The 227,277-nt window shown below is 64.2% G+C and carries 210 protein-coding genes, 7 tRNA genes, 1 other RNA gene and 1 pseudogene (2 of these 219 running past the window's edge); 123 read left to right on the forward strand and 96 right to left on the reverse strand.

The annotated features are described in order from the left end of the window. Window positions 1-186: the 3' end of an RsmB/NOP family class I SAM-dependent RNA methyltransferase gene (locus AC3A43_RS01000; RefSeq protein WP_487790688.1), read on the forward strand. 1,005 nt of this gene lie to the left of the window's left edge; the window shows 186 of its 1,191 coding nt (coding positions 1,006-1,191); the start codon falls outside the window, past its left edge; the stop codon is at window positions 184-186. A 32-nt stretch (window positions 187-218) separates the two neighbouring features. Continuing rightward, a complete protein-coding gene (locus tag AC3A43_RS01005) occupies window positions 219-749 on the forward strand; it encodes a tetratricopeptide repeat protein (protein ID WP_487790689.1) in 531 nt (176 codons plus the stop codon). An 8-nt stretch (window positions 750-757) separates the two neighbouring features. Here the strand turns inward: AC3A43_RS01005 and rsmA are convergent, their stop codons facing one another. The 4 genes from rsmA to AC3A43_RS01025 form a co-directional block, all read right to left on the reverse strand. Beyond that, window positions 758-1,597 carry a 16S rRNA (adenine(1518)-N(6)/adenine(1519)-N(6))-dimethyltransferase RsmA gene (gene rsmA, locus AC3A43_RS01010; RefSeq protein ID WP_487790690.1) on the reverse strand — a complete coding sequence of 280 codons (840 nt, stop codon included), beginning with the start codon at window positions 1,595-1,597 and terminating at the stop codon, window positions 758-760. Then, entirely contained in the window at window positions 1,594-2,613 is a 1,020-nt protein-coding gene (gene pdxA, locus AC3A43_RS01015; protein ID WP_487790691.1) for a 4-hydroxythreonine-4-phosphate dehydrogenase PdxA, read from the reverse strand. The genes rsmA and pdxA overlap by 4 nt, the downstream gene beginning before the upstream one ends. Continuing rightward, the gene (locus AC3A43_RS01020) at window positions 2,613-3,953 is read right to left on the reverse strand and encodes a peptidylprolyl isomerase (protein ID WP_487790692.1); all 1,341 of its coding nucleotides are present in this window, start codon (window positions 3,951-3,953) and stop codon (window positions 2,613-2,615) included. Before AC3A43_RS01020 ends, pdxA begins: the two co-directional genes overlap by 1 nt. A 135-nt stretch (window positions 3,954-4,088) precedes the next feature. Then, window positions 4,089-6,392, reverse strand: coding sequence for an LPS-assembly protein LptD (locus AC3A43_RS01025; RefSeq protein ID WP_487790693.1), 2,304 nt, complete (start codon window positions 6,390-6,392; stop codon window positions 4,089-4,091). A gap of 133 nt (window positions 6,393-6,525) precedes the next feature. On the opposite strand from AC3A43_RS01025, the gene AC3A43_RS01030 reads away from it, so the two are divergent. From AC3A43_RS01030 to AC3A43_RS01045, 4 genes are all read left to right on the forward strand, one after another. After that, window positions 6,526-7,971, forward strand: a complete 1,446-nt coding sequence (locus tag AC3A43_RS01030) for a leucyl aminopeptidase (RefSeq protein ID WP_487790694.1) — start codon at window positions 6,526-6,528, stop codon at window positions 7,969-7,971. A gap of 34 nt (window positions 7,972-8,005) precedes the next feature. Then, the gene (locus tag AC3A43_RS01035) at window positions 8,006-8,455 is read left to right on the forward strand and encodes a DNA polymerase III subunit chi (RefSeq protein ID WP_487790695.1); all 450 of its coding nucleotides are present in this window, start codon (window positions 8,006-8,008) and stop codon (window positions 8,453-8,455) included. An 87-nt stretch (window positions 8,456-8,542) separates the two neighbouring features. After that, complete coding sequence (ndk, locus tag AC3A43_RS01040; protein ID WP_487790696.1) at window positions 8,543-8,965, forward strand: nucleoside-diphosphate kinase; 423 nt, start codon at window positions 8,543-8,545, stop codon at window positions 8,963-8,965. A 77-nt stretch (window positions 8,966-9,042) separates the two neighbouring features. Then, on the forward strand, window positions 9,043-9,672 hold the full coding sequence (locus AC3A43_RS01045) for a M23 family metallopeptidase (RefSeq protein ID WP_487790697.1): 630 nt from the start codon (window positions 9,043-9,045) through the stop codon (window positions 9,670-9,672). Window position 9,673: 1 nt separating this feature from the next. Here AC3A43_RS01045 and cls read toward each other — a convergent pair whose 3' ends face one another. Genes cls through purM form a run of 3 tightly spaced genes read right to left on the reverse strand, consistent with a single transcriptional unit; the run spans window position 9,674 to window position 13,237 of the window. After that, complete coding sequence (cls, locus tag AC3A43_RS01050) at window positions 9,674-11,119, reverse strand: cardiolipin synthase (RefSeq protein WP_487790698.1); 1,446 nt, start codon at window positions 11,117-11,119, stop codon at window positions 9,674-9,676. 53 nt (window positions 11,120-11,172) lie between these two features. After that, window positions 11,173-12,138 carry a phosphoribosylglycinamide formyltransferase gene (purN, locus tag AC3A43_RS01055; protein ID WP_487790699.1) on the reverse strand — a complete coding sequence of 322 codons (966 nt, stop codon included), beginning with the start codon at window positions 12,136-12,138 and terminating at the stop codon, window positions 11,173-11,175. Continuing rightward, on the reverse strand, window positions 12,131-13,237 hold the full coding sequence (purM, locus tag AC3A43_RS01060; RefSeq protein WP_487790700.1) for a phosphoribosylformylglycinamidine cyclo-ligase: 1,107 nt from the start codon (window positions 13,235-13,237) through the stop codon (window positions 12,131-12,133). The genes purN and purM overlap by 8 nt, the downstream gene beginning before the upstream one ends. A gap of 85 nt (window positions 13,238-13,322) precedes the next feature. Here purM and AC3A43_RS01065 point away from each other — a divergent pair, with 85 nt between their 5' ends. Genes AC3A43_RS01065 through AC3A43_RS01080 form a run of 4 tightly spaced genes read left to right on the forward strand, consistent with a single transcriptional unit; the run spans window position 13,323 to window position 18,907 of the window. Beyond that, window positions 13,323-14,594, forward strand: coding sequence for a heavy-metal-associated domain-containing protein (locus AC3A43_RS01065; RefSeq protein ID WP_487790701.1), 1,272 nt, complete (start codon window positions 13,323-13,325; stop codon window positions 14,592-14,594). Then, window positions 14,594-15,253 carry an HdaA/DnaA family protein gene (locus tag AC3A43_RS01070; RefSeq protein WP_487790702.1) on the forward strand — a complete coding sequence of 220 codons (660 nt, stop codon included), beginning with the start codon at window positions 14,594-14,596 and terminating at the stop codon, window positions 15,251-15,253. Before AC3A43_RS01065 ends, AC3A43_RS01070 begins: the two co-directional genes overlap by 1 nt. Next, entirely contained in the window at window positions 15,244-17,412 is a 2,169-nt protein-coding gene (locus tag AC3A43_RS01075) for an RNA degradosome polyphosphate kinase (protein ID WP_487790703.1), read from the forward strand. The genes AC3A43_RS01070 and AC3A43_RS01075 overlap by 10 nt, the downstream gene beginning before the upstream one ends. Then, window positions 17,396-18,907, forward strand: a complete 1,512-nt coding sequence (locus AC3A43_RS01080; RefSeq protein ID WP_487790704.1) for a Ppx/GppA family phosphatase — start codon at window positions 17,396-17,398, stop codon at window positions 18,905-18,907. The genes AC3A43_RS01075 and AC3A43_RS01080 overlap by 17 nt, the downstream gene beginning before the upstream one ends. Here AC3A43_RS01080 and rnd read toward each other — a convergent pair. Further along, window positions 18,904-20,094, reverse strand: coding sequence for a ribonuclease D (gene rnd, locus AC3A43_RS01085; protein ID WP_487790705.1), 1,191 nt, complete (start codon window positions 20,092-20,094; stop codon window positions 18,904-18,906). The genes AC3A43_RS01080 and rnd overlap by 4 nt on opposite strands. A 109-nt stretch (window positions 20,095-20,203) precedes the next feature. Here rnd and AC3A43_RS01090 point away from each other — a divergent pair, with 109 nt between their 5' ends. The 8 genes from AC3A43_RS01090 to AC3A43_RS01125 all read left to right on the forward strand — a co-directional run bounded on the left by AC3A43_RS01090 (window position 20,204) and on the right by AC3A43_RS01125 (window position 27,790). Next, the gene (locus AC3A43_RS01090) at window positions 20,204-20,533 is read left to right on the forward strand and encodes a hypothetical protein (RefSeq protein WP_487790706.1); all 330 of its coding nucleotides are present in this window, start codon (window positions 20,204-20,206) and stop codon (window positions 20,531-20,533) included. Then, on the forward strand, window positions 20,533-22,044 hold the full coding sequence (locus AC3A43_RS01095) for an FAD-binding protein (RefSeq protein WP_487790707.1): 1,512 nt from the start codon (window positions 20,533-20,535) through the stop codon (window positions 22,042-22,044). Before AC3A43_RS01090 ends, AC3A43_RS01095 begins: the two co-directional genes overlap by 1 nt. A 102-nt stretch (window positions 22,045-22,146) precedes the next feature. Further along, the gene (gene aspS / locus AC3A43_RS01100) at window positions 22,147-23,937 is read left to right on the forward strand and encodes an aspartate--tRNA ligase (RefSeq protein ID WP_487790708.1); all 1,791 of its coding nucleotides are present in this window, start codon (window positions 22,147-22,149) and stop codon (window positions 23,935-23,937) included. 2 nt (window positions 23,938-23,939) lie between these two features. After that, the gene (locus tag AC3A43_RS01105) at window positions 23,940-24,815 is read left to right on the forward strand and encodes an alpha/beta fold hydrolase (protein ID WP_487790709.1); all 876 of its coding nucleotides are present in this window, start codon (window positions 23,940-23,942) and stop codon (window positions 24,813-24,815) included. Window positions 24,816-24,855: 40 nt separating this feature from the next. Further along, window positions 24,856-25,806, forward strand: a complete 951-nt coding sequence (locus AC3A43_RS01110) for a DUF6340 family protein (protein ID WP_487790710.1) — start codon at window positions 24,856-24,858, stop codon at window positions 25,804-25,806. Window positions 25,807-25,888: 82 nt separating this feature from the next. Further along, complete coding sequence (locus AC3A43_RS01115) at window positions 25,889-26,674, forward strand: polyphosphate kinase 2 family protein (RefSeq protein WP_487790711.1); 786 nt, start codon at window positions 25,889-25,891, stop codon at window positions 26,672-26,674. 54 nt (window positions 26,675-26,728) lie between these two features. Next, the gene (locus AC3A43_RS01120) at window positions 26,729-27,265 is read left to right on the forward strand and encodes a J domain-containing protein (protein ID WP_487790712.1); all 537 of its coding nucleotides are present in this window, start codon (window positions 26,729-26,731) and stop codon (window positions 27,263-27,265) included. A 111-nt stretch (window positions 27,266-27,376) separates the two neighbouring features. Further along, entirely contained in the window at window positions 27,377-27,790 is a 414-nt protein-coding gene (locus AC3A43_RS01125) for a hypothetical protein (RefSeq protein ID WP_487790713.1), read from the forward strand. 10 nt (window positions 27,791-27,800) lie between these two features. On the opposite strand, the gene mtgA is transcribed toward AC3A43_RS01125, so the two are convergent. Continuing rightward, entirely contained in the window at window positions 27,801-28,508 is a 708-nt protein-coding gene (mtgA, locus tag AC3A43_RS01130) for a monofunctional biosynthetic peptidoglycan transglycosylase (RefSeq protein WP_487790714.1), read from the reverse strand. Window positions 28,509-28,610: 102 nt separating this feature from the next. Between mtgA and AC3A43_RS01135 the strand changes: the two genes are divergently transcribed. Next, window positions 28,611-29,411 carry a transporter gene (locus AC3A43_RS01135; RefSeq protein ID WP_487790715.1) on the forward strand — a complete coding sequence of 267 codons (801 nt, stop codon included), beginning with the start codon at window positions 28,611-28,613 and terminating at the stop codon, window positions 29,409-29,411. A gap of 384 nt (window positions 29,412-29,795) precedes the next feature. On the opposite strand, the gene AC3A43_RS01140 is transcribed toward AC3A43_RS01135, so the two are convergent. From AC3A43_RS01140 to AC3A43_RS01150, 3 genes are all read right to left on the reverse strand, one after another. After that, a complete protein-coding gene (locus tag AC3A43_RS01140) occupies window positions 29,796-30,410 on the reverse strand; it encodes a hypothetical protein (protein WP_487790716.1) in 615 nt (204 codons plus the stop codon). 87 nt (window positions 30,411-30,497) lie between these two features. Then, complete coding sequence (gene rpoH / locus AC3A43_RS01145; RefSeq protein WP_487790717.1) at window positions 30,498-31,397, reverse strand: RNA polymerase sigma factor RpoH; 900 nt, start codon at window positions 31,395-31,397, stop codon at window positions 30,498-30,500. 83 nt (window positions 31,398-31,480) lie between these two features. Continuing rightward, window positions 31,481-32,437: an RluA family pseudouridine synthase gene (locus AC3A43_RS01150; protein WP_487790718.1), complete on the reverse strand. Its 957-nt coding sequence runs from the start codon at window positions 32,435-32,437 to the stop codon at window positions 31,481-31,483. Between the two features lie 259 nt (window positions 32,438-32,696). Here AC3A43_RS01150 and AC3A43_RS01155 point away from each other — a divergent pair, with 259 nt between their 5' ends. The 9 genes from AC3A43_RS01155 (at window position 32,697) to AC3A43_RS01195 (ending at window position 40,067) form a co-directional block, all read left to right on the forward strand. Further along, a complete protein-coding gene (locus AC3A43_RS01155; RefSeq protein ID WP_487790719.1) occupies window positions 32,697-33,341 on the forward strand; it encodes a histidine phosphotransferase family protein in 645 nt (214 codons plus the stop codon). A gap of 24 nt (window positions 33,342-33,365) precedes the next feature. Next, window positions 33,366-35,795, forward strand: coding sequence for a chemotaxis protein CheA (locus AC3A43_RS01160; protein WP_487790720.1), 2,430 nt, complete (start codon window positions 33,366-33,368; stop codon window positions 35,793-35,795). Next, the gene (locus AC3A43_RS01165) at window positions 35,792-36,229 is read left to right on the forward strand and encodes a chemotaxis protein CheW (protein WP_487790721.1); all 438 of its coding nucleotides are present in this window, start codon (window positions 35,792-35,794) and stop codon (window positions 36,227-36,229) included. Before AC3A43_RS01160 ends, AC3A43_RS01165 begins: the two co-directional genes overlap by 4 nt. A 76-nt stretch (window positions 36,230-36,305) precedes the next feature. Then, a complete protein-coding gene (locus AC3A43_RS01170) occupies window positions 36,306-36,680 on the forward strand; it encodes a response regulator (protein ID WP_294031327.1) in 375 nt (124 codons plus the stop codon). A gap of 70 nt (window positions 36,681-36,750) precedes the next feature. Next, complete coding sequence (locus tag AC3A43_RS01175; RefSeq protein WP_487790722.1) at window positions 36,751-37,791, forward strand: chemotaxis protein CheB; 1,041 nt, start codon at window positions 36,751-36,753, stop codon at window positions 37,789-37,791. Beyond that, window positions 37,788-38,645 carry a CheR family methyltransferase gene (locus AC3A43_RS01180; protein WP_487790723.1) on the forward strand — a complete coding sequence of 286 codons (858 nt, stop codon included), beginning with the start codon at window positions 37,788-37,790 and terminating at the stop codon, window positions 38,643-38,645. Before AC3A43_RS01175 ends, AC3A43_RS01180 begins: the two co-directional genes overlap by 4 nt. A 67-nt stretch (window positions 38,646-38,712) precedes the next feature. After that, a complete protein-coding gene (locus AC3A43_RS01185) occupies window positions 38,713-39,402 on the forward strand; it encodes an N-acetylmuramoyl-L-alanine amidase (protein ID WP_487790724.1) in 690 nt (229 codons plus the stop codon). 37 nt (window positions 39,403-39,439) lie between these two features. Beyond that, window positions 39,440-39,834, forward strand: an RNA gene (gene rnpB / locus AC3A43_RS01190) — RNase P RNA component class A. Between the two features lie 77 nt (window positions 39,835-39,911). Continuing rightward, the gene (locus AC3A43_RS01195; protein ID WP_487790725.1) at window positions 39,912-40,067 is read left to right on the forward strand and encodes a hypothetical protein; all 156 of its coding nucleotides are present in this window, start codon (window positions 39,912-39,914) and stop codon (window positions 40,065-40,067) included. A gap of 10 nt (window positions 40,068-40,077) precedes the next feature. On the opposite strand, the gene AC3A43_RS01200 is transcribed toward AC3A43_RS01195, so the two are convergent. The 3 genes from AC3A43_RS01200 to AC3A43_RS01210 form a co-directional block, all read right to left on the reverse strand. Beyond that, on the reverse strand, window positions 40,078-40,734 hold the full coding sequence (locus AC3A43_RS01200) for a hypothetical protein (protein ID WP_487790726.1): 657 nt from the start codon (window positions 40,732-40,734) through the stop codon (window positions 40,078-40,080). 90 nt (window positions 40,735-40,824) lie between these two features. Then, complete coding sequence (gene greB / locus AC3A43_RS01205) at window positions 40,825-41,307, reverse strand: transcription elongation factor GreB (RefSeq protein ID WP_487790727.1); 483 nt, start codon at window positions 41,305-41,307, stop codon at window positions 40,825-40,827. A gap of 5 nt (window positions 41,308-41,312) precedes the next feature. Beyond that, entirely contained in the window at window positions 41,313-43,343 is a 2,031-nt protein-coding gene (locus tag AC3A43_RS01210) for a lytic transglycosylase domain-containing protein (RefSeq protein ID WP_487790728.1), read from the reverse strand. A 100-nt stretch (window positions 43,344-43,443) separates the two neighbouring features. On the opposite strand from AC3A43_RS01210, the gene dapA reads away from it, so the two are divergent. The 12 genes from dapA to AC3A43_RS01270 all read left to right on the forward strand — a co-directional run bounded on the left by dapA (window position 43,444) and on the right by AC3A43_RS01270 (window position 57,007). After that, window positions 43,444-44,319: a 4-hydroxy-tetrahydrodipicolinate synthase gene (gene dapA / locus AC3A43_RS01215; RefSeq protein ID WP_487790729.1), complete on the forward strand. Its 876-nt coding sequence runs from the start codon at window positions 43,444-43,446 to the stop codon at window positions 44,317-44,319. Between the two features lie 8 nt (window positions 44,320-44,327). Beyond that, window positions 44,328-44,813, forward strand: coding sequence for an SsrA-binding protein SmpB (gene smpB / locus AC3A43_RS01220; protein ID WP_487790730.1), 486 nt, complete (start codon window positions 44,328-44,330; stop codon window positions 44,811-44,813). Then, window positions 44,810-45,424, forward strand: a complete 615-nt coding sequence (locus AC3A43_RS01225; RefSeq protein ID WP_487790731.1) for a DUF2062 domain-containing protein — start codon at window positions 44,810-44,812, stop codon at window positions 45,422-45,424. Before smpB ends, AC3A43_RS01225 begins: the two co-directional genes overlap by 4 nt. A gap of 96 nt (window positions 45,425-45,520) precedes the next feature. Beyond that, window positions 45,521-47,581: a M13 family metallopeptidase gene (locus tag AC3A43_RS01230; protein WP_487790732.1), complete on the forward strand. Its 2,061-nt coding sequence runs from the start codon at window positions 45,521-45,523 to the stop codon at window positions 47,579-47,581. 107 nt (window positions 47,582-47,688) lie between these two features. Further along, entirely contained in the window at window positions 47,689-50,055 is a 2,367-nt protein-coding gene (locus tag AC3A43_RS01235) for a hybrid sensor histidine kinase/response regulator (RefSeq protein ID WP_487792001.1), read from the forward strand. Then, window positions 50,045-50,398, forward strand: coding sequence for a response regulator (locus tag AC3A43_RS01240; protein ID WP_487790733.1), 354 nt, complete (start codon window positions 50,045-50,047; stop codon window positions 50,396-50,398). The genes AC3A43_RS01235 and AC3A43_RS01240 overlap by 11 nt, the downstream gene beginning before the upstream one ends. Window positions 50,399-50,519: 121 nt before the next feature. After that, window positions 50,520-51,599 carry a recombinase RecA gene (recA, locus tag AC3A43_RS01245; RefSeq protein ID WP_487790734.1) on the forward strand — a complete coding sequence of 360 codons (1,080 nt, stop codon included), beginning with the start codon at window positions 50,520-50,522 and terminating at the stop codon, window positions 51,597-51,599. Window positions 51,600-51,745: 146 nt separating this feature from the next. Next, window positions 51,746-52,561 (forward strand): agmatinase, encoded by an 816-nt coding sequence (gene speB, locus AC3A43_RS01250; RefSeq protein WP_487790735.1) that lies wholly within the window; start codon window positions 51,746-51,748, stop codon window positions 52,559-52,561. A gap of 18 nt (window positions 52,562-52,579) precedes the next feature. Next, window positions 52,580-53,206, forward strand: coding sequence for a glutathione S-transferase family protein (locus AC3A43_RS01255; protein WP_487790736.1), 627 nt, complete (start codon window positions 52,580-52,582; stop codon window positions 53,204-53,206). Beyond that, window positions 53,196-53,795 (forward strand): hypothetical protein, encoded by a 600-nt coding sequence (locus AC3A43_RS01260; RefSeq protein ID WP_487790737.1) that lies wholly within the window; start codon window positions 53,196-53,198, stop codon window positions 53,793-53,795. Before AC3A43_RS01255 ends, AC3A43_RS01260 begins: the two co-directional genes overlap by 11 nt. A 72-nt stretch (window positions 53,796-53,867) precedes the next feature. After that, on the forward strand, window positions 53,868-56,525 hold the full coding sequence (gene alaS, locus AC3A43_RS01265) for an alanine--tRNA ligase (protein WP_487790738.1): 2,658 nt from the start codon (window positions 53,868-53,870) through the stop codon (window positions 56,523-56,525). Beyond that, window positions 56,522-57,007 carry an SRPBCC domain-containing protein gene (locus AC3A43_RS01270; protein ID WP_487790739.1) on the forward strand — a complete coding sequence of 162 codons (486 nt, stop codon included), beginning with the start codon at window positions 56,522-56,524 and terminating at the stop codon, window positions 57,005-57,007. The genes alaS and AC3A43_RS01270 overlap by 4 nt, the downstream gene beginning before the upstream one ends. Before the next feature lie 93 nt (window positions 57,008-57,100). Here the strand turns inward: AC3A43_RS01270 and AC3A43_RS01275 are convergent, their stop codons facing one another. Then, the gene (locus AC3A43_RS01275; protein ID WP_487790740.1) at window positions 57,101-57,514 is read right to left on the reverse strand and encodes a holin family protein; all 414 of its coding nucleotides are present in this window, start codon (window positions 57,512-57,514) and stop codon (window positions 57,101-57,103) included. Window positions 57,515-57,578: 64 nt separating this feature from the next. After that, a complete protein-coding gene (locus tag AC3A43_RS01280) occupies window positions 57,579-58,148 on the reverse strand; it encodes a glycoside hydrolase family 108 protein (protein WP_487790741.1) in 570 nt (189 codons plus the stop codon). Window positions 58,149-58,219: 71 nt separating this feature from the next. Between AC3A43_RS01280 and AC3A43_RS01285 the strand changes: the two genes are divergently transcribed. After that, complete coding sequence (locus AC3A43_RS01285; protein ID WP_487790742.1) at window positions 58,220-59,197, forward strand: NADPH:quinone oxidoreductase family protein; 978 nt, start codon at window positions 58,220-58,222, stop codon at window positions 59,195-59,197. A gap of 97 nt (window positions 59,198-59,294) precedes the next feature. Continuing rightward, the gene (locus AC3A43_RS01290) at window positions 59,295-59,636 is read left to right on the forward strand and encodes an EF-hand domain-containing protein (protein WP_487790743.1); all 342 of its coding nucleotides are present in this window, start codon (window positions 59,295-59,297) and stop codon (window positions 59,634-59,636) included. Window positions 59,637-59,673: 37 nt separating this feature from the next. On the opposite strand, the gene AC3A43_RS01295 is transcribed toward AC3A43_RS01290, so the two are convergent. Then, on the reverse strand, window positions 59,674-60,417 hold the full coding sequence (locus AC3A43_RS01295) for a TSUP family transporter (RefSeq protein ID WP_487790744.1): 744 nt from the start codon (window positions 60,415-60,417) through the stop codon (window positions 59,674-59,676). Window positions 60,418-60,465: 48 nt separating this feature from the next. Further along, window positions 60,466-60,542, reverse strand: a tRNA-Pro gene (locus tag AC3A43_RS01300). Window positions 60,543-60,816: 274 nt separating this feature from the next. Here AC3A43_RS01300 and yajC point away from each other — a divergent pair. The 3 genes from yajC to secF are packed head-to-tail and all read left to right on the forward strand — an operon-like array spanning window position 60,817 to window position 63,807. After that, window positions 60,817-61,146: a preprotein translocase subunit YajC gene (yajC, locus tag AC3A43_RS01305; RefSeq protein WP_487790745.1), complete on the forward strand. Its 330-nt coding sequence runs from the start codon at window positions 60,817-60,819 to the stop codon at window positions 61,144-61,146. Between the two features lie 54 nt (window positions 61,147-61,200). Beyond that, a complete protein-coding gene (gene secD, locus AC3A43_RS01310; protein ID WP_487790746.1) occupies window positions 61,201-62,814 on the forward strand; it encodes a protein translocase subunit SecD in 1,614 nt (537 codons plus the stop codon). Between the two features lie 12 nt (window positions 62,815-62,826). Next, window positions 62,827-63,807, forward strand: a complete 981-nt coding sequence (gene secF, locus AC3A43_RS01315; protein WP_487790747.1) for a protein translocase subunit SecF — start codon at window positions 62,827-62,829, stop codon at window positions 63,805-63,807. Between the two features lie 63 nt (window positions 63,808-63,870). Here the strand turns inward: secF and AC3A43_RS01320 are convergent, their stop codons facing one another. Together AC3A43_RS01320 and AC3A43_RS01325 are read right to left on the reverse strand one after the other, a co-directional pair. Then, window positions 63,871-65,046: a glycosyltransferase gene (locus AC3A43_RS01320; protein WP_487790748.1), complete on the reverse strand. Its 1,176-nt coding sequence runs from the start codon at window positions 65,044-65,046 to the stop codon at window positions 63,871-63,873. Beyond that, entirely contained in the window at window positions 65,047-65,607 is a 561-nt protein-coding gene (locus tag AC3A43_RS01325; protein WP_487790749.1) for a helix-turn-helix domain-containing protein, read from the reverse strand. It lies immediately after the preceding gene. Window positions 65,608-65,695: 88 nt separating this feature from the next. On the opposite strand from AC3A43_RS01325, the gene AC3A43_RS01330 reads away from it, so the two are divergent. Next, window positions 65,696-66,178, forward strand: a complete 483-nt coding sequence (locus AC3A43_RS01330; protein ID WP_487790750.1) for a DUF6456 domain-containing protein — start codon at window positions 65,696-65,698, stop codon at window positions 66,176-66,178. A gap of 262 nt (window positions 66,179-66,440) precedes the next feature. Here the strand turns inward: AC3A43_RS01330 and AC3A43_RS01335 are convergent, their stop codons facing one another. After that, window positions 66,441-68,216 carry an ABC-F family ATP-binding cassette domain-containing protein gene (locus AC3A43_RS01335; protein ID WP_487790751.1) on the reverse strand — a complete coding sequence of 592 codons (1,776 nt, stop codon included), beginning with the start codon at window positions 68,214-68,216 and terminating at the stop codon, window positions 66,441-66,443. A gap of 134 nt (window positions 68,217-68,350) precedes the next feature. Here AC3A43_RS01335 and AC3A43_RS01340 point away from each other — a divergent pair, with 134 nt between their 5' ends. After that, window positions 68,351-69,097 carry an SIMPL domain-containing protein gene (locus AC3A43_RS01340; RefSeq protein WP_487790752.1) on the forward strand — a complete coding sequence of 249 codons (747 nt, stop codon included), beginning with the start codon at window positions 68,351-68,353 and terminating at the stop codon, window positions 69,095-69,097. A 20-nt stretch (window positions 69,098-69,117) separates the two neighbouring features. Here AC3A43_RS01340 and AC3A43_RS01345 read toward each other — a convergent pair whose 3' ends face one another. Then, window positions 69,118-69,798 (reverse strand): prolyl hydroxylase family protein, encoded by a 681-nt coding sequence (locus AC3A43_RS01345; RefSeq protein ID WP_487790753.1) that lies wholly within the window; start codon window positions 69,796-69,798, stop codon window positions 69,118-69,120. Window positions 69,799-69,912: 114 nt separating this feature from the next. Between AC3A43_RS01345 and AC3A43_RS01350 the strand changes: the two genes are divergently transcribed. From AC3A43_RS01350 to AC3A43_RS01410, 13 genes are all read left to right on the forward strand, one after another. Next, a tRNA-His gene (locus AC3A43_RS01350) sits at window positions 69,913-69,989 on the forward strand. Between the two features lie 98 nt (window positions 69,990-70,087). After that, the gene (locus AC3A43_RS01355; RefSeq protein ID WP_487790754.1) at window positions 70,088-71,137 is read left to right on the forward strand and encodes a Glu/Leu/Phe/Val family dehydrogenase; all 1,050 of its coding nucleotides are present in this window, start codon (window positions 70,088-70,090) and stop codon (window positions 71,135-71,137) included. A gap of 50 nt (window positions 71,138-71,187) precedes the next feature. Then, window positions 71,188-71,541: a YbaN family protein gene (locus tag AC3A43_RS01360; protein WP_487790755.1), complete on the forward strand. Its 354-nt coding sequence runs from the start codon at window positions 71,188-71,190 to the stop codon at window positions 71,539-71,541. Window positions 71,542-71,683: 142 nt separating this feature from the next. After that, a complete protein-coding gene (ccmC, locus tag AC3A43_RS01365; protein WP_487792002.1) occupies window positions 71,684-72,418 on the forward strand; it encodes a heme ABC transporter permease CcmC in 735 nt (244 codons plus the stop codon). Between the two features lie 3 nt (window positions 72,419-72,421). Continuing rightward, entirely contained in the window at window positions 72,422-72,577 is a 156-nt protein-coding gene (locus tag AC3A43_RS01370) for a hypothetical protein (protein ID WP_487790756.1), read from the forward strand. Beyond that, window positions 72,574-73,011: a cytochrome c maturation protein CcmE gene (gene ccmE, locus AC3A43_RS01375; RefSeq protein ID WP_487790757.1), complete on the forward strand. Its 438-nt coding sequence runs from the start codon at window positions 72,574-72,576 to the stop codon at window positions 73,009-73,011. The genes AC3A43_RS01370 and ccmE overlap by 4 nt, the downstream gene beginning before the upstream one ends. Then, a complete protein-coding gene (locus AC3A43_RS01380) occupies window positions 73,008-74,978 on the forward strand; it encodes a heme lyase CcmF/NrfE family subunit (protein ID WP_487790758.1) in 1,971 nt (656 codons plus the stop codon). The genes ccmE and AC3A43_RS01380 overlap by 4 nt, the downstream gene beginning before the upstream one ends. Further along, the gene (locus AC3A43_RS01385) at window positions 74,975-75,505 is read left to right on the forward strand and encodes a DsbE family thiol:disulfide interchange protein (protein ID WP_487790759.1); all 531 of its coding nucleotides are present in this window, start codon (window positions 74,975-74,977) and stop codon (window positions 75,503-75,505) included. Before AC3A43_RS01380 ends, AC3A43_RS01385 begins: the two co-directional genes overlap by 4 nt. After that, window positions 75,502-75,933 carry a cytochrome c-type biogenesis protein gene (locus AC3A43_RS01390; RefSeq protein ID WP_487790760.1) on the forward strand — a complete coding sequence of 144 codons (432 nt, stop codon included), beginning with the start codon at window positions 75,502-75,504 and terminating at the stop codon, window positions 75,931-75,933. Before AC3A43_RS01385 ends, AC3A43_RS01390 begins: the two co-directional genes overlap by 4 nt. Next, complete coding sequence (locus AC3A43_RS01395; protein ID WP_487790761.1) at window positions 75,930-76,586, forward strand: tetratricopeptide repeat protein; 657 nt, start codon at window positions 75,930-75,932, stop codon at window positions 76,584-76,586. The genes AC3A43_RS01390 and AC3A43_RS01395 overlap by 4 nt, the downstream gene beginning before the upstream one ends. Window positions 76,587-76,630: 44 nt before the next feature. Continuing rightward, window positions 76,631-78,550 carry a potassium transporter Kup gene (locus AC3A43_RS01400; RefSeq protein WP_487790762.1) on the forward strand — a complete coding sequence of 640 codons (1,920 nt, stop codon included), beginning with the start codon at window positions 76,631-76,633 and terminating at the stop codon, window positions 78,548-78,550. A 103-nt stretch (window positions 78,551-78,653) separates the two neighbouring features. Further along, entirely contained in the window at window positions 78,654-79,499 is an 846-nt protein-coding gene (locus AC3A43_RS01405) for a hypothetical protein (protein ID WP_487790763.1), read from the forward strand. After that, the gene (locus AC3A43_RS01410) at window positions 79,421-79,975 is read left to right on the forward strand and encodes an AHH domain-containing protein (RefSeq protein WP_487790764.1); all 555 of its coding nucleotides are present in this window, start codon (window positions 79,421-79,423) and stop codon (window positions 79,973-79,975) included. The genes AC3A43_RS01405 and AC3A43_RS01410 overlap by 79 nt, the downstream gene beginning before the upstream one ends. Before the next feature lie 399 nt (window positions 79,976-80,374). Here AC3A43_RS01410 and AC3A43_RS01415 read toward each other — a convergent pair whose 3' ends face one another. The 3 genes from AC3A43_RS01415 to AC3A43_RS01425 form a co-directional block, all read right to left on the reverse strand. Next, entirely contained in the window at window positions 80,375-81,346 is a 972-nt protein-coding gene (locus tag AC3A43_RS01415; RefSeq protein WP_487790765.1) for an NAD(P)H-dependent flavin oxidoreductase, read from the reverse strand. A gap of 133 nt (window positions 81,347-81,479) precedes the next feature. Beyond that, on the reverse strand, window positions 81,480-81,971 hold the full coding sequence (locus AC3A43_RS01420) for a hypothetical protein (protein WP_487790766.1): 492 nt from the start codon (window positions 81,969-81,971) through the stop codon (window positions 81,480-81,482). A gap of 56 nt (window positions 81,972-82,027) precedes the next feature. After that, window positions 82,028-82,855: an alpha/beta fold hydrolase gene (locus AC3A43_RS01425; protein WP_487790767.1), complete on the reverse strand. Its 828-nt coding sequence runs from the start codon at window positions 82,853-82,855 to the stop codon at window positions 82,028-82,030. A gap of 128 nt (window positions 82,856-82,983) precedes the next feature. Here AC3A43_RS01425 and AC3A43_RS01430 point away from each other — a divergent pair, with 128 nt between their 5' ends. From AC3A43_RS01430 to AC3A43_RS01450, 5 genes and pseudogenes are all read left to right on the forward strand, one after another. Then, on the forward strand, window positions 82,984-83,994 hold the full coding sequence (locus AC3A43_RS01430) for a GlxA family transcriptional regulator (RefSeq protein ID WP_487790768.1): 1,011 nt from the start codon (window positions 82,984-82,986) through the stop codon (window positions 83,992-83,994). 90 nt (window positions 83,995-84,084) lie between these two features. Continuing rightward, window positions 84,085-84,435: pseudogene (locus AC3A43_RS01435) on the forward strand (YciI family protein); the annotation flags it as partial. Between the two features lie 87 nt (window positions 84,436-84,522). Then, window positions 84,523-85,836, forward strand: a complete 1,314-nt coding sequence (locus AC3A43_RS01440) for an RNA polymerase sigma factor (RefSeq protein ID WP_487790769.1) — start codon at window positions 84,523-84,525, stop codon at window positions 85,834-85,836. Next, complete coding sequence (locus tag AC3A43_RS01445; RefSeq protein WP_487790770.1) at window positions 85,833-86,504, forward strand: DUF6445 family protein; 672 nt, start codon at window positions 85,833-85,835, stop codon at window positions 86,502-86,504. Before AC3A43_RS01440 ends, AC3A43_RS01445 begins: the two co-directional genes overlap by 4 nt. Window positions 86,505-86,664: 160 nt before the next feature. Beyond that, a complete protein-coding gene (locus tag AC3A43_RS01450; protein WP_487792003.1) occupies window positions 86,665-87,720 on the forward strand; it encodes a choice-of-anchor A family protein in 1,056 nt (351 codons plus the stop codon). On the opposite strand, the gene AC3A43_RS01455 is transcribed toward AC3A43_RS01450, so the two are convergent. Further along, window positions 87,717-87,938, reverse strand: a complete 222-nt coding sequence (locus AC3A43_RS01455; RefSeq protein WP_487790771.1) for a hypothetical protein — start codon at window positions 87,936-87,938, stop codon at window positions 87,717-87,719. The genes AC3A43_RS01450 and AC3A43_RS01455 overlap by 4 nt on opposite strands. Window positions 87,939-87,946: 8 nt before the next feature. Beyond that, on the reverse strand, window positions 87,947-88,285 hold the full coding sequence (locus AC3A43_RS01460; RefSeq protein WP_487790772.1) for a hypothetical protein: 339 nt from the start codon (window positions 88,283-88,285) through the stop codon (window positions 87,947-87,949). Between the two features lie 397 nt (window positions 88,286-88,682). Between AC3A43_RS01460 and AC3A43_RS01465 the strand changes: the two genes are divergently transcribed. Beyond that, window positions 88,683-88,979 (forward strand): hypothetical protein, encoded by a 297-nt coding sequence (locus AC3A43_RS01465; protein WP_487790773.1) that lies wholly within the window; start codon window positions 88,683-88,685, stop codon window positions 88,977-88,979. 34 nt (window positions 88,980-89,013) lie between these two features. Here AC3A43_RS01465 and AC3A43_RS01470 read toward each other — a convergent pair whose 3' ends face one another. From AC3A43_RS01470 to AC3A43_RS01490, 5 genes are all read right to left on the reverse strand, one after another. Beyond that, the gene (locus tag AC3A43_RS01470; protein ID WP_487790774.1) at window positions 89,014-89,634 is read right to left on the reverse strand and encodes a hypothetical protein; all 621 of its coding nucleotides are present in this window, start codon (window positions 89,632-89,634) and stop codon (window positions 89,014-89,016) included. A gap of 90 nt (window positions 89,635-89,724) precedes the next feature. Beyond that, window positions 89,725-90,708 carry a hypothetical protein gene (locus AC3A43_RS01475; RefSeq protein ID WP_487790775.1) on the reverse strand — a complete coding sequence of 328 codons (984 nt, stop codon included), beginning with the start codon at window positions 90,706-90,708 and terminating at the stop codon, window positions 89,725-89,727. 123 nt (window positions 90,709-90,831) lie between these two features. Beyond that, window positions 90,832-91,125, reverse strand: coding sequence for a hypothetical protein (locus AC3A43_RS01480; protein ID WP_487790776.1), 294 nt, complete (start codon window positions 91,123-91,125; stop codon window positions 90,832-90,834). Beyond that, complete coding sequence (locus AC3A43_RS01485; RefSeq protein ID WP_487790777.1) at window positions 91,122-91,439, reverse strand: hypothetical protein; 318 nt, start codon at window positions 91,437-91,439, stop codon at window positions 91,122-91,124. Before AC3A43_RS01485 ends, AC3A43_RS01480 begins: the two co-directional genes overlap by 4 nt. Continuing rightward, the gene (locus AC3A43_RS01490) at window positions 91,436-92,152 is read right to left on the reverse strand and encodes a hypothetical protein (protein ID WP_487790778.1); all 717 of its coding nucleotides are present in this window, start codon (window positions 92,150-92,152) and stop codon (window positions 91,436-91,438) included. The genes AC3A43_RS01485 and AC3A43_RS01490 overlap by 4 nt, the downstream gene beginning before the upstream one ends. Window positions 92,153-92,509: 357 nt before the next feature. Between AC3A43_RS01490 and AC3A43_RS01495 the strand changes: the two genes are divergently transcribed. Next, a complete protein-coding gene (locus tag AC3A43_RS01495) occupies window positions 92,510-92,863 on the forward strand; it encodes an endonuclease domain-containing protein (protein WP_487790779.1) in 354 nt (117 codons plus the stop codon). A gap of 207 nt (window positions 92,864-93,070) precedes the next feature. Here AC3A43_RS01495 and leuA read toward each other — a convergent pair whose 3' ends face one another. The 4 genes from leuA to AC3A43_RS01515 form a co-directional block, all read right to left on the reverse strand. Continuing rightward, the gene (gene leuA, locus AC3A43_RS01500; RefSeq protein WP_487790780.1) at window positions 93,071-94,735 is read right to left on the reverse strand and encodes a 2-isopropylmalate synthase; all 1,665 of its coding nucleotides are present in this window, start codon (window positions 94,733-94,735) and stop codon (window positions 93,071-93,073) included. Between the two features lie 203 nt (window positions 94,736-94,938). Then, on the reverse strand, window positions 94,939-95,436 hold the full coding sequence (locus AC3A43_RS01505) for a rhodanese-like domain-containing protein (RefSeq protein ID WP_487790781.1): 498 nt from the start codon (window positions 95,434-95,436) through the stop codon (window positions 94,939-94,941). A gap of 127 nt (window positions 95,437-95,563) precedes the next feature. Next, window positions 95,564-95,929 (reverse strand): hypothetical protein, encoded by a 366-nt coding sequence (locus tag AC3A43_RS01510; protein WP_487790782.1) that lies wholly within the window; start codon window positions 95,927-95,929, stop codon window positions 95,564-95,566. A gap of 87 nt (window positions 95,930-96,016) precedes the next feature. Beyond that, window positions 96,017-96,658 (reverse strand): YceI family protein, encoded by a 642-nt coding sequence (locus AC3A43_RS01515; protein ID WP_487790783.1) that lies wholly within the window; start codon window positions 96,656-96,658, stop codon window positions 96,017-96,019. Between the two features lie 193 nt (window positions 96,659-96,851). Between AC3A43_RS01515 and AC3A43_RS01520 the strand changes: the two genes are divergently transcribed. Continuing rightward, window positions 96,852-97,961: a helix-turn-helix transcriptional regulator gene (locus tag AC3A43_RS01520; RefSeq protein WP_487790784.1), complete on the forward strand. Its 1,110-nt coding sequence runs from the start codon at window positions 96,852-96,854 to the stop codon at window positions 97,959-97,961. Between the two features lie 226 nt (window positions 97,962-98,187). Here the strand turns inward: AC3A43_RS01520 and AC3A43_RS01525 are convergent, their stop codons facing one another. The 11 genes from AC3A43_RS01525 to miaA all read right to left on the reverse strand — a co-directional run bounded on the left by AC3A43_RS01525 (window position 98,188) and on the right by miaA (window position 107,927). Then, on the reverse strand, window positions 98,188-98,595 hold the full coding sequence (locus tag AC3A43_RS01525) for a hypothetical protein (RefSeq protein ID WP_487790785.1): 408 nt from the start codon (window positions 98,593-98,595) through the stop codon (window positions 98,188-98,190). Between the two features lie 203 nt (window positions 98,596-98,798). After that, entirely contained in the window at window positions 98,799-99,206 is a 408-nt protein-coding gene (locus AC3A43_RS01530; RefSeq protein ID WP_487790786.1) for a DUF805 domain-containing protein, read from the reverse strand. 122 nt (window positions 99,207-99,328) lie between these two features. Then, window positions 99,329-99,673, reverse strand: a complete 345-nt coding sequence (locus tag AC3A43_RS01535) for an Imm8 family immunity protein (protein WP_487790787.1) — start codon at window positions 99,671-99,673, stop codon at window positions 99,329-99,331. Window positions 99,674-99,742: 69 nt separating this feature from the next. Continuing rightward, window positions 99,743-100,990 (reverse strand): adenosylmethionine--8-amino-7-oxononanoate transaminase, encoded by a 1,248-nt coding sequence (locus tag AC3A43_RS01540; protein ID WP_487790788.1) that lies wholly within the window; start codon window positions 100,988-100,990, stop codon window positions 99,743-99,745. Beyond that, window positions 100,987-101,595: a dethiobiotin synthase gene (gene bioD / locus AC3A43_RS01545; protein ID WP_487790789.1), complete on the reverse strand. Its 609-nt coding sequence runs from the start codon at window positions 101,593-101,595 to the stop codon at window positions 100,987-100,989. The genes AC3A43_RS01540 and bioD overlap by 4 nt, the downstream gene beginning before the upstream one ends. Next, window positions 101,592-102,728, reverse strand: coding sequence for an 8-amino-7-oxononanoate synthase (locus AC3A43_RS01550; protein WP_487790790.1), 1,137 nt, complete (start codon window positions 102,726-102,728; stop codon window positions 101,592-101,594). Before AC3A43_RS01550 ends, bioD begins: the two co-directional genes overlap by 4 nt. Before the next feature lie 93 nt (window positions 102,729-102,821). Beyond that, the gene (locus AC3A43_RS01555) at window positions 102,822-103,436 is read right to left on the reverse strand and encodes a DUF6151 family protein (RefSeq protein WP_487790791.1); all 615 of its coding nucleotides are present in this window, start codon (window positions 103,434-103,436) and stop codon (window positions 102,822-102,824) included. Window positions 103,437-103,475: 39 nt separating this feature from the next. Next, window positions 103,476-104,516: a ketol-acid reductoisomerase gene (gene ilvC, locus AC3A43_RS01560; protein ID WP_487790792.1), complete on the reverse strand. Its 1,041-nt coding sequence runs from the start codon at window positions 104,514-104,516 to the stop codon at window positions 103,476-103,478. A 103-nt stretch (window positions 104,517-104,619) separates the two neighbouring features. Next, window positions 104,620-105,135, reverse strand: a complete 516-nt coding sequence (gene ilvN / locus AC3A43_RS01565; RefSeq protein ID WP_487790793.1) for an acetolactate synthase small subunit — start codon at window positions 105,133-105,135, stop codon at window positions 104,620-104,622. Between the two features lie 5 nt (window positions 105,136-105,140). Beyond that, the gene (gene ilvB / locus AC3A43_RS01570) at window positions 105,141-106,895 is read right to left on the reverse strand and encodes a biosynthetic-type acetolactate synthase large subunit (RefSeq protein WP_487790794.1); all 1,755 of its coding nucleotides are present in this window, start codon (window positions 106,893-106,895) and stop codon (window positions 105,141-105,143) included. A 72-nt stretch (window positions 106,896-106,967) separates the two neighbouring features. Next, on the reverse strand, window positions 106,968-107,927 hold the full coding sequence (gene miaA / locus AC3A43_RS01575) for a tRNA (adenosine(37)-N6)-dimethylallyltransferase MiaA (RefSeq protein ID WP_487790795.1): 960 nt from the start codon (window positions 107,925-107,927) through the stop codon (window positions 106,968-106,970). Between miaA and serB the strand changes: the two genes are divergently transcribed. Continuing rightward, window positions 107,926-108,810: a phosphoserine phosphatase SerB gene (serB, locus tag AC3A43_RS01580; RefSeq protein WP_487790796.1), complete on the forward strand. Its 885-nt coding sequence runs from the start codon at window positions 107,926-107,928 to the stop codon at window positions 108,808-108,810. The two genes, miaA and serB, sit on opposite strands and share 2 nt — an antisense overlap. A gap of 27 nt (window positions 108,811-108,837) precedes the next feature. Here the strand turns inward: serB and AC3A43_RS01585 are convergent, their stop codons facing one another. From AC3A43_RS01585 to AC3A43_RS01605, 5 genes are all read right to left on the reverse strand, one after another. Then, window positions 108,838-110,061 carry a dihydroorotase gene (locus tag AC3A43_RS01585; RefSeq protein ID WP_487790797.1) on the reverse strand — a complete coding sequence of 408 codons (1,224 nt, stop codon included), beginning with the start codon at window positions 110,059-110,061 and terminating at the stop codon, window positions 108,838-108,840. Further along, a complete protein-coding gene (locus AC3A43_RS01590; protein WP_487790798.1) occupies window positions 110,052-111,047 on the reverse strand; it encodes an aspartate carbamoyltransferase catalytic subunit in 996 nt (331 codons plus the stop codon). The genes AC3A43_RS01585 and AC3A43_RS01590 overlap by 10 nt, the downstream gene beginning before the upstream one ends. Before the next feature lie 13 nt (window positions 111,048-111,060). After that, window positions 111,061-111,378 carry a DUF1294 domain-containing protein gene (locus AC3A43_RS01595; RefSeq protein ID WP_487790799.1) on the reverse strand — a complete coding sequence of 106 codons (318 nt, stop codon included), beginning with the start codon at window positions 111,376-111,378 and terminating at the stop codon, window positions 111,061-111,063. 10 nt (window positions 111,379-111,388) lie between these two features. Then, entirely contained in the window at window positions 111,389-111,850 is a 462-nt protein-coding gene (gene ruvX / locus AC3A43_RS01600; RefSeq protein WP_487790800.1) for a Holliday junction resolvase RuvX, read from the reverse strand. A gap of 117 nt (window positions 111,851-111,967) precedes the next feature. Then, window positions 111,968-113,251 carry a DUF3089 domain-containing protein gene (locus AC3A43_RS01605; RefSeq protein WP_487790801.1) on the reverse strand — a complete coding sequence of 428 codons (1,284 nt, stop codon included), beginning with the start codon at window positions 113,249-113,251 and terminating at the stop codon, window positions 111,968-111,970. A 189-nt stretch (window positions 113,252-113,440) separates the two neighbouring features. Between AC3A43_RS01605 and AC3A43_RS01610 the strand changes: the two genes are divergently transcribed. From AC3A43_RS01610 to AC3A43_RS01630, 5 genes are all read left to right on the forward strand, one after another. Continuing rightward, entirely contained in the window at window positions 113,441-115,213 is a 1,773-nt protein-coding gene (locus AC3A43_RS01610) for a DUF4153 domain-containing protein (protein ID WP_487790802.1), read from the forward strand. A gap of 64 nt (window positions 115,214-115,277) precedes the next feature. After that, the gene (gene gatC, locus AC3A43_RS01615; protein ID WP_187140446.1) at window positions 115,278-115,580 is read left to right on the forward strand and encodes an Asp-tRNA(Asn)/Glu-tRNA(Gln) amidotransferase subunit GatC; all 303 of its coding nucleotides are present in this window, start codon (window positions 115,278-115,280) and stop codon (window positions 115,578-115,580) included. Continuing rightward, window positions 115,580-117,061 (forward strand): Asp-tRNA(Asn)/Glu-tRNA(Gln) amidotransferase subunit GatA, encoded by a 1,482-nt coding sequence (gene gatA / locus AC3A43_RS01620; RefSeq protein WP_487790803.1) that lies wholly within the window; start codon window positions 115,580-115,582, stop codon window positions 117,059-117,061. Before gatC ends, gatA begins: the two co-directional genes overlap by 1 nt. Before the next feature lies 1 nt (window position 117,062). Beyond that, window positions 117,063-118,529: an Asp-tRNA(Asn)/Glu-tRNA(Gln) amidotransferase subunit GatB gene (gatB, locus tag AC3A43_RS01625; protein ID WP_487790804.1), complete on the forward strand. Its 1,467-nt coding sequence runs from the start codon at window positions 117,063-117,065 to the stop codon at window positions 118,527-118,529. An 86-nt stretch (window positions 118,530-118,615) separates the two neighbouring features. Further along, window positions 118,616-119,095, forward strand: a complete 480-nt coding sequence (locus AC3A43_RS01630) for a hypothetical protein (protein ID WP_487790805.1) — start codon at window positions 118,616-118,618, stop codon at window positions 119,093-119,095. Window positions 119,096-119,105: 10 nt separating this feature from the next. Here the strand turns inward: AC3A43_RS01630 and AC3A43_RS01635 are convergent, their stop codons facing one another. From AC3A43_RS01635 to AC3A43_RS01655, 5 genes are all read right to left on the reverse strand, one after another. Beyond that, window positions 119,106-120,017, reverse strand: coding sequence for a hypothetical protein (locus AC3A43_RS01635; protein ID WP_487790806.1), 912 nt, complete (start codon window positions 120,015-120,017; stop codon window positions 119,106-119,108). A 70-nt stretch (window positions 120,018-120,087) separates the two neighbouring features. Next, entirely contained in the window at window positions 120,088-120,843 is a 756-nt protein-coding gene (locus AC3A43_RS01640; RefSeq protein WP_487790807.1) for a hypothetical protein, read from the reverse strand. Then, a complete protein-coding gene (locus AC3A43_RS01645; RefSeq protein WP_487790808.1) occupies window positions 120,840-121,589 on the reverse strand; it encodes a hypothetical protein in 750 nt (249 codons plus the stop codon). The genes AC3A43_RS01640 and AC3A43_RS01645 overlap by 4 nt, the downstream gene beginning before the upstream one ends. A 157-nt stretch (window positions 121,590-121,746) precedes the next feature. Continuing rightward, window positions 121,747-123,429 carry an amidohydrolase gene (locus AC3A43_RS01650; RefSeq protein WP_487790809.1) on the reverse strand — a complete coding sequence of 561 codons (1,683 nt, stop codon included), beginning with the start codon at window positions 123,427-123,429 and terminating at the stop codon, window positions 121,747-121,749. 110 nt (window positions 123,430-123,539) lie between these two features. Beyond that, the gene (locus tag AC3A43_RS01655; RefSeq protein ID WP_487790810.1) at window positions 123,540-123,737 is read right to left on the reverse strand and encodes a hypothetical protein; all 198 of its coding nucleotides are present in this window, start codon (window positions 123,735-123,737) and stop codon (window positions 123,540-123,542) included. A gap of 191 nt (window positions 123,738-123,928) precedes the next feature. Between AC3A43_RS01655 and AC3A43_RS01660 the strand changes: the two genes are divergently transcribed. Both AC3A43_RS01660 and tig read left to right on the forward strand, forming a co-directional pair. After that, a tRNA-Leu gene (locus tag AC3A43_RS01660) sits at window positions 123,929-124,013 on the forward strand. 89 nt (window positions 124,014-124,102) lie between these two features. Then, window positions 124,103-125,710, forward strand: coding sequence for a trigger factor (gene tig / locus AC3A43_RS01665; RefSeq protein ID WP_487790811.1), 1,608 nt, complete (start codon window positions 124,103-124,105; stop codon window positions 125,708-125,710). A 124-nt stretch (window positions 125,711-125,834) separates the two neighbouring features. Here the strand turns inward: tig and AC3A43_RS01670 are convergent, their stop codons facing one another. Then, entirely contained in the window at window positions 125,835-126,452 is a 618-nt protein-coding gene (locus tag AC3A43_RS01670) for a DNA-3-methyladenine glycosylase family protein (protein ID WP_487790812.1), read from the reverse strand. A 100-nt stretch (window positions 126,453-126,552) separates the two neighbouring features. Between AC3A43_RS01670 and AC3A43_RS01675 the strand changes: the two genes are divergently transcribed. Then, on the forward strand, window positions 126,553-126,870 hold the full coding sequence (locus AC3A43_RS01675) for a 2Fe-2S iron-sulfur cluster-binding protein (RefSeq protein ID WP_487790813.1): 318 nt from the start codon (window positions 126,553-126,555) through the stop codon (window positions 126,868-126,870). Window positions 126,871-126,902: 32 nt separating this feature from the next. On the opposite strand, the gene rlmB is transcribed toward AC3A43_RS01675, so the two are convergent. Further along, window positions 126,903-127,670, reverse strand: coding sequence for a 23S rRNA (guanosine(2251)-2'-O)-methyltransferase RlmB (gene rlmB, locus AC3A43_RS01680; protein WP_487790814.1), 768 nt, complete (start codon window positions 127,668-127,670; stop codon window positions 126,903-126,905). Window positions 127,671-127,750: 80 nt separating this feature from the next. Between rlmB and AC3A43_RS01685 the strand changes: the two genes are divergently transcribed. After that, window positions 127,751-127,836: transfer RNA gene (locus AC3A43_RS01685), tRNA-Tyr, on the forward strand. A 70-nt stretch (window positions 127,837-127,906) separates the two neighbouring features. On the opposite strand, the gene AC3A43_RS01690 is transcribed toward AC3A43_RS01685, so the two are convergent. From AC3A43_RS01690 to AC3A43_RS01710, 5 genes are all read right to left on the reverse strand, one after another. After that, the gene (locus AC3A43_RS01690; RefSeq protein WP_487792004.1) at window positions 127,907-128,593 is read right to left on the reverse strand and encodes an MgtC/SapB family protein; all 687 of its coding nucleotides are present in this window, start codon (window positions 128,591-128,593) and stop codon (window positions 127,907-127,909) included. A 4-nt stretch (window positions 128,594-128,597) separates the two neighbouring features. Next, the gene (locus AC3A43_RS01695; protein ID WP_487792005.1) at window positions 128,598-129,647 is read right to left on the reverse strand and encodes a L,D-transpeptidase family protein; all 1,050 of its coding nucleotides are present in this window, start codon (window positions 129,645-129,647) and stop codon (window positions 128,598-128,600) included. 84 nt (window positions 129,648-129,731) lie between these two features. After that, a complete protein-coding gene (locus tag AC3A43_RS01700; RefSeq protein ID WP_487790815.1) occupies window positions 129,732-130,316 on the reverse strand; it encodes a DUF1989 domain-containing protein in 585 nt (194 codons plus the stop codon). Window positions 130,317-130,318: 2 nt separating this feature from the next. After that, window positions 130,319-131,002 (reverse strand): guanitoxin biosynthesis heme-dependent pre-guanitoxin N-hydroxylase GntA, encoded by a 684-nt coding sequence (gntA, locus tag AC3A43_RS01705; protein WP_487790816.1) that lies wholly within the window; start codon window positions 131,000-131,002, stop codon window positions 130,319-130,321. A 131-nt stretch (window positions 131,003-131,133) separates the two neighbouring features. After that, complete coding sequence (locus tag AC3A43_RS01710; protein ID WP_487790817.1) at window positions 131,134-133,743, reverse strand: PAS domain S-box protein; 2,610 nt, start codon at window positions 133,741-133,743, stop codon at window positions 131,134-131,136. Between the two features lie 207 nt (window positions 133,744-133,950). On the opposite strand from AC3A43_RS01710, the gene AC3A43_RS01715 reads away from it, so the two are divergent. From AC3A43_RS01715 to AC3A43_RS01725, 3 genes are all read left to right on the forward strand, one after another. Then, a complete protein-coding gene (locus tag AC3A43_RS01715; protein WP_487790818.1) occupies window positions 133,951-134,745 on the forward strand; it encodes a Crp/Fnr family transcriptional regulator in 795 nt (264 codons plus the stop codon). Between the two features lie 67 nt (window positions 134,746-134,812). Next, window positions 134,813-135,574: a histidine phosphatase family protein gene (locus AC3A43_RS01720; protein WP_487790819.1), complete on the forward strand. Its 762-nt coding sequence runs from the start codon at window positions 134,813-134,815 to the stop codon at window positions 135,572-135,574. Beyond that, entirely contained in the window at window positions 135,567-136,448 is an 882-nt protein-coding gene (locus tag AC3A43_RS01725) for an NAD(P)H-hydrate dehydratase (RefSeq protein ID WP_487790820.1), read from the forward strand. The genes AC3A43_RS01720 and AC3A43_RS01725 overlap by 8 nt, the downstream gene beginning before the upstream one ends. Before the next feature lie 39 nt (window positions 136,449-136,487). On the opposite strand, the gene AC3A43_RS01730 is transcribed toward AC3A43_RS01725, so the two are convergent. The 4 genes from AC3A43_RS01730 to AC3A43_RS01745 all read right to left on the reverse strand — a co-directional run bounded on the left by AC3A43_RS01730 (window position 136,488) and on the right by AC3A43_RS01745 (window position 151,297). Then, window positions 136,488-136,742 carry a DUF6894 family protein gene (locus AC3A43_RS01730; RefSeq protein WP_487790821.1) on the reverse strand — a complete coding sequence of 85 codons (255 nt, stop codon included), beginning with the start codon at window positions 136,740-136,742 and terminating at the stop codon, window positions 136,488-136,490. Window positions 136,743-136,769: 27 nt separating this feature from the next. After that, window positions 136,770-137,513, reverse strand: coding sequence for a Crp/Fnr family transcriptional regulator (locus AC3A43_RS01735; RefSeq protein WP_487790822.1), 744 nt, complete (start codon window positions 137,511-137,513; stop codon window positions 136,770-136,772). 327 nt (window positions 137,514-137,840) lie between these two features. Next, a complete protein-coding gene (locus AC3A43_RS01740) occupies window positions 137,841-144,050 on the reverse strand; it encodes a hypothetical protein (RefSeq protein WP_487790823.1) in 6,210 nt (2,069 codons plus the stop codon). Window positions 144,051-144,052: 2 nt separating this feature from the next. Beyond that, on the reverse strand, window positions 144,053-151,297 hold the full coding sequence (locus AC3A43_RS01745; RefSeq protein ID WP_487790824.1) for a hypothetical protein: 7,245 nt from the start codon (window positions 151,295-151,297) through the stop codon (window positions 144,053-144,055). 434 nt (window positions 151,298-151,731) lie between these two features. On the opposite strand from AC3A43_RS01745, the gene AC3A43_RS01750 reads away from it, so the two are divergent. Genes AC3A43_RS01750 through AC3A43_RS01770 form a run of 5 tightly spaced genes read left to right on the forward strand, consistent with a single transcriptional unit; the run spans window position 151,732 to window position 156,357 of the window. Further along, window positions 151,732-152,139 carry a hypothetical protein gene (locus tag AC3A43_RS01750; RefSeq protein ID WP_487790825.1) on the forward strand — a complete coding sequence of 136 codons (408 nt, stop codon included), beginning with the start codon at window positions 151,732-151,734 and terminating at the stop codon, window positions 152,137-152,139. Continuing rightward, window positions 152,136-153,065, forward strand: a complete 930-nt coding sequence (locus tag AC3A43_RS01755) for a hypothetical protein (protein ID WP_487790826.1) — start codon at window positions 152,136-152,138, stop codon at window positions 153,063-153,065. Before AC3A43_RS01750 ends, AC3A43_RS01755 begins: the two co-directional genes overlap by 4 nt. After that, window positions 153,055-153,777, forward strand: a complete 723-nt coding sequence (locus AC3A43_RS01760) for a M12 family metallopeptidase (RefSeq protein ID WP_487790827.1) — start codon at window positions 153,055-153,057, stop codon at window positions 153,775-153,777. The genes AC3A43_RS01755 and AC3A43_RS01760 overlap by 11 nt, the downstream gene beginning before the upstream one ends. A 2-nt stretch (window positions 153,778-153,779) precedes the next feature. Next, window positions 153,780-154,823 (forward strand): hypothetical protein, encoded by a 1,044-nt coding sequence (locus AC3A43_RS01765; RefSeq protein ID WP_487790828.1) that lies wholly within the window; start codon window positions 153,780-153,782, stop codon window positions 154,821-154,823. Next, window positions 154,804-156,357 (forward strand): hypothetical protein, encoded by a 1,554-nt coding sequence (locus AC3A43_RS01770; protein ID WP_487790829.1) that lies wholly within the window; start codon window positions 154,804-154,806, stop codon window positions 156,355-156,357. Before AC3A43_RS01765 ends, AC3A43_RS01770 begins: the two co-directional genes overlap by 20 nt. A gap of 27 nt (window positions 156,358-156,384) precedes the next feature. Here the strand turns inward: AC3A43_RS01770 and AC3A43_RS01775 are convergent, their stop codons facing one another. Next, entirely contained in the window at window positions 156,385-159,432 is a 3,048-nt protein-coding gene (locus AC3A43_RS01775; protein WP_487790830.1) for a TonB-dependent receptor, read from the reverse strand. Between the two features lie 177 nt (window positions 159,433-159,609). On the opposite strand from AC3A43_RS01775, the gene AC3A43_RS01780 reads away from it, so the two are divergent. From AC3A43_RS01780 to AC3A43_RS01820, 9 genes are all read left to right on the forward strand, one after another. Continuing rightward, window positions 159,610-161,793 carry a chondroitinase-B domain-containing protein gene (locus AC3A43_RS01780; RefSeq protein ID WP_487792006.1) on the forward strand — a complete coding sequence of 728 codons (2,184 nt, stop codon included), beginning with the start codon at window positions 159,610-159,612 and terminating at the stop codon, window positions 161,791-161,793. Further along, window positions 161,790-163,949, forward strand: a complete 2,160-nt coding sequence (locus tag AC3A43_RS01785) for a heparinase II/III domain-containing protein (RefSeq protein WP_487790831.1) — start codon at window positions 161,790-161,792, stop codon at window positions 163,947-163,949. The genes AC3A43_RS01780 and AC3A43_RS01785 overlap by 4 nt, the downstream gene beginning before the upstream one ends. Beyond that, window positions 163,946-165,229 (forward strand): MFS transporter, encoded by a 1,284-nt coding sequence (locus AC3A43_RS01790; RefSeq protein ID WP_487790832.1) that lies wholly within the window; start codon window positions 163,946-163,948, stop codon window positions 165,227-165,229. Before AC3A43_RS01785 ends, AC3A43_RS01790 begins: the two co-directional genes overlap by 4 nt. Before the next feature lie 13 nt (window positions 165,230-165,242). Continuing rightward, window positions 165,243-165,995 (forward strand): SDR family NAD(P)-dependent oxidoreductase, encoded by a 753-nt coding sequence (locus AC3A43_RS01795; protein WP_487790833.1) that lies wholly within the window; start codon window positions 165,243-165,245, stop codon window positions 165,993-165,995. Next, window positions 165,995-166,834, forward strand: a complete 840-nt coding sequence (locus tag AC3A43_RS01800) for a rhamnogalacturonan acetylesterase (RefSeq protein WP_487790834.1) — start codon at window positions 165,995-165,997, stop codon at window positions 166,832-166,834. The genes AC3A43_RS01795 and AC3A43_RS01800 overlap by 1 nt, the downstream gene beginning before the upstream one ends. 115 nt (window positions 166,835-166,949) lie before the next feature. Continuing rightward, window positions 166,950-169,805: a TonB-dependent receptor gene (locus tag AC3A43_RS01805; RefSeq protein WP_487790835.1), complete on the forward strand. Its 2,856-nt coding sequence runs from the start codon at window positions 166,950-166,952 to the stop codon at window positions 169,803-169,805. Window positions 169,806-169,887: 82 nt separating this feature from the next. After that, complete coding sequence (locus tag AC3A43_RS01810) at window positions 169,888-170,634, forward strand: FadR/GntR family transcriptional regulator (protein ID WP_487790836.1); 747 nt, start codon at window positions 169,888-169,890, stop codon at window positions 170,632-170,634. Beyond that, window positions 170,634-171,431 (forward strand): 2-keto-4-pentenoate hydratase, encoded by a 798-nt coding sequence (locus AC3A43_RS01815; RefSeq protein WP_487790837.1) that lies wholly within the window; start codon window positions 170,634-170,636, stop codon window positions 171,429-171,431. The genes AC3A43_RS01810 and AC3A43_RS01815 overlap by 1 nt, the downstream gene beginning before the upstream one ends. Continuing rightward, window positions 171,428-172,447 carry a sugar kinase gene (locus AC3A43_RS01820; RefSeq protein ID WP_487790838.1) on the forward strand — a complete coding sequence of 340 codons (1,020 nt, stop codon included), beginning with the start codon at window positions 171,428-171,430 and terminating at the stop codon, window positions 172,445-172,447. The genes AC3A43_RS01815 and AC3A43_RS01820 overlap by 4 nt, the downstream gene beginning before the upstream one ends. Window positions 172,448-172,499: 52 nt before the next feature. Here the strand turns inward: AC3A43_RS01820 and AC3A43_RS01825 are convergent, their stop codons facing one another. The 4 genes from AC3A43_RS01825 to AC3A43_RS01840 form a co-directional block, all read right to left on the reverse strand. Next, window positions 172,500-173,441 carry a tetratricopeptide repeat protein gene (locus tag AC3A43_RS01825; RefSeq protein ID WP_487790839.1) on the reverse strand — a complete coding sequence of 314 codons (942 nt, stop codon included), beginning with the start codon at window positions 173,439-173,441 and terminating at the stop codon, window positions 172,500-172,502. Continuing rightward, on the reverse strand, window positions 173,438-174,502 hold the full coding sequence (locus AC3A43_RS01830) for a dipeptidase (protein ID WP_487790840.1): 1,065 nt from the start codon (window positions 174,500-174,502) through the stop codon (window positions 173,438-173,440). The genes AC3A43_RS01825 and AC3A43_RS01830 overlap by 4 nt, the downstream gene beginning before the upstream one ends. A 92-nt stretch (window positions 174,503-174,594) precedes the next feature. After that, a complete protein-coding gene (locus AC3A43_RS01835; RefSeq protein WP_487792007.1) occupies window positions 174,595-175,257 on the reverse strand; it encodes a helix-turn-helix domain-containing protein in 663 nt (220 codons plus the stop codon). Window positions 175,258-175,408: 151 nt separating this feature from the next. Next, a complete protein-coding gene (locus AC3A43_RS01840) occupies window positions 175,409-177,850 on the reverse strand; it encodes a TonB-dependent receptor plug domain-containing protein (protein ID WP_487790841.1) in 2,442 nt (813 codons plus the stop codon). Between the two features lie 181 nt (window positions 177,851-178,031). On the opposite strand from AC3A43_RS01840, the gene AC3A43_RS01845 reads away from it, so the two are divergent. The 5 genes from AC3A43_RS01845 (at window position 178,032) to AC3A43_RS01865 (ending at window position 184,774) form a co-directional block, all read left to right on the forward strand. Then, a complete protein-coding gene (locus AC3A43_RS01845; protein ID WP_487790842.1) occupies window positions 178,032-179,378 on the forward strand; it encodes a metal-dependent hydrolase family protein in 1,347 nt (448 codons plus the stop codon). Window positions 179,379-179,428: 50 nt separating this feature from the next. Further along, window positions 179,429-180,991, forward strand: a complete 1,563-nt coding sequence (gene amaB, locus AC3A43_RS01850) for an L-piperidine-6-carboxylate dehydrogenase (protein WP_487790843.1) — start codon at window positions 179,429-179,431, stop codon at window positions 180,989-180,991. Between the two features lie 29 nt (window positions 180,992-181,020). Beyond that, the gene (locus tag AC3A43_RS01855) at window positions 181,021-182,016 is read left to right on the forward strand and encodes a tetratricopeptide repeat protein (protein WP_487790844.1); all 996 of its coding nucleotides are present in this window, start codon (window positions 181,021-181,023) and stop codon (window positions 182,014-182,016) included. 74 nt (window positions 182,017-182,090) lie between these two features. Further along, on the forward strand, window positions 182,091-183,500 hold the full coding sequence (locus tag AC3A43_RS01860) for an amino acid permease (protein ID WP_487790845.1): 1,410 nt from the start codon (window positions 182,091-182,093) through the stop codon (window positions 183,498-183,500). A gap of 95 nt (window positions 183,501-183,595) precedes the next feature. Continuing rightward, entirely contained in the window at window positions 183,596-184,774 is a 1,179-nt protein-coding gene (locus AC3A43_RS01865) for an aminotransferase (RefSeq protein WP_487790846.1), read from the forward strand. A 354-nt stretch (window positions 184,775-185,128) separates the two neighbouring features. Here the strand turns inward: AC3A43_RS01865 and AC3A43_RS01870 are convergent, their stop codons facing one another. The 4 genes from AC3A43_RS01870 to AC3A43_RS01885 form a co-directional block, all read right to left on the reverse strand. Then, on the reverse strand, window positions 185,129-186,670 hold the full coding sequence (locus AC3A43_RS01870) for a sulfatase-like hydrolase/transferase (protein ID WP_487790847.1): 1,542 nt from the start codon (window positions 186,668-186,670) through the stop codon (window positions 185,129-185,131). Window positions 186,671-186,691: 21 nt separating this feature from the next. Then, entirely contained in the window at window positions 186,692-188,077 is a 1,386-nt protein-coding gene (locus AC3A43_RS01875; protein ID WP_487790848.1) for a class I SAM-dependent methyltransferase, read from the reverse strand. 4 nt (window positions 188,078-188,081) lie between these two features. Then, window positions 188,082-188,291 carry a hypothetical protein gene (locus tag AC3A43_RS01880; RefSeq protein WP_487790849.1) on the reverse strand — a complete coding sequence of 70 codons (210 nt, stop codon included), beginning with the start codon at window positions 188,289-188,291 and terminating at the stop codon, window positions 188,082-188,084. 141 nt (window positions 188,292-188,432) lie between these two features. After that, on the reverse strand, window positions 188,433-189,770 hold the full coding sequence (locus AC3A43_RS01885; RefSeq protein ID WP_487790850.1) for an MFS transporter: 1,338 nt from the start codon (window positions 189,768-189,770) through the stop codon (window positions 188,433-188,435). A 169-nt stretch (window positions 189,771-189,939) separates the two neighbouring features. Here AC3A43_RS01885 and cyoA point away from each other — a divergent pair, with 169 nt between their 5' ends. Genes cyoA through AC3A43_RS01920 form a run of 7 tightly spaced genes read left to right on the forward strand, consistent with a single transcriptional unit; the run spans window position 189,940 to window position 196,724 of the window. Then, on the forward strand, window positions 189,940-191,124 hold the full coding sequence (gene cyoA / locus AC3A43_RS01890) for a ubiquinol oxidase subunit II (RefSeq protein ID WP_487790851.1): 1,185 nt from the start codon (window positions 189,940-189,942) through the stop codon (window positions 191,122-191,124). A gap of 17 nt (window positions 191,125-191,141) precedes the next feature. Continuing rightward, on the forward strand, window positions 191,142-193,154 hold the full coding sequence (gene cyoB / locus AC3A43_RS01895; RefSeq protein ID WP_487790852.1) for a cytochrome o ubiquinol oxidase subunit I: 2,013 nt from the start codon (window positions 191,142-191,144) through the stop codon (window positions 193,152-193,154). A gap of 4 nt (window positions 193,155-193,158) precedes the next feature. Continuing rightward, window positions 193,159-193,800 (forward strand): cytochrome o ubiquinol oxidase subunit III, encoded by a 642-nt coding sequence (cyoC, locus tag AC3A43_RS01900; protein WP_487790853.1) that lies wholly within the window; start codon window positions 193,159-193,161, stop codon window positions 193,798-193,800. Beyond that, window positions 193,797-194,189 carry a cytochrome o ubiquinol oxidase subunit IV gene (gene cyoD / locus AC3A43_RS01905; RefSeq protein WP_487790854.1) on the forward strand — a complete coding sequence of 131 codons (393 nt, stop codon included), beginning with the start codon at window positions 193,797-193,799 and terminating at the stop codon, window positions 194,187-194,189. The genes cyoC and cyoD overlap by 4 nt, the downstream gene beginning before the upstream one ends. Then, window positions 194,186-194,887, forward strand: a complete 702-nt coding sequence (locus AC3A43_RS01910) for an SURF1 family protein (RefSeq protein ID WP_487790855.1) — start codon at window positions 194,186-194,188, stop codon at window positions 194,885-194,887. Before cyoD ends, AC3A43_RS01910 begins: the two co-directional genes overlap by 4 nt. Next, a complete protein-coding gene (locus AC3A43_RS01915; RefSeq protein WP_487790856.1) occupies window positions 194,887-196,194 on the forward strand; it encodes an ATP-binding protein in 1,308 nt (435 codons plus the stop codon). The genes AC3A43_RS01910 and AC3A43_RS01915 overlap by 1 nt, the downstream gene beginning before the upstream one ends. Then, window positions 196,191-196,724, forward strand: a complete 534-nt coding sequence (locus AC3A43_RS01920) for a response regulator transcription factor (RefSeq protein ID WP_487790857.1) — start codon at window positions 196,191-196,193, stop codon at window positions 196,722-196,724. The genes AC3A43_RS01915 and AC3A43_RS01920 overlap by 4 nt, the downstream gene beginning before the upstream one ends. Before the next feature lie 10 nt (window positions 196,725-196,734). On the opposite strand, the gene AC3A43_RS01925 is transcribed toward AC3A43_RS01920, so the two are convergent. The 5 genes from AC3A43_RS01925 to AC3A43_RS01945 form a co-directional block, all read right to left on the reverse strand. Continuing rightward, the gene (locus tag AC3A43_RS01925; protein ID WP_487790858.1) at window positions 196,735-198,846 is read right to left on the reverse strand and encodes a prolyl oligopeptidase family serine peptidase; all 2,112 of its coding nucleotides are present in this window, start codon (window positions 198,844-198,846) and stop codon (window positions 196,735-196,737) included. A 74-nt stretch (window positions 198,847-198,920) separates the two neighbouring features. Beyond that, the gene (locus AC3A43_RS01930) at window positions 198,921-199,343 is read right to left on the reverse strand and encodes a DUF4112 domain-containing protein (protein ID WP_487790859.1); all 423 of its coding nucleotides are present in this window, start codon (window positions 199,341-199,343) and stop codon (window positions 198,921-198,923) included. A gap of 42 nt (window positions 199,344-199,385) precedes the next feature. Further along, the gene (locus AC3A43_RS01935) at window positions 199,386-200,903 is read right to left on the reverse strand and encodes an ABC transporter substrate-binding protein (protein WP_487790860.1); all 1,518 of its coding nucleotides are present in this window, start codon (window positions 200,901-200,903) and stop codon (window positions 199,386-199,388) included. Window positions 200,904-200,962: 59 nt separating this feature from the next. Then, window positions 200,963-202,315, reverse strand: a complete 1,353-nt coding sequence (locus AC3A43_RS01940; protein ID WP_487790861.1) for an alpha/beta hydrolase family protein — start codon at window positions 202,313-202,315, stop codon at window positions 200,963-200,965. Window positions 202,316-202,333: 18 nt separating this feature from the next. Continuing rightward, window positions 202,334-202,419: transfer RNA gene (locus AC3A43_RS01945), tRNA-Leu, on the reverse strand. Window positions 202,420-202,509: 90 nt separating this feature from the next. Here AC3A43_RS01945 and AC3A43_RS01950 point away from each other — a divergent pair. From AC3A43_RS01950 to AC3A43_RS01960, 3 genes are all read left to right on the forward strand, one after another. Beyond that, window positions 202,510-203,457: an ABC transporter ATP-binding protein gene (locus AC3A43_RS01950; RefSeq protein ID WP_487790862.1), complete on the forward strand. Its 948-nt coding sequence runs from the start codon at window positions 202,510-202,512 to the stop codon at window positions 203,455-203,457. Then, window positions 203,454-204,221, forward strand: a complete 768-nt coding sequence (locus tag AC3A43_RS01955) for an ABC transporter permease (protein WP_487790863.1) — start codon at window positions 203,454-203,456, stop codon at window positions 204,219-204,221. The genes AC3A43_RS01950 and AC3A43_RS01955 overlap by 4 nt, the downstream gene beginning before the upstream one ends. Before the next feature lie 88 nt (window positions 204,222-204,309). Further along, window positions 204,310-204,831 (forward strand): serine hydrolase domain-containing protein, encoded by a 522-nt coding sequence (locus AC3A43_RS01960; protein WP_487790864.1) that lies wholly within the window; start codon window positions 204,310-204,312, stop codon window positions 204,829-204,831. On the opposite strand, the gene AC3A43_RS01965 is transcribed toward AC3A43_RS01960, so the two are convergent. From AC3A43_RS01965 to aroA, 4 genes are all read right to left on the reverse strand, one after another. Then, window positions 204,791-205,069 carry an integration host factor subunit beta gene (locus tag AC3A43_RS01965; protein WP_487790865.1) on the reverse strand — a complete coding sequence of 93 codons (279 nt, stop codon included), beginning with the start codon at window positions 205,067-205,069 and terminating at the stop codon, window positions 204,791-204,793. The genes AC3A43_RS01960 and AC3A43_RS01965 overlap by 41 nt on opposite strands. 203 nt (window positions 205,070-205,272) lie before the next feature. Beyond that, window positions 205,273-206,988 (reverse strand): 30S ribosomal protein S1, encoded by a 1,716-nt coding sequence (gene rpsA / locus AC3A43_RS01970; RefSeq protein WP_487790866.1) that lies wholly within the window; start codon window positions 206,986-206,988, stop codon window positions 205,273-205,275. Window positions 206,989-207,265: 277 nt separating this feature from the next. Next, on the reverse strand, window positions 207,266-207,895 hold the full coding sequence (locus AC3A43_RS01975) for a (d)CMP kinase (RefSeq protein ID WP_487790867.1): 630 nt from the start codon (window positions 207,893-207,895) through the stop codon (window positions 207,266-207,268). Next, complete coding sequence (aroA, locus tag AC3A43_RS01980; protein ID WP_487790868.1) at window positions 207,892-209,220, reverse strand: 3-phosphoshikimate 1-carboxyvinyltransferase; 1,329 nt, start codon at window positions 209,218-209,220, stop codon at window positions 207,892-207,894. The genes AC3A43_RS01975 and aroA overlap by 4 nt, the downstream gene beginning before the upstream one ends. Before the next feature lie 125 nt (window positions 209,221-209,345). Between aroA and AC3A43_RS01985 the strand changes: the two genes are divergently transcribed. Beyond that, window positions 209,346-209,669, forward strand: a complete 324-nt coding sequence (locus AC3A43_RS01985; protein ID WP_487790869.1) for an FYDLN acid domain-containing protein — start codon at window positions 209,346-209,348, stop codon at window positions 209,667-209,669. 124 nt (window positions 209,670-209,793) lie between these two features. After that, window positions 209,794-209,869, forward strand: a tRNA-Ala gene (locus AC3A43_RS01990). A gap of 6 nt (window positions 209,870-209,875) precedes the next feature. Here the strand turns inward: AC3A43_RS01990 and AC3A43_RS01995 are convergent. Continuing rightward, complete coding sequence (locus AC3A43_RS01995) at window positions 209,876-210,469, reverse strand: hypothetical protein (protein ID WP_487790870.1); 594 nt, start codon at window positions 210,467-210,469, stop codon at window positions 209,876-209,878. A gap of 31 nt (window positions 210,470-210,500) precedes the next feature. After that, the gene (locus tag AC3A43_RS02000) at window positions 210,501-210,947 is read right to left on the reverse strand and encodes an RrF2 family transcriptional regulator (protein ID WP_487790871.1); all 447 of its coding nucleotides are present in this window, start codon (window positions 210,945-210,947) and stop codon (window positions 210,501-210,503) included. A 149-nt stretch (window positions 210,948-211,096) separates the two neighbouring features. On the opposite strand from AC3A43_RS02000, the gene AC3A43_RS02005 reads away from it, so the two are divergent. The 3 genes from AC3A43_RS02005 (at window position 211,097) to AC3A43_RS02015 (ending at window position 213,335) form a co-directional block, all read left to right on the forward strand. Beyond that, window positions 211,097-211,660: a hypothetical protein gene (locus AC3A43_RS02005; RefSeq protein ID WP_487790872.1), complete on the forward strand. Its 564-nt coding sequence runs from the start codon at window positions 211,097-211,099 to the stop codon at window positions 211,658-211,660. Then, a complete protein-coding gene (locus tag AC3A43_RS02010; RefSeq protein WP_487790873.1) occupies window positions 211,657-212,361 on the forward strand; it encodes a COG3904 family protein in 705 nt (234 codons plus the stop codon). Before AC3A43_RS02005 ends, AC3A43_RS02010 begins: the two co-directional genes overlap by 4 nt. Window positions 212,362-212,732: 371 nt before the next feature. After that, a complete protein-coding gene (locus AC3A43_RS02015; RefSeq protein WP_487790874.1) occupies window positions 212,733-213,335 on the forward strand; it encodes an HD domain-containing protein in 603 nt (200 codons plus the stop codon). A 78-nt stretch (window positions 213,336-213,413) separates the two neighbouring features. Here AC3A43_RS02015 and AC3A43_RS02020 read toward each other — a convergent pair whose 3' ends face one another. Beyond that, the gene (locus AC3A43_RS02020; protein WP_487790875.1) at window positions 213,414-214,217 is read right to left on the reverse strand and encodes an enoyl-CoA hydratase-related protein; all 804 of its coding nucleotides are present in this window, start codon (window positions 214,215-214,217) and stop codon (window positions 213,414-213,416) included. A gap of 597 nt (window positions 214,218-214,814) precedes the next feature. Beyond that, entirely contained in the window at window positions 214,815-215,453 is a 639-nt protein-coding gene (locus AC3A43_RS02025) for a hypothetical protein (RefSeq protein ID WP_487790876.1), read from the reverse strand. A 76-nt stretch (window positions 215,454-215,529) separates the two neighbouring features. Between AC3A43_RS02025 and AC3A43_RS02030 the strand changes: the two genes are divergently transcribed. Then, entirely contained in the window at window positions 215,530-217,125 is a 1,596-nt protein-coding gene (locus tag AC3A43_RS02030) for a peptide chain release factor 3 (protein ID WP_487790877.1), read from the forward strand. Window positions 217,126-217,195: 70 nt separating this feature from the next. Next, complete coding sequence (locus AC3A43_RS02035; protein WP_487790878.1) at window positions 217,196-217,660, forward strand: hypothetical protein; 465 nt, start codon at window positions 217,196-217,198, stop codon at window positions 217,658-217,660. On the opposite strand, the gene dinB is transcribed toward AC3A43_RS02035, so the two are convergent. Further along, window positions 217,653-218,783 (reverse strand): DNA polymerase IV, encoded by a 1,131-nt coding sequence (gene dinB, locus AC3A43_RS02040; protein WP_487790879.1) that lies wholly within the window; start codon window positions 218,781-218,783, stop codon window positions 217,653-217,655. The genes AC3A43_RS02035 and dinB overlap by 8 nt on opposite strands. A 101-nt stretch (window positions 218,784-218,884) precedes the next feature. Here dinB and AC3A43_RS02045 point away from each other — a divergent pair. Further along, window positions 218,885-218,958, forward strand: a tRNA-Gly gene (locus AC3A43_RS02045). A 15-nt stretch (window positions 218,959-218,973) separates the two neighbouring features. Here the strand turns inward: AC3A43_RS02045 and AC3A43_RS02050 are convergent. Further along, window positions 218,974-219,477 (reverse strand): FKBP-type peptidyl-prolyl cis-trans isomerase, encoded by a 504-nt coding sequence (locus tag AC3A43_RS02050; protein ID WP_487790880.1) that lies wholly within the window; start codon window positions 219,475-219,477, stop codon window positions 218,974-218,976. Between the two features lie 239 nt (window positions 219,478-219,716). Here AC3A43_RS02050 and AC3A43_RS02055 point away from each other — a divergent pair, with 239 nt between their 5' ends. Then, window positions 219,717-219,890, forward strand: a complete 174-nt coding sequence (locus tag AC3A43_RS02055) for a DUF1328 domain-containing protein (RefSeq protein WP_082521313.1) — start codon at window positions 219,717-219,719, stop codon at window positions 219,888-219,890. 142 nt (window positions 219,891-220,032) lie between these two features. Here AC3A43_RS02055 and AC3A43_RS02060 read toward each other — a convergent pair whose 3' ends face one another. Then, complete coding sequence (locus AC3A43_RS02060) at window positions 220,033-221,850, reverse strand: DUF885 domain-containing protein (RefSeq protein ID WP_487790881.1); 1,818 nt, start codon at window positions 221,848-221,850, stop codon at window positions 220,033-220,035. Between the two features lie 221 nt (window positions 221,851-222,071). Between AC3A43_RS02060 and AC3A43_RS02065 the strand changes: the two genes are divergently transcribed. From AC3A43_RS02065 to AC3A43_RS02080, 4 genes are all read left to right on the forward strand, one after another. Continuing rightward, window positions 222,072-222,311, forward strand: coding sequence for a hypothetical protein (locus AC3A43_RS02065; RefSeq protein WP_487790882.1), 240 nt, complete (start codon window positions 222,072-222,074; stop codon window positions 222,309-222,311). Between the two features lie 212 nt (window positions 222,312-222,523). Further along, window positions 222,524-223,144, forward strand: a complete 621-nt coding sequence (locus AC3A43_RS02070; RefSeq protein WP_487790883.1) for an EF-hand domain-containing protein — start codon at window positions 222,524-222,526, stop codon at window positions 223,142-223,144. Between the two features lie 143 nt (window positions 223,145-223,287). Further along, window positions 223,288-224,022 (forward strand): response regulator, encoded by a 735-nt coding sequence (locus AC3A43_RS02075; RefSeq protein ID WP_487790884.1) that lies wholly within the window; start codon window positions 223,288-223,290, stop codon window positions 224,020-224,022. Further along, complete coding sequence (locus tag AC3A43_RS02080; RefSeq protein ID WP_487790885.1) at window positions 224,019-225,359, forward strand: ATP-binding protein; 1,341 nt, start codon at window positions 224,019-224,021, stop codon at window positions 225,357-225,359. Before AC3A43_RS02075 ends, AC3A43_RS02080 begins: the two co-directional genes overlap by 4 nt. Here the strand turns inward: AC3A43_RS02080 and AC3A43_RS02085 are convergent. Continuing rightward, window positions 225,350-226,150 (reverse strand): acyl-CoA thioesterase, encoded by an 801-nt coding sequence (locus AC3A43_RS02085; RefSeq protein WP_487790886.1) that lies wholly within the window; start codon window positions 226,148-226,150, stop codon window positions 225,350-225,352. The two genes, AC3A43_RS02080 and AC3A43_RS02085, sit on opposite strands and share 10 nt — an antisense overlap. Before the next feature lie 7 nt (window positions 226,151-226,157). Next, on the reverse strand, window positions 226,158-227,277 hold the 3' portion of the coding sequence (locus AC3A43_RS02090) for a saccharopine dehydrogenase family protein (protein ID WP_487790887.1). It continues 53 nt past the right edge of the window; only the last 1,120 of its 1,173 coding nucleotides appear in the window; its start codon lies off the right edge, out of view — the gene reads right to left on this strand; its stop codon occupies window positions 226,158-226,160.

The following is a 227,277-nucleotide window of genomic DNA, read 5'->3' on the forward strand; positions in this document are numbered from 1 at the left end:
TCGATCATCACGCGCGAGGGGCGGGCACAGGTGGACGATTTTCTGAAGCGGCATCGCGGCTGGACGGCCGACGCCGACATTCTGCCGGACGGCATCGGCCGCGCTGCGGGCAGCGGCTTTCTGTTCACCCCGGGGCATGACGGCTGCGACGGATTTTTCCTCGCACGACTGACGGCGCCATGTTAGCATCCTCCCCAATGAAGCGATGGGAGAATGCGATGCGTGTCGGCTTTCTGGCTCTAACTGCGGGTGTCATTCTCGCCAGCCTGCCCACGGCATCCGACGCGCAGCGCGCCGACAATGACATCTTCCCGCGCTCGATCGCGCTCCAGCATGACGGGCAAAAGGCACAGGAAGCCGGCGATCTCGACGCGGCGATCGGGCTGTACGAATCGGCGCTCGCCGCCGATCCGCGCAATCGTTCGGCAATCATCGCGCTGGCGCAGGTTGCGCGCGCACAGGGGCTGCCGGGCAAGGCGATCGGCCTTTATCGCGAGGCGCTCGTCCTTGAACCCAACGACATTGTTGCGCTGACCGGACAGGGCGAAGCGCTCGCCGACAAGGGCGCGCTCGAACTCGCGCGCGAAAAACTGGCCGAAGCGCAACGCGTCTGCAGCGAAAAATGCCCACAGGTCGCGGCACTCGAAAAGACGATCGCGTCCAGCGCCTCGAAACGCGTCGTCGCGGCCGAAGTGCTGGTACCCAAGCCGGTCGTCGCGACCGTTGGCGCGACAAGTAACCAGAACTGATTTGGTTATCAGGCGCCGAGGGTCCGCGCCAGTTGGACCCATTCGGCAACGCTGACCGTCTCCGCACGGCGCGTCGGGTCGATCCCCAGTGCTTCCGCGGCGGCAACCGCGCCCTCGACACCCTTCAGGCTCTGCCGCAGCATCTTGCGCCGCTGGCCGAAGCCTTGTTCGGTCAGCTTTGACAGCCGTTTCGGGTTCACCCCCTCGGGTTGCCCGGCGGGGGTCACATGGACGATCGCCGACATCACTTTCGGCGGCGGGGTGAAGGCCGATCGATGGACCTTCATCGCGATTTTCGCATTCGACCGCCACTGCGCAAGAACCGCCAGCCGGCCATAGGCGTTGCCGCCGACCGGCGCGATGATGCGCTCGGCGACCTCGAGCTGGAACATCAAGGTCAGCGATATCCAGCGCGGTGGCCATTGCGCTGGCTCCAGCCAGCGAGTGAACAGCGCCGTGCCGACATTGTAAGGCAGATTGGCGACGATATGATAAGGCGCGCCGCCCGTCAGCGCGTCGACATCGACCGTCATGGCATCGTCGGCGATCACCGTCAGTTGCCCGGGAAACGCCTCGCCCAGCTCTGCTAGCAGCGGCAGGCAGCGGTCGTCGCGCTCGACTGCGATCACCTTCGCGCCGGCGCGCAGCAGCGCCCGTGTCAGTCCGCCCGGACCCGGTCCGACCTCGAACACCGTGGCGCCATCGAGATCGCCGGGAATCGCCGCAATGCGATCGAGCAACTGTTCGTCGAACAGGAAATTCTGCCCCAGCGCCTTGCTCGCCTGCAACCCATGCGCGCGCACTATTTCGCGGAGCGGGGGTAACGGAAGCTTGGGCAGGGCTGTCACTTCGCTGGCGCGCAATTGCGCTCGCGGGCCAGCGCCATCCTTGCGGCCATCGCGATCGCCGCGATCGTCGGCCCCGGATCGGCCTGGCCAGTGCCCGCGATGTTGAACGCCGTGCCATGGTCGGGCGAGGTACGGATGATCGGCAGGCCGAGGGTCAGATTGACCCCATCGTGGAAATGCAGCGCCTTGAACGGCGTCAGCGCCTGATCGTGATAGGCGCACAACAGCGCGTCATATCGTGCGCGTATCGCGGGCGCGAACAGGCCGTCGGACGCGAGCGGGCCGTCGATGACGATCCCTTCCTCGGCCAGCTGCGCCACCGCAGGCGCCATGATCCGTTCTTCTTCGTCGCCGAGTTGTCCACTCTCGCCCGCATGCGGGTTCAGCCCGGCGAGCGCGATGCGCGGCGTCTCGATGCCGAAATCGCGGCGCAGACCCCGCGCGACGATCCGCGCCTTGGCCACGATCAGTTCGATCGTCAGCCGTTCGGGCACCTCGGAAAGCGGAATATGCACCGTCAATGGCACGACGCGCAGGCTGGGCCCCGCCAGCATCATCACCGCGTTGGTCGCCGTGACGCCGCAGCGTTCGGCGATGAATTCGGTCTGTCCCGGGTGCGTATAGCCGATGCTGTGGAGGGCATATTTCGACACCGAACCGGTGACCAGCGCCGAACTTGCCTGGTTGCGCGTCAGCCCGATGCCTGTTTCGAGCGCGTGGAGTGCGCATGTCGCACCTGCGGGGGTCGGCTGGCCGGGGACCAGCGGGCCGCTGTCCTCAAGGTGCCAGACGGGCAGTGCGGTATCGAAGGCCTGTCCGACCTCGTCCATATCGCCGACGCGAGCGACGGGGCCGTTCCATACAGCTTCGATTGCGGCGATATCGCCGATGGCGACGAACGGCGGCAGATCATTTTCAAGGCGCGCCGCCCAGGCGCCGGCGGTCACTTCGGGTCCGACGCCGGCCGGGTCACCCATGGTGACCGCGATCGGACGTCGATTATGATCGTCCGTCATCAGCTATATTCGATCACGGCATCCCGGCGCAGGTCGCGCAGATAGCGCTGGGCCCGCTTGTTGACCTTGTCATCCAGCAGTTTCTTTTCAATCTGCTCGAGATCGGGGGCTGTCGCGGTCTGGGGCATGTCGCGGCCGCACAGCACCAGAACGCTGACGCCTTCGCTTGCGGCGCCGAACGGTTGCGTGGTCTGTCCGATCTGCAGGCTGGCGAGGGTCGACTGCAACGGGGCCGGCAACGCGCGCATCTCGATGTTGTCGCGTGAAACGACGTTGGCGCCAAGGCTCTGTGCGACTGCGTCGGCTGCGCCGCAGCCGGCGATGCCGCGTGTCTTTTCGGCGAACTGGCTCGCCAGTTCGGACGCCTTCGCCGGTGTGGTACCCGCCGGGAAGTCGAGCGAAATCTGCTTCAGGCTCAGGATCGCATCGCGCGGATCGGCGGTCAGCACCTGACGCCGGTCGATCATCAGCATGATCGAGATGCCGCCCGGCACTTCGATCGGGCCGACGAGCTGGCCCGGCTGCATCTGCGTTGCCGCTTCGCCCATCGAACCTGGCAACTGGCCAGCCTTAACCCAGCCGAGGTCGCCGCCGACGACAGCAGTCGATGCTTCCGAAAACTGACGCGCGTAGGCGGCAAAGCTGCCGCCTGCCTGCAACGCCTGGATGATCTTCTTCGCATTCTCGGTCACCGCCGCGACGGTTTCGGGCGTCGCCGACAGATAGATCTCGCCAAGATGGAACTCGTCCTGGCCTTTGGTCTCGTTCATCTGATCGACGACGATCTTGACCTCTTCGGTCGACACGTTGGTCGTCGACTGAATGTTGCGCGACAACAGGCGATCCCACGCGAACTCGCCGCGGATCTGCTGCTTCACGGCCGCCGCCGACGAGCCTTTGGACGTCAGATACTTTGAAAACTGGTCGGGTGTCTGCTTGAAGCGCGTCGCGAGCCGGGCGAACTGGTCGTTCACGACATTCTCGTCGATCGTGATATCGGCCGCCTTGGCTTCCTGGATCTGCAATTTTTCGTCGATCAGGTTGCTGAAGACCTGACTGCGCAACCGCTGGATTTCCTCGGGCGGAAGCTCAACATTGTTATTTGCGATGCGGATCAGCGCCATGCGCTGTTCGATATCGGTCGCCGTGATGATCTCTCCATTCACCGTGGCGGACGGGCGATAGACATTCGGCTTTGCATCGCCGAAAATCTGCACATTGCCTGGGATGTTGAGGCTGGTCGTCGGGACGTCGCTGTCGGTTACGGTCTGGGCCAGCACGGGCGTTACGCCGACGGCGGCCAAGGCGATCAGGCCGGTCATGGTCGAAAATTTGGTCATCTTTACCCTATTCGAGAAAGTCCGGACGCTCCGTATCAGCGGAAACGCCCGATGGTCCAGCGCAATCCGCCATAGTGACCGTTTGATGCCCCGATATAGCCCGCAGACACTGAACCTAGGCTGAGCGAACGAGCCTCAGAACCCGAGGTTGCGGAACGCAATGCGGAACGAGAAACTGTTGCCGCGCCGCGCATCGCCGGTATCGGCATAGTCGCGCCGCCAGGTCAGCGCGATCGACAGGCATTCGTCGTCATAGGCGACGCCGAGCCGGTGGCGAATCGGCTCGAACCCGTCGGCGCTGCTCAGCGGATCATCGGTCTGTTGGGTCAAATCGACGATGGCCGATCCAAAGACCGACCAGTTTTTCGCCACCGCGACGCGTCCGCCGACGCGCGCTTCTTCGCGATCCTGCAGTTCTTCGCCAAGCAGCAGGATATCGCGGTTGAGCCGCGAATAGCCGAGCACGGCATAGGTCGAACGGCTGCCGATCGTCGCGTCGAATTCGTTGCGGCGGACCGCCAGATTGTCCTTGTCGAGCCGGAAGCGGTGGGTCAGGCGCAGGAAATCGCGATAAGCGACCGTCGTTCGTCCGACGATATCCGACGTGCGAGCCGTCAGCCCGGTGCCGTCGGGAAACAGGCTGGGCTTGTCCGACAGGCGATAGCTTTGTCCGACGACGCTGGTGATATTGAAACCCGGGCGGCTGAAATTCCATTCGACGCCATAGGTGATGCGCGCGCCATCCTCGAACCGGTCGTGGCCGTTGAAGCGGTTGATCGCGAACAGATTGCTGTCTTCAAGGTCGAAGGCGCGCGAATCCTCGTTCGGGATGTCCAGATTTTTGATCGGCGGGGTCGCGACGATCTGGACGCGCGGGGTCAGCGTCTGCGTCCCGCCCATAAATTCGCCGATGAACGGCCAGCGCATGTCGGCGGCGATCGCGGCGATCCCGCGCGCCTGCCAGCCTGATTTCCCGCGGTAGCCGGGGATTGCGGTGAGCAGATTCTCGTCGCTGTGATAGACATCGCCGCGAACGAGCGCGGTCAACGTGACTTCCTGACCAAGCTTGGTCAGCCCGCGAAGGTTCCACTGCGCCCCTGCAAAGGCCCGCTGCGTATCCTGCCCGGCGGTGCGTCCGATCGCCAGCGTGTTCAGCTGCAACTCGAACTGCCCGCCAAAGATCGGATCGTCGAGCCGCTGACGGTAATCGATGATCGGCAGCGCGATCGCCTGCTGTCCCTGGACGTCGTTGACGCGCAGCGTCTGCGTTGCCCATCCGGCGATCGAGAGATAGGAGTTGCCGCCGATCCGCTCCAGCTCGAAGGTCGAGCGCAGCCGGTCGTCGCGGCTGATGTCATAGCGGCGCATGAAAGTGCGGTCGGTCGCGATGCGGCCCGAATATGTCAGGCTCCAATGCGGGTCGAACTGGAATTTGCCCGCGCTTTCCAGATAGCCGCGAAAGCGTTTCTGGCTGTCCGGATCCTCGCCGGTCAGCGGCACGAGTGAGCCATAGGTCGCATAGCCGTTAATCCGGAACGATCCGATATCGGTCAGTGCGCGAAACTCGCCTTCGATCATCGGCGCCGCGCTGGTGTAGATGTGCGGCGTGATCGTCGCGTCGCGGTCGGGTGCGAGCCGCAGATAATAGGGAACGGCGATTTCGAAGCCGTTGCTGCGGTCGAGCCGGACTTCGGGAACCAATATGCCACTGCTCGGCTCGTTATTGATCGAATGGCTGAGCCCGGGCAGCGGAATCAGCGGCAAACCGAAAATTTCGATCCGCGCGCCCTTGTACCGGACCTTGTTCTTTGCCTTGTCGTACAGCACCCGGACGGCGCGCACTTGCCAGCTCGGGTTCTTGGGGCAGCCTTCATTATCCTCGACGGGACACGGGGTGTAGGCCGCGTTCTCCAGCTCGATATTGCCGTTGTCGAACCGGGTGCCCCGGATCGCCGCCAGCCGCGATCCATTGTCGAGCACGACCAGCATATTATCGACGACGCCGTCGCGCAGCGTGTCGGTGAGTTCGATCTTGTCGCCGTAAGCCGTGTCGCCTTCGGGGTTTTTGATGACGACATTGCCCTCGGCGAAAACCTTGCCGGTCTTCCGGTCCCAGGTGACTTTGTCGGAGCGCATCTCGACCGCTTCGCGGTTCATCTGGACATTGCCTTCGGCAATGACGACTTCGCTTTCGCTGTCGTAATTCAGATTATCGGCGGCGAAGCCGATCTGGTCTTCGGTCTTGACCGGGGGCGCGTCGGCGGTGGCCGGGGCAAGGTCGGGGGTTTGCAGGTCAGGCTGTGCCGTAACCTCTGCCGACGGGGTCGATTCTCCGTTGGTCTGGGCCAGCACCGGGCACGCGGCCAAGGCCGCGCCACTCGCCGTTGCCAGCCAGAACGGCCGCGCACGCGCCGCTTGTCGGAACAAAGCCCAGCTCATCTAAATTCTTTGTCCCACACCTGAATCTTGCGTCCCCCCGGCTTGGACCGGCAGCTTTGTTTTTGCAACTCGCAAGCGAACGCCCTATCGGTCCGCCACGTTCCAATCAATCATCGCATGAGAAAGTTAAGGCATGGACATTCAGTTTGTCGCGCAAATCGATGCGTCTGCCGACGTCGTCGCTTTTCCGGTCCGCAAGGGCGAGGCCGGCGCGCTCGGTGCGCTACTCGGTGCGGCTGCCGCGCAGGCGCGCTTCGACGGCGCCGCGGGCGCGATCGCCGAGACCGCGGCCATCGACGGCGACCAAGCGAAGCGCCTGCTGCTCGTCGGTATCGGCGAAGGCAGCGAGCAGGACCTCGAACGCGGCGGTGCGGCGCTCACGGCCAAGCTGCAAACGAGCGGCGCGACTGCGGTCCACGTCGATTTCGCCAGCACGGGCCCGAGCGATGCCGACGACGTCCTTGCGTTCGCGATGGGCGCACGTTTGCGTAACTGGCGCCTCGACACCTATCGCACGCGCCTCGCCGATACGGCGAAGCCGAGCCTGAAGACGGTGACGATCGCGTCGCCCCACGGCGATCTGTCCGGTCGCTGGGCCGAAAATGAGGCGATTGCCGAGGGTGTCGCGCTGACCCAGACGCTCGTCGCCGAGCCGCCGAACATCCTTTATCCTGAAAGCTTCGTTGAACGCTGCCAGCATCTCGCCGACCTTGGCGTCGAACTGGAAGTTCTCGACGAGCGCCAGATGAAGGCACTCGGCATGGGGGCGTTGCTTGGCGTCGCGCAGGGTTCGACGCGTCCGCCGCGGCTCCTTGCCATGCGCTGGAACGGTGGCAATCCGGGCGATGCGCCGGTTGTGTTCATCGGCAAGGGCGTCACGTTCGACACCGGCGGCATCAGCATCAAACCCGCCGCGGGCATGGACATGATGAAGTGGGACATGGGCGGCGCAGGCGCCGTCGCGGGCGCGATCAAGGCGATCGCCGGCCGCAAGGCGAAGGCGAATGTCGTCGGCGTCGTCGGCCTCGTCGAGAATATGCCCGACGGCAATGCGATGCGCCCCGGCGACGTCGTCACCACCATGTCGGGCCAGACGGTCGAGGTGCTCAACACCGACGCCGAAGGCCGCCTTGTCCTTTGCGACGCGATCAGTTGGGCACAGAGCGCCTATAATCCTAAGGTGATCGTCGATCTTGCAACGCTGACCGGCGCGATGGTGATTTCGCTTGGCCATGAATATGCCGGCATCTTCGCCAATGACGATACGCTCGCGGCGGGCCTGCTCGCGGCGGGCGAGGTCAGCAACAACAAGCTGTGGCGTTTCCCGTTGTCGCCCGCCTACGACAAGCTGATCGACAGCCCGATCGCCGATATGAAGAATATCGGCCCGCGCGAAGGCGGGTCGATCACCGCGGCGCAATTTCTGAAACGCTTCGTCGATGAGGGTGTCGCCTGGGCGCATCTCGACATCGCGGGCACGGCATGGGCCGACAAGGACGGCGCGGTCCATGGCAAGGGCGCGACCGGCTACGGCGTGCGCCTTCTCGACCGCTACATCGCCGCCAACCACGAAGGCTGAGCGAGCCAGAAAGCAGAACAGGGGGCAGGGGAGCATGGCGCGCGTCGACTTCTATCGGCTGACCCGCGACCCGGTCGAACGGGTGCTCCCCGCCCTCGCAACGCGCATATTGGCGAACGGCGACCGCCTGCTGGTGGTCGCCGCGCCTGCAATGCAGCGCCAGGCGATCGATGAGGCGCTGTGGACGCTGCAGCCCGCCAGCTTCCTTCCGCACGGCCATGCCGGATCGCCCGACGAGGAGATCGAGCCGATCCTGATTTCGGGCACCCTCGACGTTTCGCCCCCCAATCGCGCGTCGCTCGTTGCGCTGGCCGACGGCGAATGGCGCGAGGAAGCTCTCGGCTTCGACCGCATCTTCCTGCTCTTCGACAACAGCCGCATCGACGATGCCCGCGCCCTCTGGCGTGCGCTCGCCGCCCGCGACGACGTCGACAACCGTTTCTGGAAACAGGACGAAAACGGTCGCTGGTCCGAAGGGCCCTGATGCTGCGACGCTCTATCCTTGCAGTGCAGCAAAAGCGCGGCTAGAGGCGCGCCCATCACAAACCATAATAACGCAGGAGCTTCCCCCATGGCGGTCACTCGCACCTTTTCGATCATCAAGCCCGACGCCACGCGTCGCAACATCACCGGCGCCGTCACCAAGATGCTGGAAGAAGCCGGCCTCCGCGTCGTCGCGTCGAAGCGCATTCACATGACCCGCGAACAGGCCGAAGGCTTCTACGCGGTCCACAAGGAACGCCCCTTCTTCGGCGAACTCGTCGATTTCATGATCAGCGGCCCCGTCGTCGTCCAGGTGCTGGAAGGCGAAAATGCCATGCAGGCCAACCGCGACATCATGGGCGCGACAAACCCCGCGAACGCCGATGCCGGCACGATCCGCAAGGAACTGGCCGAAAGCATTGAAGCAAACACCGTCCACGGTTCGGATAGCGACGAAAATGCGGCGATTGAAATCGCCTATTTCTTCAAGCCTGAAGAAATCGTCGGCTGAGGCGTAAGCCTATGCTAATCAAAAGGGCGCCGGAGCGATCCGGCGCCCTTTTTGTTGGTTTTGGCAGGGGATACAGGATGAAACCGGGCCCGATCTGCGTTGTCGTTGCGGGTCTGGCGCTGTCCGCGATGACGCCGGCCGAGGCTCCCGCCATTGCATCCTCCGAAGGTGTTTACCGGCTGCCCTATGCCGACGGAACGCGCGTATCTGTTTTCGACGATGCGGCAACGCACGGTCCACGGGGCGCGGTCGACCTCGTCGGCGAACCTCGCGGCGTCGATCGCCCCCACCGTATTGTCGCGGCCGCCGACGGAGTAGTCATGGCGATCGAGGAAAGCTTTTCCGAACAGCAAAGCGGCCGCGCTGCCGCCGACTGCCGCAACAATTATCTCTGGCTGTCGCACACCAATGGCGAATGGACGCTCTATTCGCATATGGCCGCGGGCAGCAGCAGCAGCGCCGGACTACGGGTCGGCGGCCGTGTTCGCGCGGGGCAGTATCTGGGCGACGAGGCCGCCGTCGGATGCGCGATGCTGTCGCACCTGCACTTCGAGGTGGCGATTCCCCACGCCACGACGCCGATCGACAAAGGCGGCTTCCTTACCGACAACGCCCTGCGTCAGCGCATTCGCGTCCCACGCTTTTGCGGCGTCATAGACAAGACGGTGCGCAAGGACGCATTCTACACGGCCGCTGCCTGCCCTTAGGTCACAGTAAGGGGCTCAGCGTCGCGAGCAGGTTTCGCCACAGCCGACGCAACATGCTGGCGCGAGCGATATCTTCGGCGGTCACCATGTCCGACTCTGCCAGATATTCGTCCTGCCGGGAGCGGATCTCGCCGACGAAACCGGGGTCGGCGAACAGGATATTATTCTCGAAATTGAGCTCGAAGCTCCGCCGGTCGAGATTGGCCGAACCGATCAGCGCCACCGCGTCATCGACGACCATCGTCTTGGCGTGGAGCAGGCCGGGGCGATATTCATACAAGCGCACGCCAGCGGCGATCATCTCGTCATAGTAGCTGCGGCTGGCGTTCGCGACGATCCGGCTGTCGTTGCGCTGCGGCAGGATCATCACTGCCCTGACCCCACGCCGCGCGGCATCGAGCAGCGCACAGATCAGTTGCTCGTCGGGAACGAAATAGGGCGTCGTGATCACCAACTCGCGCCGCGCGGAGTGAATGAGCGAGGTGAAACATGCGGTCATCGCGGGATAGGGCAGGTTCGGCCCGGTGCCGATGACCTGCGCCGCGATACCCGGTTCGGCAACGCTCGGCGGCTCGGCGTCGTCGCCCAACAGGTCGCTGATATCGTCGCCATGCTCCGATTCCCAGTCGGCGGCGAAGATGAACTGGCAGTCGCGCACGACCGGGCCTTCCCAACGGGTCATCAGGTCGACCCATGGCGCATAGCGCGACTTCACCCGAAACTCAGGGTCGGCGAGATTCTGGCTGCCACACCACGCGATGCGGTTGTCGACGATCAGCTGCTTGCGGTGGTTGCGCAGGTCGAAGCGGCCCCGGATCAGCGTCCAGACAAGCCCGCCGATCGGCAGAGCGATACGCGCATCGACCCCCGCATTGCCGAGTTCGATCCAATAGGCCGACCGGATGAAGCCGCGCGATCCCAATGCGTCGGCGAGTACGCGGACCTTGACGCCGCGCTGGGCTGCGCGGATCAGCGCGTCTTTGATCCGGAATCCGTTGTGGTCGGCTAGCCAGATATAGAAGCAGAGATGGACGGTCGATTTCGCACCGTCGATATCCTCGACCATCTCGCGGATCGCGGCGTTGCTGTCCTGTGCGAGGCGCGCGCGATTGCCGCGCGTCGGCGGGAGTGCATTGGCGGTTTCGGCGAGTGCGAAGGGCGCTGCATAGGCCGTCTCGGCAAGCTCATGCCGGACCGCTTGATTCTCCGACGGGTGCGGCAGATGCGCCTCGATTGCGCGATACCGCGCGCGCCGCTTCGAACTGATCCGCGCCTCGCCGAGCAGCAGATAGGCGATCACCCCGACCACGGGGACCATGATCGTCGCGATGAGCCATGCGACACGCGAAGCGGGTTCGCGCTGCGGACGCAATATGATCCGCCCGATCACCACGATATGGACCGCAAGGAACAGGGCCGACAGGGCAAAGGCGGCGTCGAATGCCATCACGGCACCTCAACCGGCTTTCGGTGAAAACGCCAGCGTGAATTTGGCCCCGATCAGAATTCGTCTGCAATCCCCATCAGCCCGGCGAGCTTCTTGGGCGCCACCGCCAGCCAGCTCTTGCGCAGCCACTCGCCGATCGCATCCCAATCGGTGTCGCCAAGGTCGAGGCGGATGCCGACCCAGCCGTCGCCGAAATAGGCGGGACGGTAATAGCGGTCTTCGTCGAGCTCGATCAGCATCGCCTGTTCTTCGCCGCCGCTGATTTTCACCAATAGTGCGACCTTGCCCCCCTCTTCACTACTTGAGCCATGATGATCCTCGGTGAAATAGGCGAATTTCTTGCCCTTCACGATGCCGAAGCACGGCATGCCGTGCGAGGTCACTTCGTCAGCCTCGGGCAGCGCCATCGCGATTTCGCGCACGCGGTCGCGCAGATATCCGGGCGACCGCTCGCGCGTCACGAACGCGGCCAGCGTCGGCGGATAAAGCTGATGCTCGGCGATCCGTACCCGCTCCACCAATGTTTCGACCGTGTCGCCGGGCAGGATCGCGACCGGCGTCTGCGCCAGCACCGGCCCCTCGTCGACGCCGGGCGTCACAATATGGATGCTGCACCCACCGAACTTGTCGCCGGCGTCCAGGGCTTGTTGGTGGGTGTTGAGCCCCTTGTAGAGCGGAAGCAGGCTGGGGTGGATATTCACCATCCGGCCCGCCCAACGGCTGACGAACGCGTCCGAAAGGATGCGCATATAGCCTGCAAGCGCGACAAATTCGGCGCCGGCGCCGCGCAATTGCTCGTCGACCAGCGCGTCGAATGCGTCGCGGTTCATGCCCTTGTGCGACAGGCCCCAGGTCGCGATGCCCTCGGCCTCGGCGATCTTCAGCCCCGGCGCGTCGGGGTCGTTGCTGCCCACGAACACCAGTTCATAGGGGCAGTCGGCGGCTTTGGCGGCATAGAGCAGCGCCGCCATATTGGTGCCGGCGCCTGAAATCAGGACGGCGACACGCGCCTTAGCCATTATGCGTGGCGCTCCACGCGCCCATCGCGCTCCATGTTTCGACGCTGCCCGTTACGGTGCAGCCCTTTTCGCCCTCGGCGATATGCCCGATCCGGTGCACGGTCTCGCCCCCGGCCTCGAGCGCCGAGGTAACGGCGTCGACATCGGCTTCGGCGACGACAACCGCCATCCCGATCCCGCAATTGAAGGTGCGTGCCATTTCTTCGGGCTCGATATTGCCCTGCGCCTGCAGGAAGGCCATCAATCGCGGCTGTTCCCACGCATCGGCATCGACGTGCGCATGAAGGGTTTTCGGCAGGATGCGCGGGATATTTTCGAGCAGCCCGCCGCCGGTAATATGTGCCAGCGCGTGGATCTGCCCGGTCTTCACCAGCGGGAGCAGGCTCTTCACATAGATGCGCGTCGGCGCCATCAGCGCATCGATCAGCAGCACAGTCTGGTCGAACAGCGCGGGACGGTCGAGCTTCCAGCCCTTGTCGGCCGCGAGCCGCCGCACGAGCGAGAAACCGTTCGAATGCACCCCCGACGACGCGAGCCCCAGAATGATATCGCCCGCCGCCAGCTTGTCGGCGGTCAGCACCTGGTCGCGCTCGACCGCGCCGACGCAGAAACCGGCGAGGTCATAGTCGCCGTCCAAATACATGCCCGGCATTTCAGCGGTCTCGCCGCCGATCAGCGCGCATCCGGCCTGCTTGCATCCCTCGGCGATGCTCGCGACGACTTCGGTCGCAACGTCGTTGTCGAGTTTGCCGGTGGCGTAATAATCGAGGAAAAACAGCGGCTCGGCGCCCTGAACGATCAGATCGTTCGCGCACATCGCGACCAGGTCGATGCCGACCCCGTCATGCTTGCCCGATTCGATGGCGAGCTTCAGCTTGGTACCGACGCCGTCGTTCGCCGCGACGAGCAAGGGATCGTTGAACCCCGCGGCCTTCAGGTCGAAAAAGCCGCCAAAACCGCCAAGGTCGGCGTCGGCGCCGGGTCGGCGCGTCGCACGGGCGAGCGGAGCGATGGCACGGACCAGCGCGTTGCCGGTCTCGATCGATACGCCGGCCTGCGCATAAGTGTAGGAGCCGGATTGGTTGTGCTTGGAATCCATGGCCAGCGCGACTAACGACTCTGGCCACGAAATGCCATGATTTCCTTGTCCGGCGTCACGCTTTTGGGCAGAGCATAGAGAAGATATGATTTCGGCTGCTTCCCCCCGCTTCGCGCCCCGCCTGACCCTCTATGCCTTTCGCCCGCGCGACTGGCGCTGGGCCGCGCTTTTCGGGCTATTCTTCGCGATTCTGCTCGTCGGCGTGGTCGAAGGGCAGATCAGCCGTGGCGATCGCGGCATCACCCCGATCAACAGCAGCGGCGATTTCCTCGCCAGCGGAATTCTCGTCGATGTCACCGGCGACAACGCCGACGATGCGCGTGAAAAGGGCTGGCGCGAGGCGCAGCGCCTCGGCTGGGCGCAGCTTTATCGCAAGTTGAACGGCAGCGACGGCCCCAAGCTCGGCGATTCGGTGCTCGACGGCATCGTCACCGCTATCGTCGTCGAGGAAGAACAGATCGGCCCGCGCCGGTACGTCGCCCGGCTCGGCGTCCAGTTCGACCGCGTCCGTGCCGGCCAGATCCTCGGCGTCAGCGGCCGCACGCTCCGCTCGCCGCCCTTGCTCGTGATCCCGGTCTATTCGATCGACGGCATCCCGCAGGTGTTCGAACAGCGCAGCGCCTGGCAGCGCGCCTGGGCCGAATATAATACGGGGGAGAGCGCGATCGACTATGTCCGCACCGCGGGCACTGGCGCCGATACCTTGCTGATCAACGCCGGCCAGACCGGCCGCCGGGGCCGCGTCTGGTGGCGCGTGATCCTCGACCAATATGGCGCCGCCGACGTGCTGACCCCGATCGCACGGGTCGAATATGCCTATCCCGGCGGCCCGATCAAAGGCTATTTCACTGCGCGCTTCGGCCCCGACAGCAAGCTGATTTCCAGCTTCACGATGACCGGTCCCAGCCCCGCCGCGCTGCCCGACATGATGGCAAAGGCGGTCGCGCGGATGGACCGCATCTATATCGACGCGCTGGCCTCGGGCGTGCTGCGCACCGACACCTATCTCGTCCTCGAAAAGCCGGTCGAAAAGGCCGACCTGCCCGAAGAGGTCGCGACCGACGACGACGCTTTGCCCAGCGAAATCGACAGCAGCGTGCCGACGACGGCCGCCGCAGGGGTCCAAAGTTTCACCGTTCAATACAGCTCGCCCGATGTCGACTCGGTCACCGCGACCGAACGAGCGGTCGGCGGCATCTCGGGGGTCCAGTCGGCCTCGACCACCAGCCTTGCGCTCGGCGGCACGTCGGTGATGCGCGTGACCTTCCGCGGCGATATCGCGGCGCTCAGCGCGGCGCTCGCGGCGCGGGGGTACAAGGTGCAGGAGGGCGGCAGCACGCTGCGGATCAGCCGCTGATGGCGCGCGTCACCTCCAGCCAGATCGCACTGCCGCTCGACTGGAGCGCAGGGGGCAGCAACGACGGCCCGCTGATCGTCGGCACCAGCAACGCCGATGCCGTGCGCTATCTGCGCCATGTGTCGACCTGGCCCGTGCGCACGGCGGTTCTCACCGGCCCGCGCGGTTCGGGTCGTAGCCTGATCGGCCGGCTTTTCGCCAGCGAGACCGGCGGCCGCGTGATCGATGGGCACGACAGCGTATCGGAAGAGGATATCTTCCACGCGTGGAATGCGGCGCAGGCGAGCGGTTCGCCGCTGCTGATTATCGCCGATGCGCCGCCGGCGGAATGGAATGTCGCGCTTCCCGACCTTCGCTCGCGCCTCGCCGCCGTGCCTGTCCTGACGATCGGCGATCCCGACGATTGCCTCGCGCGCGACCTGATCGAGGCGCTGTTCGCGCAGCGCGGCATGGCGCTCGCGCCTGAGGTTCCTTCCTATATCGTTCCGCGAATGGAGCGCAGCTATGCGATGATTCACCGCGTCGTTGCGGCGCTCGATGCCGCTTCGCTGGAAAAAGGGCGGGGCGTTAGCGTTCGTCTTACGCGTGAAACATTACTGTCACAGGGGCTGATCGATCCCGATCTCCTCGAAAGGCAGGATGAAGCACAATGTCGATAGCCGGTGGCCCCTTACGTGCCGACAATGACGCCAATACGGCGCTTCCCACCTTCGGTCCCGAACGCTTCTTCAACCGCGAACTGAGCTGGCTGGCCTTCAATCGTCGGGTGATGGAAGAGGCGCGCAACCCTGCGCACCCACTGCTCGAACGCCTCCGCTTCCTGTCGATTTCGGGCAGCAACCTCGACGAATTCTTCATGGTCCGCGTCGCTGGCCTGAAAGGTCAGCAATTACAGGGGATCGACGATCCCTCGGCCGACGGCCGCTCGCCGGGGCAACAGCTTGCCGAGATCGAGGCCGAGGTAAACCGCCTCGTCGATCAGCAGCAGAGCGAATGGCAATTGCTTCATCGCCAGCTTGGCGAACAGGGCATCGTCGTCCACGGCACGGGGTCCGACCGCGAGGCGCTGCGCACCGCACTGCGTCAATATTTCATCGACCAGATTTTCCCGATCCTGACCCCGCAGGTGCTCGATCCGGCGCACCCCTTTCCCTTCATCCCCAATCGCGGTCTCGGGATCATCTTCGACCTGCAGCGCAAGGCGACAGGCGAAACCGTCCGCGAACTGGTGATGATTCCGGCGGCGTTGCCGCGCTTTGTGCCGGTTCCGGGGCAATCGAATGCTTTCGTTCCGATCGAATATCTGATCGAGATTTTCGGCGGGCTGCTGTTCCCCGGCTTCACCATCCGATCCCTTGGCGTGTTCCGCATCATCCGCGACAGCGATATCGAGCTGGAGGAAGAGGCCGAGGATCTGGTCCGCCTGTTCCGCACCGCGATTCGCCGCCGCCGCCGTGGCCGTGTGATCCTGCTCGAACTCGAAGCCGACATGCCCGGCGAAATCGCCGAGGTACTCAACGCCGACATTCAGGGGCATGAGGCGATCGTTGCGAAGATCGGCGGCTTTATCGGTCTCGCGGCCCTGTCGGCGCTGGTCGATGTCGATCGCCCCGACCTCAAATTCCCGGCTTATTCGCCGCGTTTTCCCGAACGCATTCGCGAACATGGCGGGGATTGCTTCGCGGCGATCCGCAGCAAGGATATCGTCGTCCACCATCCGTATGAAAGCTTCGAGGTCGTCCTCGCCTTCCTGCGGCAGGCCGCGGCCGACCCCGATGTCGTCGCGATCAAGCAGACGCTCTATCGCGCTGGCGACCAGTCGCCGGTGATCCGCGCGCTGATCGAGGCGGCCGAGGCGGGCAAGTCGGTGACCGCGGTCGTCGAACTCAAGGCGCGTTTCGACGAAGAACAGAATCTCCTGTGGGCGAACCAGCTCGAACGCGCCGGGGTACAGGTCGTCTACGGCTTTATCGAGTGGAAGACGCACGCCAAAATATCGATGGTCGTTCGCCGCGAAGGGCAGGGGTATCGCACTTATTGTCACTTCGGCACCGGCAATTATCACCCGGTGACCGCGCGCATCTATACCGATCTCAGCTTCTTCACCGCCGACCCGCGCGCGGGGCGTGACGCGGCGCAGCTGTTCAATTACATCACCGGCTATGTCGAACCCGAACGGCTCGACCTGATCACCATGTCGCCGCTCAACATGCGTGCGCATCTCAGCCAGTTGATCGACGCCGAAATCACGGCGGCCAAAGCCGGGCTGCCGTCGGGCGTGTGGGCCAAGATGAACAGCCTTGTCGACCCGGACATCATCGACAAGCTCTATCAGGCGAGCGCGGCGGGGGTGCGGATCGAACTGATCGTACGCGGCATCTGCTGCCTGCGCCCCGATGTGCCGGGCCTGTCCGAAACGATCCGCGTCAAGTCGGTCGTCGGCCGCTTCCTCGAGCACAGCCGCGTCTGGGCCTTCGCCAACGGCGCGCCGCTGCCGCATCGCGGCGCAAAGCTTTACATCAGCAGCGCCGACTGGATGCCGCGCAACTTCGATCGCCGGGTCGAATATATGATCCCGATCGAGAACCCGACCGTCCACGACCAGATCCTCGATCAGGTGCTTGTCGCGAACCTGATCGACAATGAACAAAGCTGGATATTGCAACCCGACGGCACGTCGGTGCGTGTAACGCCGGGAGACAAGCCATTTAATCTTCATCATTATTTCATGAACAACGCCTCGCTGTCGGGCCGTGGCACCGCGCTGCACAAGCGTCACGACGTGCCGACGCTCGCTTTTAATGTGCGCGAAGATTGACAAAAAATTGAACGCCAAGAGTAACTCAAAACAGGCAGTCAGCCGATCCGCAGTGATCGACATCGGCTCCAACTCGGTCCGTATCGTCGTCTATGAAGGTCCGGCGCGCGCGCCTGCGGTCATCTTCAACGAAAAGGTCGCGGCGGGTCTTGGCCGCGGCCTCGCCGTCAATGGCCGCATTGCGCCAGAAGATGCGGAACGCGGCCTCGTCGCGCTGCGTCGCTATGCGTTGCTCGCCAAACATATGGAAGTGAAGGACGTGCAATGCGTCGCCACCGCCGCCGTGCGCGACGCGGCGAACGGTCCGGACTTCATCGCCGCCGCTGCCGAAGCGGGGCTCCAGATCCGGCTGTTGTCGGGCGAAGAGGAAGCCGAAGCCGCGGGTCATGGCGTACTCGCGGCGATACCCGACGCGCATGGCATTGCGGTCGACCTCGGCGGTGGCAGCCTTGAGCTTGCCGAAGTGTCGGACGGACAGGTCGGACGCCGGGCTTCCTTCCCGCTCGGCGTGCTGCGTCTGCCGGCGCTGCGCAAGGATGGCGAGCAGGCGTTCGAGCGCGCGATTCGCAAAATGCTGCGCGACGCGGGCTGGCCCGGCGACGGATTGACGGGCCTCCCGCTCTATCTCGTCGGCGGATCGTGGCGCGCGCTCTCGCGCCTCGATCTTGAACTCACGCGCGATCCGCTCGCGGTGCTCGACCAGCATAGCTTGCCGCGCAGTGCGCTTCGCCGCCTGATCCGCGCCTCAAAGCGCCTGACCTTCGAAGAATTGCGCGCGATCCCCGGCATGGCGTCGAATCGCGCGGCGGCGTTGCCCGATGCGGCCGCGCTGCTCGCTGCGCTCGTCAACATCCTCGACGTGCCCGAGATGACGGTTTCGTCATCGGGCCTTCGCGAAGGTCTGCTTTATCAGGCCCTAGATGCAGAAACGCGCGCGCAGGACCCGCTGATCGTCGCTGCCGAATTCGAGGGGCGACGCCTTGCGCGTTTCGCGCCGCACGGCCGCGCGATCGCTGCATGGATCGCGCCGCTGTTCGCCGACGAAGCCCCCGCCGACAGCCGTGTCCGCCTTGCGGCGAGCCTGCTCAGCGATGTGGCATGGTCGGCAAACCCCGACTTCCGCGCCGACCGCGGGACCGAAATCGGCCTTCACGGCAACTGGCGCAGTATCGATATTCCCGGCCGCATCCTTCTCGCACGTGCTCTGTATGCGGGTTTTGGCGGGTCCGACGCCGAGTTTCCAGCGATGGGCAACCTCGTGGCCCCCGAACGGCTCGCCCGCGCGCGTCAATGGGGTCTTGCTATCCGCCTTGCGCAGCGCCTGACCGGCGGGGTCGAGGCGCCGCTGCGGGCGAGCGGTATTGCGCTGGTCGAGGGCAAGCTGAAGCTTTGTCTCGATGCCGGCTGGCATCAGCTGGCGGGCGAATCGGTCGAACGCCGCCTGCGCGTTCTGGCGCAGTCGCTTGATGCAAAGCCGGAGCTGGTGCTGCTTTAGATCTCAATCGCCGCGTTGGGATCGATTTCGCTCATCACCAGCTTGCCGTTGACCACGGCAAAGCCCATCCGCCCTTCGACCAGATCGAGTGCGGCGTGTCCGAACACGTCATATCGCCAACCTTGCATCATCTGGATACCATCGCTGCGCGATCCGGCGGCAAGGGCTTCCAGATCGTCGCTGCGGGCGATCAGCCGCGACGCGACATTCAATTCGCGCGCACGTATTTTCAGCAACAGCTTCAGCAAGTCGGCGACGAGGGTGCCTTCCTTACCCAGACCGGGCCCGCGCGGGGCGCGGTCGGGCATCTCGTCCTTCGACATCGGCTTGGCATTGGCGATGGCGTCCATCAACCGGCCGCCGATGTCGTTGGTCCGCCACGTCGCCGACAATCCGCGAACACGGCCCAGCCCGTCCTGATCTTTCGGCGGATGCGCGGCGATGTCGGCCAGCGTCTCGTCCTTGACGATGCGGCCGCGCGGCAGGTTCTTTTGCCGCGCCTCGCGCTCGCGCCATGCGGCGAGCGACTGCAGGCGGCCGAGGACGTCGAGCTTGCGCGTCGGCACCTTGATCCGTTGCCACGCCTTTTCGGGATCGACGCTGTAATTGGCGGGATCGGCCAGCTTTTCCATTTCCTCGTCGAGCCAGTGGCCGCGGCCGGTCTTGATCAGCTTGTCGAGCATCATCGGGAAAATCTTGGCAAGGTGCGTGACATCCCCGACCGCATAGTCGATCTGGCGCTTGTCGAGCGGGCGGCGGCTCCAGTCGGTAAAGCGCGCGCCCTTGTCGAGTTGCAGCCCGATCCAAGCCTCGACCAGGTTCGAATAGCCGACCTGCTCGGCCTGACCCAGCGCCATCTGGCCGATCTGGGTATCGAAGATCGGGTGCGGCGTCTTGCCGGTCAGGTTGAAGATGATTTCGACATCCTGCCCGCCGGCATGAAAGACTTTCAGCATGTCCTCATTGTCGACCAACAGGTCGAGCAGGGGCTTCAAATCCATGCCCGCCGCCAGCGGGTCGATCGCCGCGGCATGGTCGCGGTCGGCCACCTGGATCAGGCAAAGCTCTGGCCAGAAAGTGTTTTCCCGCATGAATTCGGTATCGACGGCGATGAAATCGCTGTCCCGAATAAGGTCGCAAAATTCGACGAGCGCGGCGTTGGTTTCGATCAACGGATGGACTTGCATAGCGCGCCTATACAGCTAGTTGAGAGGAACGGGCAGGAAAATTTGCGCGTGCTCTTCGGGTTGCGGAGCCGAAACATCGGCCGGGGAAAAGGACGAAGGGAATAGGGGCATGATGTGGCTCGGTTGGGCGCTCGCTGCGCTCGGTTTTGCGTTGCTTCTCGGACAATATGCCGCGGGGCAAGCGGATATTTTTCTGTCGATCGCCAATCCGCGGCCGCTCGACGAGGAATCGATGGTCGTCACGCTGAAGGGCTGGGGGTTCGCCGCGCAGGCTGCGCAGCCGTTCGTGACCCCCGAATCCGATCACGGCCTGTGCGACGTCCGCGTGTTCGCGACCCGGCGCCAGATGCTCGTCGCGATCGCGACCTTTGGCTTCTTGCGTCCGATCACCGTCGCGTGGCGCGCGCACGCCGGCATCCTCCCGCTGGGAGAGGCCTGATGCCGATCGTCAAACTCGGCGACGAAGGTCGCTGGACCAATTATCACGGCACTGGCACCTGCGAAGCGGCGACGCGCTTTGCGCTGCGCAGCGGTGACGCCGAACGCGGGCGCGACGAGATCGCGATTGCGGCGAAATCGCTCCAGGACTGGCTGCGACAGGCGGATGCCGCAAAGCGCCGCGTCCGCCCGCTCGGCGCGGGCTGGTCGCCCTCGAACGTCAATATCAGCTCGCAAAGCTGGCTGCTCCACACGCGCCGCTTCAACCGCTGCTTCCGCATCGGCGCGGCTGACGTGCGGCCCGGCATCGACGCAGGCGGCTTGATGCTCGTCGAGGCGGGCGCGCTCGTCGATGAGGTGTCGGACAAGCTGGAAGCGCAAGGCCGCTCGCTGTGGACCAGCGGCGCGGGCAACGGCCAGACCTTTGCCGGCGCCTGTGCGACCGGCACCCATGGCTCGATGATTGCGCGCGGGGGCATACAGGACCATGTTCGGGCGGTGCAGGTCGTGACCCCGACGGGCATCCACTGGATCGAGCCCGTCGCCGGGGTGATGAGCGACGCCTTCGTCGCCGCGACCGGCTCGACGCTGCTGCGCGACGACGATGTCTTTGCCGCGGCGCAGCTTCCCGTCGGCTCGCTTGGCATCGTCACCGCGCTCGTCGTCGACAGCGTGCCGAAATTCCTCGTCCGCCCCATCCAGAATTTGCGCAGAGTCGATTGCGCGGCGCTGGACTGGCTCGCCGCGGGGGATTTCCGTCGGTTCTCGGCCGCTTATGCGCTCGATCGGGACCCCGATTTCGTCCAGATGATCGTCAACCCCTACAAGCCGTTCAAGCGCCCCGCTATGCTTCGCTTCCTCTATCGCGAGCCATGGCGTGATGATTATAACCGGGCGACGCCCGGCCAACTCGGCGCCGGCTACGACGCGCTCAGCCTGCTCGGCCGTCTGCTCGACGATTACCCATGGGCCCGCGGCCCGCTGCTGCAATTCGCCATGAAACTGGGCTATGCAAGCGGCCCCGATATTGACGCGCCACCGGTCTATGGCAGCTGGGGGGAGGGGCTCGACACGCACCGGCCGCTCGCCGACCTGTTCAACGCCTCGGTCACGATCGACCGCGCCGACCTCGCCCGCGCGTTCGAACTCATCTGCGCAGTTTACGCCAGACATGGCGGCTCGACCGTCGTCACGGTGCGCTTCATGGAACGCGCGCAGGGTCTGCTCGCTCCCGCGCGCTTTGCGCATAACGCGGTGATCGATTTCGATGGCCCGCGCAGCCAGCGCACTGCGGACGCTTACGCCCGCGTCGTCGAATGCCTCGATGCCGAGGGCATCGCCTTCACCCGCCATTGGGCAAAAAGCTGCCACCTCGACGCCGCGCGGGTCGCCGCCGACTATGGCGATGATTTCCGCCGCTGGCGCGCGGCGCGCGACCGCCTGCTCGCCGATCCCGCCCACCGCGCATTGTTCGGCAGCGAGGTGCTCGATAACCTCGGTCTGACCCGTTGATTCCGCCCTCAACGCTTGACAAATGGTGCGGCGCATTGCCTTAGGCGCGGCCATATCGGCGCGTTTTCCTGCGCGCGCTTCCGAACATTGAAAGACGATCACATGCACGCCTATCGCACCCATACATGCGCCGATCTTCGCGCCGCCAACGTCGGTGAGGAAGTCCGTCTTTCGGGCTGGGTGCATCGCACGCGCGAACATGCGAACGTGCTTTTCGTCGATCTTCGCGACCATTATGGTATTACCCAGATCGTGGTCGAGACCGGCTCGAACCTCTATCCCACGGTGAACGCGCTGGGCCCCGAGTCCGTTCTGACCTTCACGGGCAAGGTCGCCGCGCGATCGCCCGAGACGCTTAATCCGAAGCTGGCGACCGGCGAGATCGAAATCTATCCGAGCGCGGTGACCGTGCAATCGGCCGCCGATCGCCTGCCGCTGCCGGTGTTCGGCGAGACCGAATATCCCGAGGAAATCCGCCTCACGAACCGCTTCCTCGATCTCCGCCGCGAGCGCCTGCACAAGAATATCGTGCTGCGTTCGAACGTCATTTCGTCGCTGCGCCGGCGGATGATCGATCAGGGCTTCACCGAGTTCCAGACGCCAATCCTGACCGCGAGCAGCCCCGAAGGTGCGCGCGACTATCTGGTCCCCAGCCGCGTCCATCCCGGCAAATTCTATGCGCTGCCGCAGGCGCCGCAGATGTTCAAGCAGCTGCTGATGGTCGCGGGCTTCGACCGCTATTTCCAGATCGCGCCCTGTTTCCGCGACGAGGATGCGCGCGCCGACCGTAGCCCCGGCGAATTCTATCAGCTCGATTTCGAAATGAGCTTCGTCACGCAGGACGACGTCTTCAACGCCATCGAACCCGTCCTGCATGGCGTGTTCGAGGAGTTCGCCGATTTCGACGGCAAGGGCCGCACCGTGTCGCCGCTGCCTTTCAAGCGCATTCCGTACCGCGAATCGATGCTGAAATATGGCAGCGACAAGCCCGACCTGCGCAACCCGCTGCTCGTCCATGACGTGGGCGATTTCTTCAAGGGATCGGGCTTCGGCCGCTTTGCGACCATGGTCGATGAAGGCCAGGTTGTCCGCGCCGTCGCCGCCCCGGAAACGCAGGAGAAGAGCCGCAAGTTCTTCGACGAGATGAACAGCTGGGCGCAGTCGGAAGGTTTCCCGGGCCTTGGCTATGCGACGCAGAAGGACGGCGTGTTCGGCGGCCCGATCGCCAACAACCATGGCCAGGACGGCATGAAGGCGATCGCCGACGCGATGGGGCTGGGCCCGAACGACGGCATCTTCTTCGCCGCGGGCGCCGAAGCGAAGGCGGCAAAGCTTGCGGGCCTTGCGCGCACGCGCGTCGCCGACCAGCTGGGCCTGATCGACAAGAGCCGCTTCGAATTCTGCTGGATCGTCGACTTCCCGATGTTCGAAGCCGACGAGGATACCGGCAAGATCGACTTCAGCCACAACCCCTTCTCGATGCCGCAGGGCGAGATGGACGCGCTGACGGGCAAGGATCCGCTCGATATTCTCGCCTATCAGTATGACATCGTCTGCAACGGCGTTGAACTGTCGTCGGGCGCAATCCGGAACCATCGCCCCGACATCATGTACAAGGCGTTCGAGATCGCGGGCTATTCGCAGGCCGATGTCGATGCGAATTTCAGCGGCATGATCAACGCCTTCAAGTTCGGCGCGCCGCCGCATGGCGGATCGGCGCCGGGTGTCGATCGCATCGTGATGCTGCTCGCCGACGAGCCGAACATCCGCGAAGTCATCGTTTTCCCGATGACCCAGAAGGCCGAAGACCTGATGATGAATGCGCCGGCGCCGGTCAGCGACAAGCAGCTCAAGGAACTCGGCATCCGCCTCGTCGACGGCCCCAAGGGCTAAGCGTGGTCGAAGCGCCGCGCGAGCACCGGCTGGCGACGCCGGAGGGCGAGATCTGCTGGTTCGAATGGGGCGTGCCCTCCGACCGGCCCTCGCTGCTCCTGCTCCACGCGACCGGTTTTCACGCGCGATTGTGGGACCAGGTCGTCGCGGCCTTGCCGCCCGGCACGCATATCATCGCGCCCGACCAGCTTGGCCATGGGCGCAGTGCCAAGCCGGCGTCGCTTTCGGACTGGGCAAAAACCGCCGACGCGCTGTTGCCGCTGGTCGATCGTTTCACGGGCACATCGCTCGTCGGATGCGGACACAGCATGGGCGGTTACGTCCTGACCCGGCTTGCCGCCGAACGCCCCGACGCCTTCCGGCATATCTTCCTGATCGACCCTGTCGTCATGCCGCCCGAATTTTATGTTGGCGCGGCCGACGAGCCGGTCCCCGATCCGGCCGACCATCCGGTGGCGCGGCGGCGAAGCCGCTGGGACGGCTGGGAAGCGATGAGCGCTCATTTTGCTGCGCGCCCGCCTTATGCCCTTTGGCAGCCCGCGGTGCTTGCCGATTATTGCCGTTACGGCCTGCTCCCCGCCACGCATGGCGAGGGATGGGACCTCGCTTGCCCACCGGCGCTCGAAGCCTCGGTCTATCAAAACGCGCTGCGCACCAACCCGCACGAATGGCTCGGCCGCATCGCTGCACCCGCCAGTGTCATCCGCGCCCGCACCGGCGAACGCGCGGGGCATCTCGACTTTTCGGTCAGCCCGACCTGGCCCGGCCTCGGTGCGGCGCTTGGCGCGGTGCGCGACGAGCAGTGGACTGACCAGAGCCACTTTATACCGATGGAAGCGTCACAGCGGCTCGCCGACCTGATTGTCACCGCGCTTTGACAGCATCGCCGGGCTGCGATAGCCCGGCGCGGGGTTGAGCATGGGGGCGATGATGGTCGAGGCGCGATGGATATTGGGTGCCGCACTGCTGTGTTTTTCTGTTCCGGCGGCGGCGGAAACGCTGACGATCGATGGCAGTGACCCCGCCAGCGCCAACGTCAATGATCTGCTCCGTATCTCGGTTGAGCGTTTCGAGGGCTCGGACGGCGGCGCGTTTGCTCAGGCGCTCGAAGCCGCGCTCGCCGAGGCGCGGTTCGACGGGCGCCCCTATTATCGCATCGTGGCCCCCGAATCGGGCGCGCCCAGCGACGGCCTGTTAACCGGCACGGTCCGCACCGGCGTCGATGAGGTCCGCGTTACCGAGAAACGCAAGCGTTGCGTCGAACAGGATCCCACTGACAAGAAGAAGTGCCTGAAAGAAGCCGATGTCGACATTCGCTGTCACCGCCGCATCATCACCGTCGCGACAACCGCGCGGCTGGTTGCGCTCGACGATGGGTCGATCCGCTATACAAGAGCCCTGAACGCGCGCGATCAGCAAGTGTTCTGCCCCGACCGCGCGGCTTCGCAATCGGCCGAAGATTATGTCGATGCGGCGATTCGCAATCAGGTGCAGGCGGTGCGCCGCGACCTCGCGCCGCGCGAATATTCGCTCGACGTCCGGGTCGATGAAAGCACGAAAGGGCTGGCGAAACCGGCGCAGGCGGCCTTCAAAAATGCCATTCGGCTGACCAAGAGTAACCAGCCCGCGGCCTGCGCCGCCTGGACTGCGTTAACCCGCGACGCCGAGCCCACTGCTGCGCTGGCCTTCAATCTCGGGCTCTGCGCCGAAATGCAGGGTGATTACACCGCCGCAATCGACTGGTATAGCGAGGCGCAGCGCCAGGGGTCGCGCAGCGGCGCCATCGCGGAGGGTCTCGATCGGATCGACCGCGGCCGCCGCGCGCTCGTCGATTGGGACGCGCGCAAGCTTTTGCTGGGCCAGCCGTAACGAAGCGCGCGCGCGCTGTGCCAGAAAATGACATCGCCGCATCGCGCTTGGTACGACGGCATGGGTTGCGCTAGGAGGCCCCATGAGCATTTCCCTTTCCGATCACGAAGCCGGCACCAAATTCGACGGCGACTATTCCGACGCGCTCGACGCGCTGCAGGAACGGCTCGAACGCGTGCAGTCCGCACACATCACCCACGGCCAGCGCAGCATCATCATGTTCGAGGGCTGGGACGCGGCGGGGAAGGGCGGCATCATCAAGCGCATGACCGCATTGCTCGATCCCCGATATTTCGACGTGTGGCCGATCAGCGCGCCGACCGACGAGGAAAAGGCGCGCCATTTTCTGTGGCGTTTCTGGAAGCGCCTGCCGGGCAACCGCGAAATCTCGATCTTCGACCGCAGCTGGTATGGCCGCGTGCTGGTCGAGCGCGTCGAGGGCTTCGCGACCGAGGCCGAATGGCGCAAGGGGTACGACGAGATCAACGAGTTCGAGGCGCAGCTGACCGGCAGCCGGACGAACCTCGTCAAGATCTTTGTCCATCTGACGCAGGAAGAGCAGGACAAGCGCTTCACCGATCGCCTCGACGATCCGTGGAAGCGGTGGAAGACCGGCGCGGAGGATTATCGCAACCGGGCGAAGCGCAAAGACTATCTCGCCGCGATGGACGAGATGTTCGCGCAGACGAACACCCGCTGGGCACCGTGGAAGGTGATCGACGGCAATAACAAGAAAGCGGGGCGCATCGCGGCGCTGACTCACATCGCCGAGGCGCTTGAGGCGATGGTGCCGATGACGCCGCCCGACCTCGATCCCGCGGTCGTCAAGCTTGCGGGAAAGGCATTCGGCTACAAGCCCAAAGACTAGGTTTTTCGCCCCTCTCGGCTAGCAATCGGCCGCCCCAGCCGCTACATGGGGATGATGAGCCGCGCCAAAAGAACCGATGATTGGGGATTTCCCCGCTGGCGCCCCTATGGTTCGGGCAATGAAGCGCAAAAGGTCCGGCTGTGCGATCGCCATGGCTGCACCAACCCCGGCAACTGCCCCGCGCCCAAATCGCCCAACAGTCCCGAACGCTGGTATTTCTGCGAAACCCACGCCGCCGAATATAATCGCGGCTGGGACTATTTCGAAGGATTGAGCGCCGAGGATGCCGCCGCGCGCGCCGCGGATGAAACGCGCGACGCCGGAGCTTATGCAAAGGCGCAGCATTATGCGTGGGGCGGGTCGGGCGACGGCAGTCGCAGCGCCGACGAAATGCGCGCGCTCGAAATCCTCGACCTCGAACCCGACGCCGATTTCGAGGCGACGAAAAAAGCGTGGCGGGGCCTTGCCAAGGAAACCCACCCCGACGTCAAACCCGGGGACGCGGAAGCGGCAAAGCGGTTTGCCGCCGGGCAGGCGGCGTTCGAGGTGCTGAAGCAGGCCGAAGAGCGGAAGAGCTGGAAACCGGCATAGCTCGGTTCCGACGCCCATGCGGGTGTACCGGTTCGCGAGCTTGATTGACGGCTCAGTCCAGCGCGCGTTTACCCAAATCTGATCGAGAGCGATCAAACAAGGGGGGCGGACATGCGTATCATCGGCGGCTTACTCATGAGCGCGGCATTGACGACGTCCGCCGTGGCCGAGCCCATGACCTACCAAAGCGGTTTGAGCCGGGTCGAAGGCATGGTCGGGCTCGGCCTTACCATTCCCATCGGCGGCAACCGACAAAAAGCGCCGCCGCGCGTCGAATTGCGCCTGACCCGTGATGTGATGAACTTTGACGGTACGCGGCAATCGGGCACTGGCATCCGCCCGAACGAGACGCGGATCGGCGTGTCGCTGGAGCGCGACAATCGGCTGCTGATCGACGGGCGGCCGATCGATACGACGCGGCGGAACAAGATCTCGACCGGGGCCGGCATTGCGATCGGCGCCGTTGCGGTTCTCGTGATCGGCGGGCTGCTGGTCGCCGACGCGGCCCGCGACGCTTCGGAATAGCGGTCGTTGCCTATTTATAGATACAGCTGTCCAGACCGTCGCGCCGCACGACACCGATCCGCGCGCGGATCGTGTTGCCATAACGGCGCGTGAAGCCCGATGGACTGACTGCTTCGCGCTTCTTGGGTAGCGGCAGGATCGCGGCGATGCGGCCGGCTTCGGCGGGGGTCAGCTTGCCCGCACCATGCCCGAAATACCGCTGCGCGCCCGCCTCGACGCCATAGGTTCCGATTCCGGTCTCCGCGACGTTGAGATAGACTTCCATGATCCGGCGCTTGCCCCAGATCTTCTCGATCAGGAAGGTGAACCACACCTCGGGGACTTTGCGGACATAGCGCGTCCAGCCGCTGCCCTGCCACAGGAAGACATTCTTCGCCGTCTGCTGACTGACCGTCGATCCGCCGCGCATCCTTTTGCCCTTGGCGTTGCGCTCGATCGCTTGTTCGATCGCATCGCGGTCGAACCCGTCATGGCTGCAGAATTTGCCGTCCTCGGCGGCGATCACCGCGCGCACCATATTGCGGTCGATGGCGGACAGGCTTTCCCAATCCTTCGTGATCCCGTTGCTGTCGGCCAGCATGGTAAAAGTCACCGGCGGCGGCACGACGGCATAGATCAGCACCCACAGCACCGAGGCGATGATGAACCAGAGCAGCCATTTGAACGGCCGGAGATACCGGGGGAGCTTGCGCTTCTTCGCGCGGGAGGGTGTTGTCATGCGGGCAAATTACCCGCTTGTCGTCCGGAGGCAAGCGGGCTTGATCCGCCTTTCACCTTGCCGGACAAGAAAGCGTGTCGTTCGATGAAAGATGAGGTCCGCATGTTGCTCCGATCCCTGATGCTGTTCGTCGCGGTCACCGCCGCGGTTCCGGCCTTTGCGGGCGAGGAGCGCCGCGCCCTATGCCCCGATCGTCCGGGCCTCGGTACGCCGGCCTGCACGGTCGAACCGGGTTCGATGCTGTTCGAGATCGGGCTTGCCGACTGGACGCTCGATCGCACCGCCGACAGCCGGGCCGACAACTGGACCTTCGGCGACGCCTTGCTCCGCGCCGGGCTGACGCCGTCTCTTGAGGTGCAGCTTGGCTGGACCATGCTTGGCCATGTCCGCGATCGCGACCGGGCGACGGGGGACGTGACCCGCACGACGCGAACGGGCGACGTCACGCTCGCGCTGCGCCAGAATCTCGCCAGTCCCGATGGATCGGGCTTTTCGGCGGCGATCATGCCCTATGCGACGCTGCCGGTCGGGGGCGAGGGCGTCGGGGCGGGGGACTGGGGTACGGGGCTGATCGTGCCGGTCAGCTTCGAACTGGGCAGTGTGTCGCTCGGGCTGACGCCGCATGTCGATGCTGCGGTCGATGGCGACGGCGACGGGCGACATCTCGCTTACGGCTCGGTCGTCGGCCTGGGGGGCGGCGTGTCCGACAGCGTTTCGATGGCGGCAGAACTGTCCCTGACCCGCGACCGGGACCCGGGCGGCCGCACCACCGAGGCGCTCGCCGGACTTTCGGCCGGCTGGCAGCCCGATGCCGATAGCCAATGGGACGTCGGCGCCAACGTCGGCCTCAACCGCGACAGCGCGGACGTCGAGCTTTACTTCGGCTTCGCGCGCCGTTTCTGAGGGCGGCAGCTATGGCGCGAACGTCGGTTTTGGGGTGGGAAGCGGACCTTTTCATCCTCCCTGTCGCGCAGCGATGGGGAGGGGGACCGTCCGCGAAGCGGATGGTGGAGGGGCGGCAACGTCGGCTCCATCGCCCCTCCGTCAGCGCTTCGCGCTGCCACCTCCCCATGGCTTCGCCACAGGGAGGATTGAAGTCCGCAAATGGTCGTTAGCCGTCATGGCATCCGCATCGACAAGGGATGGACGTAAGAGGGGGCAACAACGACCTTCTCCCCTTCGTCATCCCGGGCTTGACCCGGGATCCATAACCACCACGGTTGCTTTGACCCCGGATCCAGTCCGGGGTGACGATGATGGATGGGTAGGCAATCGATGCGACCCCACTCAAACCTTCGGCGGCTCGTCGTCCTTCTTTTCGCTCACCGTGTCGGGCTTTTCGCTGGCCTTCGCGGCGGCCGCTTTGGCCTTTTCGGCCGCATCGGCGGCAAATGACCGCATTCTGGCCTCGGCATCGGCTTCCTTGCCGCTCATCACCAGCCACGCCATCACGGCGGCGGCGATCAGCGACAGAAGTGCCAGCCAATATCCGATTTCCCAATGGACCTGGATCATTGCCAGCGCGGCCTGGTCCATGCCGCCATTCTGTCCATTCTTCGCCGCTTCGGCGAGGATCGCATCCTTGCTGTAGCGATAGGTGCCGACAAAGATCAGCGCGATAGCTGCCGCCGATGTGCCGAGCACCAGCTTTGCCGCCTCCCGGCCTTTCAGGAACAGCAGCGCCAGTCCGCCCGCAATCGCAAGCAGCGCCAAAATCAGCCAGATGTTCAGGGCGGCGCCGTCGCTGGCGTCCGCGGCCTGTCCCATCGCCGAGACACGGCCAAAAGCGAGGCCGAAACCGCTCGCCTCGACCAGCTTTTGGTTGGAACAACTCACGGTCATCCAGGGCAGCAGGAACGCCAGCAGCGCAATGCCCTTGGGAATCCGGATCCATTTCCACATGACAAGTCCCCCTTCGAGTGGGCCCGAAGAGGAGGCTAGTCATTTGCGCCTGCAAGTCAAATTGCAGGCGCGGCGTTGGGAGACCGGTCAGGCGTTGATAAGGCGCCGGTCGCCGGCGAGCTTCAGCATCGCCTTCTGCAGCTTTTCGAACGCGCGAACCTCGATCTGGCGCACCCGTTCGCGGCTGACGTCATAGACCTGGCTCAAATCCTCCAGCGTCTTGGGGTCGTCGGTGAGGCGGCGTTCGGTCAGGATATGCCGTTCGCGCTCGTTCAGCGATTCCAGCGCTTCGCTTAGCAGCGAATGGCGGACGTCGCGCTCCTGCGCTTCGGCAACGCGCTCGTCCTGCAACGGACCTTCGTCGCCGAGCAGGTCCTGCCATTGGCTGTCGCCATCCTCGCCCATCGGGACGTTCAGCGAGGTATCGCCGCCCATCGCCATACGGCGGTTCATGCTTGTGACCTCGTCCTCGGTCACGCCGAGATCGGTCGCGATCTTGGTCAGATGTTCGGGCGAAAGATCGCCGTCCTCGAACGCTGCGAGGTTATTCTTCATCCGGCGCAGGTTGAAGAACAGCTTCTTCTGCGCTGCGGTGGTGCCCATTTTGACAAGGCTCCACGACCGCAGGATGAATTCTTGGATCGACGCGCGGATCCACCACATCGCATAGGTCGCGAGGCGGAAGCCGCGTTCGGGGTCGAATTTCTTCACCCCCTGCATCAGGCCGATATTGCCTTCGCTGATCAATTCGCTGACCGGCAGGCCATAGCCGCGATAGCCCATCGCGATTTTCGCCACGAGGCGCAGGTGCGAGGTGACGAGCTGCGCCGCAGCTTCATTGTCGCCATGCTCCTGGAATCGGCGCGCGAGCATATATTCCTGCTCGGGGGTCAGCAGGGGGAATTTGCGGATTTCCGCCAGATAGCGGTTCAGGCTGGCTTCGCCGCCGAGCGCTGGAACCGTGGCCGGAACATTGCTTTTAGCCATTGGAGAGCGTCTTCCCTTTGATATCGTGAGTCAGAATATGCCGCGGTTGCGTCCAACGGTCAAAATAGATTTTCATTCGAAACCTAAACGCGCAGTTCATCGATCAGTTCCCGCATGTCCGCTGGGAGTTCGCTGTCGAGCGCGATGTTGTTACCGGTCACGGGATGAATAAAGCCCAAATGGGCCGCATGCAATGCCTGCCGCACGAAATTGCGGGCCTTCAGTACCTCCGAAAGTGGCTTTCTGGCGCGTCCATATACCGGGTCGCCGACCAGCGGATGCCCGATATGCGCCATATGGACGCGCACCTGATGCGTGCGTCCGGTTTCCAGTCGGCATTCGACCAGGCTGGCATGCTGCAACGGCTCGATCAGGCGATAATGCGTCACCGCGTGCTTGCCGCGATCGTCCGCCACGACCGCCATCTTCTTACGGTTGGTGTTCGAGCGGCCGAGCGCCGCGTCGATCGTCCCGTTCGCGGGTATCGGCCGTCCGGTCGCGATCGCGATATAGCGGCGGTCGATGCTGTGCGCGGCAAATTGTTTCGCCAAGCCTTCGTGCGCGCGGTCATGCTTGGCGGCGACGATCAGCCCGCTCGTATCCTTGTCGATCCGGTGGACGATCCCCGGCCGCGCGACGCCGCCGATCCCCGACAATTGCCCCGCGCAATGGTGGAGCAGCGCGTTGACCATCGTGCCATCGAAATTGCCCGCGGCGGGGTGGACGACCATGCCCGCAGGCTTGTCGATCACGATCAGATGCTCGTCCTCGAACGCGATCACCAGCCCCATGTCCTGCGCGACATTGTGCGCGGGCAGGGCGGCGGGCAGGCGGACCTCGATCGTTGCGGAGGTGGCGGCTTTCGCCGAAGGATCCCGAAGGATCGTGCCGCTGGCATCGACCACCCGGCCGTCCTTGATCAGGCTCTTCAATCGCTCGCGCGACAGGCTGGGCAACGCCTCCGCCAGCGCCCGGTCGAGCCGTAGCCCGGCCGCGCTGTCGGCCAGCGCCACGGTCAAAATATCATCATCCCCCTGCATTGATGGGAATGTGGTTTTCGGGCGCGGAAATTCAAGGGGAGGGGCGCGTTCCTGCCCCCTCTTCGTCATGCCGGACCCTTCGACAAGCTCAGGACAGGCTTGATCCGGCATCCATTCGGCGGCGGCGGCATGGACCCCCGATCAAGTCCGGGGTGACGAAGACATCGGCCGCATCTCCCTTGCTCTTGCCCCCATGCCTGTCCTAGGAGCAGGCCACGCCGGAAATGTCCGGACACTGCGCTGGGGAGCCTGTTCATCCATGACCGACGATCGCGTCGATTTCGCCTCGATGCTGGCCTCGCGCCTGTGTCACGACCTGCTCAGTCCCGTCGGCGCTTTCGCCAACGGGCTCGAACTGCTCGCCGACGAAAAAGACCCGGCGATGCGCGAACGCTGCTTCGAATTGCTCGAGCAAAGCGCGCGGACATCGGCGAACAAGCTGAAGTTCTTTCGTCTGGCCTTCGGATCGGCGGGCGGTTTCGGTGAACTTGTCCCCGCCGACGAAGCGAAATCGGCGATCCACGGCATCATCGGCGACCGCGCGATCGACTTCAACTGGATGATCGGCAGCGACCCGTTGCCCAAGCCGGCGGTAAAAATCATCCTCAACCTCTCGCTCCTCCTCGTCGATGCGCTGGTGCGCGGCGGACGGCTCGACGTCGGCTGCGAAAAGCAGGGGGAGGGCATCGAGATCGCGCTGCATGTCGAGGCCGAGCGTATTTTCCTCGACGCCGACGTCGAACGTATCCTCGCGGAAGGCGAGGGCGCCAGTCCGATGACCTCGCGCACGGCGCCCGCGGTGCTCGTGCAGGCGGTGGCGCGGCAGAATGACGGCACGGTGATGCTGGCGCGCGAAACGCCGACGTCGCTGCTCGTCGGGGCTGTCCTGCGCGGTCGCGGGTAAAGTCTCCCTTAACCATTGTCGGGCATGGTCGAACCTCAGTTTTTGGGGCGCACCGGTACCGCGATGGACGATCTTCTGAACGACTTTCTCGCCGAAACGGCGGAAATCCTTGCCGAGGCTGCCGGGGCCCTTGTGGCGTGGGAAAGCGATCCTGCCGACCGCGGACAGCTCGACGCGATTTTTCGGTCGGTCCATACGATCAAGGGCAGTTCGGGGTTTCTTGCGCTGCCGCGCGTTACAGCGCTGTCGCACGCCGCCGAAGACGCGCTCGATCAGGTACGGCGCGGCAACCGCCCCGCGAACGCCGCGCTCGTGACCGGCGTGCTCGGCATCGTCGATCGTTTGGGCGACCTCTGCGCCGAACTTGGCCGGACCGGTGTCGAACCCGCCGGGGATGACCATGACGTCATCGGCGCGCTTTCGGTCGACGCCGCGCTCGATACGCCGTTCGAAGTCGCCGGGGTGCCGCTTCGCCGCGACGATGATTTCAGCGCCGAATTGCAAAGCTGGCGTTCGATCCGCGTCCCGCTGCCCTTGCTCGACAGCGTCATGACCGGGGTCACCGACATCGTCCTCGCGCGCAACGAATTTGCGCGAATGCTGCGCGAATCGGGCGCCGACCTGTCGGTTATCGCCTCGTTCGACCGCCTTTCGGATTCGATTGCCGGGATGCGCCAGTCGGTCAGCCAGATGCGGATGCAGCGGATCGACAAGCTGTTCGCGCCGCTTCCCCGCATCGTCCGCGACCTCGCGAAGGACATGGGCAAGAAAATCGCGTTCCAGACAAGCGGCGGCGAAGTCGAACTCGATCGCGAGATGATGGAAAATATCCGGGATCCCCTGATCCACATCGTCCGCAATGCGATCGACCATGGCGTCGAGCCGCTCGAAGATCGTGTCGCCGCGGGCAAGGACATCACGGCCACCATCTGGGTTTCGGCGCGCCAGTCGGGGAACCAGATCGAAATCGAAATCCGCGACGATGGCCGCGGGCTATCGCCCGACGCGCTGGTGGCCAAGGCGATCGCATCGCGCGTGGTGACGGCAACCGATGCGCGCGCGCTCGGTACAAAGGAAAAACTCGACCTCATCTTCCGCCCCGGCTTCTCGACCGCAGCGAAAATTACCGCGGTGTCGGGCCGCGGCGTCGGCATGGATATCGTCAAGGCGAACGTCGAAAAGATCGGCGGTGTTGTCGAACTGCGCAACGAAGAGGGACGCGGGCTGACGATCCTGCTCCGCGTGCCGATGACGTTGACGATCATCTCGGGCCTGATGGTTCGCGCCGCCGGGCAATATTTTGCCATTCCTCGCGGCGCTGTGCGCGAAATCCTGCTCGAAAGCGGCGATACCGTCCGCATCGACCGGGTTGGCGGCGGTGAACTTGCGACGGTGCGCGGCGAGCAATATCCGCTCCTCCGCCTCGAGGCGGTGCTCGGCCGGGGGCGAGACCACAGCGATGATTCCGACGACCGCGCGCTCGTAATCGTCCAGCCCGGACAGGGGCAAAGTTACGCGCTCAGCGTCGCCGCGATTCACGATCATGAGGAACTGGTGATCAAGCCAGCGGCGCCGATGATCATGGCAACGGGGCTCTATGCGGGCACGACGCTACCCGACAACGGGCGCCCCGTGCTTTTGCTCGATGTCCAGGGCCTGCTCGTTGCGGCGGGGATCGATGCCAGCGAAGTGGGGCGCAGCCACAACCGGACGGCAGAAGCCGAAGTCGCGGCAGCGGCGGCGCGTAACGCCGTACAATTGCTGCTTTTCCGCGACACGAACGCGCGTGTCCGCGGCGTTCGGCTGTCGGTGATCGAGCGGGTCGAGGAAGTTCCGGCATCGGCTTTGTTCGAAAGCGCGGGCCGGGTGCAAGCGCAGATCGGCAGCGATATCTTCCCCGTGCACGCCGCGACGGCGCCGGGGGGTGAGGGGAGTGTGAAGCTTCTCCGTCTTTATGATGGCCGTTCGGTGCTCTGCTATCCAATCGCCGAAGTCATTGACATCGTCCGACTGCCCGATGCGGTGCAGCCATCGGCGGCGCCGGGCCTGATCGCGGGCGTCGTGCTGGTCAGCGGCGATCCGGTCGAACTGATCGATCCCTTCTGGCTTATGGAGCAATATGCCCCCGGCGCGGGACCCCCGACGCTACGTCAGCCGCTCTGTCACTTCGCTGACGATCATGACGGCTGGGGTAGCAATTTTCTTGCGCCGATCCTCCGCAACGCCGGCTATCGGGTCGTGTCGGGCGAGGATGCCTCGGATGAGGCACCCGACGTACTGTTATATTTCTCCGAAGAGGGTGAAGCGAGCGGTCGCCCGGACGGTCATGTGCCGGTAATCCGCTTGCGCACTGCGGTCGCGGCGGCCGGTCCTGAGGACGAAAGCGTTTACCGGTACGACCGGCAGGCGCTGCTCGACGCGCTGCACCGCCGAGTGGGAGGAGAACGCGCATGATGGAAAAACTCTATCTTATTGCGCGCATCGCCGACACGCGCGTCGCGCTGCGCAGCCGCGCGATCAATTCGGTCGTCACCGTCGGCACGCCGGTAGAGGTACCTGCCGCGCCGCCGCATGTCGCGGGACTCTTTGCGCTGCGCAGCCGTGTATTCACCCTCATCGACCCGCATGTCGTCGTCGGACTGCCCGCCGTGCCGGTTGCCCAGGGACAGCGGGTCATCGTCGTCGATGTCGCACAGCACGGCTATGCGCTGCTGGCCGACGAAATCGAGGATGTCTGTTTTATCGACGCCCCCGAAACGCGGATCGCCGGAAAGCTGCTCCCCGGCTGGGCGCGCGTCGCCGATGCGATGATCGAACATCAAGGCGCGTCGTTGCTCGTGGTCGATCCGTCGCATTTCATCACGTTGCCGGCCTTAAAGGCGGCATGAATTCGGCCGTATATTAACGGGCTGCACACGCCTTCATCGTAAACATGCCCAAATCCCGGGGGTCGGAGTTAATTGAATGTCGAAATCTTGTCTGGTGGTCGATGACAGTAAAGTCATTCGCAAGGTCGCACGCCATATCCTTGAAAGCATGTCCTTTGCCGTCGACGAGGCGGCCGATGGGCAGGAGGCGCTGACCTTTTGCCGCGCCAACCGCCCCGATGTCATCCTGCTCGACTGGAACATGCCCGTGATGAGCGGAATGGAATTCCTCGGTGCGTTCAACGATCTTGATTATGGTCATGAAGAACGTCCGCGCGTCGTGTTCTGCACCACCGAAAACAGCATCGACCATATCCGTGCCGCGATCGAGGCCGGCGCCGACGAATATGTGATGAAACCGTTCGACCGCGAAACGCTGGAAGGAAAATTGCAGCTCGTCGGAATCGCCTGAGGCTGTTTCGATGGCCCGGCCGCAACCTCTGATACCGGACCCGGAGCCAACGGCTCGCACCGTACGTGTGATGCTCGTCGACGATAGCCTGGTCGTGCGGAGCATTCTCGAGCGGATCGTCGATCAGCGGCCCGGACTCAAGATTTGCGCCTCGGTCGCCTCGGCGCATGACGCACTCGACTATCTGGCGCGCGAGCCCGTCGACGTCGTCGTACTCGATATCGAAATGCCCGGGATGAACGGTATCGACGCGCTGCCTCACATATTGGAGCGCGCCGAAAAGGCCCGCGTCCTCATTCTGTCGTCCAACTGCGTCGAGGGCGGTCCCGCGGCGATCGACGCGCTCGCGCTCGGCGCCAGCGACACGCTCGCCAAGCCCGGGCGCGGCAGCTTTTCGGGGCGGTTCGCCGAAGTGCTCACCGACCGGATCATGACGCTCGGCCATCGATCGGATCATCCTGCGCCGATCCCGGTTGCGGAGCGTGTGGTTCCCGCGCGCCCCGCACCCGCGATCGATACCGACCAGCTGATCGAATGTATCGCGGTTGCGGCATCGACCGGCGGAATTCCGGCTTTCGCCAACTTCCTTGCCCATCTCGATCCCCGGATCAGCGCGCCAATCCTGCTCACCCAGCATTTGCCCGATGCGTTCATGGAATTTTACGCGAAGCAGATTGCGACGATGACGGCGCGCCGCGTGCGCGTGGCCGAGGCCGGAATGGTGGTCGAGCGGGGCTGTATCTATCTTGCCCCCGGCGATGCGCATTTGCTCGTTGTCGCAAACGGTCGCCGTCACGAAATCGCACTTGATCGCCGTGTCGTCGATAATGGCTGCTGTCCCTCGGCCGATCCGATGCTCGATTCGGTTGCAGACCTTTATGGCAGGGGCGGCATCGCGGTGATCCTGAGCGGCATGGGACGCGATGGCGTAATCGGTGCGGCGCGGCTGAAGGAGTCGGGCGGTACCGTGTTCGCGCAGGCGCCGGAAAGCTGCGTGATATGGGGCATGCCCGGGGCAGTCGCCAAAGCGGGTATTGCGGCGGCGACGCTCAATCCCGACGCGATCGCGCTGATGCTCGGCAGCTTCCTGCCGGGACGCCGCAAATCATGATGGGCTCGAGCGCCAGCGAATCGGCCTATCGCGTGTTGATGGGGGTGCTTGAATCGCGGACCGGCCAGACACTGTCGCCAAACCGCATCTGGCGGATCGAAATGTCGCTGAAACCCGTGATGCAGCGTCACGGCATTGCCGATCTCGACGCGCTCGTCGCGGGGCTCGTCACCTCGAACAGCCGACAATTGCTCGACGATACCGTCGACGCGATGCTCAATAACGAAACCTATTTCTATCGCGAATACAGCGTTTTCGATGAAATAGCGGCGACAGCACTTGAGCGGATCCGCGAAATCAACGCGTTGCGCCGTCGGCTTACCGTCTGGCATTGCGGCGTATCGACCGGACAAGAGGCCTATTCGCTGGCCATGCTGATCGCCGAGCAGGGGGAGAAATGGGCGGGGTGGCAGGTCGATATCGTCGGCACCGACGTCAGCTATCACGCGATTTCGCGCGCGCGGGTAGGACTTTACAGCCAGTTCGAGATCCAGCGCGGCCTGCCGGTGCAGCGCATGGTGCGCTGGTTCGACCAGACCGACGGCGGATGGCTGGCAAAGGCGGATTTGCGGCGCCGCGTCGATTTTTCGGTGCAGAACATGCTCACCGACCGACCGCCGCTCGCGAGCCCCGCCGACCTGATCTTCTGCCGCAATCTGCTGCTCTATTTCTCCGCGCCGATGCGTCAGAAAGCCTTTGCGCGGCTCCGCGCGATGGCGGCGCCACAAAGTTTTCTCGTGCTCGGTGCTGGCGAGACGGTGCTTGGCCAGACCGACCAGTTCGTCGCCAGCCCCCGCTTGCGCGGGCTGTACGAACCCGCCGACCAGCAGGTACGTCGCGCGGCCGCGGCCTGACCTTGCTTTTTGCGCGCCACTGGCGCAATCGACGGATTGGCAAGCACAGGACGGGCCCAAAAAGCGCATGAGCGATTTTATCGAACGCTGGTCTCCCAATTTCGACGAGCGCGCGCTGCCCATCTCGATGATCGTACTGCATTACACCGGTATGAAGAGCGGGGCGGAAGCCATTGATTGGCTTGCCAATCCCGAATCCAAGGTATCGGCGCATTATGTCGTCAGCGAGGATGGCCAGATCACCCATATGGTGCCCGAGGACAAGCGCGCCTGGCATGCTGGCAAATCGCACTGGCGCGGGGTTAGCGACATCAATTCGGCGAGTGTAGGGATCGAGATCGTCAATCCGGGACATGAATGGGGCTATGTCCCCTTTCCCGATCCGCAGGTCGCTTCGGTCGTGCGCCTCGTCCACATGATCAAGGATCGCCATTCGATCACGCGCGGCAATGTCATCGGCCATTCGGATATCGCGCCGACGCGCAAGCAGGATCCGGGCGAGTTATTCCCGTGGGAAGAACTTGCGCGCCGACGCCTTGCGCTGCCGCGACCGACCAAGAAGCTGACCGATCCCTTGTGGACCGACGCCGGCTTTCTGCTCGCGCTCGAGCGTTTCGGCTACGATGTCACCGACGGTTTTGCGGCGACGGTGGCGTTTCAGCGGCGCTTTCGTCCCGAACTGATCGACGGCACGATCTGCGGCGAATGTCGTGCGATTCTGCTCGCGCTGCTGCTTCCTCAGCCCGAAGGCAATTGACTCGTCAAATCGTGCCGCTGGGCCTATATTGCTCCGGCCAGAGGGTTGGGCGATCGCCGCCGGTGGGGTATCCCGCCGGGGGAGGAAAGTCCGGGCTCCATGGAAATCACGGTGCCGGATAACGTCCGGCGGATCGGGCTCCGGCCAGGTTCAGGGAAAGTGCCACAGAGAGTAGACCGCCAAAGGCTTCGGCCCGGCGAAAAGTGAAAGGGTGCGGTAAGAGCGCACCGCGCGGCTGGTAACAGGCGCGGCACGGCAAACCCCACCGGGAGCAAGGTCGAATAGGGACGGTATGGATTTATCCAGGGCTGATTCCGGCCCAGCCGTCCGGGTTGACTGCTTGAGCGTTCGGGTAACCGTTCGCCTAGAGGAATGATCGCACAGTCTCCGCAAGGGGATGGACAGAACCCGGCTTATAGACCCTCTGGCAATACTCTCTCCAACACCCCGCGCGGAACGCCCGCGCGCGGGCCGCGTTCTAAACGGACCAGTTGAAAGGGAATCGCATCATGAAAGTCGTCGATGAGCATGTCGAAGTGACCGAGACCGAGGCGAGCGGTGGGGTCAAAGGACATAATGTCCGCTATGTGCTGGCGTTTTCGCTGGTCGCAGTGATTATCGTCATGTCGGCAATCTGGATCATTCCGGCGTTGCTGCAGCCCTGATCTCGGGGCTCTATTTCGCCTTCGTCACGCTGATAAGTTCATCCTCGGCGCCCGGCGTGTCTTCCATATAGATCGTCCGCACCGGCCGCTTGAACTTGCGTGGGTAGAGCTTGTCATACCCGCGGTCGCCCGTTTCGGACACTTTGAGCAAGCTCGTGATCGTGTCGCCGGTTGCGACGTTCCAGCTCATCTCGTTACCGTCATGGGCATAGGTCCGACTGTAGACCGTCGCATCGAGCCCGATCAGCCGCATCCGCGGGCCTGCCTTCGTCGTCGCGGCGCGATAGCGATAGGTCGCCGACAGCGCGGTCGTGCCGCCAGTCAGGTCGCGGATCGTCAGCACGCCCTTGTCGATCGTCAGCGCGGCAGGGCCAAGCGGGTCGGGCTCGAGTTTGAAATTCCCCGCCGGCTCGTGCCCCATGTCGACTTCGCCGCGATAGCTCAGCACGACATAGAGGTGTCGCTCGTCAGGGCTGGCGACGACAAATACGGCATCCGGATTGCCGTCGCCGTTGAGGTCGCCATCGGCGCGCGTTTCGATTTCTTCGCCGAGTTCGAGCCGATCGAGAAGAAACTGATCGCTTACCGGCGGCAAGGCCGGGCGATCTTGCGCGGCGAGCGCCGTGCCGGACACCAACAGAGCGGCCAGGAATACCGTTTTTCGCATTGCGCTCGTCTCCCCCCTCTGTCGGCATCAGATTATCAGCTGTACCGCGGGCGTCCAGCCGCTGTCGGTGACTCTGCGCACAGGCCGATTTCAGGGATAGCCGACCGCGATGATTTCCCATTCTTTCGGTCCGGCTGGCAATTGCACCGTGCGCAGGTCGCCGATCGCGGCACCGCGAAGCGCGCGGGCAAGGGGGCTGTTCCAGCCGATCCGCCCTTCGCCCGCATCGGCCTCGTCATCGCCGACCAGCGTAACGATGCGCCGCGCGTCGTCATCGTCGGCAAGCTCGACGGTGGCACCGAACCAGATGCGACTCTTGTCGGGTTGTTCGGCGGGATCGACGACGCGCGCGGCCTTCATCCGGCGCGCGAGGAACGAGAGGCGCCGGTCGATCTCGCGCAGCCGTTTGCGCCCATAAATATAGTCACCATTCTCGCTGCGGTCGCCATTGCCCGCCGCCCAGCTGATCACCTCGACCAGCTTTGGCCGCTCATCGCCCAGTAGCAGGTCATATTCGGAACGCAGCGCGGCATAACCGGCCGGCGAAATGATGTTCGTCTTCTCCCCCGCCACAAGGTTTAACCAGGGGTGCGTTTGCCGAGATAGAAGCTCAGCGGCGCCTGCTGCCGCGATGCGCTGCCATCGCGCAGCGTGTCGTAGACGACCGCATTTTCGAGCACGCGCTGGACATAGTTGCGCGTCTCAAAGATCGGGATCGCCTCGATCCAGTCGACCATTTCGATCCCGCCACCGCGCGGATCGCCATTGGCGCGTAGCCATTTGTTCACATTACCGGGCCCGGCATTATACGCCGCTACCGCTAGCGGATAGCTGCCGCCGAAGTAGCGCAGCATCTGCTGGAAATAGGTCGATCCCAGCATCATGTTGTAATTGGTGTCGGTCGTCAGCGATCCGGCGTCATAGCTCATCCCCAGCTTGCCCGCGACTTCGCGCGCGGTCCCGGGCATCAACTGCATCATGCCCCGTGCTCCGGCGTGGCTGATCGCGGCGCGGTCGAACTGGCTTTCCTGCCGCGTGATCGCGTGGATGAAGGTCCAGTTGCTTTCGTGACCCGCGGGAACGCGCACGGTCGGGAATCCCGCCACCTCGACCGCATCCAGGCTGTTTGCCTGTGCGCTGCGGCCGATCATCACGCCAAGGTCGGGGCGGCCTATCTGCGCCGCGAGCTTGCCCGCGAGGACATGATCGGCGGGCGACGTCGCCTTTTGGGCGAGCGCGCGGAGGAAAAGCGACTGTTCGCGCCATGCGCCGATTTCGCCGAGCGCGCGCGCGGCGCGCACCAGCCGGTCGTCCTCGAATGTGCGGCGCTCGTCATTGCTGACCTGGATCGTCGGATTTGGCGCCGGCCGAGGCTGCGGACGGCTCAGCCGTTCGAGCGCCAATTGGCCATAGAACTGGTCATAATGCTGCGCGGCGTCGTTGAAATGCGCGTTGGCAGTCGTGGAATCGCCCGCAGCTAGCGCGGCGCGGCCCGCCCAGTAAAAGCCTTTGGTGCGCGTCTGCGCCGACCGGGCGGCTTCGCCATATGCACGGTACAGCCGCACCGCTTCGGCCGGACGGCGAAGGTCGCGATAGGCAAGCTGGCCCGCGAGCCACGCGAGTGAGGTATAATCGTCGCGTACGCTGAGCGATGTTTCGCGGATGACCGTTCCCGGCGAAAAGCTGTCGTCGAGCTGGCGCGCGATATTATAGGCGGTCAGCTTGTCGCCGCCGGCATCGGCCTGCCGTGCGTTGGTCAGCAGCGTTTCGAGCCATTCCTCGGGATCGGTTGGCGCTTTTGCGAGCGAGCGGGGCGCGGCGAGCAATGCGCGCGCCTCGCCGACGCGGCCCGCCTTGCGCAGCCAGGTCGCCTTGTCGGTAATATAGCCGGCATCGCTGCGGATCAGCGACGGATTGGCGCTTTCGGCCGCGGATGCCTGGAAAGCAGCATCGACCGAGGCATTGCGCATCGCAAGGCGTGCCGCAAACACGGCCCGTTTGTCGGGCGAAGTGAAAGAAAGCTGGCGGCTCGCGGCCGCGGTCGCGCCCGACCAGAGCAGGCGGTCCATCCGCGCATCATGGTCGGCGAGCGTGATCGCGCCGGGAAACATGCTGAGCGCGCGGCTCGTTTCATAATCGTCGAGTGGGCCGCTCGTCCACGCGCGGCGAACCGCCGCGGCGGCGTCCTCGCGGCGGCCCGAGGCATTGAGCGCGAGTGCATAGCGCAAATGGCCACTGGCGGTCTGCGGCGGATAGGCCTGGAAATAGGCGAGGGTGCGCTGCGGATCGTAGCTGTCGAGCGAGATCGACTTTTCGGCGCGCGTGCGCAGTTTGTCGCCATCGGGCCAGCCTTTGTTGACCATCAGGAAGCGCGACAGCTGGTCGAACGAGGCTCCGGTGTTGGCGGTCAGCCGTCGCCATTCCATCACCGCATCGCCGACCGAGCTTGTTGACGGCGGCGGCCCCGAATTGGCGGCGAGGCCCATCTGGGCGCGGTACCATGCCATTTGTTCGGGTGTGAGCTCGCTGGCGTTGCCTGCGGCCGGGATGAGAAGCGCTACGGTGAGGGCCGCGCGCGAAATCGAGGACAGCGAAAACATGGACGCCATATTAGTGCCAAACTCCTTGCGGGGCGCTGAATAGGCGTCCATTAGCGGCGCGCCGTCGGGACTCTACCGGCGGGTCCATGTTTTTGTAAAGGAGCGGAGCATGTTTTCGGGGTCGATTCCCGCTTTGGTGACGCCATTTCGCGATGGGGCGTTCGATGCTCCGGCTTTCGCTCGCTTCGTGGATTGGCAGATCAAAGAAGGGACCAGCGCGCTGGTCCCGTGCGGCACGACCGGTGAAAGCCCGACGCTCGGCTTCGACGAACATTATCAGGTGATCGACAGCTGCATTCAGGCGGCGGGGGGGCGTGTGCCCGTGATCGCCGGCTGCGGCTCGAACGACACCGCGACCGCAATCCGCCACATGCGTTACGCGCAGGCCGCGGGCGCGACCGCCGCGCTGGTCGTCGCGCCTTATTACAACCGGCCGAGCCAGGACGGCATGATCGCGCATTATAAGGCGCTGGCCGATGCCAGCGACCTGCCGATCGTCGTCTATAACGTCCCCGGCCGCACCGTCGCCGATATCAGCGCAGAGACGATGTGCAAGCTCGCCGAAATCCCGAGCATTGTCGCGATCAAGGATGCGAGCGGCGACCTGGCCCGTGTTACGGAACACCGCGCAGGCGCGGGTGCGGATTTTTGCCAATTGAGCGGCAACGACGATCTGTGGTTGCCGCATGCCGTGCTCGGCGGCGCCGGCTGCATCTCGGTCTCCGCCAACGTCGCGCCGCGCCTGTGTGCAGATTTCGCCGCGGCCTGCGCTGCTGGCGACTGGGCGCGTGCACTGGTCCTGCACGACCGGTTGTTCGGCCTGCACAAGGCGATGTTCTCCGACACCTCGCCGGGCCCGGTTAAATATGCGCTGTCGCGTGTCCACGACTGGTTTTCGCCCGAAGTGCGCCTACCTATCATTCCGGCGGACGCAGCCTCGCGTGCCGCCGTCGATGCCGCGCTGTCCGCGGCCGGAGTAATCTAGGTCCCGCTATGGCTCGCCCCCAGTCCGCCGCCGAATTCGACAAGAAGAAAGTCGTCGCCGAGAACCGGCGCGCGCGGTTCGACTTCGCTATCGAACAGGTGTTCGAGGCCGGGATTGCCCTGCAGGGAACCGAAGTCAAATCGCTGCGCTTCGGCGAAGGTACGATCGCCGAAAGCTATGCCGAGGTGAAGGGCAATGAGGTGTGGCTGATCAACAGCAACATCCCCGAATTCAGCCACGGCAACCGCCACAATCACGAGCCCAAGCGCCCGCGCAAACTGCTGCTCAGCGGCCGCGAGATCAACAAAATGTATGCCGGCGTCGCGCGGCAGGGCATGACGCTCGTGCCGCTGTCGGTCTATTTCAACAGCCGCGGTCGCGCCAAGGTCGAACTCGCGCTCGCCAAGGGCAAGAAGGCGCACGACAAGCGGGACTCGATCAAGGAACGCGACTGGAAGCGCGACAAGCAGCGGCTGATGAAAGAACGCGGATGAGCGGGGGCAAGCCCCGCGACAAGGCGGCGGTGATGAACTGGATCCGCCGCAACTCGCCGACGCGTGAGGAATTGCTGGCGAGCCGTTTCGTGAAGCCCTTTGCGCACAGGGTCGCGCACAGCCATCTATGGCGCTTCACCCGCACCTCGGTGCCGCGCGGCACCGCGCTGGGTCTGTTCGTCGGTATCTTCTTCCTCATCCCCGGCGTGCAGATATTGGGCGTCGCATTGCTCGCGCTGCCCGTTCGCGCCAATATCCCGATCGGCGCGGCGATGACCTTCCTGTCGAATCCCGTCACTACGCCGTTCATCATCATCGCATCGGTGTGGCTCGGCGACTGGCTGTTCGGTCTCCATGCCAACAGCGCGACCTTCTCGGCGATGATCGAGCATGGCGCGTCGGCGGGCGAATGGGCCCGCTGGGTTTTTTCGGATGCCGCGCCTGCGATGCTCGCGGGACTGTTCGTGATCTCGGTCGTGTCGGCTATCGTCGGCTACATCCTCGCCTCGATCTTCTGGGACAATTGGATACGCCTCCGCTGGCGGCGCAAATTGCAGCGCGCGCGCGACCAACGACATGAGGCATCGACGAGCGACACCCCCGCCGGTTGAACCGCGGCCGGGCAGGCGTATAGCTAGGTCATTGCTAAACTGCGCCGCGCATAAGCGGCCCGGTTTTGGGCGTCACATTGAAAACTGGGGAATATCATGACTTATTTGCATATGTCTTCGCGCCTGCTGGCGACCGCTGCATTGGGCGCGCTGATGCTTGCCACCATCCCGGCGAACGCCAAGGAAAAGGCCGTCACCGCGCCTGCCACAGAGGCTGCTGCCAAGCCCGAAATCGGTGATTTCGGTTTCGACCTTTCGGGCATGGACAAGAGCGTCCAGCCGGGCGACGATTTCTATGCCTATGCCAACGGCGCCTGGGCGAAAAACACGCAGATCCCTGCCGACAAGTCGAACTATGGCATGTTCACGGTCCTCAACGATCTGTCGCAGACGCGCACGCGTGAAATCCTCGACGCCGCCAAGGGCGACCCGAACAGCATGATCGGCCGTGCCTACGCCTCCTATCTCGATTCGGCCGCGGTCGAAGCAAAGGGGCTCGCCCCGATCCAACCGTGGCTGAACAAGATCCGCGCCGTCGAAAAGCCGGGTCTTGCGAAATTGCTCGCCGAAGCCGACCGCAGCGGCATCCAGCACTTCTTCGGCGGCTATGTCGGGCAGGACGATAAGAACCCGGACGTCTATACCTACGTCATTTTCCAGGGCGGCATCGGCATGCCCGACCGCGACTTCTACCTAAAGGAGAACGAGCGAAACACGGCGCTGCAGGCGGCCTATCTCAAGCATCTTGAAAATGTCCTGACGCTCGCGGGCGAAGCCAATGCGCCGACGCGCGCCAAGGCGATCTATGATTTGGAAAAACAGGTCGCGACGGTCCATTGGGACAAGAACGACAGCAGCGATGCGACCAAAGCCTATAACAAGATGACGATCGCCGAACTCGCCAAGGCCGCACCTGGCTTTGACTGGTCGACCTTCATCCGTGGCCTCGGGGTTAACGAAGATACGCTCATCGTGTCGCAGCCAAGTGCGTTCACGGGCGAAGCGAAGCTGCTCGCCGACGCGCCGATTGCGGTGATCCGCGACCTGCTGATCGTGCGCAGCCTCGACAGCTTTTCGGGCGTCTTGCCCGATGCCGTCGCAAAGGAAGCTTTCTCCTTTTACAGCACCGCCCTGTCGGGCACGCCGCAGATGGAAGAGCGGTGGAAACGCGCGGTCGACTTTACGACCGGCAACCTCGGCGACGCGGTCGGCAAGGATTATGTCGCGAAATATTTCCCGCCCGAAACCAAGGCGGCGATGGACGAGCTGGTGAAGAATGTTCTCGGCGCGATGGGCCGCCGCATCGACGGGCTGACGTGGATGCAGCCGGCGACAAAGGTCAAGGCGCAGAAGAAGCTCGCCAATTTCACCACCAAGATCGGCTATCCCGATCAGTGGAAGGACTATGGCAAGCTGGAAGTCCGTGCCGATGACCTGTTCGGTAACGCGCTGCGTTCGAACCAGTTCGCGCATGACGATAATATCGGCCATCTCGGCGGGCCGATCCGCCGTTGGGAATGGTTCATGACGCCGATGACGATCAACGCCTATGCCAATTTCGGTATGAACGAGATCGTCTTCCCCGCCGCGATCCTCCAGCCGCCCTTCTTCGATCCGCATGCCGATGCAGCGGTTAATTATGGCGGCATCGGTGCGGTGATCGGTCATGAAGTCAGCCATCATTTCGACGACCAGGGCGCGAAATATGACGAGACCGGCAAGCTCGCCGACTGGTGGACCCCGGCCGACGTGGCGGCCTTCGAAGCCGCGGGCAAGGCGCTGATCGCACAATATGATGCCTATGAAGTGCTGCCCGGCGAAAAACTCGACGGGACCTTCACGCTTGGTGAGAATATCGGCGATCTTGCCGGCCTGACCGTCGCTTATGATGCGTACAAGGCATCGCTCGGCGGCAAGGAAGCACCGGTGATCGACGGCCTGACCGGTGACCAGCGATTCTTCCTCGGCTGGGCGCAGGTGTGGCGTCGCAACTATCGCGAGCAGAATCTGTCGCAGCGTATCACGACCGATCCGCATTCGCCCTCGATCCAGCGGACTTGGGTCTCGCGCAACCTTGACCCTTGGTATAAGGCCTATCAGATCAAGCAGGGTCAGAAGCTCTATCTCGAGCCGAAAGACCGCGTCCGCATCTGGTGATGCACTGAACAGAAAGACAGTCATTGACCGCGCAAAGCCTGCCCTCCGCTGATGGTGATTTCATCAGGGGGGCGGGTTCCGCCGGGCCTTTGTCGGCTCCGGCGGGTTTGTCGCACGTCGACAAGGCGGTTCTTGGCGGGCTGGGGCTGCTGTCCGCCGCATTGCTGTTCTGGGCGACGCGCGACGCCATATTGGCGGTCGGTTTCCTCGCCGGGTTGGCCGTTGCCGCGGGCGGCGTGCTGCTTGCGCGCCGGCTCTTTCCGGCGGCGGTGACGGGCGAGGCGGTGGCGCCCGACTGGACGATGTTGCGTCAGGCAGTCAATCACGACGATGTCGCGATCGCGGTGACCGATCGCGCTGGCCGGATGGTCTGCGCGAATGATCTGTTCGGGACTTGGTTCAACGGCTTCGTGACGCCGCCCGGCCTGCCGCTTGAAGGGCGCGGGGCCGAGGTTCTGAAGAACGCCGGCCGTATTGCCTGGCGTGATGGCGAGGGGCGCGCCGACGATATCGCAATCGGCCCCTTGCAATTGCGGGCGCAGGTGACGCGGACGGGGCAGTCCGAAGATTATCTCGTTTGGCGTTTCTCCGCGCTCGAGCGCCTCGACCTTGCCGCCGAGATTGTTCGCCATCTCGATGGACCCGCCGGCCGCACGCTCGGTCATGCCGGGGTGATGGCGGCGCTTGTCAGCGCCGAGGGGCGGCTGCGCGTCGCGAATCAGGCTTTTCTGCTCCGCGCGCTCGGCGAAGATGATGCCAGCCATTATGCGGGGCGTGACGTTGCTCCGATGATCCGGCTCGACGATGGCGGTGCGCTCTATTTCGCCCGTGAGGGCGATCGCGCGACGCCGGTGCGGTTGATCCAGATTCCGCTCGCACCCGCCGACAGCAATACGCCGATGCTGCTCGCGATGCTCGACGAGGAAATGGGGCCGACCGACCGCGGCACCGCACAGACCTATGTCGAAACGCTTTTGTCGCTGTTGCCTTTCGGGCTTGCCATGGTCGATCGCGACGGACGCTTCCTCTACATGAACCGCGCGTTCGTGCGCGCGGCCAGCGTCCCCGACGGCAAGATGCCGCGCTACCCCGGCGATATCGTCGTCGGCGAGGACAAGGGCGCGCTTGCCGACATGATCCGGCGTCACAGCAGCGGGCAACAGGTTGGCGGCGATCTGTCGATCCGGCTGGCAGGGCAAAGCGGTGACCCGGTGTCGATGCGCGTCGTCGGCGTTCGCGGTTTGGGCGAAGCCGCGGTCTTGCTCAGCCTCAAGGATTCGAGCGAGGAATCACGCCTCAAGCGGCAGGTCGCACAGGCGTCCAAGATGCAGGCGGTCGGCCAGCTTGCCGGCGGCGTCGCGCATGACTTCAACAATATCCTGACCGCGGTACTCGGCGCGTGCGACCTGATGCTGATGCGCCACACGCCGGGCGACAGCGATTATGACGACATCCAGCAGATCCGCAGCAACGCCAACCGCGCTGCCAGCCTGACGCGGCAACTGCTCGCCTTCTCGCGGCAACAGACGCTGCGGCCGCAGATATTGCAATTGCCCGACGTGATTTCGGAAGTTTCGCATTTGCTGAAAAGGCTGATTGGCGAGACGACGCAACTCGCGGTCCATCATGGTCGCGGGTTGGGTGCAGTACGCGCCGACCCCGGTCAGCTCGAACAGGTAATCATCAATCTCGCCGTCAACGCGCGCGACGCGATGCCGGGCGGCGGAACGTTGACGATTGAAACCTATCCTGTGTCGGCCGCCGATGTGCGGCAGATGGGCAATGAATTCATGCCGCCCGCCGATTATTGTGCGCTGAAGGTCAGCGACACCGGGACCGGCATCCCGGCCGATGTGCTGCCAAAGATTTTCGAACCCTTCTTCACGACCAAGGACGTCGGCAAGGGGACGGGGCTCGGGCTCTCGACCGTTTACGGGATTATCAAACAGTCGGCGGGCTATATCTTTGCCGACAGCAAGCCGGGGCAGGGGACCAGTTTCTCTATCTACCTTCCGGTTCACCGCCCTGAGGGCGATGCCCCCGTCGTGGTCCCTCCGCCTGCGAAGCCCAAGAAGAGTCAGTGGGGCACCGGAACGATCCTGCTCGTCGAGGATGAGGATATGGTGCGTGCGGTCGCGGAACGCGCACTGACCCGCGCGGGTTATACCGTCGTCACCGCTTCGCAGGGCGAAGAGGGGCTCGAACGTTTTTCCCAGATGGAGAAGGTCGATTTGATCATCAGCGACGTTGTGATGCCGACGATGGACGGCCCGGCGATGGTGCGTGCGATGCGTGCCAAGCGTCCCGACCTGCCGATTTTGTTTATGTCGGGCTATGCCGAAGAACAGCTTCGCCAGTCGATCGACATCGATAACGTCGCCTTCCTGCCGAAACCTTTCTCGGTGGCACAGCTTGCCGAAGCGACATCGGCGGCGCTCGACGACGCCGCACATCGGGTGCCGGGTGCCCGGTAACCCCCGCATCCTGCTCGTCGAGGACGATGTGCTGATCGGCATGATGCTGGCCGACATGTTCGATGCCCTCGACCTTCCCGAACCCGCGCAGGCGACGAGTAACGAAGAGGCGCTTGCGCTCATTGCGGCCGAGCCGCTCGGCGGCGCTCTCGTCGACATCAACCTTGGCGATGAAAAGGGCTGGCCTGTTGCCGATGCGCTGGCGGAACGCGGCATCCCCTTCGCTTTCACGTCGGGCGGCGGCGACGTCATTCCGTCGGCACACGCGCATCGCAAGTTGATCACCAAACCGTTCCGGATCAGCGATATCGAAGCCGCCTTGGATGGATTTGCCGCAGAATAGAGGGATTTTCCTTCAGCCGGGTTTTATTTTGTTCCTCTCTTGTTCTGTGAGAACAAATGCCGTACATCGGTTCGGCGTTGCGGTGGTTCTGCCGTCGCTCTAGAGCTGGAAAGGGACGGTCATGGCCGGACAATTGTCACTCGTCGAATCGGGGAAATCAGTGAACAACACGGACAGGCAGAAGGCGCTCGACGCCGCGCTCGCGCAGATCGATCGCGCGTTCGGCAAGGGCTCGGTAATGAAATTGGGCTCGAAAGAGACCATGCAGGTCGAAGCGATTTCGACCGGATCGCTGGGCCTCGACATCGCGCTTGGCGTCGGCGGCCTGCCGCGCGGGCGCGTCATCGAAATTTACGGTCCCGAAAGCTCGGGCAAGACGACGCTGGCGCTTCACGTCCTCGCCGAGGCGCAAAAGGGCGGCGGTACAGTCGCCTTTGTCGATGCCGAACATGCGCTCGACCCCGTCTATGCGCGCAAGCTCGGCGTCAATATCGACGAGTTGATCGTGTCGCAGCCCGACACCGGCGAACAGGCGCTTGAAATCGTCGACACGCTCGTGCGTTCGAACGCGATCGACGTGCTCGTGGTCGACTCGGTTGCCGCGTTGGTGCCGCGCGCTGAAATCGAGGGCGAGATGGGCGATACGCATGTCGGCTTGCAGGCCCGTTTGATGTCGCAGTCGCTCCGCAAGCTCACCGGCTCGATCAGCCGTTCGCGCTGCATGGTGATCTTTATCAACCAGCTGCGCATGAAAATCGGCGTGATGTACGGCAACCCCGAAACCACGACCGGCGGCAACGCGCTCAAATTCTACGCCTCGGTCCGTCTCGACATTCGCCGCACCGGCCAGATCAAGAATGGCGACGAGATCGTCGGCAACACGACCCGCGTCAAAGTGGTGAAGAACAAGGTCGCGCCGCCGTTCAAGCAGGTCGAATTCGACATCATGTACGGGCAGGGCATTTCCAAGATCGGCGAAATCCTCGATCTGGGCGTCAAGGCCGGTATCGTCGAGAAATCGGGCGCCTGGTTCAGCTATGACTCGATCCGCATCGGGCAGGGCCGCGAAAATTCGAAAACCTTCCTCAAGGACAATCCCGAACTGATGGATCGGCTCGAAACTGCGATCCGCGCCCGCACCGACGCGGTGGCCGAGGAAATGATGGCCGGCCCCGACGACGAGGGCGACGACGACAATTAATAGCCATCCGGCCGTCCCGCTTTTGGCGGGGCGGCCGGGAAACGGCGGCGGGCCCCAATGCCCCTTGGACCTGTATCCTCTCCCCACAGGTCGGCCCGCCCGCCGTTGATCCTTGCGTGGACTTTGGCAGCGGCTACAAGCAGCCAATGCCCGCGATCCGCCTCTTCGGCCTTCCCACCGACATCAACAGCAGCTTCGAACGCGGTGCCGCCGCGGGCCCCGCAGCGATCCGCGCCGCGCTGTGGAGCGACCGCGCCAATATGGCGAGCGAACTGGGCCCCGAAATCGGGACCGACATCGCGCTGACCGATGACGGCGATCTTCCGCTGACAGAGCACACACCGAACGACGACGCCGCGATCCGCCGCTATCTGGCCATTGTGCGCGAAGATGGTGAAGTTCCGCTTGCGCTCGGCGGAGATCATGCCGTGAGTTTCCCGCTCGTCGAAGCCGCGGCGACCTGTTTCGGGCCCGTCACCATCCTGCATTTCGATGCGCATCCGGATCTCTACGACGATTTTGCCGGCAACCCGCGCAGCCACGCATCGCCCTTTGCGCGGATATGCGAGGCGGGCCATGCCAAGAGGCTGGTTCAGGTCGGGATCCGAACCCTCAACACGCATTGCCGCGCACAGGCCGACCGGTTCGGCGTCGAGATCATTCCGATGGCCGATTTCACGCCCGATCGCGTGCCGCTGCTCGAGGGACCGCTCTATATCTCGATCGATCTCGACGGGCTTGATCCGTCGGCGGCGCCCGGTGTCGCGCATCCCGAGCCCGGTGGGCTGACCGTGCGTGAAATGCTGGCCGTATTGTACAAGCAGACCGCGCCGATCGTCGGTGCCGATATCGTGGAACTTCATCCCGGCCGCGATATTGGCGGTGTTACCGCTATTCTTGGCGCCAAGCTCGTCCGAGAGATCGCCGCGCTGATCGACCGCAACGGCCCCTACAAAAACTGACATCAATAGGAGAGCGACATGAGCCTGATCGTCCACCATCTGAACAATAGCCGCTCGCAACGCATATTGTGGTTGCTCGAGGAAATCGGTGCGCCTTACGAGGTTAAATATTATGACCGCGACCCGGTGACCAATCTTGCGCCGCCCGAACTGATCGCCGTTCATCCGCTCGGCAAATCGCCGGTGATCGAGGACAATGGCCGCGTCATCACCGAATCGGGCGCGATCACCGAATATCTCTGCGAACGTCACGGCGGCGGCAATCTTGTTCCCGAACGCGGCACCGACGATCATATCAGCCACCTCGAATGGCTGCATTTCGCCGAGGGCTCGGCGATGACGCCGATCCTGCTGCGCATCTACACCGCGCGCCTTGGCGAAGCCGCCGCACCGATCGAGCCGCGCATTGCACAGCAGCTCGATTCGCACTTTGCCTATATGGAAGGCCGCGTCGGCGATAACGGCCACTTCATCGGCGACCGCCTGTCGGCGGCGGACATCATGTTGAGCTTTCCGGCCGAAATCGCGATCATGCAGGGCATGGCGCCGCGTTATCCCAAGCTCGCGGGCTTTGTGAATGCGTGCCATGGTCGCCCGGCCTGGCAGCGGGCACGCGAAAAGGGCGGCGCCTATTATGGCTATTGATCGCTCGGTCTGCGGCCGTGCCCTGCTGGCGGCCGTTGCCTTGCTTGTCGCCGCTCCGGCCGTTCTCGCTGCGCCTCCGGTGGTTGCTCCCGAAGTAGAGCGCGAGGTCATTGCCCCCGAGGGCGTGGCCTTCGCACCGGCTCCGATCGATGAGGAAGGGGCGATCGATCGTCTCGCGACTTATACAATGGCGCTGGCAAGGCGCGACTTTGAGAGCGCCTATGCGATGTTGCGCCTGTCGTTCCAGGCGTCGAACCCGCGGCTCGAATGGGAAATGAACCAGCGCAAGCGCCAGATGCTGTGGGCCGATGGGACGATCCGCATCTTGCGCCTGAGCTGGTATCTCGACCCCGCGGGCCAGCCCGCCGGGCTTTACGCTGCTTTTGATTTCCGCGGCGACCGGCCCGACAAGACGATGGATTGCGGCTATGTCGTCGTCCACCGCGCCACGCCTGTTGACGGCTGGACTGTCGTCCGCACCGACACGTCCGAAGTGCCCGCCGACCTGATCGAGGACGGGGTGCCGAAGGCTGATGTCCTGCGCCAACTGCCCTGCTATCTGGGCAAGGGGATCGCGACCAACTTCTGACCGATTGCGCCGATGAGGGTCATCGACACGAAGCGGCTTGTCGCATCGCCGCAAAATGCCTAATTCGCGCGCATGACATCTACCAACGACATCCGCCGCTCTTTCCTCGACTATTTCGGGGGCACGGGTCACCATATCGAAGCTTCGGCGCCGCTGGTGCCGTACAACGACCCGACGTTGATGTTCGTCAACGCCGGGATGGTGCCATTCAAAAATGTGTTCACGGGGCTGGAAACGCGGCCGTACAGCACTGCGGCATCGTCGCAGAAGTGCGTGCGTGCCGGCGGCAAGCATAACGACCTCGACAATGTCGGCTTTACGGCGCGGCACCATACTTTCTTTGAAATGCTGGGGAATTTCTCCTTCGGCGACTATTTCAAAGAACAGGCCATCCATCATGCGTGGACGCTGATAACGAAGACCTGGGGCCTCGCGCCCGAGAGACTGACCGTCACCGTCTATCACACCGACGATGAAGCGTTCGACCTGTGGAAGAAGATCGCGGGCCTGCCCGAAGAGCGGATCATCCGCATCGCGACGAGCGACAATTTCTGGTCGATGGGCGACACCGGCCCGTGCGGACCGTGCAGCGAAATCTTCTATGATCATGGCGACCATATCTGGGGCGGCCCCCCGGGATCGCCGGAGGAAGACGGCGACCGCTTCGTCGAAATCTGGAACCTGGTGTTCATGCAGTATGACCAGCGCGGCCCCGGCGACCGGATCGACCTGCCGAAGCCCAGCATCGACACTGGCATGGGGTTGGAGCGTGTTGCGGCGGTGCTGCAGGGCGTCCACGACAATTATGATACCGACACGTTCAAGGCGCTGATCGCGGCATCGGTCGACCTGACCGGGGTTCCCGCCGAGGGAGCAACGCAGGCCAGCCACCGCGTGATCGCCGATCATCTGCGCGCGTCGAGCTTCCTGATCGCCGACGGCGTGCTGCCTTCGGCCGAGGGGCGTGGTTATGTGCTGCGCCGGATCATGCGCCGTGCGATGCGCCATGCGCACCTGCTCGGTGCCAAGGATCCGCTGATGTACCGGCTGCTGCCGTCGCTGACTGCCGAGATGGGCGCCGCCTATCCCGAACTGATCCGCGCGCAGCCGCTGATCGCTGAAACGCTCGAGCGCGAGGAAACGAAATTCCGTCAGACGCTCGACAAGGGGCTGCGGCTGCTCGACGAGGCGACGGCCGGGATGTCGGCGGGCGCGACGCTGCCGGGCGATGTCGCGTTCAAACTCTACGACACTTTCGGCTTCCCCTATGATCTGACCGAGGATGCGCTGCGTACGCAGGATATCGCGGTCGACCGCGATGGTTTCGACGGGGCGATGGCGCAGCAAAAGGCGGCCGCGCGCGCGGCGTGGAAGGGCAGCGGCCAGAAGGCGTCGGAAGAAATCTGGTTCGATATCGCTGAGACGCAGGGCGGCACCGAATTCATCGGCTATGGGGCAACCGAAGGCGAGGCGACGGTCATTGCACTCGTTAAGGATGGCGCTTCGGTCGACGAAGCCAAAGCGGGCGACGAATTGACGGTGCTGACCAACCAGACGCCTTTCTATGGCGAAAGCGGCGGCCAGATGGGTGATAGTGGGACGATCGCGACGCTGGACGGCGCCAAGGCGTCGGTCAGCGATACCGGCAAGCCGCTCGGGCGCCTCCACGCGCATTACGCGAAGCTTGAGGCGGGCAGCCTGAAGGTCGGCGATACCGTCCAGCTGACCGTCGATGCCGCACGCCGTGACCGGATTCGGGCCAATCATAGCGCGACGCATTTGTTGCACGCAGCGCTGCGCAATCGGCTCGGCGGGCATGTGACGCAGAAGGGCAGCCTCGTTGCGGAGGACCGCTTCCGCTTCGATTTCTCGCATCCCAAGGCACTCAGCGCGGAGGAAGTCGACGATATCGAAGCCGATGTGAACGCGCAGATCCGCGGTAACGAAGCCGTGACGACGCGGTTGATGACCCCTGACGATGCCGTCGCGGCGGGCGCGCTCGCGCTGTTCGGCGAGAAATATGGCGACGAGGTGCGTGTTCTGAGCATGGGCAAGGCGACCGAGAATCATTATTCGGTCGAGCTTTGCGGCGGGACGCATGTTCGTGCGCTGGGCGACATCGCCCTGCTCAAGATCATCAGCGAGAGCGCGGTCTCGTCGGGTGTGCGGCGTATCGAGGCGCTGACCGGTGACGCTGCGCGTGTCTGGCTCAACGGCCGCGACGAAGCGCTGAAGGCGGCGGCGGCGGCCCTCAAGACATCGCCTGACGATGTGCCGGCGCGCGTTGCGCAGCTGGCCGAGGCGTTAAAGAAGGCCGAGCGCGAGCTGGCCGATGCTAAGAAGGCGCTGGCCCTTAGCGGTTCTGGGGGCGGCGGCGGCGCTGCTGTTGCCGGTCCGGCGGTCGAGCAGGTTGGTGATACGGCGTTTATTGCGCAGGTGGTCGAGGGGCTCGATCCCAAGGAACTGCGCGGCACGGTCGATGGTCTCAAGAAGCAGGTTGGCAGCGGCGTAGCGATGCTCGTTGCGGTCAATGATGGCCGCGCGTCGGTCGCGGTGGGCGTCACCGACGACAAGACCGGCAGTCTGAGTGCCGTTGATCTCGTCAAGGCCGCGGTTACGGCGCTTGGCGGGCAGGGCGGCGGCGGGCGGCCCGACATGGCGCAAGGCGGCGGACCGAACGGCGGCGCGGCGAATGACGCCGTGGCGGCGGTTAAAGCCGCGCTCGCTTGAAACCGACCAAAAAGACGCGCCGTATCGATCATGCCGAACGCATGATCGCGGCGCCGTTGGTCGATGTCTTCGCGGCCTTCACCAGCGAAGCGAAGCTCGCGCGATGGCTGCCGCCCGAGGGGGCGACGGGGACGTTCGAGCATGTCGACCTGCGCGCGGGCGGCGGCTTTTTGATGCGGCTGACCTTCGACGATGCCGATGTCGAGACCAAGAGCGACGACGATAGCGATGTTGTGGAAGTTTATATTCCGACACTCGACGACGGGCGGCTTGTAGTGTGGCAGGTCGAATTCGTGTCCGACGATCCGCGTTTTTCGGGGACGATGGCGATGCACTGGTATCTGTCACGAAAGAGCGGCGGTACATTGGTCACGATCGACGCGCATCATGTGCCGCCGGGGATTTCGGCGAAGGACCATATCGAGGGGCTGAATAGCTCGCTGGCGAATTTGGCCGGGGTAGTGGAAGGCACGGCCTCCTAGGTCGGTTTGGATCGAGCAAAGTCGAGATGGCTCTCGACGCGGCGCCACCCCGACGGGGCCTCGACTTCGCTCGACACGAACGGGATTGGAGCCTTAGCCTTCGAGCCCCTTTGCTTTCCCCCACGCTCGCGCTGCCGTGTAACCCAGATACCCCGTGCCAAAGAGCGCGTAGAGCGACTCCGGAATCCCTGCGAGATAAGCGTTCATCCCCTCGGCGATGCCCTTGGCCATTTCGGGCCGTGCGGCGGCGATCAGGCCCATTGGGATGGCCCACAGCAGCAGCGCATACATGACGTAGAGGAAGCTTGGCCGCGCGCGGCTGGTCCAGGGGTCGGCGCTGTTCGCTTCGGCGACGATCGCGGTCATCCGGGTGCGGATCGCTTCCATTTCCTGGCTGCCCTCCATTTTGAGCAGTTCGAGCTTGGCGCGGTCGCGTGCTTCGGGGTCGGGGATGATCTTGTCGATCAGCTTGGCGATCGGGCCGATCAGGCCTTCGATGATGCTCATGGCGATTTTCCTTTTTGCTAGAGAATCCTCACAACTTCACTCGCGATTCACATGCTTTCCGGGATTATGGCTGGCCGATCCGGTTGGCGAGCCAGCCGTAGAGAAACGCCTCCTGGCTGGGGCGGCGTTCGGCGAGCGCGATGTAGCGTTCGCCCTGCAGTGCCTCCATCGCGCGCAGCAGCACCGTCTCGCCGCCTTTGCCGCGCGCTTTCAGAAAGCCGTCGAGCGCCGCTAGGGTACGCGGGCCGATGTCGCGGTCGATGGCAATGTCGGGATAATCGCGCGCGGCGCGGTTGAGGGCGTTGAGCGCGCGCTGGAGGAAGCCCGCCGCTGTGCCGGTGCCCATGTTGACGCCGGTGTCGAATAGCTCGGCGGCGATTTTCGGCGCGCGGAGCGCGACCTTGTCGAAGCCCGGACGCAGCCAATAAAGACGGCGATAGATATTCGCGGCCTCGCTGCGCGGCAGATCCCGCATTGCGCCGGCATAGCCCTGGGCGCGCGCGACGGCTTCGGTAATCCCCCAGCAGGTCGGACCGCCGCGGTCGGCGGGGTGGTTTACATATCGGCCTTCGCGGTCGATGACGCTTTCGATCAGCGTGTCGGCGGCGGATGTGGATAGGTCAGGTCTTGGCATGATTCGCTCCTGTAGTTTGTTGAACCAAGTGAACGAACCATATAGGGATATTGTAGGAAAGGCTTTTCACCATGCGGGCTTTGCAGGTGCGCGAGCTACTGCCCGATCATGCGGGCGCTGCGATCGCCGACGTGCCGGTTCCCGAGCCCGGAGCGGGCGAGGTGCGGATACGGGTGCGGGCCGCGGCGGTGAATTTTCCCGATTTGTTGATGACGGGCGGCGGATATCAACTGAAGCCCGATCTGCCCTTCGTGTCGGGGCTGGAGTTCGCGGGTGAAATCGATGCGCTGGGCGACGGCGTGACGGGCTGGATGGTTGGTGATGCGGTGATCGGCGGCAACCGGTTCGGGGCGATGGCGGAATGTTGCACCGTGCCGGCCCGGGCGTTGCGGCGCAAGCCCGAACGGCTGTCGTGGGACGAGGCCGCGGCCTATGGTGTCGCCTATCTCACGGCCTATGTCGCGCTTGTCCGCGCTGCGCGGGTGGAACCCGGCGAGTGGGTGCTTGTCCACGGTGCGGCGGGCGGTGTCGGGTTGGCAACGGTCGATCTGGCAAAGGCGCTGGGTGCGCGCGTGATCGCCGCGGCAAGCAGCGCGGCGAAACGCGATGCGATTGCGGACCTGTACGCCCCCGACGAACTGATCGCCGCCGAACCGGGTTTTCGCGATGCGGTGAAGGCGCGGACAGGGGGACGGGGCGCCGATGTGGTGTTTGACCCCGTCGGCGGTGATGTGTTCGACGAATCGACGCGCTGTATTGCCTTTGGCGGCCGGCTGCTCGTCGTCGGCTTTGCGTCGGGGCGCATTCCGGAGGTGTCGGTGAATATGCCGCTCATCAAGGGCTTCTCGGTCGTCGGCGTGCGCGCGGGCGAATATGGTCGGCGTTTTCCCGAGCGCGGCGCGGAGAATGTCGCGGCGATCGATGCGCTGGCGACGGATGGGAAGATTCGGCCCCATCTCCACGCGGCGCTCGACCTTGCCGATTGGCGCGAGGCCTTTGCGATGCTCGAACGCCGCGAGGTGGTGGGCAAGGTCGTGCTGAAACCGTGACGAGCCGAAGCCGCCGGCATGGTTTTACGGCATGCAAGCTGCCATGTCCGCGCCGGGGCGTCCCGGCGCGTTTGCCGATATGACCAAAGGACATGGAATGAAGAAATTGACGATGATTGCCGCTTCGATCGGCCTCGCTGTGCCGGGCATCGCAGCCGCGCAGCCGCCGCAGGATGGCGGTCGCATCTTCGCGATGCTGGACAGCAATGGCGACGGCAAGCTTGACAAGGCCGAGATCACCAAAATGGCCGAAATGCGGGCGCAGCGGCAGGGCGATCCGACCATGGCCTCACCCGAAAAGGTCGACGCCTTCATCAAGCATGTTGATTCGAGCGGCAACGGCGCGATCGAAAAGTCCGAATTGGAAGCGATGCGCAATGCCCGCGCTGCGCCGCCGTCGCCTGAAGCGCCAGAGGACGCACCGCAGGACGCGAACTAACCGGCGTGCGGGGCGGTTTTGGCTCGCCCCGCCGCGCTCAGGCCAGCGCGATCCGGACTGCCTGAAACAGAAAGGCGGCGCCAACGACGGTCACGATCCAGCGACGGCTCCTGCGAAACTGCGCGTCGCTGATCCGGTCGAGAATATAGCCGCCAACGGTGATACCCGCCATCGACGCCGCAACCGCGATGAGGGTCGCAGGCAGTGCGATCGCCTCGCGCGCCGAGGCGCCCAGCAGCAGGCCGCCATAGACGAGGATCTTCGAGGCGTGGCCCATCGCCTGCATCACCGCCTTGGTCGCGACGACCTGATGGCGATTGAGCGCGGTGTTCACGAACAGGAGATCGGTCACCGGGCCCGACACCCCCGATACGAGCGACAGGCCGTTCGAGACGAAGCCTCCGCCGATCGCGTGCCAGCGATTGCTCGCGTCGAGCCGCAGCCATCTTTCGGGCAGCCAGACGAGGATCGGCGTCAGGCCCAAACCCAGGAAAACAAGGAATTTGGTTGGCGCGAAGAACACCAACGAGAAAAAGCCGAGCGAGGCAGCCGATCCGAGCCCGAACCAGAGGAGGACTGACCAGGCGACGTGTCGCCGATGGATCAGGAAGCGCCACATGTTCGAAGCGAACTGGATGACACCGTGGAGCGCCAGCGCGAACGCGGCAGGCAGCAGCCAGGTCAGCACGCCCATGAAGATGATGCCGCCGGCCATCCCGAAAACGCCAGACACTATAGATGTGAGGAAGGCGGCGATCACGATCAGCACGCTTGCCTGCATCGGTCCTTGCCTTTGGGTAACGGCTGCGCCGCTTATCGGCGTTAAAATTGGTCGGGACGAGAGGATTCGAACCTCCGACCCCCACACCCCCAGTGTGATGCGCTACCAGGCTGCGCTACGTCCCGACCGGCCCTGTTGGGCAGGCGAGGCCCCTAGCGCGGGTTGGCGGGGGATGCAAGCGGGGATGGCCCGTTATGCAGCAAAGATGTCGCGGGCTTGATATGGCGGGCATCATTCCCATTTCGGCGGCGCTTGCCCAGGTTCCTGGCCTGGGGCGCGGGGAGGCGCGCGCACGACCGGTTGCGCGCCGGTTCCCTGCGTGATAGGCGCCGCGCCATATTCGCGCGCCGGTTCCGCAAGGGGAATTGGCGCTGCCACCGAACGGAAAGTTTTTCACTCATGTCGACGCAATTGCTTCTGACCCAGGCGGCCGGATCGGGCGGCGGGGCTGCCGGTTTCCTGATGCTGGTTCCCTATCTGCTGATCTTCGCGGTGTTCTGGTTCTTCCTGATCCGCCCGCAGCAGATGCGCGCCAAGGAACAGCGCGCCAAGATCGCCGCGGTGAAGCCGCGCGATCAGGTCGTGACCGGCGGCGGCATCGTCGGCAAAGTCACGCGCGTCGATGACGATTACGCCGACGTCGAAATTTCGCCGGGCGTCAAGATCAAGGTCGTCAAGGCGACGCTCGCCGACGTTCTGCAGCCCGGTGGCAAGCCCGCCAACGACTGACGCGGCGGGGTCCGCGCGCGTCGCGGTCCCGCTCTTGCTATCGGACCTTAGACCATGCTCGATTTCCCGCGCTGGAAGACCATCAGCATCAGCATCATTCTGCTGCTCGGTATCATCTTCTCCATCCCCAGCTTTCTGCCGGAAAAGACGGTGGATAGCCTGCCATCCTTCCTGCAGGCGAAGGTCAATCTGGGCCTCGATCTTGCCGGCGGCAGCCATCTGCTGCTCGAGGCCGACATCGTCGATCTTCGCAAGACGCAACTGGGCAATATGGAAAAGACCGTGCGGACGGCGATGCGTGGGCAGAGTGGGCCCGACGACGATATCGCGATCGGCGAGCTTTCGACGGCGGGCGGCAAGATCAGCTTCCTCGTTCGCGATCAGACGAAGCTCGACGCCGCGCGCGAGCGGCTTTTTAGCGAGACGCAGGGCGCCGGACTGACGGGGCAGCGCGACTGGAGCATCAACGTCATCGATTCGCAGCGGATCGTGATGACGCCGACCAGCGCCGGTCAGGCGCAGGCGGTGGCGAACGCCATGGATACCGCGCGCGACATCATCGACAAACGAGTCAATGCGCTTGGGACGCGCGAACCGACGATCATCCGTCAAGGCACCGATCGTGTAGTCGTTCAGGTGCCCGGCCTGCAGGACCCAGCGGCGCTCAAAGAACTCATCGGGAAGACCGCGCGGCTTGAATTCCGCATGGTCGATGCCAACGCCGACCCGGCAGAAGCGGCCGCCGGCCGCGTTCCCGTGGGCAGCGAAATCGTGCCTTACGCCGAGGGTGAGGGCAGCGGTGCTGCGTTCGAGGTGCTGCGCCGTCAGGTGATGATCAGCGGCGAACAGCTGATCGATGCCAAGCAAAGCTATGACCCGCAGAACAACCAGCCGGTCGTTTCCATCCGCTTCGATTCGGGCGGTTCAAGCACCTTTGCCAAGGTCACGGCGCAGAGCGTTGGCAAACGTTTCGCGATGGTGCTCGACGGAAAAGTGCTGTCGGCGCCGTCGATCAACGAGCCGATCCTGGGCGGCAGTGCGCAGATTTCGGGGAGCTTCAGCGTTGCAAGCGCCAATGCGCTGGCGATTTCGCTGCGCTCGGGCGCGCTGCCGGTGAAGATGACCGTTGTCGAAGAGCGTACGGTGACCCCGGAGCTGGGTGCCGACTCGATCCGCAAGGGCGCGATCGCCGGCATCATCGCGACCGTGTCGGTGCTGGTGCTGATGCTCGTCGTCTATGGCCGCTTCGGCGTCTATGCCTGTATCGCGCTCGCTTTCAACGTCTTCCTGATTATCGCGACGATGGCGGCGTTCAACGCGACGCTGACTCTGCCGGGGATCGCAGGCTTCGTATTGACCATCGGTGCTGCGGTCGATGCCAATGTGCTGATCAACGAACGCATACGCGAAGAGTTGAAGCGCGGGCGAAAGATATTCCAGGCTGTCGAACTGGGTTATTCCGAAGCAAGCCGGGCGATTTTCGACGCGAACGTTACCAACGTCATCGCCGCCGCATTGATGTTCTGGTTCGGCTCGGGCCCGATCAAGGGCTTCGCGGTGGTCTTGACCATCGGCATCATCACCAGCGTCTTTACCGCCGTCACTGTCACCCGCATGTTCGTCGCCCATTGGCTGCGCACGGCGCGTCCGACGTCGATCAACATTTAAAGGAGCGAAACGATGCGCTTGCTGAAACTCGTTCCTGACGACACCAATATCGACTTCCTGCGCTGGCGGAAAGTCGCCTCCTTCATGAGCTTTTTCCTCGTGGCGGTGTCGATCGCGCTGGTCGCGGTGAAGGGCCTGAACTTGGGTGTCGACTTCGTCGGCGGCCAGTCGGTCCGCGTCGAATTCACCCAGGCGATGCCGCCGATCGACGAAATTCGTGAGAAGGTCGGCGACATCGGCCTTGGCGAAGCGACGATCCAGCAGTTCGGATCGGACAAGGCGGTCTCGATCCGCACCGCGCTTCCCGATGGCGACAAGTCCGCCGCCGAGCGCGCGGGGCAGCAGCTGGTGGCGGGCATTCAAAAAGCCTTCCCGACCGCGAAGACCGGTTCGGTCGAAACGGTGTCGGGCAAGGTGTCGGGCGAATTGATACGAACCGGCGCGATCAGCCTGGGCCTCGCGATCCTCGGCATTTCGATCTACATCTGGATACGTTTCGAGTGGCAGTTCGGTGTCGGTGCGCTGGGCCGCCTGTTTCACGAAGTGTCGCTGACGTTCGGCCTGTTCGCGGTGACGCAGATGCAGTTCGACCTGAACAGCGTCGCGGCGCTGCTGACGATCGTTGGCTATTCGCTCAACGACACGATCGTCGTGTACGACCGCATTCGCGAAAATCTGAAAAAATACCGCAAGATGGAGATCGTTCCGCTCCTCAATCTCAGCATCAACGAAACGCTCTCGCGTACCGTCATGACGACGGTCGCCATGGTATTGGCGCTCGGCATGTTGCTGCTCTTTGGCCCGGACGTGATTTTCGGCTTTACCGCGGCGATGCTGTTCGGCGTGTTTATCGGCGGCTATTCCTCGGTGCTGATGTCGACCCCGGTGCTGGTGTGGCTGAAGGTCGGCCCGCACAGTTTCGTGCCGCGCACCACCTCGGGAATGGACGGCGGCGAGCGCGTCGAGCGCAAGGATGACGGCGCGGTCGTCTGAGGCCGCTCCATCTCGGTAAAATCTGCGCCGGTCCCCTTTCGAGGTGGGCCGGCGTTGCCGTATCTAGCGGCCCGCGCAGCGGCGAAGATGGTGGGCGAGTTCGCGGCCGTTGCGATCCCAGTCGAACCGGCCACCAAGGCTGGCCGCTACGTCCGAGGGTGAGGGCGGGTTTGCGAGGATGGTCCGCACCGCCGCCGCAATCGCATCGGTTGTGCGCTCGGCGATCCGTCCTGCGACCGGCGCGGTTACCAGTTCGGCGGCACCGCCCGCATCGCTGATGACAATGGGTGTGCCGCAGGCCAGCGCTTCGACCCACGCATTGGCCAGGCCTTCGCTGGCCGAGGGCATGACGACCGCATCGGCCGCCCGATAGAGCTGGGGGAGGTCGGCGTTTGCGACGGGACCCATGAAACGAACACGCGTTTCGACGCCGAGTTTCCGCGCGAGCGCGCGGTAGCGGCCTTCCTCTCCGCCCGCGCCGGCGAGCCAATAGTCGACGCCGGGTAGCGCCGGCAGGGCTTCGATCACGAGCGCCTGCCCCTTGCGCGGGATAAGCGCGCCGACGGTGAGGAGCGCGGGCGCGCCGTCCATGCCAAGCGCAGCGCGTGCTGCCGCACGGTCGCCGGGATGGAAGCGCGCGGTGTCGATGCCGGTATAGTGCACGGCGATCTTGGCCGGATCGATGCCGATTGCGGCCATGTCGTCGCGCATCGCTTCGGAGACAGCGAGCAGGCCGGTGGACTTCTCGGCCGCCTCGATCACCTGCGAGCGTGTCGCCGGGTCATGGCCGAAGTGGCTGATATCGGCGCCGCGCGCCTTGGCCGAGAAGGGCAGGCCGAGCGTTGCCGCGACGCGCATCGCGGCGGGGCCATCGGGGTAGAAGAATTGCGCATCGATCACGTCGAATTTCTGCCTGCGCACGGCCGTGAGAACCGCGCGGCCAACTTGCATCGGGTTGAAGCGGGCGCCGTAGCGCGGAATCAGCGTAAAGCGCGGGCGGAGGACGGTCAGGCCGTTCCATTGTTCGCTTTGCGGCAGGTCGCGGAGCGCACGATAGCGTGTGTGAAGCGAGAACGGGAACGGTGGCAGCCCGACGGGTGCGACGACAGTGAGCTCGATCCCGGGCTGAGCGGCGAGCGCGCGCAGGCTTTTCTCGACGAACAGGCCGAAGTTGGGCCGCGCGGCGTCGGGGAAGAGGGTGGCGATCGACAGGACGCGCAAGGGTGTTGCGACGGACACTCAGAGCGTGCGGAGCAGGCGGACGGCGACGGCTGCCCATGGCGGGTTGCTGACGACCTGCTGGCGCTGGCCGGTGCCGAGCGGCAGCAGGTGGAGCTTTTCGCCATCGACGTTGAGCAGGCGCGCAAAGAAGAAACGGCCGGCGGGGCGCGGGACAAGCAGGTCGCGGTTGAGCGCGCTGGTCCAGTCGCCCTCGATCCGGCGGCACCAGATTTCGTCGCCGGCGCGATAGTCGCCGATCGACGAGGTGACCCGTATTGCGACCATGTCCTCGCCGGGACGCGCGGTGAGGGCTTGCTCGACCCGCGTGGGCGCGAGCGCACCTTCGGCGCCGAGGTGCGCGGTGATCGTGAGCTGAGTATCCTGCGGGAGCTGCACAAGCTCGGCGGCGTCGACGCCGAGCGCGGCGGCGATGCGGTTCATCCAGCCGAGCGAGAGGGTGCGTGTCCCTGTTTCGAGGCGGCCGATCGTTTGCGCGGTGGTCGGCGGGACGCAGCGTTGGCCGACTTCTTCGAGCGTCAGGCCCTTGGCGCGGCGGACGGAGCGGATGCTGTTGATCATTGCCAAACCTTCAAATAACCAAATCGGTTTCTTCTTTCCTACAAAATATTCCAGTGTCAAGTGCGGCGTGCAAGCCAAGGAGAATCGCATGACCGCACGCCGCCTCGAAACCCGCCTCCACCCCGACGACCGCATCGATCCAGGCAAGGCGGGGCCGCAGGTGATGCGGCATGTCACGGTCAACGTCGGCGAAAGCCCGATCGCCTGGCTGGCATCGCGCGGAATGCTGACGGCGATGCAGTTGGGTGCAGGTGAAAAGCTGCGCGAAGATTATGAGCGGGCCGGACTGTCGGCGCGGGTGACGATGTGCTGGGATGCCGCGCCACCGGGAAAAAGCCGCGGCGGTGCGCGGGCGTCCGATGCGTCGCTGGCGCGGATCGATGCGCATCGGCGGTTTCATGCCGCGCTCGAGGCCGTGGGGCCGGGGCTGGCCGATATTTGCTGGCGCGTGATCTGCGGCGGCGAAGGGATCGGGGGTGCGGAGAAGGCGTTGGGGTGGCCCGCGCGGTCGGGAAAGCTGGTGCTGGGGTTGGCGCTCGATCGGCTGGCGCGCTTTTACGGGACAGAGTGAGGGGCGGCGCTGGAGCAGGCGTCCGCTTTGGGGTGGGAAGCGGACCTTTTCATCCTCCCTGTCGCGCAGCGATGGGGAGGGGGACCGTCCGCGAAGCGGATGGTGGAGGGGCGGCAACGTCGGCTCCATCGCCCCTCCGTCAGCGCTTCGCGCTGCCACCTCCCCATGGCTTCGCCACAGGGAGGATCCTATGTCCGCAATTGGTCGTTAGCGGTCATGGCATCGCTGAAAGAGAAGACAGGAGCAAGATGACGAAGCGGCGTCAGGCCAAGCCCTCGACTTCCTCCGCCAGCGCCAGCCACCGATCCTCGGCGGCCGCCTTTTCTGCGCGCAATGTATCGAGTTTTGCGGTCAGCGCATTAAAGCGGGCATTGTCGCGAACGAACAGGTTACCGTCGGAGAGTTCGATCTCGGCCTTTGTCATCTCGGCTTCGATCTCTTCGATCCGGACAGGGAGGAGATCGTAGTCGCGCTGGTCTTTGTAGCTGAGCTTCTTGCGTGCGGTTGGCGGCGGGGGCGGGGCGGCACCGGGGGCCTTGGTCTTTACCGTATTCGGCTTGGTCCGTTTCGCCTCCCAGTCGGCATAGCCGCCCGCGACGATGTCGACCTTGCCCGATCCATCGAGGCCGAGCGTGACGGTGACGGTGCGGTCGAGAAAGTCGCGGTCGTGGCTGACGAGAAGGACGGTGCCGGCATAGTCGGCAATCACTTCCTGAAGCAGGTCGAGCGTTTCGAGGTCGAGGTCGTTGGTCGGTTCGTCGAGGACGAGCAGGTTCGATTCGCGGGCGAATTCGCGTGCGAGGAGGAGGCGCGAGCGCTCGCCGCCCGATAATGCGCCGACGCTGGCCTCCATGACGCCGGGATCGAACAGGAATTCCTTGAGATAGCCCTGGATATGTTTTTTGACGCCGCGCACCTCGACCCAGTCGCCGCCGTCGGCGAGGATGTCGCGGACGGTTTTGTCGGGCGACATCAGGCTGCGTTGCTGGTCGATGACGATGCCGTCGAGCGTCGGGGCAAGGATGATCTTGCCTTTGTCAGGCTGGATCTCGCCTGTCAGAAGCTTGAGCAACGTCGACTTGCCCGCACCGTTCGCACCCACAATGCCGATGCGGTCGCCGCGCTGGACGCGGAAATCGAAATCCTTGATGATTATGCGGTCGCCGAAGCTTTTCGACACGCCCTCGGCGACGATCACCGATTTCGAACGCACATCGTCGTTGGCGAGGCCGAGCTTCGCGACGCCGGGGCCGCCGATCATCGCGGCGCGGGTTGCGCGCATTTCCCTGAGCTTTTCAAGCCGGCCCTGATTGCGCTTGCGGCGCGCGGTGACGCCGCGTTCGAGCCAATGCGCCTCGAGCCGCAGTTTCGAATCGAGGCGCTGGGCGGCGCGCACTTCCTCGGCGGCGATTGCGTCGCTCCATTCCTCAAAACCGCCGAAGCCGATTTCCTTGCGGCGGATGCTGCCGCGGTCGAGCCATAAAGTCTGGCGCGTCAGGCGCGTCAGAAAGGTGCGGTCGTGGCTGATCGCGACGAAGGCGCCGGTGTAGCGAGCGAGCCAGCTTTCAAGCCAGTCGATCGCGGCGAGGTCGAGATGGTTGGTCGGTTCGTCGAGCAGCAGCACATCGGGGTTCTGCGCGAGCGCGCGGGCGAGCGCGGCGCGGCGGCGTTCGCCGCCCGAGGCGCTGGCAGCGGTGCGCGACATGTCGATGCCGAGCTGGTCGGCGATGGCGGCGACCTCATATTCCTCTGGCGCATCGGGTGCAGCGATCGCGAAATCCATCAGCGTAGCGAATGACGAGAAATCGGGTTCCTGTTCGAGCATCACGACATGCGTGCCCGGGACGATCACACGCTTGCCCTTGTCGGCGTCGATCTGTCCGGCGAGCAGCTTGAGCAAGGTCGTCTTGCCCGCGCCGTTGCGGCCAATCAGCGCCAGCCGGTCACGTTCGCCGACATAGATGTCGAGATCCTGGAACAGCCAGCCGCTGCCCTGCACAAGGCCAAGGCCCTCAAAAGATAAAATCGGTGCTGCCATGATGAACGGCTCGCTACCGGCGCGTTCAGCATCATGCAAGCGCCGTCCGCGCAAAGGCCGGAACGGGTTCGCTCCGTCTGCGTTACGGGGCGGAGATCAGAAACGGCCGGAACCCCGGTTCACAGGAGAATGAAATGACGAAGCAATTGTTCGCCGTTATGGCAACCGGACTGGCGCTGATGGCGGCAACGCCCGCGCTTGCGCAGCAGGGAGGTTCGACGGTGACAGCAGCTACGACCCAGGGTCCGATCCTGTCCTTCTCGGTCAGCGAGGAAGTGCGTTCGCGTCCCGACCAGGCGACCGTGGGCGCCGGCGTGACGACGACCGCACCGACCGCGGTCGAGGCGATGCGCGCCAATGCGACCGCGATGGACAAGCTGATCGCCGCTGTAAAGGCGCGCGGCATCAAGGCCGAGGATATCCAGACGAGCGGCATCAACCTGTCGCCGCAATATGACTATAGTAACCAGACTCCCGGCCAGCCGCCGCGCTTCCTCGGTTATCAGGTGTCGAATACGGTCCGCGCGACGACTTCGAAGATCGCCGATGTCGGTCCGCTGCTTGACGCCTTGGTTGCCGCCGGTGGCACCAATATCGACGGACCGTCGTTCGGCATGAAGGACCCTGACGCGCAGCTGGTTGGCGCACGTGACACCGCGATCAAGGCGGCCGAAGCCAAGGCGCAGGATTATGCGCGTCTTGCCGGCTTCCGGGGCGTCGAGCTGGTTTCGATCAGCGAAGGCGGCAGCTTCGGCCCGAACCCGCCGATGCCGATGGTCCGCATGGCGATGGACGCCGGTTCGGCGAAAGCAACCCCGGTCGAGCCGGGTCAGGTCGGCAACACGCTGACGCTGAATTTCCAGTATCGGCTGGTGAAGTAAGACGCTGGCGGGAGCTGGTTCTAGGCCAGCTCCCCCTCGGCCCACGGCCACGGGCGTTCGCGAAACCATTTCGTGATGATATATTTGCGCCCCTTGCGCACCTTCATCCCGTGATGAAGCGTGTTCGGATTCGCGGTGCCGTCTAGATGGACATTGTTCCATGCGAGTAGCTTGCCCGCCTCGGGTTGATGCATCTTGCCCGTTGCGAGGAAGCGCGTCGCGCCGCCGGCTTCGGGTTCGTTGAGATAGATCATCAACGTCCAGCTGCGTTGCCCCGGTATCGCGCAATAGGTTTCCCAATCGGCACCGTGCGGGTCGAAATAATCGGTGTGCGCCTTGAACTCCTGTCCGACGTCGTAACGCTGGCCCTGCATCGGCTCGCCATATTCGCGCGGGATGCCGGTGAGGTCGTGAAGGCGGTTGTTGACCGCGATCACGATCGGATCGCGATGGTCGAGGTCGCAGGTCGTGCTGGTGCGAAAGGCGTCGTCGCCGTTCGGGTCGGCGATCGTCGAGGGCCGCACGTCGCGGTCGATCTGGGCCATCAGTGCGGCGCAGGTTTCGGCATCGAGGAAGCCGGGCAGCATGAACTGTTGCAGCTTCGGCGTCGGCGCTCGGCGGATGCCGGGGACGGCGGTGAGCCGCTCCGCGGTGCGGTCGGCGCCCGAGGTCGTCATGTCGACATGTTCGTTCCCAGCCATAGCGCGCTTTTTAGCAGGGAAGCGCGTGCGAACAATGCTTGACGAGCGGGGGGATGCGCGCCTATTCGCCGCGCGCTGTCGAGGGCGCTTCGTGCGCCGCTCTTCGCTTATGTGGCGACCATAGCTCAGTTGGTTAGAGCGCCGGTTTGTGGTACCGGAGGTCGCGGGTTCGAGCCCCGTTGGTCGCCCCATTTTCTCTATCTTCACGCATAGACGCTTTTGGGGTGACTCGTTTCGCTCGTTGCATTATTACGCCGTAGTGTAATTTTATAATGCGAGGATTGAGCCAATGTCCGCTGTCTGGGATTTCGCCGATTTCGACGATCATGAACATGTCCATATGTTCCGCGATCGCGCCAGCGGGCTGACGGCGGTTATCGCCGTTCACTCGACCCACCTCGGCCCCGGCGCGGGCGGTGTGCGTTACTGGCATTATCCGCAGCGCGCGGCGGCGATTACCGACGCGCTGCGCCTGTCGCGCGGGATGAGCTACAAAAATGCGATGGCGGGTCTGCCGATGGGCGGCGGCAAGGGCGTGATTCTCGCGGATGAAGGCGCCGCGAAGACCCCCGAACTGCTCGCGGCGTTCGGCCGCGCGGTCGAATCGCTGGGCGGCGCTTACGTGACCGCCGAGGATGTCGGCATCACCGACGCCGACATGGTCCAGATTTCGAAGCACACCAAGCATGTCAGCGGACTGCCGGTGGCGAGCGGCGAAGCGGGCGGCGATCCCGGTCCGCTGACCGCGCTCGGCGTCTACCTCGGCATCAAGGCGGCGATTCGCGAAGGGCTGAAGACTGACAGCGCGAAGGGTGTGCGGATTGCGATCCAGGGCGTCGGCAGCGTTGGCGGCGGGGTCGCGCGGCGGCTGGCGGCCGAGGGCGCGAAGCTCACGCTTGCAGACGTCAATCTGGCACGCGCGAAGCAACTGGCCGACGAACTGGGTGCAGAGCTGGCCGATTCGGCGGCGATCATGGAGATCGAGGCCGATGTGCTGAGCCCCAACGCACTCGGCGCGATCCTGACCGAGGCGAGCATCGAAAAGCTGCGTGTACCGATCGTCGCGGGCGGCGCGAACAACCAGCTCGCGACCGCGGCCGACGGCCAGCGCATCCATGACCGCGGCATCACCTATGCCCCCGATTATGTGATCAACGCGGGCGGGATCATCAACGTTGCGCTCGAATATCTGGGGCAGGGCAGCCGCGAGGAAGTCGAGAGCCGTATCCATCTGATCCCGGGGCGGCTTGCCGAAATCTGGGCCGAGAGCAAGGCGAGCGGCACGCCCGCGTCGTCGGTCGCCGACCGGATGGCGCAGAAGCTGATCGGGCGCGGCTAATCCGCATCGAGGGCTGGCGCGGGATTTGATTTCCGCTAAGCCAGCCCTTGATGAAACGGCATTTCTATCTGGTCGCAGGCTGGGCGTCGTTGGGGCTTGGCGCGATCGGCGCCTTCCTGCCGTTGCTGCCGACGGTGCCGTTCGTCATTCTCGCTGCCTTTTGCTTCGCCCGCTCGTCGCCGCAGCTCGAAAACTGGCTGCTGACGCATCCGCATTTTGGGCATCATATCGTTGCGTGGCGCGAGAAAGGGGCGATCAGCCGCAAGGGCAAGGTCGCCGCGACGGCCGCTTTTGCATTCAGCATCGTGTTGGCCGCCGTCCTTTCACCCTGGCCGTGGGTGATGGCTCCGGTGGCCGCCGCCGCGGTGACCGGAAGCTGGATATGGACGCGGCCGGAAGGCTGACGGATCAAGTCTGGGGTGACGAGGAGATACTGGTCAGGGGCTTGACCTTGCGAGGCGCGGCGGCAAGAGAAGAACCGCCGGGTCGCGCCGGGCAAATTGCTGGACCCTCTTGGCCCGCTCGCCTAAGGACGACGCGAAACCGATGCACGCCTATGCCAATCCCACTCGCTTTCTGGCGATTGCCAAGCCGTTGACGCCTTGGCTGCTCGGTATCGGGCTGTTGCTCGTGCTCGCGGGCGGCTGGGCCGGGCTCGCGATGGTCCCGGGCGATTACAAGCAGGGCGAAACCGCACGCATTCTCTATGTTCATGTGCCGTCGGCGTGGCTCGGCATGGGCGGCTGGACCGCGCTCGCGATCACCGGATTGGTGCAACTGGTCTGGCGGCATCCGCTTTCGGGCATCGCCGCACGCGCGATCGCGGTGCCGGGGATGCTGTTTTGCGCGCTGTGCCTCGCGACCGGATCGATCTGGGGCCGCCCGACCTGGGGAACCTGGTGGGAATGGGACGGGCGGATGACCTCGATGCTGGTCCTGCTATTCCTCTATGCTGGCTTCATCGCGCTGACCAATGGCGATGAGGGGCAAAGGCAGGGCGGTTCGCTGTCGCGCGGCGCGGCTATCTATGCGCTGGTCGGCGCGATCAATATTCCGATCATCAACCGCAGCGTCGTGTGGTGGAACAGCCTGCATCAGGGGCCGAGCATCACCTTGGGCGGTTCGAGCATCGACGGTGCGTTGCTGTGGCCATTGGGCTTGACCGTATTGGGTTTTTCGCTGTTATTCGGCGCCATCGTGCTGATGCGGATGCGGCGGATTATCGCCGACAATCGCGTTGCGGCCCGATTGCGGCGGCTGGCCGACGACGAGGGGATTTGAGGCGTGACGGGGGTAATCAGCGGGGGCGGGCAATGGGCATTTGTCGCCGCGGCCTATGGGCTGACGGTCGTGCTGACCGGGGCGGTGCTGTTGACGAGCTGGCGCGCGATGGAAAAGGCCGAAAAACGCAGTGATGCGCTGCGAAAGGATCGTAAGTGAAGGCCAAGCATCAACGGCTGATTCTGGCGCTGGTCGCGCTCGGCGGCGTTGCGGGTGCGGGTGTACTCGCGGCCAGCGCGCTGCGCGATGAGGCCGCCTATTTTCGGACCCCGGTCGAGATCAAGGACGGCAAGGCGGTTGTCGACGAGCCGATGCGGCTGGGCGGCATGGTCGCCAAGGGCAGCATCAAGCGCCAAGCCGACGGCCTGACGATCCGCTTTGTCGCGACCGATGGCAAGGCATCGGTCCCGGTCGAATATAAGGGCATCGTCCCCGACCTGTTCGGTGAGGAGAGCGGCATGGTCGCCGACGGCCGGATGCGCGCCGACGGCACATTTGTGGCCGACCGCATCCTCGCCAAGCATGACGAACGCTATATGCCGCCGCAGATGGGCGATATGCCGAAGAATATGAAGGCGCCGACAACGACATGATCGCCGAACTCGGTCTGGCCCTGCTATGGATCGCCGCGGCGCTCGCGTGCCTGTCGCTGGTCGCCGGGACTTTGTTCCTGCGCGGCGGTTCGAAGGATCTGGCGGCACTTGTCCGGCCGGCGAGCGTCGCGCAAGGCGTGCTCACCGCGGCGGCGTTCGGCTTGCTGATCACCCTATTCGTGCGCTCCGACATGTCGGTCGAGCTGGTCGCGCGTAACAGCAACAGCCTGAAGCCGATGATCTTCAAAATTGCAGGGACGTGGGGCAATCACGAGGGGTCGATGCTGCTCTGGCTGATGATCCTGTCGCTGTCGGGCGGGCTGATCGCGATCTTCGAGCGGCGCCTGCGCGAAGACACGCTTGTGGCGACGCTGGCTGCGCAGGCGGCACTGAGCTTGGGCTTCTTTGCTTTCCTGTTGTTTTCGTCGAATCCTTTCAATCGCTTGCCCGTGGCCCCGCCCGATGGACAGGGGCTCAATCCGCTGTTGCAGGATATCGGTCTCGCCTTCCATCCGCCGACGCTCTACGTCGGCTATGTCGGGCTGTCGGTCGCGTTCAGCTTCGCCGTCGGCGCGCTGATCACGCGCGAAATCGGCCCGGCCTTTGCCCGCGCGATGCGGCCGTGGGTGCTCGGCAGCTGGATTTTCCTGACGCTGGGTATCACCGCGGGCAGCTATTGGGCTTATTACGAGCTCGGCTGGGGCGGCTGGTGGTTCTGGGATCCGGTCGAGAATGTCTCGCTGATCCCGTGGCTTGCGGGCGCCGCCTTGCTCCATTCGGTTGCGGTCACGGCCACCCGCAATGCCTTGCGCGCGTGGACGGTGATGCTCGCCGTGATCGGTTTTTCGATGTCGATGGTCGGCACCTTCATCGTCCGCTCGGGACTGCTGACTAGCGTTCACAGCTTTGCGGTCGATCCCGAGCGCGGCACCTTCCTCCTTGCGCTGATGGCGATCTATATCGGCGGCGCTTTGACGCTGTTCGCGCTCCGCGCCGGGAGCGTCGCTGAGGGCAAGAAGTTCGCGTTGCTGAGCCGCGAAGGCTCGCTGGTCATCAACAATCTGCTGCTGACGACGATCCTCGCGCTCGTCCTGCTCGGTACGCTCTACCCGATCGTCGCCGAGGCGATGGGCGAGAAGATTTCGGTGGGACCGCCCTACTATAACAAGGTCGCGGGTCCGCTCGCGCTGATCCTTTGCCTTGTCATGGTCGCGGGTCCGCTGCTCAGCTGGCGCAAGGACGATGGCAAGAAGCTGTGGTCGCGGCTTCCTCTGGCGATCTTTGCCGGCGCGGCCGTGCTGTTCGCGTTGATCCTGTTCGGCGGCAAGGTCGGTATCCTGCCGCTGCTCGGCATGACGGTGGCGGGTGTCGTCGCGGTCGCGAGTCTGGCGCCCCTGTGGGGTCGGAACCTGCGCCGGACGCCGCTGCCGACATGGGGCATGGTGATCGCGCATTTCGGCGTCGCGGTGTGTCTTGCCGGAATGGGCGCCGAGAGCGCCTTCATCAAGGAACGGCTGGTCGCGGCGGCACCCGGCGAGGTGGTCAAGGTCGGCGATTTCGACGTGAAGTTCGTCGGGGTCAAACCGGTGGCGGGGCCGAATTATACCGCGATCGAGGGCACGCTGGTTGCGACGACATCGTCGGGAACCAGCTTTACGATGCGGCCCGAGGCGCGGACTTTTCCGGGGCTGATGGGCACCGCGCCGACCGAGACCAACGAGGCGGCGCTCCTGACGCGGCCGGGCGGGCAACTTTATGCCGTGCTGGGGCAGCCGGTGACGAGCGACGACGGTAGGGCTGACCGCTACCAGATCCGGCTGTGGTGGAAGCCGTTGGTGTGGTGGATCTGGCTGGGCGGCGCGTTGATCGCGGTCGGCGCTTCGCTATCGCTGCTCGGCCGTGCGCAGTTGCTGAACATCTGGCGCGCGCGGCGCGCGCGCAAGTCCGAGGAACGTTTCGCGCCATGAAGAAGCATTGGGTCCTTTTTGTTCCACTCGCGATCATGGGGCTGCTGTTCGGCGCCTTTGTCTATCGGCTGACGGTTCCGGGCGAAAAGCTGATCGAGTCGCAATGGATCAATAAACCGATGCCGCTGTTCGACCTGCCGCCCGCAACCGCGGGCGTCGAAGGCCTGAAAAGCAGCCAACTTGCCGATGGCCGGCCGCGGCTGGTCAATGTGTTTGCGAGCTGGTGCATCCCGTGCCGCGCCGAGGCGCCGCAGTTGGAGGCGCTAAAAGCCGCAGGGGTGCCGATCGACGGCATCGCGATCCGCGACCGGCCCGACGATGTCGCGATGTTCCTGCGCGAATATGGCAATCCGTTCGACCGCATCGGGTCGGACATGCAGAGCAGTGTCCAGATCGCATTGGGGTCGTCGGGCGTGCCCGAAACCTTCCTGATCGATGGCAAGGGAATCATTCGCGAGCAGATTCAGGGGGTGATCCTCGCCGATCAGGTGCCCGAGATCGTCGCCAAGCTCGAGGCGATGAAGTGAGCTTGCGGGTCGTCCTTCTCTGCCTGCTCGGCGCGCTTGCGCTGCCGCTGGCGGCGCAGGACCGCCTGCCGCCCGCGCCCTATGCCTATCAGCAGCTCAAGGATCCAGCGCAGGAAGCGCGCGCCAAGGCTTTGATGGAGGAATTGCGCTGCCTCGTCTGTCAGGGGCAGTCGATCGCCGACAGCGATGCGCCGCTTGCCGGCGACATGCGGCACGAGGTGCGCAGCAAGATCGCTGCCGGTGAGAGCTCCGCCGCGATCAAGACCTGGCTGGTGGCGCGCTATGGCAATTGGGTTAGCTATGATCCGCCGTTCGATGCGGCGACGGCCTTTCTTTGGCTTGGGCCCTTGCTGTTCCTCGCGCTTGGCGGATGGCTGGCGTTCGGCCGGTTTCGCCGCGGCGAGAGTGATGCGGAGGACGCGGCATGATCTGGTTCTGGGTCTTGCTCGCCGCGGCATTGACGATCGGCGGCATCCTCTGGCTTGGCAAATTGCCCGCCGCGGCGCGGCCGCTGGCGGGGGCGGCGGTGATGCTGGGGCTCGCGGGCTATGCGTTGCAGGGCCATCCGTCACTGCCGGGCAAGCCGGTCGCGGCGGCGGTGGAGCCCGAGGGCTTCGGCGAGGCACTGACCGACCAAAGGCAGGGGATGGCCGACCGTTTCGGCCCCGCGTCGCAGTGGCTTGGTATGTCGGATGGCTTTGCACGCACCGGCAAGACCGAACTCGCGGCACAGACGCTCGAAAAGGGGTTGGAGAAATATCCCGACAATGTCGACCTGTGGGTCGGGCTGGGCAACGCGCTGGCGGCGCACGGCGGCGGCGTGATGTCGCCCGCCGCCGCGCTGGCGTTCGACGAGGCGGCGAAGCGCGATCCGTCGCACCCGGCGCCGCCCTTCTTCGCCGGGCTGGCGCTCGCGCAGGGCGGCGACCTGAAAGGCGCCGAGGCGGTGTGGACCCAGTTGCTGGCGCGCAGCCCGGCCGACGCGCCGTGGCGGCCCGACCTCGAGATGCGGCTGGCGCAATTGCGTCAGGCGTTGGGACCGCAATTGCCGCCGACTTCGGCACCGGCCGATGGGTCTTGATTTGAAAGCTATTCCAACCGCCTTTGCTCGTCTAAAGGCCCGCGATGACTGTTGAGTCGCAACAGACGGCCCATTATGGCCAGGGACATCATAGCGACGGCAAGCTGAAGCTTGCCGTTGGGGCCGTCGGCGTCGTGTTCGGCGACATCGGCACCAGCCCGCTTTACGCATTTCGCGAAACCTTTGCCGGCCATCATCCGATCGAGCCCGACCGGTTGCATATCTATGGCGTGCTCAGCCTCGTCTTCTGGTCGATGATGCTGGTCGTCACCTTCAAATATGTGATGACGATCATGAAGGCCGACAACAAGGGCGAAGGAGGCAGCCTCGCGCTGCTGGCGCTGATCAGCCGTTCGTCGGGCGAGAAGCGCTGGACGTGGCCGATCATCCTGCTCGGGGTGTTCGCGACCGCGCTCTTCTATGGCGACAGCATGATCACCCCGGCGATGTCGGTGCTTTCGGCGACCGAGGGGCTGAGCTATGTCAACAAAGGGTTCGAACCCTATATCGTGCCGATCGCGCTGGCGATCCTGATCGGGCTGTTCGCGATCCAGGCGTATGGCACGGCCAAGGTCGGGGCGCTGTTCGGGCCGATCATGCTCGCCTATTTCGTGATGCTGGCGATCCTGGGGCTGATCCATATCGTCGACCATCCGGGGATCATCCTCGAAACGCTGAACCCGGTGAACGCGCTGCGGTTCTTTTACGTCGACGGATTTACCGCCTTTATCGCGCTCGGCGCGGTGGTGCTGGCGGTGACGGGCGCCGAGGCGCTTTATGCCGACATGGGGCATTTCGGGCGCGGGCCGATCGGGATCAGCTGGCTCGCCTTTGTGCTGCCCGCGTTAATGCTCAACTATATGGGGCAGGGGGCGATGGTGCTCGAAGCGGACATGGGACCGCGCGCCGACCTGATCGCCGACCCCTTTTTCCAGATGATGCCCGACGCGTGGCAGGTGCCCGTCGTCATCCTCGCGATCCTCGCGACGATCATCGCCAGCCAGGCCGTGATTTCGGGCGCCTTCTCGCTGACCCAGCAGGCAATCCAGCTCGGCTTCATCCCGCGCCTGCGCGTCGAGCACACCAGCGCGTCGGCGGCAGGGCAGATCTATATTCCGGTGGTCAACTGGTTCCTGATGATCATGGTTATCATCCTTGTCCTCTTCTTTGGGTCGTCGAGCAATCTTGCCGCCGCCTATGGCATCGCGGTGACGGGGGCGATGTTCATCGATACCTGTCTGCTTTCGGTCGTGCTCTTCACGCTGTGGAAGTGGCCCGCGTGGAAGGCGCTGCCGGTGCTCGCGGTCTTCTTCATCGTCGATATCGCCTATTTCGGGGCCAATCTGATCAAGGTGCCCGACGGCGGCTGGGTTCCGCTGGCGATCGGGCTGATCATCTTCACGATGCTCACCACCTGGTCGCGCGGACGCAAGCTGATGCAGCAGGAAATGGCCGAAGGCGCGATGCCGATTCCGGTGTTCGTCAAATCGGCGGCGAACAGCGCGACGCGCGTCCCCGGCACCGCCGTGTTCATGACGTCGAGCAGCGACGGCGTACCGCACGCGCTGCTCCACAACCTGAAGCACAACAAGGTGCTGCATCAGCGGATCATCCTGCTGACGATCAAAGTCGCCGACGTGCCGTTCGTGCGCGAGGAAAATCATTGCGCGCTGGAAGATCTGGGGCAGGGTTTTCACCGGCTGATCCTCAACTATGGGTTCATGCAGCCCATCGACGTGCCCGATGCGCTGAAGCGCGTGACGAGTTGTGGCGGCGAGTTTAAGATGCTGGAAACCAGCTTTTTCCTGTCGCGCCAGACTCTGATCGCGGCGAGCAAGCCGGGCATGCCGATCTGGCGCGAAAAGCTGTTTGCATGGATGCTGCGCAATTCGGAAAGCGCGATGGAATATTTTCGCCTGCCCACCAATCGTGTCGTCGAATTGGGAAGCCAGGTCGCGATCTGATTTTGCGCGCGGGGGTTAACTTCCCGACATGCGGTAATAAGCGTTTGAACATCGGCGCCAGTCTTGCGATGCAAGGGCGATCCAAAAAAGGCCGCGCAACACCATGGATGTCGGCAATAGCGATAGATTGATCCTGCCGGTTCCGCCCGAGCCCTTTGCCCTGATTGTCGGGGCCGGGATGCAGGGCGGATCGGACGACAGCCTCGAAACCTCGCTGCGCCATATGGGACTGCGGCCCGAGCGGGTCGGCGCGCCGGATTCTGACGTTGTGTCGCGGATCGGGACGCCCTGCTTTCGTCTGACATTCGGTGCCGTGTCCGTTCTGACGGGCCCCGCGGCTGCGGCGGCGCTGGACCTTTCCGACCCCGAGCACCCATCGACCAGCCTGCTCGCAGCCAGTCTGCCCCGACGATGGCGCGATCAAGGCGCGTGCTGGGTGTTCATCCCGGAGCGCGATATCGAACGCGATGGAGCGGAAGCGCCGCCGGTCGAGACGCCGACGCGAATGCGCGAATTTTTCAAGATGATGGTGCTGTTGATCGACCTGTTCGACGCCAGCCATATTTTCTGGTCACCCGCGCGCCTATGGTCGGACGCTCCACAGTTTCGGGCGTCGATCGCCGAAATGCTGGCCAGCGGCATGCCCCCGGTCCTCCACCTTGTCGCGTTCCGGCGTCAAGAGACGGACGACGGCGCGAGCATCGGGACGCGGGGGCTGGCGGTCTTCGCCGGCCAGGAACTGGAAGCGCGCATCCCCGGTGGCTGGACGGTTGCCGAAATGGTCCGGCGGCTTTCGCGGCTGGCGCTCGACATGATGCTGAACGGCCCGGTTCGCCACGCGCGGACGATGCGCGGACTGGAAGCGGGCGAATGGATCGATGTGTCGCCGATGACGGGCGGAAGGGGCCAGCGATCGAGGGTGCTCGTCGAGTTCGGCCGCGACAATTGACGCCGACGCGGGGTTGGCAGGGGGCGCCACCGCCGCAAACCGGGTTTCAACGCCATCATCTCATCCCGATCTCACTGCTGCATCGCCCGCAAATGGCGGCGATGTTCGACCAGTTACAGATCGAGAATTTCGCACTCCAGCATTTCGGACGCAACGGGTTGATGCTGCCCGCGTGCGAACCTGTGGCGTTGCGGTCGGGTCATGCCCTGCATCGCGGACCGCACCATGGCTATAGCGATGTCGTTGCGGCGCGGGTTGAACGGATCAGGGCGCATTTCGCCGTACAGGCGCCAGCCGACATGCGATTGGCGCGACGCACGGCGGTGATGCGGCTGCGCCTACTACAGGATACGACGCGCCGTGCGCTGACTGACCGGCACGGCGCGGGTTTCTGGCTCAACCGGCGCGATCCCATGCGATTGTTCGTCGATCGCCCCTATCTCGATGCGGCTATCGACAAACTGTTTGGTCCGTAGCGTGCGACGCGGACTTTCGACCGTTTAACGACATTCCGCCTAAGGTCTGGTAACTAGTCATCGCGGGCTGCCTGCATCAGCCGCGCGAAAATCGTGAGGGGCAGAGCGAGATGATGGAGAGTTTTGGGGCACTGGTTGGCTGGACACACCATGATGCGGGTGACCGTATAATGCTCCGGCTCGAAAGCGTACAGTCTTCGGAAGCGGCCAGGAAGCACGACCCCGATTTGTTTCGGTTTCTTATGACCAAGCAGCAAGCGGCCATCTTGGGCAATTATCTGGTGCGGCTTTCCGGTCAGCCGCCAGTCATTCCCAAAAAGCGGAGTTGGTTTCGTCGTTACTTTGGCTGACGGGGCCGTTTGCCATTGAGTTGAGCGGCGGGGAGACAGTCCGCATAGCTCATAGCCGAACCTTCGCCTCGAGTTCGCGGCGCGCCGCAAGATATTGCGCTTCGAGCTCGGCGACATATTCGGCGACGGGGCGTACCGCGGTGACTGGGCCGATGCCCTGACCCGATCCCCAGATATCCTTCCACGCCTTGACCTTGGTGTTGCCGCCGGAGCCGAAGTTCATCGTCTTGAGGTCGCCTTCGGGCAGGTTTTCGGGGTCCATCCCCGCCGCGACGATCGACTGGCGGAGGTAGTTGCCGTGGACGCCGGTGAAGAGGTTCGAATAGACGATGTCGGCGGCGCGACCTTCGACGATTCCGTTCTTGTAGCCCTCATCGGCGTTGGCTTCGGCGGTCGCGATGAACGCGCTTCCGATATAGGCGAGGTCGGCGCCGCACGCCTGCGCGGCGAGGATCGAGCGGCCGTGGCCGATTGCGCCCGACAGCGCGACGGGGCCGTCGAACCATTCGCGGATTTCCTGGACGAGCGCGAAGGGCGACTGGCGACCGGCGTGGCCGCCCGCGCCTGCGGCGACGGGGATCAGACCGTCGGCACCCTTTTCGACCGCCTTGCGCGCGAAGCGGTCGTCGATGACGTCATGGAGCGTGATGCCGCCCCAGCCGTGCACCGCTTGATTGAGTTCTTCGCGCGCACCGAGCGAGGTGATGGTGATCGGCACCTTCCATTTTTCACAGGTCGCGATGTCGTCGAGCAACCGATCGTTTGATTTGTGGACGATCTGGTTGACCGCATAGGGCGCCGACAGGCGATCGGGATTGGCGCGGTCCCACGCGGCGAGTTCCTCGGTGATCTGATGCAGCCATTCGTCGAGCAGCGACTGAGGGCGCGCGTTGAGCGCGGGGAAGCTGCCGACCACGCCGGCCTTGCATTGCGCGATAACAAGCTCCGGACCCGACACGATGAACAACGGCGAGCCGATGACGGGCAGACGCAGGCGGTCGAAAATCGGGGGAAGGGCCATGAATCACTCTCCGGTTACAGTTTGAAGCTAACCTTAACGTAAACGGAAGGTCGTGCAAGCCGGTATGAGATAGTCTCGACCTGACGACGCAAGGGGCGCCGTGCGGGGCGCCCCTTGCGTCGTTTTGGCGATGTCAGGCCGCGGGGCGTCGGCTGGCCTTGAAGGCCAGATAGCCGAGGCCGATCATCGCGATCAGCAGCACGCCCTGCGCTGCGGCGAACGGCGGTTCGGTGCCATTGGGGGCGAGCGCATTGAGCGCGGGGACTTTCAGGAAGGACTGGACGACCAGCACGAACAGGTTGAGCCAGAGCGCCATCGTTGCGGTGACGGCATAGATCGGCGCGGCGCGGTCGGTGAGCTTGCGGGCGTACCAGGCCCAGAAGGCGATCGCGAGCACCAAGGTCGAGACGATCCCCGTGCCGAGCGCCGGCGTGAAGGCAAGGATCGGAAAGAGGAAACCGGTCAGGCTGGTGAGCAACGTGAACCAGAGGAAGATGACGTTCGTGCGGGGCAGGATGCGCCCCCGGGCGAAAGCGGGGAGGGCGATGAGGCCGGCGATAATGCCGACGAAGCTGATCAGCACGTGAAGCGTGGTGAATTGCGGGATGGTCAGACCGAGAATCATGGCACGTCTCCTTTAGAGGTGAGGAGGCGCGGTCGGGGGCCCGCGCCTCTTCCTTATCAGCTGTTGATGAAGTCGAGAAGATCGGCATTGAACCGATCCTGCTCGGTGACGGTCAGACCATGGCTGCCGCCCTCATAGACCTTGAGCACCGCCTGCTTGACGATCTTGACGGTCGAGAGCGCCGCGGCGCCGATCGGCACGATCTGGTCGTCGTCGCCGTGGAGGACCAGCGTCGGCTTGTCGAACTTCTTGAGGTCTTCGTTGAAGTCGCTTTCCGAAAAGGCGCGGATGCTGTCGAGCAGGCCCTTGAGGCCGCCGTTCATGCCTTGCCGCACGAATTCGTCGCGCACCGCTTCGCTGACCGCCGCGCCGTCGCGGTTATAGCCGTAGAAGGGCAAGGTCAGGTCTTTGAAGAACTGCGGCCGGTTTTCGAAGGTGCCCTTGCGGATGCCGTCGAAGACGTCGAGCGGCAGGCCGCCGGGATTGGCTTCGGTCTTAAGCATCAGCGGGGGAACCGCGCCGATCAGCGCGACCTTGGCGACGCGGGCGGTGCCGTGACGCCCGATATAGCGGGTGACTTCGCCGCCGCCGGTCGAGTGGCCGACGAGGATCACGTCCTTGAGATCCAGCTGTTCGATCAGTTCGGCGAGATCGTCGGCATATTGGTCCATATTATTATTGTCCCAGACCTGGTCCGAACGGCCATGGCTGCGGCGGTCGTGGGCGATGGTGCGGAAGCCCTGATGGGCGAAGAAGACCATTTGCGCGTCCCAGGCGTCGGCGCTGAGCGGCCAGCCGTGCGAGAAGACGATTGGCTGAGCGTCCTTCGGACCCCAGTCCTTGAAGAAGATGTTGGTGCCGTCCTTGGTGGTGATCGTGGTCATGTTGTGGTTCCTTTCGCTTCGAGAGGGGCGGGGTGTCCGTCCCGATGGACAGGAGATAGGCCAGTCCGACCTTGCGCGGGATTGGCGGATACGACATTATGCGGGTCAAATCCGACAAAGGAGGCGATATGCCCAGATTGAAGGTGCCGGACGCCCCCGCTGCGATGATCGAAGTCGGGATGATGCTTTATCCCGACTGCCAGACCGGAATGGTCCACGGGATTAGTGACCTGTTTCATATCGCGGGGCGCTTCGCGGTCGATCATGGCCGGGCGCCGATCCGCGTCAGCCACTGGCGGTTGCGGGACGGAGGGGGCTTTGCGCGCTGTTTCGACAGCCACCCAGCTGAGCCTGCCGGCAATTCGCCCGCGGTCTTGATCGCGCCGGGGAGCCTGCACAAGCTGCTCGAGGCCGAGGAGGTGGTGCCCTATGCGCGCTGGCTGCTCGACCGCCATGCGCAGGGCACGGTGCTGGCGTCGAATTGCGGCGGGTCGTTCGCGCTCGCGGCGACAGGGTTGCTCAGCGGTCGGCCAGCGACGACGCACTGGTTCTTTGCCGAGGAGTTTCGGAGCCGCTTTCCCGATGTGCAGCTGGAGGCCGACCGGATGGTGATCGACGACGGCGATATCGTGACGGCTGGCGGATTGATGGCGTGGACGGATCTGGGGTTGCGGATCGTCGAAAGATTGCTGGGCCCGACGGTGATGATGGAGACCGCACGCTTTCTGCTCATCGATCCGTCGGGGCGCGAGCAAAAGAATTATGCGAGCTTTGCGCCGAAACTGAGGCATGGCGACGAGGCGGTGCTGAAGGTTCAGCACTGGCTGCAGTCGCGCGGGGCGGGCCCGGTCGCGGTTCCCGAGATGGCGGCGGAGGCGGGGATGGAGGAGCGCACCTTCCAGCGCCGCTTCAAGGCCGCCACCGGCATGACCCCGGTCGAATATGTACAGCATCTGCGCGTCGGCAAGGCGCGCGAGCTGTTGGAATTCACGCGGCGTACGGTCGACCAGATCGCCTGGTCGGTCGGCTATGAGGATGCCGCCGCGTTCCGCAAATTGTTCCACCGCCTGATCGGCCTGTCGCCGAACGAATATCGGCACCGTTTTTCGACCCCGCAGTCGCTGGCCGAGGTCGCCTGATTTTTTTTGGGGTTTCGTGTCGATTTTGTGGCGGCTCGTTCGTCGTGTTGGCAGGAGCCGCTGTTGGCCCGATCAAAAAGGAGATGGACGATGCGTGTAATGGTCTTTGTCAAAGCGACCGAGGACAGCGAAAAGGGCCTGCCGCCGACCGAGGACATGACCGCGATGTTCGAGGCGATGGGCAGATATAACGAGGAGCTGGTCAACGCCGGGGTGATGGTCGACGGTGACGGGTTGAAGCCCTCGTCGTTCGGCAAGCGGATCGCGTTCGACGGCGCGAGCCGGACGGTGATCGATGGCCCCTTTGCCGAGACGCGCGAACTCGTCGCGGGCTATTGGGTCTGGGAGGTCAAGGATATGGACGAGGCAGTCGCATGGGCAAAGCGCTGTCCCAATCCGATGCCGGGGCCAAGCGATCTCGAAATCCGGCCTTTCTATGAATTGGAAGATTTCGGCGACGCGGTGACGTCCGAGGTCGCTGAACGCGATCAGCGGCTGCGCGACAAACTCGCTGGCGAATGATCTTTGATGTCCGCCTCCATGCTTGCCTCGCCAGCGATCTTCGCTGACAAGGCGGGGATGGCGGCAGACGAAACCCATCGGGCGATCGAGGCGGTGTTCCGAATCGAGCGGGCGCGGCTGATCGCCGTGCTCGCCCGGATGACTCGCGACGTCGACCGCGCCGAGGAACTGGCGCAGGAGGCGCTGGTCATCGCGCTGACCGAATGGCCGAAGACCGGGGTACCCGACAATCCGGGCGCCTGGCTGACCGCCGCGGCGAAGCGGCGGGCGATCGACGGGGTTCGGCACCATGCGATGCTTGAGCGCAAGCACGCCGAAATCGCACGTGAACTGGACGAGGAGCGCGACATGAGCGCAGACGCCATTGCGGCGGCGCTCGACGATCCGCTAGGCGACGAACTGCTCGGGCTGATCTTCGCCGCCTGTCACCCCGTGATTTCGCGCGAGGCGCGCGCTGCGCTGACGCTGCGTCTGGTCGGTGGGTTGACGGTCGAAGAAATCGCGCGCGCTTTCCTGTCGAACGAGGCGGCGATCGCGGCGCGGATTACACGGGCCAAGAAAGCGATTGCCCAAGCCGGGGTGGCGTTCGAGGTGCCGCATGGGGCGGAGCTTTCGGCGCGGCTCGGGTCGGTGCTCGAAGTTGTCTACCTGATCTTCAACGAAGGATATGCCGCGACCGCGGGGCCGTCGCTCGTCCGCCCGCCACTCTGCGCCGAGGCGCAGCGGCTCGCGCGCATCCTCGCCGGGTTGATGCCCGAACAGCCCGAGGTACTGGGGCTGCTTGCGCTGATGGAGATTCAGGCGTCACGGCTGGCGGCGCGGGCCGGGCCCGACGGGCGCTTTGTGCCTTTGACCGAGCAGAACCGGGCGCGGTGGGACCAGTTGCTGATCCGCCGCGGGCTCAATGCTTTGGAGCGTGCCGAGACGCTGGGCGGGAGCGAGGGACCTTATGCATTGCAGGCGGCACTAGCGGCGTGTCATGCCCGCGGCCGCTCGGCCGACGACACCGATTGGGTCCGCATCGCCGCGCTTTACGATCGGTTGGGACGAGTGATGCCGTCGCCGGTGGTCGAACTCAATCGCGCGGTCGCGCACAGCATGGCGTTCGGTCCGGAAGCCGGGTTGCGGCTCGTCGACGAGATCGCCGATCGGGCGGCGCTTCGCCATTATGCGCCACTACCCGCTGCTCGCGGCGACTTCCTGCTCCGCGCCGGGCGGCCAGGCGAGGCAAGGGCGCAATTCGAGGCAGCGGCGGCGCTGACAAATAACGAGCGCGAACGCGACTTCCTGCTCGCGCGCGCGGCGGCGTGCGCCGGATGACGTCGGTTCGTATGGAGACGATGGGAACCGAGGCGCAGCCGCTTGTAATCCTCGACGATTTCGCACCCGATCCCGATGGCTTGCGGCGTTTCGCAGAGGCGGCCGGCTTCACACCGGCGCTCAACCATTTTCCCGGTGTGCGTGCGGCGTTGCCCGCCGAATATCTGGCGACCCAACTACCGCTCATCGCCGCCGCGGCCGCTGAAGCGTTCGGCCGGACCGGGCCGGTCGCCGTCGTCGACGCGAGCTTTTCGATCGTCTCGACCCCGGCAGGCGCCCTGACCATCCCCCAGCGCCTGCCGCATGTCGACGCCTTTACCGAGGATCGCATCGCGCTTGTCCATTATCTGTCGCTCGAAGGCGGCGACGGCACTGCCTTTTTTCGCCACCGCGCGACGGGGTTCGAGACAGTGGGCGAAAGGCGGCGCGACCTGTTCTTTCGTCACCTCGATATTGAAATGCGCCACGGCGGAGTACCGCCGCCCGGATATGTGCTGGGCGATACGCCATTGTTCGAATGCTTCCGTACCGAGTCAGCACGCTATAATCGGGCGCTGCTCTATCGCAGCTGGAACCTCCACAGCGGGGCGATCTCGCCTGGGAATGCGCTGTCGATGAAACCCGGCGCCGGGCGGCTGACGGTAACCGGCTTCTTCTCCATCGGTTAAAGCCGCGTCCACCGTGATTTTGGCACAGCTTCGCGACGATTTCCGGCCGATGTTCCGGAACGGGACAACGGCCCATCGCACTTCGGTGTAAGTCCGGCGACGAACGCCCTATGGGCGCCCCGCCTTTCCCTTTGAAATATGGATAGTAACGCCCGTGGCCTTGACGACCCGCATCCTGTTCCCCGCCGCGCTGATCGCGGCTTCGCTGGCGCTTCCCGTGCTGGCCCAGAGCAAGCCGATCACCGGTGTCGAGGCGCTGCGCGAGTGGAATCTGGTCGTCCTCGGCAATCTGGAATCGTCTTCCGAGGTCGAGGGGCGGACCTTTGTCGGCGGCAATCTCAGCGGCAATTCGTCGAATTACGGAATCCGTGCGACGACTTCGCCGAATGGACAGCCGGGACTGACCGTCGTCGGCAACGTTACCGGCAGCCACAAGAATCTCAACAACGGGTCGGGCGCAGTGATCGGCGGCAATGTGTCGAGCGGCTTCAACCTCAACGGCCCGAGCCAGACGGTGAAGGTCGGCGGGACGATCAGCAAAACCAACGTCAACCAGAACATAGTGATTTCGAATCTCGATGCGAGCAATCCGGCGTTCGGACTGGGGCTGCAACAGAGCAAGGCCGAGTTGAAGAGCAGTATGGGCAGCCTGTCGTTCGAGATGGGCACGCTCAAGTCGAACAGCCAGCTGACGGTGCAGGGCAACCGCGGCACTTTCACCGCGCAGCCGAATGCGCAGGGGCTGGCGGTGTTCAACATCACCGCGGCCGACCTCGACAGGATCGGCGAGATCCAGTTCAACCTGAACGGTGCCGACACCGCGATCGTCAACGTCACTGGCCGGTCGATCAACCTCAACGATAATTTCCTCGGCGGCACGAATAATCTGGGCGAGCGGGTGATCTGGAACTTCCCCGAGGCCGAGACGCTGTCGCTGTCGACCGCATGGGGCGGATCGGTGCTGGCGCCGCTCGCCGATGCCGAAACGCGCAATTATATCCAGGGGTCGGCGGTGTTCGGCAACCTGAAGCAGAATGGCGAGATGCATATCGGGACGTTCAAGGGCGGATATGCGACGTTGCCGACGGGCGGCGGGTCGAGCGGCGGTGACAGTTCGAGCGGTGGCGGCGCGACGCCGGTTCCCGGGCCCGGGATGGTCGGCCTGTTCGGGCTGGGGGTTGCGGGGCTGATGCTGCGGCGTCGGCGTCGGCGCTAATATCCCCCCTGCGCGCCCGGCGGACGATAGAAGCGGTGGCGGGTGACCGCGCCGTCGATAAGGTGACCGCGCAGGCGCAGACGCATTTCCTCGGCGCCGGCGGCGGTGGTGCAGATCAGGCGGGTGCCGCCCGACTGGAGCGGCTCGATCGCGCTGATGCTGACCCCTTGCGACAGGCAGATGTCCTTCACCTCGTCTTCGGGCAGCGCGAGGTTCATCGCGCGGCTCATTCGAAGCCCGGATCGCGACCCCACGCCCGGATCGCGGTGGCGACCTGTTCATAGCCCTCCGCGCTGGCGGTTGCGAGCGCGAGCGGGCGGCCGCCGAGTTCGGCGTTTTCGGTGTTGAGGAAGGCGATCGCGGGGTCGCGCCCACCCATGGTCAGGAAGGCGAGCTGGCTGATGTCGCCCTGTCGCCGCGCGTCGTCGCGGGGCAGCGCGGTGCGGCTGGGGCGGAAGAAGCGGTTCGAGCGGGTTTTTGCGGGCGCGGCTTCGTCGGCCGGAGCAGGGGCGGCCGTGTCGCGGTCGGCAGCGTCGAGGTCGGCGGGGCTGTTATCGGTGGTCATGGGGCGCGGCTCCTTCTTGTAAGCGGGAGCGCCTATGTCTCCCAGCCGCGACGGCCTACGAAAAACGCGTGCCGCGATAGGGTGTATATGGGGACGCGGCCGGGAATTGTAAGACGGGGAAACCGCGGTTCTTCGACCGCTACCGTCAAGTCGTTTGTCGATTCGGAAGGGCTGCCGGTCGAACGGATCGGGGCCGACGACGCGCCCTATGGCAATGATAAGGAATAGTTTTCGGACATTGCGCGTCGTCATGGAGGTGCTGTTCGTACGTCCGCGCGGGCCAGAGCGCGGTGAGGAGATGCATCAAGACCCAATCGCTTTTCGCCCCGGCGGCGGTCACGGCTGGACCAGCCGTCGGGACCGCCCCCTTCGTTTCCCCCACCGAAGGTTCTCCCCCATGAAGTTCCCCCAGCAATATTCCAGCGGCTCCGGCGACGGCGAATGCGACTGTCTGCCGCGTCCCGATGCGCCAGCCGAATCCCCCGTTCTGACGACCTTTGTGCTGCGATATCAGGATGCGTGGTTCGGGATGGAGAAGCGCGTTGCGTTCGAGGCGCAGGATGTCGCCGCGGCGCTGGTGATGATGGAGCGCGAGCCGATCGGCGCATGGGCCGAATTGACGCAGGGCGGCGAAATAATCTGCCGCCGCGGGTTCGAACCGGGCGGGGCGGCCGATTATTGGGTCGTCGACTAGCCGCGCGGCGGCGCGGCCCTTCGCCGGCCTTTCCTCAGCCACGCCCGCGAAGCCGCTTGACGAGCCGGAAGCCCGCATAAGCGAGCAGGGCAACAAGCGAGCCATATATTACCAGCCCGATCGCCAGCATCTGCAGGTCGCGCCAGTGCGGTGGAAGCGCGCGCGGCGGGGCATTCAACGCGATGTAGACGACAAGCGCGGCGCCGATCCCGATCCATTGCCGCGCGCTGACGGCAAAGCCGCGCGCGATCTTTTCGTGGCGCGTGAGCGCACGCACCGGGGCGTTATGCGCGACCGCCTTCCACACCCGATATTTGAAGCGGGCGCGGATGATGCGCTGCGCGATCGCCACGTACCACCAGCCGAACATCGCGAGCAGCCCGAGCCCGACGAACAAGGGCATCGCATAGGCGAGACCGACGGTGGAAAAGAGGATGAGCAGCAGCACCGACGCCCAGACCGACCGTCCGAAGCGGCGGGCGTGCCGATCGGCAAGCAGCGTGAATTCGGTGACGAAATGCACCGCCTCGTCCTCCGACACCAGGCGCCCTTCGCCGCCCGGCGACGTCGAATAGACGAGATGCCCGGTCTCGCCGCGAAAGCGAGTGAGAAAGTCGGCCTTCTCATTCTCCAGCGATATGTTCTGCGCGGCCATCGGCGTTTCCTATCCGGGCGAGGGTAACGATCGGCCTAACGCGGTGAAGCGTCGGCGCTGCCTGCCCATGTTGCCGCCGCGCCGCGCGGCCTATCCCGTCGCCTGCTTGCGATTTCCGCCCTCGGGCGCCGGATCGTTCGCGGCGGCGGGGAGCGCGAAGAAGGCGCGGCGGGCGACCTCTCCGGCGGCGCGCAGCGGCGCGAGATCGGCTTCGCATGCCGCCCGGAACGCGTCTTCCTCGTCGGGGTCCATGCTGCGTTCGTAATGATTATCGCCGAATTTCCCGATTTCGATGCCGATGAAACCGGCGGGGGGCGGGAAATCGGTGCGCCGCTGGCCGGTTTCATGGTCGGTCCAGACGGTCATTTCGGCGGCGCGATCGTCGGCGGTCCGTTCGGCAGGGGGGCGGGGGGCCGGATCGGCGGAAATCTGCGCAACTTCATTCGCAATCGACGTGTTTTTCCAGAGCGCGGCGAGCGGATTGGCGCGGTTGTCGCGCCCGGCGAGCCAGAGTGCAAGCGCGGCGGCGAGCCCTTCGGGCGGCGACGCGATTGCGTCCGCGGCGTCAGATGGGGTTGCGCCCCCGGCGCTGTCGGGCGCCAAAGCTTCGACCGCGTCGAAGAGCGAGAGGAAGCCCGGCCAGTCACCGGCGATGATCTGCGCGAACATCTCTTCGCCGGCGCGCGCGCGCGTTTCGACCATCTTGTCGAGCCGCGCGAGCATCGCGAGGCCGAGGCGGCTATCGATGCGGCGGCGCTTGGCAAAGCTGCGGCCCTCCTCGCGCAGCAGCTCGGCGGTCTCGTCATGCCCCCAGATCGCGCGGTCGAGCAGCTCGTCGACGAGCCGCCCGCGCGCGATCAGCAGCGCCGCGGCGCAGCCGAGCCTGAACGCCGCGCCCTCGGGCCGCTGCTTCAGCTGATAGACCGCGGACGGCGACATGGAGACCTTGGCCGCCGAAATCTTCACCGACCCGTTGGTGGCGAAGGCTTCGAGAAACTCGCGCTGGAGTTTTGGGGTCCAATGATAGCTGCCGGGGGCGGGGATGGTGGCGGGGTTATGCGCGGCGTCGTCCATCGATTCGTCCTTTCGGTTAGGTGAAACCAAAAGAATGAACCATATAGGTGAATTGTAGGAAAGGGTTTTTGACACGATAAGCTTGATGAGGAACTACGGCTTCGGTGGGGTTTGCTTGGTCGGCTACCACAGTGACTCTCGCTCGCGGACGATCACGCCATCGATTTCGCGCCATTCTGCAAGGGTCAGGACCATGGCGGATAGAGGAAGGCCGAATTCGGCCTTGAAAAGTGGGGCAACTGCGTCTCGGACGGTGCGGACCTGCTGCCATTCCGGTTCACCGGCGTTACCCACCGTTACAAGCACGAGATCGACGTCGCGCGGAGATCGTGTTGGGTCGAGCATCGAACCGAACAGATATGCACCAATGATGAAGCGATGATACGGGCCGAAATTATGACGCAGCCAATCTCTCAATTGTAGAACTCCACGCCCCTCCTTCGCAGCATCGCGAATAGACCGGCATAAGGTATTACCTCTATACCGTTGGCCTGACCGTAGGCTTTGGCTTCATAGGTCGCCTTGCACCACGTCGTTGCATAAGCAATTATGTTGGCACCTAGTCCAACTGCCTTGTCGACGACATCGGCATCGACGACATATTCATTAGGATTTGGGCAATAGACTCTGACTGTTCCTGTATTGTGCGTGATCGTCACGACCGGATCACCCCCGTCAGTTACCGCATCGCTCTCTCTCTCCAACTTGCTTCGCAGCCAATAGGTGCTCAAATTTGCTCTCCCGAGGCATGATAGTAGGTTTCGAGGACGGCTAACCGTTGCTGTGCTATGTGATCACGAATTCCAGCCGGGAATAGGAACTGCTTATAGAGGTCCGTTTCAATCTCTTGGAACGTTTCGTACATAGCGACATGCAAAAGCAGCGGTTGATATGCCTCAAGTGTGTCGGGACCTTGGATAAGATGCGACTTAGTCCGTAAGATTTGTTCAATGTCGGCATTATTGGTAAGAATTTTTTTCTTTGTTCCTTGCCACACAAGTCCGGCTGCGCTGAGTCCAGGTTCCTCTTTTGGAAAGGATTTCGGACCGGTTTTGGCAAAGATCTCGCCGTTAATGTCGATCAGTGCCAGCAGCGGATTGTAAAATTCGTTGAGCGATGTGGACAACAGTTCGATCTTGCGCTGTCGCAGAACCGCGTTGAACGACTTGGCTGCCTGCACATAGACGACCCGGACTGATATGGCGTTGGTAATGATTAAGGCGCCGCCCGCCCCTACCAACGGCCACCAGCCTCGCTCGTACCATTCTTTTTCATCCTTGGGCGCTAGCTGAAGACCTTCGCTGGACCGGATCGTGAGCGTATGAGGAGTTGCGCTGGCAGCACTAAGGACCGCAACGGGCGTCAGTGCTGCAGCAATCAGTATGGTTACCACACCCACCGACCAAAATAGCATTTCAAGAGGAGATCGGGTTCGTTTGCTCATTAGACTGAGATATTCCCTTTCCAACTTCAACGTGAAGAAATGGAAACTAAAACGTCGAATATATTCAGTCCAGCTAATGTTGAGTCATTGTTGCTGGGTCGCACTGGCCCCTCCATCACTCGCTGCGCGAGCGGTCCCCCTCCCCATCGCTTCGCGACAGGGAGGATTTGGGGGTTTGGTCCGGGGTGGGGCGGGTTGGGGTTTTTGATTTCCTCCCTGCGCCGTAGGCGTGGGGAGGGGACCGCCCGTAGGGTGGTGGAGGGGCTGGGGCGTTGCGTTATTGCCCCTCCGTCAGCCGCTTTGCGGCTGCCACCTCCCCATGGCTTCGCCGCAGGGAGGATTGGTGGGGGAGGGGTTGTGGGGCGTTCGACTTCCAAGGCGACGGTGAAGGTGGCGCGGGGGTTGCGGCGGGTGATGTCGCCTCCCGAGGTTCTTTTGTGGCAGCGGCTGCGGGGGCGGCCGGGTGGGGTGAAGTTTCGGCGGCAGCATCCGGTGGGAGCCTATGTGGCGGATTTCTATGCGCCGGATGTCAGGATGATCGTTGAGGTTGATGGGTTGGTGCATGATGCTCGGGTAGAGCGGGATGCTGTGCGCGATGCGTGGTTGACGGGGCAGGGGTTTGTTGTGGTTCGGGTGGCGGCTTCGGATGTTTTGAAGGATGTGGATGCTGTGGTTGAGGGGTTGGTTCGGTTGATTTTGGCGTCGCGCTAATGGCTCCTCCGTCAGCGCTTCGCGCTGCCACCTCCCCATCGCTACGCGACAGGGAGGTTGGCGTACTCAATCCTCCCTGTGCCGAAGGCATGGGGAGGGGGACCGCCCGTAGGGTGGTGGAGGGGCTGCTACGGTAGCGCCAAAAGCCCCTCCGTCAGCGGCTACGCCGCTGCCACCTCCCCATTGCTTCGCAACAGGGAGGATTGTTCAGGCGCCGTTGGCGGCGCTCAAAATCGCCCGCACGCTCGCCGTCGCGACGTCGGTGTCCAGCCCGCAGCCGAACAGGCTCTTTCCGTCGGCGGTGCGGCATTCGACATAGGCGGCGGCCTGCACATTGCTGCCCTGGCCGATCGCGTGCTCGCTGTAATCGACGATGTCCATGATCGGGCCGCCGCTCTCGGCGAGCGCGGCGATGACGCTGCTCATCAGGCCGTTGCCGCGGCCGCTGACGCTGCGCGTTGCGCCGTCGATGGTGAGCTTGCCGGCGAAGATGCGGTCGGTGCCGGCATGGCTCTCCGACCAGTCGACGAGCTGGAAGCGTTTGCCCTCGGTCACCAGATAGGCGTGGTCGAAGGCGCCCCAGATGTCCTCGGCGCCGAGTTCGCGGCTCGTCTCGTCGGCGAGCGCCTGGACGATATGGCTGAAGCTTGCCTGCATCTTCTTGGGCAGTTTCAGGCCCTTGTCCTGTTCGAGCACCCAGGCGACGCCGCCCTTGCCCGACTGGCTGTTGACGCGGATCACCGCTTCGTAGCTGCGGCCGAGGTCGGCGGGGTCGATGGGGAGATAGGGGACTTCCCAGCGCTCGTCATTCTGGCGTTCGCGCGCGGCGAAGCCTTTCTTGATCGCGTCCTGATGGCTGCCCGAGAACGCTGTGTAGACGAGCTCGCCGCCATAGGGGTGGCGCGGGTGGACGGGGAGCCGGTTGCAATATTCGACCGTCTGGATGACCTCGTCGATGTTCGAGAAGTCGAGTTCGGGATCGACGCCCTGCGTGTACATGTTGAGCGCGATGGTGACGAGGCAGGTGTTGCCGGTGCGCTCGCCATTGCCGAACAGGCAGCCCTCGACGCGGTCGGCGCCCGCGAGCAGGCCGAGCTCGGCCGCCGCGACGCCGGTGCCGCGGTCGTTGTGGGTGTGCAAGGATATCAGCGCGCGGTCGCGGTTCGGCAGGTTCTTGCCGAAATATTCGATCTGGTCGGCGTAGATGTTCGCGGTCGCGGCCTCGACCGTCGCGGGCAGGTTGAGGATGATCGGGTTGTCGGTGGTGGGCTGGAGGATATCCATCACCGCGGCGCACACCTCGATGCTGAAATCGAGCTCGGCGGTCGAGAAGGTTTCGGGGCTGTATTCGAAACGCCAGTTGGTTTGTGGCAGGCGCGCGGCATTGTCGCGGAGCTGTTTCGCGCCGTCGATCGCGATTTGTTTGATGTCGGCCATCTCCATGCCGAAGACGATCTTGCGCCACGCGGGGCTGACCGCGTTATAAACGTGGACGATCGCGGTCTTGGCGCCCGCGAGGCTGTCGAAGCTGGTGCGGATGAGGTCGGCGCGGCTTTGGGTGAGGACCTGGGGCGTCACATCGTCGGGGATGCGGCCATCGCGGACGAGGCCCGAGATGAAGTCGAACTCGGTCGCGCCGGCGCTGGGGAAGCCGACTTCGATTTCTTTCAGCCCGATGCGGACGAGCAGGTCGAAGAAGCGCGCCTTTTTCTCGGCATCCATCGGGTCGATCAGCGCCTGATTGCCGTCGCGCATGTCGGTGGAGAGCCAGATCGGGGCCTGGGTGATCGTGCGGCCGGGCCATTCGCGGTTCGCCAGAGGAATCTGCGGAAAGGCACTATATTTGACCGAGGGGTCGCGGAGCATGGTCATGATGTTTGCTTCTTCTTCGGGTGGTTGCGCTATGTGTCGATCGGACCCTTGAGCGGGTGGCCGCGACTAGCGCGCAGCCAGTGTCACGCCCAAGGGCGTGTAAGTCGCAGAAGAAGAAGGGCGTTGCCACGCATGGGCAGGCTATTGGTTTAAAATGTCGCGCGATGCAAGAGGGGAATGCGAAAATTGCGTGGGCGGCGGGCTCAGCCCTTGACCCATTCCACCTTCGGATCGTTGAAATCGACAACGTCTGCGAGTTCGAGGACGTTCGGATAGCCATAGCCGACGAGGTTGATGAAGGTCTGGATATTGAGCGCGAGGGCCGCCGATTTCAGCGGCACGGGGCTGCGGTGGTTCGAGAAATTATTGTTGCAATAGATGAGGATAGGGCGGTCGGGGTTCGCGCCGATCACGGCGGCGAGGCTCTCGGCGGTGAAATCGGTGAGCGGCAGGTTGACCGCGCCCTTGATATGGCCGCGCGCGAAGGCGTCCTTCGAGCGCGCGTCGAGGAGGAGGGCTTCGGGCTTCGCGGCCTGCGCCTTGAACGCGTCGAACGCGATGAGGCGGGTGGCGCGCGCGGGGGCGACGCTGGCGGTGAGCGCCTGGAAGGCGGGATAGTCGATCTGCGGATTGGGCGTTGCGACGTTCTGGGCGAAGGCGGGCGTCGCTGTGAGGGCGAGAGCGAGAAGCAGGGTGCGCATGAAGATCCTCCCTTGAATGACGGGAGGCTACGCCGCCTTGGCTGGCTCTGTGATGAACCGAAAATGACGCCGGACCGCTGGGTTGCCGCGGCCCGGCGCAGTGCAGGGGATCGTCGGGATGCGAGCGTCAGGCGGCTTCGCTCTCGTCGTCCTCGTCCCAGGGTTCGAAAATCTCGTCCTCGATCAGATTGTCGATCGCGTGGACGCGGACGGCGATGCACCAGTCCTGCAGCGGACCTTCCCATGCGGCTTCGACTTCGGTGAGCGCGTCGGCGGCGTCGCCTGAAGAAAGGGAAGGGGGGCGATCGCCGACGAGGTCGAAATCCTGCACGCCGTCGTCGGGCGGGGTGATGGTGACATGCGGCTCGAGCCGGACATTCGCCCAGCCGGCGGTGGGGGCGAGGCCCTCGACCTCGACGATCAGCAGCGGCTGTTCCTCGTCGCCGTCGATCGAGGCGTTCACTTCGATAATTTCACGTACCAGTTCGCTCATCACAAGGGCTCCTTGTACGAAAAGGGGCGGGACCATCGCTGGTCCCGCCCCGTTCATACGCAGCGCGTGTGACAGATTGGCGCGCGCTTACTGCTTTTCGAACGCGGCGTGGATTTCGAGTTCGACCGCGTCGCTGACATAGGGGATGCCCATCGAGACGCCGAAGTCGCTGCGCTTGATCGTGGTTTCGGCCTGGAAACCGATGGTTTCCTTCTTGTTCATGCCGACGCCCGCGCCGTGGAAATCGACGTCGAGGGTGACAGGTTTGGTCACGCCGTTGAGCGTGAGGTTGCCGGTGACCTTCGCCTCGTCGCCGTCATCGTCGAGGACGACGCTGGTCGAGACGAATTTGGCGTCGGCGGGGGCGGCGCCGAAGAAATCGGCCTTGCCGCCGTCCTTGCCCGCGCGAAGCAGGTGGCTGGTGAGGCCCGCGCTGGCGGTCGTGACCTTCGACACGGGGATCGTCACGTCGACCTTGGCCGCGGCGAGATTTTTGGGATCGATGACGAGCGTGCCGGTCACGTCGCCGAAGATGCCGGTATATTTGCTGAAACCGAGATGGTCGACTTCCCACACGACCATCGTGTGTCCGGCGTCGGCGGCGTAGGTGCCCGCGGTGACGCGCGACTTGTCGGGGGCGCCGGGCGCGCCCGCGCCTTGGGCGAGGACGATGGGGGTCGCGACGACGGCGACGAGGGCGACAGCGGCGTAGGGGAGGATGCGGCGCATGGGGTAATCTCCTGTTGGGGATGCCGAAGCTAGGCGAAGCGGCGGGACGCCGTCAACAAGTCCCCGGGAAACGCAGCGTTTCGGTTCGGGTTGCAACGGCGCACGTCATCGCAAGCCGCTTGTGCCGTGCCCGCTTTCATGCTGCAATGCAGCGAAATATGGGGTCTGCACGAAGGCTGGGGGGCCGACGTTCATGGATAGCTTATTCGCCCGCGAAGCGGGTGAGATTGAAAATGCCTTTCTGGCGGCGCCGTTCGAGGCGGACGGCTGGAATGCGGCGCTGCGCCTGTTCGCGCGGCGGACCGGGGCGTCACGCGCGCAATTGCTGGGGATCGGCAACGAAGCGACGTTGTTCAACTTCATGCCCGACATCGACGCCGCCTATCAGCGCGAATTTCTGGAAATCGAGGCATGGCGGCCCGAGGTCAACTGGCGCATCGCCGCGAGCGGGCGGCCGATGGAGATATTGAACGAGGCGCATTACGACATCGCGCGGCAGCACAGCGGCACCGACGATTATGAGGAGCATGTGCGCAAGTGGGATGGCGTGCATGGCTGCCAGACCGCGCTGATCGCGGGCGAAGGGCTGCTCGTCGGGCTGGCGTCGCTGCGGTCCGAGCGCGAGGGGCGGAGCGAAGGGCGCGACCAGAAGCTGTTCGCGGCGGGCGCGACCTATGCGCTGGCGGCGGTCCGGATGCAGCAGGCGATGGCGCAGCGCGGCGCCGCGATGACCGTCGGCGCCTTCGACGCGATCGGCGTCGCGGCGTTCCTGATCGACCGGCACGGCGCGGTCGCGGCGCTGTCGTCGGCGGCCGAGGCGATCGTCGGCGACCGATCGGACGGGGCGCTCTGCCTGCGCCGGGGCCGGCTGGGCGCGACGCGGCGCGATGCCGATGCCGCGGTGCAGGCGGCGCTCAGCCGGGCGCTGGGCGGCGAGGCCATGCAGCAGCAATGGATCGGATCACCGCAGGACAGCGAGGGCGGCGGCGTCCTGTGCGAATTGTTCCGCCTGCCGCGGCGCGAATGGGATTTCGGCTTCGATCCGCGCGTGCTGGTCGTCGCGCGGCGGGCGGCGGATATCCCCGCGACGCGGACGGTGCCGTTGCGCGCGGCGCTGGGCCTGACCGAGGCCGAGGCGGAAATCGCACTGCGCCTGGCGAATGGCGAGGCACGCGAAGACATTGCGGCGGCGCGCGGCACGAGCGCGCAGACGCTGGGCACGCAGATCAAGTCGATCCTGCGCAAGAGCGACGTCGGGCGCGAGGCCGAATTGACGGCGTTGGTGAACCGGTTGCTGCGCTGAAGAGGACCGCCGGGGGGCGGGGCGGGAAAGGATATCGACGGTGGGTCGCAACCGCCGATATCCCCAGCCAGACGCTGCGCCACTGGTGCGACCGCGCCCGGTTTTCGATTGCCCCCACACAATCTAGCCCCGTTGAGGCGGCGCGATATCAGCGATTTATGGAGGCGGCATACCCCGTACGGGGTATATGCGACGAGCCGAGTTTCTGGTCGCGGGCGCCGGGCCGTCAGGGCGCGCGGCGTTCCTCGAACCATTGGCGCATCGCGGCCGAGGCGCAGCCGGTGAAGCCGTAAGAACCGACGGGCGAACAGCTGTTCGGGCGCGAGGCGCGGGCGACATTGTCATACCCCTCGACCGCCGAGGCCCAGCTGCCGCCGCCGGCCGGGACATCTTCCTTGATCTCCTCGCGAAGTTCCTTGGGAACGCGGTAGCGGTCGGATTCGGGTTGCTGCGCGCAGACGACGATCTCGTCGCCTTGCGGTTCGGGGCAGGGTTCGTCGCCATAGGTATAAAGGACCGACGTGCGCTGCGGCGGCTGGCTCGACTGCGCAAGCGAGCTGTCGTTCTGCGCAAGCGCGGGAGCAGCGAAGGCGAGCGCCGCGAGAAGGGGGAGGAGGCCGGCCGTTCTTGTCATCACAAATCGCGTTTCCCATGCCCCATATCCCTGCGGCGCAGATTGGCCGGCGCAGATGAACCTAAGCCGAACTGCCGGCGCAACCCCTTCGCTTCGGATGCGAAATTCGGGGCGGCCGGCCGGCGTCGGGGCGATGCGTATCAGATGGCGATCAATCGGGAAAAACCAACCCCCGTCCGTATCGCGCGCGCTGCGAAGCCGGGTCAGGCGAAGACGTCGTTATAGCCGATGCCGCCCTTGGGGTCGGGGCCATAGCGGTTCGGGCCCACCGTGCCTTCGAGGCACATGAAGATGAGCATGACGAAGCCGCCGACATAGGGAACGAAGCTGATCAGATAGAACCAGCCCGATTTGTCCTGATCGTGCAGCCGCCGGACGGTGACCGCGATCGACGGGACGATCGTGCCGAGCACGAAAAGGCCGGTCACGGCGAGGAAGTAATTTTCGGCGAGCGTATGATCTTCGCCGGCGGGGCTGCCGAAAAATATCGCGAGGCCGACGAGCAGGGCGATCATGAGCAGGTAGAAGAGCGTGAACATCCAATATTCCATGCGCTGCGACCGGCCGTTGAAATCGGCGTAGCGCATGAGCGGCATCAGCATCCAGTCCATAGGATCCCCCCCGTTAGTCCTTATGCGGGAGCCCCCTCCCGCAACGGGCCGTGTAGCCGAATGAGGTTTACAGGTGGTTGATTCGGATGTCGGTTTTGGGGTGGAAAGCGGACACCGGCCTTTTAGTCCGCAAACTCCCATCGCGCCCATTCGCCAATTTTACTTGCGATTTCATGCCATTTTGCACCGGTGGCGTGCCGAAGGCGCTTGCGAACATATAGTTCCACCGCGTCGGCATCGAACTTACGCATGAATAGCCTCTGGCCACCGGGCAGCACTGGGTATCGATCGAGTTCGGAATCGAGCCAGCTTGGCGAACAAACGTCAAAATCGAACAGATCCGCTCCGACGCTGCCCCTGGAACCAATTTCAGCGCGGACGGTGATACAGAACAAATCTCCGACAGGCCGGATGTCGGTCAGGAATTCCCCATCTTGCGTAGCAAGCGATCTAAGTTCTGCTTCCATCGCGCCAGATTAGTTTAGAGGCACAATGTCCGCAATCGGTCGTTAGCGGTCATTGCGGGAGAGTCTTCTTCAAATGATGTCGAGCGACGTCCCGATCGCGCTCCACACCTGCGCGAGTTCGTCCGCTGTGATGCAATAGGGCGGCATGACATAGACGGTGTTGCCGAGCGGGCGGAGCAGCACGCCATGATCGCGATAAAAGGCGATCAGGCGCGGCGCGAGGTTCGAGAGATAGCCGGAGTCGGGAACGACGATGTCGAGCGCGGCGATGGTGCCGAGGCGGCGCGGGTTGGCGACGCGCGGGTCGTGGCTGAGCAGCGAGAGATGTGCGGCCTGTGCATCGGCGAGGGTGTCGATCCGCTGCTGAACGGGCTCGTCGCGCCAGATGGCTAGGTTGGCGTTCGCGGCGGCGCAGGCGATCGGGTTCGCGGTGTAGCTGCTCGAATGATAGAAGGTTCTGGCGCGGTCGGTCGAGCAATGCGCTTCGAAAATCGGCTCGATGCAGAGCGTCACCGCGAGGGGCAGTGCGCCGCCGGTAAGGCCCTTCGACAGGCAGACGATATCGGGGATGACGCCCGCCTGATCGCAGGCGAAGCGTGTGCCGGTGCGGCCCCAGCCGGTCATCACCTCGTCGGCGATGAAGAGGACATTGTGGCGCGCGCAGATCGCGCGCATCTCGGCGAGCACCCACGCGGGATAAATGAGCATGCCGCCGGCGCCAAGGATGAGCGGTTCGACGATGAAGGCGGCAGGCTTTTGCGCGCAGGCGGCTTCGAGGGCGTCGAGCGTGGCCTGCTCCATGCCCTCGTGCGGGAAGGGGATGGTGTCGACGTCGAAGAGCAAAGGCTGCCAGGCGCGGTTGTAGACGCCGCGCTCGCCGACCGACATCGTGCCGATCGTGTCGCCATGATAGCTGTGTTCGAGGACGAGGATGCGGCTGCGCGGCTCGCCGATATTATACCAGTAGCCGAGCGCCATTTTGAGCGCGACCTCGACGCTGGTCGAGCCCGAGTCCGAAAAAAAGACGCGCGTGAGCGGACCGGGGGTGATGCGGATCAGTTCGGCGGCGAGGCTTTCGGCGGGTTCGTGCGTCCAGCCGGCGAAGATCAGCTGGTCGAGCTTTTCGGACTGGGCGCGGATCGCGGCCATGATGCGCGGGTGGGCGTGGCCGTGGGTGGTGACCCACCATGACGAGATGGCGTCGATCCAGCTTTGCCCGTCGGCGGCGTAGAGTTTGGCGTCTTTCGCGTGGCTGATCAGCGGGATGGGATCGCCGAGGCCGTGCTGGGTGAAGGGGTGCCAGACGGGGGAGGTCATGCGAAATCCGCGAGGTTGAAACTGGCGGCGAACGCCGTCGAGAGGCTCTCGCGCGTCAGCGGATCGATGATGGGCAACCGGCCCAGCCGGCGGATGCCCGATATCTCTGCGATGATCGCCTCGCTGTCCGCGACCGCGTCGCCGAGGAAGGCAAGGCCGTGGATCGGGACGCCGCGCGCGCGCAAGGCTTCGATCGTGAGCAGGCTGTGGTTGATCGTGCCGAGGCTGGTGCGCGCGCAGACGATGACGGGGATCTGCCATTTCGCGAACAGGTCGGCGTAGAGGCTGGTGCGCGTCACCGGGACGAGCGCGCCGCCGGCGCCTTCGACGATGAGGTCGCCGGGGGGCGGGGCGAGCGATTCAAGGTCGATGGTCACGCCGTCGATTTCGGCGGCACGGTGCGGCGAGGCGGGGGTGACGAGCCGGTGGGCTTCGGGAAGGACGGGCACGCCCGCGAGGCGCGCGACGACTTGGGTATCGGTTTCGTCTTCGAGCCCCGACTGGATCGGTTTCCAGTAAGGCGCGCGGGTCGCCTGCGCCAGGGCGGCGGAAAAAATGGTCTTTCCGATGCCGGTGTCGGTGCCGGTGACGACGAAGCGGGTCATGCGGTCGCCATCGCCTGCGCCAAAATGTCGGCCATCGCGTCGATGTTGGCTTCGTCAACATTGAGCGTGATCGCTATGCGCAGCCGCGCGGTGCCCTCGGCCACCGTCGGCGGGCGGATGCCGCGAATGTCGAAGCCCGCGCCCTGCAGGCTGCCCGCAATGCGCATCGTGCGGTCGTTGTCGCCGATGATCACGGGCAGAATCTGGGTGCCGCTGGCGGGGATGCCGAGCGGCACGAGGCGCTCGGCGGCGTGGCGGACGAGGCTGTGGAGGCGCGCCTGCCGCTCGGGCTCGTTCGCGACGATCTCGATCGCCTGACGGACGAGCCACGCCATCAGCGGCGACGGTGCGGTCGAGAAGATGAACGGGCGGCCGCGGTTGACGATGAAGTCGGTGGCGATCGCGGGGGCGCAGAGCAGCGCGCCTTCTGCGCCCAAGGCCTTGCCGCAGGTGTGGAGGGTGACGAGATTGTCGCGGCGGCGGAGGCCGTGCGCGAGGCCCGCGCCGCCGGGGCCGAACACGCCGGTAGCGTGCGCCTCGTCGATGACGAGCACGCCGTCGTGGCGGTCGGCGACGGCGGCGAGATCGGCGAGCGGGGCGCGGTCGCCATCCATGGAGTAGAGGCTTTCGACCGCGATCCACGGCATCCCGGCGCCACCGCCCGCACGCCAGCGGGTGATGATGTCGTCGAAGGATTGTGCATCATTGTGCGCGGCGGCGATGGTGCCCGCGCGGCCGAGCTTCATGCCGTCGTGCGCGCTGGCGTGAATGAGCTCGTCATGGACGACGAGGTCGCCGCGCTGCGGGAGCGTTGCAAACAGCGCGGCGTTGGCGGCGAAGCCGGTGGGGAAGAAGAGCGCGCTTTCGCTGCCATAGTGGCGCGCGGCATGGGCTTCGAGCGCTTCATGCTCTTCGTGATTGCCGCGCAGCAGGCGCGAGCCGCCCGAGCCCGCGGGGAGGCCGCGTTTGATGCCCGCGGCGAGCGCGCTGCGGAGCGCTTCGGAATCGGCGAGGCCGAGATAGTCGTTCGACGCGAAATCGCGGCCGGCGCGGGGCGCGAGCGCGCGGCGGCGGCTTTGGGCGGCCAATGCTGTGAGATCGGCGCGGTGGGCGTCGAAGGGAGAGTTTGGCACATATCCTCCTTGTTTGTCATTCCCGCGAAAGCGGGAACCCGGCCTGGACGTCCGTGGGCCAGGTTTCCGTTTTCGCGGGAACGACGATATTTTCTAAGCTGCGGCTTTGCCCTGCCTCAGAGCCTGCCGTTCTTCGCTGGTGAGCCGGTGCGGCGTGGCGATCGGTTCCAGCGTTTCGGCGTCGAACAACGCGCACCGCCGACGGTCGCCCGATACGATGTCTTTGATCATGCGGGGAAAAAATCGCCACATCAACGCTGCCATGCTCATTTTGCGGAGGTGACTTGTGTCGCCGATCCCGTCGTGCGTGAAAAGATGTCCGCGCGGCGGACCGGCCAGCTGCTCGCGCGTTGCGGGATCGCACGCGCCGAGCTGGACCGTCACATAGGGAATCTTCCCGTTCGCATAGGTGTTGAACAGCGGCATGCCGCAGCATTTGGCGTACCAGCGCAGCGTCGGCTTGTCGGTCAGGTGAACAGAGGCGAGCTGGTCGCGGCCGGACGTGAGCTGCACCCGCGCGCATCGCGCCTGATAGAGCGACGAGCCGCCATGCGCGTCGAGCACGCGTTCCGAATGGCCGAGGTGGCGGGCGAGATCCTGACAGTCGGTGCAATGGCATATGACATGATCGCCCTGACCGGGGCCAACATGGGTCAGCGTTCCCGAAACGGTCCCGCAGTCGCAGGCGAAGGAGAGATCGGATGACATCGGCCGTCCGTAGCTCCTTGCCCGCGATTGCGGAAGCAATCAGTTCTTCGCTTTGTCGACCAGCTGGTTCTTGGCGATCCACGGCATCATCGCGCGCAGTTCGCCGCCGACCTGTTCGATCTGGTGCGCGGCGGCGGCCTTGCGGCTGGCCTTCAATTCGGGCTGGCCGGCCTGATTGTCGAGCACGAAGTCCTTGACGAAGCGGCCCGACTGGATGTCGGCGAGGACGCGCTTCATTTCCTTCTTCGTTTCCTCGGTGATGATGCGCGGACCCGTTTTGATGTCGCCATATTCGGCGGTGTTCGAGATCGAATAGCGCATGTTCGCGATGCCGCCTTCATAGAGGAGGTCGACGATCAGCTTGGTTTCGTGGAGGCATTCGAAATAGGCCATTTCGGGGGCGTAACCCGCCTCGACGAGCGTTTCGAAGCCCGCCTGGATCAGGTGGGTGATGCCGCCGCAAAGCACGGCCTGTTCGCCGAAGAGGTCGGTTTCGCACTCTTCCTTGAAAGTCGTCTCGATGATGCCGCTGCGGCCGCCGCCGACGGCCGAGGCGTAGGAGAGGGCGAGCGCCTTGGCGAAGCCGTTGCCCGACGAACCCGCGCCCTGCGCTTCCTGCGCGACCGCGATCAGGCAGGGGACGCCGCCGCCCTTTTGGTATTCGCTGCGGACGGTGTGGCCGGGGCCCTTCGGCGCGACCATGAAGACGTCGATGTCGGGGCGCGCGTCGATCAGGCCGAAGTGGATGTTGAGGCCGTGCGCGAAGGCGAGCGCCGCGCCGGGCTTCATGTTCGGGCCGATGTCGTCGGCGTAGATCTTTGCCTGAGCCTCATCGGGGGCGGCGATCATGATCACGTCGGCCCATTCGGCGGCTTCCTTGTTCGAAAGCACCTTGAAGCCCGCGGCTTCGGCCTTCTTCGCGGTTGCCGAGCCGGGGCGGAGCGCGATCGCGACATCCTTGACGCCGCTGTCGCGCATGTTCTGCGCGTGGGCGTGGCCCTGACTGCCATAGCCGACGACGGCGACCTTCTTGCCCTTGATCAGATCCTGGTCGGCGTCGCGATCATAATAGACTTGCATGTCATTCTTCCCTGCTCGTTTTCGTCATGCCGGGCTTGATCCGGCATCCATGGACCCCGGATCGAGTCCGGGGTGACGATGGTTGAAACCTAAATGCGTAAACTCAGACCGCCTCCGCCCCGCGGGCGATGGCGACGACGCCGGTGCGGCCGACCTCGACGAGGCCGCATTCGCGCATCAGCGCGATGAAGCGGTCGACCTTGTCGCTCGTTCCGGTGATTTCGAAGATGAAGCTGGTGAGCGTCGTGTCGACGACCTTCGCGCGGAAGACGTCGGCCATGCGCAGCGCTTCGATCCGCTTGTCGCCGGTGCCTGTGACCTTGACCAGCGCGATCTCGCGTTCGACATGCGCGCCGCCGTCGGCAAGGTCGGTGACCGAGTGGACGGGGACGAGCCGGTCGAGCTGCGCGATGATCTGGTCGATAATTGCGGGCGAGCCCGAGGTGACGATGGTGATGCGGCTGAGCGCGTGGTCGGAGCTGATGTCCGCCACGGTCAGGCTTTCGATATTATAGCCGCGCGCGGTGAACAGCCCGGTGATCTTGGCGAGCACCCCGGCTTCGTTATCGACGGTGATGGCGAGCACATGGCGCTCGCCGGCTTCGGTTTTGATTTTCATATGTTTTACACCAGTGCCTTGGCTTCGTCGTCCATCGTGCCGGTGACGTCGCTCGGCTGGAGGAGCATTTCGGTGTGTGCGGCGCCCGACGGGATCATCGGGAAGCAGTTGGCGAGCTGCGCGACGCGGCAGTCGACGATCACCGGACCCGGGGTGTTGATCATCGTCTGGATGCCGTCCTCGAGTTCGCCGAGCGTGTCGATGCGCAGGCCCGTCCAGCCATAGGCGTCGGCAAGCTTCACGAAATCGGGCAGGCTGTCCGAATAGCTGTTCGAATAGCGGCTTTCATAGGTCAGTTCCTGCCACTGGCGGACCATCCCCATCCATTCATTGTTGAGGATGAAGATCTTCACCGGCAGGCGGTATTGCGCGACCGTGCCCATTTCCTGGATGTTCATTTGCAGCGAGGCTTCGCCCGCGATGCAGATGACGAGGCGATCGGGGTGCGCGATCTGCGCGCCGACCGACGCGGGGAAGCCATAACCCATCGTGCCGAGCCCGCCGCTGGTGAGCCAGCGGTTCGGGGCCGCGAAGCCAAAATGCTGCGCCGCCCACATCTGATGCTGGCCGACCTCGGTCGTGATGATCGGGTCCATGCCGCGCGTTGCGTCGAACAGTGCCTTCACCGCACGCTGCGGCATGATTTCGGCCGACGCTTCCTTCTTTTCGGGGAAGTCGAGGCAGCGCGTCGCGCGCCAGCCGTCGACGCGGCGCCACCATTCGCCAAGGTCGCGTGCCTTGTGACCCGCATCCTGCCAGCCCGCGATGATCGCATCGAGCGCGCGGCCGGCATCGCCGACGACCGCGAGATCGACGGGGATGATCTTGTTGATCGAGCTGCGGTCGATGTCGATGTGGATTTTCTTGGAATCGGGCGAGAAGGCGTCGAGGCGGCCCGTCACGCGGTCGTCGAAGCGCGCGCCGACCGCGATGATCAGGTCGGCGCGGTTCATCGCCATATTGGCCTCGAACGTCCCGTGCATGCCGAGCATGCCGAGCCATTTGTCATCGTCCGACGGGAAGGCGCCGAGGCCCATGAGGGTCGAGGTGACCGGCGCGCCGGTGAGCGCGACGAGCTGGCGCAGCGCGGCGCTGGCGTCGGGGCCGGCATTGATCACGCCGCCGCCGGTGTAGAAGATCGGGCGTTCGGACGCGGCGATCATCGCGACGGCCTGTGCGATGGCGTCGGCGTCGGGTTCGACCTGCGGGCGATAGCTTTTGTGCGCGATCTTTTCGGGAATCTCATACCGGCCCGTCGCGACCTGCACATTCTTCGGAATGTCAATCACCACCGGGCCGGGACGGCCGTGGGTCGCGATATGAAAGGCCTCGTGCAGGATCGGGCCGAGGCGGTCGGGGTCCATCACCAGATAATTATGCTTGGTGCAGTGGCGCGTGATGCCGACGGTGTCGCATTCCTGGAACGCGTCGGTGCCGATCAGCGCGGTCGACACCTGTCCGGTCAGCACGACCATCGGAATGGAGTCGAGCAAAGCGTCGGTGATGCCGGTGACGGCGTTGGTCGCGCCGGGGCCCGAGGTGACGAGCACGACGCCGGGCTTGCCGGTCGAGCGCGCATAACCCTCGGCCGCGTGCGTTGCCGCCTGTTCGTGGCGGACGAGAATGTGCTTGATCGTGGGGTGCTTATAGAGCGCGTCATAGATGGGAAGGACTGCGCCGCCCGGATAGCCGAACACCGTATCGACCCCGAGGTCGACCAGCGCCTGAACCACCATGTCGGCACCACTCATTTCCGTCACGACAAACTCCTTTCCGCAAAAATCGCCGCGCTTGTGCGCTGCAACAGGGCTGCGGGCAATAGGTGTATGATTCTATCCTGTCAACAGTCTATCACGTAATATTGTTGCTAAATTGTCGATAGAATCGATGTTTAGTGACTCTTCATGGCGCGACCATTCGGCCGGTGACTGGTTTCGGAACCACGTAAACTGGCGCTTTGCATATTGGCGGGTGGCGGCTTGCGTCAGCTCGAGCGCTTCGGCGCGGGTTATTTCGCCGCGGAGGTGGCTTGCGATCTGGGGGACGCCGATCGCGCGCATCGCGGGCAGGTCGGGGTCGAGTCCGCGTGCGAGCAGAGCTTCGGCCTCTTCGACCGCGCCATGGCCGAACATCTGAACGAGGCGCGCGTCGCAGCGGGCGCGTAGCCATTCGCGCGGGGGCAGGAGGATCAGCGGGGCGAGCGCGATCTGGTCGGCGATGCCGCCCTCGATCGCCTTTTGCCAGTCGGCGAGGGTGCGGCCGGTCGAGCGCACGACTTCGAGCGCGCGTGCGACGCGCGTGGTGTCGGCGGGGTTGAGGCGGGCGGCGGCGTCGGGATCGGCCGCGGCGAGCGCGGCATGGGCGTCGGCCACGCGAAGCGCGCGGACCGCCTCGCGAATTTCGGGATCGATCTCGGGCACCGGCGCGATGCCGTAGAGCAGGGTGCGCATATGCAGGCCGGTGCCGCCGACGAGGATCGAGACTCGTCCGTCGGCATGCGCTTCGGCGATGATGCCGCGCGCCTCCTCCGCCCAGCGCACGGCATTATGCGCCTCGGCGGCGTCGATATGGCCGAAGAGGCGGTGCGGCACGCCGTCCATCTCTGCGTCGGTCGGCCGCGCCGAGAGGATGGCGAGGTCGGCATAGACCTGGCTGGCGTCGGCGTTGACGACGACCGCGTTTCCGAGCGATTTTGCAAGTGCGACCGCCAAAGCGCTCTTGCCGCTGGCGGTGGGTCCGGCGATAAGCGCGACAGGCGGCTTGTGCGCCGAAGAGATAAAAGGAGATGCCATGTTCGTCGCGACGTTGATAGCAGCAGGAAAGCTGACCGACGAGGTGGTTCGCGAGGGAATCGACCGGCTGGCGGCGACGGGACATGATGTCGGCGCGCCGCACTGGATCGACGAGCATGACGCGGCCGATATTGTCTTCCACGGCAGCCTGGTCAGCGCGCGCAAGGAACTGGCGCAGATGGACCATGGATCGCTCGATATCGTCGTCCAGCCGCTCGGCGACCGGACCAAAAAGCTGATCATCGCCGACATGGATTCGACGATGATCACCGTCGAATGCATCGACGAGCTGGCCGATTATGCGGGGATCAAGGACGAGGTCGCGGCGATCACCCAGCGCGCGATGCGCGGCGAACTCGATTTCCGCGCCGCGCTGACCGAGCGCGTCGGTCTGCTTGCGGGCATGGCGGAATCGACGCTGGTCGATTGCCGGATGGAGCGGGTGCGGTTGACGCGCGGCGCGCGGACGCTGGTCCAGACGATGAAGGCGCATGGCGCGCATTCGATCCTGATTTCGGGCGGCTTTACGGCGTTTGCCGGGCCGGTGGGCGAGGCGATCGGTTTCGATCGGGTCGTCGCGAACGAACTGGAGATTGCGGGCGGCAAGTTGACGGGCAAGGTGCGCGAGCCGATCGTGGACAGCGCGACCAAGCTCGAGACGCTGAAGGCCGAAGCCGCGCGGCACGGCCTGCCGCTGGCCGACACGCTGGCGGTCGGCGACGGCGCGAACGACATTCCGATGATCACCGCGGCGGGGCTGGGGATCGGATTTTATCCGCATCCGTCGGCGGGCGAGGCGGCGGCGGCGGTGATCCGGCATCACGATCTGACCGCGCTGTTGTGGGCGCAGGGCTATCCGCGGCGAAGCTGGGTGCTGGGGTGAGGCGGGCTTGGCGGTTTCGCGCCAAGTCTAACGGATTCGCTGGCCGCCCTTCCACATCATCGTCGCGCGGCCCTGCACGGGCATGCCGTCGAAGGGGGTGTTGCCCGCATAAGCCGCCATCTTCTTGGCATCGACCTGCCACGGCGTGCCTTCGTCGACGAGGATGAGGTCGGCCTGCTTGCCTACCGCGAGTTTGCCCGCGTCGACGCCGAGCAGGCAGGCGGGGGTGGCGGCGAGCAGTTCGAACAGGCGGCCGGGAGAGATATGGCCGTCGCGGACGAGGCCGAGGCCGAGCGCGAGCAGCGTTTCGGCGCCCGCCATGCCGGGCAAAGCCTCGGCAAAGGGCAGACGCTTGTCCTCGGGGCCGCGCGGGTCGTGGCCCGAGGCGAGGATGTCGATCGTGCCGTCGGCAATCGCGGCGAGGCAGGCGTGACGATCATCCTCCGACCGGAGCGGCGGCGACAGGCGCGCGAAGGTGCGGAAATCGCCGATCGCGGTATCCGACAGCAGCAGGTGCGCGGGGGTGATGCCGCAAAGCACGGGAAGGCCTTTCGCCTTGGCTTCGCGAACAAGCGCGAGCCCGCGCGCAGTGGTGACCTGGCGGAAATGGACGGGCGCGCCGGTTTCCTCGACGAGCGCAAGGTCGCGCGCGATCGCGATCGCTTCGGCGACGGCGGGGGCGGAGGCGAGGCCGAGGCGCGTCGCCATCTCGCCGTCGGTCGCGACCGCGCCGGCGGTCAGCCCTTCATCCTCGGCGTGGATGATCGTGACGAGGCCGAGCGAGGCGGCGTAGGCGAGCACACGGCGCATCACGCCGCTGTCGGCGATGCGGCCGCGGCCGGTGGCGATGGCGCGCGCGCCCGCCTGTTTCATCAGGCCGATTTCGGCAAGTTCGCGGCCTTCGAGGGCCTTGGTCGCGGCGGCGAGCGGATGGACCCAGAGGTCGGGCTTGCCGCCCTTGGCCGCGCGCTCGACGAGCCCGGGGTTATCGAGCGGCCCGGCGTCGGGCATCAGCGCGGCGCGGGTGATGCCGCCGAAGTGAAAGGCGGGCTTGTCGGTCGCGAAGACGCCGAGATCGATGATGCCCGGCGCGAGCCACTGCCCTTTGGCATCGACGGTCTCGGTGCCGTCTGGAATGTCGGCGGGGTCGATCGCGGCGATGCGGCCATCGACGACCAGCAGGCTGCCCGGGCGCGGCGTGTCGCCGTCGATCAGCTGTGCGTTCGCGATGAGGAGCGGTTTCAATTCCATCCGGCGACCCCCCGCTTGCGGCGCGTCAATATGTCGAGGCACGCCATGCGGACCGCGACCCCCATTTCGACCTGTTCGGTGATTGTCGAGCGCATAGGATCGTCGGCGACGCTGCTGTCGATTTCGACCCCGCGGTTCATCGGGCCGGGGTGCATGACGATCGCATCGGGCCTGGCCTTTTCGAGACGTTTGGGGGTGAGGCCGTAGAGCGCATGATATTCGCGTGGCGACGGCAGATAGGCGCCGTCCATGCGTTCGTTCTGGAGGCGGAGCATCATCACGACGTCGGCGTCCCTGATACCCTCGTCCATGTCGGTGAAGGTCGTCACATGCATGCGGTCCATCGCGGGCGGGGTCAGCGTCGGCGGTGCGACAATGCGCACGTCGTTGCCGAGCAGGGTGAGCGCGAGGATGTTCGAGCGCGCGACGCGGCTGTGGAGGACGTCGCCGCAGATCGCGATGGTGAGGCCCTCGACCTTGCCCTTGCGGCGGCGGATCGTGAGCGCGTCGAGCAAAGCCTGCGTCGGATGCTCGTGTCGGCCGTCGCCCGCATTGAGCACGGGGCAGTCGACCTTGCTCGCGATGAGCTGGACCGCGCCCGAGCTGCCATGCCGGATCACCATCGCGTCGGCGCGCATCGCGTTGAGCGTCATCGCGGTGTCGATCAGCGTCTCGCCCTTTTTCACGCTCGACTGCGCGGCGTGCATGTTGACGACGTCGGCGCCGAGGCGTTTTCCGGCGATTTCGAACGACAGCAGGGTGCGCGTCGAGTTTTCGAAAAAGGCGTTGATGATCGTGAGGCCCGCGAGCCGGTCGTCATGCTTCGCGGCGCCACTGCGGTTCAGGTCGACCCACTCTTCGGCGGCGTCGAGGACATAGCTGATCTCCCACGGGGTCAGCTGGGCGATGCCGATCAGGTGGCGATGGCGAAAGGCATCGCCGCCGGGCGGATAGTCGCTGGCGGGTCGGAGTGTGGAGCTTGTCATTAAAGCCGAGCGTTTAAGTAGCGGCGCGCAAATAGGCAAGCGCCGAGGCGATCCACGGCTGCAATATTCCAGCCGCCCACAGGATGAGCAAAAGGATGTCTAGCCAGAGCCAGATCAACATCCATGTCGCGAAGGGCTGTTTGCGCGTTTTATGACGGACGAGGCGCGCCGCGGCGACGGTGCCGAACGCGCCGCCGACGAAGGCCCAGAGAAGCAAGGTGCTTTCGGGAATGCGCCGGTCACCCGCTTCGGCCTTGCGCTTGTCGAGGACCATGAGGACGAAGGCGATCAGGTTCGCGGCGACCAGCCAGTAGAGGATATATTCGGTCAACCGCGCGCCCTTATTGGCGGATCAGCGCATCGATCGCACCCTGAAGGATGAAGGCTGCGGCGGCGCTGTCGATCCGTTCGGCGCGCTTGGCGCGGCTGACGTCGGCGGCGATCATCGCGCGCTCGACCGCGGCGGTCGACCAGCGTTCGTCCCACAGCAGCAGGGGGAGGGCGAGCGGGACGAGGTTGCGCGCGAAGGCGCGGGTGCTTTGGGTGCGCGGGCTGTCGGTGCCGTCCATGTTGAGGGGGAGGCCGACGACGAGGCCGACGATGCTGTGCTGCGCGATGAGCGCCTTGAGCGTTTCGAGGTCGGCGGAGAATTTCTTGCGGATGATCGTCTTGTCGGGGGTCGCGAAGCTCCAGTTGATATCGCAGAAAGCGACGCCGATCGTCCTGGTGCCGACGTCGAGCCCGGCGAGGCGGCCGCCGTTCGGGAACAAGGCGGCGAATTCGGGGGCGGCGGTGTTGATCATGCTCCGCTCCTTACCCTTCAATATCATCCCGCGTCGAGGGAGCCAATAAATAGGGACTGTCCCTATTTATTACCTCGCCTTCGCTCGATGCGAACGGGTTGAAAGCGCGATCCCGGATCAAGTCGGGGGTGACGAAGGCGGGGGAGTGGGCATCGCGGGACGAGGCAGCGGCGCCGCCGCCGGCGGAACCGGCGACGGCTTGCCTTCGTAGGTCGCGAGACGCCGCAGCGCGTCGGCGTGGACGTTCGCCCAGAACAGGGTGATGTCGTAGACATGATAATTGTTGCCGGGGAGCACATAGCCCGCGACGACGTAATTTTTCGCGATATCGGCATCGCCGATCATCAGGAAGCCGCGTTTGTCGTCGCATGTTGCGCCGATCTTGCCCGCGATCAGCGATCCGCTCCTGAAGCCTTCGGTCGGCCGCAGGGTGCCGATATTGGCGGCGGGCGGCGCTTCGGTATCGGGGATGCCGGTGAGCGGATTGGTGCAGAGCATCCGCGTGCCTGCGCGCGGGCGGCCGTCGAAGCCGATCGTCCCGTCATAGGCGTCGGTGACCATGATGGGGTCGGCGGGATCGGCGAAGGTCGCCCAGCCGAGGATGCAGCCCTTTTGTTCGGGCGTCTGGCACGCGGGAAGGCCGAGGCCGGCGATGTCGGTGTCGAGGCTGATCGGCCAGCCGATGACGTAAGCGGCGACGATGCGCTTCGCGAGCGGGGTGCCCGCAATGCGGGTCTTGAGCAAGGTGGTGAGGTGGAGCGCGCCCTGGCTGTGGCCCGCGAGGATGATCGGCTTGTTCTTAGGCTGTGCGGCGAGGAAGGCGTCGAACGCTTCCTCGACGTCGCGATAGGCCGAATCGATCGCCTTGCCCGCGGTCACGCGATCTTCGGCGAGGAAGGCGCCGAGCGTCGCCTGCCGATAGCGCGGCGCCCAGATTTCGCCGGCGTCGGCAAAGGCGCTCGCCATGCCCTGCACGAAGAGATTGGCGCGGTGATCGGAATCGCGGTCCTCGAGCGGGGCGTTCCAGCTTGAACGGCTGTAATAGCTGGTGGGGTGGACGAAGAAGACCGCGGCGTCGCCCTTCGGCGTCACGGGCGTGGCGGCATGGACGGGAGGGATCAGCGGGTCGCCACGCTGAGCCTTGGCGCTGTCGGGCGCGGGGGTTTCGACGTCGTCGGCGGCAGGACGCCAGGCCGACGGGTCCTTTTCCATCCCAGGCCGCGCAAACCACATCTTCGGATCGTCATAGGCGTTGGGCGCGACGGCGGCCTGCGGCTTGAATTCGGCGCTGGGCACAAAGGCGGTGCGCGCGATCCATCCCGGGAAGAGCTGGTAGACGACCCCGGCGGCGAGGATGAGGATGATGATCGCGGCAATGAAATAGAGGAATTTGCGGGCCATTGGGGCTCCATCGGGGAGGGGATGTCTCTGCCTGCGCGGCAATAAATAGGGACAGTCCCCATTTAATCCGCGAGATGCAGAGCGGTTCGACGTCTCTTCGAAATTAAATAGGGACTGTCCCTATTTATTGCGGGCTTGAGGCGCAGCTTTGGCTTGCCCGCGCCGTCGAAACAAGCCCAGATTGCGATCATGACCGACACAAACGCACCCGCCGCACCCGATTCGTCGCCCAGATCGCCCGGCGTTTCGGCGCGTCTCGACGATAATGATCTGCCCTGGCCGCTGCGCCCGTGGATCATGGCGACGATCTGCGCCGTTGCGGGGCTGAGCTTTCATCTGCTGATCGACCATAGCTATGACGATGCGCTGGCCGATTGGCGGAGCGCCCTTGCGACCGCGGTGGCGGTCGCGGCGGTGGTGTTCGTGCTCGGCGTCGAGCTGCGGCGATGGCAATGGGCGGCGGGTTTCGCGCTGATCTGGGGCGCGATCCTCGGGCTGATCGCATGGCAGACCGCGGCGTATAATATTCAGGGCAATCCCGTCGAATGGCCCTTCTGGTCGGGAATGCTCGCGGTGCTCGTCGCGACGCCTTTGTTCCAGACGCGGCGCGATGTCGCGCCCGACTGGCGGTTCTGGAAGCTGTGGCAGATGCCCTACGACCGGCTTCACAGCCATGCGTGGACCGATGCAGTCATCGGGGCGGCGTCGTTGGCGTTCGTCGGCATCACCTTCCTGCTGATCGTGCTGATCGGGCAGATGTTCGATTTGATCGGGATCCATTTGATCCGCGATCTGCTCAATGACGAATGGTTCGGCTGGATGCTCGCGGGCGCCGCGTTCGGCGGTGCCGTCGGACTGCTGCGCGAGCGCGACAGGCTGGTGTCGACGTTGCAGCGGCTGGTGATGATCGTGCTCGCGGTGCTGGCGCCGGTGCTCGCCGCCGCGCTGGTCCTTTTCCTGCTGTCGCTGGCGGGGACGGGGTTGCAGAAGCTTTGGGATTCGGGCTTCTCGACCGCGGCGCTGATGATGGCGGCGGCGGCGTTTGCGGTGCTGCTGGCCAATGCGGTGATCGGCAATGGCCGCGATGATCGCGTGACGAACCCGATGCTGCGATGGGCCGCGCCGGTGCTGGCGGTCGCGGTGCTGCCGCTGGCGGGCATCGCCACTTATTCGATGCACTTGCGGGTGATCCAATATGGCTGGACGCCCGAGCGCATCTGGGGCGTGATCGCGGCGTTCATCGCGCTGTCTTATGGCCTTGTCGGATTGTGGGCGGTGGCGAAGGGGCGGCGCGATTTTGACGATCTGTTGCGACCGTTGCAGCAGAAGCTGGCGATCGGGCTGGCCTTGCTGGCGCTGTTCCTCGCGCTGCCGATCCTCGATTTCGGGGCGATTTCGACGCGCGACCAGCTGGCGCGGTTGAAGTCGGGGGCGACGCCGGTCGAGAAGTTCGACTGGGCGGCGCTGGCTTATGATTTCGGACCGAGCGGGCGTGCGGCGCTGAAAGAGCTGGAGCGATCGCCGCAGAAGGCACGGGCCGATGCGGCGAAATCCGCGCTCGCGGCGAAAAATCGCTGGGATTTGACGGGTCCCGACGGACCGACATTGCTGAAGCCGCTTGTCGAGCGCCTGCGGATCGTTCCCGCCGAGCGCGCGCTGCCCGCCGCCGCGCTCGATCGGATTGCCGGCACCTATATGTGCAGCCGCGCAAAAGCGTGCGTTGCCGTGTGGCTCGACGACAAGAGGATCGGGGTGTTGGGGCAAAACGAGCCCGGCGAGTCGCTCAATTTCGATTTCGTTACGCAGAATGATGCGGGCGAGTGGGTGCAGGGCGACCGGGCCAGGGCGTCGCCCGCGAAGAGGCCGGACGTCGATCTGTCGAAGGCGCATATCGAGGTCGAGACGTTGCAGCAACGCCGTCTGGTGGTGGATGGGGTGCCGGAATCGGGGACTTTCGAATAGGCACGGGTTGAAGCGCACGGGGCGGGATGCTAGCGGCGCAGCTTCTCCCGCAAAGGCGAAAAGAATGGCAATCGATCAGGCAACAGTCAGGAAAATAGCGTCGCTGGCGCGCATCGCGATCAGCGATGCCGAAGCCGCCGCGATGGAAGGCGAATTGAACGGCATTTTGGGCTGGGTCGAGCAACTCGGCGAGGTCGATGTGACCGGGGTCGAGCCGATGACCGCGGTGATCCCGAATGTGCTGCGGCTGCGCGACGATGTGATCGACGCTGACCCGCTGACCGGCGGCAACCGCCGCGACGATGTGCTGGCGAATGCGCCGGCGGCGATGCACGGCTTTTTTGGCGTGCCCAAGGTGATCGAATAATGACCGAGCTGACCAATCTGACCGTCGCCGGAATCCGCGACGGGCATCGCGCGGGCGATTTCAGCGCCGTCGAAGTGGCGGAGGCGTTCAGCGCCAATGTCGCGGGCGCCAAGGCGCTGAATGCGTTTATCGTCGAAACACCCGAGCATGCGCTGGCCGCGGCGAAGGCCGCCGACGCCGACCGCGCCGCGGGCACGCTGAAGCCGCTGTCGGGCGTACCGATCGGGATGAAGGATCTGTTCGCGACGAACGGCGTCCAGACCACCGCGGCGAGCCATATGCTCGAAGGCTTTGTCCCGCGCTATGAATCGACGGTGTCGGCGAAGCTGTGGGACGCGGGCGCGGGGATGCTGGGCAAGCTGAACCTCGACCAGTTCGCGATGGGATCGTCGAACGAGACGAGCTATTTCGGCAATGTGATTTCGCCGTGGCGGCGCAAGGATGGCGGCAATGCCGCGCTCGCACCCGGCGGTTCGTCGGGCGGGTCGTCGACCGCGATCGCGGCGCGGCTGTGCCCCGCGGCGACGGGGACCGACACCGGCGGCTCGATCCGCCAGCCCGCGGCGTTCACCGGCATTTCTGGGATCAAGCCGACCTATGGTCGCTGCTCGCGCTGGGGCATTGTGGCGTTCGCCAGTTCGCTCGATCAGGCGGGGCCGATGGCGCGCGATGTACGCGACTGCGCGATCATGCTCGAGAATATGGCGGGCTTCGATCCGAAGGATTCGACCAGCCTCGATCTGGCGGTGCCCAATTGGGAAGCGGCTTTGTCGAGCGATCTCAAGGGTAAGAAGGTCGGTATTCCCAAGGAATATCGCCTCGAAGGAATCGATCCCGATATCGACGCGATGTGGGATGCCGGCATCGCGATGCTGAAGGATGCGGGCGCGGACGTGGTCGAGATCAGCCTGCCGCACACCAAATATGCGCTGCCCGCATATTATATCATCGCGCCCGCCGAGGCGTCGTCGAACCTCGCGCGCTACGACGGCGTGCGCTACGGTTTGCGCGACCTGCCCGAGGGGGCGGGGTTGCAGGACATGTATGCCGCGACGCGCGCCGACGGCTTCGGGCCGGAGGTCAAACGGCGCATCATGATCGGCACCTATGTGCTGTCGGCGGGATTTTACGACGCTTATTATACGCAGGCGCAGAAGGTGCGGACGCTGATCGCGCGCGATTTCGAACAGGCGTTCGGGGTGTGCGACGTGATTCTCGCGCCGACCGCGCCGTCGGCGGCGTTCGGGCTGGGCGAAAAGACCGCCGATCCGCTGTCGATGTATCTGAACGACGTGTTCGCGGTGCCCGCGAGCCTTGCGGGGCTGCCCGCGATGTCGGTCCCCGCGGCGCTGAACCGCGAAGGGCTGCCGCTGGGGCTGCAGATCATCGGCAAGGCGTTCGACGAGCAGGGCGTGCTGAACGCCGGGCTGGCTATTGAAGAGCGGGCGGGCTTTACCGCCCGCGCCGAGAAGTGGTGGTAAGATGAGCGATTATCGCATCAAGGGTGAAACCGGCGAGTGGGAGGTCGTGATCGGCCTTGAGGTCCACGCCCAGATCACGACCAACGCCAAGCTGTTTTCGGGCGCCGCGACGGCGTTCGGGGCGGAGCCGAACACGCAGGTGTCGCTGGTCGATGCCGCGATGCCGGGGATGCTGCCGGTGCCGAACCGCGAGTGCATCCGCCAGGCGGTGCGCACGGGCATGGCGATCGAGGCGCAGATCAACAAATATTCGCGGTTTGATCGCAAGAATTATTTCTATGCCGATTTGCCGCAGGGTTATCAGATCTCGCAGCTTTATCATCCGCTTGTCGGCAAAGGTTCGCTGACGATCGCAGCCGATGAGAAGGCCGGAATCCCCGCCGACAAGGCGATCGGGGTCGAGCGCATCCATGTCGAGCAGGACGCCGGCAAGCTGATGCACGACCAGCATCCGACGATGAGCTATGTCGACCTCAACCGCAGCGGTGTGGCGTTGATGGAGATCGTGTCGGATCCCGACATGCGATCGCCCGCCGAGGCCGGCGCCTATGTCCGCAAGCTGCGTTCGATCCTGCGCTATGTCGGGTCGTGCGACGGCAATATGGAAGAAGGCTCGATGCGCGCCGACGTCAATGTCAGCGTGCGGAGGCCCGGCGATGCGTTCGGGACGCGCACCGAGACGAAGAACGTCAATTCGGTGCGTTTCGTGATGGCGGTGATCGAGGGCGAGGCGAAGCGGCAGGTCGAACTGATCGAAAGCGGCGGCGCGGTGGTGCAGGAAACGCGGCTTTACGATCCCGACCGCAACGAGACGCGGTCGATGCGGTCGAAGGAAGATGCGCATGATTATCGCTATTTCCCCGATCCCGACCTGTTGCCGCTGATCCTCGACGATGATTTCCTGTCGGAATGCCGCGACAGCCTGCCCGAACTGCCCGACGCCAAGCGCGCGCGCTATCTCAGCGCGGGGATTTCGCCGTATAACGCCGATGTGTTGACCGCCGAGGTCGAGGCGGCGCGCTGGTTCGATACGCTGCTCGACGCGGGCGCGAAGCCGGTTGCGGCGGCGAACTGGGTGACGAGCGAATTGTTCGGCGCGCTCAACCGCATGGGCCGCGACATTTCGGATTCGCCGGTCTCGCCCGCGCACGCCGCCGAATTGCTCGGCCTTGTCGCCGACGGCACGATTTCGGGGACGATTGCGAAACAGGTGTTCGAAAAGATGCTTGAAAGCGGCGACGGTGCGGGCGTGATCGTCGAGCGCGACGGGCTGAAGCAGACGAGCGACACCGGCGCGATCGAGGCCGAGATCGCCAAAATCCTGACCGCCAATGCCGACAAGGTCGAGCAGTATAAGGGCGGCAAGGAAGCCTTGTTCGGCTTCTTCGTCGGGCAGACGATGAAGGCGATGCAGGGCAAGGCGAACCCGCAGGTCGTCAACGAGTTGCTGAAAAAAGCGCTCGGTTGATCAACTGAAAGTGATCGAGTTCACAGCGAATTCAGAGGCTTCGATGTCATATGCCCTTAAATTGGCGCAATGATGGCGAAGGAAATATGATGACGAAGCGGACGATGGTTTCGGTTGGCGGTGCGTTGGTGCTGGCGTTGAGCGGTGCGGCAAATGCCGCGCCCGCGGTCGCCGACGGATATGACTGGACGATGCGGGTCAACGAAGACCGGGTGTCGGACGCGGTCCTCGCCTATGAAGTCGACGGCACCGACGACCAGCCGCTGAACTTTACCTGCGAGCAGGGCGGTAACCGTATCTTTGCCGGAATTTCGGGTGGCTCGCCCAATCTGACTGCGATCGACCTGGCTTCGGGCGACGCCAGGCTGCGCGTGACCGGCACGACCGAAATCGACGAAATGCCTTTTTTCCAGTCGCGCGAAATCGCCGGCGGGTCGCCGCTGATCCGCGCCTTTGCGGTCAATGGCTGGTTGCGCATGACGTCGGGTGGGCGATCGATCAATATGGCGGGCACCGCCAGCGGAAAACAGGCAATCAAGCGCTTCGTCGCCTTCTGCACCGGCTGAGGCGGTCGCTCTAGCTGCCGGGCAGCGTTCTTATGTGGATGAGGCCATCCTTGGTCCAAAGGAGCAGATTAGCCGGATCGTCGGCGTCGCGGCTGACCAGCGGGCCGTAGAAACCAGCGCCGAAGCCCTTTTCGCGGTCCTTTGCGGTGAATGATTTTACATCGGCGGCGCCGAGGTCGAGCGCGTAAGGGATCAGCCGCTCGACCTCGGCGAAGCCCGCGGCGAGCGCGGTCCTGGCGAGATGGCCGCTTTCGGCGCTCCACCGGGCGACATTCTCGCGCGGGTCATAGCTGCGCTTGCCGAGTTGGACGGCGCTCGACACGGTCTGGCGGTAGAGGAGGGGCGAAGCAGTGCTGCGGCCCTTGGCCGACGGTTTACTCTCGATCATGATTTCGGCGGCGACGCGGATCTGGGTGAAATCGGGCGACAGCGAATAGCGCCAGGTGACGAACGCGACCTGCGGGGTCGTCGCGGCGAAGGCGAACGCGCTGCGGCTGGCGGGCGAGACGGTTTTCGTCAGCCCGATCTCCTGCAATCCGAACCAGTCGGGCTGGGCGAGCGCAGCCTTGGTCGCGGCGAGCGCGAGTGCATCGACATCGAAATCGCGCAGCGCATCGCGAAGCGGCGCAGCCGCGGCCTCGGCGCGTTCGGTCGCCGTGTCGCTCAGCCGTTTGCGCTTGTCGTCCATGCCCGAGATGATCAGCGCCCCGATCAGGTCGCCGCCGGTCGCCGCTGCGACGCGCCCGACATCGATGCTCGTTTCGATGCGGTTTTGCGCGAGGCCCACCTGAACCGCGCGGCCGCCTTCGACGCGGCGGTGCTGATCCGCGACGGTGAGCGGTGCGTCGGGTGCCTTGGGCGCAGCGATTGCCGGGGCGGGCAGCAGCGTGGCGGCGAGGGCAAGAGCGGTGAAAATGCGCACGAAAAGCTCCACGAACGAGGGGAGGGTTGGCGGCGGACGCGGGACGACATCGCCCCCGCCGCGCGAGCACTTATTTCGCGGGTTTCACACCCTTTGCATATTCGAGGAAGTTTTTGACGAACACTTCGCGCAGTTCGTTTTCGGCCGCCTCGGTCTCGTCGGTCGTCTTGGGCGGGAAGAAGGACAGGCCGTTGCCGCCGCGCCCCTTGACCAGCGCGGCCTTGTCCTTGCCGGTGCGGAAATCCTTCACGATGAAGCGATTGTTCAGCGAACGGCCGTAGATCGCTTTTTTCGTGTAGAAATTCTGCGTGATGACCAGTTCGACATAGCAGGGCGCCTTCGACGTGCTGAGCCGCGTCGCGGCCTTGGTCGTGATCTTGCGGTCGGCGATCGGCGTTTCGAAGATGATCTGCGACGGGGGCAGCTTCAGCGCCTCGACGAGATTGATCGAGTTCAGCGCGTCGATCTGCATCTGCGGTCCCAGTGCTTCCTTCAGATAGTCGGCTTCGCTGATGTTGCGATTCTTGTTCGACGCCGCGTCGGCGACGGCGCCGACGATCCCGAAGCCCGACAGCCAGCCGGTAGTCATCGCCTGACCTTCGAGAGTCGGAAAGACGTGAAGTTCGCAGGCCGGCGCAGGCGCCGTGGCAGCCGCCGCGGCGATGGCTTGTTCGGCCGCGACATCCGCGTCGGCTGTCCCTTCGGCGGCGGGGACTGCCTCGATGGGGTCTTTGGGCCCGATGCTGTCCTGAGCGATCGCCGGCACGGCGGCGATGCACGAGGCGGCGAGCGTTGCCAGCGCGGTCTTGGTGGTTATGAACTTCATCCTGTTTCTCCCTGCTGAATAGTGTGTTCGAGATTTTCGGGCGAGGCCGTTGGCGCGGTCACTGCCGGTTCCGTGGGGGCCGGTTCCGTCGGCGCCGGGTCGGTGGTCGCGGGAATGGAGGGGCCGGCGAAGGGCGGCGCAATGGCGGAGACGCCCGGCGTGAAGGCGATCGCCTCGCCGGTCCGGGCCTTGAGCTCGCGGCCCCTGGGAATGACGCCGGGCTTGCCTTTGATGAAGCCGGCAAAGGGGCCGACGACGAAATAGGTCGCCGCGGTTGCGCCAGCCTTGCTCTGTCCTTCTTCGCGATAGCGTCCGCTCAGCGCGACCTGCCGGTCACCGAGCTGCAACTGGCGCAGCGCGATGCCAATGATGCCCGGCTTGCCAAAACCGCCCTTGTTGGTCGTGAAGGTAATCTCGCCATAACCGGTCGCTCCTTGCGGGATGACAATCGTATCGCGGTCGATGACGTCGTGGAGGACGATGACGGTGAAGCGATCGCCGATCGCTGCGGTCATCGTCGACAGATCCTGGTCGAGCATGACGAAGACGGGCGTCCCGAGCGGGAGCGAAGCGAGGGCAAGGGCCGTGGATTGCGGTGTAGCGGGTTGCTGTGCGGGCGCCGGCTCGGCGGGCTCGTCGGCGCTGGCAGCGGCCGGAACGCTCACCGGTTCCGGCTGCGCGGCTTCGCCCGCAAAACTCCAACAAACGGCCGCCGAAAAGCCGGCAGCCATTGCCCCCCAACGCATGATGCGACCCCCGTCACTTGGCCTGAAAGACCCTAATAGACAGGTTGCTAAATGTTACTTACAGCTTTGCAAGCGGTTTTTCCGGGGACACCCAATAGTGACGGGGAAGATGGGCGGGTTTTTGCCTAATATGGCCGTGGCGGAGCGCGAAGGCGTCTTATTTTCTCGCCCGCCACACACTTTTTCCTTCCTTCACCGTTTCGAGGACTTTGATGCCCTTGATGTCTTCGACAGCCGCCGTCAGCGGGTTCTTGTCGAGGATGACGAAGTCGGCGAGCAGGCCCGCTTTGATCCGGCCCTTGCGATCTTCCTCGAAGATTTGCCAGGCGGGGCCGGTGGTGAGTGCCTGCAGCGCTTCATAAGCGTTCAGCCGTTCGTCGGGTCCGCTGACGACACCGGTTGGCGAGACGCGCGCCATCGACGTCCAGAGCATGAAGCGCGTGTCGAGCGGGGTGACGCTGTAATCGCTGTGGTTCGACGGGGTGAGACCCGCGGCGCGCGCCGAGCGGAAGGGGCTGATGAAATCGACGACTTCGGTGGGGAAATTGGTGCGGTGGACGTCGCCCCAATACCAGGCGTGGTTCGAGAAATAGGCGGGGCCGACGCCGATGCGGGCGTAGGCGGGAAGCTGGTCGCGGCGCTGGAATTGCGAATGGATGACGATCGGGCGGCGGTCGTCGGCGGCCTTGATGCCGAGCGCGTCGAAGCCGCGGATCGCCATGTCGATCGCGGCGTCGCCATTGGCGTGGACGAACAATTGCCAGCCGCGGTCGTGGACCTTCTTCGCCTGCGCGATGAATTCGTCTTCGGAGACGATGGGTTCGCCGTGCCAAGGGTGATGGCCTTCCGGGCTGCCGCGCTTGTAATCGCGAGTGAAAAAGCCGGTGCGGCCCTGCACCGATCCGTCGAGCACGAACTTGATCCCCTGCAGTTTGACATGGCCTTGATAGGTTCCGAATTTTAGGTCGGGTCTGGCGAGCAGGCCGTCGAGGCCGGTCGAGAAGGGGAGCAAGGCGAGGTCGATTCTGAGCCGTTCGCGCGCTTGCGGGGAGGTGAGGAAGGCGACGTCGGGGGGCTGCGTGGCGCCATCCTGCGCGTGGGTATAGCCCTCGGCGAAATAGGCGTTTTGCGCGGCGTCGAGTGCGGCGAGTTTCTGTTCGGGCGTCGGCTGCGGCATTTTGGCGAGCATCAGGAACATCGCCTTTTCGAGCAGCACGCCGTTGAGCTTGCCCGCCTCGTCGCGCAGGATCATGCCGCCGGGCGGGACGGGGGTGCTCTCGTCGATCCCCACGGCCTTCAGCGCGGCGCTGTTGGCGACCGCGCCGTGGAGCGAGACATGGAGGACGACGAGCGGGCGGTCGGGGGCGACGGCGTCGAGCTCGGCGCGGGTGATGTAGCGTTTTTCGGCAAGCGTCTCCTGATCGAACTGCCACACGGTCGTCCAGCTGCCGGGCTTTGCCATGATGCGCGCGATATGATCGCGGATCACGGCCTGTACGGCGGGAATGTCGGCGACGGCGGGGTGCGCTTTGTCGCGGAGGTCAATGCCGCCCGCGCTCATCGTCGCGACGGTGAAGTGCGAATGCGCGTCAATGAAGCCGGGGAGCAGGGTGGCGCCATTGAGGTCGTGGACCGCCGCGTCTTTGCCGGCGGCTTTGCGCGCCTGTTTTTCGGGACCGGCGAAGGTGATGCGACCGTCGCGAGCGACGACGGCCTCGACCGTGTGCGGCGTGTCGCCGTCCATCGTGACGATCGGGCCGCCGCGGTAGATTATGGTGTCCTGCGCGATGGCGGGTGCGGTCGTTGCCAAGAGCAGTGCGATGGCGGCGGTTAATTTCATGTCTCTCTCCCCTGCGCCGCATCGTGCGGAGGGCGAGGGGAGAGGTCAAGTATTCCTGAGCAATCTAATCTTCGTCATCCCCACAAAGGCGGGAATGACGAAGATGATTATCAAACCTGCTGCGGCGGCACTTCATCCGGGCCGCGGCCGGGCTGGTCGATGTCGCCGCCGCCGGGGCGGCCGGGGATTTCGACGGGCTGGCCGGCGGGGTCTTCTTGCGGGGTGGGCTGCACCGGCTGTTCGGGCGGTGCCATGGGTTCGATCGTGTCGGGCTTGGGCTTTGGAAACGGGTCGACGGCGTTGGTCATGGTTTCTCTCCTTATGTTAACCAACGAACGGGCGACGAGCATGTTCCGCAAGCGGGCGCCAACCATGTTCCGCAAGCGGAACGGGGGGGCTTTGTGCCCTTGCTCTCGTCTGCGCGTCTGCTATAGCCCCGCGCGGCCCGCACGGGCGTGCGCGGCAGCGCGTGATTTCGTGCACCCGGCCGAAGCTTTGAGCGGGCGTGGCGGAATTGGTAGACGCGCTGGTTTTAGGTACCAGTATCGCAAGATGTGGGGGTTCGAGTCCCTTCGCCCGCACCATTTTCGCGAGCAGCAGGCCGGGATAGGGGAACTTCGCCAATGGGGCGGGGTTCGGATACGAGATTTTGAGCAAGGATAAGACCAAGGCAATGAAGACCGTCGAAACGCTGAACGAAGGCCTGAAGCGCGAATATCGCGTGACCATCACCGCCAAGGATATCGACGCGCGCGTCGACGACGAGGTGAAGAGCATCGCCCCGACCGTCCGTATGCCCGGTTTCCGTCCCGGCAAGGTTCCGCCGAACCTGATCCGCAAGATGCACGGCCCGGCGCTGTCGGCCGACGCGCTCAACAAGGCGATCGACGCCGGCGTGCGCGACCTGATGGCGAAGGAAAAGCTTCGCCCGGCGCTGCAGCCCGCGGTGACGCTGGCCGACGGCTATGAAGCCGGCAACGACGCCGAGCTGACCGTCAGCCTCGAAGTGCTGCCCGACATCGAAACGCCGTCGGTCGAAGGCCTGAAGCTGGAGCGCCTGACGGTGCCCGCCGACGACAAGGCCGTGATGGCCAAGATCGAAGAATTTGCCGCACAGATGAAGCGTTTCGAAGAGGCGCCGAAGACCAAGAAGGCCGCCCAGGGCGACCAGGTCATCATCGATTTCGCCGGCAGCGTCGACGGCGTCGCCTTTGACGGCGGCACCGGCGAGGACATGGCGGTCGAAATCGGTTCGGGTCAGCTGATCCCGGGCTTTGAAGACCAGCTGGTCGGCGTCAAGGTCGGCGACGAAAAGGTTCTGAAGGTAACCTTCCCCGACGATTATCCCGTCGACGACCTGAAGGCGGCGAAGGCCGAATTCGCCGTCACGGTGAAGGAAGTGAAGGTTCCGGCGGCGTCGAAGATCGACGACGAGTTCGCGAAGACGCTCGGCCTCGAAAGCCTCGACAAGCTGAAAGAGCTGATGAAGGATCAGGTCGAACAGGAACTGAACGGCCTGACGCGCACCTATATGAAGCGCAAGCTGCTCGACCAGCTCGCCGCCGCGCACGACTTCGACGTGCCGCCGACGATGGTCGAGGCCGAGTTCAACCAGATCTGGCAGCAGCTTGAGCATGAAGTCAGCCACGAGGAAGATCCCGAGGCGGCGAAGGCCGAGCTCGAGAACGACCGCGACGATTATCGCGCGATCGCGGTCCGCCGCGTCCGCCTGGGCCTGCTCCTGTCGGAAATCGGCCAGGCGCACGGCGTGCAGGTCTCGAACCAGGAAATGCAGCGGCTGGTCAGCCAGGCGGCGCAGCAGTATCGCCCCGAAGATCGCCAGCGTTTCGTGGAATATGTGCAGCAGGACGCCCTCGCCGCAGCCCAGCTTCGCGCGCCGCTCTATGAAGACAAGGTCGTCGACTTCCTGTTCGAAAAGGCCGAGATCAGCGACCGCGAAACCACCCGCGAGGAACTGGAAGCGGCGATCGAAGCCGATGACGACAGCGGCCATGTCCATGGCCCGGGCTGTGGTCACGACCATGATCACGACCACAAGCCGGCGAAGAAGGCTGCGGCAAAGAAGCCCGCTGCCAAAAAGGCCGACGTGAAGGAAGAGGCCGCAGAGGCTGCTCCTGCGAAGAAGGCACCGGCCAAGAAGGCTGAAGCCAAGGCCGAGGAAAAGCCCGCTGCCGCGAAGAAGGCTGCTCCGGCGAAGGCCGCCGAAGACAAGCCCGCAGAAAAGAAGGCCCCGGCGAAGAAGGCCGCTGCCAAGAAATAAGCCTGACCTCAGGCGAACCAAAAAAGCCGGGTGGAGCGATCCACCCGGCTTTTTTTTCGGCCGTTGCTACCGGGTTCCGGCTTTCGCGGGAATGACGAGGGAGGGGAGGGGCTCCCGCTTCACCTCAAATCACCGCCATATTATAGCAGTGCCAGCTGAAGATCGCGGCGGCGCCGCGGTGCGGGCGCCAGGGCTCGGCAAGCTCGCGGGTGAGCTTCTCGCTCGGCCGCGCGCCGAGCTGGAGGATGCGGCCCACGGCCTCCTGCACCGCAAGGTCGCCGGCGGGCCAGATATCAGGGCGGCCCTCGGCGAACAGCAGGTAGATTTCGGCCGACCAGCGCCCGATGCCCTTGACCCTGGTGAGCAGCGCGATCGCGTCTTCGTCGTCGGCAGGGAGCGCGTCGAACGCGAGTTCGCCGTCGAGGATCAGCTGCGCGAGGCTTTTGGCATAACCCTGTTTCTGACCAGACAGGCCGCACGCGCGCAGCGTGTCAAAGTCGGCGGCCGCCATCACCTCGACCGGGCAACCCTCGCCGAATTGCGCCTCCAGCTTGGTCCAGATCGAATTGGCGGCGGCGACGCTGACCTGCTGGCCGACGATGGTGCGTAGCAGCGTGGCGTAGCCGGGGGGGCGGATGCGCGGTTCGGGGTAGCCGCAATTGCCCAGCGCCCGCGCGACGTTGGGATCCTGTGCCGCGAGCGCGTCGATTCCCGCGTTCAGCTGCTGCTGGCTCAGGCCCATCGCATATTCTCCTTTTGTTCCATCGCCGCTGATAGCAACGCTTGATTTGACAAGCAACGCGCGACATAGCGCCAGCGACAACGAAGATATGGGGACTAGCATGGCGAAGCTGATTGTCGTGACGCGCGACGGAACCGAGCATGAGATAGAGGGCGACACCAGCCTGACGGTGATGGAGAATATTCGCGACGCGGGGTTCGACGAACTGCTCGCACTGTGCGGCGGCTGCTGCTCGTGCGCGACCTGCCATGTCCATGTCGAAGCCGGCGCGACCGACCAGCTGCCCGCGATGAGCGAGGACGAGAACGATTTGCTCGATTCGACCACCGACCGCGACGACAGCTCGCGCCTGTCGTGCCAGCTGCCGTTTACCGACGCGCTGGACGGGCTGAAAATCCGGATCGCCGCCGAAGACTAAAAGCGCTGCCCCTGCCTTCGCAGGGGCGACGTTCAGCTGCTTGCCGTCGCCACCGCATAGAGTGCGACCGCCGCGGCGTTGGAAATGTTCAGGCTTTCCATGCGCGGCGAGATCGGCAGCTTTGCCAGCACATCGCAATGTTCCATGACATTGTGGCGCATGCCGTCGCCTTCGGAGCCGAGCACCAGCGCGACCTTGCTGCCGTCGAGCGTCGAGCCGAGCGTCGTTTCGGTGTCGCCCATCAGGCCGATACGCCAATATTGCGCCTCGGCGATTTCCTCGAGTGCGCGCGACAGGTTGACGACGCGAACCCACGGCACGATTTCGAGCGCACCCGACGCCGAGCGCGCGATGACGCCGCTTTCGGGGGGGCTGTGACGGTCCTGCGTGATGATCGCGGCGGCATCGAACGCGGCGGCCGAGCGGAGAACCGCGCCGATATTGTGCGGGTCGGTGACCTGGTCGAGGACGACGAGCGGGCGCTTGCTGTCGGCGTCCATCTCTTGCTGCAACAGATCGCCGAGGAAAACATCCTCGAGCGGGTCGACCTCGATCACCAGCCCCTGATGCGGCGCGTCGCGCGCGACGAGTCGCGCGAGGTCGGTGACCTCGGCGTAACTGATCGGAATCACGGCGGGCAGGTCGAGCTGGCCCAGCACTTCGCGGGTGCCCCAGATACGCTTTACGGTGCGTTCGGGGTTGGCGAGCGCGGCCAGAACGGCGTGGCGGCCCCAGAAGCGAATGGCTTGGCCGCGCGAGTTTTGACTGGCGGGGCGGCGATGGCGGGAAAATTGTCTCATAACGCCGCGCCTTTCCCATGACTGGCATTGACAGGCAAGCCTCGTTTCGCCATTGGACCGCTTCCCAAAGCGGACCCCATGGACAGGTGGCCGAGTGGTTAAAGGCAGCAGACTGTAAATCTGCCCGGGTTTCCGTACGCTGGTTCGAATCCAGCCCTGTCCACCACCGCCCCGAGCGGCGCATTCAAATTCATCGCAAGCAACCGATCGTCCGTTGGGCGCGACGCGGCGCGTCGTTACGCCTGCTGCGGCTGGATTTCGTACCCGCGAAGCGCTTCGTCGGCGGTCCATGCGGCGGCAAGGTCGCGGGCGCGGGTCTCGCTGTACCCGTCGGCGATCGCGGAGAAGGTGAGCGTGTCGCCGTCCAGCCGTTCGTCGACGGTGATCGCCTTCATGCCATGGTCGGCGAGGAGCAGGCGGAAGGCCTGTGCTGACGTCGGGGCGCTTCGGCTGTAGCGCGCGCTGAGGTGGACGACGCGCCGCTGCGGGGCATGGCGTTCGGTGATCGTGACCGCCGCGAGGACGAGCACGGTCGCGGCAGCGCCGAAAATGGCAAGCGTGTAGAATCCGATGCCGAACAGCATGCCGAGCGTCGATGTCGTCCACAGCGATGCCGCGGTGGTGAGGCCGCGAACGTTGAAGCCTTCGCGAAAGATCACCCCGCCGCACAAAAAGCCGATGCCGGTGAGGATGCCGTGCGCCATGCGGACGGGATCGATGCGAATGACATCCTTGGGCGCGTCGTTGAGCCATTCCATCTGGTGCACCGCGGCGAGCATCAGGAGGCAGGCGGAGAGGCTGACGAGGATATGCGTGCGCAGGCCCGCGGGACTGGCGCGATATTCGCGTTCGCCGCCGATCACGACCCCCGCGAGGATCGCACCCGCTATCGGCCAGATCAGATCGGGATCGAGCAGGTCCATCACGCTATGGTTGCAGCTTGGCAGGGGTCCCGGGCTTGACCATCTGCGCGAGACGTGCGGCGTCCCAGTTGGTCAGGCGGATGCAGCCGTGGCTTTCGGCACGGCCGATCGTGTGCGGTTCGCTCGTCCCGTGGATGCCATAATGCGGCTTGTTCAGGTCGATCCACACGACACCCACCGGGCTGTTCGGACCGGGCTGCAGCAACTGCGCCTCCTTGCTGTCGCTGACGTCCCAGAAGAGTTTGGGATTATAATGGAAATCGGGATTGCGGCTGACCCCCTGGATCTTCCAGTCGCCGATGGGTAGCGGGTCCTTCTGACTGCCCATCGTCGCCGGGAATTGTGCGATCAGCCTGTCGTCATCGCCATAGACCTTGAGCACGCCTTCGGATTTGTCGACGACCACCTTCGCGGCTTTGGGCTGCGTTGGCGATACGCCGAGGCGCTGGAGCCGGTCGTGCCAGCCGCGCGCGTCGTCCGCGGGCGCGCTGCCAGCGACATCGGGAATATTGGGGACGCGCACCGTCTTTCCCGCGCCGAGCGGCGTCGATGGCGCGTTGAGCGCGACGATCGCCTCCGGCGTCGTGTGGAAACGTTCGGCGAGCGCCTCGATCAGATTTTTATAGCCGAGCGCCGGAAGCTTGGCCTGCTGCGCGGCATCGGACGGAAAGTCGGGAATGAAGGGCCCCTTGGCAAACGCCTCCGGGATGACGACCAGCCGCGTTGCAGGAACGTCGCGCCATTTGGTCATCGCGGCGAGCGTCGCCTCGTCGAGCTTGCCGCTTTCCTTCAATTCGTTGGCGACCTGAAAGCCGCGAAGCGCCGCGATATAGGACTGGCCTTCCTCGCCGTCGATGACGCCGGGCGAGAAGCCGAGCTGGTCGAGGATCACCTGCGCACGGAGGGTCGGCGCTTCGGCAAAGGGCGCGTCCGATTTGGCGGTTTCAAATGCCAGGGTGTTGGCGGCGGGCGCCGCTGCGGTCTTTTCGCCGCTCTGCTCGGGGGATGGGTTGCAACCGGCGAGGATAAGGGCGCCGGCAAGACAGGGGGCAATTCTCAATTGGGATCCTCTCGCTCGTTCGTCAAATCAACGTCGCGGGTCATGAAAGGATGCAGGCTGTTTGTGCGCGGCCCAATGTCAGTCCGCTTCGATCCGGTATGTGATCGGTTTGAAGCTGCCGCCGCAGCTGTCATAGGCCGAGCAGGCGGTGAGACCGATGATCAGATCGTCGAGCGCGCGCAGTCCGATCGAGTCGCCGGCCTTCGTCGTCGGCGCGATCACGCGAATGCTGCCATCGCCTGCGACCGGGACGTTCATGAAGATGTTGAAGGCCACCGGGATCGCGTCGGCTATGATGCCATAAGGAGCGAGTGCCTCGGCGAGATTGCCGAAGCAGCCGCGGTGGACGGGCTTGTCACGATAAAAATGCCGGAAGGTCGCCTCGCTGCACGGTGTCAGCAGGAAATCATGCGTACCCACGCTATCGTCGACGATCGCGAGCATCGGGTTCGAGCGGTTCGACCAGAGGCGGTTGCCGGCGGTGAGGCGGATCGTTTCCTCATAGTCGAAAGTACGCCCGTTCGAGATGACCTCGCGCGGGTCGCCCGCCATGAAGGCGAGCAGGTCGCTGACCTGGCCTCCCTGGGGATCGATAACGCGCAGCGTCTCGCCCCTCGCGAGTTTGAAGGCCGTGCCCGAGCGCGGCGGGATTGTGACGGTCATGGTCAGGGCCTCGGGTTTTGAAATGGGGGAACCCACGCGTCGTCGACATGGCGGCCGCTATATTGTCCTGCCTCGCTCGTCTCGCCGTGCCGCGCCAGCATCGGGTTGATGCTGCCCGCGAGCGCCTCGTCGCGCGACAGGATGCTCTGTCGCATCTTTTCATAGCGCCCGTCGCCGCGCAGCCGCACGAACTGGTCGTGAAGATTGAAGACGAGCGCGGGGCGGCTGAAGCGCCGCGCGGGCCGCGAGGCGCCCGGATGCAGCCCGACCACGAAAAAGGCTTCGCCGCCGAAGCTGAGCGAAAAATGCGGGCTGTCGGGGTCGGGCGACACGCGTGCATCGGCGGGCAGTCCCCGCCACGCATCCTTGTCGGCGAGCGACTGGACGCGTTCCCAGAGGGCCTTTTCAAAGCCTTGTTCGTCGAGATCGGTGGGGCCTTCGAACACCACGACCAGGCTGCGGAGGCCCGCGGGGTCTTTGCCATAGTCCTTCGCCCAGCTGGCGAGCTGGCGGTGGATGTCGAGATCGTTCCAGCCGCTTGTCAGATCGCGCGCGGCGACGATTTTCAGATTGCCGCTGGCGAGCGCGGACTTTGCGCCAACGCACGGAAAATCGGGCGCCGCTACGAAATCGGCGAAGAGGCCGGAAAGGTCGGGCCGGGTGTCGGTGTGAGGGCAGCTGATCATGCGCCGGAAACGTTTCGTCGTCGCGAAAAGCTGCAGCGATTGGTCAATATCTTCGATTATCGAAGCCGGACTTTGATCTATGTTGCATCAACCCGCCCGTCGTGACGCGATGAGGGCCGGAATGGTCGGGACTACAGGCCCACGGCCTGCACGGCGGCATGCAATTCTTTCTGGCCGAAAGGCTTGCCGAGCCGCTGAACCGCATAGTTCGCGTCGATCGGCGTTTCGCCATAGCCCGTTGCCAATATGATCGGCAGGTCGGGCCGCTCGCCGCGCACGGCGGCGATCAGCTGGCTTCCGGTCATCCCGGGCATCGCCTGATCGGTGATGATCAGGTCGATATCGGGATGCGCCTCGAGCAAGGCGAGGGCTTCTTCGCCCGAGCATGCTTCGAGAACCTGATGCCCGAGATCCTCAAGCAGCGCGGCAGTGTTCATCAGGATGATGGCATCGTCGTCGACGATCAATATGCGGCGCCGATGCCCTTGTACGGCGGCGAGGGCGGCTTCCGCATCGACCGGCTTTGCCGCGGCATCCCCCTCGCTGATCGGGAGCCAGATATGCGCGCGCGTTCCGTCCCCCGCTTTGCTCTCGATCTGCAACGCCCCGCCGAGTTGCCGGGTAAAGCCGTGGATCATCGACAGGCCCAGCCCGGTGCCCTTGCCGACGCCCTTGGTCGTGAAAAACGGATCGGCGGCGCGCGCCAGCGTTTCGGCGTCCATGCCGGTGCCCTGATCGGCGACGGTCAGGCGCACATAGCGGCCGGCTTCGAGGTCGGGAATCGCGCCTGCCGGGACGGTCCGATCCTCGGCGCCGATCGTGATCGTGCCGCCGCCTTCCATCGCGTCGCGGGCGTTGACCGCCAGATTCAGCAGCGCCATTTCCAGTTGGTGGATGTCGGCGGCGACAGCCGGCAGGTCGGCCGGAAAGCGCGTCGTGATCGTGAAGGCGGGGCCAAGCGAGCGCTGGAGCAGGTCCATGACACCCGCGACAAGCTCTTCGATGCCGACATGTTCGGTGGCAAGATCCTGACGGCGCGCAAAGGCGAGCATGCGCTGGGTCAGTGCCGCGCCCCGCTCGGCCGCCAGCAAGCTGTTGTCGAGCAGCTTTTGCGTCTGCGGATCGCCCTCCGTGCGTTTGCGAAGCAGCTCCAGACTGCTGTGGATCGCCATGAGCAGATTGTTGAAATCATGCGCGACCCCGCCGGTGAGCAGGCCGATCGCTTCCATCTTCTGCGACTGGAACAGCGCCTCGCGCGCCAGTTCCAGCTCGTGCTGCGCTTCCTCGCGCTCGCTGATGTCGCGCGTGATCTTTGCAAAACCGATCGGGTTGCCGGCGTCGTCGTGGATGGCGTCGATCACCACGCTCGCGCGAAACCGCGTGCCGTCCTTGCGAACCCGCCAGCCCTCGGCGGCAAAACGCTGCGCGCGCCGCGCGGTTTCCAGCGCCCGTTGCGGTTCGCCCGCGGCGCGGTCCTGCTCTTCGTAAAAGGAGGAGAAATGCTGGCCGATGATTTCGTCGGGGGTATAGCCCTTGATGCGTTGGGCGCCGGCGTTCCAGCTGGTGACATGGCCCTGGTCGTCAAGCATATAGATGGCGTAATCGGTGACGCCCTGAACGAGCAGACGAAACTGCGTCTGGCTCCGCTCGAGCGCCGCCGAGCGTTCTTCGACCCGTTGTTCGAGCGTTTCATTGAGATCGCGAAGGCGGCCGGCGGTGGCGCGAAGCTCGGCGTCGATGCCGACGCGTTCGACATGCGCCCAGCTGCGATCGGTAATCTCGCGGATCATCGCCAGCTCTTCGCCGGTCCAGCGGTGCCGTTCGCGATGGTGGATGGCCATCAACGCGGTCAGGCGGCCGTCCTTGACCAGCGGTATGCAGATGGTCGCGCCGATGCCGATCGCCCGAAAGGCCGCTGCCGCCTCGGGCGGAATGTCGGTGTTGTTGTCGTTGATGACGAGCGGACGGCCCGCGCGCAAATTGGTAACCGCAAGCTCGCCGAAGTCGGCGAGATGATAATGGCCGACGATCGACTGCGATCCTTCGGCGTACCAGTCGCCGCGGATCGTGAAACCGTCCTGATCGCTGTCCATATAGCCATAAGCGCAAATCGAGACGCCCAGCTCTTCGCCCACCATGCGGGTGGTGATCGCAAGTATTTCATCGGCATCGAGGATGGCGGCGGTCTGTTTGCCGAGGCGGTCGAGAAAGCGCAGCCGCGCTTCGCTGGCGCGCAGCGCCTCTGCGGCCCTCACCGCGTCGGTCGTTTCGACAACGATCGCCAGCACGCCGGCGGGAACGCCCGTGTCGTCATAAACCGGCGAATAGTCGAGGTTCATCGACACATCTTCGAAACGGCCGGTGCGGTTGAGCCGGAGAACATGATTCTTGTAGGCGAGCGTTCCGCCCGCAAGGCCGACCTTCATCACATTGTCGTTGAAATCGGCGACCTCGGGCCAGCCCTCGCGCACGGGCGATCCGAGCAGGCGGGGGTGATTATGCCCCGCGACTACCGAATAGCCGTCATTATAAATCATCGTGCCTTGATCGCCCCACAGGAGGACGAGCGGGACGGGCGAATGGATCATGAACGCGACGATGGCGCGCAGGCTTTGCGGCCAGCCGTCAACCGCCCCGAGCGGCGTGCCGCTCCAGTTGAATTCGGCAATCAGCCGTCCCATCTCGCCGCCGCCGTGAAGAAAAGCGATCTCTTCCGGCGCGGCAGCCATCATGCGCAGCATTCAACCCCTTCCGGCTATCACAGGAAGAACGTCACGGCGTGACATCGGGTTCCCAAGGCCGGGCCTAGCCGAGTTTCGCGCTGCTTTTCCCAACATAGGTTAAAGGCGGTATCGGGGCGTCACCGAATAGTCTTGCACCAACTTAACATGGGTGAATGTTCGCGCGGCGCGTAACGCGCATCTGGTCCCCGAATTCAAGGGGGACGCATGGGGCTGGGTGAAATCGTGAACGCGTTGCTGACCCCGCGCGAGCGGATGGTCTGGGAGGCCAGCCTCGCACGCGGCGCGCGCGATTATGCGAAGGGCGTGGACCTGGCCCGCGAGGGAGAGAAGCCCGCCGCGCTGCGCATCATCCTGTCGGGCTGGGCGCAAAAATATAAGCAGATGCCCGACGGACGGCGGCAAATCCTGGGGCTCGTCCTGCCGGGCGAACTTTGCGACCTCGATCTTTTTACCGTCGCGCGCGCCGACCATTCGATCGCGGCGGTGCGGCGTCTGTCGGTCGCGGAGATCGGCCGCGCCGATGCGCAGCGCCTGTTCGAGCTATGTCCCAACCTGTCGCCCGCGCTCTGCTGGGCCGAAATGATCGGCGGCGCGGTGCAGCGCGAGTGGACGATCAACATCGGCCAGCGCAACGCCCTCGAACGCGTCGCGCAGTTGATGTGCGAAATCTATGTTCGCCAGCACGGCGTGCCAGCCGAAGCGGGTGGTGTCTGTGATTTTTTGCTGACGCAAGGACAGATGGCGGAGGCGACAGGGCTCACGCAGGTTCATGTGAACCGCATCGTCCAGCAACTGCGCCTTCGCTGTGCGGTCGATTTGCGCAATATGCGACTCGAGATTCCGGATTTCGCGCAGCTTGCGGCGCTGGCGTCTTTCAATCCCACCTACCTCCATCTCGGCGAAGCCCCCGCGCTCGCGGATCGGGTGCGGATGCTGTTTTGGCTGGATACCGACAAAACCGATCGGGTGAGCGACGGCGCGGTTTCGTCCGCGATCTGATGGGCATGCGCCGCGCGGGCCGGGCACGGCGAGGCAACCGGGGGCGTCCCCTCGGCGTTGAACGGACATGACACCACGCTGGCCATCCACCCTTTGGGTTGTCCGACACGGGCAGAGCGCGGGCAATGTTGCCCGCGACGCCGCCGACGCCGCGGGCGCACACCGGATCGCGCTCGAACACCGCGATGTCGACGTTCCGCTGTCCGACCTGGGACGCGATCAGGCGCGCGCGCTGGGCGAATGGTTCGCGGCGGGCGAAGAGGACGGCCGGCCCGAGATCATGCTGGCGTCGCCCTATCTTCGCGCTGTCCAGACCGCCGAGATCTTTCGCGATGCGCGTGGCTGCGCTGCCGATGAAAGCATTTGCGTCGACGAACGGCTGCGTGAAAAGGAGTTTGGAATCCTCGACGGCCTGACGCGTTTCGGGATCGAAGCGGCGCATCCGGAGCAGGCTGAGTTCCGCCAGCTTCTCGGCAAATTCTATCATCGCCCGCCGGGCGGCGAAAGCTGGTGCGACGTGATCCTGCGGCTGCGCTCGCTGCTTGACACCGTCTCGCTCCATTATGGCGGGCGGCGGGTGATGATCGTCGCGCATCAGGTTGTCGTGCTGTGCCTGCGCACGATTATCGAAAATCTGGGGGAGGCGGAGATATTGGCGATCGACAGGGAAGGCGACGTCGCCAATTGCGCGATCACCGAATATCGTTTCGATCCCAAGGCGGGCCGCGACGGCAACCTCAAGCTGTCGCGTTACAATGTGACGGCGCCGATGAAGGACGAGGTTCCGGTCACGCGTGAGCCCGATGCGATGGTCGCAGCCCGTGGCTGATCCGGTCCCGCTCGACACCGCGTGGCTCAAGGCCAATCCGCTTCCCGATCATCACGACAATGTCGACAAAAACGGACGCGGGCGCGTTCTGGTCATCGGCGGGTGTCGCCGGGTGCCGGGCGGGATGCTCCTCACCGCCGAAGCCGCGTTCCGCGCCGGGGCGGGGAAGGTGACGATCGCGACAATCGCGTCGGCGGCAATTCCCGTCGGCGTCGCTTTTCCGGCGTGCGCCGTCGTGGCGCTGCCCGAAACCGATGGCGGCGAGATCGCACCCGAGAGCGCCGACCTGCTGCTGGACGAAATGGCCAATCACGACGCCATCGTGTTCGGGCCGGCGATGATCGATGAAGCGATTGTGCGGACGCTACTCGCGGCGATGCTGCCCGCGCTTCCCGAGGAGATGTTCCTGCTGCTCGACGCCTTCGCGCTGCGCGCCGCAACCGATCATGTCGATGCCATTCGCGCGCTCGGCCACCACATAGTGATGACGCCGCACGAAGGCGAGCTGGCGGCATTGCTCGATATCGATCGCGACGCGGTGTCGCAGGATCCGCTGGGCGCGCTCGAACAGGCGGCGGAACGCTTCCGCTGCGGCGTCATGGTGAAGGGTGCGACGAGTCATTTGATGGCGGACGGCCAGTGCCTGAGCTATGCCGGGGGCGGGCTTGGCCTTGCGGTGAGCGGATCGGGCGATGTTCTCGCGGGGCTGATTGCCGCGCTCGGCGCACAGGGTCTGCCGCCGTTACAGGCCGCGGCCTGGGGCATCTGGCTGCACGGCGAAGCCGGTCGCCGCCTGTCCGAAACGATGGGGCCGCTGGGTTTTCTTGCCCGCGAATTGTCGCCGGTCGTTCCGGGTCTGATGCGCGGCGTGTAGCGCCGCTACTCCGGGTCCGATGCCCGGCGTGCAGCGCCGCTACAATGTCTCGGCAGGCGCTTCCCAAAGCGCGTCGAGCGCAGTCACCATGATCGCAAATTTGACCTGGCCGTCTTCGTCGACGACGTTCACCCGCAATCCGTGTTCGTTCTGCACGATGTCGGGTTCGTCCTGCAACAGGCTGCCGCTATAGCGCACAGCTTCGCGCCGCGCGGCCGCATCGTCGGTGAGTTCGACGCCGACATCGTCATATTGGCGCGTTCCGTCGTTCGTGTGAAAAAAATAGCGCGCCATGATATTGTTCCTCCAATGAATTGACCCTCAGCTGGCCTGAACGTTCCGGTGGAGATAGGTATCCGAAAAATCGGCGAGTGCGCGCAGCCCGTCGATATCGCCTAGGCGAATGCCGCGCCCGTGGCGCGCGATTGCGCCGCGTCGTTCCAGTTCTTTCAATGTGCGGTTGATGTGGACGGGAGTCAGCCCGAGCAGATCCGCCAGCTGTTCCTGGGTCAACGGCACGTTGCGCGCGTCGAGCCCGTCGCTTCGCGTATCGACAAGCCGATAGTGAAGTTCGCAGAGGAGATGCGCGAGCCGCGACAGCGCGTTACGTCGCCCGAGATTCAGCAGCCATTCGCGGCCAATCGACGCCTCGATCAGAATGTCGACGATCACGGCGCGGGCAATCGCGGGGCGGCTTTCCACCAGCTTCTCGAAATCGGTCAGCGCGACAATGACCATCTCGACCGCGGTCAATGCCTGCAGATTATGATCGATCGTGCGCACATACATCGATTGGAAATCGAGCGCATCGCCGGGGATTTTCAGCGCCACGATCTGCCGGCCGCCTTCATGCGTCAGCTTTTGCCGATAGGCGAATCCGGCGCACAGGATCGGGCAGATGCCCGACCGATCGCCCTCGCGCAGAATATAGGTGTTGGGTTCGAAATGCCGCACGCCGTGGGGCAAAGAAAGGATCGCCGCCTGATCGTCGGTCGAGAGAAGACTGTGGCTGAGAAGCTTGCGCAGGAAAATTTCGAGGCCCTGAAGAGGGATTTCCGCACGCATTCTTCGGCTTTCCATTTTCGGGGAGCGGGACGTCGATGACGAAGACGTTGCTCTGGTGACCTGGCTTTCGCTTCCTAACGAAAGAAGGCGGGGAGGGTTGCGGGGAGGCCGCGATCAAAAGGCTGATTTGCAAGAAGGGCCCTGCATCGCTGCAGAGCCCTTCCGTCCCCTTGAATATGGCTACGCAAGAGGAAGCTCCCTCCGTCGACCCGGGTCGCCGGGCCGGCATCAGTGACGCGATGATTACCGGCGACATGCGGTTTTGCACCAACATAGATTATAGGTGCACCGAAATGCGGCGCGGGGTTCGTGCGCGAAAAAAGGCGATCAATCCATCACTGCGATCGGCGGCGACACCGAAATGATCCGCGCTTCGGCCTCGACCATCCGGCGCAGCGCTTCGGACGAAACCGCAGCGTTCGGCGCCTGACCCGATCCGGTGAACAGCCATTCGAATGCGAAGGGTATGGGATCGTTCGCCGCCGGCATCTTGCGCAACGTCAGCATCGAGACGTCAGCCCACCATTCGTCGTTCACGACGATATCGTTCGTGCTTGCCTCGACGCTGTCGAGCGTGATGTTCTCCATGTTGGTCAGAACGACGTCGGGCAACGCGTCGGGCAACGCCGCCTTGATTGCGTGCCGCACGCCTTTGGTATCGACAAGGCTGGCAAAGATCGCGGGCGCTGCCGGGCTGGCGAAGCGCAGCGCAAACATCAGCGAATGCATCTCGACGCCGGCTGCGGGCCACGTGGCCGGAGCTTCCAATTCGACTCTCCAATCCGCGGCCGGCTGGCTGTCGGTGCCGGGCAGGCGCATGCGAAGCGACAGCTTTCCGCGTCGGGCCAGCATTTTTGCCCCCGCCAACGGGCGAATCCAGAAAGCGAGCGCCTCGGGCGTCGGCGCGTCGGCTCGCAGGATGGCCTTGATATCGAACACCGCCCGTTTGAAATCGGCGTGGATCGGGCCGGCGCCCAGCGGCCGGGCGGGGACTTCGAATTCGATCAGACGGCCTTGGCGGCCGCTGCCGGTACCCTGCACGGGTGCATCGATGCCGGCCATCAGACAGGCCCCGTCGTTCAGTTCCAGCGCATGCCCCAGCCCGCCCGCCGCGTGCGTGGTGAGCAGGGCGAAATGGCGATGGACATATAGCGGCGATGCATAGGTGGACGTGGAGGGGCGCAGCCAGCGAATTCCCGTCCGGGTCTCGCTGACCGCAAAGCCGCCGTCGTTTCGCACGATCTGGAGGTCGGCGACCGCGATCTGCGTCGAGATATCCGGTGCGAGCGGCGCGGCATGGACCAGATCGCTGTTCCGGCCGGTGCGCGTCCAGTTGAGCGCGGTCGCCGGACTGGCCGACGCCGGGCGGGCGGTCGCCGAATGCGAAAGCCGCAGGTTGACAAGGCGTTTGCCGCCACTGCTCCATTCGAACGACGCCACGAGCAACGGCGCGCCCGATATGCCGCGCGCCACCGACGCGCGATCGGGCACCGCAAAGACACACAACGCCGCGCGCCCGTCCTCGAGCGGTTGGTGGAGTAGCCGAAGGTCCCGCGCAATGTTCAGCGGAACCCTGGCGACGGGAATCATCTTCGTCCGGGCTTCGGCAAGAATCGCTTCCGCCGCGGCGGAGATGACCCAATTGTTATTCGCCACGTCCTTCTCGATAGCGAGCACGGGCTTGGTGAGGACGGCACCCTCGACAATGACGTCGGCTTCATTGCGCGTGCTGGCTTCGACCAGTTCGGCGGAAAGCGTGAATTTCCGGTCGATGTCGATCCACCAGGGCTGATCCGGCGCCAGCTCGGCGGCCGCAACCGACTTGTCGTCCGTGACCCAGCCGGAATCGAGGTAACGCCGCAGCGCGACGCTCAGGAAATGCTCCTCGAGGGACTCATCGACGCCGTCGGCCGTACCGATCGGGCCGGGCGCAAGGACGTAGGCGCTGTTGACATAAGCCGGCGCGGGCGCCGAACTTGTATCGAAGGTCAGGCCTACCGGGCCTTCGGGGCGCAGCACGATCTGCAGCGCCGTATCGGCGTCGGTGGCCTGGTAGCTCAACCGCGGATCGGGACCGAATTCCTTGCGGGAATCGAGAATGTCGAGCGTCGATATCAGTTCATATCCAAAGCCGGTCCGGATTTCGGAGGCGATGCGTTCGGCGAGGCCGCCCTGACCGAGCGGTGGTTCCTCGATCAGCGCGAGGATCGGCGGCGTGAGCCCGCTATCGGGCGCGTTCGTCAGGGGCAGCATGGCGCGCAATTGCGGGCGCGTCATCGGCAGCTTGCTCTGGTCGGCCAGCATCGCGACACGAATCCACAATCCCAGTTCGCTCTTTGGCGTCGTGACCTCGACCTCGGCATCGATCGGGATATTCATGGCCCCGGCATAGCGGCCACACAGGCGCAACTTGTGGCGGAACATTGTCGCCGAAGGCTTTTCCCAGGCGAAGCTTTGCAGCACCGTCGATATGATATGTTTGTCAACCGGGGGCCGAAGCGGTTCGAGCTTTTGGCGATGGGCATCGGTATCGCGCGGGTCGCGTTCGAAAAAGGCGTCGCGTTCGAAGGCGTCGAATGCGGCGCGTTGACCCGGCGATCCGTTCGCATCGGTCGCGCGCGAATGGGCCCTGGCGGTTTCCGCACCCCGAGCGATCCACGCCACAGGACTGTTATCGATCCGCCCGACACTCATCTTTTTCGGCGCAAACCACGCGTAGATCGGACGGCCGGTGAAACGCCAGGCTTGCGTCCGCACTTCGGCCGAACCCAGCTCGCGCCAATGCGCATATGTGGTGGCGGACCGGGCGTTCCTGACCGCGAGGTCGTAGCGCCGCTGCGTATCGGCGGGCCGGACTTCGATCATCTCCGCCGCGAGCTGCGACCAGTGCGATGTCGTCGCTTCGTCGAGCGCGAACGGACGCGCCTTTTCGATGATCAGGCCGGCCCCCGCGAACAGATGGTGCGTGGCGTCGCCGCCGACAACCCATTGCGCGATGCGGCGGTCGATCACGGGCGGCGTGGCCTCGAAATATCGCTTCGCAACCAGCGGCCGGACCGACAACCGCGCCACCGTGCCCCTGGGGAGGCCGACCCTGATCGACGGCCTGCCTTTCTTTTCGTCGATCTCCAGATGGAGGGCGTCGGCATCCGGATCGACAATCAGTTCGGCGCGGTGATGCGCGTCGATATAGGCGAGGCGATCCTTTCCCTCGCCATCGGCTTGCTGGAGATAGGTACCGAGCCGCGGTACCGCGATCCGCTTCGTCCGGATCACCTCCTGCGTGTTTGCGCCCTCGAGATGATCGATCATGGTCAATTCGACGAGCAGCTGATCGACCGCGGGGTCGGGCAGGGCGTTGAGCAGGTGGTCGTATTTTTCGCGATCTTCGTCGAGCGTGCGGTGGACGATGAGGTCGGCGAGAAAATCCTTCAGCCGTGCCTGATTGCCGGCGCCCCCTGCGGCTTCCTCGAATTGGGTTTGATGGCCCATCCACCGGTCGAAATCGAAATAGCCGACACGCGGGAAGGGGATTTCCGCCCTTATCGGGTTCGCCAGCCCTTCGATCCAGATCGCCCTGTTCCCGTCATCCTTCGGCGTGACGAACAGGTGCGGCTCGGATTCATCGGCGGGCCGCCCGGTTTCGCTGCCGCTGCCGGCGCGGAGATCGGCGAAGCCAAACGCGTGCGGCTTGGCGCCCGCGGTCAGTTCGGCATGTAGCCAGAGCGTTTCGGTATCACCGAGTCCGGTTCCCGCCGCGGCCTGAAATTCCGCCGGGCCCGTGACTTTCCAGCCGACGCCGTCAGTCGCCAGCTTCAACACCCGTGGATTCACGCCCTCGATCGACAGCGTCAGGCGGCCTTGCTCGAATGGCGCGCTGATCGCTATCGTCCAGTGCGGCGCGCTTTCGACATCGACGACGGTGGCGGGATCGTCGACCGCCCACAGTTTGAGCGTGGCAGGTCCGCCCAGGCTGCGGGCGTCGGCGAGGATGGCGTCGGTCTTTACTCCCGTCTCGGAAAGCGCGATCGCGCCGCTGCCGTCGGCGTTGCGCCACAGGTCGATCCGCGCCTTTTGCCCGGCCGGGGCACCAAAGCCGACGCGCGGATAGTCGAGGAACAGCGGTTCGACCCCCGGCACCGCGGCGTTGAAGCGCGGCGAGCCCGCAGGCCGCTCCTCGATCGTCACCCGGCCGATCGCAGTGGTCCGCGAATAGTCGAAGGTCCGCGCGAAGAGCCTGGCGGGCGGGCCGGCATCTTCGGCCGGGACCTCGGGCGTCGCGCGCGGACTCCAGGGGGTGGTCCCGCGGATTCTTCCAGGCAGGGAACCGCCGCGGCTCACGGCATGCGCGGCGATCGCATAGCTGTGGCCATAGGCGAGCGCCGGTAGTTTGTTCATTCCGGCAGCGGCGATCTGGCCTGCATTCGGTGCGTCGAATTTGAAATAGGGTGTCCGCATCGCTTCCTGATCTGGCGGCTCGTATCCATCGGCGGCTAGCGGCGTTCCCTGATATTCGAAAAAGAGGCGGCGTTGGCCATCGATCGGCAGCGGCTGGAGCGGCAGGATCGAAAGCCCTTCAACATCGGCTCCGCCAACTTGCAGCTTTTCGAGATTGGCATAGGTCCAGTCGCCTTCGCGCCTCACCAGCAGCGCGATGCCGTCATATTGCAACGGGAAGGTGTCGCCATCATCCACGGCGCCGTCGACCGCCAGTTGAACGGGGACCGACCGCGGCAGCGTTTCGGGCACGAAACGCGCCGGTTGGCCGGTGCCCTGTTCGAGCAGTTCGTCGATGATTCCGGAAAAGGCACGCGCCATGCTCGCACTCAGCGCCGCGGCATCGTCGGCGACCAGATGCGTCGTCGCCGCGACGGGCAGGGCTTTCGCCAGCGGGTCCAATGCGCCGCCGATGGCGACGAGCCCGAACCGTGAGGCAAACCAGTCGGTCTTTCTCAATTCGACCGCGAGGGTTTCGTGGTTCATGGCTCCGCCGCCGCTTAAAGCCCGCGTCAGTTCCGATGCGACAAGCCCGCCGAGCGCCAAGCGGGTCGCATCAAGACCGTTGAAGAGCGTGTCGAAGCGCTTTTCCAGCGCCGCCAGTATCCGGGCGGCCATGCCGTCGGGGTCCGCAGGCGGCGTGCTCATGCTGCGCAGCGCGCCAGCCACATCGCCAATCTCGCGCAGCAGTGCGAGCGCCATCGCCTCGATGCCGCCTTCGCTTTCGAGCGTTTGCAGTTGCTCGGCGAGTTCGATGTCGAGTTGCTGCTCGGGATTTTCGCTCGATATTTCGGGGAGTTGGGTGGGGTCGTGCTCGACGTACAGCGCGAGCAGCCGCGGCAGAAGTTTTTCGCTGTCCGGCGACGGGTTGGGGTCCGCGAGATGGAACAGGTGCGTCAGCCGCGTGGCATAGGCGGCGCGTTTCGCCTTGTCGGCTTCGTCGGCGGGCGCGATCCTGATCCCGCTCAGCAGGCTCTTGCTGATCGCCGCGACCAGTCCGGTCGTGTCCAGATCGTCGAATTCCTTGCCCTCCGCGATCCACATGAGCTCGGCAAGGAAGGGGCCCTCGGGCGACCGTCCACCCATCGTGAGGGCGAGGAGGAGCGGGTCGAGCAACGTCAGCAGCCCGTTCATCGCGCGCCAGACCAGCCGCCGGGTGCGCCGCTGGCGTCCATCTTGCGCGGTATCTTCGATTTCAGGCCAGAGCGGCTCGGACGGACGCGGCGCCTTCAGGTGCGGCGCCGGCGCGAGCAGCGAGCCCGAGCGCTGGCTTATCCGCTCGATCAGGCGGTGCGTTTCCTCGGCGTCGGGATCGACCAGCAGAAAGCCGGTTTCGGGATCGACGAGCAACGTCGGATCGTCGACGTGCGGCGCGAGCGGACGAACCCGCGCCTGCGCCGCGGCGAAACCGGTTCCGGCATTATAGGCGAAGACGATATTGTGATTGTCGAGTTCGGCCTCTTCGACATGCGCGTCGTAATGGGGTTCGGGCATCCCGCCGGCAAAGAAGGGGAGCACGATCCAGCTGGCGTTCGGATCGGGATCGCCGAGGTCGCCGATTTTGAGAATCCGGGTCAGACCCGCGTCTTGCGCGAGCGGTGCGTGCCACGATTCGGCGGTGGCAAGCAGTTGCGACACGCTCAGCGCCGCCTCGTCATAGAAGCTGCCGTCGGCGGGTTCGGCGGGAGTCACCCAAAGGTGGGCAGACTGATTTCCGTTCCGCCGCGCCTCTATCCATTCCAGAATTTCCGCGCCGCGTCCCGCCGGGTCGGGCCCATCGGCCACAAACAGACGCGGCTGACCGCCGGCGTCGCTCACGGCTTCGAGACGGACGTTGGGCCCGGCCCCGGGCAATAGCTTGTAGAGGTAGAACTGCACCATCGGCAGGCTATCGAGAAATAGTTTGAACTGCGCCTCGGCATGACCGGAGTCGCCGGCGACGACGTCGAAGTTCAGCTGGACGAACGCGGTTTGCGTGGTTCCGTCCTTCCAGAAGGCGCTGGGCTCGAAGCCACCGGTGCAAATGATATGTTCGCTCATGGTCAGCCTCGCGCCTCCAGCAGGGCCTTTGCCCGGTCCTTGACTGCCGCTCTGTTCGCTGCGGCGGGGGTTGCGGCAGCGGCGGCGGGCGCCGCGAGCTGCTGCGTCCCGCCCGCCGATTTGCTCGCTTTGCGCAATTTATATTCGACGTCGCGGCGGAACCTGTACGTATAGAAGCGGCAGACGCGCACCTTGACGCTCAGCGTTCCGACGCCGTCGATCCGGCCATTTTCGTGATAGGCCATGCGCAGCATCAGGCTGATGTAGACGGTCGCGATTCCCGCCACATCGACATTGCCCGCGATCAGCAACACGACCGACATGGTCAGCCCGCCGCCAGGCTTGCCGATCCGCTTGCGATAGGCGAGCGCGATGCTGAGCGTGATGAACACCATCCCGCTGACCGGACCCAGCGCGAAGCCGAGTGCGGCTGAACCGCCCGCCGCGGCTTCGACGACGACCATCAGCTCGCCGTCGAAGGGCCGGTATTCGCAATCGACGGTGATATAGCCCGTGCCACCGATAATGAAGATCGAGAAGAGGAAGGGCAGGTCGGGCCGGCTGAGCGAAAAGCGGTCGGCGATCAGGAAGTCGGGATAGGCGATCAGTGCGAAGCGGTTGGAGATCGAAATATTGCTGACGCCGCTCGTCACGCCCATCAGGCTGATCGGCGGCATCGAGAATATATGCTCGACCCCGATCGGGATCCCGTTCTGCTTGATGACCTTGAGCCCGCCCAGCTCGTCGGGAAAGAGCGATGCCAGCGTTTCCTGGATAAAGCGGAACGAGGGGTTCATCTTGATATTCTTCGGGTCGAATTCGACCTTGAGCCCCGATGCGCGTTCGTAGTTGAGCGCTACCTTTTGCAACATGACCATCGACTGACCCGCGACGACGGCGTCGATGTCGGTGTCGATCCGCGCTCGCCCGGTTTGTTCGACCTTGTCGCTGTCCTTGCTCGCCTCGATCCGGAGCGTGCCCGTCATCCGGCTGTTGACGAAATCCATCTGGAACGGCCCGATGGCGAACAAGGTGCTGCGTTTGGGCAAGGGCAGGTTGATGTCGATCTGTACCCACGCGCGAAATTGTTTCTTGTCGAAGGCATGGGTGATCCGCACCGCGTTCTTTGCACCACTCGAAAGTTTGACGCCGCGGAACATCTTGCTGAGATCGATGCCGCCGAAGTTGCGGAAAATCCGGCCGATGTCGAACTTCGACATGTCCTGCGGAATGATACCGTTGCCGATCTGCTCGAATGGCAGGCCGATGCCCATCGCTTTCAGCTCGTCGCCGAGCCGGCCGAACCACGCCTCGGCGGGGGTCGTGTCGATGACCTTGTCGATTTCCTTATAGTAATAATTCAGCCGCTCGCGCGCGAAGTCGAGATTGGGGAGCGCGGGCGCCGAAGCGGCGGCGGCGTAGAGGCGCAGGATATTGCCCGGCGCCGCCATGACCCCGTCGTCGGTGAGCCCGCCGGCAGCTTCGAAAACCCGGTCGGTATAGGCCGTGGCCTGCGCACAAGAGTCCGAAAGGCGTTTGCCGATCTTCCGGAAATCGTCGCTGGCCTGTCGGGCAAGACTGCGCAGCGCGTCCGCATCCGCGAGCGCGCCCCGGATGGTCCCGGTCAGTGCGTCGATGGCGTCCTTGATCGGCTTGGCGAGATCCTTCAGTTGGCCGTACGCGCCTTCGAGGCTCGTGCCCAAGGTTGCGCAAAGCTCGGTTGCCTTGGTGCTGATCACCGCGAGTTCCGCCGTGGCCGCCTTATCGAACGCTTCGAGCCGTTTTTCGACATACTCGCTGAGATCGCGGACGCGCTGGCGCAGGATTTCCTGGCCCTTTGCGGTTACCGGATCGAAGTCGGCAAGATCGACGCCTTCGAGCGCGTCGATGATCGCGGGCGTGAGCACATATTTGCACAGCAACTCTTCGGCGACTGTCGGCTTCAGGAACTCGCCAAACACGTCGAGGGCTGCTTGCACCGTCGCGGCGGCGCTGTCGATTTCGCGGAAGGCGTCCGCCGGCAATTCGGCGAGATCGCCAAGCGCGTCGTTCAGCGCGCGGTGCGACCGTTGCACGAACCAGTCGGCAACCTCGCCCAGTTGCGCGCCGCCATAAATCAGGTCTTTGGCCAGCGCGTCGAGTGCGCCGATCCCGGACAGCAGGGCGGTCTTTACCTCCGTCTCGATGTCGTCGAGCACCGCCTTTGCGTCGGCGGCGAAGGACTGAACATCGGCCAGCGCGTCGAATGTCTTCTTCGCAGCCGCGATGGCCGCTTCGATCGCATTGGCCTTGCCCCGGAGCGTCGTCGCCAGCGCGGCGAGTCTTTCGGGATCGAGGTCCGGATGGGCTCTCAGCGCGTGAAGCTTTTGCCGGACGTCCTCGACCTTTGCCTTGTGGACGGGGTCCTTGAGCGCGTCGATCGCTTTCGCCAGCGCCTGATCGAGCCTCGCGGTACCGCTGTCGATATTGTCGTGCAGCGCCCAGATGAAGCTTTCGGCTGCGGTCGAATGCGTCCGCGCCAATTGTCCGAATGCCATTCCCTGTTCGACGAAGCGGCGGAGCATGGGCGCGAGCGCGGTGACGATCTTTTGCGACGTCGCGTCGATTTCTGTCGCGAGGCGGTGCTGCACGTCGGTCAGCGCGGATTCGATTTCGGCGATCGCGCCCTGACGAACCTCGTCGAGGCGCCGGTGATATTCGTCGATCCGCGAAGGCGACCAGGGCTTGTCGAGATCGTAGCTCGCCCTCACCTCGTCGAGCCGGCGCCCGCCGTTGCGGAGCGCGGTTTCGACGCCCGCCTGGAAATCGCGCACCATCTGGCGCGCGGCGATGACGCCCGCTTTCAGATTGCCGATGTCGCGATATGCGCCGTCGAGTGCAGGGCGCACCAGCTGGATCAGTTCCTCGGCGGCCTTTTTGGCAATCGCATCGACCGTCGGGCAGTTTTCGCCCACCTGGATGAGGTCGGTCGCCTTCGCCTCCCAGCTCCGCACGAAGTCGAGGACCGGGAGTTTCTTGCGCTGGAGCGATCCCTTGAAATCGGTCACGAGCTTGTCGCAACGCCGCCCGGCATTGGCCGCCAGCTGACCGAGGTCGCCCAGTTTTGCGTGATAGTCGAGCGCCGTCCGGTCGATCGTGTCGAGGATAGTGACGAGGTTTTTAGCCGCGGCTTTCACTTCGTCGCCGGAACCGGTCGCGACCGTCGTCCGGAAACGCTCCATCGCCGCCCCGGCAGCCTGCAGCGGCGCGGTGCCCAGCGCCGCGGTCGCGCCGGCCATCTGTTGCTCGATGGGCAGCGCCGCCGATTGCGGATGACGGGCGCGCATGAAGGTGATCGTTTCGAGCCCCGCAAACAGCGGCTCGTCGCCGCGGCCCGCGTTCATCGCCGTCTTGCGCGCGGGCTCGGCAAGCAGCCAGGTGAAGCGCCGATAGCCGCGCGGCACACGCGGCGGACTGGGCGCGCGGCGGCCGTCCTGGCCGCTGTCAGCGAATTGCGGCTGATATTTGTGCGCGGGCGCGGGGAGGTTGGTGTAATCGATACCGAGCCGTTCGACCCAGCGGTCGGTATCGGCATCGCCGTCCGGATCGCTCGTGTCGGCGAAGAAATAGATATTGTCGGGATCGAGGCATTCCTGCGCCGCGACGGGGGTTTCGCCTTCCCCCTCGGCCGCCGTGACGAAGACGATATCGGGGCGCGGATAGACCGACGGGCGTTGCACGGCGCTGTGCCGGTTCCACAGCGGAATCTTCCAGCCGATCAGGCCGACATCCTCGCTCCACGCGCTGTCGACATTGATCGTCTTTTGATTGAAGCGCACCGACCGCAGGAAACCCGCGCTGGCTTCGTCGGATTTCGCGAAGCCCGTGCTCGCCTCGCGTTGCGCCGCGAAATCGGGATAGGCGCGGGCGGGTTGCAGCAGCTCGATATATTCGCTGACCTTGCGGAGTACCGGGCGGCGCGTGCGCTCGCCAATCCCGCCGTCCGGCGTGAACTGGGCGCTGGGATTGGTCGTGCGTTCATAGACGACGACATGTTTGGCGCGGTGCCAGAAGACCGAAATTCGCCCGATGATCTCGACGCGATGCCGCTGGACATGACCATTGCGCGTTTCCGAAATGATCGCGAGCTGGCCGTTCAGGAACTCGGCGCGCTGATCGGCATCGCCGCCCGTTGGCGAGAGCGCGATGCGTTCGATCGTGCCGCCGTTCGATTCGGGTCTGGCGATCAGCCGGGCGCAGAAGTTGGCGGATTCGATGGGCCAGAGCGCGCCGCCCGACAGGCCGTGGGGGAGCAGGCGCGGCCCTGCTGTCCGGGCGGGATCCAGTCTCTCCGGGTCGACGACCGGCAGGTTATGAACCGCGGTGTCGCGCAGGGCGAACCGCACGCCGTCGCGAAAGCGTGCCGGCGTGAACGGGGTCGCGTAATCGGGATCGCGCATCCACATTTCGAGCCGCTCGGGCCGACGCGCGATGGCGTTGCTCAGCGCATTCCAGCGTCTCTTGCGCGAGGACTCGGCATCGCCGCGGATCGGGCCGGGCGGGCGGCCCAGCAACGCCTCGATTTCGGCGACCCGCGCGCCGCGCGCCGGGCCGCTTTCGCGGGCTGCGTCGATGCCCACCGGCAGGCCATAGAGGAACTCGGCGCGAAAAGCGGTCATCGCGGCGCCGAGTCCAAGGGCGCCATATTGGCGAAACAGCTCATGCCCTGCCCATTCGGGCAGAAAATAGCCGCGTTCGACGTCGGTCGGACGAACCCATAGCTCGGCCGAAGGCGTCAGGCGGAACTCGACCGCCCGGCGCTGCGCTACGCCGTTGCTGTCGGATTCGTAAGGCCGGACGAAGCCCGGGGCCGCATTTTCCTGGTCGATGATTTCGAGCCGCCGCGGCTTGTCGGCGCTTTCGCCGATCGACTGCGGCGGAAATTCATAATGATAATGCGCGCCGACGGTCTTGAGCGCCCAGCGCCGCGTATCGCTGTCATAGGTGGCGACCGCGCTGTTGATCGGGTCGCCACGATCCTGCAACGGCTGCGAGCGAAATTTGGTGATCGAGAAGGGGTGCGTCGACAGCACGACATGATCGCCCGAGCTTCCCGCGCCATCGCCATTGTCGTAGAGATCCGCCGTCAGACGACGGTCGATCGAGGCGCCCACCTGCTCCTTGAGGTCGAGAAAGTATCGGCCTCCGCCCTGGCCGTCGTCGAGGCGGATCAGCAGCGGCCGCACCCGGCCGTCGCGCTCGCCCCGCGGGATATCGACACCCAGTGGCAGAACCGACCCGATGTCGAGCCGCAAACGGAGATCGACGTCCGCCGACCAGTAATAATGCGAGGTGCCGTCCTCACGCAGTACCCGAAGCTGTTTGCGGGTAGCGAAATACCAATGGCTGGCCTGATCGAAGTCGCCCGATAACCCGGTCTCGTCGGGTTCCTTCAGCAAGAAGGATGCATTCGGCTGGAACCCGAAGCCGCCGAGCCGGAGCTGCGGAAAATCGGCTGCCGGGACCGTGGCGGCGGCTTTGGACGGCATAAGCCGAAACGTACAGAAGGGGCCGCCACCCGCGTCATCGGCGGCATCATAAGCGACGTCATGATGCGCGATCACCACCGCCGCGACCTTGCCCGCCTCCGCGGCGAGCGATGGCAGGCTGAGGGTCGCGTCGATCCAGCCGCTGTCGTTGCCGATGATCCGTTCTTCGGGACACAGGCTGAGCCGGAAATCGGCGCCGGGCCATTGTCGCCGCCGTTGTTTCGGGCCGCCCCAGTCGACCGACGCGCTTTGCGTCGACCCAACCGGCAGTTTCGCGCCGTCCTCGCCCCCCGCATGGATTTGCGCGTCGAGTTTTGCACAAAGCGCGAAGCGGCGGAGGCCTTTCGTCAGCGCGATTTCAGGGAGCGCCGACTGGGGCAGGCCGGCTTCGATGTTCTGCAGGTCGAGCCGCGCGAGACGCATGGCCTTGATCGCGCCGTCCAGCAGATCGTTAACGGTGACTTCGCGGGCATCCGCCTGTTTCGAAAACAGCTCGCCAAGTCCGCACGATGCCTCGACATTGGCCGAGAAGCCGAACCGGATCCGGAGGCTGGCGCCCCATCCATCGGCCTCCATCGCCGCCCATATGCCATCGTCGGGTATCGAATAGCCAAGTTCGAGATCGAGGAAGAGTTCGCGGGACTCCGTCAGAAGCCAGCGGACAGGATTGCGCGGGTCGCGAAGCTTGAAGCGATATTGGGGGGCGGCGGCGCTGCCGATGTTTTCCACGGCGATGTCGCCGCTTTCGCCGCCGGCTGCGACCGCAAAAATGGCGGTGCGGAAGCTGATCCTCGTTTCGGCGGAATCGGAGAAGAAGCGGATGCTATTCCATTTCTCGCCGCCGGGCGACTGGGGCGGGGCAAGCGAGACGCAATCCGCCAAGCCGGGTGCAACCACGCCGAGCCGGGCGAAAGCATCGGCGATCAAGGTGGCCGCGTCGGTGGGCCAATAACGTTCAGCGGCCGCGCCGCCCCTCGGATAGAAAAAATCCCTGGAGCCGCCATCGGTCCTGCAGAAACCGAAATGGCCCAGACGGTGGTTCCCGACGGGCGTGTCCTTCAGTTTCTTCTCGCCGTTGTTTCCGTCGGGTCCTGCAGCGAAGAATGTGGCGGGGACGGCACGTCCGTCAACCACGGTCTTCGCAATTCGAGGAAGATAGCGGGCATGAAAGGGGACGGCATAGCTGACGCGATTTCCCTTGAGGGACTGCGCGCGAGGGGCGGCAAGCGCGAGGCGGAGGCTGAAGCTGGTCCCGCTGCCGGACGTATTATCGTTGGCGTCGCCGATACCAATACCGCTCTCATGATAATCGCGTTCCCACAGGAAACCGCGAGCGAGCAGCCAGCGTTGATCGAGCACCGATCCCGATCCGTCGGCCGGCAGCTGATATTGATCGAAGACCCCGGCGCCCCGGAAAACGAGCCTTTCGCCATAAAGCGCCGGGCCGGCCGGAGGCTTGCCGAGGCGGAAGGCGAAGGGCTTCGATCCGTCGCCGATCGCCGCCAGCATCGCAGCCTTGTTCAACGATGCCAGCCAGCGCATCGCCTCTATGCCATCGTCGGGAACCTCGTGGGGGATCCATCGCACGCACGCGCAAAGATCGCTTCCCTCTTCGATATAGAAAATCTCGACGATGCCTTTGCGGCGACCGGTCTCTTCGTTCGGGAGGGGAGGCCATTGGAAGTTCCCGTAGACCCGGAATGCCGTGTTGCGGGTCATGCCGCGCGCCGCCGGCGTGCCTGTAACGCGATGGGCTTCTGCGACATCTCTTATCCCCCTCATGGTTCGGACCAGCCGAACCGACCGCAACGCGCTATCGGCGACGGATCCCCCGATCCGCCGATTCAATACAACAGGAGCTTCACAGTCGAAGCTGCCATGGGAAGTGCGGGGCCGGGCCCCGCACTTCGGACGATGTGCGACCGATAATTATGAGAATCGAGGCAAGATGATTTTTAGTTAAGGTTATTAACCACAGTGTAATTTCCTCCGTCAACCCGTCGGCAGCGGATTCTTTTTTAGATAGCTTGCTTTGATCGTTATTGGTCCATTCGGATTGTTTTTCCGTGTTCAACCGGTCGGACGCCATGGCTCTGATTTGGGAGGAAATCATGCCGATCTGATCCAAAGTATTCCGAGCAGTTTTCGTCAGAATGGCGTCACGGCGGATTCGTTTTTCTTTATTTCGCGGTCGTTTTCGTAGCGGGTGCGAAATTTATTTGGTTGTCTTGCATAACTTTCGCTATGTTTTGCTCAACGGGTTTGCCGGGCATTGCGCGGAGAACGGGGTGGAACATCTTTTGCACGGACTTGTCTGGGGCTGGTGCGCGGCGCTCCGCATCGACCTGCGCTGGCCGTACCGGCTTCGCAACCTTGCCTTGATGGATTGGGGTCTGATCCTTTTACTTGCTTTGACCGCGGCCGGATCCGGGTTCGGCGCCTCTGGCCATGCGGGTGCGATTAAGGGCGTTATCGGCTTCGGGCTGGGCGCAGCGGCATTTTTCGTTTGGAAAGCATCGCTTTACACGGCGTCCGAGGGAAAGACGGGGAGGGTGGCATGACGATTGGCGAAGCGAATCTGGGGCTGAGCGGAAGCGATCTGGCGCTGATGAAATGGGGGGCGTTCTGCCTTGGCCTGATCGTCGGCTGGTTCGTCTATTACATCAATCGCTATCGGAAGGGCGACGTTCAGTTCGGCGATATCACGACCGTGCTGGCGGCGATCGGCGGGGCCGCGGTCGTCCAGTTGTTCGGACAGGGCACGGCGATGTTCGGGGCCTATGGCATCGGCCTTGCGATCGGCTTTTTCGGTTATTTCCTGATCCTCGTGGCGCTGGTGAATATCTCGCCCAATTTCGGGGCCGACTGGTTCCTCGACGGCCGCCGCAGAAATCCGGCCTCCGATGAGGGCTATGGCACGCAGGAACGTCCGCCGATGGCGCCCAATCCCGGTCCCGGCCCCGGCGGCTTTTATGGCGCAAATCCCGCCGGCCCGATGGCGATGCCGCAACCCGCGGCATTCCCGTTCACGGCGGATACCGCCAACGCCGACAAGATTGTCGCGACATGCAAGGCCAGATGGCTGGGCGACAAAGGGTCGTGCAACGGGTTCGTGATCGCCGTGGCGGGCGAATTGGGGGTCGGCCTCGCGGGCACGGCCGACCAGATTCTGGACGCGATCACCGACGCGGAATCGGGTTGGAAGAAGCTGGCCGACGGGGTCGCCGCGAAGGCCGCCGCCGGACAAGGCAAGCTGGTCGTAGCGGGGTTGCGGTCGAGTGATTTTTCGCAAACCACCACCCATGGCCATGTGGTGATCGTCGTGCCGGGTGCGATGAACCCCGGAGGCTGGGCGCCCGCCGCCTATTGGGGCAGCATCGACGCCGGGGTCGCAGCGAAGGGTGGTAGCGGCAGCCCGCTCAGCCTGTGTTTCCGCGAGGTCGACGGAAAGAACCGCAAGTTCGAGTATCGCAGCTATGACTGGTAACGCGGGGCATTTTTGCGCCGCGCTTCCGCTGTCGTTGCCGAAATCGGTAGCGCGCAGCCGGGCTGCGTTGCTCAATGCGACATTCTGGGGGCGCGACACCGAGCTGACGGTCGGCTTCCTTGGCGGCACGCGTGCGCTTCGAAAGCGCGTTCAGGACCTCGCGATGGAATGGCTCGACCGCACCGGCGCGCGGCTCCATTTCCAGTTCTGGCTCGACGAGGATGTGGACGCGGCCAAGGCCAATATCCGGGTCGCGTTCGATCCCGAAAAGGGGTCGTGGTCGTGGGTCGGCACGCAAGCGCGCAGCATTGCGCGGGGGATGCCGACGATGAATCTCGGCTGGATGACGACCGAACTGGACGAGGCGCAGGCGCGATCGGTCGTGTTGCACGAATTCGGTCACGCGATCGGCCTCATTCACGAACATCTGCATCCGTTCATCGATATCCAGTGGAACCGCGAACGGGTGATCGCCGATATGATGCGCTCGCAGAAATGGGACGAGGCGACGGTGGTGTCGAACATGTTCGACGTGCCCGCCGCCGACCAGGTCTTCGCGACCGCACCCGATCCCCAATCGATCATGATGTACGCGATTCCGCCCGAATGGACGATGGACGGTATGACCGTCGGCTGGAACGACAGCCTGAGCGCCGACGACATCAGGTTGATTCAGGAAGCCTATGGCGTTCGGACGGGATGGGCCGGATAGCGATGGCGACCCAGCTTGCCGATCGCGCAATTGTCGTCGGTGTCGGCCGTTACCCGCGGCTTGGCCAGAATGGAACGCCGCAACATCTGGGCGGACCGGTGCGCGATGCGACCGATTTCGCTCATTGGCTTCTGGCGCAGGGAGGCACAAACGTAACGCTCGTCACCTCGGATGGAATGGGACAGCATCAGTGGACGATCGAGCATCTTCGTCCGGGGTATGGCGACGTCGAACATCCGCTGACCGATCTGGTCGACGAAGGCGAGGCGTGTCGCAACGCAGGGCGGCCGGTGGTGCTGGGTCGACGGCTCACCATCTATCTGGCCGGACATGGCTTTACGCCCAAAAACAAACATCTGGCGCTGATCACCGCCGAAGCCAGCCGCGGCAGGATGGAGAGTATCGAAGCGACATCATGGGCCGACTGGTTCGCCGATCAGACACATTTCGACGAGATCGTGCTGTTGATGGATTGCTGCACGATCGCCGATTACGCCCAACCCAGCCGCGGGCCCATCGGCCTGCGGCCCAACCGGCGTGCGAACGGTCCGGCGAAGCTGGTGACGATCTGGGCGACGCGGCCCGATCAGTTCGCCTATGAGCGCGCGGGTGCGGACGGCATCGTGCGCGGCGTGTTCACCACCGAGCTTCTCAAGGCGCTGAACGGTGCTGCGGCCGAACGCGACGGAAAGGTCACCACCGCGTCACTGCGCCGCTATTTCCGGTCGGCGGGTCTCACCGGTGCAGGCGACGCGCAGACGAGTGTCGAAGAGGATGGCGGCCCCTATTTCCGCGACGATGCCGACATCGTGTTCGTCGCCGGCAAGTCGCAACCAAGGTACCGAATCCACACCGGCCTCGCGGCGGGGACGCCCGTCAAAATCCTTTATGCCGGAACAGAATCGCACTTCGACGGCCCGTGCGGGCCGGACGGGGTGGTGGAGGTAGAGCTGCCGCTGGGGCTCTATGTGGCAGTCGGCGGAGGCGAACGGAACATGTTCGAAATCGGGGCGGGGAGTGCGGCCGATGTCTATCCGGGACAATGATGCCCTGCAGTCGCCCGACGAGGGCCCGGGCGCGGTCCGGCTGTTGGTCAATGCGCCCCCCGACGCCGAGATCCATGTCTTTGGCGGCGGCCTGGACCGGCGCGCCTATGGCGTCGGGCAGGTCGACACACGGCTGGCAGAGGGGCTTTACAAGATCCGCTCGGTGCGCGGCGGGGCGGCGGTCGAGCGTCTGGTCGACTTGCAGGACGACACGCAGCTTTACCTCACGGCGGAGCCGTCCACCGCGATTGCCCCGGTCGGACCCGTCTATGGACGGTGGAGCGCCGAAATCGAGGCGCTGGCCCGTGAGGCGATCGATGCGGCGGCGGCGGATCGGCCCCCCGGGGACGGTTCGACGATCCTGCTGATGGCGCATCGCGACGTCGAAGGGCTCGCTGATCCGCTTGCCGAGGCGACGCTGTATCGCTGGCTGGAAATGCACGTTCGGGCAAAAGCCGGAGATGCAGGCCGCGAACGGCTGATCGGGACCGAATGGTGGAGCGCGTGGGCGGTCGTGGTCGAGCCCGGCTGCTATCAGATCGAATTCGGCGGCGGCGCGCTCCGGCAGGCCCTGCTGGCGGTTCCCGGCTATGATACGCGCGTCTTTATCCGGCGCAGCGGCCCGCGCGCGGTTCCCGTTCTGCCCGCAGCCGATCTGAAGGAATTGGCGGTGCACGTCGTCGGCAGTGTGTCCGCCGACGCCGCGCCGGGCTCGATCCGGACCGAAATTTCGGTGCAGATGGCGGAGCCATCATCGGACATCTTCTATCGGGATCATTTCGAAACGATCGAAGTCGCGCGGCAGGCGCTGGAGACCGAACGGCCGATCATGGTCCAGCCGCAGCTCGTCGATCAGCTGTTGCACGGCAAATGGGGGAACCCGGTGATGGGCCTGATGGGCGCGCATCTGTTTCTGGCCGGTCTTGAGCGCGACCGCGATCCAGGGGAGGGGACGCCGTCTCGCCCGGTCGACTTGCACGACCAGGTAAGGTCGCGCGCCGCCGAGACGCTGCATACCGTATTGAAAAATCTGGACGAGGTTTTCACGCAGAATTCGGGGTCGCTGCCCAGCGATCTGGTTGCACTGCATTTGCGGGCGAGGCCGTTCACTGGCGATACGCAGGACTTCGGGACCATTTCCGAGCCGCCGCTTTTCTGGGCTTCATGGGAAGCTTTGCTCCGCCATTCGGTGCCGCAGGGCCCCGTCGCGATTTCCCGTCAACTGTACAGCCGCGTTGCGCGTGCTTATCCGGCGGGTCCCTATTTCGCGTGGCGTTCGGGGCCCCGCCTGTCGGTCGAGCGGCTGGTGACGAATTTCCTGATCGGCAATGCGGCCCTCGATCTCGCCGGAGCGCTTCTGCCGTCCGGCCCGGTGCAGGTGGCCGGCGGGCTGGCCACGATTGCAGCCCGAATTGCCGGCGACGAGCGCTTCCTGTCCAACAAGGGCGTGCCCATGCTGGATCAGGAAGAGATAGGACCGGACGGGGTCGCCATGGCCCTCGGCGCGCCGCGTTCGCTGGTGCAGAAGGACTGATCCGCGAAGCTTCTTCGCGGATCGCGACTAGAATTTCACGCTCAACCCCGCGGTCAGCCGGCGGTCGGTGAGGCCCTGGAAACACAAGAGCGCCTTGTCGTTGACGCAATATTGGTTCTGATCGCCGCGCAGCAGGTTGATGCCCTCGACGCCGATGTTGATATGATCGTTGATGTCATAATTGATGCTGGCGTTAAGCTGACCCCGGGCGCCGTTGATGAGCGGCAGGCCGAAGAAGAACGGGTCGTTCGACACATAGCTGGAGCGCCACGTATAGCGCAGCCGCGCGTTCAACCCGTATTTGTCATAGAACAGCGTCGTGTTGTACGCATATTTCGACAGGTTCGTCAGCGAGATGATATCGCGCGAATTGGCGTATCCGAGCTGCGTGAAGACATTGCGCGGGCCGTCGGCGACGCGGTACTCGCGCGCGGTTCCGCCGGTCTTCTGATAGGTGAAATTGCCGATGAAGCCGAAGCCTGACGCAAATCCGAGCACATCCTCCCATGCCGAAAGATCGTGCTGGAACGCAACTTCGATACCGGTTTGCGTCGTGGTTCCCGGGACGTTGAAGGTCGAACTGCGCGGCACGCAGATGCCGACGCCCTGAATCGGGTTGTTGATGTTCCGGTTGGCGATCGGATTATAGATGCCGCCGCCCGGGCAGGAGGGATCGATCGACACGTTGAGGTTGCCGCCCGCGTCCAGATTGGGGGCGGGATCTTCCTGCCGCTGTGCGAACAAATTGGTGCGGCTCTTGTGAAAGACGCCGACGCTGATCAGGCTGGACGGGGCGAAATAATATTCGCCCGAAAGGTCGAACGACCACACCGCTTCGGGGACGAGGTCGGGATTGCCTACCGCCACCGGCGTGTTCGCGCCGGTGCCGAAGGAAAAGGATGTCGACAGCGTGTCGAAATTCGGGCGGCGGATATCGCGCGCGATACCGGCGCGGAGGAGGAGCTTGTCGGCCGGTTCGAGAACGAGGCTGAAGCGCGGCAGCAGGAAATTATATGAGCTGTTGGCGACGGTCTGTCCCGTCACCGTGCCGTTCGCGATATTGTTGCCGGTCGAGGAAAGTTTGGTGTGCAGCCAGCGGAAGCCGGCATTGCCGCGCACTGGCATCCCGGCGATTTCGCCCTCCATATTGGCCTGGAAATAGGCGGCGTTGGTCGTTTCCTTGATGCTGAAGAACCCTGCGAAGGATTCGGTCGGCATCGCGAGCGACGCCACGGCAGGGCCTTGCGTGCGCGCCGCATTGCTGGCCGCGATGGCGGCGTTGAGCGCGTCCAATACCTTGGCCGGGTCGCGGAACGAGAGGCCGCCGTCGATCAGAAGGAAGTCGGGGAACGACAGCCGGCGTCCATCGGCGGCGTCGAAATTCCGGGGGCCGGGGATCAGGATATCGGAAAACAGGTCGCCCGACGGCCTGTTCCAGGCGGTTGTCGTGTTGGTCAGGCTGACATTGTTCGAAAACTCGCTGTTTTTCGCCGTTGTCCGGTTCCAGCGATAACCGAAGTCGAGCGACGTCACGAACGGATTGAGATCGGTCGTGTCGTAGGTGAAATCGAGGCGCGCCCCGCGTTCCTTGTTGTCGGTCGAGTTCGCGCCCTGCGTGACCTGTTGCAGCTGATAATTGGCGGGGTCGAGCAATTGCGCCGCGGTCGGTGCAAAGGCGCTGGCCTGATCGATGCCGAATTGCAGCGTCCCGTCCCGAAGGTCGAATTCCAGCGGCACGCCATTGTCGATGCTGCGCCCGATGACGGGCTGCGGCCCGTTGGGGTTGATGAAGTCGAGCGTCGTCGAGAAGTTCGGGAAATCGGATTTGGAGGTCGACAGCGACACTTCGGCGCGGACCTTCAGCTTGTCGGTCGCTTGCCAGTCGGTTCCGAAATCGAACACCCGGCTCTTGGTCACGCGCGCGCCGGTGTCGCTCGAGGTCCGCAGGTTCGGATCGACCACGCTTCCGGTCGAGCCGCCAATGCCGATGGTGCCCGCGACCGCGGCCTGAACGGTGCCGAGGTCGACAGGGCCGTTCGGGCCGTTGATCGTGCCGAGATTGACCGTTTCGAACGCGGTGTTGTTCATTGCGTCGACGACCGACGGCGTCGCGGTGCCCGATATCTGGACGCGGTGGCTTTGTTGTCCGCGGCTTTGGTTGTTGAGCGTCGCGTCGAAATAGAATTTCAGATCGTCGTTCGGCTTCCATTCCAGCGCGGCGGTGCCGTTGTAGGTTTCATATTCGTAATTCTCCAATCCCTGCTGCAGGAACTGGATGCGCAGAAAGGGAAAAGCTTCCGCGCTTGGGCCCGAGCCCGGCAGGACGAGGGCGTCGCGATCGACGCGCGGCTTGAAGGCGGCGACGTCCTGACGGGCGTAGCTTCCGCTCAGGACGATGCCGATTTCGCCGATGCCCGTGTCCCAGTTATTTCCGACGGTCGCCGATACGCGCGGCAAGGTCGATTTCGCAAGGTCGCTGTTTTCCATCTGCGCCCGCGCGGCGATCAGCGGCTCGCGCAGATCGAGCGGGCGGATCGTCCGCAGATTGATCGTGCCGCCCACCGATCCTTCGATCGTTTGCGCGGTCGGGACCTTGGTCACCTCGACCGAGGCGATCAGCGCAGCAGGCAGGTCTTCGAAACTGATGCCCGAACGGCCGGCGCCCGATCCCACGGTGGAAACGCCGTTGATTTCGGTGCGGTTGGCGTCGGTACCACGGATCTGCACAGCGTTGCCGACACCCGCTTGCCGGGTGATCTGGACGCCGGTGACATTTTCCAGCACTTCGGCGAGATTCTGATCGGGCAGCTTGCCGATATCTTCCGCCTGGATGACTTCGACGAGATTGTCGGACGTGCGCTTTTCACCCAGCGCGGTTGCAAGAGAGCTGCGAATGCCGGTTACGACGATCGCATCATCCGCCGGTTCGTCGGCGACACCGCTTCCTTCATCCTGCGACGGGGCGTCTTGCGCGAAGGCGGGGGGCGCGAGCATGGCCATGGCCGTGGTGCCGAGAAGCGCCGCCGCGAAATTATATTTGCCGCCCGCAATGCGGCCGATGCTGCCCCGAATCATCCCACTCTCCCTGTTCGACTTTATTTGGGTAGAGGCTCGCTTTGTCAGACCAGTATGTCAACCCATGTTGTATACCGTTATTGGGTTGATCTTGTCCTACCTGTTGTATAGGCCAATCGACAAGAATCATAAAAAGGGTGAGGCGCAGTGCAGATAAGGGCGTTTTTAACGGTGGCGATGCTGGCTTCGACGGCACACCCCGCGCTGGCGCGCGACATGCTCGTGGCCGACCAGGCGCAGTATAAAGCAGCGATAAAGAAGGCGCAGCCGGGCGACAGGATCATCCTCGCCGATGGCGAATGGCGCGATTTCCAGATCGTCTTCACGGGTAACGGCAGCGCGGCCAAGCCGATCACGCTGACCGCACAGACCAAGGGCAAGGTGACAATCACCGGCCAGTCAAACCTGCGCATGGGCGGCCAGCACCTGATCGTTTCAGGTCTTGTCTTCAAGAATGGCGCCAGCCCGACCGGCGAAGTGATCAGTTTTCGCCGCGATTCAAAGACGCTTGCGATCAACTCGCGTGTCACCGAGGTCGTCATCGACGGGTTCAGCAAGGCCGACCGCCGCGCCGACGATATCTGGGTCGCGCTGTATGGCACCGGCAATCGCGTCGACCATTCGCATTTCGAGGGCAAGACCAACAGCGGCGTGACGCTGGCGGTGATCCGCCGGGCGGGCGACCCGCTCGATAACCGCCATCGCATCGATCATGTTTATTTCGGCCCGCGCCCGCCGCTCGGCTCGAACGGCGGCGAGACGATCCGTATCGGCACCAGCGAGGAATCGCTGTCGGCGTCGAATAGCATTATCGAACGTAATATCTTCGACCGCACAAGCGGTGAGGTCGAGATCGTCTCGATCAAATCGGGCGGCAACATCGTCCGCGAAAATCTGCTGATCGAAGCGCAGGGCGCGATCGTGCTGCGCCACGGCAACGGCAATCTGGTCGAGCGCAACATCTTTCTGGGCAAGGGCGTGGCCGACACCGGCGGCGTGCGCGTGATCAACCGCGACCAGATCGTGCGCGGCAATTATTTCGAAGGTCTCGCGGGCACCTCGTTCAAAAGCGCGATCAGCGTGATGAACGGCGTGCCCAATTCTGTGATCAACCGCTATCATCAGGTCGCGAACGCGCGGATCGAGGGCAACAGCATAATCGATAGCGCGCGCATCACTTTGGCCGCAGGTGCCGATGCCGAACGGTCGGCAGCGCCCGTAGACAGCCGGTTCGAGCGCAATTTGATCGTCGGCGCGAAGGGGCAAGATCCGTTTCGCGCCGAAGGCGAAATCGGCGGCATCGCGCTTGCGGGCAATGTCGAGGCGAAGGTCGCAAAACCCTTGCTGGGGACCGGCGTCGAACAGCGCGAGGTCAAGCTCGAACGTGCCGCCAACGGTCTGCTTTACCCGGTCGATCCGGCGCTTGCCGCCGTCGGCGCGCCGCGCGACCTGAAGCCGGTGACGCGCGCGGAGGTCGGCGCGAGCTGGTATCGCGGCGACGCTCCCGAAGCGGCATTCGGTGCCGGTGACACCCGGCCGCTGGCCACCGGCGCCTCACTCGCGCAAGCGGTTGCCGATGCGAAGGCGGGGGACACCCTCGCGCTCGCCACCGGCACATATGACATCGCGGCGCCGTTGACGGTGCAGCACCGCCTGACCATCGCCGGCGCAAAGGATGCGAAACCCGTGCTGCGCGTTGCTTCGAGCCTGGCACGGATCGAGGGCGGCGGCGGATTACAGCTGAAAAACCTGTCGGTCGACGCAAGCGGGGCGCCCGGCGAGGGCGCGTTGATCGCGGTCGAGAGCGGCGTCGCGCCGAATTATAGCATCACGCTCGATCGCGTGTCGGTGCGCGGCCCCGGCAAAGGCCGGCTCGACGTCATCGCCATGGCGCCCGGCACCTTCGCCGACGATGTCATAATCGCGAACAGCGACTTTACCGAAATGGGCGTCGTCGTCGCGGCAACGGGTGAGCAGGAGCCGAAAGGCTGGTATCCGATGGAGCGACTGACGGTCACCGACAGCCGTTTTTCGCGGGTCGCGATGGTCGCCGACTTGCTGCGCAAAGGGACCGACGAAAGCACGTTCGGGCCGTGGTTCGCGATGACCGGATCGAGCGTCGCGGACAGCGGGCGTGACGGCACCTCGCTGCGCCTGTCGGGCGCCCAGCATGCCGATATCGCGCAGAACAGCTTCGCCACATCGGACGGCATATTGGTCATTCATTCGGTCGGCGCGCCCGAAACGCGGATCGCGTCGAATGCTTTCGCCGCGACCCCCGCGCCGAAGATCGAGGAACTCGCCTGGAAAGGGGCGCCGCGTGCGCTCCTGTCGGCCAATATCGTGGAGGCCCGCCCATGACCCGCACGCTTGCCCTGCTGCTCGCCGGTGCCGCGCTCGCGCTGCCCCCCATCCCCGCTACCGCGCAGACCGAGGCTGCACCGACGCGCGCGCCGTTGTTCGCTGCCGAAATCGAACGTGCCAAAGCGGGTGTCGAAGCATCGATCAAGGCGGGCATCAACGTGCCCGTGCCCAAGGACCCCGGCGGCGGCTTCACGCACGAACAGCACAAGCGCAATTACCGCACGATCTTCGAGGGCGGGCAACTTTTCCGCCTGACGGGCGAGGCGCGGTACCGTGACCATGTTCGCGACCTGTTGCTGGCCTATGCCGATCTTTACCCCAAACTCGGCCCGCATCCGGCGGCATCGAACCAGGTGCCGGGACGGTTGTTTTGGCAAAGCCTCAACGACAGCGTCTTTCTGGTGAATGCGGCGCAAGGCTATGCCGAGATCCGGGGCGCTTTGTCCGCAGCCGACCGCAAGCGCATCGACGATCAGGTGATCCGCCCGATGGCGCATTTCCTGTCCGACGGATCGCCCGAAGTCATCAACCGTATCCACAATCACGCGACCTGGGCCGCCGCCGGCGTCGGCCTGTCGGGTTATCTGCTCGGCGACCGCGACCTTGTCGACAAGGCACTGCTCGGGCTCGACAAGAGCGGCAAGGCGGGTTTTTTGCGGCAGCTCGACCTGCTGTTCTCGCCCGACGGCTATTATGCCGAAGGGCCCTATTATCAACGCTATGCGTTGCAGCCCTTCGTCGTTTTCGCAGCGGCGATCGCGGCGAATGATCCCGACCGCAAAATTTTCGAATATCGCGACGGCATCGTGTTGAAGGCGATCCGCACCGCGATCGACGTGACTCACGACGGATATTTCCTGCCGATCAACGACGCGATGCCCGACAAGAGCCTGCGTACCGAGGAACTCTATCACGCGGTCGCAATCGCCTATGGCGCGACCAGGGATCCGACCTTCCTGTCGATCGCCGACTGGCAAGGGCGCACGGTGCTGACCCCCGCCGGGCAGGCGATGGCGACCGACCTCGCCGCGGGCAAGGCAAAGCCCTGGCCGTTCGGATCACGGCTGCTCTCCGATGGCCCCGACGGCAAGGGCGGCGCGCTTGTCCTGCTACGCACCAAAGCCGATCCGACCGGTCCGCTGCTCGTCGCCAAGAATACCGTGCAGGGCATGGGCCACGGTCACTTCGACCGCCTCGGCTGGGTCTATTATGACGAGACTGGCGCGGTCGTGACCGACTATGGCGCCGCGCGCTTCCTGAATGTCGAGGCGAAGCGGGGCGGGCGATACCTCCCCGAAAACGATAGCTGGGCCAGTGCGACGATCGCACACAACACGCTAGTCGTCGACGAGCAAAGCCACTTTGCAGGCGATTGGAAAGCGGGCGAAAAATCGGGAACGCGCCAGCTTGCCGCCGCGCTCGAAGGCCCGACGCGCTATGCGATCGGCGAAATCGACAGCGCGTACAAGGACATCAAGATCCGCCGCGCTCTGCTGCTGGTCGAAGTCGAAGGTCTCTCGAACCCCCTCACGCTCGATATCCTTCGGGCGACTGGCGACGGCAGGCATCGCTATGACCTGCCGCTGCATTTTTCGGGGCAGATTATCGACAGCGACATCGCGTTCGACCGCAAGCTCGCCGAGCGCCCGGTGCTGGGCAAGGCGAACGGATATGAGCATCTGTGGGTCGATGGCGAAGGCACGAAGGCCGGCAAGGCGCGGCTGACGTGGATGCAGGGCAGCCGTTTCTATAGCTACCATATGCTTCCCCCCGCGGGTGCGCGCTTCATCGTCGCGGAGAGCGGCGCAAACGATCCCGAATTCAACCTGCGGCGCGAACCCGCGCTCATCCAGCGCGTCGACGGCGCGGCGGACGCGGCCTTTGTCAGCCTGCTCGAACCGCATGGCGCTTATGACGCGTCGGCTGAAACCGTCGTCGCAAGCAGTCCGCGTGTGTCGGCGCTGGAGCATCGCAAGGAAAAGGGCGTTGATCTGGTCCTCATCACGCTCGTCGACGGCCGCCGCATCGCGATTGCCGTCGCGGACGACGTTACGGCGGGCAGCAAGCACAGCCTCGCTGTCGACGGCCGGACCCTCGCATGGACCGGCCCCGTCGGCCGCCTCGACATCGCCAGAACCGGAGCGAAGAAATGAGCAATATCAAGGGCCGCGTCCGCTGGTGCGTCATCGCCCTGATCGCGCTCGCCACGGTCATCAACTATATCGACCGCAATGCGCTCGCGGTGATGTGGCCCGAAGTGTCGAAGGATATCGGCGCCACCAAGGAAGATTATGCGCTGCTGGTGACGATCTTCATGATCTTCTACGCCTTCGGCCAGTCGCTGTTCGGGCGGATCTTTGACGCGATCGGCACGCGAATGGGCTTTGCGATCTCGATCATCTTCTGGTCGCTGTCGATCGCGGCGCATGCCTTTGTCCGCTCGCTGCCCTTGCTTGGCGTTTTGCGTGCGACGCTGGGGGTCAGCGAGGCGGGCAACTGGCCCGGCGCGGCGAAAGCCAATGCGCTGTGGTTCCCGTCGCGCGAACGCGCGCTTGCGCAGGGCATTTTTAACGCCGGCGCGTCGCTCGGCGGCATCGTCTCGGCGCCGCTCGTCGCGCTGCTTTTCGTCTATTTCGGTTGGCGCGGCACTTTTCTCGTCATCGGCGTTTTAGGCTTTTTGTGGCTCATTCCCTGGCTCTGGTTTTACAAAGCCGACCCTGAAACACACCCGAAGCTGAGCGACGAAGAGCGCGAATATATTCTGACCGGCCGCACCGAGGCAGGGCAGGACGATGGCCGCCGTATCCCGCTCGGCGAGCTGCTACGCTACCGCCAAAGCTGGGGCGTCATACTGTCGCGCTTCTTTCTCGATCCGGTCTGGTGGCTCTTCGTGTCGTGGCTGCCGATCTATCTGGCCGAAACCTTTGGCTTCGACGTCAAGCAGATCGGGCTTTTTGCGTGGGTGCCTTTCGTCGGCGCGATGTTTGGCAGCCTGTTCGGCGGCTGGCTTTCGGGGCGGATCATCACTCGCGGCGGCGGCGTCCACAAGGCGCGTACGCTGACGATCGCGATCGGCTGCGCGATCATGCTGCCGGCACTGCTGTTCACGATCGGCGCCGACGATCCGTTGTCGGCGGTGCTTCTGATCGCGTGCATCCTGTTCGGGTTCCAGATGGCGATCGGCAATATTCAGACACTGCCGAGCGACTATTTCGGCGGTGGCGCGGTCGGCAGTCTCGCGGGGATCAGCGGTACCGCCGCGGTCGCCGGCACGCTGATCACCACCTGGCTCGTGCCCGTGCTGACCAAGACGAGCTACGCCCCGATCTTTGCGCTCAGCGCGGCGATCGTGCCGATCTCTTTCCTGTGTTTCTGGCTGATCGGCGGACGCGTCGAACCGGTCATCACCAAACCCACCCACACCCAAGAATAAGGAATAGCATCACATGAACCTCCAGGGGAAAACCGCGCTCGTCACCGGCGGCGGACGCGACATCGGTCGATCGGTCTCGATCGCGCTCGCGCGCGCCGGCGTCCGCGTCGCGATCAATTACAACAGCGGCCGCGAAGCCGCCGAGGACACGCTGAAGACGATCAAGGATGCGGGCGGCGACGCCTTTCTGATCCAGGCTGACGTCACCGACAGCGGTGCGGTCAAGGCGATGCTCGACGAGGTCGGCGTTGCGTTCAGCGGCCGGCTCGACATCCTCGTCAACCTTGCGGGCGGGATGATCGCGCGCAAGACGCTAAGCGAAATGGACGAAGCCTTTTTCGACCAGGTCATGACGCTGAACCTGAAATCGGTGTTCCTCGTCCTGCAGGCCGCGCAGCCCTTCCTCGGCGAAGGATCGTCGGTGGTGAACGTGTCGTCGCTCGCCGGCCGTGACGGCGGCGGGCCGGGCGCGTCGGTCTATGCGACCGCCAAGGGGGCGCTGATGACCTACACGCGTTCGATGGCCAAGGAACTCGGCCCGCAGGGTATTCGCGTCAACGCGGTCTGCCCCGGCCTGATCGGCACCAGCTTCCACGACATTTTCTCGAAGCCCGAGGGCCGCGCCGCGACCGCGGGCAACACGCCGCTGCGCCGCGAAGGCCATCCCGACGAGGTGGCCGACACGATCGTCTATCTGGCGTCGCCGGCCGCGAGCTTCCTCGCGGGCGTCTGTCTCGACATCAACGGCGGACTGGGCTTCTCCTGATGCGCCGGCTCGCCCTGACCGTCATGGTTGCCCTGCTCGCGAGCGGGGCGCAGGCCCAGACCCGTGAGCGGACCGATGCGCCGCCGCTCGAGCCGTACAAGATCATCCTTGTAGGCGATTCGACGATGGCGCCGCACAGCGGCTGGGGCGGGGCGTTCTGCTCGCGCCACGTCAAATCGTCGGTCGCGTGTGTCAACGCCGGACGCGGCGGACGCAGCACGCGCAGCTACCGCCAGGAAGGCGGCTGGGACATCGCGCTCGCCGAGGCGAAAGTGCCCGGATATCGCGGTACCTGGGTGCTCATCCAGTTCGCGCATAATGATCAGTCGAGCAAATCCGAGCGTTGGACCGACGAGACGACCGAGTTTCCCGCCAACCTCCGCCGCTTCGTCGAAGAGGTAAGGGCGGCGGGGGCAACTCCGGTACTCGTCACCCCGCTGACGCGCCGCGAGTTCAAGGACGGCAAGCTCAAGAACACGCTCGCGAGCTGGTCCGATCAGGTGCGCGGCGTTGCGAAGGCGATGGACGTGCCGCTGGTCGACCTCAACGCGCTGAGCGCGGCGCAGGCGCAGGAAATGGGCGCCGAGATGGCGACGAAGCTGGCGCAGGAACCGCCGGCGGCCGAGGAGCTTGCCGCGGCGAAGGCGGGCACGACGCTGACGGCGCGCCCGGCGCCACCCGAGCCCACACCGATCGCGGGCGATGGTGCGCGCGGGCAGGTGACGCGCAAGTTCGACTACACGCACCTGGGCGACATCGGCGCCGAGGTCACCGCCAGGCTTGTCGCACAGGCGCTGGCGCGTGCGGTGCCCGGCTTGCGGAGCCAGCTCGTTCGTTAACGGTATAGTGTATGTCAAAATGGACTAACCAATTTGGCATACACGATGGTTGACAATTGTGCCGCCATGCTTGAGAGCATTGGTCAGAACAGAATCGACATTTGGGAGAGACGACGTGAATTCTCGTAATCAGATCCGTGCGCGCATGCTGCGCGCCGCGTTGCTGGCTGGTGCCGGCTCGACGCTGCTGATCGCTGCGACACCTGCGATGGCGCAGGATGCGCCCGCACCGCAGGCCACGGAAGAAGAAGACGCGATCGTCGTCACCGGTATCCGCGAGACGATCCAGAATTCGATCAACACCAAGCGCGAAGAAACGGCGATCGTCGATGCGCTGTCGTCCGACGATATCGGCGACATTCCCGCGATCTCGGTCGGGCAGGCGATCCAGACGATCACCGGCGCGACGACGCACCGCGAAAAGGGCGACGCCTCCGAAATCGCGCTGCGCGGGCTTGGCCCCTTCCTGTCGAATGCGACCTTCAACGGCCGCGACGCATCGAACGGCAGCGGCGACCGCTCGGTGAACTTCAACCAGTTCCCGTCCGAACTCGTCAACAATATCAAGATCTACAAGACCCAGCAGGCGAGCCTCGTCGAGGGCGGCGTCGCGGGCACGATCGAGATCGGCACGCTGCGCCCGCTCGATTTCGGCAAGCGCCGTCTGCAGGCCGATATCAAGGCACAATATAATCCCTATGGCGATCGCATCGTCGGGTCGGGTGGCATCGGCTGGCGCGGGACGCTGAGCTATGTCGACCAGTTCGCGAACGACACGATCGGCATCGCGATCGGCGTCCAGCGCAACGACACCAACAACCCCGAGGAAACCTTCGCAGCGAGCTCAACCTGGACCGCGTGCCAGGCTTCGCCCGTCGTCGCGAACAACAATTGCAACGAGTTTACCCGCGACGAATATGGGCAGAACCTGCCCTTCTATCTCGTGCCCAACGCCTATACCTTCCGCCAGATCAGCGAGACCGACAAGCGCGACGCGGTGTTCGGGTCGATCCAGTGGCGTCCGTCGGACCAGTTCAACATCAACCTCGACGTCCAATATTCGGACCGCACCTTTGTCGAGAGCCGCCGCGACCTCAATCTGTCGGAAGGGCGCTATGGCCTGACCAACGTCGTCTTTGACGAGAATGGCATTGTGCAGAGCCTGAACGGGCTGAGCTCGATCGAATCAAACGGGTCCGAACTGGCGCGGTCGGAGGAATATCTGGGCGGCGGCCTGTCGGTCGAATGGCAGCCGTCGGACCGGCTGACCCTCACCCTCGACGGCAGCTATTCGCGTACCGTCCGCACCGAAATCGAGCGCAATGTCCGCCTGCGTACCGACCCGACCGACGTGAATGGCGTGCGCACCGTGTTCAACAACATGCGCATTCCCTACACCTATTCGATCACGCCGGGCAGCTTCGTGCCGACGATCACGATCGACCCGCGCTTTGACCTGAACAATCATAATCTGTTCTGGGACGATGCGCGGTTCCGCCGCGACGAAAGCAAGCGCCGCAACGAGATCTACGCGGGACGTTTCGACGTTGCCTATGAAATGGATGGTTTCCTGAAGACGCTGTCGGCGGGCGGCCGCTGGTCGCACCTGACGTACCGCGACTATGATGTGCGCAACGGCGACTTCAACCTGAACCCGGCAATTGCCGAGGACCGCCGCATCAACAATCTGTGCCGTCAGGCCTTTCCGCAGACCAATTTCCTGTCGGCCGCCAAGGACAACAGCATCAATAGCTGGGCGACGTTCGACGTCGATTGTCTGTTCCGCGAATATATGGGCGCCGAAGACCCGGGCAATCTTGCCGACACACGCTCGGTCGCCAATCGCGACGTCACCGAACGGACCTTCGCGGGCTATGTGATGGCCGAATATGACGCCGATCTGGGCAATATGCCGATCCGCGGCAATGTCGGCGTGCGCGTCGTCAATACACGCGTCACCTCCGATGGTCTTCGCAGCGACCTCAGCATCGTCACCAATCCCGACGGGTCGATCCGTCTCGTCACATCGGGCGATTTCGACACGGTGACGATCAAGAGCCAGAACACGCGCATTCTGCCCAGCCTCAATGCGATCTTCGAAATTGCGCCGAACACGCTGGTGCGCGCCGCCGCCTACCGCGCGATGTCACGTCCCAACCCCAGCTCGCTGGGCGCCGGCCGCACGATCCTGCTCGAGGATGGCACCAGCTTTACCTCGGTCGAAGATGCGATCCGCAACATCACCGCGAACGGCAGCCCGCGTCTGAAGCCGCTGATGTCGTGGAACGGCGACCTGTCGTTCGAATGGTATCCGAACAAGGACAGCCTCTTCTCGGCCACCGTCTATTACAAGCAGTTCACGGGCGGTTTCCAGCCCGTGGTGTTCAACGAGGATTTCACGATCGACGGCCAAACGGTGTCGATCCCGGTGACGCAGACGCGCAACAGCCCCGACAAATCGCGCATCTATGGCCTCGAACTGACGGCGGCGACGCGCTTCAGCTTCCTGCCCAAGCCACTCGACGGACTGGGCGCGAAGGTCAGCTACAATTACGCCAATTCGAACTTCAAGACGCAGGATATCCGGCTCGGCGACGTCTATGATCCTGAAACGGACACCGTGACATCGGGCATCATTCCGCCCGCGAACCTGTCGGGCTATTCGAAGCATGTGCTGTCGGCGCAGGCCTATTACGAGATCGGGCCGGTGTCGCTGCAGGCGATCTACAATTATCGCGGCAAATATTTCCAAGACTTCGTCGGCGGGAACAGCCAGCTACGCTATGTCGCCCCCAGCGAAACCATCGACTTCCGCGCGTCGCTCGACCTGATGAAGGGCGTGTCGCTGCGCTTTGAAGCGCTCAATATCTTCAACGAGCCCAAGGCGACTTACATGCCGGTCTATGGCAGCAGCCGTCAGTATCATTATTATGGCGCGAAATATTTCATCGGCATCCGGGCCCGGATTTGAAACTAACTTCGGTCATGGGCTTCAAACTTGTCATACCGGATTGTATGGACTTCCTGACACCGACGCGGGGAGATGATTGACCATGGCCGAACGCCGCCTTTTCGAAGATGTCGCCGACACGATTCGGCGCCAGATTCTCGACGGAAGTTTTCCGCCGGGAACCCGGCTGCCCGGCGAGCGCGAACTGTCCGAACGCTTCGAAGTGAGCCGGGTGACGATCCGCGAAGCCGAGATTGCGCTGCAGGCGACGGGATGGATTCACATCCGCACCGGGGCCGGCGCCTATGTCGAGGCGATTCTTCCCGGCGACAACGCGATCCTGCCCAAAGTCAGCGCGTTCGAGCTGACCGAAGCGCGCTCGCTGTTCGAGGCCGAGGCGGCTGCGCTTGCGGCACCGACGATATCGGCCGAAACGCTCGCGAAACTTGACGCGCTGCTCGACGCGATGGCCGACGAAAGCGCGAGCGAGGAAGAGATCAGCGCCATCGACCGCGAGTTTCACATGACGATCGCTGCCGCATCGAGCAACAAGGCGATCATCCATGTGATCGAAAGCCTGTGGCGGATGCGGATGGAATTGCCCGAGGTGCGGAGCAGTCATTCGCTGGTGTGCCGCAAGGACGGCAGCGCGCGGCAGGCCGAGCATGCCGATGTCGTCGCGGCATTGCGCAATCGCGATGCGACGGGCGCGCGGCTCGCGATGCGGCGCCACTTCAACCGCCTGATCGAATCGATGCTCGACGAGACCGAGGAACGCGCGATCGTCGAATTGCGCCGCCAGTCGGCCGAAAGCCGCGAACGCTATCTGCTGAGCGCAAAACTCGCCTGATGTCGGGCGCGCCGCCTCCACCGGCCGTGCCGGATCCGGTAGCGGCGCTGCTGGATGCGCGCCGCTCGGGGCGTGCGCTGCCCGCTTTTCCGGCGCCGGTGCCCGCGACGCTGGCCGAGGCCTATGGCATGCAGCAGCGCCTGACAGCCGCGCTGGGTGCGCCCGTGCTCGGTTGGAAAGTCGGCCGCATCCCGCCGGCATTGATCGATATTCTGGGCGCAGAGCGCGTTGCCGGGCCGGTGCTGAGGGTTGCCGAACTCGACGGCGATGTGCCGGGCGAAGCGGCTGTGTTCGCGGGCGGCGCGGGTGCGATCGAGGCCGAGGTCATGTTGCGCCTTCGCGCGGTGCCCGACCGGCTGACCGGCGGCGACGATGGCGCGTTGTGGGTCGACGAAATTCGCGCGGGATTCGAGGTCGCCAGCTCGCCCGCGCCCGACGTCCACGCGCATGCGCCCTATGGCATCATCGCCGACATCGGGATCAACAACGGCCTGCTTCTCGGTCCGCGACTGGACCATGACGATTTCACCACGCTGGTCGTCGAAACGCAGATCGATGGCGCAACGGTCGGAAACGGGCGCGCGATAGACGTGCTCGACGGTCCTTGGGGCTCGCTCAACTTTCTTGTCGAGCTTCATCGGCGCGGCGTCATCGCGCTGAAGCCGGGGCAATGGATTTCGGCCGGGGCGATTACCGGCGTGCATCCGATCGGCATCGGCCAGATCGCGACCGCGCGCTTTGGTGCAGCCGCGCATATTGCCTGCATCGCCGTTACGGAAACCGGATTCAAAGCATGATTGCACCTCAGGGGACCGTTGCCTGTTTCGGCGAGATCGTCATGCGCGTCTCGATTCCTCATGGGGAATTGCCGTTTCAATCGGCGCGGTTCGACGCGCACGTCGGCGGTGCCGAGGCGAATGTCGCCGTCGCGCTGGCCACGCTCGGTCACGACAGTGCGATGGTCAGCGCAGTCCCCGACGGTCCGATCGGCGACGGCGTCCTGCGCGAGTTGCGCCGTCACGGCGTCGACGTCGCGCCCGTGCTTCGCCCCATGGGCCGCATGGGATTTTATTATTATCTGCCCGGCGGTCCGATGCGTCCCGCGGAGGTCGTCTACGACCGTGCCGGTTCGGCGTTTGCCGAGGTCGGGCCGCGGGACTGGGATTGGGATCATCTGCTGGACGGCGTCGGCTGGCTGCACGTGTCGGGCGTCACCCCGGCGCTGGGGCCGGGTAGCGCCGAGGCCGTACTCGATGGCGTCACGCGCGCGCGCGCGAGGGGGATCGGGGTGTCGTTCGACGGCAATTGGCGCGGGCGCCTTTGGGATCGCTGGCAGTCCGATCCGGTGGCTATACTGAGCCCGATCGTCGCGCAGGCGACGGTGCTGTTCGGCAATCATCGCGACGCGGCGTTGCTGCTGGGCCGCGAATTTTCGGGCGATGGCGAAGACCGGCGGCGCGAGGCGGCGCTGGCGCTGCTCGATCATTTTCCTTCGCTCGACTATGTAGCGTCCACTGCGCGCGAGATATTGGGGCCCGACACGCACCGGCTGACGGCGCGGATCGACACGCGCGACGAAGGCGGGACGAGCGATCCCAACATTGTCACGCCGGTGATCGACCGCGTCGGGACCGGCGACGCGTTCGCAGCGGGCGTTCTCGACGGATTGTGGAGCGGGAAGGGCCTCGCGGACGCGGCGAAACACGGCCTTGCGCTGGCGGCGCTGAAACATGGTCTCTACGGCGATTTCGCGCCTTTCTCGCGTGCCGCGATCGAAAGCGCGTCCCATGTCGCGCAGGACATTTCGCGCTAGACCCACTCGGCCGCCCTATGATCCGCCCGGCGGATCATAGGGCGCTTGCGGTTCAATAATCCTTGCGATCGGGGTGTGCGAGTTCGGCTTCGGATGGCCAGTGCCCTTGCGGATTTTCGCGGACGATTTCGGCGAGCAGCGCCTTTGCGCCGGCTTCGTCACCGGCAAAGCGGCGCTCCATCGCGATGGCAAATTTGATCGTGCTGTCGCGTTCATCCTTGAATGCGGCCGGATCGAGCCGACCCTGCATGATCTGGACCGCCTGATAATAGGTGAAATTCTCGATCAGTTTCAGCCCGGGCTCGATGGCATCGATCGCCGCGCGCGCCTTGTCGTGCTGGCCCATCTTGCGATAGGCGAGATAGGTCCAATAAGCCGTCGGCACACGCATATCGTCGCGCGCGAAATCGGCCGAAAGCTCGAGCGACCTGGCCATGCCCGTGACCATCGTCGGATAGTCGCCCGTCGCGAAACTGGTCTGGGCATGATAATAGACGATATTGCCCCGATAGGTGCTGATCGTCAGCCCGATCGGGTTGGGCATGCCGTCGGGTTCGAAACTGTCGGGGGTGTCGCCCATCAGCGCCAGCGCCTTGTCATAGTCGGCGAGGGCATCCTTGAACCGGCGCGCGCGGGTCAGGTCGCGCGCGCGAAAGCGATAGAGTTTATAGCTGCCGGGGAACTGCTTGATCCCCGCGGTGAAGGCGTCGACGGCGTCGCAGATACGGCCCGCATAGTCGAGGCGGCGACCATACCAGATGTGCATATCCTCGCGATCGGGCGCGATTTTGAGCGCGGCCGCGGCAATCGCAATATCCTCGTCGAGGATCTTTTGCGTCTTCACCGAAAACTTCGGTATCGTCAGCGCGGTGCCGATCATGCTGGTGGCGCAATTCCCCGCGTCGGCGCCAGGGACAGTCGCCGACGCGGGGGCTGCCATCAGCAGCAAGGCAAGAGCGAGGCTGGAGCAGCGGGCAGCGCTACGCGGGTTCATCCGATCACTTCCTGATAGATGCGGCGAACGTTCGTCCCCATGATCTTTTCGACGGTGCTTGTCGGATAGCCGAGCTTGCGCACGCCATCCCACACCACTTCCATGCGCCGCGGGCCGTTGAGTTCGTTGATGAACAGCGGCCAGTCGGGTTCGTGGAAGTTGGCGCCCTCTTCGGCCTTCAGTTCGGCGATATAGGCGTCGGTCATTTCGACGACGCGGTGGTCGCGGTCGCTGCCGATCGCGACATGGTCGGCGCCCATCACTCTGACGGCATGGTCGATATGTCGGAAATATTCGGGCAGTGCGTCGTCGCGCTTGGTCGTCAGGAAGGGCCGCATCTGGCAGATCCCGGCGACACCGCCCTTGTCGGCGAGCAGGCGGAGGTTCGCGTCGGTCGTGTTGCGGATATTGCTGTGTACCGCCATGCACGCGGTGTGCGAGACGATAACGGGGGCCTTCGACGCCGCGATCGTATCGGCCATCGTCCGCATATTCGCATGTGACAGGTCGATCAGCATGCCGCGCGCGTTCATCCGGCCGACGAGGTCGCGACCGAAATGGGTGAGGCCGTTCGCGCCGAGTTCCTTGCACCCCGCGCCCGCCCAATTCTGGTCATTGTAGGTGATCTGGGCCGAACGGACGCCGAGCTTATAGAAGAGATCGACATTGTCGAGGTCGCGCCCGAACTGGGTGCTGTTCTGGAAGAGATAGAAGAGTGCGAGTTGACCGTGCGCCCGCGCGACGTCGATGTCGCTGGTCTTGGTGGCTTTCAGGAACAGTTCGGGATGCGCCGCGATATGCGCGTCGTGGTCGAGGACGGCCTGCACCGCTTCCTCATAAGCCTGGCCCTCATACGCCTTGGGGTCGCAGAGCGTCACCGTGATCGCGTCGAGCCCGCTCGCGCGCATCTGGCCGATCAGCGCCGCGTCATATTCGAAGCGAACCTCGCCCATGGCATCGAAGGTGAGGGGGCGAGCCGCCGCCCGCGCCGCCGCGCCCGGCGCGAAAGCGACAGCGGCCGAAACCGCCGCCCCCGACAGGATGAATTTCCGTCTATCCATAGCTTCGCCCTCTCCAATTTTTCTATTGGAAATAAATTAGCGGATAGGAAAATTATTGCAAGCCCTTAGATGAGCGGGCGGCGATTGCGCGATCAGCCGGTGTTGACCCACAGCACGACGGCGTCTTCCTCGCTCGTCGAGTAACAGGCATGTTGCATGCTGCTGTTGATATAGATGCTGTCCCCGACGCCGAGGAACGCGGGTTCGTAATGTTCGGTCTGGAAGCAGATTTCGCCTTCGAGCACGTAGAGGAATTCCTCGCCGCTGTGCTGCGACCAGGTCTTGAAATCCTCCAGGCTGCGCGCCTTAATCGTCGTGACGAACGGCAGGATTTTCTTGTTCTTGAGCTCGGCGGCGATGAGCCGGTGGCGGTAAACCGCGGTTTCCATCAGGCGGCCGGCGCCGTCCATCGTCACGCTGCGCCGTCCCGCGGCATCCTGACCCGAATTGCCCGCGAACAGCTCGGTAATGTCGATGTCGAAGCCCGCGGCCAGCTTTTGCACGACGTCGAAGGTCGGCGACATCTGGTCGTTTTCGATTTTCGACAGGGTCGAGGCGGCAAGCGCCGTCAGCCGCCCTGCATCTTCCAATGTCATCCCGCGCTCCTTGCGCAGGTGGCGCAGTCTTTCGCCCAGGTGAAAGCCTTCGGATCGGGGGCGTTTCATCGTGCGCACAGCGCCCAATACTTCCGGCTCATCTCCATTTCTGGGCGGCATAAGTCTCCAATCCTTAACTTGCTCGAGATCGTACTGCATCGGCGATTGGAGGAGGCTGGGGGGAGGTCCGGCCAATCAGCCGCTGCAATCATAATACACAAATTTCCGATAGGCTACGGAATTGGCATATCCGCTATGCCAATTCCGTATATGCCCACCGGAAATATACGCCGATCTCGAACAGACGAGATCAGAATTTATACTTAGCATTCAAATAATAGAAGCCGCCGGCGACCCCGAATACGCTGTGGTTGTCGTAGATCAAACCCGAGCGTGCGCGGGCCGGACCGCGGCCCGGCGGGAAGATGTTGAAGATGTTGCGCGCGCCGACGCTGAGGTCGACTCCCTCGATGCCCGTATAGGTCACTTCGGCGTCGAACAATGTGACGGCCTTGCGCGGCAGGAAGGTGGCGCCATCCAGACGGCGCCAGGCGCCATAGTGGTTGGCACGGCCCATGAAGGCGAAATCGCCGACCTTGGTCGTCGCCGAGAAATTGCCGCGCCAGCGCGGCGTGCCACGTTCGAACTCGGTCACGATCGCCGACGTGAAGCCCACCGGCGGCGCGCCGCGCAATTGCTGTTCATTATAGTTCACAGCGAGGCTGAAATCGGTCGAGGCATTGTCCGACCAGGTCTGGCGATAGGTGCTGACCAGATCGAACCCGCGAACGCGCGTGTTCATTTCGTTCTGGAAATAGCGCACATCTTCGATGTCCGCCCCATTGGGGAATCCCAGCGCAGCCAGCGCGGCGCGTTCCGCCGCAGTGGTTTTGCGCGAAGGCGTCAGCAGCAGGCGATCGTCGACCTTGATCTGATAAAAGTCGAGCGTCGCGAGAAAGCCGTCCAGGCCCGTGAAGACCATGCCCGCCGACATGTTGAACGAGGTTTCGGGCTTCAGGGAGTTCGAGCCGAACACCTGCGCTGCGGGCGAACCCGGTACCAGCACGGCGTCGAGAATGAAGCCGCCGAGGCCGTCGAGCTGCGAGGTCAGGCTGGTGCCGAACACCTGGCCGGCGGCCGGAGCACGGAAGCCGGTGCTGACCGAACCGCGCAGCGCGAACGCATCGCTCAGCTCGAACCGGGTGGCGGCCTTGTAGCTGAAGTTCGTACCGAACTGGTCGTAATCTTCGTAGCGGCCGGCGACCGACAGGTTCCACCACGGCGTGATATCTGCATCGACTTCGGCGAATACAGCGTAACTCGCCGAGTTGAAGCTGCCGGCGAATTCCGGGGAGAAGCCCTGGAAGCCGTTCGATCCGGCGGGCAGATCCTGCAACGGACCGGTGGTGTAGCTGGCTTCGTCGCCGCGGCCGATGACATAGGTTTCCTTGCGATAGCTGGCGCCAGCGAAGGCAAGGATGTTTTCGCTCAGTTCATAGGATGTTTCGGCATCGAACTGGATTTCACGCTGGGTCAGCGAACCCGGCTTGAACGAGGTCGGCGAATTGACGCCCATCGAGGCGTTGATCGTGCCGGTGATCGTATAGTCGACGGTGTTGGTGCCGTAGCGCGCCGACAGATCCCACATCCACGGGCCGACCTGATCGCGCAAACCGACCAAGGCACTGAAATCTTCCAGATGACCCTCGAATTCCGGGGTGAAGCCGCCCGGATAGATTGCCGCAAGGTTGAACGCTTGCGGATGTGCCGGGGTGAGGTCGAAGGCCGAATTGGCATAGGTACCATGGCCATTGACGCCGCCGGCGGTAAAGGGCTGGCGCAGGCCGAATGTGACCGAGCTCTTGCCCGTCATATAGTTGCCGAACGTATAGGCTTCGAGTTCGTCACCCAGCTCGATGCCCGCGTTCCAGACCGATTTGAACGCCATGTAACGCGGATCGAGATTGCCTTCGGGATGTTCCGGCACGCCGGGTACACCCAGGGCCCGCAGCGCGACCGCGCCGGCGTGGCTGGCCTTTTTGGCATAGGCCTTCGCCTGATCGGTATATTGGGCGGCGATGTTGAAATAGGCATTGTCGCCGACCGGAACCGCGAGGTGGCCCTGAATGTCGTAGGTGCGCCCTTCCGACTGATAATATTCACCGACCTGAGCCATGATCGACCCGCCGCTCCTGGCCTTTTTCAACTCGAGGTTGATCACGCCGGCGATCGCGTCCGACCCATATTGGGCCGACGCCCCGTCGCGCAGCACTTCGACACTCGACAAGGCGATCGAAGGGATGACGTTGAAATCCTGGCCCTGCGAACCCGAGGTCGAGGCGTGGCCGGTGCCGATCTGCACGATTGCGGCGCGGTGGCGACGCTTGCCGTTCATCAGCAGGAGGACATGGTCGGCCGGCGAACCGCGCAACGTGATCGGCCGCACGAAAGACGAGCCGTCGTTGCCCTGAAGACGCTGGGCATTGAATGCGGGCACCAGCGTGCGCAGCGCGTCGTTGACGTCGGTATAGCCGGTCGCGGTGATATTTTCGGGCGAGATGACGTCGATGGCGACCGAACTGTCGGTGATCGAGCGATCCTTGCGGCGCGTCCCGATGACCACGATGTCGTTGCCGCCTTCATCGGTGTCGGCGCCTTCGGTTTCCGGCGGCGCGGTCTGAGCCTGTGCGACAGGCGTGATCGCGAACGCGATAGCCGATGACAACAGCAGGCGTGAAACGAACTTCGACATTTTTCCCTCCTTGGTAACCCATTTCCCCACCCCGAAACCTTTAGATTTCCGGGGCCAGTCCTATTCTTCATAATTTTCCTATCATAAAATTTATTGCCCAACTAGCAAAATATTCCTATGTGGGGGTTGCGGGGCCAGAGACGATCTTTGGCGCCGCGGTCCGCGGGAGTTTTTTTACGTAATGGACATCGCCAAGCCGCCCGCGCTCGACCGGCCGATCCGCCGCAGCGGCGCATTGTCGTTATCGATGCTGTGTCTTTTGCTTTCGGGCACTGCGGGCGCAACCACGCTAACCGCCGATAAAGGCCTGGTGATTCACGCGGGGGCGGTCATCGCGATACCCGGCGAACGGACGCTCGGCCCCACGACGATTGTCGTTCGCGACCATAAGATAGCCGAGATCCGCGCTGGCTATATCGACTTTCCCGATACGCCCACGATCGATCTCAGGGACCGAACCGTGATACCCGGGCTGATCGACACGCATGTCCATTTCAGTTTTGCGCCCGAGACCAAGCTATGGTCGGCGGCGATCGATACGCCCGAAGACGTTGCGCTGTTCGCCTTTTCCAATGCGAAAAAAACTTTGGAGGCCGGTTTCACGACCGTTCGCGACGTCGGGTCGGACGGCTATTCGATCCACGCGCTTCGCGACGCGATCAACGACGGCACCGTCACGGGACCGCGTATATTTCTGTCGGGCACCTCGCTGTCGATCGTCGGCGGGCATGGGGACATGTCGGGGCTCAACCGCAAGACGACCGAAGCGCTGTACCCCTATGATTATACCGGAGCGTGCACCGGCGCGGTCGAATGCGCTCTGCGCGTCCGCGAAGCGGCAAAATATGGGGCCGACCTGATCAAGATCACTTCGACGGGCGGCATCATGTCGCAGCAGGCGCGCGGGCTGGGACAGCATCTGAGCGATGACGAACTGACGTCGATCGTCACCACCGCGCACAGCCTGGGACTCAAGGTCGCGGCGCACGCCCATGGCGGGGAGGGCGTTGCCGCGTCGGTTCGCGCGGGCGTCGATTCGATCGAGCATGGCACCTGGCTTGACGAAGAGACTGCGAAGCTGATGGCCAAGCGCGGCACCTGGCTGGTGCCGACGCTCGGGCTGCTCGATTCGCGGAAGGAGGGCGATGCCAGTCCCGCCGTTCAGACGAAGATGGCCGAAGCGCGGCGCGTTGCCGGGCGGAATATTCGCCTCGCGGTCCAGCACAAGGTCCGCTTCGCGTTCGGCACCGACGCCGGCGTGTCGCCGCATGGCCGGAATGCCCGGCAGTTCCGGCATATGGTCGAGCAGGGGCCGATGACGCCGATGGCGGCGCTTCGCTCGGCGACGGTCGATGCCGCCACGCTCCTCGATCAATCGGCCAATCTGGGGTCGATCGAGGTCGGAAAATTTGCCGACATGGTCGCCGTCAAAGGCGATCCCACGCGCGACATTTCGGTGATGGAGCAGGTCTCCACCGTCATCAAGGATGGCCGCGTCATCGTTCACGATCGGAACAATCGGCCCTGAATCGGGGCGGTTCGCCCTATATTTTCGCAACGCTTTTTACGGACATAAAAATGAACGCTATCGACACGTCTCTTTCCTCCCCATCGGCCCCCGGTGCCTTCGCCGGGACCATCGCCGATATTTTCGGCGAACTCGGGCTGTCGCTCGCCGACGATACGGGTTCCGGTCTCGGGGTCTTCTCACCGATCGACGGGGCCGAGCTTGCGACGCTGAAAATGCACCAGCCGGCCGATATCGATGCGATGGTCGCGAATGCGCAGACCGCCTTTCTTGCGTGGAAGCAGGTGCCGGCACCGCATCGCGGCGAGCTTGTCCGGCGCTATGGCCAGCTGGTTCGCGAGCATAAGGAAACCCTGTCGCGCCTGCTGACCATCGAGAATGGCAAGATCCTGACCGAGGCGCGCGGCGAGGTGCAGGAAGTCATCGACATCTGCGAATATGCCGTCGGCCTGTCGCGGCAGCTTTTCGGGCTCACCATCGCGTCGGAGCGCGCCGAGCACCGGTTGACCGAATATTGGCACCCGCTGGGCGTGCTGGGCCTGATCTCGGCGTTCAACTTTCCCGCTGCGGTCTGGGCGTGGGGCACGACCGTCGCGCTCGTCTGCGGCGACAGCGCGATCTGGAAGCCGTCGGAAAAGACGCCGCTGACCGCGCTCGCCTTTGGCAAGCTGCTTCAAAAGGCGGCGGCAGACTATGAAGTGGCCCCCGACCATCTGGTCCAGATCGCGATCGGCGAAGCCGCGTGCGGTACCATGCTGGCCGACCATCCGGGCGTCGCCATCCTCAGCGCGACCGGCAGTGTCCGCATGGGGCAGGATGTGGGCGTGCGGGTGCAGCGCCGGTTCGGCCGGCCGGTTCTGGAACTCGGCGGCAACAACGCTGCGATCGTCGCGCCCAGTGCCGACATCGGGCTGGCGCTGCGGGGAACGATCTTTGCCGCCACCGGGACATGCGGACAGCGCTGCACCTCGCTGCGCCGCCTGATCGCGCATGACGATATTCGCGCCGATTTCGTCAAGCGCCTGGTCGCGGCGGTCGGCAGCCTGCGGATCGGCAGCCCGCTCGAGGACGATACGCATGTCGGTCCGCTGATCGACAAGGCGGCGTTCGACGGGATGCAGCGTGCGCTCGAACAGGCGCGCCGCGAGGGCGGGATCGTCCATGGCGGCGAACGGATCGATATCGACGGGGCGGCGGACGCCTATTATGTCCGCCCCGCGATCGTCGAAATGCCCGCGCAGACCGACATCGTTCGCGAAGAGACCTTTGCCCCGATCCTCTATGTCCTGCCGTACAGCGACCTTGAGAAAGCGATCGCGTTGCAGAACGGCGTGCCGCAGGGACTGTCGTCGTGCATCTTCACCAGCGACGTGCGCGAGGCCGAGACATTCCAGTCGGCGGAGGGCAGCGACTGCGGGATCGTAAACGTCAACATCGGGACGAGCGGGGCAGAAATCGGCGGTGCATTTGGCGGCGAGAAGGTCACTGGCGGCGGCCGCGTGTCGGGTTCCGACAGCTGGAAGAATTATATGCGCCGCGTTACCGCGACGGTGAATTATTCGACATCGCTGCCGCTGGCGCAAGGCGTGAAGTTCGATCTCGATCTCGATTGAAGACAGAATATTTGTTCGGAGAGGATTTAATGATGAAACCCAGGCATTTGAAATTACTGGCGTCGCTCGGCCTGTTGCTGATCGCCGCGCCGATGTCGGCGACGGCGCAGGAAGGGAGCTTTCAGGGCACGTCGCTGCTTGGCCAGCCGATGGTCACCAGCCCGGCCCGCAACGCGAATGTCGCCTCGACCGAAACGCTGGAACGCGCGGCGCGCGATGCCAAGGCGGCTTTCGAGAGCAACATGACCGTCGACAGCGCGACCTGGTACGGCCGCATTCTCTTTTACCAAGGCTACACCAAGGAATCGGGGGCGGTTTACGATCAGGCGCTGAAGCGTTTCCCCAACTCGGGCAAGCTGCTGCGCCACCGTGCGCACCGCCACTTTTCGCTGCGCGAGTTCGATAAGTCGATCGAACTGGGGCTGAAGGCCGCGAAGCTGTACGAGAACCAGCCGCTGGAGCGTGAAAAGCCGGGTCCGGACTATTTCCCGGGCGACCCCGATGTCGTGCAATATTATCTCTATTATCACCTGGGTCAGGCCTATTTCGGCAAGCATGATTTCGAAAATGCCGCGAAATGGTTTGCCAAGTCGGCCGAGTCCGCCGCCTTCACGCACGATGTCGAAGCGCGGACGGCGAACGGCTATTGGGAATATCTGTCGCTGGCGCGCGCCGGGAAGCTTCGCGAGGCGCAGAAGCTGCTCGACGATTATGATCTGACGCTGTTCGAAGTTCATCCGAAGGGCGGCTCGGATACCTATTTCGACGGTCTGCAGCTGTTCAAGGGCAATCGTGCCGCCGACAGCTTCTTCAGCGACAAGGACAGCGGCCGCGCCTTTGCAACCGCCGACGGGGTGGCGGCTTCGACCGCTTACAGCCTCGCCAACTATTATATCCTGAGCGGCGAGCCCGAGAAGGCGAAGCCATGGCTGAAGCGTTCGATCAACGTCGACAGCTGGAGCTTTTTTGCGCGCATCCAGGCCGAAGCCGACTGGTTGCTGCTGTTCCCGAACGAAAAGCCCTGAACGGACACAGCGAACGGACGGATGGAGCGAGCGGCGGACCCGAATGATCGGGCCGGATATTTGGGAGACATATCATGAATAACTGGACCCGCCGCAAACCCATCCCGCCGGCCGGCGAACGCAGCGCCGATGCGCTGCCGCCGAGCCTGTCCTGGCCGCAGCTCATGGCGCTGGGCGTCGGCGCCATCATCGGCACGGGCATCTTGACGCTGATCGGCGTCGGCGTCGACAGGGCAGGGCCGGCGGTGCTGTTGTCGTTCGCGATTGCCGGCGCGGTCTGTGCCTGCGCCGCACTGGCCTATGCCGAACTGTCGGCGATGATGCCCGCCGCGGGCAGCGCCTACAGCTATTCCTATGCCGGCCTTGGCGAAGCCTTTGCGTGGATCGTCGGGTGGAGCCTGATCCTCGAATATTCGCTGGTCGTGTCGACGGTCGCGGTGGGCTGGTCGGGCTATGCATCGCCGCTGCTCATGGGGGTCGGCTTTCCCGAGGCGTTGACGCGCGGCCCCGAACTCGGCGGCCTGATCAATCTTCCCGCCGTTGCCATTATCGCCGTGGTAGCGGGCCTGCTGCTGCTCGGCACACCCGAAAGCGCACGGATCAACGCGGTGCTCGTTGTCGTGAAGATCGTGACGCTGCTGCTCTTCGTCGGTTACACGCTGCCCTATTTCGATGCCGCGAACCTCGAACCGTTCATGCCGTACGGCTATGCCGTGAACGTCGGCAGCGACGGGGTCCAGCGCGGGGTCATGGCCGGCGCCGCGATCATCTTCTTTGCCTTCTACGGCTTCGACGCCATTTCGACCGCCGCCGAGGAAACCCGGCGCCCCGAGCGCGACCTGCCGATCGCCATCATCGGATCGATGGCGGCATGCACGATCATCTATATGGTGGTGGCCGCAGCCGCGGTCGGGGCGACCCCGTTCACCCGCTTCGCCGACAGCCCGGAGCCGCTTGCACTGATCCTTCGTTCGATCGGCCAGGCCGGCATCGCGCAGGTCGTGGCGACGACCGCCGTGGTCGCATTGCCGACCGTGCTGCTCGCCTTTCTGTACGGGCAAAGCCGGATTTTCCTCGCCATGGCACGCGACGGCTTTCTGCCCGAGCGGCTCGCGCATATTTCGAAGCGGGGGACGCCGACGCGCATCACGATGGTGACGGCGGTGATCGTCGCCGTCCTTGCAGGCCTTCTCCCCATTGGAAAAGTGGCCGCGCTCGCCAACGCCGGCACGCTGATCGCGTTCATGGCGGTCGGCATCTGCCTGTTGATGTTGCGGCGTACCGCGCCCGATGCGCCCCGGCCGTTTCGCGTTCGCGCCGTCTGGCTGGTCGGTATGGGGACCATCGGAGGCTGCCTCTATCTCTTCCTGAGCCTTCCGCTCGAAACGCTGTTGTCATGTCTGGCCTGGAACGTGATCGGGCTCACTATCTATATGGTATATGGGCAGCGCCGCAGCAGGCTGGGCAAATGCAACCCCGAATGATCGCGGATTTTTGATCCGCAAAGATTTTCTTGCGCTACATTTGCCGCGCCAACGCGCAGCTTGCTGACGGGATATTCAGCAGCAGGGCATTTCGAATGAGCCGCATACATCCGATCTACGACGCCATGGCCCCGACGATTTTCGAGCATATGTCGGGGCTGGCCGTCGCGCATGGCGCGATCAATCTGGGGCAGGGGTTTCCCGACGAACCGCCGTCGCCCGATATGGTCGAAGCCGCGGCGCGGGCGTTGCGCGAGAAGTCGAACCAATATCCGCCTGCCTTCGGTCTGGCGGAACTGCGCGATGCAATCTGCCGCTTCTACGAACGGCGGCAAGGATTGGAACTGGCGCGCGAGCAGGTGATCGTGACGTCGGGCGCGACCGAAGCCCTTGCGGCCACCTTGCTCGCGCTGGTCAAGCCGGGTGACGAGGTCATCCTGTTCCAGCCAGCGTATGACAGCTATGCGCCGATGGTGCGGCGCGCGGGCGGCACGCCGGTGTCGGTCCATCTGAGCCCGCCCGAATGGAATTATGATGCCGACGCGCTTGCACGCGCGATCACGCCGCGCACGCGGGCGCTGATCTTCAACGATCCGCTCAATCCCGCCGGCAAGGTCGCCAGCAAAAGCGAGCTGGGAATGATCGCCGAGGTGTGCCGGCGGCACAATCTGATCGCATTGTGCGACGAGGTGTGGGAGGATGTGCGCTTCGACGGCGCGCGGCACCGGCCGCTCTGGTCGCTGCCGGGAATGGACGCGCGGACGGTAAAGATCGGTTCGGCAGGCAAGATCTTCGGGCTGACGGGATGGAAGACCGGCTGGTTGTGCGCCGCACCCGATCTGGCGCGCGCGCTGGGCCGCGCGCATCAATTCCTGACCTTCACGACGCCGCCGGCGCTGCAATGGGCGGTGGCCGAGGGACTGGACCGCCCCGATAGCTGGTTTGCGCCGCAGCGTGCGGGCTGGGCCGCCTCGCGCGACCATCTCGTACGCGGGCTGGCCGGCGCGGGTTTTATCGTCCTGCCCGGTCAGGCGACATGGTTTCTCTGTATCGACCTTGCCGCATCCGGAATCGCGCTCGACGACCGCGCGTTCAGCGAGCGGGCAGTGCGCGAGGCGGGGGTTGCCTCGATCCCCGTTTCGGCACTGTTCGAGGGCGATGGCCCGCGACATATCTTGCGGCTTTGCTTTGCCAAGGAGACGGCGATCCTCGACGAAGCGGTCGAGCGGCTGGCCCGTTTCCGCGATAAATTATCGTCCGAAAATAAAGGCTAGGCCGCCTCGGGAAGCCGCATGCGGCCGGAAATTTTTGCTTTCGCGGCGTCAAGAAAGGGCGGCACGACTTATATCAATCAATAAGTAGATGAATGACAGGTATTCGGACCTCGCGGCTTCTGATGTCTGTCAGCTTGCTCCGCGTCATCACCGGCTAAAGCGTACGAAGACCGGCCCGTGTCGAATTCGTGCTTCCGTGAAGAAGATACGCGATGAGAAACCGGCCCCGTTCCGCCACCCGCCGCCGCCCCGCTGCGCAGCCTCCGCTGCCCCACCCGTCGTGGTCGACGCCGGTCGAAGGCGGCCGTGTGAGCGTACAGGAATTCTGGCGCCGCCTCGGCCTGTGATCGCCCCTTAGCGGGGCGCCTCGAGCTTCGTGCCGATGTCGTCGAATTGATAGAGGGCGGCATCGCTCCGGAACACATAGTGGCGCGAAACGGGGACCGGTCGGCGCGAGCCGAAATGATCCTTCAATATCGCCGGATAGATCTGCACCGGGGAGGCTGGCATCGTTTTGGGCGTCTGGCCCGAAGGATCGCGGACCGCGAGCAAAATGCCCATTTTTTCACGCAGCTGTTCGCCGTCGAGACGATGCCACGGAACCGGTACGGGGTCGGTGCCCAGCCCATGTTCATTGCCGACATAGGGGTTGGGCCACGGGCCTTCGTCGCTGTGGATCACGATCACGGCGGGCCGCGGGTTGGCAAGAATCGCATCCACAAGGCCCACAAGTTCCCGATTGGCAAACCGGATCTGGGCGAGATAATTTTCGTTGCGGGACGCTTTCGCGGCTGTCGCCAGCGTACGGCAACTGCCGTCGGCGTTCAGCACGAAGGGCGGGTGCGGCACGAGGAAATGGGCGAAGACCTGCTTGCGATCCGGATCTTTGGCCAGCGCGCGCAACCGGCGGAATTTCTCGTTCGCGCGAAAGCACTGGTCGCCGCGACCGTCGAGATAGGGTGCGCTTATCCGCTGCGTCCAGAAGCCCGCCGCAGACTGGCCGATGACGAGGCGGGCAAGTTGCGGCATGGCGCGAATGACCATCGATTCATCGGCTGCGGCGCTGAACCGCGTGGGCTCCCACCAGCTACCGGCGAAAATAGTGCGATACCCCATCTGGTTGAACAGCTTCAGCGCCGAACTTTCGCGCATGACGCGATAGATCGGAATCCAGTCGTCGGGCCGGCTTTTCATGTGCGGTGCCATCGGGTCGAGCAGGCGGCCGTTCATCGTCGAGGCGACCGAGTGGCTGGTCCGTTGATAGTTGGAGAACGCCTGATCCTGCACCGCGAAACCGCGCTGGCGCAGCGCGTCGATAAAGGGCTGGTTATCGAAGCCGTAGCGCGTTTTCAGCGTATCGGTCGCCGCATATCGGTCGAGCAGAATGTGCCACACATCGGGGCTGTCGGCCGAAACTGTGCCTTCGAGCTGGCCAAGGCTGGCCTCGGCCTTCGCGCGCTGCTGCTCGAGCTGAAACTGCTGGAATGCGAGCGGCAGGGCGTTGAGCGTGAATATCAATCCGCACAGGAGATTCACCCGCGCGTGGAGCGTGGAGAGCTTCGCATCGTCCGAGGGCAAGCGCCGATAGAGCAGGACCAGACCCGCAATCGCGCCGACATGGAGCGCGGCCTCGGCGACAAAGGGCAGCTTCAGCGGCGCGAACAACGCGGGAATGTAAAAGAAATAGAAGGCCGCCATCGCGGCGGCGAGTCCGGCGCGGCGCCAGTTTCCGCATAACAGGCGCAGCAGCCCGGTGACGAGAAGGGCGCCGAGGACGGTTACCAGCGCGGTCGGCCAGACACTTTCGAAACCGAGGCGCAGCCGGTTCCCGTTCCAATATCCCATCATCGCGATCAGCGTGACGAGCATGCCGGCGATGGGGGAGCGTGCCAGCACGCCAGCAGCGCCTTTCATGCGTCAGCTGCGGCGGTCATAGGCCAGAATCAGGCGCCCGGTTTCGGCGAGCCGCGTCTGCCGGACGATCCGGCCGCGCGCTTCGACATGATGCAGGAATGCTTCTTCGGTATAGTCCGGAAAGATATCCGGACGATGGCGCAGCAACTGCTGGACCATCGGATCGGATTTGGACGGGAACTCGATCACGCCGGCCGGAGCGAGGTTCATCAGCCAGTCGGTTGCCATGTCGAGCGGCACATTCTTGGCGATCGCCAAGTGGTGAATCAGCGCGAGCGCGAGCATCATGTCGGCGTCGGCCCGGCCCTGCAGCCCCATGCGTTCGGCGCTGGCCCATCCCTGTGCGGGGCTGGGGTTCGTCGCGTCGAGCCACAGCGGCAGCAGCGGTGCGCCCACTTTATCGCTATGCGCAAACGCGCGTTCCAGCGCGCCCAGATCGAAGTCGAAGCCGACGACGCTTCGCGCGCCCGCGTCGAGCGCGGTGCGACTGAATTCGCCGCTGTTGCAGCCGATGTCATAGAGCAGGCCGGGGTTTGCGCCGCTTACGGCACCAGCGATAAACTCATGCTTGGCGGCGCGGCGCGCGTCGTCGTAACTGTTGTTTTCGGCATAATCGTCCCAGACGGTCTTTTCCATCGGGAGCGCGAGGCCGGCAATATAGTCGCGCAGGCTGCGCAGGATTGCGACCAGCCGCTGCTTTGGCAATTTGACCTCGCGGCGCGTCTTGCCGTTCAGGCCTTCGGCAACCCGGTCGCGCTCGAACGCCGCGGGTCCGACGATATGCGCCAGCACGGTAAAGGAAAACCGGTCTTTCCATCCCAGCAGCTTGGCGAGATCTTCGGGCGCGATCCCTTCGAGCGCTCCTCGATACCAGGCGTGCGGGGCGATCCCCTTCTTTGCCCACAGGTACAGCGGATTGAGGAATTGCATGCCGAACTGACGCTGGCCGACCCAGGCCGACCCTTCCTCATAGGGGGTGATCGACAGATGATCGATGAACACGGGTTTGGTCCCGCGGAACTGGATATTATAGGCGGTCGCGTCCGAGAGCGTGAAATTCTTCTCGAGCAACGCCAGATGAAAATCGAGATGATGGAGCGCCGCCGCCTTCAGGCCCGAGAAACACCATTCATAAGGGTAGGATATATAGTCGAGCACCGGATGCTCGAGCCATTGGGCGACGCCCGGCGCCAGATCGCCGAGCCCTTCGCCCGACACGATGTCCGCGGGAAGCAGCCAGCCGCGCTCGATCATCTCGTCAAGGACGCCGCTGTCCTTCGCCGCACGAAACTGTGCGATCCCGCCATCGAAAATGGCCCGCAAAATGCGCTTGTCATGCCGCAGCACGCGACCGGACGGGTCGCGGAAAGAACCACCCTCGAATGCCATGGGTTCAGTCCTGCTCGCTGGTCTTTGTGCGGCTGAACACGCCCTTGATCTTCGACCAGTAGATCTTGCCGAACACGAGAACGCTCGCGACGGCGCCGGTCAGCGCCTGAAGCGCCATGCTGACGGTCGCTCCGTCCAGATAAGCGTGCGCCGGCGCGGGTGTCAGGACACCGAATACGACGATCGCAAACAGCGTGTTGGACAGAATTTTCATCAAAGAGCCCCTCCATTCGATGACCCATTGATGACGAAACATCCTCAACATTTGATTAATTTGCCGGAGATGGCCGCGCAAACGGCCGGAACGACGCGTGTGACGCCGCTCCGGCCGTTCGCTTCCGAACAGAACGCCGCGTCAGCCGATCGTGCTTGCCAGTTCGCGGTTGAGCCAAAGCGCCACAAGCGTGCCGATCGCGCCCGAGAGAAGATAGGCGCCCGCTGCGATCAGTCCGAACTGGCTCGACAGCCACAGCGCGACCATCGGCGCGAAGCCGGCGCCGAACAGCCAGGCGAGGTCGGACGTGAAGGCCGAGCCGGTGTAGCGATGGCGCGGCTGGAAATTCGACGACAGCGCGCCCGAAGACTGGCCGAATGACAGACCGAGCAGCGCGAAGCCGAGGATCATGAAGGTCGCTTCACCCGCACCGCCCGCGTCGAGCAATTGCGGGGCAAAGCCGCTGAACACGGCAATTGCCGCGGCGGTGCCGCCGAGCAGGGTGCGGCGCCCGACGCGGTCGGCAAGATAGCCCGACGCAATAATCGTCCCGATGCCCACCACCGCGGCGATCGCTTCGATCATCAGGAAGCGCACCGGCGTTTCTTCGGTGAACAGGAACACCCACGACAGCGGATAGACGGTGACCATGTGGAACATCGCAAAGCTGGCGAGCGGCGCGAAGGTGCCGATCAGGATCGTCTTCCATTCCGAGCGCACCGTTTCGAGCAGGGGCGCGGGCTGGAGGGCGCGGTTCTCGAACAATTCGGCATATTCGGGGGTCACGACGATGCGCAGCCGCGCGAACAGCGCGACGACGTTGATCGCGAAAGCGACGAAGAACGGGTAGCGCCAGCCCCACGCGAGGAAATCCTCGGCCGGCAGCGCCGAGATCAGGAACATGAAGAGCAGGCTGGCGACGATCAGCCCGAGCGGGGCGCCGAGCTGCGGGATCATCGCGTACCAGCCGCGCTTGTCTTCGGGCGCGTTCAGCGCGAGCAGCGAGGCGAGGCCGTCCCACGATCCGCCGAGCGCGACGCCCTGTCCCATTCGGAACAGCGCCAGCAGCAGCGCGGCACCGATCCCGGCCGATTCATAGCTGGGGACGAAGGCAATCGCGGCGGTCGATCCACCGAGCAGGAACAGCGCGATGGTGAGCTTTGCTCCGCGACCATAGCTGCGGTCGATCGCGGTGAAGATGATCGTGCCGACCGGGCGTGCTACAAAGGCGAGGGCAAAGATCGCGAACGACCAGAGCGTGCCCGTCAGCGGATCGAGGTGCGGGAATACCAGCTTCGGGAACACGAGCACCGACGCGATCGCATAAACGAAGAAGTCGAAGAATTCGGAGGTGCGGCCGATGATGACGCCGATGGCAATCTCGGCGGGGTCGATGCGGTGGCCCCCGTGGTCGTCGGCGCCGTGGAGGGCGCGGGCGTCGCGTTCGACCTCGGTGGTGGGCACGGTATCGGCAGCCATGGCAACAATCCTTGAGCTGGCGCCCTCCGCAAGACAAGATGCGGCGGCACGAGTCGGTCATAGGGCAAAAACACCCGGAATGAAAATGCCCCTGCGCCATGATGACGGGTCGCGGGATTGGACAAAATGTCCTATGTGCACTGCAACAAAGGAGGCCTAGGCGCGCATCATGCCAAGCAATCTCCCCCGTTTTCTCGCTCGATTGCGGCTCTTGCCGCTGCTCGCCGCGCTGCCCCTGATGTCGGGCTGCGGGCTGATCGTGCTCGACCCCGCCGGCGACGTCGCGCGTCAGCAGGGCGACCTGATCATCCTGTCGACCGTATTGATGCTGCTGATCATCGTGCCGGTGATGGCGCTGACGATCTTTTTCGCGTGGAAATATCGCGCGTCGAACAAAGAGGCGACATACAAGCCCGACTGGGATCATTCGACCCAGCTTGAGCTTGTCATCTGGTCGGCACCGCTGCTGATCATCATCTGCCTGGGTGCGGTGACATGGGTGGCGACGCATTTGCTCGATCCCTATCGTCCGCTCGCGCGCACCGGGCCGGGCAAGCCGGTCGCGGCCGAGGTCCAGCCGCTCGACGTCCAGGTCGTCGCGCTCGACTGGAAATGGCTGTTCATCTACCCCGAACAGGGCGTTGCGACCGTGAACGAGCTGGCGGTGCCCGTCGACCGGCCGCTGCGCTTTCGCATCTCCTCATCGTCGGTGATGAACAGCTTTTACGTGCCCGCGCTGGCGGGGCAGATCTATGCGATGCCCGGCATGGAAACCAAACTGCACGGGGTGTTCGACAAGACCGGCAATTATGAGGGCTTCTCGGCCAATTATTCGGGCTGGGGCTTTTCGAACATGCGCTTCGCGGTGAAGAGCCTGCCTGCAGGCGAGTTCGACAAATGGGTCGCGACGGCGAAGGCTTCTGCCGAAGGCGATCTCAGCCGCGCCGAATATCTGAAGCTCGAGAAGCCGACCCACAAGGAACCGGTCCGCCGTTTTGCCGCGAGCGACCCCCAATTGTTCGACGCGGTGGTCAACATGTGCGTCGAGCCCGGCAAGATGTGCATGCACGACATGATGTCGGTCGACGCCGCGGGCGGCGCGGGCATCGCGGGCATCGGCAATGTCCGGCAGGTGACTTATGACAAGTTCGCTGCGCGCGGCACCGCAGAAGCCGCGCGCTGGAGCATGCGCTATGTCGCGGCTTATTGCAGCGCGCCGGTGATGTCGAACGACCGTCCCGACGTAAAGCCCGTCGCCCCGGAAAAGCTGAAGGGTGAGGGCCTGCCGCATCCGTCCAAGCCCGAACGCACCGCGCTGCGCGCACCCGCCGCCGCCGAACGCCCGATGTCCTGAACGAGCCCGAGATCAACATGACCATCCCGCATCCCGCACCCGAAACCGGTCCGATCCTTGGCAAGCTGTCGCTCGAGGCGCTGCCGCTGCACGAACCCATCCTCGTCGCCACCTTCATCGGGGTCGTCCTTGGCGGCATCGCGGTGCTCGCGCTGATCACCAAGTTCCGCCTGTGGGGTTATTTGTGGACCGAGTGGTTCACCACCGTCGACCACAAGCGCATCGGGATCATGTACATGATCCTGGGGCTCATCATGTTCCTGCGCGGCTTTGCTGACGCGATCATGATGCGGCTGCAGCAGGCGTTGGCGTTCAACGGGTCGGAGGGCTATCTGACCCCGCATCATTACGACCAGGTGTTTACCGCGCACGGCGTGATCATGATCTTCTTCGTCGCGATGCCGTTCATCACCGGGCTGATGAACTATATCGTGCCGCTCCAGATCGGTGCGCGCGACGTCAGTTTCCCCTTCCTCAACAATTTCAGCTTCTGGATGACGACGTCGGGCGCGGTGCTGACAATGATTTCGCTGTTCGTCGGCGAATATGCGCAGACCGGCTGGCTCGCCTATCCCCCGCTTTCGGGCATTGCGTACAGTCCCAACGTCGGCGTCGATTATTATATCTGGGGGCTCCAGATAGCCGGGGTGGGCACGACATTATCCGGCATCAACCTGATCGTCACGATCCTGAAGCTGCGCGCGCCGGGCATGGGGCTGATGAAGATGCCGATCTTCACCTGGACCAGCCTGTGCTCGAACATCCTGATCGTTGCGAGTTTCCCGATCCTGACCGCAACGCTGACGCTGCTGACGCTCGACCGTTATGTCGGGACGAACTTCTTCACCAACGACCTCGGCGGATCGCCGATGATGTATGTGAACCTGATCTGGATATGGGGTCACCCGGAGGTTTACATCCTGATCCTGCCGCTGTTCGGGGTCTTCTCCGAAGTCACCTCGACCTTCTCGGGCAAAAGGCTCTTTGGCTATACCTCGATGGTCTATGCGACGGTGTGCATCACCATCCTGTCGTACATCGTCTGGCTGCACCATTTCTTCACCATGGGATCGGGGGCGAGCGTCAACAGCTTCTTCGGCATCACCACGATGGTGATTTCGATCCCGACGGGGGCGAAGCTCTTCAACTGGCTGTTCACCATGTATCGCGGCCGCATCCGTTTCGAACTGCCGATGATGTGGACCGTCGCTTTCATGCTGACGTTCGTCATCGGCGGGATGACCGGGGTGCTGCTCGCGGTGCCGCCCGCCGATTTCGTGCTGCACAACTCGCTGTTCCTGATCGCGCACTTCCATAACGTCATTATCGGCGGTGTCTTGTTCGGGCTGTTCGCGGCGATCAATTACTGGTGGCCCAAGGCGTTCGGCTACAAGCTCGACGTGTTCTGGGGCAAAATCAGCTTCTGGTGCTGGGTCGTCGGCTTCTGGGTCGCCTTCACGCCGCTCTATATCCTCGGCCTGATGGGCGTAACACGGCGGATGCGCGTGTTCGACGACCCGAGCCTGCAGATCTGGTTCGTGATCGCGGGTATCGGCGCGCTGATCGTTGCCGCAGGCATCGGCGCGATGCTGATCCAGTTCGGCGTCAGCATCTGGCGCCGCAAGGAATTGCGCGACCTGACCGGCGGCGATCCGTGGGAAGGCCGGACGCTCGAATGGGCGACCAGCTCGCCGCCGCCCGACTATAATTTCGCCTTCACGCCGGTGATCCACGATCTTGATGCCTGGTACGACATGAAAAAGCGCGGGCACCAGCGCCCGGTCGATGGCTATCGCGACATCCGCATGCCGAGCAATACCGGGACGGGGATGATCCTGTCGGGCTTCTGCCTCGTCATGGGTTTCGCGCTGGTCTGGCACATCTGGTGGCTTGTCGCGGTCAGCTTTGCCGCGACGATCGTCGGCGCGATCTATCACACCTTCAACTACAAGCGCGATTTCGACATCCCCGCGGCAACGGTCACCGCGGTCGAGGAAGCGCGGACCCGCCAGCTGGCGGCCGGAGCCTGATGCGATGAGTGCCAAGACAATCACCGCCCCCCCGACCTCGGCGAACGAGCCCGTCCAGTTCTACGACCTCGACGAGCATGCGCATCCCGAGGGGCACAGCACGATGCTGGGCTTCTGGATATATCTGATGAGCGACTGCCTCATCTTTGCGATTCTCTTTGCCTGCTATGCCGTGCTCGGCGGCAATTATGCCGCTGGTCCGGCGCCGAAGGATCTGTTCGATCTGAAGCTGATCGCACTCAACACTGCGATGCTGCTCTTTTCGTCGATCACCTATGGCTTTGCGGTGCTGCAGATGCAGCAGGGCAAGGTGCGGGGGACGCAGATCTGGCTTGCGGTGACCAGCCTGTTCGGGCTCGCCTTCCTCGGGATCGAGCTTTACGAATTCCACCACCTGATCGAGATCGGCGCGACACCGCAGCGCAGCGCTTTCCTGTCGAGCTTCTTCACGCTGGTCGGGACCCACGGACTGCATGTGACCTTCGGCATCGTCTGGCTGGTGACGCTGATGTTCCAGTTGTCGAAGCATGGGCTGATCGCTGCGAACAAACGCCGCGTGATGTGCCTGTCGATGTTCTGGCACTTCCTCGATGTCGTGTGGATCGGCGTCTTCACCATTGTCTATCTGATGGGAGTGCTGCGATGAGCGCCGATATCCACGGCCACGCCGCCGACGTGCATCACGAGATCGAGATGCCGCACGCATCGATGCGCGACTATGTCATCGGTTTTGTCCTGTCGGTGATCCTGACTGCGATCCCGTTCTGGCTGGTGATGACGATGCCGCTGAGCGCGGGCGCGACGGGCGCGATCATCATGGCTTTTGCGGTGGTCCAGATCGTCGTTCACATGGTCTTCTTCCTGCACATGACGCCGAAGGCCGAGGGCGGCTGGTCGCTGACCTCGCTCGTCTTTACGATCATCGTCGTGGTAATCATGCTCGCGGGATCGCTGTGGGTGATGCATCATCTCAACACCAATATGATGCCGGTGGCGCACGAAACGACAAGCCAGGTTACGGGTCAGGTCCCGTGACGCGCACCCGCCGCGGCGCCTTTGCCGCCGCGGCGCTGATCGCGGCGATCGCGCTCGCGGCGCTCGGCGTCTGGCAGCTCGAACGGCGCGCGTGGAAGCATGAGCTGGTCGCGGCGGTCGATGCGCGCATTCATGCGGCGCCCGTGGCTGCACCGGGTCCGGAGGGCTGGGAAAGGATTAGCGCGACGACCGATGCCTATCGCCGCGTGACCGCGACCGGCATTTTTCGGCATGACCGCGAGACGCTGGTGCAGGCGGTGACAGATCTTGGCCCCGGCTATTGGGTGCTCACGCCGCTCGAGACGCCCGGCTTCACCTTGCTCGTCAATCGCGGCTTTGTGCCCAAGAACCGGAGCGATCCAAGGACGCGGTCGGCTGGCAGGGTCATGGGGCCGATCACGGTGACCGGGCTGCTGCGCGTCACAGAGCCCGAGGGCGCTTTTCTTCGATCGAACGATCCGTCCGCGGGCCGGTGGTATTCGCGCGACGTCGCAGCCATCGCGAAGGCGAAGGGGCTGCGCAACGCCGCGCCCTATTTCGTCGATGCCGATGCGGCGCCCAACCCCGGCGGCTACCCTGTGGGCGGCCTGACCGTGGTGCGTTTTGCCGACAGCCATATGATCTATGCGCTCACCTGGTTTGCGCTTTGCGCGCTCAGCCTCTTTTTTGCATGGCGGCTCTGGCGTATCCGCGATTGATGACCAGCCCAACGATCCTGCCGACTGCGCCTGTAAGGGCACCCGCCGGTCGCCGCAACATGACGCTGCTGATCCAGCTGCGCTGGCTTGCGGTCGGCGGACAGCTTGCGACGATCGGGGTCGTCAGCGGACCGATGGGCATATCGCTGCCGCACGCGCCCTTGCTCGCGGCGATCATGGTGTTGATCGCGATCAACGTCATCAGTGCCGCCATGCTCCGCCGCGGCCGCGCGGTGACCAATGCCGAACTGACCGCGGTGCTGCTGTTCGACGTCGCGGCGCTCGGCTGGCAGCTCCACCACAGCGGCGGGCTCGCCAATCCCTTTGCCTCGCTGTTCCTGTTGCAGGTCGTGATCGGCGCGATCCTGCTGACCCCGCGCTCGTCATGGGCGATCGTCGTCGCGGCGCTCGCCGCGCTCGCGGCCTTGCGTATCGATCCGACGCCGCTCGTGCTGCCGCCTGCCTATGCGGCCGATCCGATGGGGCTGTATCTGAAGGGCAGCTTCGTCTGCTTCCTGCTGATCGCAGTACTGCTCGTCGCCTTCGTCACGCGCATCAGCCGCAATTTGCGCGACAGCGACGCCGCGCTGGCAACGAGCCGTCAGCGCGCTGCCGAAGAGGATCATATCGTGCGCATGGGTCTGCTCGCGTCGGGCGCGGCGCATGAACTCGGGACGCCGCTGTCGACACTGTCGGTGCTGATCGGCGACTGGAAGGCTGCGCCGCGCCTCGCAAAGGATCGCGAGATGCAGGAAGATCTGGCCGACATGGATGCCGCGGTGCATCGCTGCAAGGCGATCGTCAGCGGCATCCTGATGTCGGCGGGCGAGGCGCGCGGCGAGGCGCCCCAGCTGACGACGATGCGCGCCTTCCTGACCGATATCGTCACCGGGTCGCGCGCGCTGCGGCGACCGGGCACGGTCGAGTTCAACGACCGCTTCGGCGCCGATGTCGCGATCGTGTCCGACCCCGCGCTGCGCCAGGTGATCGACAATGTGATGGACAACGCCGCCGAAGTCTCGCCCGACTGGGTCGGCGTCACCGCGACGCGCGACGGCGACATGGCGGTGATCGAGATCGCCGATCGCGGACCAGGCTTCAACGACGAAATGCTCGAGCAATTCGGCCAGCCCTATCGTTCGACGAAGGGGCGGCCGGGCGGCGGCTTGGGGCTGTTCCTGCTCGTCAATGTGCTGCGCAAGCTCGGCGGCGGCGCGACGGTGGCGAACCGCGACGCGGGCGGGGCGTTGGTGCGGATTTCCTTGCCGATATCGTCGGTCGCGCGGCCCGGTGGAGAAACGATATGACCGAGCAGCGGCAATTGCTGATCGTCGAGGATGACGAGGCGTTTGCGCGAACGCTAAAACGCTCGTTCGAGCGGCGCGGCTATACGGTGCAGGTCGCGCACAGCCCCGAGGTGATGGACGTGCATTTGCAGACCTTCCGGCCGGGCTACGCCGTCGTCGATCTGAAGCTCGGCAATGCGTCGGGGCTGGCGTGCGTGCAGAGGCTGCGTGCGTCGGATGCGATGATGCGGATCGTCGTCCTCACCGGCTTTGCGAGCATCGCCACCGCGGTCGAGGCGATCAAGCTCGGCGCTTCCTATTATCTCGCCAAACCGTCGAACACCGACGATATCGAGGCGGCGTTCGACCGCGCCGAGGGCAATGTCGAGACGCCGGTGGGCGACCGCCAATCGTCGATCAAGACGGTCGAGTGGGAGCATATCCACCAGACTCTCGTTGAGACCGATTTCAACATTTCCGAAACCGCGCGCCGGCTCGGCATGCACCGGCGCACGCTCGCGCGGAAGCTGGAGAAAAGGCAGATTCGCTAAAGCGGCGCCGCTATTTCTTCTCCACCAGTTCGCGGAGCAGGAACCCGTGGAGCATCGCGGCGCGCACCGCGTCCTCGGCATGATCGGCGCCGACCGAGTGGCCCCCCTCGATATATTCGTGATAATAGACTTTGTTGCCGAACTCTTCGAGCCGCGCCGAATATTTGCGGGCATGGCCGGGGTGAACGCGGTCGTCCTTGGTTGAAAGATAGAGGAAGATCGGCGGATATTTCACGCCCTTGCGGATGTTCTGATAGGGCGAATATTTCGACAGGAACGCCCAATCCTCGGGCACATCGGGGTCGCCATATTCGGCGACCCATGAGGCGCCCGCGAGCATTTTGTCGTAGCGCCACATATCCTTGATCGGCGAGCCCGAGATCACCGCGCCGTAGAGGTCGGGGCGCTGCGTCATCGCCGCGCCCACGAGCACCCCGCCGTTCGAGCGGCCCGAGATCGCGATCTTGCCCTTGGCGCTGACCCCGGTGCGGACCAGATCCTCGGCGACCGCGTGGAGGTCGTCGAAACTGTTCTGGCGCTTTTCACGCAGCGCCGCCTGATGCCAGGCGGGGCCATACTCCCCGCCACCGCGGATATTCGCGAGGACATAGGCGTTGCCGTCCTCAACCCAGAACAGCCCGAGGGGACCGGCGCGGTAGGGCTGGCCGGTAAGGTACCCCGGCGTCTGCGCCGAGCGGAAGCCGCCATAGGCGTGGATCAGCGCGGGGACGGGGCCGGTCGCCCCCTTCTTGCGCGCAAGGAAATAGGGGATTTTGGTGCCGTCCTTCGATGTGGCAAACCGCTTTTCGACCGTCATGTCCTTGGCATCGAAGGTCGCAGGCAGGCTCTGGACGGCTTGCGGCGCCCTGTCTTCCGAAACCGCGTAGAGAGTCGGCGGCATCAGCATTGTTTCGGCGGACGCGAGCACGATGTCGCGTTTGCCCACCGTGCCGGCGATCGCAACCGTGGCATTGGCGGCGAGCGGAACTTCCTTCTGGCTCCACTCGCCGGTCTTGGGATCGCGGCGCAGCGCGAACAGCTTGCCCTCGACGTCGTCGAGCGCCTTCACCCAAAGGATATTCTCGGTCGCCGAGACATTCTCGATCGCCTGCGCCTTGGTCGGCGTCATCGCGGTGATGATCTTGACCTGCCGGTCGGCCGACATATCGTCGAGCGACAGCGACACGAGCGAGCCGGCGGGAATGTTGGCCCAATCCTGATTGAGGAAGATGATCAACTGCCCATCGATGACGTCGCGCACGCTGGCGGTGTCGGGGATGATCGACGAAATATAGCGCGATCCGTCGATGTTCGGCAGCTTGGTATCGGCGGTGTAAAAGGTCTTGCCGCGGCTGATCATCGGCCAGCGCTTGTCGCCATCGGTGAAGGCGAACACATTCATCCCGACATCTTCATGCTCACCCTCGGCCAGCGTTTCGGCCGAGCTTAGCGGCGTGCCGCGTTTCCAACGCTTGACGATGCGCGGATAGCCCGATGCGGTCATGCTGCCCGCGCCATAGTCGGTCGCGACAAGCAATGTGTCGGCATTTTCCCATGTCACGCTGCTCTTGGCTTGCGGAAGGGTGAAACCGCCGTCGACGAAAGCTTTGGTCGTGCGGTCCCATTCGCGCACGATGTCGGCGTCGGTGCCGCCGGGACTCAACGAGACGAGGCAGCGTTTATAATCGGGCGCGAGGCAGTCGGCGCCGTGCCACACCCAGCTCTGCTTTTCGGTCTTGCCGAGCGCATCGACGTCGATCAGCGTCGTCCATATGGGCTTGCCTGCAAGATAGGCGTCGAGTGGGCTCTGGCGCCAGATGCCGCGCGGATTGGCGGCGTCGCGCCAGAAATTGGTGATCGTCTCGCCCATCACTTCGCCGGGTTCGGCGATCTGGCGGTCGTCGTCTAGGATATCGCGCGCGCGCTTGCGGTCGGCCTCGAAGCCCGGGCGGCCGATGATCAGCTTGTCGGTTTCGGCATTTTCCTTTTTGACCCAGTCGAGCGCCTTCTTGCCCTCGATATCCTCGAGCCAGAGATAGTTGTCGGCGTCCTGCGGCGCAGCGGTGGCGACGGCGGCAATGGAACAGCTGAGGGCAAGCGCGGCAAGGCTGGCGCGGATCATTTGGAAGTTCTCCCCTGGGGTGTGGCGGTGCTGTGCTAGCAGCATTGGACACCCCAAGGGAAGAAGGCGAAGCGCTATTGGTCGATGATGATCGTGCCCGGATGATGCTTGTCGAGATGCTTTTTGATGATTTTGAGGTTGCGGGTGTTCGACCGGAAAAAGAAATCGAAGGCATCGCCGACGAGTGGCACCGCGCCGAGCGCGGTGTCGACACCGAGATTGCCGACCATGCGCCAGATCTTCCATTTCGGCATGCCGAGATTGCGCGCTTCCCAGATCAGATAGGCACCCATCGTCGCGGCGATGACGTCGCCGACGACGGGGACGAGGCCGACGATCGCGTCGAGGCCGACCGGGCGGTTGATGCCGGGAATGATGAAGCTGCGTTCGAGCAGGATTTCCAGGGTCTCGACGCGCTTGCGCAGCGCGGCGGGGTCGCTGCGATTGGAAATCAGGGCGTCGAAAATCGCATCGGGATTGGGGGGCGAAGGGGCCATCTGGGTCCTTTCAAAAGCGCTCGAAGGTGAAGCGCCGCTGTATTAGTTGGGTATGGCAATCAAATGATTCAATGGGTGCTGCGCGCGGCCGTTGGCGCGCAGCCCCGTCAGGCGCTGCGACGCGACCGACCAGCGCAGCGGCGTCGCGAGCGGAATGAAGGGGGCGTAGCGAGCCAGAACGGCCTCGGCTTCGCTGACCTGCACGCGCCGCTGGCCAGCGTCGATGTTTTGCGTCGCCTGATCGATCAGCTCCTGCACCTCGCGATTGCACAGCGTATCTCGGCGACATGACAGGCGGCGCAACCCCCATAAAGGGTCGTCGTTGGGGGCAACCTCGTCGATCAGGCGAAGGTCGGCGGCCGATGCCATGCCCACGCGCTGGCTCGGCACACCGATCGCGTTAAAGTCGGCGGAAACATAAGCGAAGAGAATGCGGCCGCCGGGGGTGTCGGGTACGGCGATACGCAGCGGTGCGATTTCGCGGCCCGTGCCGCGCCACGCATCAACCGCGCGTTTCGCCTGCGCGATCCGCGACGCCTCGTCATATTCTGCCCAGGCGGGGACCAGCGGCGCGGGGCCGCCATCGCGGGCGTAGAGAGCCGGTCGCAACGTCACCTGCGGCTGCCATTCGGCGAGCCCGAACGCCTCGATCAGCCGCTCGCGACGGATCGCACGAACCAGTGCATCGCGGTTGGCATCGGTTGCAAGAAACCCCTCCGCGCGGGCGAAAGACAGGCCGAACAGGCCGGGGACAGGATCGACGACGAGCCGCGAGCGGCCGATGTTCGACGCGGCGAAATAGGGCAGCGTCGAGAAACGGCCGCCGACGACGCCGTCGGCATAGCCGTTCTTGAAACGGGCAAGCGCCCCCGCGGGCGAAGTGCCGGTGAGTTCGATCGAGGCGGCGGGATCGTTCGCTGCGGCGGCGGCGGCCTCCTGATCTTCGGCGAGCGGATCGGGGACGGGCGAGAGCAGCACCGCGCGCCCGATCTTGCGCGCGCGCATCGGCCCCCAGCGCATGCCGCGGTTGACGATCGCCATCGACGGCTGGGCGAGGAGTTCGAGGATCGCGGGCTGCGGCACCGCAAGGCGAATTTCGATGACGGTGTCGGTCATCGCCTTGATCGTCTCGATTTCCGGAAAATCGCTTTTCAGGACATGGCGGCTGGCGGGAGCGAGATAGGATCGCAGGATGGCGGCGACATCTTCGGCCGTCACCTTTCGGCCGTTCGTCCATTTGGCTTCGCGAAGGCGGAAGATATAGCTGCGCCCGTCGGTCGTCACGGTCCAGCGGTCGGCGAGACCGGTGTCGATCTGCCCTTCGCCGTCATAGCTGACGAGCCCCTGCGAGGTGGCGTCGAGCAGGGCGGCGTTGGCCGCGGACAATTCGCCGTTGAGCGGGGAGGCGGCGGCATTGATCGGGCCGATGGCCGCGATCTTGACAGGACCGCGCTCGCCGAACAGGCCGCAACTGGCAAGCGACAGGATCGCCAGACTGGCGATAATCCTGCGCTGATATGGTTTCGTCCCGAACCTCGATATGTCAGTTTTGAGCAGCATCGCGGCCATCATAGTGATGCGGCGCAAAACCGGAAGGCCCATCCAGCCGCCGGGCCGCCTCAATTCCCGGCCGGGTGCGTGATTTCGGCGTCCCCATAGCTTTCCGCAAGTTTGCCGCCCTTCGCATAGTCGACGAGCAGCTGGAAATAGCCCGGCGTATAGCGGGTCGAAATCCGACTGCCGTCAGCCACCGATTCGAATTCGGTCATGCCATGCTCGGCCTTGGGAAAGACGGCGAGGGTGATCGGTTTGCCGTCGCGGATGAGCCCGCCCACCCGTCGGACGGTTTCGCCCACGGGCGCGTCGATATCCTGCCCGCCGAGTGCCCAAAGCTGCGGCACCGCCACGGCGCGCAGCGTCGGCATCGGATCATAATGGACGGGGGTGCCGAAGTTATAGACCTGCCCCCTGGTCCGGATTTCGTCCGCCGTCATGCCGAGAATGATATGGGTATAGTTGCCGTACACATCCTTGTACCAGGGTTCGCCGCGATAACGCGCGCGCACCGCATCGAGTTCGTCGATGCCGTCGGCCATGCCGCTTTCGAATATCCGGGTAGCGGCGGCGCCGATTTCCTGGGCTTTGGCGATCACGTCGGGGCCATAGCCTTTGAGGCCCATCTGGAAGGCGATCGCCTCGCGATCCTCATCGGCAACCGATACCGCGAGGCCGAAGCTGACGATCAAGAAGTCGATCTTGGTCCGTGTCGCCGCGATCGGGGCGATCCAGCCGCCCTGGCTCGGGCCCTGAAAGCCGAAGCGTGTGCCGCGCGGCCCCGCCATCCGGCGCGCCTCCGCCAGCGCAGCGACGGCGTCGTCGGCGAGCAGAGAAAAGACCTGCGTATATTTGTCGCCCGACGCGCCGGTGCCGCGCTTGTCGTAGACGAAGGCGCCGACCCCGGCGGCGGGAAGCATGCGTTGCAGCATATTGGTAGCGCGCGCCGAATCGGGTTCGGAGCCGTGGAGCAGCACGACGATCGGCACCGGGCCATCGCCGGGCGGCAGGATAAGGCGGCCGACGAGGCGCGTGCCGTGGCTGGTGAAATTGGTCTCGTGCGTGACGAGCGAAATGCGCTGCGCGACACGGTCGCCGAACTGCATCGTTCCCGATGCACAGTCGCCGAACCGAACCTGCAGGCCGTCGGGCCGGTCGGTCCAGCCCGCGCTGTTGATCCAGCCGTCGCCGTTTTTGACCAGTTTCCCGCTGGTCCCGTCGAGATTGCGCCAGCGAAGCGCGCCTGCCGTCGAGGTCGCAATGTCGATCACGCCGCCGTCCGGCAACCGATACGCGCCGACCCTGCAATCCTCGGTCGCAGCGGCGGGACCCGCGAGCTCCAGCGCCGCTATCGCCAAAGTCGCCGCGCGCCACCATGGCCGAATCTTGCTGATGGCCGCTCTTCGCGCGTCGGGCATATCGATATCCTGCAAAGTTGGTGCGGACGGCGGGACTTGAACCCGCATGACACTAGGCCGGCAGATTTTAAGTCTGCTGCGTCTACCGATTTCGCCACGTCCGCACGGCGCAGCCGGTCAAGCCGATGGGTCGATTGAGGTCAAGCGATGTTTGGCGCTTCACGGCATCGGGCGGCTCGGCTAGACGGCATGACATGACAGCAGTCCTTGAAATTTCCGGCCTCGGGAAAACCTATAAAACTGGCCATACAGCGCTCAGCGATGTCGACCTGACCATCAACAAAGGCGAGATTTTCGCGCTGCTCGGGCCGAATGGCGCCGGCAAGACGACGTTGATCAGCATCGTCTGCGGCATCGTGACCGCGACCGCGGGCACCGTGACCGTCGCCGGGCACGACCATGCGCGCGACTATCGAGCGGCGCGGACGATGATCGGGCTGGTGCCGCAGGAACTGCATACCGACGCGTTCGAAACGGTGCTGGCGACGGTCAGTTTCTCGCGCGGGCTGTTCGGTAAGCCGCGCGACCCCGCGTTCATCGAGCAATTGCTGCGCGACCTGTCGCTGTGGGACAAGCGCGATTCGAAGATCATGGAGCTGTCGGGCGGCATGAAGCGCCGCGTGATGATCGCGAAGGCGCTGTCGCACGAACCCGAAATCCTCTTTCTCGACGAGCCGACCGCAGGCGTCGATGTCGAACTGCGCCGCGACATGTGGCAGATGGTACACGGGCTGCGCGAACGCGGCGTGACGATCATCCTGACCACCCATTATATCGAGGAGGCCGAGGAAATGGCCGACCGCGTCGGGGTGATCAGCAAGGGGCGGCTGATCCTGGTCGAGGAGAAGCACGCGCTGATCAAGAAGCTGGGACGCAAGACGCTGACGCTCAACCTTGCGGAGCAACTGGATGCGGTGCCCGCCGAACTTGCCGACTGGAAACTCGAGCTGGCGGGCGACGGGCATGAGCTCGTCTATGAGTTCGACAGCCAGGCGGAGGCGACGGGCGTGCCGTCGCTGCTGCGGCGGATGAGCGACATCGGCGTTGCCTTCAAGGACCTGCATACGAAGCAAAGTTCGCTCGAAGATATTTTCGTCGGGCTGGTGCACGAAAGCAACGACGCAGCGGAGAAGGCGGCATGATTTCGAATTTCCGCGGTATCCGCTCGATCTACCTGTTCGAAATGGCGCGCTTCGGGCGCACCTTCTGGACCAGCCTGATGCTGCCCGTGATCACCACGGCGCTCTATTTCGTCGTATTCGGATCGGCGATCGGCAGCCGGATGAGCGAAGTTGGCGGTGTTCCTTATGGTGCCTTCATCGTGCCGGGGCTGATGATGCTGACGATGTTCACCGAAAGCATCAGCAACGCATCGTTCGGCATCTATATGCCCAAATGGACGGGCACGATTTACGAGATGCTGTCGGCGCCGCTTTCGCCGCTCGAAACCGTGATCGCCTATGTCGGTGCCGCGGCGACGAAGTCGGTGATCATCGGGTCCATCATCTTTGCCACCGCGCACCTGTTCGTCGATATACAGGTCGCGCATCCGCTGTTGATGGCCGCCTTCATGATATTGATGGCAGTGACCTTTTGCCTGTTCGGCTTCATCATCGGCATCTGGGCGAAGAGTTTCGAGCAGTTGCAGGTCATCCCGATGCTCGTCATCTATCCGCTGACCTTTCTGGGCGGCGCTTTCTACTCGCTCGACATGCTGCCGGCGGCGTGGCGGACGATCACGCTGTTCAATCCCGTGGTCTATCTGATCAGCGGGTTTCGCTGGACCTTCTTCGGCGAGGGCGACGTCGCGATCGAGGTCAGCATGGGCGCGGTGGCCTTCTTCCTGGCGCTGTGCCTTGGCGTGATTTTCTGGATGTTCCGGACCGGGTACCGGCTCAAGAACTGATCACAAAGCGCCTGTTGTACCGGTGCGCTGGCCCGCTGGCGGCGGGACGTCGCGGTTGTATTGCCGAACCGACATTTCGGGAGGCAATATGACCACATTGAAGTTTCGCGCGGCAACCCTGTGCTTTCCGGTGATATGGGCGCTGCTGGCGCCGTCACCGGTTGCTGCGAAAGCGGCAGCCGCTTCCACGATCGCGATAGCCGCCGCTCCGCTGCCGGTTGTGGACCAAGTAATCGAGAAGGCCGACGCGTATCTGCAGGCGCAAGTCCGGAACGACATGTTCAGCGGGACCGCGCTGATCGCACGCGATGGCGAACCCGTTTTCGTCAAAAGCTATGGCATGGCGAATTACGAACTGGGTACGCCGAACAAGCCCGACACAACCTATCTGTTCGGATCGGTCATCAAGCAGTTCACCGCGGTGGCGATCCTGCAATTGCAGGAGCAGGGGAAGCTGAAGGTCGGCGATCCGATCTGCTGCTATCTTGAAAACTGTCCGCAAAGCGCCCTGGCGCCGCCGCGCATGGGCGTCGTCCGTGGCGCTTTACACGACGGTGCGGTGCACGGTGTCAATCGTTCAGGCGCTCGCGCATTTCCTTGCCCGGCTTGAAATAGGGCACGCTTTTCGCCTTCACGTCGACTGCAGCGCCGGTTCGCGGATTGCGACCGGTGCGCGAGTCGCGCGAACGGGTTGAAAAGGCCCCAAATCCCCGCAGTTCGACACGGCCCCCAGCGGCCAGCTGTTCGACGATGGAATCGAAGAAAGTATCAACGATGCGCTCGATTTCTTCGAGCCGCAAATCGCTGTTTTCGCTCGCGATCTTTTGAACCAGTTCTGACCGGATCATGTGCTTCCCCTATTATACAGTCACGCATTTCCCGCCGAGGCAGGCATCCGGTCATTGCCGGTCTTTTTTGCGTGAGACCCCTCCCAACGCGGGGGGAAGGTATCACGAATCATGGCTTGGTCAAAATATATCGCCGAAACAAAAAGGCCCGCAGAGGGACACTCTGCGGGCCTTTTGTTTCGCCTGACGGCGGGAAGAGGAAATTAATCCTTCTTGCCGGCCTTCAGTGCTTCGCCGAGGATGTCGCCGAGCGAGGCACCCGAGTCCGACGAACCATATTGTGCGACAGCCTGCTTCTCTTCGGCGATCTGCATCGCCTTGACCGAGAAGTTCGGCTTTTTCGAGCGGTCGAAGCCGATGACCATCGCATCGAACTTCTGACCGACCTGGTAACGTTCGGCGCGCTGTTCGTCGCGGTCGCGGCCAAGATCGGCGCGCTTGATGAAGCCGGTGGCGCCATCGTCGCCAGCCTGAACTTCGAGGCCGTTGTCACGGACTTCGAGGACGGTGACGGTGATGACGTCGTTCTTCTTCACCGAACCAGCAGCAGCGGCGCCGGTGCCGCCAACGGCCGGAGCACCCTTTTCAAGCTGCTTGATGCCAAGGCTGATGCGTTCCTTCTCGACGTCGACGTCGAGAACGACGACCTGCACGGCCTCGCCCTTGCGGTGGAGGTGCAGCGCTTCTTCGCCCGAGATGCCCCACGCGATGTCCGACATGTGAACCATGCCGTCGACGTCGCCCGGCAGGCCGACGAACAGACCGAATTCGGTCGCGTTCTTGACTTCGCCTTCGACGACCGAACCGACCGGATGCGTATCAGCGAATGCGCCCCAGGGGTTCGACTGAGCCTGCTTGAGGCCCAGCGAGATGCGGCGCTTGTCGCTGTCGACTTCGAGGACGATGACATCGACTTCCTGGCTCGTCGAAACGATCTTGCCGGGGTGGACGTTCTTCTTGACCCACGACATTTCGCTGACGTGGACCAGGCCTTCGATGCCGGCTTCGAGTTCGACGAACGCACCATAGTCGGTGATGTTCGTGACCGTACCCGACAGCTTCGCACCGACGGGGTATTTGGCGGCGACGCCTTCCCACGGATCGCTTTCGAGCTGCTTCATGCCGAGGCTGATGCGCTGCGTGTCGCGGTTGATGCGGATGATCTGAACGCGGACGGTGTCACCGATGTTGATGACTTCGCTCGGGTGGTTGACGCGCTTATAGCTCATGTCGGTGACATGGAGCAGGCCGTCGATGCCGCCGAGGTCAACGAACGCACCATAATCGGTGATGTTCTTGACGGCGCCTTCGATGATCTGGCCTTCTTCGAGGTTCAGGATCAGGCCCGAGCGCTGTTCGGCGCGCGTTTCTTCGAGGATGGCGCGGCGCGACACGACGATGTTGCCGCGGCGACGATCCATCTTCAGGATCTGGAAGGGCTGCGGCAGGTCCATGAGCGGACCGACGTCGCGCACGGGGCGGATGTCGACCTGCGAACCGGGAAGGAACGCCACGGCGCCGCCGAGGTCGACGGTGAAGCCGCCCTTGACGCGGCCAAAGATGACGCCTTCGACGCGAGCTTCCTTGTTGAATTCTTCTTCCAGGCGGTCCCAGGCGGCTTCGCGGCGGGCGCGATCGCGGGACAGCATGGTTTCGCCATTGGCGTTTTCGACGCGGTCGACATAGACTTCGACTTCGTCACCGACCTTGATGTCGGCCTTCTGGCCCGGCATCGCGAATTCGCGCAGCGGCACGCGGCCTTCGCTCTTCAGGCCGATGTCGATAACTGCCAGGTCGTTTTCGATCGCGGTCACGGTGCCCTTGACGACGCGGCCTTCAAAGCCGCCGTCGGCACCACCAAGCGATTCATCGAGCATCGCGGCGAAATCGTCGCGCGTCGGGAAAGCCGTAGTGGCCATAGATGTGTTTCCTTACTTCATTTGTTCCGGCCAAGCGGTTGGTTCCGCTGGTCTTAATGGCCGATCTGCCATGCCTGCCGGATGCAGGACACAGCATCCTTCGAACCATTGCCGTCAAGCCATGGGCAAAGCAGAATGGGCGCGACGGGTTCATCCCATCACGCCCGGCGCTCGGGTTTCGAGCGGCGGTTTGACCATGCCTCGACCTGCAATATAGCCCGTCGGACGGCGCGCATATAGTCCGCACCCCCCACCAAAGCAAGGCGGAAAGCCGGTTTTAGCCGCGGCGCGTCCGGCGCCCTTCGACGAAGGCGATGGCAGCGGCGAGCGCGGCGCTCTTGTCCATGCCGGTATTGTCGAGCAGCATCGCGTCGGCCGCGCGGAGCAGCGGCGCGTCGGCCCGGCCGGTGTCGCGCGCATCGCGGGCGTGCACGTCGGCGAGCACGGCGTCATAAGTCACATCAACGCCCCGGCCGCGCATCTCGGCGTGACGGCGGCGCGCGCGCTCCTCGGGGCTGGCGGTGACGAACAGCTTTGCGTCGGCGTGCGGCGCGATGACGGTGCCGATGTCGCGTCCGTCGAGCACGGCGCCGCCCGGCTGGTTGGCAAAATCGACCTGGCGTTGAAACAGTGCGGCGCGGACCTGCGGATGAACCGAGACGCGGCTGGCGAGGCCGCCGGTGGTTTCATAGCGCAGCGCGGGATCGTCCAGCAGGCTGTCGGGGAAATCGCACGCGGCGAGCGCGTCGATGGCATCGTCGGCATCGCCATGATTGAGCTGGGTCTGATAGCCGACCGCGCGATAGAGCAGCCCGGTGTCGAGCACGGGGAGGCCGAAATGCTCGGCGAGCTGGCGGGCGAGCGTGCCCTTGCCCGACGCGGTGGGCCCGTCGACGGCGATGATCATTGCTGAAGCACGGTCAGCAGGTTCTCGAAATTGGGGAAGCTGGTTGCGACGGGGGCGATATCGTCGATCGTCACCGGCGCCTTGCTGACAAGGCCCGCGATCGCAAAGCTCATGCAGATACGGTGGTCGAGGTGGCCGGCGATGGTCGCGCCGCCGGGCAGCGCTTCGCCGCCGGTGCCGTCGATGATCAGGCCGTCTTCGGTCTCGTCGACGCGCGCACCGATCGCGGCAAGGCCGGTGGCCATGACTGCGATGCGGTCGCTTTCCTTGACGCGCAGTTCGTCGAGGCCGGTCGTGACCGTCCGGCCCTCGGCGAGCGCGGCAGCGACGAACAGGATTGGGAATTCGTCGACCATGCTCGGGACGATCGCCGGGTCGACGTCGATGCCCTTGAGCAGGCTGTGGCGAACGCGCAGGTCGGCAACGGGCTCGCCGCCGACGGTGCGGGCATCCAGCAACTCGATATCGCCGCCCATTTGTTTGAGGACCTCGACCAGTCCCGCACGGGTCGGGTTCAGGCCGACATTGGCGACGATGACGTCGGAGCCCGGGACGAGCAGCGCGGCGACGATGAAAAAGGCGGCCGACGACGGGTCGCCGGGCACAACGATCGTCTGCGGCTTGAGTTCGGCCTCGCCGCGGATGCGAATATGGCGCGTCCCGTCGACATCGGTCTCGACGGTCAGCTCGGCGCCAAAGCCGCGCAGCATGCGTTCGCTATGGTCGCGGGTAGGAACGGGTTCGATCACCTCGGTGATGCCCGGCGTGTTGAGGCCCGCAAGCAGCACGGCGCTCTTGACCTGCGCCGAGGCGACGGGGAGGCGGTAGGCGAGGGGGATGGCGGGAGCGAGGCCACGCACCATGAGGGGGAGGCGTCCGCCGGGAGATGCCGAGATGTCGGCGCCCATCTGCGACAGCGGATCGATGACGCGGCCCATCGGGCGGCCCGACAGGCTGGCGTCGCCGACAAAGGTCGCGGTGATCGGGTGGCTTGCGACGAGGCCCATCAGCAGGCGGGTCGAGGTGCCGCTGTTGCCCATGTCGAGCGCTTCGCGGGGCTGGAGCAGCCCGCCGACCCCGACACCGTCGATCACCCATTCGCCATCGCCCTGGCGTTCGATCGTTGCGCCCATCGCACGCATCGCGGCGGCGGTGGCGAGAACATCATGCCCCTCGAGCAGGCCGGTAACCCGGCTGGCCCCGACGGCCAGAGCGGAAAGCATCAGCGAGCGGTGCGAGATGCTCTTGTCACCCGGAATCGCGATCCTACCTTCAAGCGGAACGGAAGCGGAAAAGCTGCGCGGCGTGGCGGTTTGGTCGGTCATGGCGTGGGCGCTTTTGACAGCGGCCTTGCAATCTGGCAAGGCGCACGCCGATTTGATGGATGCCGCGCAGGCACCCGTCGCTTTCCAGAAATTCTAATCTCTTTCCAGAAGGTTATGAGGCATTTATGATAAAGGCTGAATGGGGCACGAAGCGTAGCTGCCCGAAATGTGCAACCCGATTCTATGATTTGACCAAGGATGATCCGATCAACTGCATCAACTGCGGTTACAACTGGATCCCGGAATCGGTTCTGAAATCCAAGCAGTCGACCCCGTTCGAAGTCGAAAAGCCCGGCAAGGTCGTGAAGGAAGAGGTCGTCGTCGACGAGGATCTGGATCTCGACGTCGATGTCGACGAGGACAATGATTCGCCCGACAATGACGTCGACCTCGGCGGCGACGACGATCTGGGCGTTGCGACGGCGGACGACGACGACGTCGAAACCTGATTTTTTCTGTGGGGGGCCAAAAAGGCATCGCAAGATGCATTTGGCCCCTTGCATCGCTCGCCTGCACTGTTAAAGGCGGCAACCCGATCGCACCACCCAGAGGGACGATCGGCAGAAATGGTACGGGGCCTTAGCTCAGCTGGGAGAGCGCCTGCATGGCATGCAGGAGGTCAGCGGTTCGATCCCGCTAGGCTCCACCATTTCGCTCACGGCTCCAGCCGTATCTCTCCAAAGACATTCTTGAGCAGCGTTTCGGCGGTGGCGAGCGCGATCGGCGGGGCCTTGCCCGCGAAGGGCTTGCCGCGCACCGCATAGTTGAGCGTGTAGATCGTGTCGCTGTCGCGAAAGATCAGGATGAAGTCCTGCTCGCCCGCACCCGCGAGCGCTTTCGGGTAAGCGCCGGGCGGCAGCGAGGCGCAGCCGTTGATGATCAGTGAGCGCCTGAGCTTGCCGGCCAGCGCTTCCTCCCCATTGTCCTGATAGATCAGCCCGACCTTGCACGCCGCGGGATAAAAGGCCTGCCGCGCGATCTGCGCCGTCGGTTGCGGCGAGGTGCCGAGCCCGCGATACGCCTGGATCGTCACCAGCCGCGTCCAGTTGGCGACCGTTTCACCCCGCGGCACATATTCGATCAGCAGGTTGGAGCCATTATCCTTGTCATTCGCGCGCACCATATCGACGGGAAGCGTGAAGCTGAGCGTCCGGGCATAGAGAGGGACCGTTTCAACCGCGCCTTTGGCGGTGGCGGAATGGGGCAGGGCCAACAGGGAAAGAGCCAGTCCGGTGACGATCCGCTTCATGCGCTACTCCTCGGACCTAGGCGGGCCGCCGCTATTCGGCCGCCTCTTCCTTTTCGAAGAGCGGCTCCATCTTGATCGGATCGGCGAGCGTGATGCGGTCGAGAATCGACGCGGTGTCGTCGCGGACCTTCAGCATCAGGCTGCGCATCCGGCATTCGGATTCGGGCAGGCAATTCTTGCAAACTTCATGCGCGTTGCGCGCAGCGCAGGGTACGAGCGCGAGCGATCCGCGCGTCAGCCGGACGAGGTCGCCATAGCTGATGTCGATCGGTGGCAGCGCGAGCTGATAGCCGCCATCGCGCCCGCGCTGCGAAATGAGCAGGCCTTCGCGCGCCATTTCCGAAAGGATGACGGTCAGGAATTTGGGCGGGATGTTCTGCGCGTCCGCTATATCCGCGAGCTGGACCTGGCCCTTGCCCCAATGGTCGGCAAGATGCTGGAACGCGCGGATCGTGTAGCGGGTCTTTTGCGAGAGCATGGCGGCGTTACTGTGACATATTCATCGCTAATTCAACCTGTGTGGCAGAGATTTCCGCAAGAGTTGATGAAAATCACAGCGGGTGGCATGAACTACCCCTAAAGAGGTCGCATGGTTGCCCGGTTTCGGGCGCGGCAAGGGTGGATTTTATGATGCGTAAAATATTGGCGACCCCGGCCGTACTGGCCGCCTGCCTGCTCGCGATTACGCCGGCACAGGCGCAGTTCGGCAGCCTGCTTCGCAAGGTCACGACGCCAGCCCCCAAGCCGAGTGAGGAAGGCAATGGCGGCTGTCCCAAGGGCAAGAAGGGCAGCAGCATCGGCCGCAATATCCTCGGCAATGTGATCAACGACGCGGTCGGCGACGCCGCTAGCAAGGCGGGCGTCTATAGCTACGTCCCGATCGGCGAAGTCAGCGGGACGCTGACCGACGCGATCGCGTGCCGACTCGATCCTGCCGAGCAGGTTCAGGCGGCGGCGGCGACCGAAGAGGTGACACGCGGCGAAGAGGTTGGCGCGACGGCCAACTGGACGAGCGAAACGCGCGAGAATGTTAGTGGGTCGTCGATGGTCGTCGCACGCAATGACGAGGCGGGCGGCCGAAAATGTATCAAGGTAACCGACTTTGTCATCGTGGACGGTGAAGAGACCCGGGCGACCAAGCGGATGTGCAAGGAGCCAGGGCAACCGCGCTATGCGATAGCTGAAGGATGAAGCGGCTCCGTCATCCGTTGCTTGGCCTGTTGGCGCTGTTGACGCTTGGCGCGACGCCGATGGATCCCGTGAACAGAAGCTGCCCGCTTAATCCCAACTGGTCGAACAATTCAACGATGCAATTGACTCCTGCGATGCGGGGCGGTGTGAAGGTCCTGCTTGCCGAGGGGCGCGTGGATCCGGATTTGCCGAACCGATTGCGGAAGGCTCTTGGTGCCAATCCGGACGTCGAAGAGATATGGCTGCGCTCACCGGGTGGGGATGCACGTGCGGGCAACGCTGCGGGACGCATCATTCGCGCGCAGACAGGCCTCACCACACGCATACCGGAGGGGTGGGCGTGCTTCAGTGCGTGCAATTTCGTCTTCATGGGCGGGATGCCACGATATGTGGATCGCGGCGGGCTCTTTATAGTTCATATGTTCACACGGACCGGAGATCGCAGTGCGATCGACATGAGCGTCGCTATGGGGACGGACGCCACTACGGAGTTGATCGGGGAAGTTGAGCAAGATGCCGCGATGTTGGCAAGTGAAGACAATGATTTCTTGATCAAGATGGGGGTTTCGCGAAAGTTGCTGACGAACGTCATGTATCGTCAGAAGGCAATCAAGGGGAGCGGGGAGGACCAGTCGACTCGGCGTTGCCTTACTGCGGAAGAAGTGATTTATTATGGTGTTGACAGTCGCGATGTTAATTGAGACGTTCTTTATCCAACTCTTGTTTGGAGAAGGTAGTTATGCGCGATCTTTCAAATGAAGAAATTCTACACGTGAGCGGGGGCTCCGGCATAGTTGTATCGGATATTTACATAGATCGATCGGGGAATGAGCAGTGGTCCTATAGCTATATGACCATGGGCGATGACCATCGATATCATACTGTGGCAACTTTGGATGGGTCGTTTTTTTCGGAACTCATGGGCGGTTGGGCCGCGCTTCCTTGATTTTTTGCGTGACGCAGGTGGACGCAGGCTGCTTCCAGATGGTGGCGGCCTGCGATCTCTGTCGCTCATATAAGGTTGCGAAGAGAAACGAATGGCTTAGACTGGCGGCCAAAAGGAGAGGCTGCCATGAACGAGATGACGCACGATCACGCCAAATTCCGCTCGATGATCGACGGAACGCAGGAAGATTGGGACATTATCGCGCGCGAACAGAAAGAATTCGCACCGCAGAATGGCAAGCGCATCCTCGATCATCTGAAGCTGCTCGGCGGCGATTATGGCGGTTTTCCGGTCGACCGGCTCGAACATTGCCTGCAAACCGCGACCCGCGCGCACCGCGATGGCCGCGACGATGAATATGTCGTGATGGCGCTGCTCCACGACATCGGCGACACGCTGGGCGCGTTCAACCATCCCGACGTCGCCGCGGCGATCCTGAAGCCCTTCCTGTCAGAGGAAAATCTGTGGATCGTCCAGCACCATGGCGTGTTCCAGGGCCACTATTTCTTCCACTATCTCGGGCTCGACCGTGACATGCGCGACCAGTTCAAAGACAGCCCGCATTATGCTGCTTGCGCCGAATTCTGCGAAAAATATGACGCGCCGGCGTTCGACCCCGATTACGACAGCGAGCCGCTGGAATTTTTCGAGCCGATGGTGATGCGCCTCTGCTCCTATCCGCGCACGAGCATCTACAAAAAGGTAATGGTCGAGGAAGCGGCGGAGTAAGCAAAAAAAACCGGCGAAAACCGGAGTCATCTGGCGTTAGTGAACCCCGGCTTTCGCCGGGGTTCACATTTGTGGGGCTTACTTGCCCTTGAATTCGACCTTGCGCTTCTGGACGAATGCCATGATGCCCTCGACCGCGTCGGCGCTGTTGCCCGCGATGAACTGGCCCTTCGCTTCGGCGTCGAGCGTCTCCGAATAGCTTTGTGAAAGACCATCGCGCAGGACCTTGCGCATTGTGCCCAGCGAGACCGTTGGGCCGTTCGCAAGGCGCGTGGCGAGCGCGCGCGCTTCGCTCAACAGGTCGGCATCATCGACGCATTTATAGACCATGCCCCAATCGGCGGCCTGTTCGCCCAAAATCTTCTCACCCAGCATCATCATCTGCGTCGCGCGCGGCAGGCCGATCAGGCGCGGCAGCAACCATGATGAGCCGCCGTCGGGGACGAGGCCGATGTTGACAAAGGCCTGGAGGAAATAGGCGCTCTTGCCCGCGATCGTGAAGTCGCCCGACAGCGCAAAGCTGCATCCGACACCCGCAGCAGGGCCGTTCACTGCGGTGACGACGGGAATGTCGAGGTTCGCAAGCGCGAGCAGCATCGGGTTATAATGGTTGCGCAGCGCCTTGCGGCTGTTCGCGCCGCCACCGACCGCCGACGCGGTGCGGTCGCCGCCCAGATCGGCGCCCGAGCAAAAGCCGCGGCCCTCGCCGGTGATGAGCAGCGCGCGTGCGCCGAGCAGCGGCAGATAGTCGAGCGCCGAGCGGATATCGTCGGCCATCGCGGGCGGCATCGAGTTCAGGCGGTCGGGCCGGTTGAGCGTGATCGTCGCGACATGGTCGGTGATGTCGAGCTTGATCGTGTCGAAGGTCGGGATGTCGGTCATGGGGAAGAATCCTCTCGCAGGTGCTTTACCTTTACGTTCACGTAAAGTTGTGACTCATTTGCGGGAGGAGTGCAAGAGGGAAGGGGTCGGGAGGCGAGATGTCCGGTACGACCAATTGCGGACATGCGATCCTCCCTGTGGCGAAGCCATGGGGAGGTGGCAGCGCGAAGCGCTGACGGAGGGGCCCATGGCGCGACGTTGCGGCCCCTCCACCACCGCCTGCGGCGGCGGTCCCCTCCCCATCGCTGCGCGACAGGGAGGACGTGCCCCTTAATCGTCACCCTTGGCTTGACCCGGGGCCTGTCTCGCCTTTCAACGTAGAGGGGAAGGAAGGCGGGTCCCGGGTCAAGCCCGGGGTGACGACGGGGACCATCCGCTTTCCACCCCCAACGCGGCTTCCAGACGATCAACTGAAAACGCTTTCCTACATTATCGTGCCGTGCCAGCCTCGGATTTGGTCTTTGAAATCGTCGGCGTCCGCTACATGTTTCCTAAAGCGACAAAAGAGACAGTTTTCGCGTCCGCATGCGTATCTTTTGTCGCCTTAAGGCCTCAAAGGACATAAATTCGTTGCGTGCATGCGAGGCTTTTAGGGCTTTAAGGGTCGCCCAGCCGCGCGAACCGCATATCGCCCTCAGCGCGATGCAGCGTCAGCCCACGCTCGGTCTTTTCGGCGCAGGCACCCTCGAAATTCACGACGCCGATGTCGTTCGGAACAATGATCACGCGCAGCTTGCCGCCGTCGGCTTCGGTCAGTTCATAGCGCGGCGCGGTGATTCCATAGATCGGTTCGCGCACTTCGATCCAGCGCGGGATGCGCTTGTCGTCGTCGGGCATCGTCCAGCCATAGACTTGTGTGTAATCCTCGACGGGATCACCGCTGTCGAAGCCGATCGTGAAATCGACGCCGGGGATGCCTTTGCCGCCCGGCCAGGTGACGAGCAGCGTGGGGACACCGCCATCGACCTCGATCAGCGCGCCTTTCTCCATCGCGGGCGGCACCGGTTTGGGATCGGTGGTGAGGCAGACCATGTTGTCGCGTGCTTCCCACCGGCCCTCGGCGCGCTCGTCGAGGGCGCCCGCCGCGAGCATATATTGGAAACGGCCATCATTGCGTATCAAGAGCCCGCCGCCGACGTCGGGCCCTTCGGTGAGGCTGTATTCGCCGACGAAGGGGGAATCCTGCGCGGCGGCGGGGAGGGCGATCAGCGCGGCGGCGAGGAGCAGGGTTCGCATATCTTGACCATGCGGCCGCTGCGGCGCCGACGCCAGCCCTTTCCACTTGCCCTGCCACCTGCTAGGCGCCCGCGCCATGTCCCAGAAGCATCCCGACCGCCGTACCTTCGCCATCATCTCGCATCCTGACGCGGGTAAGACGACGCTGACCGAGAAATTGCTCGTCGCCGGCGGCGCGATCCATATTGCGGGCGAGGTCAAAGCGCGCGGCGCCGCGCGGCGTGCACGCTCCGACTGGATGAAGATCGAACAGCAGCGCGGGATTTCGGTCACCTCATCGGTGATGACCTTCGAACATGCTGGGCTGGTCTTCAACCTGCTCGACACGCCGGGACACGAGGATTTCAGCGAAGACACCTATCGCACGCTGACCGCGGTCGACAGCGCGGTGATGGTCATCGATGCCGCCAAGGGTATCGAGCCGCAGACGCTGAAATTGTTCGAAGTCTGCCGGCTGCGCTCGGTGCCGATCATCACCTTCATCAACAAGGTCGACCGCGAAGGGCAGACCCCGTTCGAGCTGCTCGACGAGGTCGCCGACCGCCTCGCTCTCGACGTCTGCCCGATGAACTGGCCCGCCGGCATGGGCGGACAGTTTGAGGGCATCTACGATCTCGTCGACCCGGCGCTGATGGTGCCCAGCGGCGATGCGTCGCGAATGTATGAGGGCGAACGGATCGCAGTCGAAGGGCTGGACGACCCGATGCTTGCTGCGCGGCTGTCGCCGCGCGCAATGGCGCTGCTCGAGGAAGAAACCGAGCTGGCGTCGGCCTGTTATGCGCCTTTCGACGGCGCGGCGTATCGCAATGGCGACCTGACGCCGGTGTTTTTCGGATCGGCGCTGAAGGAATTCGGCATCGTCGACCTGCTCGCCGGCCTCGCGAAGCACGCGCCGGGGCCGCAGCCGCAGCCCGCCGAGCCGGCGCCGGTCGATCCGACCGACGCCGCCGTCACCGGCTTCGTGTTCAAGGTGCAGGCGAACATGAACCCCGCACACCGCGACCGTATTGCCTTCATGCGCCTCTGCTCGGGCAAATTCGAACGCGGCATGCGGTTGATGCAAGGCGGGACGGGCAAGGCGATCGCGATCAGCCGCCCGATGCTGTTCCTCGCGCAGGACCGCGAAATGGCCGAAGAGGCGTTTCCGGGCGACATCATCGGCATTCCGAACCATGGCACGCTGCGCGTCGGCGACACGCTGTCTGAACGCAGCGATATCACGATCACCGGCCTGCCGAACTTCGCACCCGAACTGCTGCGCCGCGTCGCGCTTGTCGATCCGACCAAGACCAAGCAGCTTCGCAAGGCACTCGACGATATGGCCGAGGAAGGGATCATCCAGGTCTTCTATCCCGAAATCGGCTCGAACATGATCGTCGGCGTCGTCGGACAGCTCCAGCTCGACGTGCTGATCAGCCGCCTCGATGCCGAATATAAGGTCGAGGCAAAGCTCGAGCAGTCGCCGTGGGACACCGCGCGCTGGATCGCGAGCGACGATGCCGCGGCGTTGAAGTCGTTCCAGGCCGACAACCGCGGCGCGGCGGCGACCGATCGCGACGGCGCGCCGGTGTTCATGGCGAAGGACGCGTGGGAAGTCGGATATGTGACGCAGCGTCACCCGGCGATCCGCTTTACGGCGACGAAGGAACGGCGCTTCGCCCCGGCGGCGTGATGCTCAGGCTTGATTGCGCCTTGCTACAGGCTCACCATCATGCCGGGTCAGGCAAAGGTGGGAGCTGTCGATGCGCGGATTGGGATTGTCGTTCGCCGCGGTGCTGTTGCTGAACGCGCCGCCCGCATGGGCGCAGCCAAAAATCAGCCTGCCGATCGCGCAGGGATTGTGGATCAACGCGGCCGGCCCATGCGCGAGCGCGACCAATGGCTATATCTTTGACGGCGCGCGCTGGGGCGCGGTCTATTATTACGGGCCGAACGCCAGCATGGGGCCCGTCGCCGAACTGGAAAACATCGGCCGTACCACCGTGCTGAAGGATGGCTTTACCAACATGCAGCTCGGCGAGACCGAAGGCGTCGGCTATTTCCATGTGAAATCGTTGGCCCCCAGCCGCATGATGTTGCGCACCGGCGCGCCAAGCCCTGAAGGCATCCAGGTGACGGAGGACACGCTCGTTCGCTGCGCCTTCTCCACGCTGTCGCCGAAGATGAAGGTGGAGATCAGGAAAGTCGCGCCCGCTCTGGCTAAATAAGGCTGAGAAGGTCCGAAGGCGCGGCGGCGCCTTCCTCCTCTTCATCTTCTTCGCCCTCGAACTTGCTCAGAGTGACGCCAAGCAGGCGGATGCCCTGTTCGGTCGGGAGCAGCGGGGCGAGGATCGCTTCGCCCGCAGCGAGCAAAGATGTGCCGTCGAGGATCGGAGCAGAGACCGATTTGGCGCGCGTGATGGTTTTGAAATCGGCATAGCGCAGCTTGAGCGTCACGGTGCGGCCCCGCGCGCCTTTCTTTGCCGCGCGGTCCCACACGACCGTGCAGACATGCGCGAGCGCTTCGCGGATTTCGGTGTCGGTGATCAGGTCGTTGAAGAAGGTGCGCTCGCCACCCAGCGATTTCAGCGGACGGTTCGACTTGACGCGGCGATGATCGATCCCGCGTGCGAGATTATAAAGCCATTCGGCGCTGTTGCCGAAATTCTCGGCGAGCCACATCGGGTCTTTTCCCGCGAGATCGGCGCCCGAAAAGACACCGAGTCCCTCCATCTTTGCCGATGTGACGGGGCCGATACCGTGGAAGCGGCGGATCGACAGCGTCTGGACAAAGGCGGCGCCGCGGCCGGGGGGAATGACGGTCATGCCATCGGGTTTGTTCTGGTCGGAGGCGAGCTTCGCGATGAATTTATTATAGGAGACGCCGGCGGAGGCGGTGAGACCGGTTTCTTCGCGAATGCGCTGGCGGATCAATCTGGCGGTCGCGGTCGCGCTGCCGAGTCCGGCCTTGTCGGCGCTGACGTCGAGATAGGCCTCGTCGAGCGACAGCGGCTCGACCTCGTCGGCATAGTCGTGAAAGATCGCGCGGATCTGCTGAGAAACCTCGCGATAGGCGTCGAAGCGCGGCGGCACGAAGATGAGGTCGGGGCACTGGCGCTTTGCGGTGATGCTGGGCATGGCCGAGCGGACCCCGAACTTGCGCGCTTCGTAACTCGCTGCCGCGACGACGCCGCGCCGCGACGAGCCGCCGACCGCGACGGGCTTGCCGCGCAAGGACGGATCGTCGCGCTGTTCGACCGACGCGTAAAAGGCATCCATATCGACATGGATGATCTTGCGGACCGTGGCGTCCGCGATGTCGCCCGGGGGCTGGTCTTCGCCGTCTTGCACGGCGTATCTTTAGCATGTTGCCAAGATGTTCTCAATGGCGCGCTCGACGAAGCGCTTGACGAGAGAGGGGCAAAATGGCAATCGCCGCCGACCTTGGCGATGCGGGTATAGCATAGTGGTAATGCTCTAGCCTTCCAAGCTAGCTAGGCGGGTTCGATTCCCGCTACCCGCTCCAGGTCCTTCCCGATAATTACCTCGCCGGTTCGACACTCAGCAATTCGACGGTGAACAGCAAGGTCGCGCCGCCGGGGATCGGGCCTTTGCCGTCGGGCCCATAGGCAAGCTGCCAGGGAATCGCGAGTTCGACCTTGTCGCCGACGCCCATCAGCGCGACGCCTTCCTGCCAGCCTTCGATCACGCGGTTGAGCGGGAAGGTCGTCGGTTCGCCGCGGCGTACTGAGCTGTCGAACTCGCGGCCGTCGGCGAAGGTGCCGACATAATGGACCGTGACATTGTCGGTCGGGCCTGGGTGCGCACCGCTGCCGTCGCCGGCAATCCGGCGCCAGCGCAGGCCGCTGGGGGTGACGCGCCAGCCGTCGGCGCCATGACGCTCGGCGAGGGCGGCCATCTGCTTGTTCAGCCAGACGGTGCCTTGGGTCGGTGCGGGGTCACTTTGCTGGGCACCGGCCGACGCTGGAATATAGATGGCAAATGCGGCTGCCGTGAGCAGCCGGGTCAGAAACGATATCGGCATGAAAATTCCCTCGATTATTGAGCGCATAAACGCATCGCGAACTGAATAGGCAATAGCCGATCGACACGAAGCTTGCGTCGTTGGCAGGAACCTTCACCCGCATCCGTCGTTTTCCTTCGGTACGCAATATTCAGAGACCAGAGACGCGGCAATCGATCGCCTGTTTCCTCGAAAGCCTTTTTTGGGACTTTCGAAGCGATGTCCCGCGTCCTGCTCTGACCCATCGAAGGAGACCTCGCATGTTCAAATGGGCTTTGATCTTTGCTGTGATCGCGCTGGTTGCCGCGGTTCTTGGTTTTGGCGGCGTGGCAGGTGCAGCGGCCGGCATCGCGAAGATACTGTTCTTTGTCGGTCTGGCGCTCGTCGTGCTGTTCCTGATCCTCGGATCGGCGGCGGCGCGAAAGATCACATAAAAATCGAACGCGGCGGGAACCATATCGAGCCCGCCGCGTTTCATTGATCTATCGGATCGAAAGAGAAGATAGAATATGGTTCCTGTCTTCGGACGGAACCTAGGGAGCCCCGCCGCAGAAATGCGACGGGGCTTACTCGTTTCTAGGCCGGAAAAGCCGCGAGGACGCAGCGTTCCAGCACCGCAAGCGGGATACGCCCGGCGCCCAAAACGACATCGTGGAAGCGCTTGATGTCATAGCCTGGACGTTTGGAAACCTCATCGCGCACGCGGCTGATTGCGATCTGGCCGACCTTGTACGCGCAGGCCTGTCCCGGATAGACGATGTAACGGTCGATTTCGGTGCGCGACGCGCTCGGTGAATTCGAGGAATTTTCGACCATATAATTGATCGCCTGCTCACGGCTCCATCCCATCGCATGGATGCCGGTATCGACGACCAGCCGCGATGCGCGAAAGGCGTAGGAGGCAAGATAGCCGATCTTGCCGAGCGGATCGTCCGCATACATTCCGAGTTCGTCGGCGACCTGTTCAGCATAAAGTCCCCAGCCTTCGCCATATGCGGTCACCGATGCCGCCTGCCGGTAGAGCGGCAGTTCGGCGTCTTCGAATTTCAGCGCGCCCTCGAACAAATGGCCCGGTGCGCCCTCGTGATAAGCGAGCGTGGGCAAGGTATAACGCGGCCATTCGGCGGTATCGCGCAGGTTGATGAAGAAGATGCCGGGCCGCGAGCCATCCGGGGTTCCTGCCTGCGCCGAGCCACCCGGCGCACCGATCTCGATCTCGGGCGGGACACGGCGGATTTCATAAGGCGCTTTCGGTAACCGGCTGAACACCTGCGGCAGCTTGCCGCGGACCGTGACGAGAAGCCCGTTGAGATAAGCGAGCATTTCGGCGCGTCCGGCGTCGTCGTTGGCGAAAAGCTGGCCTTCGGCCTTGCCGAGCGCGTTCAGGCGGTCGCGGATGCTGCCGTCCTTGTAACCCTGCGCCTTCAGCAGCACGTCCATCCGCGACGTGAGATCGGCGACCTGCTCGCGTCCGATGCGGTGGATTTCGGCTGCGCTAAGGCTGGTCGTCGTATGCTGCGCCAGCGTTGCGGCATAATAGGCCTCACCTTCGGGCAGGCGCGCCACGCCGGCGTCGGTGCCCGCGCGCGGCAGCAGCGCGGTCAGCGCGTCGATCTGGCGGGAGAGGGCCGCACGGATCGGACCTTCGAAGACGGCCGCCGCGCGGTCGCCATAGCCCGTCAGGCCGATAGCGGTGCTGCGCTTCGCGATCGACGCGACGAGCGTCTTGCTCGCGACATCGCCATCGCGGAGGCGGCCCAGTTGCTGCAAGGCCTGGTCGAGGATGAAACGCGGCGCAACGACGCCCATCGCTGCGTTATTTTTCACGATTTCCGTGTCGGCATCGAACAGCGTGGAAACAGTCTGAAGCCGTATCATATAGGCGTCGGCATCGGCTTTGTTCTCGACCGGATGCTGGCTGTCGAGAAAGGTGCTGACTCCAGTGTAGAAGCCGCCGAGCTGCGTCACCGCATAGGGGCCGGGGCGATGCCCGAAGCCGCCGGTGTGATAGGTGAAGCGCGCGAGTTTCTGGCGCGTCACCAGATCAAATTCGGCGCTATCATGCGCGATGCGGGCGTTGGGGCCGAGTGTTTCGGCTTTGATGGCGCGCACCGCGGATAGGTCGCCGTCGATCCGGCGTGTTCGTTCGGCACGCGCGGTAGCGGACCAGTCCGGAAATTGGGCGCGCAGCGCCGCGCGAGCGCCGGTGTCGATGCCGAGCGATGTCGCGCGGGTCGGATCGTCGCGCAAGCCCCGCTCGAACTGAGCAGACAAGAGGGTGTCGAGGCGTGCGTCGGCGGTTTCCCTGGCCGCGACGGGATTCGCCGCGCTGACGACAGCGAGACTGCCAATTCCCGCCAAAACTGTGCGTCGATCGGGCGCGTGGTCGGTCATACGAATCTCTCTCTCCTGTGGGTATCGGGAGAGCCTAGGGTCGGTGCACGTCAGCCGCAACAGGCTGGCGCCCTGCGCGAATTTCTGTGCTGTCTGGGGGCGCACCGCCGATGGGCTGACCCGTCCCACTTCCGCGATGAACGCCGCTCCCGGCGCGGATCGATGGGCCGCGCGGTTCGTTGATTGGGTTCGGCAGGGGAGTTTCCAGAATGGAGAACGACATGAGCATGCTCAAAAAGGCGGCAATATCTTTTGCGGCAATTTCTATGGTCGCGGCGCCGGTCGCAGCGTCAGCTGCGTCGGCAATGGGCGGCGTTGGTGCCGTCTCAGTTGCTGACGGCGAAAATGAACTCGAGGGCAATTCGAGTTGGATCATCGGGCTTGTTGGTCTGCTGGTCGGTGTCGGCGCCATTATCCTTATTGCCGACAAGGACGATGATTCTCCGACAAGTCCCGGTTAAAATGGCGGCAACAGACGGCCACGTGTTTCTATCAGGAGCGCGTGGCCGTCTCTTCTTTTTCGCGCTTGCCGGAAAATGAACGGCAAGGCGATTTTGCGACATTTTGCGACAATTATTCCTAGTTCCGGCAACTCGCTGGTACAAATGGCACCTAGAACGCTTTCATCGAGATGCGGTTTTCCCTCCGCGGGTCTCATGAAGGAGTTCGTTACGTGAACAAGAAAATCACTTTTTTGACCTTGGGTGCTGCGCTCCTCGCCGTGCCCGCTCTTGCCGCACCCGGTGGCGCCGCAAAGGGCGATGCCGATGGCAATGGTGTGCTCACCCGCGCCGAGGCGCAGGCCAACGCGACGCAGATGTTCGCCAAGATGGATGCCAATAAGGATGGCAAGATCGACGCGGCCGATCGTGCGGTTCGTCAGACCGAAATGCAGGCGAAACGCTTTGCCGCATTCGACGGCAATTCGGACGGCAGCATCAGCAAGGCCGAATGGGACCAGCATGGTGCCGATCGCGCTGCCAAGCGTGGCGAGCGCAAGGAAAGGCGCGTTGCTGCCGGTGAAGCCGGCGAAGGCAAGCGCGACGGCATGCGCGGCCATCATGGCAAGCGCGGGGGTCATGGCATGCACGGTGGTCGCGGCGGCTGGATGAAAGCCGACGGCAATGGCGACAAGGTGATCAGTCAGGCCGAGTTCCAGACCGCGGCGCTCGCACGCTTTGACGCGGCTGACGCGAACAAGGATGGTCAGGTGACCGCCGAGGAACGTCAGGCCCAGCGTGCCGCATGGCGTGCCAAGCGCGGCGCAGCCCCGACCGCGCCCGCGAACCAGTAAAGCCATTTGGCAGGGGCTCGGCGGCCTAGTGTAGGGCCTTCCTCCCCCTCCCGGCATTGCCTTTGTTGCCGGTCCCTGCCAGCTATCGCCCATCGGTCCCCGCGACCGGTGGGCGAACTAGCATTTCTTTTGACGGAAACCCGATGACCGATAGCGACACGCCCCGCATCCTGCTGATCGACGATGAGCCCTCGATCCGCGAGCCGCTCGGCGAATATCTGACCGCGCAGGGCTTTGCCGTCACCGACGTCGCGAGCGCCGCCGAGGCGCGATCCGTACTGCGGGCGCAGGGCATCGACCTGGTCGTCAGCGACATCATGATGCCCGGCGAGGATGGCCTGTCGCTTACCCGCCATTTGCGCGAGACGAGCAGCATTCCCGTCATCTTGCTGACCGCGCGCGCCGAGGACACCGAACGGATCGTCGGGCTGGAGATCGGCGCCGACGATTATGTCGTAAAACCCTTCAACCCGCGCGAGCTTGTCGCGCGAATCCGCACCGTATTGCGCCGTGCGCAGCAGGGCGGGCGCGCGCTCGATCCGGGCGGCACCTATTATGCCTTTGGCGACTGGGTGCTACGCGAAGTCGAGCGCGTGCTCGTCGATGGTGAAGGCAATGAGGTCGCGCTGTCGTCGGGCGAATATCACCTGCTCCACGCGCTGGTGCGCCATCCGCGGCAGGTGATGAGCCGTGACCGCCTGCTCGACATGGTGCGCGGGCGCGAGGCCGATATTTTCGACCGCGCGATTGACAATCTGGTCAGCCGGCTGCGCAAGAAGATCGAGATCGACGCCGCGCATCCCCAACTCGTCAAGACGGTGTGGGGCGGCGGCTATACCCTCGCCTGCGAAGTCAAACGCATGGGCCCTGCAGTGTGAAGCTGCGCCTTTGGCCCAGGAGCCTGATCGGGCAGCTCGTATTCGCGGTGGCGGTGATGCTGTTCGTCGCGCAGGGGATCAATTTTGTCCTGCTGTCACGCGGGCAGCGGCAGCAGACTCTGGCGCATGGCGGCGGAATGGCCGTCGCGCGTGTCATCGATGCGATCGAGCGCGATCGACGCGGCGAGTTCAGGCGGCCGCGAAGCGGCGATGAAGCGCGCGAGCGGGCGCAAAAACTCGTGATCTCGGATACTCCACCACCGCTTCCTGTCGGCGCCGTACGATTGCCCGACCTTGCAAATTATGTCCGCGGCTTGCTCGATGAGACCAACATCGGTGCGGAGGCAATCGATGCCTGGGTGCTCCCACCGCGTCAGCGAGTGCGGCGGCCGGACTTTCCCGATCGTGCGGTGATCGTCGTCGCGAAGGTTGAGGGGCGCTATTTCGCCGTGCGTACGCGCATTGCGGCGGGCGGCAACCGATTGCAGGGCTTTCTCGTTTGGCAGACGCTGTCGCTCTATCTGCTCCTTCTCGTCCCCATCATGTTGATCGCTTATCGCGCCGCCCGGCCGCTGCGCGACCTGACGCGCGCGGCGCGCGCCAATCCGGCACTGCGCGATGCCGAGCCGCTCGAGGAGGAGGGCCCGTCTGATGTCCGCGAGTTGATCGGTGCCTTCAACGCCTATCGCGGCCGGATCTCGACGATGCTGTCGGACAAGGACCGGATGCTCGGCGCAGTGGGGCACGACCTGCGCACCCCGCTCGCCAGTCTGCGCGTGCGCGTCGAGCAGATCGACGATGAAAAGCTGCGCGACAAGATGATCGCAAGCATCGAGGAAATGACCGCGATGCTCAGCGACATTCTGGCGCTGGCCCGGTCGGGTGCGGGGACCGAGGCGCCGGAGCGCATCCCGCTTCGCGAACTGGTCGGCGAACTCGTCGCCGACTATCAGGAGCGCGACAAGGATGTTGCGCTTGGCGATATTGCCGGCGCCAGCGTGCTCGCACGCCCGATGCTGCTTAAGCGCGCGCTACGCAACCTGACCGACAATGCGATTGCTTATGGCACACGGGCGCGGCTGTCGGTTGCCGTCGAAGGCGGTCATGCGCGGATCATCGTGTCGGACGATGGCCCCGGCCTGACCGACGCGCAGATCCGGATATTGATCGAACCCTTCGCGCGCGGCGAACAATCGCGTAACCGCGCCACCGGCGGTGCCGGGCTGGGCTTGTCGATCGCGCGCGATATCGCCGAAGGTGAGGGCGGGGCGTTGACGCTGGGCAATCGGGCCGGCGGCGGGCTCGATGCGGTAATTTCGTTTCCTGTTCAGGCGTAGATCGCGATCGCCTGACTGCCGCTGAGCACGGGTTCGCCCGCCCGGTTCCACAGCATCATGTCCTGTACCGACAGACCGTGCCGCGCATAACCGGTCTTTGCCGAGAGCAGCCACCAGCCATCGTCGGTTTCGGGCGCGGCGGTGAGCATGTTGACGGTCCAGTTCATCGAGCTGATCGGCCCGAACTCGCTGAACAACGCCATCGCCGCGGGGGGCAGCGCGTCACCCATCGCGAGCAGCGCGATCGCGGGATGGCACGCGGGTTCCTCGACATAGCGAACCCAGGTCAAATATTCGCCGACGTCGCTCTTCCATGCAAAGCGTGGCCCGGTGGTTGGGCGCATGTCGAAATGACGGACAAAGGACGGGCGCGCGTGATGATCGGGCACCGCCGCCAACTTATCGGGGTCGGGCGCATCGGGCATGGTCAAGCGATTATGGTCGAGGTGGCTTTTGCGGTCGCCGGAGAAGGCGAAAACAGCGGCGGTGCCGAACCCCGCGTCGCTCGATACGCCGGCATCGACAAACAGGCTCGATTTCGATTGGCGCAGCGCGCGCGTATTCACCGTGCAATCACCACCCACCGGGCCGACGAAGCTGATCTGGGCGTAACGGAGCGGCGTTTCGGTCGGATGGAGCGCCATCGTGCCCGCCAGCGCGACCGCCGAGCTGATCCCGCCATAGGCGGTCCGCCCTTGCATCCACCCTTCGTCGATATGCGCTTTTGCCACGCCCTCTTCGGTACGCAGTGTCGAAAGCAGCGCGTCGAGGGCGCTGGGAGAGGTTGTCATCTTGTCGTCATTCCTCGATCCGGAAGGTCAGGCCCGCATTGGCGGTGAGCCGGTCGATCAGCGCATCGCCGAGCAGCGCGCCCGGGGTCCATACGCCGCCTTCGCCTTTGTTTGCGAGCAGCGCGATGCCGGTTTCGGCGAGCATCTTTGACGTCGAGCCATAGCCGGGATCGCGATCGCCCTGCACGCTTGCGCGAACCGTCGTACCGTCGGGATATTCACCGATGAACAGGACGTCATAGAAGCCGTTTTCGCGCTCTTCCTTGCTCGGGCCTTCGCCGGGTTTCAGCTTCGACTCGCCGAACGGGTTCGCCTTCGCAATCGCTTCCGCCATCGCCTTTCCGGCGTCGCCGATCGTCGTCATCATCATCTCGTCATAGACAAGGTCGGCACCCCATGCGTGGCCGAGCAGGAAGTTCGTGCGGTGGACATTCTTGGTATTGATCGCCGCCATCACGAACGGCGCGGTCCAGGTGCCCGTCGCGCTGTCATATTCGGGGATCAATCCGGTCGGCTGCGACGGTCCCTCGAAACCCGGGGTCAGCGCGAAACTGGATTTGAGCAGAAGCGCGAGCGAGGGTTTGCGCGCGATCGCCTTCATCGTCTCGGTAAGGCTCGCGATCGTGCCTCCCGACGCGCCGCCCGCCATCTTGCGCACGCGACCCTTGACGCGCGGCGCGGGCTTGCCGTGGCGTTTGATTGCTTCAGCTTGCAGGAAATGGACGCCGAGGTCGAAGGGAATGCTGTCGAACCCGCAGCTGAAGGTGATGCGCGCGCCCGACGCTTTGGCCGCGTCCTGATATTCGTCGATCATCTCGCGCATCCAGCCGGGCTCGCCGCAGAGGTCGGCATAGGCGGTGCCCGCCTTGACGCACGCGGCGACGAGTTCGGTGCCATAAAGCTGGTAGGGGCCGACGGTCGTCAACACGACCTGCGTTCGCGCCGCCATGCTGTCGAGACTGGCCGGATTGCTCGCGTCGGCGACGATCAGTGGCGTGTCCTTCGGCGCGCCGACAAGCGAGCGGACTTCGGCAAGCTTGTCGGCGCTGCGTCCCGCCATCGCCCATTTGGGCGCGTCCTTGCGGCCCGCATAATGACTGGCGAGATATTCGGCGACAAGGCGCCCG

It is taken from the genome of Sphingopyxis sp. Soil_C_28, assembly GCF_057657055.1.

Coding starts and splice junctions, on each gene's coding strand:
- AC3A43_RS01005 (WP_487790689.1), top strand. CDS start 219: ATGCGTGTCGGCTTTCTGGCTCTAACTGCGGGTGTCATTCTCGCCAGC.
- pdxA (WP_487790691.1), bottom strand. CDS start 2,613: ATGACGGACGATCATAATCGACGTCCGATCGCGGTCACCATGGGTGAC.
- AC3A43_RS01020 (WP_487790692.1), bottom strand. CDS start 3,953: ATGACCAAATTTTCGACCATGACCGGCCTGATCGCCTTGGCCGCCGTC.
- AC3A43_RS01025 (WP_487790693.1), bottom strand. CDS start 6,392: ATGAGCTGGGCTTTGTTCCGACAAGCGGCGCGTGCGCGGCCGTTCTGG.
- AC3A43_RS01030 (WP_487790694.1), top strand. CDS start 6,526: ATGGACATTCAGTTTGTCGCGCAAATCGATGCGTCTGCCGACGTCGTC.
- AC3A43_RS01035 (WP_487790695.1), top strand. CDS start 8,006: ATGGCGCGCGTCGACTTCTATCGGCTGACCCGCGACCCGGTCGAACGG.
- ndk (WP_487790696.1), top strand. CDS start 8,543: ATGGCGGTCACTCGCACCTTTTCGATCATCAAGCCCGACGCCACGCGT.
- AC3A43_RS01045 (WP_487790697.1), top strand. CDS start 9,043: ATGAAACCGGGCCCGATCTGCGTTGTCGTTGCGGGTCTGGCGCTGTCC.
- cls (WP_487790698.1), bottom strand. CDS start 11,119: ATGGCATTCGACGCCGCCTTTGCCCTGTCGGCCCTGTTCCTTGCGGTC.
- purN (WP_487790699.1), bottom strand. CDS start 12,138: ATGGCTAAGGCGCGTGTCGCCGTCCTGATTTCAGGCGCCGGCACCAAT.
- purM (WP_487790700.1), bottom strand. CDS start 13,237: ATGGATTCCAAGCACAACCAATCCGGCTCCTACACTTATGCGCAGGCC.
- AC3A43_RS01065 (WP_487790701.1), top strand. CDS start 13,323: ATGATTTCGGCTGCTTCCCCCCGCTTCGCGCCCCGCCTGACCCTCTAT.
- AC3A43_RS01070 (WP_487790702.1), top strand. CDS start 14,594: ATGGCGCGCGTCACCTCCAGCCAGATCGCACTGCCGCTCGACTGGAGC.
- AC3A43_RS01075 (WP_487790703.1), top strand. CDS start 15,244: ATGTCGATAGCCGGTGGCCCCTTACGTGCCGACAATGACGCCAATACG.
- AC3A43_RS01080 (WP_487790704.1), top strand. CDS start 17,396: ATGTGCGCGAAGATTGACAAAAAATTGAACGCCAAGAGTAACTCAAAA.
- rnd (WP_487790705.1), bottom strand. CDS start 20,094: ATGCAAGTCCATCCGTTGATCGAAACCAACGCCGCGCTCGTCGAATTT.
- AC3A43_RS01090 (WP_487790706.1), top strand. CDS start 20,204: ATGATGTGGCTCGGTTGGGCGCTCGCTGCGCTCGGTTTTGCGTTGCTT.
- AC3A43_RS01095 (WP_487790707.1), top strand. CDS start 20,533: ATGCCGATCGTCAAACTCGGCGACGAAGGTCGCTGGACCAATTATCAC.
- aspS (WP_487790708.1), top strand. CDS start 22,147: ATGCACGCCTATCGCACCCATACATGCGCCGATCTTCGCGCCGCCAAC.
- AC3A43_RS01110 (WP_487790710.1), top strand. CDS start 24,856: ATGGGGGCGATGATGGTCGAGGCGCGATGGATATTGGGTGCCGCACTG.
- AC3A43_RS01115 (WP_487790711.1), top strand. CDS start 25,889: ATGAGCATTTCCCTTTCCGATCACGAAGCCGGCACCAAATTCGACGGC.
- AC3A43_RS01120 (WP_487790712.1), top strand. CDS start 26,729: ATGAGCCGCGCCAAAAGAACCGATGATTGGGGATTTCCCCGCTGGCGC.
- AC3A43_RS01125 (WP_487790713.1), top strand. CDS start 27,377: ATGCGTATCATCGGCGGCTTACTCATGAGCGCGGCATTGACGACGTCC.
- mtgA (WP_487790714.1), bottom strand. CDS start 28,508: ATGACAACACCCTCCCGCGCGAAGAAGCGCAAGCTCCCCCGGTATCTC.
- AC3A43_RS01135 (WP_487790715.1), top strand. CDS start 28,611: ATGTTGCTCCGATCCCTGATGCTGTTCGTCGCGGTCACCGCCGCGGTT.
- AC3A43_RS01140 (WP_487790716.1), bottom strand. CDS start 30,410: ATGTGGAAATGGATCCGGATTCCCAAGGGCATTGCGCTGCTGGCGTTC.
- rpoH (WP_487790717.1), bottom strand. CDS start 31,397: ATGGCTAAAAGCAATGTTCCGGCCACGGTTCCAGCGCTCGGCGGCGAA.
- AC3A43_RS01150 (WP_487790718.1), bottom strand. CDS start 32,437: ATGCAGGGGGATGATGATATTTTGACCGTGGCGCTGGCCGACAGCGCG.
- AC3A43_RS01155 (WP_487790719.1), top strand. CDS start 32,697: ATGACCGACGATCGCGTCGATTTCGCCTCGATGCTGGCCTCGCGCCTG.
- AC3A43_RS01160 (WP_487790720.1), top strand. CDS start 33,366: ATGGTCGAACCTCAGTTTTTGGGGCGCACCGGTACCGCGATGGACGAT.
- AC3A43_RS01165 (WP_487790721.1), top strand. CDS start 35,792: ATGATGGAAAAACTCTATCTTATTGCGCGCATCGCCGACACGCGCGTC.
- AC3A43_RS01170 (WP_294031327.1), top strand. CDS start 36,306: ATGTCGAAATCTTGTCTGGTGGTCGATGACAGTAAAGTCATTCGCAAG.
- AC3A43_RS01175 (WP_487790722.1), top strand. CDS start 36,751: ATGCTCGTCGACGATAGCCTGGTCGTGCGGAGCATTCTCGAGCGGATC.
- AC3A43_RS01180 (WP_487790723.1), top strand. CDS start 37,788: ATGATGGGCTCGAGCGCCAGCGAATCGGCCTATCGCGTGTTGATGGGG.
- AC3A43_RS01185 (WP_487790724.1), top strand. CDS start 38,713: ATGAGCGATTTTATCGAACGCTGGTCTCCCAATTTCGACGAGCGCGCG.
- AC3A43_RS01195 (WP_487790725.1), top strand. CDS start 39,912: ATGAAAGTCGTCGATGAGCATGTCGAAGTGACCGAGACCGAGGCGAGC.
- AC3A43_RS01200 (WP_487790726.1), bottom strand. CDS start 40,734: ATGCGAAAAACGGTATTCCTGGCCGCTCTGTTGGTGTCCGGCACGGCG.
- AC3A43_RS01210 (WP_487790728.1), bottom strand. CDS start 43,343: ATGGCGTCCATGTTTTCGCTGTCCTCGATTTCGCGCGCGGCCCTCACC.
- dapA (WP_487790729.1), top strand. CDS start 43,444: ATGTTTTCGGGGTCGATTCCCGCTTTGGTGACGCCATTTCGCGATGGG.
- smpB (WP_487790730.1), top strand. CDS start 44,328: ATGGCTCGCCCCCAGTCCGCCGCCGAATTCGACAAGAAGAAAGTCGTC.
- AC3A43_RS01225 (WP_487790731.1), top strand. CDS start 44,810: ATGAGCGGGGGCAAGCCCCGCGACAAGGCGGCGGTGATGAACTGGATC.
- AC3A43_RS01230 (WP_487790732.1), top strand. CDS start 45,521: ATGACTTATTTGCATATGTCTTCGCGCCTGCTGGCGACCGCTGCATTG.
- recA (WP_487790734.1), top strand. CDS start 50,520: ATGGCCGGACAATTGTCACTCGTCGAATCGGGGAAATCAGTGAACAAC.
- speB (WP_487790735.1), top strand. CDS start 51,746: ATGCCCGCGATCCGCCTCTTCGGCCTTCCCACCGACATCAACAGCAGC.
- AC3A43_RS01255 (WP_487790736.1), top strand. CDS start 52,580: ATGAGCCTGATCGTCCACCATCTGAACAATAGCCGCTCGCAACGCATA.
- AC3A43_RS01260 (WP_487790737.1), top strand. CDS start 53,196: ATGGCTATTGATCGCTCGGTCTGCGGCCGTGCCCTGCTGGCGGCCGTT.
- alaS (WP_487790738.1), top strand. CDS start 53,868: ATGACATCTACCAACGACATCCGCCGCTCTTTCCTCGACTATTTCGGG.
- AC3A43_RS01275 (WP_487790740.1), bottom strand. CDS start 57,514: ATGAGCATCATCGAAGGCCTGATCGGCCCGATCGCCAAGCTGATCGAC.
- AC3A43_RS01280 (WP_487790741.1), bottom strand. CDS start 58,148: ATGCCAAGACCTGACCTATCCACATCCGCCGCCGACACGCTGATCGAA.
- AC3A43_RS01285 (WP_487790742.1), top strand. CDS start 58,220: ATGCGGGCTTTGCAGGTGCGCGAGCTACTGCCCGATCATGCGGGCGCT.
- AC3A43_RS01290 (WP_487790743.1), top strand. CDS start 59,295: ATGAAGAAATTGACGATGATTGCCGCTTCGATCGGCCTCGCTGTGCCG.
- AC3A43_RS01295 (WP_487790744.1), bottom strand. CDS start 60,417: ATGCAGGCAAGCGTGCTGATCGTGATCGCCGCCTTCCTCACATCTATA.
- yajC (WP_487790745.1), top strand. CDS start 60,817: ATGTCGACGCAATTGCTTCTGACCCAGGCGGCCGGATCGGGCGGCGGG.
- secD (WP_487790746.1), top strand. CDS start 61,201: ATGCTCGATTTCCCGCGCTGGAAGACCATCAGCATCAGCATCATTCTG.
- secF (WP_487790747.1), top strand. CDS start 62,827: ATGCGCTTGCTGAAACTCGTTCCTGACGACACCAATATCGACTTCCTG.
- AC3A43_RS01325 (WP_487790749.1), bottom strand. CDS start 65,607: ATGATCAACAGCATCCGCTCCGTCCGCCGCGCCAAGGGCCTGACGCTC.
- AC3A43_RS01330 (WP_487790750.1), top strand. CDS start 65,696: ATGACCGCACGCCGCCTCGAAACCCGCCTCCACCCCGACGACCGCATC.
- AC3A43_RS01335 (WP_487790751.1), bottom strand. CDS start 68,216: ATGGCAGCACCGATTTTATCTTTTGAGGGCCTTGGCCTTGTGCAGGGC.
- AC3A43_RS01340 (WP_487790752.1), top strand. CDS start 68,351: ATGACGAAGCAATTGTTCGCCGTTATGGCAACCGGACTGGCGCTGATG.
- AC3A43_RS01345 (WP_487790753.1), bottom strand. CDS start 69,798: ATGGCTGGGAACGAACATGTCGACATGACGACCTCGGGCGCCGACCGC.
- AC3A43_RS01355 (WP_487790754.1), top strand. CDS start 70,088: ATGTCCGCTGTCTGGGATTTCGCCGATTTCGACGATCATGAACATGTC.
- AC3A43_RS01360 (WP_487790755.1), top strand. CDS start 71,188: ATGAAACGGCATTTCTATCTGGTCGCAGGCTGGGCGTCGTTGGGGCTT.
- ccmC (WP_487792002.1), top strand. CDS start 71,684: ATGCACGCCTATGCCAATCCCACTCGCTTTCTGGCGATTGCCAAGCCG.
- AC3A43_RS01380 (WP_487790758.1), top strand. CDS start 73,008: ATGATCGCCGAACTCGGTCTGGCCCTGCTATGGATCGCCGCGGCGCTC.
- AC3A43_RS01385 (WP_487790759.1), top strand. CDS start 74,975: ATGAAGAAGCATTGGGTCCTTTTTGTTCCACTCGCGATCATGGGGCTG.
- AC3A43_RS01395 (WP_487790761.1), top strand. CDS start 75,930: ATGATCTGGTTCTGGGTCTTGCTCGCCGCGGCATTGACGATCGGCGGC.
- AC3A43_RS01400 (WP_487790762.1), top strand. CDS start 76,631: ATGACTGTTGAGTCGCAACAGACGGCCCATTATGGCCAGGGACATCAT.
- AC3A43_RS01405 (WP_487790763.1), top strand. CDS start 78,654: ATGGATGTCGGCAATAGCGATAGATTGATCCTGCCGGTTCCGCCCGAG.
- AC3A43_RS01410 (WP_487790764.1), top strand. CDS start 79,421: ATGGATCGATGTGTCGCCGATGACGGGCGGAAGGGGCCAGCGATCGAG.
- AC3A43_RS01415 (WP_487790765.1), bottom strand. CDS start 81,346: ATGGCCCTTCCCCCGATTTTCGACCGCCTGCGTCTGCCCGTCATCGGC.
- AC3A43_RS01420 (WP_487790766.1), bottom strand. CDS start 81,971: ATGATTCTCGGTCTGACCATCCCGCAATTCACCACGCTTCACGTGCTG.
- AC3A43_RS01425 (WP_487790767.1), bottom strand. CDS start 82,855: ATGACCACGATCACCACCAAGGACGGCACCAACATCTTCTTCAAGGAC.
- AC3A43_RS01430 (WP_487790768.1), top strand. CDS start 82,984: ATGCCCAGATTGAAGGTGCCGGACGCCCCCGCTGCGATGATCGAAGTC.
- AC3A43_RS01440 (WP_487790769.1), top strand. CDS start 84,523: ATGTCCGCCTCCATGCTTGCCTCGCCAGCGATCTTCGCTGACAAGGCG.
- AC3A43_RS01445 (WP_487790770.1), top strand. CDS start 85,833: ATGACGTCGGTTCGTATGGAGACGATGGGAACCGAGGCGCAGCCGCTT.
- AC3A43_RS01455 (WP_487790771.1), bottom strand. CDS start 87,938: ATGAACCTCGCGCTGCCCGAAGACGAGGTGAAGGACATCTGCCTGTCG.
- AC3A43_RS01460 (WP_487790772.1), bottom strand. CDS start 88,285: ATGACCACCGATAACAGCCCCGCCGACCTCGACGCTGCCGACCGCGAC.
- AC3A43_RS01465 (WP_487790773.1), top strand. CDS start 88,683: ATGAAGTTCCCCCAGCAATATTCCAGCGGCTCCGGCGACGGCGAATGC.
- AC3A43_RS01470 (WP_487790774.1), bottom strand. CDS start 89,634: ATGGCCGCGCAGAACATATCGCTGGAGAATGAGAAGGCCGACTTTCTC.
- AC3A43_RS01475 (WP_487790775.1), bottom strand. CDS start 90,708: ATGGACGACGCCGCGCATAACCCCGCCACCATCCCCGCCCCCGGCAGC.
- AC3A43_RS01490 (WP_487790778.1), bottom strand. CDS start 92,152: ATGAGCAAACGAACCCGATCTCCTCTTGAAATGCTATTTTGGTCGGTG.
- leuA (WP_487790780.1), bottom strand. CDS start 94,735: ATGACCATGCTCCGCGACCCCTCGGTCAAATATAGTGCCTTTCCGCAG.
- AC3A43_RS01505 (WP_487790781.1), bottom strand. CDS start 95,436: ATGCGCACCCTGCTTCTCGCTCTCGCCCTCACAGCGACGCCCGCCTTC.
- AC3A43_RS01510 (WP_487790782.1), bottom strand. CDS start 95,929: ATGAGCGAACTGGTACGTGAAATTATCGAAGTGAACGCCTCGATCGAC.
- AC3A43_RS01515 (WP_487790783.1), bottom strand. CDS start 96,658: ATGCGCCGCATCCTCCCCTACGCCGCTGTCGCCCTCGTCGCCGTCGTC.
- AC3A43_RS01520 (WP_487790784.1), top strand. CDS start 96,852: ATGGATAGCTTATTCGCCCGCGAAGCGGGTGAGATTGAAAATGCCTTT.
- AC3A43_RS01525 (WP_487790785.1), bottom strand. CDS start 98,595: ATGACAAGAACGGCCGGCCTCCTCCCCCTTCTCGCGGCGCTCGCCTTC.
- AC3A43_RS01530 (WP_487790786.1), bottom strand. CDS start 99,206: ATGGACTGGATGCTGATGCCGCTCATGCGCTACGCCGATTTCAACGGC.
- AC3A43_RS01535 (WP_487790787.1), bottom strand. CDS start 99,673: ATGGAAGCAGAACTTAGATCGCTTGCTACGCAAGATGGGGAATTCCTG.
- AC3A43_RS01540 (WP_487790788.1), bottom strand. CDS start 100,990: ATGACCTCCCCCGTCTGGCACCCCTTCACCCAGCACGGCCTCGGCGAT.
- bioD (WP_487790789.1), bottom strand. CDS start 101,595: ATGACCCGCTTCGTCGTCACCGGCACCGACACCGGCATCGGAAAGACC.
- AC3A43_RS01555 (WP_487790791.1), bottom strand. CDS start 103,436: ATGTCATCCGATCTCTCCTTCGCCTGCGACTGCGGGACCGTTTCGGGA.
- ilvC (WP_487790792.1), bottom strand. CDS start 104,516: ATGCAAGTCTATTATGATCGCGACGCCGACCAGGATCTGATCAAGGGC.
- ilvN (WP_487790793.1), bottom strand. CDS start 105,135: ATGAAAATCAAAACCGAAGCCGGCGAGCGCCATGTGCTCGCCATCACC.
- serB (WP_487790796.1), top strand. CDS start 107,926: ATGTTCGTCGCGACGTTGATAGCAGCAGGAAAGCTGACCGACGAGGTG.
- miaA (WP_487790795.1), bottom strand. CDS start 107,927: ATGGCATCTCCTTTTATCTCTTCGGCGCACAAGCCGCCTGTCGCGCTT.
- AC3A43_RS01585 (WP_487790797.1), bottom strand. CDS start 110,061: ATGGAATTGAAACCGCTCCTCATCGCGAACGCACAGCTGATCGACGGC.
- AC3A43_RS01590 (WP_487790798.1), bottom strand. CDS start 111,047: ATGACAAGCTCCACACTCCGACCCGCCAGCGACTATCCGCCCGGCGGC.
- ruvX (WP_487790800.1), bottom strand. CDS start 111,850: ATGATCAACACCGCCGCCCCCGAATTCGCCGCCTTGTTCCCGAACGGC.
- AC3A43_RS01605 (WP_487790801.1), bottom strand. CDS start 113,251: ATGGCCCGCAAATTCCTCTATTTCATTGCCGCGATCATCATCCTCATC.
- AC3A43_RS01610 (WP_487790802.1), top strand. CDS start 113,441: ATGACCGACACAAACGCACCCGCCGCACCCGATTCGTCGCCCAGATCG.
- gatC (WP_187140446.1), top strand. CDS start 115,278: ATGGCAATCGATCAGGCAACAGTCAGGAAAATAGCGTCGCTGGCGCGC.
- gatA (WP_487790803.1), top strand. CDS start 115,580: ATGACCGAGCTGACCAATCTGACCGTCGCCGGAATCCGCGACGGGCAT.
- gatB (WP_487790804.1), top strand. CDS start 117,063: ATGAGCGATTATCGCATCAAGGGTGAAACCGGCGAGTGGGAGGTCGTG.
- AC3A43_RS01630 (WP_487790805.1), top strand. CDS start 118,616: ATGATGACGAAGCGGACGATGGTTTCGGTTGGCGGTGCGTTGGTGCTG.
- AC3A43_RS01640 (WP_487790807.1), bottom strand. CDS start 120,843: ATGAAGTTCATAACCACCAAGACCGCGCTGGCAACGCTCGCCGCCTCG.
- AC3A43_RS01645 (WP_487790808.1), bottom strand. CDS start 121,589: ATGCGTTGGGGGGCAATGGCTGCCGGCTTTTCGGCGGCCGTTTGTTGG.
- AC3A43_RS01650 (WP_487790809.1), bottom strand. CDS start 123,429: ATGAAATTAACCGCCGCCATCGCACTGCTCTTGGCAACGACCGCACCC.
- AC3A43_RS01655 (WP_487790810.1), bottom strand. CDS start 123,737: ATGACCAACGCCGTCGACCCGTTTCCAAAGCCCAAGCCCGACACGATC.
- tig (WP_487790811.1), top strand. CDS start 124,103: ATGAAGACCGTCGAAACGCTGAACGAAGGCCTGAAGCGCGAATATCGC.
- AC3A43_RS01670 (WP_487790812.1), bottom strand. CDS start 126,452: ATGGGCCTGAGCCAGCAGCAGCTGAACGCGGGAATCGACGCGCTCGCG.
- AC3A43_RS01675 (WP_487790813.1), top strand. CDS start 126,553: ATGGCGAAGCTGATTGTCGTGACGCGCGACGGAACCGAGCATGAGATA.
- rlmB (WP_487790814.1), bottom strand. CDS start 127,670: ATGAGACAATTTTCCCGCCATCGCCGCCCCGCCAGTCAAAACTCGCGC.
- AC3A43_RS01690 (WP_487792004.1), bottom strand. CDS start 128,593: ATGGACCTGCTCGATCCCGATCTGATCTGGCCGATAGCGGGTGCGATC.
- AC3A43_RS01700 (WP_487790815.1), bottom strand. CDS start 130,316: ATGACCGTCACAATCCCGCCGCGCTCGGGCACGGCCTTCAAACTCGCG.
- gntA (WP_487790816.1), bottom strand. CDS start 131,002: ATGATCAGCTGCCCTCACACCGACACCCGGCCCGACCTTTCCGGCCTC.
- AC3A43_RS01710 (WP_487790817.1), bottom strand. CDS start 133,743: ATGCTGCGCATGATGGCTGCCGCGCCGGAAGAGATCGCTTTTCTTCAC.
- AC3A43_RS01715 (WP_487790818.1), top strand. CDS start 133,951: ATGGGGCTGGGTGAAATCGTGAACGCGTTGCTGACCCCGCGCGAGCGG.
- AC3A43_RS01720 (WP_487790819.1), top strand. CDS start 134,813: ATGACACCACGCTGGCCATCCACCCTTTGGGTTGTCCGACACGGGCAG.
- AC3A43_RS01730 (WP_487790821.1), bottom strand. CDS start 136,742: ATGGCGCGCTATTTTTTTCACACGAACGACGGAACGCGCCAATATGAC.
- AC3A43_RS01735 (WP_487790822.1), bottom strand. CDS start 137,513: ATGCGTGCGGAAATCCCTCTTCAGGGCCTCGAAATTTTCCTGCGCAAG.
- AC3A43_RS01740 (WP_487790823.1), bottom strand. CDS start 144,050: ATGAGCGAACATATCATTTGCACCGGTGGCTTCGAGCCCAGCGCCTTC.
- AC3A43_RS01745 (WP_487790824.1), bottom strand. CDS start 151,297: ATGACCCGCAACACGGCATTCCGGGTCTACGGGAACTTCCAATGGCCT.
- AC3A43_RS01750 (WP_487790825.1), top strand. CDS start 151,732: ATGGCGTCACGGCGGATTCGTTTTTCTTTATTTCGCGGTCGTTTTCGT.
- AC3A43_RS01755 (WP_487790826.1), top strand. CDS start 152,136: ATGACGATTGGCGAAGCGAATCTGGGGCTGAGCGGAAGCGATCTGGCG.
- AC3A43_RS01760 (WP_487790827.1), top strand. CDS start 153,055: ATGACTGGTAACGCGGGGCATTTTTGCGCCGCGCTTCCGCTGTCGTTG.
- AC3A43_RS01765 (WP_487790828.1), top strand. CDS start 153,780: ATGGCGACCCAGCTTGCCGATCGCGCAATTGTCGTCGGTGTCGGCCGT.
- AC3A43_RS01770 (WP_487790829.1), top strand. CDS start 154,804: ATGTCTATCCGGGACAATGATGCCCTGCAGTCGCCCGACGAGGGCCCG.
- AC3A43_RS01775 (WP_487790830.1), bottom strand. CDS start 159,432: ATGATTCGGGGCAGCATCGGCCGCATTGCGGGCGGCAAATATAATTTC.
- AC3A43_RS01780 (WP_487792006.1), top strand. CDS start 159,610: ATGCTGGCTTCGACGGCACACCCCGCGCTGGCGCGCGACATGCTCGTG.
- AC3A43_RS01785 (WP_487790831.1), top strand. CDS start 161,790: ATGACCCGCACGCTTGCCCTGCTGCTCGCCGGTGCCGCGCTCGCGCTG.
- AC3A43_RS01790 (WP_487790832.1), top strand. CDS start 163,946: ATGAGCAATATCAAGGGCCGCGTCCGCTGGTGCGTCATCGCCCTGATC.
- AC3A43_RS01795 (WP_487790833.1), top strand. CDS start 165,243: ATGAACCTCCAGGGGAAAACCGCGCTCGTCACCGGCGGCGGACGCGAC.
- AC3A43_RS01800 (WP_487790834.1), top strand. CDS start 165,995: ATGCGCCGGCTCGCCCTGACCGTCATGGTTGCCCTGCTCGCGAGCGGG.
- AC3A43_RS01810 (WP_487790836.1), top strand. CDS start 169,888: ATGGCCGAACGCCGCCTTTTCGAAGATGTCGCCGACACGATTCGGCGC.
- AC3A43_RS01815 (WP_487790837.1), top strand. CDS start 170,634: ATGTCGGGCGCGCCGCCTCCACCGGCCGTGCCGGATCCGGTAGCGGCG.
- AC3A43_RS01820 (WP_487790838.1), top strand. CDS start 171,428: ATGATTGCACCTCAGGGGACCGTTGCCTGTTTCGGCGAGATCGTCATG.
- AC3A43_RS01825 (WP_487790839.1), bottom strand. CDS start 173,441: ATGAACCCGCGTAGCGCTGCCCGCTGCTCCAGCCTCGCTCTTGCCTTG.
- AC3A43_RS01830 (WP_487790840.1), bottom strand. CDS start 174,502: ATGGATAGACGGAAATTCATCCTGTCGGGGGCGGCGGTTTCGGCCGCT.
- AC3A43_RS01835 (WP_487792007.1), bottom strand. CDS start 175,257: ATGCAGTACGATCTCGAGCAAGTTAAGGATTGGAGACTTATGCCGCCC.
- AC3A43_RS01840 (WP_487790841.1), bottom strand. CDS start 177,850: ATGTCGAAGTTCGTTTCACGCCTGCTGTTGTCATCGGCTATCGCGTTC.
- AC3A43_RS01845 (WP_487790842.1), top strand. CDS start 178,032: ATGGACATCGCCAAGCCGCCCGCGCTCGACCGGCCGATCCGCCGCAGC.
- amaB (WP_487790843.1), top strand. CDS start 179,429: ATGAACGCTATCGACACGTCTCTTTCCTCCCCATCGGCCCCCGGTGCC.
- AC3A43_RS01855 (WP_487790844.1), top strand. CDS start 181,021: ATGATGAAACCCAGGCATTTGAAATTACTGGCGTCGCTCGGCCTGTTG.
- AC3A43_RS01860 (WP_487790845.1), top strand. CDS start 182,091: ATGAATAACTGGACCCGCCGCAAACCCATCCCGCCGGCCGGCGAACGC.
- AC3A43_RS01865 (WP_487790846.1), top strand. CDS start 183,596: ATGAGCCGCATACATCCGATCTACGACGCCATGGCCCCGACGATTTTC.
- AC3A43_RS01875 (WP_487790848.1), bottom strand. CDS start 188,077: ATGGCATTCGAGGGTGGTTCTTTCCGCGACCCGTCCGGTCGCGTGCTG.
- AC3A43_RS01880 (WP_487790849.1), bottom strand. CDS start 188,291: ATGAAAATTCTGTCCAACACGCTGTTTGCGATCGTCGTATTCGGTGTC.
- AC3A43_RS01885 (WP_487790850.1), bottom strand. CDS start 189,770: ATGGCTGCCGATACCGTGCCCACCACCGAGGTCGAACGCGACGCCCGC.
- cyoA (WP_487790851.1), top strand. CDS start 189,940: ATGCCAAGCAATCTCCCCCGTTTTCTCGCTCGATTGCGGCTCTTGCCG.
- cyoB (WP_487790852.1), top strand. CDS start 191,142: ATGACCATCCCGCATCCCGCACCCGAAACCGGTCCGATCCTTGGCAAG.
- cyoC (WP_487790853.1), top strand. CDS start 193,159: ATGAGTGCCAAGACAATCACCGCCCCCCCGACCTCGGCGAACGAGCCC.
- cyoD (WP_487790854.1), top strand. CDS start 193,797: ATGAGCGCCGATATCCACGGCCACGCCGCCGACGTGCATCACGAGATC.
- AC3A43_RS01915 (WP_487790856.1), top strand. CDS start 194,887: ATGACCAGCCCAACGATCCTGCCGACTGCGCCTGTAAGGGCACCCGCC.
- AC3A43_RS01920 (WP_487790857.1), top strand. CDS start 196,191: ATGACCGAGCAGCGGCAATTGCTGATCGTCGAGGATGACGAGGCGTTT.
- AC3A43_RS01925 (WP_487790858.1), bottom strand. CDS start 198,846: ATGATCCGCGCCAGCCTTGCCGCGCTTGCCCTCAGCTGTTCCATTGCC.
- AC3A43_RS01930 (WP_487790859.1), bottom strand. CDS start 199,343: ATGGCCCCTTCGCCCCCCAATCCCGATGCGATTTTCGACGCCCTGATT.
- AC3A43_RS01935 (WP_487790860.1), bottom strand. CDS start 200,903: ATGCTGCTCAAAACTGACATATCGAGGTTCGGGACGAAACCATATCAG.
- AC3A43_RS01940 (WP_487790861.1), bottom strand. CDS start 202,315: ATGCCCGACGCGCGAAGAGCGGCCATCAGCAAGATTCGGCCATGGTGG.
- AC3A43_RS01950 (WP_487790862.1), top strand. CDS start 202,510: ATGACAGCAGTCCTTGAAATTTCCGGCCTCGGGAAAACCTATAAAACT.
- AC3A43_RS01955 (WP_487790863.1), top strand. CDS start 203,454: ATGATTTCGAATTTCCGCGGTATCCGCTCGATCTACCTGTTCGAAATG.
- AC3A43_RS01960 (WP_487790864.1), top strand. CDS start 204,310: ATGACCACATTGAAGTTTCGCGCGGCAACCCTGTGCTTTCCGGTGATA.
- AC3A43_RS01965 (WP_487790865.1), bottom strand. CDS start 205,069: ATGATCCGGTCAGAACTGGTTCAAAAGATCGCGAGCGAAAACAGCGAT.
- rpsA (WP_487790866.1), bottom strand. CDS start 206,988: ATGGCCACTACGGCTTTCCCGACGCGCGACGATTTCGCCGCGATGCTC.
- AC3A43_RS01975 (WP_487790867.1), bottom strand. CDS start 207,895: ATGATCATCGCCGTCGACGGGCCCACCGCGTCGGGCAAGGGCACGCTC.
- aroA (WP_487790868.1), bottom strand. CDS start 209,220: ATGACCGACCAAACCGCCACGCCGCGCAGCTTTTCCGCTTCCGTTCCG.
- AC3A43_RS01985 (WP_487790869.1), top strand. CDS start 209,346: ATGATAAAGGCTGAATGGGGCACGAAGCGTAGCTGCCCGAAATGTGCA.
- AC3A43_RS01995 (WP_487790870.1), bottom strand. CDS start 210,469: ATGAAGCGGATCGTCACCGGACTGGCTCTTTCCCTGTTGGCCCTGCCC.
- AC3A43_RS02000 (WP_487790871.1), bottom strand. CDS start 210,947: ATGCTCTCGCAAAAGACCCGCTACACGATCCGCGCGTTCCAGCATCTT.
- AC3A43_RS02005 (WP_487790872.1), top strand. CDS start 211,097: ATGATGCGTAAAATATTGGCGACCCCGGCCGTACTGGCCGCCTGCCTG.
- AC3A43_RS02010 (WP_487790873.1), top strand. CDS start 211,657: ATGAAGCGGCTCCGTCATCCGTTGCTTGGCCTGTTGGCGCTGTTGACG.
- AC3A43_RS02015 (WP_487790874.1), top strand. CDS start 212,733: ATGAACGAGATGACGCACGATCACGCCAAATTCCGCTCGATGATCGAC.
- AC3A43_RS02020 (WP_487790875.1), bottom strand. CDS start 214,217: ATGACCGACATCCCGACCTTCGACACGATCAAGCTCGACATCACCGAC.
- AC3A43_RS02025 (WP_487790876.1), bottom strand. CDS start 215,453: ATGCGAACCCTGCTCCTCGCCGCCGCGCTGATCGCCCTCCCCGCCGCC.
- AC3A43_RS02030 (WP_487790877.1), top strand. CDS start 215,530: ATGTCCCAGAAGCATCCCGACCGCCGTACCTTCGCCATCATCTCGCAT.
- AC3A43_RS02035 (WP_487790878.1), top strand. CDS start 217,196: ATGCGCGGATTGGGATTGTCGTTCGCCGCGGTGCTGTTGCTGAACGCG.
- AC3A43_RS02050 (WP_487790880.1), bottom strand. CDS start 219,477: ATGCCGATATCGTTTCTGACCCGGCTGCTCACGGCAGCCGCATTTGCC.
- AC3A43_RS02055 (WP_082521313.1), top strand. CDS start 219,717: ATGTTCAAATGGGCTTTGATCTTTGCTGTGATCGCGCTGGTTGCCGCG.
- AC3A43_RS02060 (WP_487790881.1), bottom strand. CDS start 221,850: ATGACCGACCACGCGCCCGATCGACGCACAGTTTTGGCGGGAATTGGC.
- AC3A43_RS02065 (WP_487790882.1), top strand. CDS start 222,072: ATGAGCATGCTCAAAAAGGCGGCAATATCTTTTGCGGCAATTTCTATG.
- AC3A43_RS02075 (WP_487790884.1), top strand. CDS start 223,288: ATGACCGATAGCGACACGCCCCGCATCCTGCTGATCGACGATGAGCCC.
- AC3A43_RS02085 (WP_487790886.1), bottom strand. CDS start 226,150: ATGACAACCTCTCCCAGCGCCCTCGACGCGCTGCTTTCGACACTGCGT.